General features: G+C 62.4%; 189 protein-coding genes, 2 tRNA genes and 1 pseudogene (2 of these 192 cut by a window edge). 76 read left to right on the top strand and 116 right to left on the bottom strand.

Annotated features, from left to right (window positions below; translation table 11 throughout):
• The 3 genes from dapA to BM438_RS06760 form a co-directional block, all read left to right on the top strand.
• Positions 1 to 564 carry the 3' portion of a 4-hydroxy-tetrahydrodipicolinate synthase gene (gene dapA, locus BM438_RS06770; RefSeq protein ID WP_093633532.1) on the top strand. Its footprint begins 351 nt before the window's first position, so the window shows 564 of its 915 coding nt (coding positions 352-915); its start codon lies beyond the left edge, outside the window; its stop codon occupies positions 562 to 564.
• A gap of 130 nt (positions 565 to 694) precedes the next feature.
• Positions 695 to 1,834, top strand: coding sequence for an outer membrane protein assembly factor BamC (gene bamC, locus BM438_RS06765; RefSeq protein ID WP_093633531.1), 1,140 nt, complete (start codon positions 695 to 697; stop codon positions 1,832 to 1,834).
• Between the two features lie 7 nt (positions 1,835 to 1,841).
• The gene (locus BM438_RS06760; RefSeq protein WP_093633530.1) at positions 1,842 to 2,615 is read left to right on the top strand and encodes an MBL fold metallo-hydrolase; all 774 of its coding nucleotides are present in this window, start codon (positions 1,842 to 1,844) and stop codon (positions 2,613 to 2,615) included.
• A gap of 151 nt (positions 2,616 to 2,766) precedes the next feature.
• Here BM438_RS06760 and BM438_RS06755 read toward each other — a convergent pair whose 3' ends face one another.
• Positions 2,767 to 3,465: a Bax inhibitor-1/YccA family protein gene (locus BM438_RS06755; protein WP_093633529.1), complete on the bottom strand. Its 699-nt coding sequence runs from the start codon at positions 3,463 to 3,465 to the stop codon at positions 2,767 to 2,769.
• 311 nt (positions 3,466 to 3,776) lie between these two features.
• On the opposite strand from BM438_RS06755, the gene ndk reads away from it, so the two are divergent.
• The 17 genes from ndk (at position 3,777) to BM438_RS06670 (ending at position 23,300) form a co-directional block, all read left to right on the top strand.
• The gene (gene ndk / locus BM438_RS06750) at positions 3,777 to 4,202 is read left to right on the top strand and encodes a nucleoside-diphosphate kinase (protein WP_012433533.1); all 426 of its coding nucleotides are present in this window, start codon (positions 3,777 to 3,779) and stop codon (positions 4,200 to 4,202) included.
• Positions 4,203 to 4,416: 214 nt separating this feature from the next.
• Positions 4,417 to 5,568: a dual-specificity RNA methyltransferase RlmN gene (gene rlmN / locus BM438_RS06745; RefSeq protein WP_028199529.1), complete on the top strand. Its 1,152-nt coding sequence runs from the start codon at positions 4,417 to 4,419 to the stop codon at positions 5,566 to 5,568.
• 216 nt (positions 5,569 to 5,784) lie between these two features.
• The gene (locus BM438_RS06740) at positions 5,785 to 6,915 is read left to right on the top strand and encodes a helix-turn-helix domain-containing protein (RefSeq protein ID WP_093633528.1); all 1,131 of its coding nucleotides are present in this window, start codon (positions 5,785 to 5,787) and stop codon (positions 6,913 to 6,915) included.
• An 86-nt stretch (positions 6,916 to 7,001) separates the two neighbouring features.
• On the top strand, positions 7,002 to 8,318 hold the full coding sequence (ispG, locus tag BM438_RS06735; RefSeq protein WP_054038222.1) for a flavodoxin-dependent (E)-4-hydroxy-3-methylbut-2-enyl-diphosphate synthase: 1,317 nt from the start codon (positions 7,002 to 7,004) through the stop codon (positions 8,316 to 8,318).
• A gap of 20 nt (positions 8,319 to 8,338) precedes the next feature.
• Complete coding sequence (hisS, locus tag BM438_RS06730; RefSeq protein ID WP_093633527.1) at positions 8,339 to 9,679, top strand: histidine--tRNA ligase; 1,341 nt, start codon at positions 8,339 to 8,341, stop codon at positions 9,677 to 9,679.
• A 66-nt stretch (positions 9,680 to 9,745) separates the two neighbouring features.
• Complete coding sequence (locus tag BM438_RS06725; RefSeq protein ID WP_054038226.1) at positions 9,746 to 10,375, top strand: YfgM family protein; 630 nt, start codon at positions 9,746 to 9,748, stop codon at positions 10,373 to 10,375.
• Positions 10,376 to 10,450: 75 nt separating this feature from the next.
• Entirely contained in the window at positions 10,451 to 11,596 is a 1,146-nt protein-coding gene (gene bamB / locus BM438_RS06720; RefSeq protein ID WP_093633526.1) for an outer membrane protein assembly factor BamB, read from the top strand.
• A gap of 435 nt (positions 11,597 to 12,031) precedes the next feature.
• Complete coding sequence (gene der, locus BM438_RS06715; protein ID WP_093633525.1) at positions 12,032 to 13,369, top strand: ribosome biogenesis GTPase Der; 1,338 nt, start codon at positions 12,032 to 12,034, stop codon at positions 13,367 to 13,369.
• Between the two features lie 153 nt (positions 13,370 to 13,522).
• Positions 13,523 to 13,759: an RNA chaperone Hfq gene (gene hfq / locus BM438_RS06710; RefSeq protein WP_006051315.1), complete on the top strand. Its 237-nt coding sequence runs from the start codon at positions 13,523 to 13,525 to the stop codon at positions 13,757 to 13,759.
• A 73-nt stretch (positions 13,760 to 13,832) separates the two neighbouring features.
• On the top strand, positions 13,833 to 15,005 hold the full coding sequence (gene hflX / locus BM438_RS06705; protein ID WP_408194124.1) for a GTPase HflX: 1,173 nt from the start codon (positions 13,833 to 13,835) through the stop codon (positions 15,003 to 15,005).
• Between the two features lie 49 nt (positions 15,006 to 15,054).
• Entirely contained in the window at positions 15,055 to 16,434 is a 1,380-nt protein-coding gene (gene hflK / locus BM438_RS06700) for an FtsH protease activity modulator HflK (protein WP_093633523.1), read from the top strand.
• Between the two features lie 12 nt (positions 16,435 to 16,446).
• On the top strand, positions 16,447 to 17,349 hold the full coding sequence (hflC, locus tag BM438_RS06695) for a protease modulator HflC (protein ID WP_093633522.1): 903 nt from the start codon (positions 16,447 to 16,449) through the stop codon (positions 17,347 to 17,349).
• A 44-nt stretch (positions 17,350 to 17,393) separates the two neighbouring features.
• A complete protein-coding gene (locus BM438_RS06690) occupies positions 17,394 to 17,585 on the top strand; it encodes a DUF2065 domain-containing protein (RefSeq protein ID WP_054041860.1) in 192 nt (63 codons plus the stop codon).
• 232 nt (positions 17,586 to 17,817) lie between these two features.
• Positions 17,818 to 18,969 carry an ATP phosphoribosyltransferase regulatory subunit gene (locus BM438_RS06685; protein WP_093633521.1) on the top strand — a complete coding sequence of 384 codons (1,152 nt, stop codon included), beginning with the start codon at positions 17,818 to 17,820 and terminating at the stop codon, positions 18,967 to 18,969.
• 202 nt (positions 18,970 to 19,171) lie between these two features.
• Entirely contained in the window at positions 19,172 to 20,518 is a 1,347-nt protein-coding gene (locus tag BM438_RS06680; protein ID WP_093633520.1) for an adenylosuccinate synthase, read from the top strand.
• 3 nt (positions 20,519 to 20,521) lie between these two features.
• Positions 20,522 to 21,112, top strand: coding sequence for a phosphoribosyltransferase (locus tag BM438_RS06675; RefSeq protein ID WP_093633519.1), 591 nt, complete (start codon positions 20,522 to 20,524; stop codon positions 21,110 to 21,112).
• 301 nt (positions 21,113 to 21,413) lie between these two features.
• Entirely contained in the window at positions 21,414 to 23,300 is a 1,887-nt protein-coding gene (locus BM438_RS06670) for a potassium transporter Kup (RefSeq protein ID WP_093633518.1), read from the top strand.
• 149 nt (positions 23,301 to 23,449) lie between these two features.
• On the opposite strand, the gene BM438_RS06665 is transcribed toward BM438_RS06670, so the two are convergent.
• Positions 23,450 to 25,801, bottom strand: coding sequence for a Tex family protein (locus BM438_RS06665; RefSeq protein WP_093633517.1), 2,352 nt, complete (start codon positions 25,799 to 25,801; stop codon positions 23,450 to 23,452).
• Positions 25,802 to 26,180: 379 nt separating this feature from the next.
• On the opposite strand from BM438_RS06665, the gene BM438_RS06660 reads away from it, so the two are divergent.
• From BM438_RS06660 to yoaA, 3 genes are all read left to right on the top strand, one after another.
• Positions 26,181 to 27,083: a hypothetical protein gene (locus tag BM438_RS06660; protein WP_093633516.1), complete on the top strand. Its 903-nt coding sequence runs from the start codon at positions 26,181 to 26,183 to the stop codon at positions 27,081 to 27,083.
• A 129-nt stretch (positions 27,084 to 27,212) separates the two neighbouring features.
• Positions 27,213 to 27,431, top strand: a complete 219-nt coding sequence (locus BM438_RS06655; RefSeq protein ID WP_093633515.1) for a DUF465 domain-containing protein — start codon at positions 27,213 to 27,215, stop codon at positions 27,429 to 27,431.
• Between the two features lie 63 nt (positions 27,432 to 27,494).
• Positions 27,495 to 29,750, top strand: coding sequence for a DNA repair helicase YoaA (yoaA, locus tag BM438_RS06650; protein ID WP_093633514.1), 2,256 nt, complete (start codon positions 27,495 to 27,497; stop codon positions 29,748 to 29,750).
• A 150-nt stretch (positions 29,751 to 29,900) separates the two neighbouring features.
• Here yoaA and BM438_RS06645 read toward each other — a convergent pair whose 3' ends face one another.
• Together BM438_RS06645 and BM438_RS06635 are read right to left on the bottom strand one after the other, a co-directional pair.
• Positions 29,901 to 30,161 (bottom strand): hypothetical protein, encoded by a 261-nt coding sequence (locus BM438_RS06645; protein ID WP_093633513.1) that lies wholly within the window; start codon positions 30,159 to 30,161, stop codon positions 29,901 to 29,903.
• A gap of 231 nt (positions 30,162 to 30,392) precedes the next feature.
• Positions 30,393 to 31,643, bottom strand: coding sequence for a cupin domain-containing protein (locus BM438_RS06635; protein ID WP_093633512.1), 1,251 nt, complete (start codon positions 31,641 to 31,643; stop codon positions 30,393 to 30,395).
• A 32-nt stretch (positions 31,644 to 31,675) separates the two neighbouring features.
• On the opposite strand from BM438_RS06635, the gene BM438_RS06630 reads away from it, so the two are divergent.
• Positions 31,676 to 32,218, top strand: coding sequence for an FKBP-type peptidyl-prolyl cis-trans isomerase (locus BM438_RS06630; RefSeq protein ID WP_093633511.1), 543 nt, complete (start codon positions 31,676 to 31,678; stop codon positions 32,216 to 32,218).
• On the opposite strand, the gene BM438_RS06625 is transcribed toward BM438_RS06630, so the two are convergent.
• From BM438_RS06625 to BM438_RS06610, 4 genes are all read right to left on the bottom strand, one after another.
• On the bottom strand, positions 32,198 to 33,553 hold the full coding sequence (locus BM438_RS06625; protein ID WP_093633510.1) for a hypothetical protein: 1,356 nt from the start codon (positions 33,551 to 33,553) through the stop codon (positions 32,198 to 32,200). The genes BM438_RS06630 and BM438_RS06625 overlap by 21 nt on opposite strands.
• Positions 33,540 to 36,227, bottom strand: coding sequence for a DNA mismatch repair protein MutS (gene mutS / locus BM438_RS06620; RefSeq protein WP_093633509.1), 2,688 nt, complete (start codon positions 36,225 to 36,227; stop codon positions 33,540 to 33,542). Before mutS ends, BM438_RS06625 begins: the two co-directional genes overlap by 14 nt.
• Before the next feature lie 147 nt (positions 36,228 to 36,374).
• Positions 36,375 to 37,673, bottom strand: a complete 1,299-nt coding sequence (gene lplT / locus BM438_RS06615) for a lysophospholipid transporter LplT (RefSeq protein ID WP_093633655.1) — start codon at positions 37,671 to 37,673, stop codon at positions 36,375 to 36,377.
• A gap of 218 nt (positions 37,674 to 37,891) precedes the next feature.
• The gene (locus BM438_RS06610; RefSeq protein WP_093633508.1) at positions 37,892 to 38,695 is read right to left on the bottom strand and encodes an inositol monophosphatase family protein; all 804 of its coding nucleotides are present in this window, start codon (positions 38,693 to 38,695) and stop codon (positions 37,892 to 37,894) included.
• Positions 38,696 to 38,762: 67 nt separating this feature from the next.
• Between BM438_RS06610 and BM438_RS45390 the strand changes: the two genes are divergently transcribed.
• The 3 genes from BM438_RS45390 (at position 38,763) to cysE (ending at position 40,910) form a co-directional block, all read left to right on the top strand.
• Positions 38,763 to 38,915, top strand: coding sequence for a hypothetical protein (locus BM438_RS45390; protein WP_167378324.1), 153 nt, complete (start codon positions 38,763 to 38,765; stop codon positions 38,913 to 38,915).
• 145 nt (positions 38,916 to 39,060) lie between these two features.
• The gene (locus BM438_RS06605; RefSeq protein ID WP_093633654.1) at positions 39,061 to 39,897 is read left to right on the top strand and encodes an RNA methyltransferase; all 837 of its coding nucleotides are present in this window, start codon (positions 39,061 to 39,063) and stop codon (positions 39,895 to 39,897) included.
• A 182-nt stretch (positions 39,898 to 40,079) separates the two neighbouring features.
• Positions 40,080 to 40,910, top strand: a complete 831-nt coding sequence (gene cysE, locus BM438_RS06600; protein ID WP_093633507.1) for a serine O-acetyltransferase — start codon at positions 40,080 to 40,082, stop codon at positions 40,908 to 40,910.
• 10 nt (positions 40,911 to 40,920) lie between these two features.
• On the opposite strand, the gene BM438_RS06595 is transcribed toward cysE, so the two are convergent.
• The 4 genes from BM438_RS06595 to BM438_RS06580 form a co-directional block, all read right to left on the bottom strand.
• Entirely contained in the window at positions 40,921 to 41,718 is a 798-nt protein-coding gene (locus BM438_RS06595) for a UDP-2,3-diacylglucosamine diphosphatase (RefSeq protein ID WP_093633506.1), read from the bottom strand.
• 47 nt (positions 41,719 to 41,765) lie between these two features.
• Complete coding sequence (locus BM438_RS06590; RefSeq protein WP_054041841.1) at positions 41,766 to 42,260, bottom strand: peptidylprolyl isomerase; 495 nt, start codon at positions 42,258 to 42,260, stop codon at positions 41,766 to 41,768.
• 139 nt (positions 42,261 to 42,399) lie between these two features.
• Complete coding sequence (locus BM438_RS06585; RefSeq protein WP_093633505.1) at positions 42,400 to 42,981, bottom strand: peptidylprolyl isomerase; 582 nt, start codon at positions 42,979 to 42,981, stop codon at positions 42,400 to 42,402.
• A 49-nt stretch (positions 42,982 to 43,030) separates the two neighbouring features.
• Positions 43,031 to 43,762: a tetratricopeptide repeat protein gene (locus tag BM438_RS06580; RefSeq protein WP_093633504.1), complete on the bottom strand. Its 732-nt coding sequence runs from the start codon at positions 43,760 to 43,762 to the stop codon at positions 43,031 to 43,033.
• A gap of 279 nt (positions 43,763 to 44,041) precedes the next feature.
• Here BM438_RS06580 and cysS point away from each other — a divergent pair, with 279 nt between their 5' ends.
• The 6 genes from cysS to BM438_RS06550 all read left to right on the top strand — a co-directional run bounded on the left by cysS (position 44,042) and on the right by BM438_RS06550 (position 51,132).
• On the top strand, positions 44,042 to 45,439 hold the full coding sequence (gene cysS, locus BM438_RS06575) for a cysteine--tRNA ligase (protein ID WP_093633503.1): 1,398 nt from the start codon (positions 44,042 to 44,044) through the stop codon (positions 45,437 to 45,439).
• Positions 45,440 to 45,486: 47 nt separating this feature from the next.
• On the top strand, positions 45,487 to 46,554 hold the full coding sequence (locus BM438_RS06570) for a DNA-3-methyladenine glycosylase family protein (RefSeq protein WP_093633502.1): 1,068 nt from the start codon (positions 45,487 to 45,489) through the stop codon (positions 46,552 to 46,554).
• 125 nt (positions 46,555 to 46,679) lie between these two features.
• Positions 46,680 to 47,651 carry an acetyl-CoA carboxylase carboxyltransferase subunit alpha gene (locus BM438_RS06565; RefSeq protein WP_028199560.1) on the top strand — a complete coding sequence of 324 codons (972 nt, stop codon included), beginning with the start codon at positions 46,680 to 46,682 and terminating at the stop codon, positions 47,649 to 47,651.
• Positions 47,652 to 47,699: 48 nt separating this feature from the next.
• Complete coding sequence (gene tilS / locus BM438_RS06560; protein WP_093633501.1) at positions 47,700 to 49,184, top strand: tRNA lysidine(34) synthetase TilS; 1,485 nt, start codon at positions 47,700 to 47,702, stop codon at positions 49,182 to 49,184.
• Between the two features lie 375 nt (positions 49,185 to 49,559).
• Complete coding sequence (locus tag BM438_RS06555) at positions 49,560 to 50,810, top strand: aspartate kinase (RefSeq protein ID WP_054041838.1); 1,251 nt, start codon at positions 49,560 to 49,562, stop codon at positions 50,808 to 50,810.
• Between the two features lie 228 nt (positions 50,811 to 51,038).
• Positions 51,039 to 51,132, top strand: a tRNA-Ser gene (locus BM438_RS06550).
• A gap of 291 nt (positions 51,133 to 51,423) precedes the next feature.
• Here BM438_RS06550 and BM438_RS06545 read toward each other — a convergent pair.
• Positions 51,424 to 52,020, bottom strand: a complete 597-nt coding sequence (locus BM438_RS06545) for a PDDEXK family nuclease (protein WP_093633500.1) — start codon at positions 52,018 to 52,020, stop codon at positions 51,424 to 51,426.
• A gap of 360 nt (positions 52,021 to 52,380) precedes the next feature.
• Here BM438_RS06545 and BM438_RS06540 point away from each other — a divergent pair, with 360 nt between their 5' ends.
• From BM438_RS06540 to BM438_RS06515, 5 genes are all read left to right on the top strand, one after another.
• The gene (locus BM438_RS06540) at positions 52,381 to 55,038 is read left to right on the top strand and encodes an AAA family ATPase (RefSeq protein ID WP_093633499.1); all 2,658 of its coding nucleotides are present in this window, start codon (positions 52,381 to 52,383) and stop codon (positions 55,036 to 55,038) included.
• Positions 55,039 to 55,080: 42 nt separating this feature from the next.
• Positions 55,081 to 55,833, top strand: coding sequence for a hypothetical protein (locus tag BM438_RS06535; RefSeq protein WP_093633498.1), 753 nt, complete (start codon positions 55,081 to 55,083; stop codon positions 55,831 to 55,833).
• Positions 55,834 to 55,951: 118 nt separating this feature from the next.
• The gene (locus BM438_RS06530) at positions 55,952 to 56,956 is read left to right on the top strand and encodes a hypothetical protein (RefSeq protein WP_167378323.1); all 1,005 of its coding nucleotides are present in this window, start codon (positions 55,952 to 55,954) and stop codon (positions 56,954 to 56,956) included.
• Positions 56,957 to 56,975: 19 nt separating this feature from the next.
• Entirely contained in the window at positions 56,976 to 58,154 is a 1,179-nt protein-coding gene (locus BM438_RS44675) for a hypothetical protein (RefSeq protein WP_143131656.1), read from the top strand.
• Positions 58,147 to 58,650 (top strand): hypothetical protein, encoded by a 504-nt coding sequence (locus BM438_RS06515; RefSeq protein WP_093633494.1) that lies wholly within the window; start codon positions 58,147 to 58,149, stop codon positions 58,648 to 58,650. The genes BM438_RS44675 and BM438_RS06515 overlap by 8 nt, the downstream gene beginning before the upstream one ends.
• A 50-nt stretch (positions 58,651 to 58,700) precedes the next feature.
• Here BM438_RS06515 and BM438_RS06510 read toward each other — a convergent pair whose 3' ends face one another.
• The 12 genes from BM438_RS06510 to BM438_RS06460 form a co-directional block, all read right to left on the bottom strand.
• Positions 58,701 to 59,408: a methyltransferase domain-containing protein gene (locus BM438_RS06510; protein ID WP_167378322.1), complete on the bottom strand. Its 708-nt coding sequence runs from the start codon at positions 59,406 to 59,408 to the stop codon at positions 58,701 to 58,703.
• Complete coding sequence (locus BM438_RS45385; protein WP_167378321.1) at positions 59,401 to 59,637, bottom strand: hypothetical protein; 237 nt, start codon at positions 59,635 to 59,637, stop codon at positions 59,401 to 59,403. The genes BM438_RS06510 and BM438_RS45385 overlap by 8 nt, the downstream gene beginning before the upstream one ends.
• 39 nt (positions 59,638 to 59,676) lie before the next feature.
• Positions 59,677 to 60,813, bottom strand: coding sequence for a hypothetical protein (locus tag BM438_RS45845; RefSeq protein ID WP_208620616.1), 1,137 nt, complete (start codon positions 60,811 to 60,813; stop codon positions 59,677 to 59,679).
• A gap of 44 nt (positions 60,814 to 60,857) precedes the next feature.
• Complete coding sequence (locus BM438_RS06500; protein ID WP_093633492.1) at positions 60,858 to 61,073, bottom strand: Rieske (2Fe-2S) protein; 216 nt, start codon at positions 61,071 to 61,073, stop codon at positions 60,858 to 60,860.
• On the bottom strand, positions 61,070 to 61,918 hold the full coding sequence (locus BM438_RS06495) for an iron-containing redox enzyme family protein (RefSeq protein ID WP_167378320.1): 849 nt from the start codon (positions 61,916 to 61,918) through the stop codon (positions 61,070 to 61,072). Before BM438_RS06495 ends, BM438_RS06500 begins: the two co-directional genes overlap by 4 nt.
• A gap of 10 nt (positions 61,919 to 61,928) precedes the next feature.
• On the bottom strand, positions 61,929 to 62,729 hold the full coding sequence (locus BM438_RS06490) for a dihydrodipicolinate synthase family protein (RefSeq protein WP_093633490.1): 801 nt from the start codon (positions 62,727 to 62,729) through the stop codon (positions 61,929 to 61,931).
• On the bottom strand, positions 62,726 to 63,241 hold the full coding sequence (locus tag BM438_RS06485) for a DUF6190 family protein (RefSeq protein WP_093633489.1): 516 nt from the start codon (positions 63,239 to 63,241) through the stop codon (positions 62,726 to 62,728). Before BM438_RS06485 ends, BM438_RS06490 begins: the two co-directional genes overlap by 4 nt.
• Positions 63,231 to 64,454 (bottom strand): aminotransferase class I/II-fold pyridoxal phosphate-dependent enzyme, encoded by a 1,224-nt coding sequence (locus BM438_RS06480; RefSeq protein WP_093633488.1) that lies wholly within the window; start codon positions 64,452 to 64,454, stop codon positions 63,231 to 63,233. The genes BM438_RS06485 and BM438_RS06480 overlap by 11 nt, the downstream gene beginning before the upstream one ends.
• A 99-nt stretch (positions 64,455 to 64,553) precedes the next feature.
• The gene (locus BM438_RS06475) at positions 64,554 to 65,606 is read right to left on the bottom strand and encodes a methyltransferase domain-containing protein (RefSeq protein ID WP_093633487.1); all 1,053 of its coding nucleotides are present in this window, start codon (positions 65,604 to 65,606) and stop codon (positions 64,554 to 64,556) included.
• Between the two features lie 424 nt (positions 65,607 to 66,030).
• Entirely contained in the window at positions 66,031 to 66,717 is a 687-nt protein-coding gene (locus BM438_RS06470) for a glutathione S-transferase family protein (protein WP_208620615.1), read from the bottom strand.
• Positions 66,718 to 66,775: 58 nt separating this feature from the next.
• Entirely contained in the window at positions 66,776 to 67,390 is a 615-nt protein-coding gene (gene gstA, locus BM438_RS06465; protein WP_093633651.1) for a glutathione transferase GstA, read from the bottom strand.
• Positions 67,391 to 67,455: 65 nt separating this feature from the next.
• Positions 67,456 to 67,878 (bottom strand): DoxX family protein, encoded by a 423-nt coding sequence (locus BM438_RS06460; protein ID WP_093633486.1) that lies wholly within the window; start codon positions 67,876 to 67,878, stop codon positions 67,456 to 67,458.
• A 79-nt stretch (positions 67,879 to 67,957) separates the two neighbouring features.
• Between BM438_RS06460 and BM438_RS06455 the strand changes: the two genes are divergently transcribed.
• Positions 67,958 to 68,845 carry a LysR family transcriptional regulator gene (locus BM438_RS06455; RefSeq protein ID WP_093633485.1) on the top strand — a complete coding sequence of 296 codons (888 nt, stop codon included), beginning with the start codon at positions 67,958 to 67,960 and terminating at the stop codon, positions 68,843 to 68,845.
• A gap of 78 nt (positions 68,846 to 68,923) precedes the next feature.
• On the opposite strand, the gene BM438_RS06450 is transcribed toward BM438_RS06455, so the two are convergent.
• Complete coding sequence (locus tag BM438_RS06450; protein WP_093633484.1) at positions 68,924 to 69,490, bottom strand: helix-turn-helix domain-containing protein; 567 nt, start codon at positions 69,488 to 69,490, stop codon at positions 68,924 to 68,926.
• A 77-nt stretch (positions 69,491 to 69,567) separates the two neighbouring features.
• Positions 69,568 to 70,083, bottom strand: a complete 516-nt coding sequence (locus tag BM438_RS06445) for a lipocalin-like domain-containing protein (protein WP_093633483.1) — start codon at positions 70,081 to 70,083, stop codon at positions 69,568 to 69,570.
• A 180-nt stretch (positions 70,084 to 70,263) separates the two neighbouring features.
• Between BM438_RS06445 and BM438_RS06440 the strand changes: the two genes are divergently transcribed.
• The 6 genes from BM438_RS06440 to BM438_RS06415 all read left to right on the top strand — a co-directional run bounded on the left by BM438_RS06440 (position 70,264) and on the right by BM438_RS06415 (position 86,662).
• Entirely contained in the window at positions 70,264 to 71,154 is an 891-nt protein-coding gene (locus BM438_RS06440) for a LysR substrate-binding domain-containing protein (protein ID WP_167378319.1), read from the top strand.
• Between the two features lie 1,405 nt (positions 71,155 to 72,559).
• A complete protein-coding gene (locus BM438_RS44670; protein ID WP_143131655.1) occupies positions 72,560 to 73,165 on the top strand; it encodes a hypothetical protein in 606 nt (201 codons plus the stop codon).
• A complete protein-coding gene (locus tag BM438_RS06430; RefSeq protein WP_093633480.1) occupies positions 73,162 to 81,693 on the top strand; it encodes a calcium-binding protein in 8,532 nt (2,843 codons plus the stop codon). The genes BM438_RS44670 and BM438_RS06430 overlap by 4 nt, the downstream gene beginning before the upstream one ends.
• Positions 81,694 to 81,778: 85 nt before the next feature.
• Complete coding sequence (locus tag BM438_RS06425; protein ID WP_093633479.1) at positions 81,779 to 83,908, top strand: type I secretion system permease/ATPase; 2,130 nt, start codon at positions 81,779 to 81,781, stop codon at positions 83,906 to 83,908.
• The gene (locus tag BM438_RS06420; protein ID WP_093633478.1) at positions 83,905 to 85,326 is read left to right on the top strand and encodes an HlyD family type I secretion periplasmic adaptor subunit; all 1,422 of its coding nucleotides are present in this window, start codon (positions 83,905 to 83,907) and stop codon (positions 85,324 to 85,326) included. Before BM438_RS06425 ends, BM438_RS06420 begins: the two co-directional genes overlap by 4 nt.
• A gap of 52 nt (positions 85,327 to 85,378) precedes the next feature.
• A complete protein-coding gene (locus tag BM438_RS06415) occupies positions 85,379 to 86,662 on the top strand; it encodes a glycosyltransferase family 4 protein (RefSeq protein ID WP_093633477.1) in 1,284 nt (427 codons plus the stop codon).
• A 48-nt stretch (positions 86,663 to 86,710) separates the two neighbouring features.
• Here the strand turns inward: BM438_RS06415 and BM438_RS06410 are convergent, their stop codons facing one another.
• The 5 genes from BM438_RS06410 to BM438_RS06390 all read right to left on the bottom strand — a co-directional run bounded on the left by BM438_RS06410 (position 86,711) and on the right by BM438_RS06390 (position 91,528).
• Positions 86,711 to 86,965: a hypothetical protein gene (locus tag BM438_RS06410; protein WP_093633476.1), complete on the bottom strand. Its 255-nt coding sequence runs from the start codon at positions 86,963 to 86,965 to the stop codon at positions 86,711 to 86,713.
• Positions 86,966 to 86,978: 13 nt separating this feature from the next.
• The gene (locus BM438_RS06405; RefSeq protein WP_143131654.1) at positions 86,979 to 87,197 is read right to left on the bottom strand and encodes a hypothetical protein; all 219 of its coding nucleotides are present in this window, start codon (positions 87,195 to 87,197) and stop codon (positions 86,979 to 86,981) included.
• A gap of 152 nt (positions 87,198 to 87,349) precedes the next feature.
• Positions 87,350 to 89,212 (bottom strand): MobH family relaxase, encoded by a 1,863-nt coding sequence (mobH, locus tag BM438_RS06400; protein WP_093633474.1) that lies wholly within the window; start codon positions 89,210 to 89,212, stop codon positions 87,350 to 87,352.
• Positions 89,213 to 89,514: 302 nt separating this feature from the next.
• Positions 89,515 to 89,982, bottom strand: coding sequence for a hypothetical protein (locus BM438_RS06395; RefSeq protein WP_093633473.1), 468 nt, complete (start codon positions 89,980 to 89,982; stop codon positions 89,515 to 89,517).
• A gap of 472 nt (positions 89,983 to 90,454) precedes the next feature.
• On the bottom strand, positions 90,455 to 91,528 hold the full coding sequence (locus BM438_RS06390) for a hypothetical protein (RefSeq protein WP_143131653.1): 1,074 nt from the start codon (positions 91,526 to 91,528) through the stop codon (positions 90,455 to 90,457).
• Between the two features lie 225 nt (positions 91,529 to 91,753).
• Between BM438_RS06390 and BM438_RS06385 the strand changes: the two genes are divergently transcribed.
• Complete coding sequence (locus BM438_RS06385; RefSeq protein WP_093633471.1) at positions 91,754 to 92,119, top strand: DUF3742 family protein; 366 nt, start codon at positions 91,754 to 91,756, stop codon at positions 92,117 to 92,119.
• Positions 92,120 to 92,124: 5 nt separating this feature from the next.
• On the opposite strand, the gene BM438_RS06380 is transcribed toward BM438_RS06385, so the two are convergent.
• From BM438_RS06380 to BM438_RS06360, 5 genes are all read right to left on the bottom strand, one after another.
• Positions 92,125 to 93,630: a conjugal transfer protein TraG N-terminal domain-containing protein gene (locus BM438_RS06380; protein ID WP_093633470.1), complete on the bottom strand. Its 1,506-nt coding sequence runs from the start codon at positions 93,628 to 93,630 to the stop codon at positions 92,125 to 92,127.
• 14 nt (positions 93,631 to 93,644) lie between these two features.
• Complete coding sequence (locus BM438_RS06375) at positions 93,645 to 93,998, bottom strand: hypothetical protein (protein WP_093633469.1); 354 nt, start codon at positions 93,996 to 93,998, stop codon at positions 93,645 to 93,647.
• On the bottom strand, positions 93,995 to 95,341 hold the full coding sequence (locus BM438_RS06370) for an integrating conjugative element protein (protein WP_244179275.1): 1,347 nt from the start codon (positions 95,339 to 95,341) through the stop codon (positions 93,995 to 93,997). Before BM438_RS06370 ends, BM438_RS06375 begins: the two co-directional genes overlap by 4 nt.
• Before the next feature lie 64 nt (positions 95,342 to 95,405).
• Positions 95,406 to 96,347 carry a TIGR03756 family integrating conjugative element protein gene (locus BM438_RS06365; protein WP_093633467.1) on the bottom strand — a complete coding sequence of 314 codons (942 nt, stop codon included), beginning with the start codon at positions 96,345 to 96,347 and terminating at the stop codon, positions 95,406 to 95,408.
• Positions 96,344 to 96,787 (bottom strand): TIGR03757 family integrating conjugative element protein, encoded by a 444-nt coding sequence (locus tag BM438_RS06360; protein WP_093633466.1) that lies wholly within the window; start codon positions 96,785 to 96,787, stop codon positions 96,344 to 96,346. Before BM438_RS06360 ends, BM438_RS06365 begins: the two co-directional genes overlap by 4 nt.
• Before the next feature lie 246 nt (positions 96,788 to 97,033).
• Here BM438_RS06360 and BM438_RS06355 point away from each other — a divergent pair, with 246 nt between their 5' ends.
• Together BM438_RS06355 and BM438_RS06350 are read left to right on the top strand one after the other, a co-directional pair.
• Positions 97,034 to 98,647: an MASE1 domain-containing protein gene (locus BM438_RS06355; RefSeq protein ID WP_167378318.1), complete on the top strand. Its 1,614-nt coding sequence runs from the start codon at positions 97,034 to 97,036 to the stop codon at positions 98,645 to 98,647.
• A 24-nt stretch (positions 98,648 to 98,671) separates the two neighbouring features.
• Positions 98,672 to 99,322 (top strand): hypothetical protein, encoded by a 651-nt coding sequence (locus tag BM438_RS06350; protein WP_093633464.1) that lies wholly within the window; start codon positions 98,672 to 98,674, stop codon positions 99,320 to 99,322.
• 252 nt (positions 99,323 to 99,574) lie between these two features.
• Here BM438_RS06350 and BM438_RS06345 read toward each other — a convergent pair whose 3' ends face one another.
• From BM438_RS06345 to BM438_RS06295, 11 genes are read right to left on the bottom strand one after another with little or no spacing between them, the layout of a single operon-like run.
• Positions 99,575 to 100,288: a DsbA family protein gene (locus BM438_RS06345; protein ID WP_093633463.1), complete on the bottom strand. Its 714-nt coding sequence runs from the start codon at positions 100,286 to 100,288 to the stop codon at positions 99,575 to 99,577.
• A complete protein-coding gene (locus BM438_RS06340; RefSeq protein WP_093633462.1) occupies positions 100,285 to 101,316 on the bottom strand; it encodes a phosphoadenosine phosphosulfate reductase domain-containing protein in 1,032 nt (343 codons plus the stop codon). Before BM438_RS06340 ends, BM438_RS06345 begins: the two co-directional genes overlap by 4 nt.
• An 8-nt stretch (positions 101,317 to 101,324) precedes the next feature.
• Positions 101,325 to 104,222 (bottom strand): conjugative transfer ATPase, encoded by a 2,898-nt coding sequence (locus BM438_RS06335; protein WP_093633461.1) that lies wholly within the window; start codon positions 104,220 to 104,222, stop codon positions 101,325 to 101,327.
• Complete coding sequence (locus BM438_RS06330; protein ID WP_093633460.1) at positions 104,222 to 104,656, bottom strand: TIGR03751 family conjugal transfer lipoprotein; 435 nt, start codon at positions 104,654 to 104,656, stop codon at positions 104,222 to 104,224. The genes BM438_RS06335 and BM438_RS06330 overlap by 1 nt, the downstream gene beginning before the upstream one ends.
• The gene (locus BM438_RS06325) at positions 104,637 to 106,106 is read right to left on the bottom strand and encodes a TIGR03752 family integrating conjugative element protein (RefSeq protein WP_093633459.1); all 1,470 of its coding nucleotides are present in this window, start codon (positions 106,104 to 106,106) and stop codon (positions 104,637 to 104,639) included. Before BM438_RS06325 ends, BM438_RS06330 begins: the two co-directional genes overlap by 20 nt.
• The gene (locus BM438_RS06320; RefSeq protein WP_093633458.1) at positions 106,096 to 107,001 is read right to left on the bottom strand and encodes a TIGR03749 family integrating conjugative element protein; all 906 of its coding nucleotides are present in this window, start codon (positions 106,999 to 107,001) and stop codon (positions 106,096 to 106,098) included. The genes BM438_RS06325 and BM438_RS06320 overlap by 11 nt, the downstream gene beginning before the upstream one ends.
• Positions 106,998 to 107,675, bottom strand: coding sequence for a PFL_4703 family integrating conjugative element protein (locus tag BM438_RS06315; protein ID WP_093633457.1), 678 nt, complete (start codon positions 107,673 to 107,675; stop codon positions 106,998 to 107,000). The genes BM438_RS06320 and BM438_RS06315 overlap by 4 nt, the downstream gene beginning before the upstream one ends.
• On the bottom strand, positions 107,672 to 108,070 hold the full coding sequence (locus BM438_RS06310; protein WP_093633456.1) for a TIGR03750 family conjugal transfer protein: 399 nt from the start codon (positions 108,068 to 108,070) through the stop codon (positions 107,672 to 107,674). Before BM438_RS06310 ends, BM438_RS06315 begins: the two co-directional genes overlap by 4 nt.
• A 10-nt stretch (positions 108,071 to 108,080) precedes the next feature.
• The gene (locus BM438_RS06305; RefSeq protein ID WP_093633455.1) at positions 108,081 to 108,428 is read right to left on the bottom strand and encodes a TIGR03745 family integrating conjugative element membrane protein; all 348 of its coding nucleotides are present in this window, start codon (positions 108,426 to 108,428) and stop codon (positions 108,081 to 108,083) included.
• 16 nt (positions 108,429 to 108,444) lie between these two features.
• On the bottom strand, positions 108,445 to 108,684 hold the full coding sequence (locus BM438_RS06300; RefSeq protein ID WP_093633454.1) for a TIGR03758 family integrating conjugative element protein: 240 nt from the start codon (positions 108,682 to 108,684) through the stop codon (positions 108,445 to 108,447).
• Positions 108,681 to 109,034, bottom strand: coding sequence for an integrative conjugative element protein, RAQPRD family (locus BM438_RS06295; protein ID WP_244179270.1), 354 nt, complete (start codon positions 109,032 to 109,034; stop codon positions 108,681 to 108,683). Before BM438_RS06295 ends, BM438_RS06300 begins: the two co-directional genes overlap by 4 nt.
• A gap of 371 nt (positions 109,035 to 109,405) precedes the next feature.
• On the opposite strand from BM438_RS06295, the gene BM438_RS06290 reads away from it, so the two are divergent.
• The 4 genes from BM438_RS06290 to BM438_RS06275 all read left to right on the top strand — a co-directional run bounded on the left by BM438_RS06290 (position 109,406) and on the right by BM438_RS06275 (position 118,015).
• Positions 109,406 to 110,926: a serine/threonine protein kinase gene (locus BM438_RS06290; RefSeq protein WP_093633452.1), complete on the top strand. Its 1,521-nt coding sequence runs from the start codon at positions 109,406 to 109,408 to the stop codon at positions 110,924 to 110,926.
• A gap of 143 nt (positions 110,927 to 111,069) precedes the next feature.
• Positions 111,070 to 115,347 carry an NACHT domain-containing protein gene (locus tag BM438_RS06285; RefSeq protein WP_093633451.1) on the top strand — a complete coding sequence of 1,426 codons (4,278 nt, stop codon included), beginning with the start codon at positions 111,070 to 111,072 and terminating at the stop codon, positions 115,345 to 115,347.
• A 249-nt stretch (positions 115,348 to 115,596) separates the two neighbouring features.
• A complete protein-coding gene (locus tag BM438_RS06280) occupies positions 115,597 to 116,586 on the top strand; it encodes a restriction endonuclease (protein ID WP_167378317.1) in 990 nt (329 codons plus the stop codon).
• Positions 116,587 to 116,863: 277 nt separating this feature from the next.
• Complete coding sequence (locus BM438_RS06275) at positions 116,864 to 118,015, top strand: PIN domain-containing protein (protein ID WP_093633449.1); 1,152 nt, start codon at positions 116,864 to 116,866, stop codon at positions 118,013 to 118,015.
• 46 nt (positions 118,016 to 118,061) lie between these two features.
• On the opposite strand, the gene BM438_RS06270 is transcribed toward BM438_RS06275, so the two are convergent.
• Genes BM438_RS06270 through BM438_RS06260 form a run of 3 tightly spaced genes read right to left on the bottom strand, consistent with a single transcriptional unit; the run spans position 118,062 to position 121,517 of the window.
• Entirely contained in the window at positions 118,062 to 118,811 is a 750-nt protein-coding gene (locus BM438_RS06270) for a TIGR03747 family integrating conjugative element membrane protein (RefSeq protein ID WP_093633448.1), read from the bottom strand.
• Positions 118,808 to 120,964, bottom strand: a complete 2,157-nt coding sequence (gene traD / locus BM438_RS06265) for a type IV conjugative transfer system coupling protein TraD (protein WP_093633447.1) — start codon at positions 120,962 to 120,964, stop codon at positions 118,808 to 118,810. The genes BM438_RS06270 and traD overlap by 4 nt, the downstream gene beginning before the upstream one ends.
• Position 120,965: 1 nt before the next feature.
• Positions 120,966 to 121,517 (bottom strand): integrating conjugative element protein, encoded by a 552-nt coding sequence (locus tag BM438_RS06260; RefSeq protein ID WP_093633446.1) that lies wholly within the window; start codon positions 121,515 to 121,517, stop codon positions 120,966 to 120,968.
• 259 nt (positions 121,518 to 121,776) lie between these two features.
• On the opposite strand from BM438_RS06260, the gene BM438_RS06255 reads away from it, so the two are divergent.
• Together BM438_RS06255 and BM438_RS06250 are read left to right on the top strand one after the other, a co-directional pair.
• A complete protein-coding gene (locus BM438_RS06255; RefSeq protein ID WP_244179269.1) occupies positions 121,777 to 122,895 on the top strand; it encodes an ornithine cyclodeaminase in 1,119 nt (372 codons plus the stop codon).
• Between the two features lie 248 nt (positions 122,896 to 123,143).
• On the top strand, positions 123,144 to 123,602 hold the full coding sequence (locus tag BM438_RS06250; RefSeq protein WP_093633445.1) for a hypothetical protein: 459 nt from the start codon (positions 123,144 to 123,146) through the stop codon (positions 123,600 to 123,602).
• A gap of 161 nt (positions 123,603 to 123,763) precedes the next feature.
• On the opposite strand, the gene BM438_RS06245 is transcribed toward BM438_RS06250, so the two are convergent.
• The 8 genes from BM438_RS06245 to BM438_RS06210 form a co-directional block, all read right to left on the bottom strand.
• Positions 123,764 to 124,954, bottom strand: a complete 1,191-nt coding sequence (locus BM438_RS06245; protein WP_093633444.1) for a porin — start codon at positions 124,952 to 124,954, stop codon at positions 123,764 to 123,766.
• Between the two features lie 193 nt (positions 124,955 to 125,147).
• Complete coding sequence (locus BM438_RS06240) at positions 125,148 to 126,296, bottom strand: NAD(P)/FAD-dependent oxidoreductase (protein ID WP_093633443.1); 1,149 nt, start codon at positions 126,294 to 126,296, stop codon at positions 125,148 to 125,150.
• Positions 126,293 to 127,681, bottom strand: a complete 1,389-nt coding sequence (locus BM438_RS06235; RefSeq protein ID WP_093633442.1) for an FAD/NAD(P)-dependent oxidoreductase — start codon at positions 127,679 to 127,681, stop codon at positions 126,293 to 126,295. Before BM438_RS06235 ends, BM438_RS06240 begins: the two co-directional genes overlap by 4 nt.
• Positions 127,668 to 127,928 (bottom strand): (2Fe-2S)-binding protein, encoded by a 261-nt coding sequence (locus tag BM438_RS06230; RefSeq protein ID WP_244179268.1) that lies wholly within the window; start codon positions 127,926 to 127,928, stop codon positions 127,668 to 127,670. Before BM438_RS06230 ends, BM438_RS06235 begins: the two co-directional genes overlap by 14 nt.
• Before the next feature lie 41 nt (positions 127,929 to 127,969).
• Complete coding sequence (locus tag BM438_RS06225) at positions 127,970 to 128,764, bottom strand: ABC transporter permease (protein ID WP_093633440.1); 795 nt, start codon at positions 128,762 to 128,764, stop codon at positions 127,970 to 127,972.
• Positions 128,761 to 129,657 carry an ABC transporter permease gene (locus BM438_RS06220; protein WP_093633439.1) on the bottom strand — a complete coding sequence of 299 codons (897 nt, stop codon included), beginning with the start codon at positions 129,655 to 129,657 and terminating at the stop codon, positions 128,761 to 128,763. Before BM438_RS06220 ends, BM438_RS06225 begins: the two co-directional genes overlap by 4 nt.
• The gene (locus BM438_RS06215; RefSeq protein ID WP_093633438.1) at positions 129,650 to 130,720 is read right to left on the bottom strand and encodes an ABC transporter ATP-binding protein; all 1,071 of its coding nucleotides are present in this window, start codon (positions 130,718 to 130,720) and stop codon (positions 129,650 to 129,652) included. The genes BM438_RS06220 and BM438_RS06215 overlap by 8 nt, the downstream gene beginning before the upstream one ends.
• Before the next feature lie 67 nt (positions 130,721 to 130,787).
• Positions 130,788 to 131,852 (bottom strand): ABC transporter substrate-binding protein, encoded by a 1,065-nt coding sequence (locus BM438_RS06210; protein WP_093633437.1) that lies wholly within the window; start codon positions 131,850 to 131,852, stop codon positions 130,788 to 130,790.
• Positions 131,853 to 131,973: 121 nt separating this feature from the next.
• On the opposite strand from BM438_RS06210, the gene BM438_RS06205 reads away from it, so the two are divergent.
• Positions 131,974 to 132,918: a LysR substrate-binding domain-containing protein gene (locus tag BM438_RS06205; protein ID WP_093633436.1), complete on the top strand. Its 945-nt coding sequence runs from the start codon at positions 131,974 to 131,976 to the stop codon at positions 132,916 to 132,918.
• 593 nt (positions 132,919 to 133,511) lie between these two features.
• On the opposite strand, the gene BM438_RS06200 is transcribed toward BM438_RS06205, so the two are convergent.
• Positions 133,512 to 134,198 carry a hypothetical protein gene (locus tag BM438_RS06200; protein WP_093633435.1) on the bottom strand — a complete coding sequence of 229 codons (687 nt, stop codon included), beginning with the start codon at positions 134,196 to 134,198 and terminating at the stop codon, positions 133,512 to 133,514.
• Positions 134,199 to 135,051: 853 nt separating this feature from the next.
• Positions 135,052 to 140,478 (bottom strand): sacsin N-terminal ATP-binding-like domain-containing protein, encoded by a 5,427-nt coding sequence (locus tag BM438_RS06195; protein ID WP_093633434.1) that lies wholly within the window; start codon positions 140,476 to 140,478, stop codon positions 135,052 to 135,054.
• A gap of 354 nt (positions 140,479 to 140,832) precedes the next feature.
• Between BM438_RS06195 and BM438_RS06190 the strand changes: the two are divergent.
• Positions 140,833 to 142,262: pseudogene (locus BM438_RS06190) on the top strand (IS1182 family transposase).
• Between the two features lie 348 nt (positions 142,263 to 142,610).
• Here BM438_RS06190 and BM438_RS45380 read toward each other — a convergent pair.
• Genes BM438_RS45380 through pilL2 form a run of 4 tightly spaced genes read right to left on the bottom strand, consistent with a single transcriptional unit; the run spans position 142,611 to position 145,112 of the window.
• Positions 142,611 to 143,177 carry a lysozyme family protein gene (locus BM438_RS45380; RefSeq protein ID WP_093633433.1) on the bottom strand — a complete coding sequence of 189 codons (567 nt, stop codon included), beginning with the start codon at positions 143,175 to 143,177 and terminating at the stop codon, positions 142,611 to 142,613.
• On the bottom strand, positions 143,162 to 143,845 hold the full coding sequence (locus tag BM438_RS06180) for a TIGR03759 family integrating conjugative element protein (protein WP_093633649.1): 684 nt from the start codon (positions 143,843 to 143,845) through the stop codon (positions 143,162 to 143,164). The genes BM438_RS45380 and BM438_RS06180 overlap by 16 nt, the downstream gene beginning before the upstream one ends.
• Before the next feature lie 50 nt (positions 143,846 to 143,895).
• Positions 143,896 to 144,552, bottom strand: a complete 657-nt coding sequence (locus BM438_RS06175) for a hypothetical protein (RefSeq protein ID WP_093633432.1) — start codon at positions 144,550 to 144,552, stop codon at positions 143,896 to 143,898.
• Positions 144,549 to 145,112 (bottom strand): PFGI-1 class ICE element type IV pilus protein PilL2, encoded by a 564-nt coding sequence (gene pilL2, locus BM438_RS06170; protein ID WP_093633431.1) that lies wholly within the window; start codon positions 145,110 to 145,112, stop codon positions 144,549 to 144,551. The genes BM438_RS06175 and pilL2 overlap by 4 nt, the downstream gene beginning before the upstream one ends.
• Before the next feature lie 202 nt (positions 145,113 to 145,314).
• Between pilL2 and BM438_RS06165 the strand changes: the two genes are divergently transcribed.
• Genes BM438_RS06165 through BM438_RS06150 form a run of 4 tightly spaced genes read left to right on the top strand, consistent with a single transcriptional unit; the run spans position 145,315 to position 148,441 of the window.
• Positions 145,315 to 145,506 (top strand): type II toxin-antitoxin system RelB/DinJ family antitoxin, encoded by a 192-nt coding sequence (locus BM438_RS06165; RefSeq protein WP_093633430.1) that lies wholly within the window; start codon positions 145,315 to 145,317, stop codon positions 145,504 to 145,506.
• Positions 145,507 to 145,554: 48 nt separating this feature from the next.
• Positions 145,555 to 146,475: an ABC-three component system protein gene (locus BM438_RS06160; RefSeq protein WP_093633429.1), complete on the top strand. Its 921-nt coding sequence runs from the start codon at positions 145,555 to 145,557 to the stop codon at positions 146,473 to 146,475.
• Positions 146,472 to 146,723, top strand: a complete 252-nt coding sequence (locus tag BM438_RS06155) for an ABC-three component system middle component 6 (RefSeq protein WP_093633428.1) — start codon at positions 146,472 to 146,474, stop codon at positions 146,721 to 146,723. The genes BM438_RS06160 and BM438_RS06155 overlap by 4 nt, the downstream gene beginning before the upstream one ends.
• Positions 146,720 to 148,441, top strand: a complete 1,722-nt coding sequence (locus BM438_RS06150) for an ABC-three component system protein (RefSeq protein WP_093633427.1) — start codon at positions 146,720 to 146,722, stop codon at positions 148,439 to 148,441. Before BM438_RS06155 ends, BM438_RS06150 begins: the two co-directional genes overlap by 4 nt.
• A gap of 89 nt (positions 148,442 to 148,530) precedes the next feature.
• Here the strand turns inward: BM438_RS06150 and BM438_RS06145 are convergent, their stop codons facing one another.
• The 15 genes from BM438_RS06145 to BM438_RS06065 form a co-directional block, all read right to left on the bottom strand.
• Positions 148,531 to 150,801, bottom strand: a complete 2,271-nt coding sequence (locus BM438_RS06145; protein ID WP_167378315.1) for a helicase-related protein — start codon at positions 150,799 to 150,801, stop codon at positions 148,531 to 148,533.
• An 83-nt stretch (positions 150,802 to 150,884) separates the two neighbouring features.
• Positions 150,885 to 151,199, bottom strand: a complete 315-nt coding sequence (locus BM438_RS06140) for a hypothetical protein (protein ID WP_244179267.1) — start codon at positions 151,197 to 151,199, stop codon at positions 150,885 to 150,887.
• 124 nt (positions 151,200 to 151,323) lie between these two features.
• The gene (locus tag BM438_RS06135; protein ID WP_093633425.1) at positions 151,324 to 151,638 is read right to left on the bottom strand and encodes a hypothetical protein; all 315 of its coding nucleotides are present in this window, start codon (positions 151,636 to 151,638) and stop codon (positions 151,324 to 151,326) included.
• A 95-nt stretch (positions 151,639 to 151,733) separates the two neighbouring features.
• Entirely contained in the window at positions 151,734 to 152,912 is a 1,179-nt protein-coding gene (locus BM438_RS06130; protein WP_425270725.1) for a DUF6094 domain-containing protein, read from the bottom strand.
• Positions 152,909 to 153,559 (bottom strand): hypothetical protein, encoded by a 651-nt coding sequence (locus BM438_RS06125; RefSeq protein ID WP_093633423.1) that lies wholly within the window; start codon positions 153,557 to 153,559, stop codon positions 152,909 to 152,911. Before BM438_RS06125 ends, BM438_RS06130 begins: the two co-directional genes overlap by 4 nt.
• Positions 153,560 to 153,638: 79 nt before the next feature.
• Complete coding sequence (locus BM438_RS06120; RefSeq protein WP_093633422.1) at positions 153,639 to 153,899, bottom strand: hypothetical protein; 261 nt, start codon at positions 153,897 to 153,899, stop codon at positions 153,639 to 153,641.
• Between the two features lie 16 nt (positions 153,900 to 153,915).
• Entirely contained in the window at positions 153,916 to 154,314 is a 399-nt protein-coding gene (locus BM438_RS06115; RefSeq protein ID WP_093633421.1) for a hypothetical protein, read from the bottom strand.
• A gap of 83 nt (positions 154,315 to 154,397) precedes the next feature.
• A complete protein-coding gene (locus tag BM438_RS06110) occupies positions 154,398 to 155,015 on the bottom strand; it encodes a DUF3275 family protein (protein ID WP_093633420.1) in 618 nt (205 codons plus the stop codon).
• 109 nt (positions 155,016 to 155,124) lie between these two features.
• A complete protein-coding gene (locus BM438_RS06105) occupies positions 155,125 to 155,670 on the bottom strand; it encodes an STY4534 family ICE replication protein (RefSeq protein WP_093633419.1) in 546 nt (181 codons plus the stop codon).
• A 417-nt stretch (positions 155,671 to 156,087) separates the two neighbouring features.
• Positions 156,088 to 156,453, bottom strand: coding sequence for a DUF3085 domain-containing protein (locus BM438_RS06095; RefSeq protein ID WP_425270724.1), 366 nt, complete (start codon positions 156,451 to 156,453; stop codon positions 156,088 to 156,090).
• 79 nt (positions 156,454 to 156,532) lie between these two features.
• Positions 156,533 to 157,339: a GTPase gene (locus tag BM438_RS06090; RefSeq protein ID WP_093633417.1), complete on the bottom strand. Its 807-nt coding sequence runs from the start codon at positions 157,337 to 157,339 to the stop codon at positions 156,533 to 156,535.
• Between the two features lie 288 nt (positions 157,340 to 157,627).
• Entirely contained in the window at positions 157,628 to 158,182 is a 555-nt protein-coding gene (locus BM438_RS06085; RefSeq protein WP_093633416.1) for a hypothetical protein, read from the bottom strand.
• 327 nt (positions 158,183 to 158,509) lie between these two features.
• Positions 158,510 to 160,072: an ATP-binding protein gene (locus BM438_RS06080; RefSeq protein ID WP_093633415.1), complete on the bottom strand. Its 1,563-nt coding sequence runs from the start codon at positions 160,070 to 160,072 to the stop codon at positions 158,510 to 158,512.
• Positions 160,073 to 160,371: 299 nt separating this feature from the next.
• Complete coding sequence (locus tag BM438_RS06070; protein WP_093633413.1) at positions 160,372 to 160,761, bottom strand: hypothetical protein; 390 nt, start codon at positions 160,759 to 160,761, stop codon at positions 160,372 to 160,374.
• Between the two features lie 23 nt (positions 160,762 to 160,784).
• Positions 160,785 to 161,033, bottom strand: coding sequence for a hypothetical protein (locus BM438_RS06065; RefSeq protein ID WP_093633412.1), 249 nt, complete (start codon positions 161,031 to 161,033; stop codon positions 160,785 to 160,787).
• 138 nt (positions 161,034 to 161,171) lie between these two features.
• Here BM438_RS06065 and BM438_RS06060 point away from each other — a divergent pair, with 138 nt between their 5' ends.
• Entirely contained in the window at positions 161,172 to 161,369 is a 198-nt protein-coding gene (locus BM438_RS06060) for a hypothetical protein (protein ID WP_093633411.1), read from the top strand.
• Here BM438_RS06060 and BM438_RS06055 read toward each other — a convergent pair.
• A complete protein-coding gene (locus BM438_RS06055) occupies positions 161,357 to 162,784 on the bottom strand; it encodes a DNA cytosine methyltransferase (protein ID WP_167378314.1) in 1,428 nt (475 codons plus the stop codon). The genes BM438_RS06060 and BM438_RS06055 overlap by 13 nt on opposite strands.
• 509 nt (positions 162,785 to 163,293) lie before the next feature.
• Complete coding sequence (locus tag BM438_RS06050) at positions 163,294 to 165,309, bottom strand: DNA topoisomerase III (protein ID WP_093633410.1); 2,016 nt, start codon at positions 165,307 to 165,309, stop codon at positions 163,294 to 163,296.
• A gap of 399 nt (positions 165,310 to 165,708) precedes the next feature.
• Here BM438_RS06050 and BM438_RS06045 point away from each other — a divergent pair, with 399 nt between their 5' ends.
• A complete protein-coding gene (locus tag BM438_RS06045) occupies positions 165,709 to 166,407 on the top strand; it encodes a hypothetical protein (RefSeq protein WP_093633409.1) in 699 nt (232 codons plus the stop codon).
• A gap of 84 nt (positions 166,408 to 166,491) precedes the next feature.
• On the opposite strand, the gene BM438_RS06040 is transcribed toward BM438_RS06045, so the two are convergent.
• From BM438_RS06040 to BM438_RS05975, 14 genes are all read right to left on the bottom strand, one after another.
• Entirely contained in the window at positions 166,492 to 167,130 is a 639-nt protein-coding gene (locus tag BM438_RS06040; RefSeq protein ID WP_208620613.1) for a hypothetical protein, read from the bottom strand.
• A 186-nt stretch (positions 167,131 to 167,316) separates the two neighbouring features.
• Entirely contained in the window at positions 167,317 to 168,189 is an 873-nt protein-coding gene (locus tag BM438_RS06035; RefSeq protein WP_093633408.1) for a hypothetical protein, read from the bottom strand.
• Positions 168,190 to 168,337: 148 nt separating this feature from the next.
• Entirely contained in the window at positions 168,338 to 168,739 is a 402-nt protein-coding gene (locus BM438_RS06030) for a single-stranded DNA-binding protein (RefSeq protein WP_093633407.1), read from the bottom strand.
• Positions 168,736 to 169,263, bottom strand: coding sequence for a DUF3158 family protein (locus BM438_RS06025; protein ID WP_093633406.1), 528 nt, complete (start codon positions 169,261 to 169,263; stop codon positions 168,736 to 168,738). The genes BM438_RS06030 and BM438_RS06025 overlap by 4 nt, the downstream gene beginning before the upstream one ends.
• A 2-nt stretch (positions 169,264 to 169,265) precedes the next feature.
• Entirely contained in the window at positions 169,266 to 170,063 is a 798-nt protein-coding gene (locus tag BM438_RS06020) for a PFL_4669 family integrating conjugative element protein (RefSeq protein WP_093633405.1), read from the bottom strand.
• 271 nt (positions 170,064 to 170,334) lie between these two features.
• Positions 170,335 to 171,507, bottom strand: a complete 1,173-nt coding sequence (locus BM438_RS06015; protein ID WP_244179266.1) for an STY4528 family pathogenicity island replication protein — start codon at positions 171,505 to 171,507, stop codon at positions 170,335 to 170,337.
• A 2-nt stretch (positions 171,508 to 171,509) separates the two neighbouring features.
• The gene (locus BM438_RS06010) at positions 171,510 to 172,070 is read right to left on the bottom strand and encodes a DUF2857 domain-containing protein (protein WP_093633404.1); all 561 of its coding nucleotides are present in this window, start codon (positions 172,068 to 172,070) and stop codon (positions 171,510 to 171,512) included.
• Between the two features lie 17 nt (positions 172,071 to 172,087).
• Positions 172,088 to 173,791, bottom strand: a complete 1,704-nt coding sequence (locus BM438_RS06005) for a ParB family protein (protein ID WP_093633403.1) — start codon at positions 173,789 to 173,791, stop codon at positions 172,088 to 172,090.
• Positions 173,784 to 174,047: a hypothetical protein gene (locus BM438_RS06000; RefSeq protein ID WP_093633402.1), complete on the bottom strand. Its 264-nt coding sequence runs from the start codon at positions 174,045 to 174,047 to the stop codon at positions 173,784 to 173,786. The genes BM438_RS06005 and BM438_RS06000 overlap by 8 nt, the downstream gene beginning before the upstream one ends.
• Positions 174,031 to 174,891: a ParA family protein gene (locus BM438_RS05995; protein ID WP_093633401.1), complete on the bottom strand. Its 861-nt coding sequence runs from the start codon at positions 174,889 to 174,891 to the stop codon at positions 174,031 to 174,033. The genes BM438_RS06000 and BM438_RS05995 overlap by 17 nt, the downstream gene beginning before the upstream one ends.
• Positions 174,892 to 174,926: 35 nt before the next feature.
• Positions 174,927 to 175,154, bottom strand: a complete 228-nt coding sequence (locus BM438_RS05990) for an AlpA family transcriptional regulator (protein ID WP_093633400.1) — start codon at positions 175,152 to 175,154, stop codon at positions 174,927 to 174,929.
• Between the two features lie 107 nt (positions 175,155 to 175,261).
• A complete protein-coding gene (locus BM438_RS05985; protein WP_093633399.1) occupies positions 175,262 to 176,020 on the bottom strand; it encodes a hypothetical protein in 759 nt (252 codons plus the stop codon).
• Positions 176,021 to 176,499: 479 nt separating this feature from the next.
• Positions 176,500 to 177,414 carry a LysR family transcriptional regulator gene (locus BM438_RS05980; protein ID WP_093633398.1) on the bottom strand — a complete coding sequence of 305 codons (915 nt, stop codon included), beginning with the start codon at positions 177,412 to 177,414 and terminating at the stop codon, positions 176,500 to 176,502.
• A 363-nt stretch (positions 177,415 to 177,777) separates the two neighbouring features.
• Positions 177,778 to 178,791, bottom strand: coding sequence for an AraC-like ligand-binding domain-containing protein (locus tag BM438_RS05975; protein WP_167378313.1), 1,014 nt, complete (start codon positions 178,789 to 178,791; stop codon positions 177,778 to 177,780).
• A 791-nt stretch (positions 178,792 to 179,582) separates the two neighbouring features.
• On the opposite strand from BM438_RS05975, the gene BM438_RS05970 reads away from it, so the two are divergent.
• The 4 genes from BM438_RS05970 (at position 179,583) to BM438_RS05955 (ending at position 182,905) form a co-directional block, all read left to right on the top strand.
• Positions 179,583 to 181,094 carry a hypothetical protein gene (locus tag BM438_RS05970; RefSeq protein ID WP_093633396.1) on the top strand — a complete coding sequence of 504 codons (1,512 nt, stop codon included), beginning with the start codon at positions 179,583 to 179,585 and terminating at the stop codon, positions 181,092 to 181,094.
• Between the two features lie 102 nt (positions 181,095 to 181,196).
• Complete coding sequence (locus BM438_RS05965) at positions 181,197 to 181,514, top strand: hypothetical protein (RefSeq protein WP_093633395.1); 318 nt, start codon at positions 181,197 to 181,199, stop codon at positions 181,512 to 181,514.
• Positions 181,515 to 181,689: 175 nt separating this feature from the next.
• Positions 181,690 to 182,169: a hypothetical protein gene (locus tag BM438_RS05960; RefSeq protein ID WP_093633394.1), complete on the top strand. Its 480-nt coding sequence runs from the start codon at positions 181,690 to 181,692 to the stop codon at positions 182,167 to 182,169.
• A 64-nt stretch (positions 182,170 to 182,233) separates the two neighbouring features.
• Positions 182,234 to 182,905: a hypothetical protein gene (locus BM438_RS05955; protein WP_093633393.1), complete on the top strand. Its 672-nt coding sequence runs from the start codon at positions 182,234 to 182,236 to the stop codon at positions 182,903 to 182,905.
• 167 nt (positions 182,906 to 183,072) lie between these two features.
• Here the strand turns inward: BM438_RS05955 and BM438_RS45375 are convergent, their stop codons facing one another.
• Positions 183,073 to 183,240 carry a hypothetical protein gene (locus BM438_RS45375; RefSeq protein WP_167378312.1) on the bottom strand — a complete coding sequence of 56 codons (168 nt, stop codon included), beginning with the start codon at positions 183,238 to 183,240 and terminating at the stop codon, positions 183,073 to 183,075.
• 475 nt (positions 183,241 to 183,715) lie between these two features.
• On the opposite strand from BM438_RS45375, the gene BM438_RS05950 reads away from it, so the two are divergent.
• Positions 183,716 to 184,843 (top strand): hypothetical protein, encoded by a 1,128-nt coding sequence (locus tag BM438_RS05950; protein ID WP_093633392.1) that lies wholly within the window; start codon positions 183,716 to 183,718, stop codon positions 184,841 to 184,843.
• A 521-nt stretch (positions 184,844 to 185,364) separates the two neighbouring features.
• Here BM438_RS05950 and BM438_RS05945 read toward each other — a convergent pair.
• From BM438_RS05945 to BM438_RS05900, 9 genes are all read right to left on the bottom strand, one after another.
• Complete coding sequence (locus BM438_RS05945; protein ID WP_093633391.1) at positions 185,365 to 185,652, bottom strand: PAAR domain-containing protein; 288 nt, start codon at positions 185,650 to 185,652, stop codon at positions 185,365 to 185,367.
• A gap of 9 nt (positions 185,653 to 185,661) precedes the next feature.
• Positions 185,662 to 186,618, bottom strand: a complete 957-nt coding sequence (locus tag BM438_RS05940) for a T6SS immunity protein Tli4 family protein (RefSeq protein ID WP_244179265.1) — start codon at positions 186,616 to 186,618, stop codon at positions 185,662 to 185,664.
• Positions 186,619 to 186,713: 95 nt separating this feature from the next.
• On the bottom strand, positions 186,714 to 188,651 hold the full coding sequence (locus BM438_RS05935; protein ID WP_093633389.1) for a lipase family protein: 1,938 nt from the start codon (positions 188,649 to 188,651) through the stop codon (positions 186,714 to 186,716).
• 10 nt (positions 188,652 to 188,661) lie between these two features.
• Complete coding sequence (locus tag BM438_RS05930; RefSeq protein ID WP_093633388.1) at positions 188,662 to 191,349, bottom strand: type VI secretion system Vgr family protein; 2,688 nt, start codon at positions 191,347 to 191,349, stop codon at positions 188,662 to 188,664.
• A gap of 482 nt (positions 191,350 to 191,831) precedes the next feature.
• Positions 191,832 to 192,344: a DUF4189 domain-containing protein gene (locus tag BM438_RS46935; protein WP_093633387.1), complete on the bottom strand. Its 513-nt coding sequence runs from the start codon at positions 192,342 to 192,344 to the stop codon at positions 191,832 to 191,834.
• A 490-nt stretch (positions 192,345 to 192,834) separates the two neighbouring features.
• Positions 192,835 to 194,034 (bottom strand): tyrosine-type recombinase/integrase, encoded by a 1,200-nt coding sequence (locus BM438_RS05915; RefSeq protein ID WP_093633385.1) that lies wholly within the window; start codon positions 194,032 to 194,034, stop codon positions 192,835 to 192,837.
• Between the two features lie 320 nt (positions 194,035 to 194,354).
• Positions 194,355 to 195,542: a porin gene (locus BM438_RS05910; RefSeq protein WP_093633384.1), complete on the bottom strand. Its 1,188-nt coding sequence runs from the start codon at positions 195,540 to 195,542 to the stop codon at positions 194,355 to 194,357.
• A 60-nt stretch (positions 195,543 to 195,602) separates the two neighbouring features.
• Positions 195,603 to 198,026, bottom strand: coding sequence for a glycoside hydrolase family 31 protein (locus BM438_RS05905; RefSeq protein ID WP_093633383.1), 2,424 nt, complete (start codon positions 198,024 to 198,026; stop codon positions 195,603 to 195,605).
• Positions 198,027 to 198,045: 19 nt separating this feature from the next.
• Positions 198,046 to 199,332, bottom strand: a complete 1,287-nt coding sequence (locus tag BM438_RS05900) for an MFS transporter (protein ID WP_093633644.1) — start codon at positions 199,330 to 199,332, stop codon at positions 198,046 to 198,048.
• Positions 199,333 to 200,193: 861 nt separating this feature from the next.
• On the opposite strand from BM438_RS05900, the gene BM438_RS05890 reads away from it, so the two are divergent.
• The 6 genes from BM438_RS05890 (at position 200,194) to BM438_RS05865 (ending at position 207,413) form a co-directional block, all read left to right on the top strand.
• Positions 200,194 to 200,541, top strand: a complete 348-nt coding sequence (locus BM438_RS05890) for a hypothetical protein (protein WP_093633381.1) — start codon at positions 200,194 to 200,196, stop codon at positions 200,539 to 200,541.
• A gap of 287 nt (positions 200,542 to 200,828) precedes the next feature.
• Complete coding sequence (locus BM438_RS05885; RefSeq protein WP_093633380.1) at positions 200,829 to 202,793, top strand: extracellular solute-binding protein; 1,965 nt, start codon at positions 200,829 to 200,831, stop codon at positions 202,791 to 202,793.
• 42 nt (positions 202,794 to 202,835) lie between these two features.
• On the top strand, positions 202,836 to 203,873 hold the full coding sequence (locus BM438_RS05880) for a microcin C ABC transporter permease YejB (RefSeq protein WP_093633379.1): 1,038 nt from the start codon (positions 202,836 to 202,838) through the stop codon (positions 203,871 to 203,873).
• Positions 203,873 to 204,979: an ABC transporter permease gene (locus BM438_RS05875; RefSeq protein WP_093633378.1), complete on the top strand. Its 1,107-nt coding sequence runs from the start codon at positions 203,873 to 203,875 to the stop codon at positions 204,977 to 204,979. The genes BM438_RS05880 and BM438_RS05875 overlap by 1 nt, the downstream gene beginning before the upstream one ends.
• Positions 204,980 to 204,984: 5 nt before the next feature.
• On the top strand, positions 204,985 to 206,610 hold the full coding sequence (locus tag BM438_RS05870) for an ABC transporter ATP-binding protein (protein WP_093633643.1): 1,626 nt from the start codon (positions 204,985 to 204,987) through the stop codon (positions 206,608 to 206,610).
• 137 nt (positions 206,611 to 206,747) lie between these two features.
• Positions 206,748 to 207,413: a C40 family peptidase gene (locus tag BM438_RS05865; RefSeq protein WP_054041036.1), complete on the top strand. Its 666-nt coding sequence runs from the start codon at positions 206,748 to 206,750 to the stop codon at positions 207,411 to 207,413.
• A 143-nt stretch (positions 207,414 to 207,556) separates the two neighbouring features.
• Here BM438_RS05865 and BM438_RS05860 read toward each other — a convergent pair whose 3' ends face one another.
• Positions 207,557 to 208,507 (bottom strand): patatin-like phospholipase family protein, encoded by a 951-nt coding sequence (locus tag BM438_RS05860; RefSeq protein ID WP_093633642.1) that lies wholly within the window; start codon positions 208,505 to 208,507, stop codon positions 207,557 to 207,559.
• 415 nt (positions 208,508 to 208,922) lie between these two features.
• Between BM438_RS05860 and gltX the strand changes: the two genes are divergently transcribed.
• Both gltX and BM438_RS05850 read left to right on the top strand, forming a co-directional pair.
• Positions 208,923 to 210,332: a glutamate--tRNA ligase gene (gltX, locus tag BM438_RS05855; protein ID WP_093633377.1), complete on the top strand. Its 1,410-nt coding sequence runs from the start codon at positions 208,923 to 208,925 to the stop codon at positions 210,330 to 210,332.
• Positions 210,333 to 210,453: 121 nt separating this feature from the next.
• Positions 210,454 to 210,529, top strand: a tRNA-Ala gene (locus BM438_RS05850).
• Between the two features lie 273 nt (positions 210,530 to 210,802).
• On the opposite strand, the gene BM438_RS05845 is transcribed toward BM438_RS05850, so the two are convergent.
• The 7 genes from BM438_RS05845 to BM438_RS05815 form a co-directional block, all read right to left on the bottom strand.
• A complete protein-coding gene (locus tag BM438_RS05845; protein ID WP_234487525.1) occupies positions 210,803 to 211,627 on the bottom strand; it encodes a 4'-phosphopantetheinyl transferase family protein in 825 nt (274 codons plus the stop codon).
• A gap of 28 nt (positions 211,628 to 211,655) precedes the next feature.
• On the bottom strand, positions 211,656 to 214,124 hold the full coding sequence (locus BM438_RS05840; protein WP_093633375.1) for a penicillin acylase family protein: 2,469 nt from the start codon (positions 214,122 to 214,124) through the stop codon (positions 211,656 to 211,658).
• 55 nt (positions 214,125 to 214,179) lie between these two features.
• A complete protein-coding gene (locus BM438_RS05835; protein ID WP_093633374.1) occupies positions 214,180 to 215,910 on the bottom strand; it encodes a cyclic peptide export ABC transporter in 1,731 nt (576 codons plus the stop codon).
• 67 nt (positions 215,911 to 215,977) lie between these two features.
• Positions 215,978 to 217,999 (bottom strand): Fe(3+)-hydroxamate ABC transporter permease FhuB, encoded by a 2,022-nt coding sequence (gene fhuB / locus BM438_RS05830; RefSeq protein ID WP_093633373.1) that lies wholly within the window; start codon positions 217,997 to 217,999, stop codon positions 215,978 to 215,980.
• Entirely contained in the window at positions 217,996 to 218,949 is a 954-nt protein-coding gene (locus tag BM438_RS05825; protein WP_093633372.1) for an ABC transporter substrate-binding protein, read from the bottom strand. The genes fhuB and BM438_RS05825 overlap by 4 nt, the downstream gene beginning before the upstream one ends.
• Position 218,950: 1 nt before the next feature.
• A complete protein-coding gene (locus tag BM438_RS05820; protein WP_208620610.1) occupies positions 218,951 to 219,802 on the bottom strand; it encodes an ATP-binding cassette domain-containing protein in 852 nt (283 codons plus the stop codon).
• A gap of 18 nt (positions 219,803 to 219,820) precedes the next feature.
• A complete protein-coding gene (locus tag BM438_RS05815; protein ID WP_093633371.1) occupies positions 219,821 to 222,019 on the bottom strand; it encodes a TonB-dependent siderophore receptor in 2,199 nt (732 codons plus the stop codon).
• Between the two features lie 256 nt (positions 222,020 to 222,275).
• Here BM438_RS05815 and BM438_RS05810 point away from each other — a divergent pair, with 256 nt between their 5' ends.
• Positions 222,276 to 223,094, top strand: a complete 819-nt coding sequence (locus tag BM438_RS05810) for an AraC family transcriptional regulator (RefSeq protein WP_093633370.1) — start codon at positions 222,276 to 222,278, stop codon at positions 223,092 to 223,094.
• A gap of 47 nt (positions 223,095 to 223,141) precedes the next feature.
• Here the strand turns inward: BM438_RS05810 and BM438_RS05805 are convergent, their stop codons facing one another.
• Complete coding sequence (locus tag BM438_RS05805) at positions 223,142 to 228,718, bottom strand: non-ribosomal peptide synthetase (RefSeq protein ID WP_093633369.1); 5,577 nt, start codon at positions 228,716 to 228,718, stop codon at positions 223,142 to 223,144.
• Between the two features lie 16 nt (positions 228,719 to 228,734).
• Positions 228,735 to 230,686 carry the final stretch of a non-ribosomal peptide synthetase gene (locus BM438_RS05800; RefSeq protein WP_167378311.1) on the bottom strand. Its footprint extends 9,325 nt past the window's final position, so the window shows 1,952 of its 11,277 coding nt (coding positions 9,326-11,277); the start codon falls outside the window, past its right edge — the gene reads right to left on this strand; it ends in the stop codon at positions 228,735 to 228,737.

Genomic DNA, 230,686 nt, shown 5'->3' with positions numbered 1-230,686 from the left:
TACTACAACAAGCCGACCCAGGAAGGCATCTATCGCCACTTCGCGAAGATCGCCGAAACCGTCGATCTGCCGGTGATCCTGTACAACGTGCCGGGCCGCACGGTCGCGGACATGAGCAACGAAACGATTCTGCGTTGCGCGCAGGTGCCGGGCATCATCGGTGTGAAGGAAGCGACCGGCAATATCGATCGCGCCGCGCACCTGATCAAGTCGGCGCCGGCCCATTTCGGCATCTACAGCGGTGACGATCCCACGGCGATCGCGCTGATGCTGCTTGGCGGCCACGGTAATATTTCGGTCACCGCGAACGTCGCGCCGCGCGCCATGAGCGATCTGTGCAAAGCTGCGCTTGCCGCGGACGCGAAGACCGCCCGCGAGATTCATCTGAAACTCCTGTCGCTGCATAAGAACCTGTTCATCGAGTCGAATCCGATTCCGGCGAAATGGGCGTTGCAGCAACTGGGTCGTGTGCAGGGCGGAATTCGCCTGCCGCTCACACCGCTCGACGCGCAATACCACGAAGTGGTGCGCGGCGCGCTGCGCGAAGCGGGTCTGCTGGGTTAAGCGGGCTCAAACCCGCGCCCCCAGCGCTCAAGAAAGCCTGCCACCGGCATTCCCTTAAACCGACGTCGATCCAGCCCACGTTCCCGGCACACAGAACCAGGCACCGCGTTCCAGCATCACGAAGGACCTCATGAAACGTTCCGCACTTTCCCTCCACGCAACCCGCATGGCGGCGCTGGCGCTTGCCCTGGTAACGCTCGCCGGCTGTGACACGCTGAACGACTGGTTCGCCTCCGACCGCGTCAACTACAAGGGCGCGGGCAGCGCACCGCCGCTCGCCGTTCCGGGTGACCTGAGCACCGCGCCGACCGACGGGCGCTATGTTGCGCCGCCGGCCAACCTGGCACTGGGCGGCGCGCAGCAACGCGCGGTCACGGCGGCGGGTAATTCCACCGAAGGCCAGCCGAATGCGCAAGACCCGCTGGGCATGCACATCGAGCGTGACGGCGATCGTCGCTGGCTGGTCGTCGACGGCCGCACGCCCGAACAACTGTGGCCGCAGCTGCAGGAGTTCTGGCAGGAAAACGGCTTCGCGCTGAAAACCGATGCGCCGGCCACGGGCATCATGACCACCGACTGGGCTGAAAACCGCGCCAATATTCCGGACGACTGGTTCCGTCGCACGGTCGGCAAGGTGATCGACTTCGCTTACTCGTCGGGCACCCGTGACAGCTTCCGCACGCTCGTGTCGCGCGGACCGGCTGACACGACGGACATCTCGATCACGCATAGCGCGATGGAAGAAATGCTGACGGGCCAGGACAAGACGTCGTCGCGCTGGGAAGAGCGTCCGCGCGATCCGGCGCTGGAAGCGCTGTTCCTGACCAAGCTGATGCAGAAGTTCGGCCTGACCGAAGCGCAGTCGAAGCAACTCCTGACTGATGCCCGTTCGGCCACCGCGCCGGCTACGATCGACCAGAGCGCGGGCGCATCGACGCTCGACTTGCAGGAATCGTTCGACCGTGCATGGCTGCGCGTGGGTCTCGCGCTTGACCGCACCAACTTCACGGTCGACAACCGCGATCGCGCGAAAGGCATCTATTACGTGCGTTACGCGGATTCGATGCAGGAGCTGAAGAAGGAGGGGCTCTTCGGCAAGCTGTTCTACAGCGGCAATTCGGTGAAGAAGCCGGGTCAGGAATTCCTCGTCAATGTGCGCTCGAAGGGCGACGCCGTGACGCAGGTGGCGGTGCTGGACGCGAACGGGCAGGTGGATAACTCGTCCGACGCGCAGCGCATCGTGACGTTGCTGCACGCGCAACTGAACTAAGCGGGCTGTGCGCTTCGCCAGTCTCGGCAGCGGCAGTGAAGGCAATGCCTTGCTGGTGGAAGCGCAATGCGGCGCGACCACCACGCGCGTTCTGCTCGATTGCGGCTTTTCGGCCAAGGAAGTCGAGCGGCGTCTAACGCGGCTCGGCGCGGGCGTCGAAGGTCTCGACGCCATTCTGATTACACATGAACACAGCGACCACATTGGCAGCGCGCTGACGCTGGCGCGCAAGTGGTCGATTCCGTTGTACATGAGCTGGGGCACCGCCCGCGCGGTGGGCGCCGACGAAGCCGACGTCGACCTGCAGGTGCTGTGGGGCGACGAGGCGGTGGCGATCGGCGACCTCAGCATCCTCCCTTACACCGTTCCTCACGACGCCCGCGAGCCGCTGCAGTACGTGCTCTCCAACGGCGCGAGCCGGCTTGGCGTGCTGACCGACGTCGGCACTTCCACGCCGCATATCAGCGCGGTGCTGAGCGGCTGCGACGCGCTGGTGCTCGAATGCAATCACGACGTGCGAATGCTGGCGGGTAGCCGGTATCCGCAATCGCTGAAGGCGCGTATCGGCGGCAATCACGGGCATCTGAACAACGAAGCCGCGGCTGAAATCCTGGCCTCGCTCGACCGTTCGCGCTTGCGCCATCTGGTGGCCGCGCATCTGAGCCAGCAGAACAACACACCGGAACTCGCGCAGGCCGCCATAGCGGGTGTGTTGGGCGCCGCGCCAACCGAAGTGGTGGTCGCCTCTCAGGATGAGGGCTTCGCCTGGCTGAGCTTGTGATCCGTCTCTGATTGACTGGCATTTGACATTGCCAGGCTCGGTGATTCACCGCTGACTTGCCGGCAGTGCAAAGAAAAAAGCCCATGACGATTGCTCGCCATGGGCTTTTTCTTCAAGGCCGGCGTTTCGGGCGCCGCGCCTTGCGTCAGACTTAGTTGCGGTTGCCGCCGAAGATGCCGAGCAGCGCGAGCAGGTTGACGAACACGTTGTACAGATCCAGGTAGATCGCGAGGGTAGCGGTGATGTAGTTCGTTTCACCGCCGTTCACGACGCGCTGGACGTCGAACAGCATGTAGGCCGAGAAGATCACGATGGCCAGCACCGACACCGTCAGCATCAACGCCGGCAGGTGCAGGAAGATGTTGGCGACCGAAGCCAGCAGCAGCACGATGACGCCCATGAACAGCCACTTGCCGAGGCCCGAGAAGTCACGCTTGCTGACCGTGGCGATCGTTGCCATGGCGGCGAAGATCACACCAGTGCCACCAAAGGCCAGCATGATGAGCGACGGGCCGTTCGAAAAACCGAGCACGAAGCTCAGGATGCGCGACAGCATCAGGCCCATGAAGAACGTGAAGCCGAGCAGCACAAACACGCCAATGGCGCTGTCTTTGGTTTTCTGGATGGCGAACATGAAACCGAAGGCGATCGCGAAGAACGCCAGCATGCTCATGCCGGGGCTGGTGGCGGCGAACAGCGAGAAACCGGTTGCCACGCCCACCCATGCGCCGAGCACGGTCGGAATCATGGACAGCGCTAGCAGCCAGTAGGTGTTCCGTAGTACGCGGTTGCGTGTTTCGACCGTGCTGACTGCGCCATTGCGGCCAAAGCTATACGGATGATCGTTCATGGTCTCTCCTTACCTCAGAAGCATGTTGCGTAATGGTTGTGCCGCGGGTTGCGCAGCAGGTGGTGCGTCAGGTAGTGCGGCGCCGGCCGGAATGCTTGCCGCCAGTCGCAGGGTGTTCATCCCTAAGATTGGCGCGGTGGCAGGGAGTTTCAATACCCAGAAAATGTCCACACGACCTACGCTACCAGTATTCAGAAACTCCTGCTTGGAGTCTTTCAATGTTGTAAGGGTTCAATCGCAATCATACACGGGAACATGCTACAATAGCGGATTCATTTGAATCTGTAACCTCTTAATTTTTTGGAGTTTTTATGGCGATCGAACGCACCCTGTCGATTATCAAGCCGGACGCAGTGGCCAAGAACGTGATCGGTCAGATCTACAGCCGTTTCGAAAACGCTGGCCTGAAGATCGTGGCTTCGCGCATGGTCCACCTGTCGCGCGCTGACGCAGAGAAGTTCTACGCTGTGCACGCTGCACGCCCGTTCTTCAAGGACCTGGTCGATTTCATGATCTCGGGCCCGGTGGTCGTGCAAGCGCTGGAAGGCGAAAACGCGATCCTGAAGCACCGCGACCTGATGGGCGCAACGGATCCGAAGAAGGCAGAAAAGGGCACGATCCGCGCTGACTTCGCTGACAGCATCGACGCTAACGCGGTGCATGGTTCGGACGCCGCTGAAACAGCTGCAGTTGAAATCGCGTTCTTCTTCCCGCAAGTGAACGTCTACTCGCGTTAAGCGGGTTTAGGCAGGTTTGAGCGCGTCTGAACGCGCTTGCCCTGCAAGGCGCTATCCGCGCGATTCGTGCGCTGCCGTTGGATTTGTCGCACGAATCCGCACGAACAGCCCGGCAAAGTAGTAAGGTAAAGCAGCAGGAATGGGCGCGAACGGCATTGCGTTCATGCAGCTTGTTGCATGAACGTAGTCTCGCACTGAAATGGCAGGATTCGATATGACGAGCAGTCCCACCGTCAACCTTCTCGACCTCGACGCCCAAGGGCTTGTCGCTTACTGCGACAGCCTGGGCGAGAAGCCGTTTCGCGCCAAGCAATTGCAGCGCTGGATCCACCAGTACAACGCCGCCGACTTCGACGGCATGACCGATCTGGCGAAGTCCTTGCGCGAAAAGCTCAAAGGGCGCGCAACGATCACGATGCCCGGCATCGTCAGCGACAATATTTCGACCGACGGCACACGCAAGTGGCTGATCGACGTCGGCAACAGCAACGCGGTTGAAACCGTCTACATTCCCGAAGAAACGCGTGGCACGCTGTGCGTGTCGTCGCAGGCGGGGTGCGCGGTCAACTGCCGTTTCTGTTCGACCGGCAAACAGGGTTTCTCCCGCAATCTCACCACCGGCGAAATCATCGGCCAGCTGCGTATGGCCGAGTTCGCGTTGCGCGCGACGCGCGGCACGGATGGCGGCCGCGCCACGGGCGGTGACGGCAAAGGCGAGCGTGTCGTCACGAACGTGGTGATGATGGGTATGGGCGAGCCGCTGCTCAATTACGACGCGGTGGTGCCCGCCATGCGCCTGATGCTGGACGATAACGCGTACGGCCTGTCGCGCCGCCGCGTCACACTATCCACTTCGGGCGTCGTGCCCATGATGGACCGGCTTGGCGCCGATCTGCCGGTGGCGCTCGCGGTCTCGCTGCATGCCCCGAGCGACCCGCTGCGCGACATGCTGGTGCCGCTGAACAAGAAGTATCCGTTGCGCGAATTGATGGCCGCTTGCCAGCGCTATCTGAAAGTCGCGCCGCGCGATTTCATTACGTTCGAATATTGCATGCTCGACGGCGTGAACGACAGCGAAGCGCAAGCGCGCGAATTGCTGGCGGTTACGCGCGACGTACCGTGCAAGTTCAACCTGATTCCGTTCAATCCGTTCCCTGAATCGGGCCTCATCCGCTCGAAGCCGGAACAGATCAAGCGGTTTGCACAAGTGTTGATGGACGCGGGCGTCGTCACCACAGTGCGTAAGACACGCGGCGATGATATCGACGCTGCCTGCGGTCAGTTGGCCGGTGCGGTGAAAGACCGCACGCGCCTCGCTGAGCGCACCGGGAAGGCAGCGAAGATTATCGAGGTGCGCGCCGTGTAATCGCGCGAGATAGTGGGGCGCGACCGTTCGGAGGAAAGCGATCCGGGCGTGTGAAAACGCTCCACGCCTCCGCGGTTGAAAAGAAAGTTTGCAGAAGCGATCGGAAGCGGCACACAAGGCCGCGCATTTTGTTATAAACGGTCTGCGATTCGGGCGTGAGGCTTTGGCCCGTCCGGGTTGCACAAGTGAAAAAGAATCGACGCGAAAGGATTTGGGATGAGTGAGCCGCAGCACCCGCAGCCGCAGCCGCAGGACACAGACACAAACGAAGGCCATCCGGCGCCAGTCGCCCGGGCGGTAGTGCAGCCTGTTGAGCAGCCGGGCCCGGCGAGTTTCGATTCCCTGGCGGCAGTTGGCGCGCGCTTGACCCAATTGCGTGAATTGAAGGGCTGGACGATCGAAGACGTGTCGGCGCGCCTGAAGGTCTCCGTCACCAAGCTGCGTGCGCTCGAATCGGGCGACATCAGCCATCTGCCGGACACGACCTTCGCGCTCGGCGTGGTGCGCAGCTACGCGAAGATGCTCGGCGCGGATCCCACGCCGTTTACGCAGGCTTTGCGCCGCGAGAAGGGTGTGCCCGCGCCGGATCTGTCGATGCCGGCATCGTCGGGCAAGGATTTGCCGCGCGGTCGTGTATCGCTGTCGCTCGGCGGCAGTGGACAAAAGAGCCGCTCATGGCTGTGGGGCATTGCAGCGATAATCGTCGCGGTGATCGCGCTCGGTATGTGGCATACCAATGGCGGTGATTCGTCGGCGTGGCTCGCACGATTGAAGGCGAGCGCCAACGGCGCGGCGGGTGGCGCGACCGGTGCATCGGGCGCGGTGGCGCAGGGTCAGCCGGCAGGTTCCGAGGCAACCGCGGAAGACGCGGCTTCGGCCCCGGAAGCGCAGGCCGCAACGGATAACGCAGCGTCGGGTACGCCGATGCCCGCCCCGCTGGCAACCGGTGAAGCGCCGTCTCCCGCTCCGGCGGTCACGGCAGCAGCAGTCGCCCCGAAGGCCGGTTCGCAGGTTCAGGCGGCGGCGCAAGGCGCGAGCGCGCCGGTGGTCGCCGCGATAGGCGCATCGGCGGCAGCGGATACGGCGGCGCCGGCCGCGGGTGAGGCGATCATTGCGTTGCGCGTGACGCAGGACAGCTGGTTCAGCGTGCGTGGCAAGGACGGCAAGGAAGTGTTCTCCGGCCTCGTGCACGCAGGCGATACGAAGGAAGTGACGGGCGCGGCCCCTTTCAAGGTCACGGTCGGCAACAAGGCGGGTCTCGAGTCGCTTACGCTCGATGGTCAGCCAGTCGATCCGTCGAAATATTCGGCAGCCAAGGGTAACGTGGCGCGCTTCGCGTTGCCTTGATAGATACGGTATGCGTCGCGGCCAACCGGTTCGCGGCGCTTTTTCAATTCAGGCGCTACGTCTTTTGTGTGGCGCATGCGGCGTAAATGGGTTTTTCGATGCAATCCGAAGCTCAATCCCAATCCAGTAGCAAGATCGTTTCAAACGAGCCGGTGTTCGGCGGCCACGCTGCGCGGCGCAAGTCGCACGCAGTCGATGTGCGCTGGGGCGGTCAGCTCGTCACCATCGGCGGCGATGCGCCCGTGCGCGTCCAGTCGATGACCAACACCGACACCGCGGACGCGATCGGCACGGCGATCCAGATCAAGGAACTGGCGCAAGCCGGTTCGGAACTGGTGCGTATCACGGTCAATACGCCGGAAGCGGCGGCGGCCGTGCCGGCGGTTCGCGAGCAGCTCGACCGCATGGGCGTGTCGGTGCCGCTGGTCGGCGATTTTCATTACAACGGCCATTTGCTGCTGCGCGATTACCCCGCGTGCGCGGAGTCGTTGTCGAAGTACCGGATCAATCCGGGCAATGTCGGCCACGGCGCGAAGCGCGACACGCAGTTCGCGCAAATGATCGAAGCGGCGGTGAAGTACGACAAGCCGGTGCGGATCGGCGTCAACTGGGGCAGCCTCGACCAGGACCTGCTCGCGAAGATGATGGACGAAAACGCCGCGCGTTCCACGCCGTGGGAAGCGCAGAGCGTGATGTACGAAGCGCTGATCCAGTCGGCGATTGGCTCGGCAGAGCGCGCGGTCGAAATCGGCCTGCCGCGCAACAAGATCATTCTGTCGTGCAAGGTCAGCGGCGTGCAGGATCTGATCGCGGTGTATCGTGAACTCGCACGCCGTTGCGACTTCGCGCTGCATCTGGGTCTGACCGAAGCGGGCATGGGGTCGAAGGGCATTGTGGCGTCGACCGCTGCGTTGTCGGTGTTGCTGCAGCAAGGCATCGGCGACACGATCCGTATCTCGCTCACACCGGAGCCGGGTGGCCCGCGCACGGGTGAAGTGATCGTCGGCCAGGAAATTCTGCAGACCATGGGCCTGCGCTCGTTCACGCCAATGGTGATCGCGTGCCCGGGTTGTGGCCGCACCACCAGCACGCTGTTCCAGGAGCTGGCGTCGCAAATCCAGACCTATCTGCGCACGCAGATGCCGGTGTGGCGCGATCAATATCCTGGCGTCGAAAAGATGCACGTCGCGGTGATGGGCTGCATCGTCAACGGTCCGGGCGAATCGAAACAGGCGAATATCGGCATCAGCTTGCCGGGTTCGGGCGAAAATCCGGCCGCGCCGGTGTTCATCGACGGCGAGAAGGTCAAGACGCTGCGCGGCGAGAACATCGCGCAAGAATTCCAGCAAATCGTGAGTGACTACGTCGAGCGCCGCTATGGCCGCGCCGAAGCACTCAACTAAATACCGCCAATCGAAGACAGATGACTGAACAGAAGAAAAAGCTCGAAAAGTTGTCCGGTGTGAAGGGCATGAATGACATCCTTCCGCAGGACGCCGGGCTGTGGGAATTTTTTGAAGCGACCGTCAAGTCGATGCTGCGCTCGTACGGATACCAGAATATTCGTACGCCGATCATCGAGCATACGCAGTTGTTCAAGCGCGGTATCGGTGAGGTGACCGACATCGTCGAGAAAGAGATGTACAGCTTTACCGACGCATTGAACGGCGAAAATCTGACGATGCGCCCGGAAAATACGGCGGCTGTGGTGCGTGCGACGATCGAGCACAACATGCTGTACGACGGTCCGAAGCGCCTGTGGTACATCGGCCCGATGTTCCGTCACGAGCGTCCGCAGCGCGGCCGTTATCGCCAGTTCCATCAGGTCGGCGTGGAAGCGCTGGGCTTTGCCGGTCCGGACGCCGACGCCGAAATCATCATGATGTGCCAGCGTCTGTGGGACGACCTCGGCTTAATGGGCATCAAGCTCGAGCTCAATTCGCTGGGTCTCGTGGAAGAGCGCGCGGCGCATCGCGTCGAGTTGATCGCCTACCTCGAAAAGCACATGGACGTGCTCGACGAAGAGGCGAAGCGCCGTCTGTACACGAACCCGCTGCGCGTGCTCGACACGAAAAATCCGGCCATGCAGGAAGTCGCGCAGAACGCGCCCAAGCTGATCGATTTTCTCGGCGAAGAATCGCGCGCGCACTTCGAAGGCCTGCAGCGCATTCTGAAGGCGAACAACATTCCGTTCACGATCAATCCGCGTCTCGTGCGCGGTCTCGATTATTACAACCTGACCGTGTTCGAATGGGTGACCGACAAGCTCGGCGCGCAAGGCACGGTCGCGGCCGGCGGCCGTTACGATCCGCTGATCGAACAGCTCGGCGGTAAGCCGACGGGCGCATGCGGCTGGGCCATGGGCGTCGAGCGTATCCTCGAATTGCTGAAAGAAGATCAGCTCGTGCCGGAAGACGAGGGCTGCGACGTATACGTGGTCCATCAGGGCGACGCGGCGCGCGAACAGGCCTTTATCATCGCCGAGCGTTTGCGCGACACGGGTCTCGACGTGATCCTGCATTGCAGCGCGGACGGTCAGACGGCGAGCTTCAAGTCGCAAATGAAGCGTGCTGACGCGAGCGGCGCGGCATTCGCGGTGGTCCTCGGCGAAGACGAGATTGCGAACGGCACGGTCGGCGTCAAACCGCTCCGTGATACAAGTTCTAACGGCGGTAAAAACGAGCAACATAACGTGCCCGCCGAAGACTTGACCGAATTTCTAATCAATGCGATGGTTGCAACCGCCGAAGACGGCGACGACTGATCGCGATGTCGTCGGGCCCCTTGGCTCGACACGCACACGTATCAAGAAAGAGGAAATCGCCGGGCGATGAGTTACCACGACGAACAAGAATCGATTGAAAGTCTGAAAGCATGGTGGACGCAGTGGGGCAATGCAACCACGTGGATCGTGCTGGTGGCCCTGGTTGCCGCCGCCGGCTGGAACGGCTGGAATTTCTGGCAACGGCGCCAGGCCGCGGAAGCCGCGGTGCTGTATGACCAGGTGCAGCAGGCCGTGGCATCGGGCGACAAGGCGAAGATCACGCGCGTTGCCACCGATATGGAAGACAAGTTCAGCCGCACCGCGTATGCGCAGATGACCGCGCTGGGCGCCGCCAAGGCGCTGTACGCCGCGGGTGACGAAGCCGCCGCGAAGGCCCAGTTGCAATGGACCATCGATCACGCAAAAGACGACGAGTTCAAGCAGATCGCCAAGCTCCGTCTGGCTTCGCTGCTGCTCGACGACAAGGCTTACGACCAGGGGCTCGCACTGCTCGCCGAACCGCAGTCCGATGCGTTCAAGGGCATTGTGGCGGACGGCCGCGGTGATCTGCTCGCCGCCCAAGGCAAGCGTGACGATGCGCGCGCTGCCTACAAGCTTGCCCTCGACTCGCTGTCGAAAAACGATAGCTCGGCTCGCCAGTTGATTCAGTTCAAGCTGGATGCGCTGGGCGGCTAATCGCCGCATGCAGCGCGCCGCATGACACGACCAACCGGTCTCCTTTAACTCATTTCCTGAATGCTTCGTCCACCGATGAATCTGCTGAAACGTTACGCTGTGCCCGTTGCCTGTGCGATGACCGTGCTCACCATGGCGGCTTGCTCATCCACGAAAGACGAGCGCCGCGAGCCCACGCCGCTCACCGAGTTCAAACCCGTGCTCGACGTGCAGCAGGCGTGGAAGACGAGCGTCGGCAAGGCGGGTCGTTACCTGTTCTCGCCGGTCGCGGTCGGCAACGCGGTGTACGCGGCGGGCGCGAACGGCTCGGTTGCGAAGATCGACGCGCAAACCGGCAAGGACATCTGGCGCGTCAAGTTGCGTGACGATCTGTCGGCCGGTGTCGGCAGCGACGGCACGCTCACGGCGGTCGGCGGCCTGAAGGGCGATGTCTACGTGCTCGGCGCGGACGGCAAACAATTGTGGACCGCCAAGGCGCCTGGCGAAATCATCTCGCCGCCGCTGGTCGGCAACGGCCTCGTGGTGGTGCGCACGGTCGACGGTCAGATCGTCGCGTTCAACGCGCAAACTGGCGAGCAGAAGTGGAATTATCGCAACCGCGCGGTGCCGCTCAACCTGCGCGTGTCCTCGGGCATGACGTTCGCGGGCGACGCGGCGGTGCTGGCCGGTTTCCCGGGCGGCGCGTTCGCCGCGATCAACCTGCAGACCGGTGACAACTACTGGCAGACCCCGGTGTCGTATCCGAAGGGGGTGACGGAAGTGGAGCGTATCAATGACGTGACAGGCCCGCCCACGCTGCTTGGTTCGGAAACCTGTGCGGTGACGTTCCAGGGTCAGATTGGCTGCTTCGACGCGAACTCGGGCCGCGCGGTGTGGGAAAAGGCGTTTTCGAGCACGAGCGGTCTCGCGCAGGATGACCGTGCCGTGGTGGCGGCCGACGACTGGTCGGTGGTGTCGGCGTTCGACGTCAGCAACGGCGCGACCCTGTGGAAGAACGACAAGCTGAAGAATCGCGAACTCAGCGTCCCGTTCATTCTGGGTCATGCCGCCGTGCTGGGCGACTATCAGGGCTACGTGCACTTCCTGTCGCGCGACGACGGTACACTCGTGGCCCGTGTGAAGACCGACGGCACCCCGATTACCGCAGCGCCGGTGCTGGCCGGCGAAACGCTGGTCGTGCTGACACACGACGGCGATCTGTACGGCTACCGTCCGCGCTGATCGCGCAGACTATTGGCAGTCAAGCGTCGTCAAACGTGCAGGCCGGCTTCGCCGGCCGCACGCGTTTTTGTTGTATAGCTGGGCAACTAGAAATATTCCGCCGGACTGGCTGGTCCGGCAAGTCGGATCAGAAACGGCCCATGTGGCCATCGGTGGCTGCTTGCGGCGCCACCTTCGACGGCATCCTGGTCGATACGCAGAGAATCGTATCGAACCGGCGTGTGAGCCGTTGAGCAAGAAAGACTGAAGCTGGCGGCCCATTGGCGCTGCCCCATACAGCCAAACCCCCGTCCGCCCGGGTGCGCATATTGACAGCACATCCGGGGCTGGCCGAATTCGTGATAATTTTCGTCAAAGGCTGCCGTGTAGCGGCCGCATGGCGTCGCTACGCGGGCCGTCGATTTCGATCCCGCGTTTCACCGTGAACAACATCTGATGAAACCCGTTATTGCCCTGGTTGGGCGCCCCAATGTGGGGAAATCCACGCTATTCAACCGTCTCACGCGCACGCGTGATGCGCTGGTTGCCGACCTGCCCGGTCTCACCCGCGATCGCCATTACGGCGAGGGGCGCGCCGGCGACCGGCCGTATCTGGTCGTCGATACCGGCGGCTTCGAGCCGGTCGCGAAAGACGGCATCCTGCACGAGATGGCGCGTCAAACCCGCCAGGCGGTCGAGGAATCGGACGTCGTCGTGTTCATCGTCGACGGCCGCAACGGCCTCGCGCCGCAGGACAAAACGATTGCCGACTACCTGCGCAAGACCGGCCGGCCGATCTTCCTCGTCGTCAACAAGGCGGAGGGGATGAAGTACAGCACAGTGGCCGCCGACTTCTACGAACTCGGTCTCGGCGACCCGCGCGCGATTTCGTCGGCACACGGCGACGGCGTCACCGAAATGATCAATGACGCGCTGGGTGTCGCGTATGCCGGACAGCCGGAAGAGAGCGACGAGGAAAAACAGGCGCACGGCGTGAAGATCGCGATCGTCGGCCGGCCGAACGTCGGCAAGTCGACCTTGATCAATGCGCTGGTGGGCGAAGAGCGCGTGATCGCGTTCGACATGCCGGGCACCACGCGCGATTCGATCTACGTCGACTTCGAGCGTCAAGGCAAACCCTACACGCTGATCGACACGGCCGGTTTGCGCCGTCGCGGCAAGGTGTTCGAAGCGATCGAGAAGTTCTCGGTGGTGAAAACGCTGCAGTCGATTTCGGACGCGAACGTCGTGATCCTGCTGCTTGACGCGCAACAGGATATTTCCGAACAGGACGCTCACATTGCCGGTTTCGTGGTGGAGCAGGGCCGTGCGCTGGTGGTGGGCGTGAACAAATGGGACGGGCTCGATTCGCATGTGCGCGAGCGCACTAAGGCCGACATCGAGCGCAAACTAAAATTTCTCGACTTCGCCAAATTCCACTTCATTTCCGCCGCGGAAAAAACCGGAATCGGCCCGCTGATGCGCTCGGTCGACGACGCCTACGCCGCCGCCATGGCCAAGCTGCCGACGCCGAAGTTGACGCGTGCGCTGATCGAGGCAGTGGAATTCCAGCAGCCGCGCCGACGCGGTCCGGTGCGCCCGAAATTGCGTTACGCGCACCAGGGCGGACAGAATCCGCCGATCATCGTGATTCACGGCAATGCGCTCGATGCGATCACCGAAACGTACAAACGCTACCTCGAAAACCGCTTCCGGGAAACTTTCAAGCTGACTGGGACTCCATTGCGCATAGAGTTCAGATCGTCGACGAACCCTTACGCGGATAAAGGCTAAATCCAGGCTGAAACCCGCGTGTGTGTTGGGTTTGGCCGCAAGGCCGGCCCGCTCGCGCAAAAATGAAAATCGGCTATAGTGTAGCGGTTGACGGCGGATCTCTTTTTCTTCGTCGTCAATTCAGTCAACCTGCAAAAAAATACGGAGTTTGCTATGAGCAACAAAGGGCAATTGTTACAAGACCCGTTTTTGAACGCACTGCGTAAAGAGCATGTGCCGGTGTCGATCTACTTGGTCAACGGCATCAAGCTTCAAGGGAACATCGAATCGTTCGACCAGTACGTCGTGTTGCTCCGGAATACGGTCACCCAGATGGTTTACAAGCACGCAATTTCTACGGTCGTGCCTGCCCGTCCGGTGAATTTCCACCCGGATTCCGAACAGTCCTAACCCCCGTCCGCGGCCGGCGTAGCGTCGCCCGTTGGCGATTACTCCCGGCCGCCTTATTTTGATACCCTCCAATTTGATCAATGCAGCGCTTGTCGGCATCGACTTCGGTAAGATCGATTTCGAAGCCAGTCTGGAAGAACTCAGCCTGCTCGCGCAAAGCGCGGGCGCCAATCCCTTAGTCACCCTCACGGGGCGCCGGTCCAGTCCCGATGCCAAGATGTTTGTAGGCAGCGGCAAGGCCGAAGAATTGCGTCTTGCCTGTGAGGCGAACGACATCGAACTCGTCATTTTCAATCACGCACTGGCGCCTGCGCAGCAGCGCAATCTGGAGCAGGCGCTTAACCGCCGCGTGATCGATCGCACCAGCCTCATCCTCGATATTTTTGCGCAACGCGCCCGCAGCCATGAAGGCAAGCTGCAGGTGGAGCTCGCGCAGTTGCAGTATCTATCGACGCGGCTAATCCGCGCATGGACCCACCTTGAACGCCAGAAGGGCGGTATCGGTTTGCGCGGCCCAGGCGAAACGCAGCTCGAAACTGACCGCCGTTTGATCGGTGAGCGCATCAAGGCGCTCAAAACCCGCCTCGAAAAACTGCGCCGCCAGCACGGCACGCAGCGCCGCGCGCGCAGCCGCAATCAGACGATGTCCGTGTCGCTCGTCGGCTACACCAACGCGGGCAAATCCACGCTCTTCAATGCGCTGACGAAGGCTCAGGCGTACGCCGCCGACCAGCTGTTCGCCACGCTGGACACCACGTCCCGCCGTGTCTATCTGGGCGACGAAGCCGGTCAGGTGGTGGTATCCGACACGGTCGGTTTCATCCGCGAATTGCCTCACCAGCTGGTGGCGGCTTTCCGCGCCACGCTCGAGGAAACCATTCACGCTGACCTGCTGCTGCATGTGGTCGACGCGTCGAGCGCCGTGCGTCTCGATCAGATCGATCAGGTGAACGAGGTGTTGCACGCAATTGGTGCGGATACGATCCGTCAGGTGCTGGTGTTCAATAAGATCGACGCCGTGCCGGAGTTGGCGGCCCGTGGCGACGCGGTCGAGCGGGATGAGTATGGTAATATTTCGCGCGTCTTTTTGAGCGCGCGCACGGGGCAAGGGCTGGATACATTGCGCGCTGCCATCGCTGAAATCGCTACTGCCGAACCTCTCTCCGATCCGCTGGTCGATCTATCGGAAGAAGACCGGTCGGCAGCACCACGCGAGGACCGTAAGGTCTCAGAACTCGGGCACTGACCCGCTCCAATTGCACTGACCCGCTGTCTACTCTGGTGAACGAACACAGGTGAACGATTACAACGAGCGGAGTATCTGGCTGCGCATGCGCGCCATGCTTTCACTGAACGATCCGCGCTGGGGCCGGGGCGACGGCAATGGCGAACGCCAACGACCTAACGAACCCAAGCGGCCGCCGGCCAAGGACGGTGAAGGCCCGCCCGATCTCGACGAGATGTGGCGCGATTTCAACCGCCGTTTGAGCCGCGTGTTCGGCCGCAAGGGCGGCGGTGCGGGTGGTGGCCGTCCGGACAACGGCCGCGGCGCGCGCATTGGCGTGGGCATCGTGATCGGCGTGTTGATCGCGATCTATCTCGGCAGCGGTGTGTTCGTCGTGCAGGATGGCCAGGCCGGCGTCGTGATGCAGTTCGGCAAGTATCGCTACACCGCGGGGCAGGGTGTGCATTGGCGCCTGCCGTATCCATTCGAAGCGCACGAGCTCGTCAACATCGGCCAGATTCGCCAGGTGGAGATCGGCCGTAACAACGTGGTGCGTCTCGCCAACGTGAAAGACGCGTCGATGCTCACGCACGACGCCGATATCATCGACGTGCGCTTCGCCGTGCAGTACCAGGTGAGCAAGCCGACCGACTATCTCTTCCGCAGCGTCGATCCCGATCAGAGCGTGATGCAGGCCGCGCAGGCGGCGGTGCGCAGCATCGTCGGTGCGCGCAGCACCAGCGACATCCTCTATCAGGATCGCGAAACAATTCGCCAGCAACTGATGGCGTCGATTCAGCAATCTTTGGATGAATACCAGTCCGGCCTCGCCGTGACCGGTGTGACGATCCAGGGTGTGCAGGTGCCCGACCAGGTGCAGGCCGCTTTCGACGATGCCGCCAAAGTGCGCCAGGACAACGAACGCGCCAAACGCGACGCGCAGGCCTATGCCGCCGAGCTGCTGCCGCGCGCGCAAGCGGATGTGGCGCATCAGGTCGACGAAGCGAAAACGTATAGCGACAAGACGGTGGCCCAGGCGCAAGGCGATGCCGAGCGCTTCAAGCAGGTCTACGCGCAGTACTCGAAAGCGCCCGCTGTGATTCGCGAGCGCATGTACCTGGAAACCATGCAGCAGATCTATTCGAATACGACCAAGGTGTTTGTGGACAGCAAGAGCGGCAACAACGTGTTGTATCTGCCGCTCGACAAGCTGGTCGAGCAGACTCGCCAGCGCGTAGCCGACGCTGCTGCAGCCGCTTCCGGTGCTGCCGTTACGTCGGGCGCCGCCGCGCCGCAAGCCGCGAGCAGCGCTGCCGCACCGGCTGCTGCTGCCGCTGCTTCCGCGCCCGCCGCGGTTGCGACGCCTGCCAGTCAGGCCGCCGCCAGCAGCGACGCACTGCGTTCACGCGACTCCTTCCGCAGCCGTATGCGCGAAGACGACGTTCAATAAGGAGCGCACATCATGAACAAGATCATTGCGCTCGTCGTAGCCGTCGTCATCGTGCTGTTTGCCGCGTCGTCGATGGTATTCGTGGTCGACCAGCGGCATATGGCTGTGTTGTCCTCGCATGGCGACACCGCGCCCGAATTGCTCGGCCCGGGCTTGCATGTGAAGCTGCCGCCGCCGTTGCAGACGGTCACGCTGGTCGATAACCGCATCCAGTCGCTCGACGCGCCGGATGAAGACCGTTATGTCACGTCGGACAAAACCGACCTGCTGGCCAACCCGGTCATCAAATACCGCGTAACCGATCCGCTGAAGCTGCTCGCCGAAACCCGCGGCGACGTGCAAAGTCTGGCGGACCGCCTTGCGCTGCTGTCACGCAGCGCGCTCGGCGACGCGTTCGCCAAGGTCACGCTGACCGATGCGCTCGCAAAGCAACAAGCCGTCGCGGACGAAGCACGTGGCACGATGAGCAAAGCCGCGGCATCGCTGGGCGTTTCGGTGCTCGACGTGCAACTGACGCGCGTCGATTTCCCGGCAGCGATGGCCGACTCGGTCTACAAGCGGATGATCGCCGCACGCGAGCAGGCCGCGGCCGACGAACGTGCGAAGGGCACGGCCGAGGCCGACCAGATCAAGGCGGATGCCGTCAGCCAGCAACAGGCGATTCTCGCGGACGGCTATAAGCAGGCGCAGACCATCAAGGGCGAGGGCGATGCCAAGGCAGCGGAAATCGCGGCGGAAGCATATGGCAGCGACCCGCAGTTCTACCAGTTTTATCAAAGCATGCAGGCGTACAAGAACACCTTCAAGCCGGGCGACGTGATCGTGGTCGACCCGAGCAGCGAGTTCTTCCGCTTCATGCGTAGCCCGACCGGTGGCGCCGCCCCGGACGCTCCCGCGGTACCGCGCAAACACTGATAACCGGAAGGCCGCGGCATCCGCATCGCGGCCCCTTCATTCGCATGGACATAGCCGGCTCGTTACTGCTCGCGATCGCATTGATGCTGATTATCGAAGGGATGTTTCCCTTCGTTTTTCCGAGCGCCTGGCGCGACACGTTCCGTAAAATAGCGGAACGGCCCCCGCATCAGATTCGCGTCGGCGGGCTGGTCGTGATGGTGCTCGGATTGATCCTGCTGTTTATCGTGACCTGAGGGCGTCGCATAGCGCCGCCGCTGCGCGCCGTTGCGTTGGCGCTCCATTTGCGCGGCATCAGCGGCTTGGCAACAGCGAGCGTTCAGCGGCGCGGGCCAGGAAGGGTTATGCAGGGCCGTAAAGGCCCGCCCCGATACCCGCGACAGCCGCCAGAATAGAGCCGTCGCCCGCCATTCACACACATTTACCGGCGCACCCAGCCGCCGTGTTCAACGTCGTAGGACTGTATCGATGTCGACCTGGTTACTTCCCGAGAATATCGCCGACGTGCTGCCGTCGGAAGCCCGCAAGATCGAAGAGTTGCGGCGCCATTTGCTGGACCGTTTCCGCTCGTACGGCTACGAGATGGTGATGCCGCCGCTGCTCGAGTACATCGAGTCGCTGCTGACCGGCGGCGGGCAAGATCTGAATCTGCGCACGTTCAAGCTCGTTGATCAGATGTCCGGGCGCACGCTCGGTCTGCGCGCCGACATTACGCCGCAGGTCGCGCGTATCGACGCACACCTGCTGAATCGTCAGGGCGTGACGCGTCTTTGCTATGCCGGCAATGTGGCGCATACGCGTCCGCGCGGCCTGCACGCCACGCGTGAACAGATCCAGATCGGGGCGGAAATCTATGGTCACGCCGGTCTCGAAGCGGATCTGGAAATCCAGCAGTTGATGCTCGACGCGCTGCGTCTGGCCGGCCTCGCGAAAGTGCGGCTCGATCTGTGCCATGCCGGCGTGCTCGCCGCGCTGATCGAAGCGGAACCTGCTGCTGCGGAGTTGGGCCAATCGCTGTACGACGCGTTAGCCGGCAAGGATGTGCCGCGCCTCGTCGAGCTGACCGCCAATCTCACGCCGGTTACGCGCGACGCATTGCGCTCGCTCCCCACACTTTACGGCGACGCGTCGGTACTCGACGAAGCCCGGGCACGCTTGCCGAACGCACCAGCTATCGCCCGCGCGCTCGACGACCTCGCATTCCTCGCGAGCCAGGTGGACGGCGCCGAAGTGATGATCGATCTGGCTGATTTGCGCGGCTACGCGTACCACAGCGGCGTGATGTTCTCGGCGTATGTGGACGGCGTGCCGAACGCGGTTGCGCGCGGCGGCCGTTACGACCACGTCGGCCAGGCCTATGGCCGGGCACGTGCCGCAACCGGCTTCTCGCTCGATCTGCGTGAAGTTGCTCGAATTTCGCCAGTAGAGGCGCGCAGCAGCGCGATTCTCGCCCCGTGGCAGCATGACGACGCGCTGCGCGTGAGCGTCGCCGCACTGCGCGATGCCGGTGAAGTCGTGATCCAGGCGCTGCCTGGCCACGAGCACGATCTGGACGAGTTCGCCTGCGACCGCGTGTTGGTCGAGCGCAACGGCGCGTGGGTCGTCGAACCCCGTTCCTGAGCGTGAATCGATAGACCGCCCGAGGGTCATCCCAAGGGCATTTCAGAAGGCGTCCAAAGCGTCGCCGAACCCGGCGCGGCCACTCGCCGCGCTATTTTCGATATACCCACCATAACGTGCATACCGTTGAGCGGAAACGGAAAAATTCGGAAGGTTCCGCGAACATAGGTAGAATACGTTTTTAACCAGCTTACGAAACAACATGTCTGCCAGCGCAGTGAATGTGAACCCCGGGCGCAACGTCGTCGTCGTGGGAACCCAGTGGGGTGATGAAGGCAAGGGCAAGATCGTCGACTGGCTGACGGACCACGCTCAAGGCGTCGTTCGCTTCCAGGGCGGTCACAATGCCGGTCACACGCTTATCATCGGCGGCAAGAAAACCATCTTGCGTCTGATTCCGTCGGGCATCATGCATCCCGGCGTCGCGTGCTACATCGGTAATGGCGTCGTGTTGTCGCCGGAAGCGCTGTTCAAGGAAATTGGCGAGCTCGAAGCCGCCGGGGTCGATGTTCAGAATCGCCTCTTCATTTCCGAAGCCACCACCCTGATCCTGCCGTATCACATTGCCATCGACCAGGGCCGCGAAGCGCGCCGTGGCGCGAGCAAGATCGGCACCACCGGCCGCGGCATCGGCCCGGCCTACGAAGACAAGGTAGCGCGCCGCGGTTTGCGCGTGCAGGACCTGTTCGAGCCGGAAAGCTTCGCCGAACGTCTGCGTGAAAATCTCGATTATCACAACTTCGTGTTGACGCAATACCTGGGCGTCGCCGCAGTCGACTTCCAGCAAACGCTCGACACGATGCTGAGCTATGCCGACCGTCTGAAGCCGATGGTGACCGACGTGTCGCGCCGTCTGTACGACGAAAACGCCGCCGGCAACAATCTGCTATTCGAAGGCGCGCAAGGCACGCTGCTCGACATCGACCACGGCACCTATCCGTACGTCACGTCGAGCAACTGCGTGGCCGGTGCGGCTACCGCGGGCGCAGGTGTGGGTCCGCAAAAGCTGAACTACATTCTTGGCATCACCAAGGCGTATTGCACGCGTGTCGGTTCGGGCCCGTTCCCGAGCGAACTGTACGACGCGGATAACGCCGCGCGTCAGGAACCGATTGGCCTCGAACTCGCCAAGGTCGGTAAGGAATTCGGCTCGGTCACCGGCCGTCCGCGCCGCACCGGCTGGCTCGACGCCGCCGCACTGCGCCGCTCGATCCAGATCAACGGCGTGTCGGGTCTGTGCATGACCAAGCTCGACGTGCTCGACGGCCTCGACGAAGTGAAGCTGTGCGTCGGCTACACGGTCGACGGCAAGAATATCGACCTGCTGCCGCGTGGTGCATCGGAAGTCGCGCGTTGCGTACCGGTGTACGAAACCTTCGCGGGCTGGAAGGAAAGCACCGTCGGCATCACGGAATGGGACAAGCTGCCGGCCACCGCGCGTGCTTATCTGACGCGTGTGCAGGAAGTCGCGGGCATTCCGATCGACATGGTGTCGACCGGTCCGGATCGCGACGAAACGATTCTGCTTCGTCATCCGTTCAAGGTTTAAGCCATGGTGCAAGGTGTACCCATGATTGCGATGAAAGACCCGCGCAACGACGACAAGAACCTGTGGGTCGGCTGGGACGAATATCACCGGCTGATCGAACTGCTGGCGTTGCAGGTGCATGAATCGGGCTGGAAGTTCGACAAGATTCTGTGTCTCGCGCGCGGCGGTTTGCGCGTCGGCGACCAGCTCTCGCGTATTTACGATCTGCCGCTGGCGATTCTCGCCACCAGTTCGTACCGCGAAGCGGCCGGTACGGAGCAGGGCGAGCTCGACATCGCGCAATACATCACGATGACGCGCGGCGAGCTGCACGGCAACGTGCTGCTGGTCGACGATCTGGTCGATTCGGGTGTGACGCTGGCACGCGTGCAGGCACATCTGAAAGAACGTTATCCGGCGATCACCGCGGTGCGCTCGGCGGTACTCTGGTACAAGGGCTGCTCGAAAGTGAGGCCTGATTACCATGTGCAGTATCTGCCGACCAATCCGTGGATTCACCAGCCGTTCGAGGAATGGGACACGGTTCGTCCGCATAACCTCGGCGCGTGGATCAAGCGCGGCATGCAGCAGGACCAGGAGTCGTCGGGCACGTGATGCGCGCTACGACGTCGTGTGTATCGCGTCGTATCCCGTGCAGTGTCTGCAAGACGGAGCCCGATTGGGCTCCGTTTTTTTTATGTGCGTTATGTGTCCGCCGTATGTCCCGCGAAGGGTGCCTCGCAAAACGCGCCTGCCGCGCCGGCGAAACGCCTGACGCAGCAGACGCGCCTAAATCGCAGTGCTACACTGCGCGGACCATCCACGTGGTGTATCCACAACAAGCCGGGCGGCGCTAGGCGGGCAGTTTAGAATAGCGGTCGTTTTTTCCGCTCAGGGAACGGATTTCCTCGCGTCTATGACAGATAACAATCACGTGCACAAACAGCCTCTGCCTTCCCTCGCGATTGCTGCGATCGGAGTGGTGTTCGGCGATATCGGCACGAGCCCGCTGTACTCGCTGAAAGAAGCTTTCAGCCCGGCACATGGCATTCCGCTGACCAACCAATCGATTCTGGGTGTGATCTCGCTGCTGTTCTGGGCGATCGTGATCGTGGTCAGCATCAAGTACGTCTTGTTCGTGATGCGCGCCGACAACAACGGCGAAGGCGGCGTCCTCGCGCTGATGGCGCTGGCGCTGCGCTCTCTCGACCAGAAGTCGAAAATGGCCGGCCTGTTGATGATGCTCGGCATTTTCGGCGCCTGCATGTTCTATGGCGACGCGGTGATTACGCCCGCCATTTCGGTGATCTCCGCGGTCGAAGGCCTTGAGATCGCGGCGCCCAATCTGTCTCATCTGGTGCTGCCGCTCACGATGGTGATCCTCGTGCTGCTGTTCTGGATTCAGCGGCACGGAACGGCCACCGTCGGCCGCCTGTTTGGCCCGATCATGGTGCTGTGGTTCGTGGTGCTCGCCGCGCTCGGTCTGTGGCACATCCTGCAGTCGCCGAATGTGATCCGCGCACTGAATCCGTACTACGCCTACACCTTTATGGCCGCGCACGTGTTGCAGGCTTACGTGGTGCTTGGCTCGGTCGTGCTGGTGCTGACGGGCGCCGAAGCGCTGTACGCCGATATGGGCCACTTCGGTGCGAAGCCGATCCGCATGGCCTGGTACTTCCTCGTAATGCCTTCGCTGGTGCTGAACTATTTCGGCCAGGGCGCGCTGCTGATGCACGACCCGAAGGCAATCGAAAACCCGTTCTTCCTGCTTGCACCGGATTGGGCGCTGCTGCCGCTCGTGGTGCTGTCGACGGTGGCGACCGTGATCGCGTCGCAGGCTGTGATTTCCGGCGCCTATTCGTTGACGAGCCAGGCGATCCAGCTCGGCTACGTGCCGCGCATGAAGATCCTGCACACGTCGGAACTGGCGATCGGCCAGATCTATGTGCCGGTGGTGAACTGGATGCTGCTGTTCATCATTCTGTGCATCGTGATCGCGTTCAAGAGCTCGGATAACCTCGCCGCCGCGTACGGTATCGCGGTGACGGCCACCATGGTCATCACCACGGTCCTGGCCTGCGTCGTCATGGTGAATGTGTGGAACTGGAACAAGTTCCTCGTGGCGCTGATCATCGGCGTGTTCATGGCGGTCGACTTAGGCTTTTTCGGCGCCAATCTGCTCAAGGTGGCCGAAGGCGGCTGGTTGCCGCTCGGCATCGGCGCGCTCCTGTTCTTCCTGCTGATGACCTGGTTCAAGGGCAGGATGATCGTCAAGGAGCGTACGGCGGCTGACGGTATTCCGCTTATGCCGTTCCTGCAGGGTCTGCTCGCGCATCCTCCGCATCGTGTGTCGGGTACCGCGATCTATCTGACGGGTAGCGATTCGCTCGTGCCGGTGAGCTTGCTGCACAACCTGAAGCACAACAAGGTGCTGCACGAACGCACAATTTTCCTGACTTTCGTGACGCTGGATATTCCGTATGTGAACGATGCGGAACGCGTGACGGTAAAGGATCTGAACGGCGGCTTGTTCCTCGTCAAGGCAGCGTACGGTTTCAACGAAACGCCTGACGTGAAGGCTGTGTTGCTCGAAGTCGGCCGCACGCACGACATGACCTTCGAGATAATGGACACGTCCTTCTTCCTCGCTCGCGAAACGGTCGTGCCTACGCAGTTGCCGGGCATGTCGGTGTGGCGCGAACGTGTGTTCGCGTGGATGCATCAGAACGCCGCCAAGCCGACCGACTTCTTCAGTATTCCCGCCAACCGGGTGGTGGAGTTGGGGACGAAGATCGAGATCTGACGCGACGGATCGAGGCTCGGACGCGCCTTGCATGTGAAGGCGCGGCAAGCGAAAAGAGATAAAAAAAGCCCACGCAATTGCGTGGGCTTTTTTCTGCTCAGTCATCGCGGATGTCAGTGCGTGGGCGAATCACGCACTGACGAACCCGCTTATTTCTGCTTGAGCTTGGCGAATGCCGCGGCCATTGCGCCGCCTGCTTCCGGCTCACGCGAGCGCTGTTGCTGCGCGCCGCGGCCAGCACCGCCCGAACGGCTCGAACCGCCCCGATCCTGCTGGGCGCCGCCACCGCTGCGCGGCGCGGCTGCCGCGCCGAACTCGTCGTCCAGACGCATGGTCAGCGCGATACGCTGTCGCTTCACGTCGACTTCCAGCACCTTCACCTTGACGATCTGGCCGGCCTTGACCACTTCGTGCGGGTCTTTGATGAACTTCGTCGACATGGCCGACACGTGCACCAGACCGTCTTGATGCACGCCGATGTCGACGAACGCACCGAAGGCCGCCACGTTCGTCACGACGCCTTCGAGCACCATGCCCGGCGTCAGATCGCTGACCTTCTCGACGCCTTCACGGAAGGTCGCGGTCTTGAACTCGGGGCGCGGGTCGCGGCCCGGCTTTTCGAGTTCCAGCAGAATGTCGCGCACGGTCGGCAGGCCGAAACGTTCGTCGACGAATTCGGCCGGCGAGAGGCCACGCAGTGCGTCGCGATTGCCGAGTACTTCGCCGACATGCTTGCTGATCTTCGCCAGCATGCGTTCAACGACCGGATACGCTTCCGGGTGAACCGACGAACGGTCGAGCGGGTTCTCGCCGTTGTTGATGCGCAGAAAACCGGCGGCTTGTTCGAAGGTCTTGTCGCCCAGACGCGGCACCTTGCGCAGATGTTCGCGCGATGGGAACGGGCCGTTTGCATCACGATAGTCGACGATGTTGCGAGCCAGCGTCGCGTTCAATCCAGACACGCGCGCGAGCAACGCGACCGACGCCGTATTGGCGTCCACGCCGACTGCGTTCACGCAATCCTCGACCACCGCGTCGAGCGAGCGGGCCAGTTCGCGCTGATTCACGTCGTGCTGATACTGGCCGACGCCGATTGCCTTCGGCTCGATCTTCACCAGTTCCGCGAGCGGATCCTGCAGACGGCGTGCAATCGACACCGCGCCGCGCAACGACACGTCCATGTCCGGGAATTCCTTCGCCGCGAGTTCGGAGGCGGAGTACACGGACGCACCGGCTTCCGAGACGACGATCTTCTGCAGCTTGAATTCCGGATGACGCGCGATCAGCTCGCTCGCAAGCTTGTCCGTTTCGCGCGACGCCGTACCGTTGCCGATACTGATCAACTCAGCCTGCGTTTGTGCGCAGATGCGCGCCAGTTTCGCAATCGAGCCGTCCCAGTCGCGGCGCGGCTCGTGGGGATAAATCACGTCGGTGGCGAGCACCTTGCCGGTCCGGTCGACCACGGCGACTTTCACGCCGGTGCGCATACCCGGATCGAGGCCGATCACGGCCTTCGGTCCGGCGGGCGCGGCGAGCAGCAAGTCCTTCAGATTGCGCGCGAACACGCGGATCGCTTCATGTTCGGCTTCGTCGCGCAGATTGGTCAGCAGTTCGTTTTCGATATGCGGCTGCACCTTCACGCGCCAGCACCAGCGGCACACGTCGGCGAGCCACTTGTCGGCCGGACGGTTCTGATTGGCGATGCCGAAGTGGCGGGCGATCAACGCTTCGCCCGGATGCGGCACTTGCGCGTCGAGTTCTTCGCCGAGCCCGAGCTTGACCATCAGCACGCCCGCATTGCGGCCGCGGAACAGGGCCAGCGCGCGATGCGACGGCACGGTTCGAATGGTTTCCGCGTAATCGTAGTAATCGCGGAATTTTTCTTCTTCCGCGTTTTCCTTGCCCTCGACCACCTTCGACGACACCACGCCCTGGTTGAACAGGTAATCGCGCAGCTTGCCGAGCAGATCCGCGGTTTCGCCGAACTGTTCGGAGAGGATGTCGCGCGCGCCATCGAGCGCGGCCTTGACGTCGGCGACGCCTTTCTCGGCGTCCACGTAGGCGGCGGCTTCGGTTTGCGGGTCGAGGAGGGGATTGGCCAGCAGCGCGTCGGCGAGCGGCTGCAGGCCGGCTTCGCGGGCGATCTGCGCGCGCGTGCGGCGCTTGGGCTTATACGGGAGATACAGGTCTTCCAGCACCTGCTTGCTGTCGGCGCCTTCGATCGCGGCGCGCAGTTCGTCGGTGAGCTTGCCCTGTTCGTCGATGCTCGCGATGATCGTGGCGCGCCGGTCTTCCAGCTCGCGCAGGTACAGCAGGCGCTCCTCGAGATTACGCAGTTGCGTGTCGTCGAGATTGTCGGTCACTTCCTTCCGGTAGCGGGCGATGAACGGAACAGTCGCTCCTTCGTCGAGAAGTTGCACCGCGGCCGCGACCTGGCGCGGCTGGACGGACAGTTCGGCGGCGATGCGCTGTACGATCTTGAGTGCTACGGTTTCCGTCATAAGGTCTTGGTGTTCCTGCTGCTCAATCAAAGGTCGCGCCGTAGTGGCACATGCCCGGCACATGCCAGGCATACTCCGGGCCCACGTCGGGCACACCGGTGTACGCTGGGCGTGCGCGCTGCGACCAGGTTGCTGGAGCGGGGCATTTTGCCATAAATGCAAAAGGGCTCAACCGCAGGGTGATAGAATTTCGGGCATGTTCCGTTGACCAATTACGACGTTGCCAACCTCCCTGTCCCTCAACCGCCTGGACTCCCGCTTGGTCTCTCGCTTGTCACAATTACCGCTTTTTCTGACGCCGCGTGTGTCGCGCTCGCCGCTTACATCGCTCACGTCGGTGTTGCGGTCCCTGTTCAGGTCAGCGCTTCCGTCCAATGGGATGTTTTTCGTTTCGTGCGCGTCGTGCGTCATGGCAGCTTCGCTGGCCATGTCCGCGCCGGCCGTAGCGCAATCCGCAGCGCCGCTCGTGGCCGCCAGCAGCCTCGCGCCGGCAGCGGCTTCGGGCACAACGAGCACCATGAGCGCCACGGGCGCGGACAATGCCGATAACGCGGCATCGCCCAACAGCGCATTCGACGCGCGGCAGAAAGTCCTCGATCAGCGTACCGAGGAAAACAACTACCGTTACGCGGTCGCCGAACACGATTGCTACAGTAAGTTCTTTGTCAACCACTGTCTGAACAAAGCGCGCGACAGCATGCGTTCGGTGCAGGCCGATATTCGCAAGGAACAGCTCGCGCTCGACGGTGAACAGCGTGTCCAGCACGCTCGCCAGCGTGACGAGCAGGCAGCGCTCAAACGCGCACAAGACGAAGCCAGCGCGCCGCAGCGTGCCGCTGACGACGCGCGCAACGCCCAGGCCTACGAAGACAAGCAGCGCCAACACCAGCTCGACCAGGCGCAGCGCGCGGCCGAGGCGCCGCAACGCAGCGCCAACGCGCAAGCCTATCAGCAGAAGCAACAACAGCACGCGCTGGATCAGGCGCAGCGCGGCATCAGCCCGTCGCAGGCCGCTGCCAACAGCCAGGCATACGACCAGAAGCAGGGCGACTTCCAACGCAAGCTCGACCAGGCGCGTCAGCAGGGCGCGCAAAAGGCGCAGGAGCGGGTGGAGAAGCAGCAGACCTTCGAGAAGAAGCAGGCTGACGCGGCGCAGCACAAGGCCGATGTCGAGGCTCGTCAGAAGCAGGCGGCCGAGAAAGCCGAGCAGAAACGTCAGGACCAGTTGAAAGAGCAACAGCAGCTTGAAGAACAGCAAAAGCAGCAAAAGGAACAACAGTAGGTGTGCTGTAGCGGGTTCTGGTAGGGTAGTAGCCAGGCAGCAGTCGTCGTAACGCGTTTTAAGCCGGACAGCAACCTCAGGCATTGGGCTGCATATGCAGCCCTGTGCCGCATACGAGAGGAGGCGAGCATGCGCGATCAACATCACGTCATCACCGCGGACACATTGCGCGACCGTATTCTGCAACTGGAATCGGAGCATAGTGGGCTCGATCGCTTGATCGACCGAATGTCGGAAGAGCCCGGCATCGACGACTTCGAGTTGCAGCGCCTGAAAAAGCGCAAACTCAAAGTCAAGGACACCATCATCTTGCTGCAATTGCAGCTCGAACCGGACGCACGCGCCTGAGTTCGCGCCCTGGCAGGTGCCGGGTCGCGCCGCGCGCGCCGGACTTTGCAGGAAACGCTTGCCTTGAATTCACCGCTTGAAACTTCACCACGCGCCACGGCGGGCGAGGACGCTCCGGCGGCCGGCACGCCCGCGCTGCGTCCTCCCGCGTCTGCGCTCTCCGCGTCGCTGAATCCACGCCGCGTTGCCGAACTGGACGATATCTTCGCCGACAACGGCCTGCTCGCCCGTCAGATCGACGGCTATCGTTCGCGCGCGTCGCAGATCGAGATGTCGCGCGCCGTCGCGGCGGCCATGGAAGCGTCGGGCCGCGCGATGCCCGAGCCCGCGATGTTCGAGGCGCAAAAGCGTCCGGCGCGGCGTCTGCAAGCGCCAGGCGCTGAGGCTGCAACTGGTGCCCCTGAAAACGACGAATCGAGCGCTCTCGACGGCAGCGAAAACACGCTGATCGTGGAAGCGGGCACCGGCACCGGCAAGACCTATGCGTATCTCGTGCCGGCCATGTTGTGGGGCGGCAAGGTGATCGTCTCCACCGGCACCAAGCATCTGCAGGATCAGCTCTTTCAGCGCGATATTCCGACCGTGCGCGATGCGCTCGCCGTGCCGGTGTCGGTGGCGATGCTCAAGGGCCGCGCGAACTACCTATGCCATTACTATCTGCAGCGCACAGCGGATAACGGTCGCCTGCCTTCGCGCCAGGAAACCTCGTATCTGCAGGACATCATTCGCTTCGCCAAGATCACGCGCACCGGCGACAAGGCTGAACTCGCGAGCGTGCCGGAAACGGCGGCAGTGTGGTCGATGGTTACGTCCACGCGTGAGAACTGTCTTGGCCAGGAGTGCCCGCATTACAAGGAATGCTTCGTGATGCAGGCGCGCCGCGAGGCGCAGCAGGCCGATATCGTGGTGGTGAATCACCATCTGTTTTTCGCCGACATCATGTTGCGCGATACCGGCATGGCTGAATTGCTGCCGACGGCCAACACCATCATCTTCGACGAAGCGCATCAACTACCGGAAACCGCGACGCTGTTTTTCGGCGAGACGCTTTCCACCACGCAATTTCTCGAGCTCGCGCGCGATTCCGTGGCGGAGGGCCTGGGTCATGCGCGTGAATCGGTCGACTGGGTCAAGCTCGGCTCGACACTCGAACGCGCGGCGCGTGACGTGCGGCTCGCTTTCAAGGAGGATACGGTGCGCTTGTCGATCGGTCAGTTGCCCGACGATCATCCGCTATTCCCCGCACTCGAAACACTTGAGACCGAGCTCGACGCATTGACGTCCGCGTTGGCGGGTCAGGCCGAGCGAGCCGAATCGATCGGGGCGTGTCTGCGCCGCGCACGCGAACTGCAAGGCGTGCTCGCGGGCTGGACCACACCGCCCACCGAGACCGAACGCGCAGCCGCTGACGCCGCCGCGGAGGACGCCAAGGCCGAACGCACCGATCCGAACGAAAAGGTGCGCTGGATCGAAGTGTTCGCGCATACGGTGCAATTGCACGAAACACCGCTGTCGGTTGCGCCGATCTTCGCTAAGCAGCGCGCGGGTGTGCCGCGCGCTTGGATCTTCACCTCGGCGACATTGTCGGTGCGTGGCGACTTCACGCACTACGCGGCGCAGATGGGCCTGAACGCAAAGCGCTCGATGACGCTGCCGAGCCCCTTCGACTATCCGACGCAAGGGCTTCTGTACGTGCCGCGCAATTTGCCGCAGCCTTCGTCGCCAATGTTTACCGACGCCGTGTTCGACGCGGCATTGCCCGCGATCGAAGCATCGGGCGGCGGCGTATTCATGTTGTGCACGACGTTGCGCGCGGTGGACCGCATCTCGGCCAAACTGCGCGACACCATTGAAGCACGCGGCTGGGACTATCCGTTGCTCGTGCAGGGTGACGCGAGCCGCACTGAGTTGCTCGATCGCTTCCGTGCGTATGGCAATGCGATTCTGGTGGGCAGCCAGAGCTTCTGGGAAGGCGTGGACGTGCGGGGCGATGCGCTCTCGCTGGTCGTGATCGACAAGCTGCCGTTTGCGCCGCCTGATGACCCGGTGCTGTCGGCGCGTCTCGATGCGCTAACGAAGAAGGGATTGAGCCCGTTCGCGGTCCACCAGTTGCCGCAGGCTGTGATTACCCTCAAGCAGGGCGCAGGTCGTCTGATTCGCGCTGAGACCGATCGCGGCGTGCTGATGATCTGCGATACCCGTCTCGTCGACAAACCGTATGGGCGCCGCATATGGCAGAGCCTGCCGCCATTTAAACGCACACGAGAGATCGAAGTCGTGCGTGAATTCTTCGAAGAGAACGCAACGCCGGCTGAATAGCAGGTGATTAAGCGAATGCCGTTGTAAAAAACGGCGCTTAAATGACAAAACGCCACGGATTTGAATCCGTGGCGTTTTGCTTTACTGCCCAGGAAATCGAGATGATTTCCCGGAGCAGTTTTCGCCCAGAGGCGAACCCTATGCGACAGCTTACTGGCTTGCGCCCGAAGCCGGAGCAGCAGCCGAAGCAGCAGCGCCTGCGTCCGAAGCAGCGGTCGTAGCCGAAGCAGCAGCGTCGCTCGCAGCAGCAGCCGCACCCGATGCAGCAGCAGCCGAATCCGAAGCTGCAGCAGCCGGTGCCGAAGCAGCAGCTGCGTCGCTAGCCGGGGCAGCGGCTTGATCGTTGCTCTTGTTGCATGCAGCCAGTGCCACAGCTGCCAACAGGGATGCTACGAGGAGGGATTTCTTCATGATCACGTCCTTTTATGGTTAAAGGTAAGCAACAGCGCAAAATAATACCGGTAATGTGCTCCAACATCGACCTGGGCCGTTGGTGGAGACGCTCTTTTGACGAGCTAGAATCTTCCCTACGGCTTGGGCGGAAATTATATGCACTTTCGTACTGACAATCCATAAATCCGGGGTCAATACGTTGTCTTTCTCATACAAAATTTCACAGTACGGTATAACAGGCGGGCAGAGTTACGCAAGCTCGCCCACTTGTATCCAGCCCGCACAATACCACTCGTGAAGCAGTGCTGTCACCGACGAATCGTCTGAGAGTGTTACAAAGCGTTTCGCACTCAGACACCGGTGGTCAGCGAGGTCAATCAACCACTTTTTGGCCCCATTAAACGGCGTTTCCTCTCCATTTAGGAAGAAAAAACGGCGGTTGTACAACAAATTAGTCTTGCGGTCCAGTCGAATGCCAGACTTGGATGCCTGACTGATGAAACGTGCTTCATTGAGCGGTCGTTGCGGCGGATCAAACACGACGCTCGGCTTCGGTTCGCTGAGGTACGTGCCAAGGAACGACGCAATGTCCTGCTCACTCCACTTGACGCCAGCAAGGATCGAACCAACCCGTTCGATCAAGGCGGCGGGCAGCGCTGCCGGACGGTCTACTGCGGCTTGCTGCGGGTCGCGATAAAGCGCATCGGGCCGCGCGGCCGAGTCGCCGCGTTCGGCCAGATGATAGAGGAACTGCGCGGTCAATTCGCCCGCGGACGGGGCGCGAAAACCGATCGAGCAGGTCATGCATTCGCCTTCGGCAACACCGTCATGAGCGATATGCGGCGGCAGGTACAGCATGTCGCCCGGCTCGAGCAGCCATTCCTCTTCTGCTTCGAAATGCTGTAAAACTTTCAACGGCAAACCCGGTTGGAGTGTCAGATCTTTCTGCGCACTGATTCGCCACCGGCGCTTGCCTTTTACTTGCAAAAGAAACACATCGTAGGAATCGAAGTGGGGGCCGACGCCGCCGCCATCGCTCGCATACGAAATCATCAGGTCGTCCAGACGCGCGTCCGGCACGAAGCGGAAACGGTCGAGCAAGGCGCGCGCGCGATCGTCGTAAAGATCCACGCCTTGTACGAGCAAGGTCCAGGCGCGCTGCTTGAGCGAGGGCAGTTCATCCGGCGCGAACGGGCCGTGCTCCAACTGCCATTTGTTGCGAAAGTGCGTGATCAGACGTGCTTCGACTTCGTCCTGATCGGCCAGCTCGAAAAACTCCTCGCGCGACAGCGGCGCCTCTACGTTCGGGATCGCCTGGCGGATCAGCAGCGGCTTCTTCTGCCAGTACCGGCGCATGAATTGCGACGGTGTCAGATTGCCGAGCAAGGGCGTGGGCGTGTCGGGCGAGGGCGGGAGAATAGGGCGAGCCGGCTTTGAAGCCGGCGAAGAATTCCGTGCCGAAGCTGCATCGGCCGGGTGGTCAGTGGGCCGCTTGGGCATCGTATAATGTGAGTTGTATTCTGGAGAATCGAATGAAAATCGCAAAGAACACCGTCGTGTCGGTCGCTTACAAGCTATCGGATGCGCAGGGCAATCTGATTGAAGAAAGCGACGAGCCGATGGTCTATCTGCACGGCGGCTATGATGGCACGTTCCCCAAGATCGAGGAAGAGCTCGACGGCCACGAGGCCGGCTTCGAGACTCAGATCCAGCTCGAGCCGCAAGACGCGTTCGGCGAGTACGATCCCGATCTCGTGAAGATCGAGCCGCGCGATCGCTTCCCGGAACCGCTCGAAGTCGGCATGCAATTCGAAGGCACGCCGGAAGAAGGCGATGAGGATCTCGATTCGCTCGTCTACGTGGTGACCGACGTGGCGGAAGACAAAGTCGTGCTCGACGGCAACCATCCGCTCGCCGGCATGGCGCTGCGTTTCGCGCTGACCGTCAAGGACGTGCGTCCGGCTACGGAAGACGAAATCCAGCACGAACACGCGCATGGCGCCGACGGCCTCGAAGTCCTCGATGACGATGACGACGAAGCCGAAGACGACAAGTCAGGGCCCACGCTGCACTGAGCTTGCGGGCGTACTGGGCGCGCCTGAGGGCGTACTCGGTGCGTGCGGCAAAACGGTCGAGGCGGGCGGGCCGGACATGGCAGGCCCATACTCGCCGTTGCCGTCGTCCGTCGATCTGTGTTGCTGCGAGTCCGGTTGCTGCTGCCCGGGCGTTTGCAACAACGGCGGCAACTCGGAAGCGGGGCCCAAGGCGGGCACGGCCGGCATCGAAGCGGCCGGCTCTTCGCGCTGCGGCGCCGGTGCTGCTATCGGCATTGGCATTTGCTTCGGCACGTCGCGCACACTCACGCGGAACGGCGGTTTCTTGCCGAGATCCGCTTCAATCTGAATCCACTGGTTAAGACGATCATGCGGCGCAAGCGCGACACGCGTGAGGTTCGTCACCAGCATCCCCTTGTCATTGCGTAGCGGCTGATCGATCACGAAGCCGGCGCTCGCGCGTTCGTCGTCGCAATGAATCACCAGCACCGGTCCGCGAAAAATCTGCGCGAGTTTGACGAGGCTGCGTTTGAATTCCAGAAAGCCGTCGCGTCGCGTGTTTCGCGCAAAGCGCAGCCACGCGAAACGGTCGGGCCGTTCGTAGCGCTCCGGATCGGGGTCGCCCTGAATGAATACGACAATCGCACGCGCGTCGCGGCGTTTCGCATATTCGCCGGCATGTTCGAGCCAGAATGCATTGGCGATAACGCGATCTTCAAACTCACCATTGCGGCCGCCCGCGGTCAGATAGTGATTGTTCGGGCTCGGCGCGTTCAGACCGACAAACACGGTATCGCCGACTTGCCAGCGCACGTTTTCCCGGAACGGACGGAAACGCGACACTTCGCTCTCGCGTGTCAATGCGATCGGGTTCTGACCCATCGAGGTGGAGTCGGTGAAGAGGGTCTGGCGGAGTTGATCGAGGCGCTCGACCGGGTCGAAGCCGCCGGCCTCAGCCGTGCTGCAGTCGGCCCAGTCGTGCTGGCCCGGAATGAAGAAGAGGGCGGGCCGCGATGTTTCGAGCAGCGCGTGGCGCCGTTCGTATAACGCATCGCGGCAGGCTTCTTTCGCGCCCTTCAGATTGCCGTCATAGACGACGAACGATACGTCGCGGTCGCGGCCGATTGCGTCAATCAGACGTTGGGTGGGCGCTTCGTCGGCGGGGCTTTGCATCGTGCTGGCGATGACCGCGAACGCAAAGCGCGGCGCTTCGGCGTGCGCGAGCGGGGCACTCACCACGAGCACCACAAACGACGCTAGAGACGCAAAGCCGCCCGTAAGCGTGAGAGCATTGGTCAGCGCCGCGCAAAGTTTGCGCGGGCGCTGCGAGGGCCTGTGTGCGTCAATGATCTGCATCCGGCGCGGCGGCCAGGTCGTGCAGTTCGTACAGCAGATCGAGCGCTTCGCGTGGCCGCAGATCGTTCGGATCGATTGCACGCAGACGTTCGACGAGCGCCTGCATGGCCGGCGACGCTGCCGTTGCTGTCTGCTTGTCACTGGGGCCGTCGTCGGCGTCTTCAAGCAGCATGGGCATAGGCGCGGCGAACAGATCGAGTTGCGGTGCGGGTTGCGCCGCCGATTGTTGTTCGAGATGCGCAAGATGCTTGCGGGCGGCACGAATCACTGCGTTCGGCACACCGGCCAGTTGCGCGACCTGCAAACCATAGCTCTGATTCGCTGGCCCTTCGCTGACCGCATGCAGGAACACGATGCCGTGCCCATGCTCGACTGCCGAAAGGTGCACATTGGCCGCGTGTGGAAACTCAGCGGGCAACTGCGTCAATTCGAAGTAGTGGGTGGCGAACAGCGTATGACAGCCATTGTGCGAGAGCAGGTGCCGCGCGATGGCCCACGCCAGCGCGAGGCCGTCGAACGTCGACGTGCCGCGCCCGATTTCGTCCATCAGAACGAGACTTTGCGGTGTTGCGTCGTTCAGGATCGCTGCGGCTTCGGTCATCTCCACCATAAAGGTCGAGCGGCCGCCGGCCAGATCGTCCGCGGCGCCGATCCGCGTGAAGATGCGATCGATCGGACCGAATGCCGCGCGCCGTGCGGGCACATAGCTGCCGACGTAGGCCAGCAACGCGATCAGCGCGGTCTGCCGCATGAAGGTCGATTTACCGCCCATGTTCGGGCCGGTGATCAGCAGCAGCTTGCGCTCGGGTGTGAGCGTGCAGTCGTTAGCGATAAATTGCTCGACCTGCGCCTCGACAACCGGATGCCGGCCCTGCTCGATTTCGATGCCGGTATCCGGCGAAAACGTCGGCGCGACCCAATCGAGCGCGCGAGCGCGTTCGGCGAAAGCAGCCAGCAGATCGAGTTCGGCGAGTGCCGCCGCGACGCGCTGACAGTCCGGGATAAAAGGCAGCAGCCCTTGCAGCAACGCGTCGTAAAGCGAGCGTTCGCGGGCCAGCGCGCGTTCCTGCGCGGACAATGCCTTGTCTTCGAACGTCTTCAGCTCAGGCGTGATGTAACGCTCGGCGTTTTTCAGCGTCTGACGGCGGCGGTAGTCGTCCGGCACCTTGTCAGTCTGGCCGCGCGTGACTTCGATATAGAAGCCGTGCACCTTGTTGTACTCGACGCGCAGATTACCGATGCCGGTGCGCGCCCGTTCGCGCGTTTCGAGGTCGATCAGGAACTGCCCGCAGTTCTCCGAAATATCTCGCAACTCATCGAGTTCCGCATCGTAACCACGCGCGATCACGCCGCCGTCGCGCACCATCGCGGCGGGCTCCTGCGCGACCGCGCGCTTGAGCAGTTCGACGCAGGCTTGCGGCGGTTCCAGCGACGCATCGATACGCGCCAGCGAATCCGCATTGGACGAAACGGCCGCGAGTTGCGTGCGCAACTCGGGCAAGGCGATGAACGTATCGCGCAGGCTCGACAGATCGCGGGGGCGCGCCGACAGCAGCGCGAGACGCCCGGTGATCCGCTCGATGTCGGAGATTTGCCGCAACGCGCCGCGCAGCGTGTCGACGCCTGCGCCCAGCGGTGCGTCGAGCAGTGCGCCGATGGCTTGTTGACGTGCTTGCGCCACGGCGGCTTCACGCGGCGGATGATGCAGCCAGTGACGCAACAGACGGCTCCCCATCGTCGTGCAGCAGGTGTCGAGCAATGAACACAGCGTGGGCGATTCGGTGCCGCGCAGTGTTTCGGTGAGTTCTAGATTGCGGCGTGTGGCGGGGTCGAGCCCGATATATTCCGACTCGTACTCGACCTTCAGGCTGCGCACGTGACGCAATTGCTGGCCTTGTGTGGCCGCCGCATACAGCAGCAGCGCGCCGGCCGCGCCGCATGCGGCTGTCAGCGAGTGCGCGCCGAAGCCGTCGAGGCCGGCCACTTCCAGCTGGTCGCACAGACGCTGCGTGCCCGAGGCGATATCGAAGTGCCACACCGGCACGCGGGTAAGGGCGCCGACGTTGACCGGCGGCGTCCAGCTTGCGGAGTCGGCGGGCGCGTCGGCCACCAGAATTTCCGCGGGACGAATCCGCTCGAGCGCGGCGGCCACCTGGTCGGGCGCTACTTCGGCAAGGCGTAGTGCGCCGCTCGCCAGATTCAGCCACGCGAGCCCGACGCTCGTGGCGACGCCGCGGCGGTTATGCGCGACGCACAGCGCCATCAGGTAGACGTCGTTCTTGTCGGACAGGAGCGCTGCATCCGTCAGCGTGCCGGGCGTGACCACGCGCATCACTTTGCGCTCGACGGGCCCTTTCGACGTAGCCGGGTCGCCGATCTGTTCGCAAATCGCGACGGATTCGCCGAGCTTCACCAGCTTGGCCAGATATTGTTCGACGGCGTGATGCGGCACGCCCGCCATCTTGATCGGATTGCCCGCCGAGGCGCCGCGCTGCGTAAGTGTTAAATCGAGCAGACGCGCGGCCTTTTCCGCGTCTTCGAAAAAGAGCTCGTAGAAGTCGCCCATCCGGTAGAACACCAGCGTGCCCGGATGATCCGCCTTGATGCGGAGGTACTGCTGCATCATCGGCGTGTGTTGTGCGACGTCATTGGCCGCTGCGGTTTGAATGCCCATCCGTGGTGTCTTTTTGCGTTAGCTGTTCAGGGCGTGAGTTTAACCCGCCAGCGCGGCGAGCGGACCCTGGCCGGATGGCCAGTCGCTACGCAACTTACCTGTCGTAAGACAGATTCTCGCGCCAGCCGGGCGATTCTCGCCAGGCCATCATTCTTCAACGAGCGCTCGCATATCCACCGTGCGCTCATTCACGGCGCTGCGCCGTTTTGCGAGCCACATCATGAACGTGATGAAGCTGCCGAACACGACAATGATCCATTGCGCCGGCATCTTCGCGGTGAGCAATATCGCATAAGCCCCGAGCATCAGCAGTACGGCCAGATTCTGGTTGAAATTCTGCACCGCGATCGAATGCCCCGCGGAGAGCAAGGTCGCGCCACGATGCTGGAGAATCGCGTTCATCGGCACGATAAAAAAGCCGGACAGCGCGCCGAGCAGGATCATCAGCGGATAGGCGAGCAGGATATAAATCGGCAGCACGTACGAACCGATACGTAGGCCGGCGCCCGCCGGAAACAGGTCCCGGTTGTAGAACGCCACGGCGATTGCCACCGCGCCGGTGAGGATGCCGATCGGCAGCACGCGCAGCGAGTTGCGCAATGGAATCAGCGCCGCCGCGGCCGCCGCGCCGACGGCGATGCCAAGCCCCGTCACGCCTTGCATCACCGCCGCCTTCGAGAGCGACAGGCCAAGATTCACGTTCGCCCATTTGAGCACCAGCAATTGCAGCGTGACCGCGCCACCCCACATCAGCGTCGTGACCCACAGCGCGATCTGTGCGAGCTTGTCGGCCCACAGCACGTTGAAGCAATGATAGAAATCGCCGACCAGTTTCTTCGGCTCGTTCAAACGATTCGGATAACGCGCGCCGGTATCGGGAATGAAGATGTTGATCGCCGCCGCGATGGCATACGTAACCATCACCGCGAACATCGCCAGATCGGCGGAAGAGCGGATCAGCGGCAGATGCGCATGCGCGACGAACCGGTCGGCGAGCGTGCTGATCAATGCGCCGCCGACCATCGTGCCGACAATGGTCGACAGGACGGTGGCCGATTCGAGCCACGCGTTCGCCTTGACGAGTTTTTCCGCGGGCAGGAGCTCGGTGAGAATGCCGTATTTGGCCGGCGAATACGCGGCCGCGCCAAAGCCGACCACGCCATACGCGATCATCGGATGGACGCCGGCGATCATCATCAGGCAACCGCTCGCCTTGAGCGCGTTGGAGATGAACATGACGTGTCGCTTCTGCAGCGCGTCGGCGAAGGCGCCGACGAAGGGGGCGAGCAACACGTAGGAGACAGTGAAGAAAATCTGCAGCAGCGGCGTGACCCAGGCGGCCGAACGGATCACCGATAGCAGGGCGATGGCGGCGATCAGCAGGGCATTGTCCGCGAGCGACGAAATGAACTGCGCCGCGATGATTGTGTAGAAGCCTTTTTTCATGAAGCGGATCGGAAGCTGCGCGGAAATCTGACGCGAAGCAGGGCGCTGCAAGAAGCGCGCAAAACGCAGCCGGCGATCGAGCGTGCCGGCGCGGCATTCCGCTTTGTAGCACGAACGCCCGCCGGATGCTGGCGGCCCAACGAAAAAGCGGCCGAAGCCGCTTTATGTATTACCGATGCCGGCGCCAAGCCGGCCAGTCCAGAACTAAGACCTGAACCTTAAGCCGCTTGCTGACGCGTGCGGCTGTAGCGCGACAGGATCGGGATCATCTGCGCGTAGACCTTCGGATTGCCCGCGACGATTTCGCCGACGTGCAGGAAGTCCGAGTCGCCCGTGTAATTGCCGACCAGACCGCCGGCTTCCGTGATCAGCAGGCTGCCCGCGGCGACGTCCCACGGATTCAGGCCTTGCTCGAAGAAGCCGTCCATACGGCCCGCGGCAACATTCGCCAGATCGAGCGCAGCAGCGCCCGGACGGCGCAGGCCGGCGCAGGCTTCGGTCATTTCAGCGAACTGGCGGCCGTACGCTTCGAGGCCGTCCTTTTCGCGGAACGGGAAGCCGGTGCCGATCAGGCCGTCAGCCAGGCGGTCGCGCTTGGCGACGCGGATACGGCGGTCGTTCAGGAACGCACCGCGGCCGCGCGAGGCGGTGAACAGGTCGTTGCGGGTCGGATCGTAGACCACGGCCTGCGTCACGATACCCTTGTGGGCGAGCGCGATCGACACGCAGTAGTACGGGAAGCCGTGGATGAAATTGGTGGTGCCGTCGAGCGGATCGATGATCCACTGATATTCGGACTCGTTGTCCGACTTGCCGGATTCTTCGGCGAGGATGGCGTGATCGGGGTAGGCTGTCTTGAGCGTGTCGATGATCGCCGCTTCAGACGCTTTGTCGACCTCCGTGACGAAATCGTTGTGCTGTTTCTTGCTGACCTGGAGCAGATCGAGGTCGAGCGACGCGCGGTTGATGATCTGGGCTGCGCGGCGCGCGGCCTTCACAGCGATATTGAGCATGGGATGCATGAGACTGGATCCTTGTGCCGGGGCAGCACGGCTGCTTACCGGTAAATGAGCGCGGGATGGACGCTAATTGAGCGCCATCAAAGGGCGCGGAAACAGCACGGAACGCACGTCCGGCAAAGGACCGGGTGCGCATTCCGCCGACGGAGACGAATTGGATAAGAACGAGGCGCCGGAGCTTTCACAGGAGAAAACCGGGCGCGAATATTGGTATTTTACCTGAGTCCGGGCTGCCGCGGCAGCGCTTGCTGCCTGGTATAGCGTGCCACGGTCCAACGGCGCGGTTCTGGCGCGGCGCACGCGCGCATTTCAGAGCCGATGCGGCGTTGGCGCTACCATACGCGTTCTTTACTTTGCCGAGTTTCATCGTGGACCACCCCCACCATTCTTCCGATCCCGCCGTGGCGGACCTGCGCGGCGGTTTTACGTCGACGCGCTTCGTGCTCGTCGAGCCCAGCCATCCGGGCAACGTCGGCGCCGCAGCGCGCGCGCTGAAAACCATGGGGTTTTCGCGCCTCGTGCTCGTGTCGCCACGTGTGCCCCACGTGCAAAGCGATCCGGAAGCCATCGCCATGGCGAGCGGCGCCGACGACGTGCTGGCGTCCGCGCACGTCGTCCCGACGCTTGCCGATGCGTTGAATGGCGTGCATTGGTCGATTGCGCTGACCGCGCGGCTGCGTGAATACGGGCCACCGCAATGGACGCCGCGTGCCGCGGCAGGCGCCGCGCGTGAGCAGGCTCTACATGGCGAGATCGCGCTGGTGTTCGGCAACGAGCGCACGGGGCTGTCGAACGAAGACGTCGAGCGTTGCAGCGCGCTCGCGCATATTCCGGCCAATCCCGCCTACAGTTCGCTCAATCTCGCGCAGGCCGTGCAGGTGTTGGCGTATGAATTGCGCACGGCGTATCTGTCCTCGGACGAGGTAACGGCGGCAGCATCCGCGGTGGCGCAGACGGCGGCCGGGCAGGGCGAGCCGGTCGGCGCGCGAGCGGCGAGCGACGAAATCGAAAGCATGTACGCGCATCTGGAGAGTGCGCTGGTCGCCCTCGAGTTTCTCGATCCGGCCAATCCGAAGAAATTGATGTCCCGCTTGCGGCGTCTGTTCGCACGTTCAGGTCTGGAGCGCGAGGAAGTGAATATCGTGCGGGGCATCGCCAAACATATTCTGCTGAAGACCAGGCCGCCCGGCGGCGACGCGTCTTAAGGGCTGCCCGCCCATCAATCTACGACCTTGCCGGCAGCGTGGGCTTCCGGCAGGTTTCGCGCAATCGCCCTACAATCGCTCGAAACGTTCTAAGCAAAGCTGCCGATCTGCTATACGGCAAGCATCCGCCGTGCGTGGTGTTTCACGCAGGCGGTCTTTTCCCCCACAACCTAGTCCCTGCCATGTTCACGAGACTCCGCGAAGACATCGCCACGATCCGCGAGCGCGATCCCGCCGCCCGCAGCGCCTGGGAAGTCCTCACGTGTTATCCCGGCCTGCACGCGCTCGTGCTGCACCGGCTCGCGCACGCCTGCTGGCAGGCTAAACGCCGCTGGCTCGCGCGTTTCATTTCGCAGATGGCGCGTTTCATGACCGGCATCGAAATCCATCCGGGCGCTACGCTGGGCCGTCGTGTGTTCATCGATCACGGCATGGGCGTCGTGATTGGCGAGACGGCGCAAGTCGGCGACGACTGCACGATCTACCAGGGCGTAACCCTTGGCGGCACGTCGCTCACGCGGGGGGCGAAGCGGCATCCCACGCTTGAACGCGGCGTAATCGTGGGCGCGGGGGCGAAGGTCCTCGGCGGCTTTACGATCGGCGCGGACGCGAAGATAGGTTCGAATGCCGTGGTCACGAGGCCGGTGCCGGCACGCGGTACGGCAGTGGGGAATCCCGCGCGGATCATCGTCCCGGCAGCGGCTGCCGTGGCAGCCACGGCGAGCGCATCGGCAAATGGCGCGTCGCGTGAGTTGAAAACCACGTCAGAAAAGAGCGGATTCTGCGCCTACGGCATCACGCCGAACGCGGATGATCCGGTATCGCTGGCGATTCACGGTCTGATCGATCACGCTGCCACGCAATCGAAGCGTATCGACGAAATCGTCGACGCGCTGGAGCGGCTCGGCACCAGTCTGGAAGGTTTGCAAGGCGCCGATGCGGCGCTGCTCGATCTGCGGCGCCTGTCGGCTGCGATTGCGGGAAAGGTGGAAGGGGCAGTGGCGGAGCGCTAGTCTAGCTAGGTCAATTCAGCGGCAACGCCCGAATTCCTTCCGCATCGATTCGCAGATAACCGCCACGGCGCTCGCCGTGGTCGAGATCCCAATCCGGCAATACCCAGCGCGTGCCGCCTGGCTCGCGATGCAGCGCCGGTCGATGCGTGTGCCCATGAATGATCGTGGCCGTTTTCGACACCTTGAATAACGCAGCGACGGCCTTCGGCGTCACGTCATACTTCGGCGAAACCGGACGCGAGCGGCCTTGCTCGCTCTTTGAGCGCATGTTTTCTGCAAGCGCCTGACGCCAGCGAAACGGCCACGCGAGAAACAGCATCTGCGCGACACGGTTGCGCGCAAAGCGCCGGAAAAATTGATAGCCGCGATCCGCGGTGCAGAGGCCGTCACCATGCGCGAGCACGATGCGCGTGCCGAATGCGGTGATCACAAACGGGTCGGGCAGCCAGATCGCGCCGGCCGCTTTCATGAAGCGCTTGCCGAGCAGAAAATCGCGATTGCCGTGCATGATGTAGAGCGCGATTCCGCGCTCCGACAACGTATGCAGCAACGCCGCCATGCGCGCGACGAACGGCTCGACGAGCATGTCGTCGCCGATCCAGTACTCGAACAGATCGCCGAGAATGAAAACCGAATCCGCCTGCTCGGCCGTGACGCGCACGAAGTGTTCGAACGCGGCGACCGTGTGCGGAATCGCCTCGCTCAGATGAATATCGGAGAGGAAAAAAAACGGGCGTGCGGCGTGCGGGCGTTTGCCCTCGCCAGGCACGCCCGCGGCGACGCTTCGCAGCGGCGTTTCTTGCAGCATTGAAGGTGCCTGATATCAGTTCAAACAGGTTAGCCCTGATCGGACGCTTAGTCGACGATCACTGCTTTTTCGATCACGACGTCGTCGGCCGGCACGTCCTGATGGAAGCCCTTCGAACCCGTCTTGACCTTCTTGATCTTCTCGACGATGTCCATGCCGTCGACCACCTTGCCGAACACCGCATAGCCCCAGCCCTGCGGCGTCGGCGACGAGTGGTTCAGGAAGTCGTTGTCGTTCACGTTGATGAAGAATTGCGCGGTTGCCGAGTGCGGGTCGTTCGTGCGAGCCATCGCGATCGAACCGTTGACATTCTTCAGGCCGTTGTTCGCTTCGTTGGTGATCGGCTCAGCCGTCGGCTTCTGCTTCATGCCGGGTTCGAAACCGCCGCCCTGGATCATGAAGCCGTCGATCACGCGGTGGAACACCGTGTTGTCGTAGTGACCGGCCTTCACGTAGTTGAGGAAGTTCTCAACCGACTTCGGCGCCTTTTCAGCGTCCAGTTCGAGTTTGATGACGCCGTGGTTTGTATGCAGTTCAACCATGATGGAATCCTTTGATGAACGGGGTGGGTAAAAGGCGCAGCCGTTCGTCACGAAGTGTGATGACGACGGGCCGCGCCGGGGGCGTAGATTGAGTTGCTTTCCTGTGCAGCGTGCCGGGTGCTGCTTCCTGTTCTATTGCTTACTTGCTGACCACCGTGGCCGATTCGATCACGATCGGTTTTTGCGGCACGTCGCTCATCGGGCCGCGAGTGGTGGTGGCCGTGCCTTCGATCTTCTTCACGACGTCCATGCCGCTCGTGACCTTGCCGAACACCGCGTAGCCGTTGCCGTCCGGATTCGGATAGTCGAGGCCGGCGTTATCCACCGTGTTGATGAAGAACTGCGCGGTGGCCGAATTCGGATCGCTGGTGCGCGCCATGGCGAGCGTGCCGGCGGCGTTCTTCAGACCGTTGCGGCTTTCAAGCGGAATCGGCGCGCGCGTGGGCTTCTCAGCGAAGCTCTGCGTATAACCGCCGCCCTGAATCATGAAGCCGCGAATCACGCGATGGAAAATCGTGCCGCTGTACTGGCCGGACTTCACATAGTCGAGGAAGTTGGCGACCGTTTTCGGCGCCTTCTCAGGATACAACTCGACGCGGATGTCGCCTTCCGTGGTCTTGAAGAGGACGGACGGATGCGCGGCCTGCGAACCGGACTGGGCAAAGGCGGGGGCGTTTGCGATCAGGGCGGCGCTGCCGAGCGCCAACATCAACCATTTCATGAAGATCCTCAGGGTTGGAAAAAACGTGTTGCCGAAAACGGTGACCGTGTTACTGCGACGGCGCCATGTAGGGCGGCATGGCGAGCGAGCCATTTGCGCCGCCGTACTGGAAGCTCGGCGTTTGTGTCATGTCCGCGGAGGAGCGCGCGGCGCTGGCCTCGGCAGGCGCCGCGGCTTTTTTCGCCGGCCCGGTGCTCTTGGGGGGCGAAACGATCTTCTGGATGTCGGCGATGCGCTGCGTGGTGGTGGCGCTCGCTTTACCGAGGCCTTGCGCGCGACGGTAAGCCGAGTCGGCCATGCGCAGATACAGGTCGCCGAGATTCTCGTACGCGAGACCGTAGGCCGGATTCACCTTGGTCGCGGTTTCGAGCGCGGCGCGTGCCTCCGTATAACGGCCGTGCTTTGCATAGAGCGCGGCCAGGTTGTTATACGGTTCGGGCAGTTCCGGATACAGCTGCGTGAGTTCGGTGAACGCGGTGATGGCTTCGTCGTCGCGATTCAGGTGGGCCAGCACCGTGGCGCGCTTGAACTTGGCTTGTGCGTCGTGCGGATTCGAGGCGATGCGCGCGTCGAGCTGGGTGAGCGAGGCTTCCCAGTTCTTCTGCGCAATCGACGCGTCGATTTCCGGCGTGTTGTCACGCACGGCGGGGCCCTGCGGCATGGTCGCGGCGCCTTTCTGCGCGTACGCGGGAGCACCCGGCAAGACCGTGAGGGCGACGGCGCAGAATGCCGTCGCGGCGAGGGTCGCAGCGCTGCGCGCGCGGCCGCTGGAAGGTTTCATAGGCTCGGGTCTGGATGTTATACTCCGACCCATTCTAACAAAAGGTCTGCGCGTTCCGTCGAACCGCAAACTGTCTTTTCGCCACTCGTGGTCGTCTCCGCCTTGAACGCAGCCTGACCGCCGCACCAGATGCACCGGTTTGCTGCTGTGCGTGTTTTAGTGCAAAGGTAGTGCAAAGCGGCAGTACAGAACGCACCCGCCGTCTTTTCGCGGGGCGCCTCATGCACGAAACAGCACGAAACACATTGCGGATTTCTTTCGGCCCACGCACCGTTCTCTATGGAATCACTGCGCATCTACAACACGCTCGCGCGTGACAAGCAAACTTTCGTGCCGCTGCAAGATGGCGTCGTGCGGATGTACGTCTGCGGGATGACCGTGTACGACTATTGTCACGTCGGTCATGCGCGGGTGATGGTCGTGTTCGACATCGTGCAGCGGTGGTTGCGCACGCTCGGTTACGACGTCACCTACGTGCGCAACATCACGGATATCGACGACAAGATCATCCGGCGCGCAGTGGAGAACGGCGAAACGATCAAATCGTTGACCGACCGCTTCATCAAGGCCCTGCATGAAGATGCGGACGCGCTCGGCATCGAGCGGCCCGATCTGGAACCGCGCGCCACCGATTTCATCCCGCAGATGCTCGGCATGATCGAGAAGCTCGAGGCGAACGGTTACGCCTATCAGGCGGCCGACGGCGACGTGAACTACGCGGTGCGCAAGTTCGTGGGCTACGGCAAGCTCTCGGGCAAGTCGCTCGAAGATCTCCGCGCCGGCGAACGCGTCGCCGCGAACGACGCGAAGCAGGACCCGCTCGACTTCGTGCTGTGGAAGCAGGCGAAGCCCGACGAACCAGCCGACACCGGCTGGGAGTCGAAGTACGGGCGCGGCCGCCCCGGCTGGCATATCGAATGCTCGGCAATGGGCTGCACGTTGCTCGGCGAGCATTTCGACATTCATGGCGGCGGTCAGGACCTGCAGTTTCCGCACCATGAGAACGAGATTGCGCAGAGCGAAGCTGCGACCGGACAAACCTTCGTCAATTACTGGATGCACAACGGCTACGTACAGATCGACAATGAGAAGATGTCGAAGTCGTTGAACAATTTCTTTACGATCCGCGAAGTATTGGCGCAGTACGATGCCGAGGTCGTACGTTTTTTCATCGCGCGCGCGCACTACCGCTCGCCGTTGAATTACAGCGACGTGCATATCGACGACGCCCGCAGTGCGCTGACGCGTTTATACACCGCGCTGAAAGACGTCACGCCTGATGGCGCGGAGCTCGACTGGAACGAAGCGCATGCGCAGCGTTTCCAGGCAGCAATGAACGACGACTTCAACACGCCGGTTGCAGTGTCGGTGTTGTTCGAGTTGGCAACAGAAGTGAACCGCACGCGCGACCCCGCGCTGGCCCGTCAATTGCGCTCGCTGGGCGCTGTGATCGGCTTGCTCGGCCGGGAGCCGCGTGCATACCTGCAGCAGGCTGCGGGCGCTGCCGCAGAAGGCGCGCTCGACGCCGCCGCGATCGAAGCGAAGATCGCCGCGCGCGTGGCCGCCAAGCAGGCGAAAGACTATGCAGCAGCAGACCGGATCCGGGCCGAATTGCTCGAGGCCGGCGTTGCACTTGAAGACAAACCCGGCGGGTTGACCGAGTGGCGGCGCGTGTGAGCGCACCTCGTACTTCCCTCTGATCGACTCGCCAGGCAGGAGGCAGGATGGCAACGGCCACGAAGACGCCGGCTAAACGAGCCACGTCTCAAACAAACGCTGCAACCGCGGTAAAGTCGACACGAACGTCGGCTCGTGCGGGCGGCAGCGCGGTAAAGAATGCATCATCGAAAGCCGCCGGGGCGGCGCCGAAGGCTGGCGTGCGTGCAGCGGCAACGACCGGAGCGGCGAAGAAGGCCACCGTCAAGCGCGCGCTGAACGGTTCGTCGGCGCACGCGCCTGTTTCGACACGCGCCAAAACGCCGCGTGCAAAAAGCAATGGCGCGTTGCCTGCCGAACTCGCCGGCGACGTGCAGGAACTCGCGCGCGTTACGCAAGACGGACACGAAGGCGAAGTCGTTCGCAAGACACGTGCGTCGTCGAGTGCGGGCGGCGAAGCAGCCGATGTTGCTGAACTCGCGGTGCCGGTGCAGATCGGCGGGCTCACGCCTGAAGTCACTCGTCCGGCGTATTGGGACAAGGCGTGCGCGGACCTCGTCAAGCGCGACCGTATCCTGAAGAAACTGATTCCGAAGTTTGGCCCGGTGCATCTGCTAAGCCGTGGCGATCCGTTCGTCACGCTCGCGCGTTCGGTGGTGGGGCAGCAGATCTCGGTCGCTTCCGCGCAGGCGGTCTGGGCGAAAGTCGAGGCAGCGTGCCCGAAGCTCGTGCCGCAGCAGTTCATCAAGCTTGGTCAGGACAAGCTGACCGCGTGCGGCTTGTCCAAACGCAAGGCCGAATACGTACTCGATCTCGCGCAGCACTTCGTGTCGGGCGCCTTGCACGTCGGCAAGTGGACCTCGATGGACGACGAAGCGGTGATCGCCGAACTCACGCAGATCCGCGGCATTGGCCGCTGGACCGCGGAAATGTTCCTGATCTTCAATCTGTCGCGCCCGGACGTCCTGCCGCTCGACGATCTCGGCCTGATCCGCGCGATCAGCGTCAATTACTTCAGCGGCGAACCGGTTACGCGCAGTGAAGCGCGTGAGGTCGCGGCAAACTGGGAGCCGTGGCGCACTGTCGCCACCTGGTATATGTGGCGTAGTCTCGATCCGTTGCCGGTCGACTACTGAAGAATAAGAAGCGATGCTGTTTCAAAAAACTATCGATTGTTAAAAATCGATAGTTGCGAGATGGTTTTGACATCGGCGAGCGCGGTTAGAATACGCGCTGCCGGTAAGTCCAAGGATTACAACCAATGAAGACCACCTTTCTGGATTTCGAACAGCCGATCGCTGAACTCGAAGCGAAGATCGAAGAATTGCGCTTCGTGCAGGACGATTCGGCCGTCGATATTTCGGAAGAGATCGAGCGGCTGTCCAAGAAGAGCCAACAGCTCACCAAAGATCTGTACGCGAACCTCACCCCGTGGCAGGTTTCGCAAATTGCCCGTCATCCCCAACGCCCGTACACGTTCGATTACGTGAACGAGCTGTTCACCGATTTCCACGAGCTGCACGGCGACCGCAACTACGCGGACGACCTGTCGATCGTCGGCGGCCTCGCGCGGTTCAACGGCCAGGCTTGCATGGTGATCGGCCATCAGAAGGGGCGTGACACGAAGGAGCGCGCGCTGCGCAACTTCGGCATGCCGCGTCCGGAAGGCTACCGCAAGGCCGAACGCCTGATGCGTCTCGCCGAGAAGTTCGGCTTGCCGATTTTCACGTTCATCGATACGCCGGGCGCCTACCCGGGCATCGGCGCGGAAGAGCGTGGTCAGTCGGAAGCGATCGGCCGCAATCTGTACGTGATGGCTGAACTGAAGACGCCGCTGATCGCCACGATCATCGGTGAAGGCGGTTCGGGCGGCGCGCTCGCGATTGCCGTCGGCGACAGCGTGCTGATGCTGCAGTTCTCGACCTATTCGGTGATTTCGCCGGAAGGGTGCGCGTCGATCCTGTGGAAGAGCGCTGCGAAAGCGCCGGAAGCTGCGGAAGCGCTCGGCTTGACCGCGCATCGTCTCAAGGCGCTTGGTCTGATCGACAAGATCGTCAACGAGCCGCTCGGCGGCGCGCATCGCGATCCGAAGGGCATGGCCGCCATGCTGCGCCGTGCACTCGCCGACTCGCTGCGCCAGTTCCAGGGCATGAGCATCAACGACCTGCGTCAACGCCGTTTCGAACGGTTGATGGCGTACGGCAAGTTCAAGGAAACGACGCCGGGTGCTTAAGCCCGCGCGCGTTTTCTTTCGTCCTTCAGCGCGTGACGCGCTAGCGACGTGACTCCCACCGCAGATTCGCACGCCGACCGCCTCGTTCTCGAGGCGGTCGGCGTTGCGCTGTCCGCCTTGCCTGCGAATGCGCGCATTGCGGTGGCGTTCAGCGGCGGCGTCGATTCGAGTGTGTTGCTCGATGCTGTGGTGCGTGTCGCGGGGGCGTCGCGTTGTGTTGCGCTGCATGTGCATCACGGCCTCAGTGCGCATGCCGACGAGTGGCTCGCGCATTGCGACGCTTTTGCGCGGGAACGCGGCGTTGAATTCGCGGCACAGCGTGTCGACGTGCCGCGTGACGCGGGCGTGAGTGTCGAGGCCGCGGCGCGCGATGCGCGTTACCGCGCACTGGACGCCATGTGCGCAACACGCGGCGTTCGCACGTTATGGCTCGCGCAACATGCGGACGATCAGGCGGAGACGGTGCTGTTGCAACTGCTGCGCGGCGCGGGTCTCGCGGGACTTGCGGCGATGGCGCCGGAGTACTTGCCGGCAGGCGCTTCCGCGGTGCGCGTGAGGCCCTTGCTGCATCTGTTGCGTGCGCAACTCGAGCAGTATGCGAGTGCCCGGAGTCTACGCTGGATCGACGACGAATCGAACGCGGATACACGTTACGCGCGCAACGCGTTGCGTCACGAGGTGACACCGGCGCTGGCCGTTCACTTCCCTGGTTTTCGCGACGCACTCGCGCGCACGGCGGCGCATGCGGCATCGGCACAGCGTCTGCTCGACGATCTCGCGCGCATCGATCTGAACGAAGCCGTGCGCGATGACGGCCGTGCGCTATCCCATGACGCGCTGCTCGCCCTCGACGACGATCGCGCGCTCAACCTGCTGCGCTACTGGATGCGCACGTTGGGTCTCGTTGCGGCATCGACTGCACGTCTCACCGATGCTTTGCGGCAGTTGCGCGAAGTTGGGCAAGCAGGCGAGGGCCATAGCCTGCGCATCGATCATGCGGGGCAGGCGTTGCGTAGTTATCGCGGTCTGATCTACTGGGAAGCGGGTGATGGCAGCGAACCCGCCGACGAAACCGCGCTCGCTGCGCGCGCAGTGAGCGAACTCGCATGGCAGGGCGAAGCGATCTGGCGTTTGCCGCAATGGCGGGGCACTTTTGTGTTTGTCGCCGTCGCTTCTAATGTCGATTCAGCTGCCGATGGCGATACCTCCCGCAGCGTCAATGCAGCGCCAGCCGATCACGATACGCTTCCCGTCAGCGTGCTACGCCGGGCCTTGCTAAGCGCGCGTTCGCGCAGCGGCGGCGAACGGATGCGCATGAGCGCCGCACCGGGCAGCCCGAGCCGCACGCTGAAAAACCTGTTCCAGGAGCGCGGCATTCCGGCATGGAAGCGCGACGTGCCGCTCCTTTACGTCGGCGGCGATTTGCTGTTCGTGCCCTTGCTCGGCCTGAACCGCGCGGCGTTGCCCGAACCGGCCGATGCCGCCGGCCAACGCGTCCGGATCATCTGGCGCGACGATCTGCTGATCGCCTGACCGGCCGGTCGGGCACACGGCTTACCCATCCGGTGAATCCTTGAAAAAGGGCGCAAAACCGCACCGGATAAGCCTTTTCAGCCGCGAATAAGGGCCATTCGACGGCCATTTCGGCTTGTCTTTTTGCGCTCGATCGGGTAATTTAGCTTGTTTGCCCGACCCGATTTCGCCGTCGCTTTTGCGGTTTCCGTGCGTGATCCGTCGTTTCCGGTAAGTCACTAGCGATCATTCCCGGGCAAATCCGCGCGTGTTACACGCGCGCTGCATCTACGCCGCCACACACTTTGCCGTCGTTCACAAGACGTTGCGCTCCTGTGCTTTTGTGCGGTCGTCTCCAGCGCGCCAGCGCGTTTTCTCCTCCAGTTCAGAACGACAATGGCACTCATCGTACATAAATACGGCGGCACCTCGATGGGCTCGGTCGAGCGCATCAAGAACGTCGCCAAGCGCGTCGCGAAATGGCACAAGGCCGGCCACAAGATGGTCGTCGTGCCGTCGGCAATGTCCGGCGAAACCAACCGCCTGCTCGGTCTCGCGAAAGAAATCACGAGCCAGCCGAGCCCGCGCGAACTCGACATGATTGCCGCCACCGGCGAGCAGGTCAGCTCGGGGCTGCTGGCCATCGCGCTGCAGGAAGCCGGCGTCGACGCGGTCAGCTATGCCGGCTGGCAAGTGCCGGTCAAAACGGATAGCGCATTCACGAAAGCGCGCATCAGCGAAATCGACGGCGAGCGCGTGCTGCGCGATCTCGAAGCGGGCAAAGTAGTGGTGATCACCGGCTTCCAGGGTATCGACCCTGACGGCCACATCACCACGCTCGGCCGCGGTGGTTCGGATACGTCGGCTGTTGCAGTCGCTGCCGCATTGAAGGCCGACGAGTGCCTGATTTACACGGACGTCGATGGCGTCTACACGACCGACCCGCGCGTGGTGGATGGTGCACGCCGCCTCGATCGCGTGACGTTCGAAGAAATGCTGGAAATGGCAAGCCTGGGTTCCAAGGTGCTGCAGATCCGCTCGGTGGAATTCGCCGGCAAATATCAGGTCAAGACGCGCGTGCTGTCGAGCCTGACCGATCCGCTGATCCCGCTCGACACTGAAATGAAGTCGGGCACCCTGATTACTTTTGAAGAAGACGAGACCATGGAAAAAGCAGTCATCTCAGGCATCGCGTTTCAGCGCGACGAAGCTCGTATCGCCGTGATGGGTGTACCCGACAAGCCGGGCATCGCATATCAGATTCTCGGCCCGGTGGCGGACGCGAATATCGACGTCGACATGATCATCCAGAACCAGAGCGTCGAAGGCAAAACGGCCTTCACGTTCACGGTCGGCCGCGGCGATTATCAGCGCGCCATGGACATCCTCACCGGCCAGGTGAAGGGTCATGTTCAGGCCGAGCAGGTGCTGGGCGATCCGAAGGTGTCGAAGGTCTCGGTGGTCGGCGTCGGCATGCGTTCGCATGTGGGTATTGCGAGCACGATGTTCCGCACGTTGTCGGAAGAGGGCATCAACATTCAGATGATCTCGACCTCCGAAATCAAGATTTCGGTGCTGATCGACGAGAAGTACATGGAGCTCGCCGTGCGCGCGCTGCATAAGGCTTTCGAACTGGATCAGGCGTAATTTGCTGCATGGGGTGGGGCGCCGAGTTGGACGAACAGCGCGCCTCGTCTTCGCCTCGTCTTTTTTGCATGGCCGTATGCGCGGCTCATGTGACGCAGGTAATGTCATTAGTTGCGTCGTCGGTGACAAAACTGGCACAAAAAATGTACGGTAGACATTGACCTTCGCGGTTCGGCCCGCTATTATCTTGGCTTCGTTGCGCTGACTCCCTGCGCAACCGAAAGTTTGGGAGACGTGGCCGAGAGGTCGAAGGCACTCCCCTGCTAAGGGAGCATCTGGGCCAAAACCTGGATCGAGGGTTCGAATCCCTCCGTCTCCGCCAGTGATTGGCGGCGAAACCCCGTAAGTTCTAGGACTTACGGGGTTTTTGTTTTTAGCGGACTCGCAAATCAACTATCAAACGCGAGCGACCAAGCGAAGCGGTTTCCCAGTGAATCTCCATGGACCTCCATGGGTTCCAGTGGCAAGGATACCCCAAGCGGTGGGCGGGTACCCGGCAACGAAAAACCATCCGCCTGAGCGGATCGGTGTCGTCGGCTTGAGCCGTTTGGCGCTTTCGGATATGCCACCGTGTTGTTCGCTAGTTCAGGTTCAGGGCGCCCCGATGAGGCGCCTACGTTGCCGCGAGGGGGGACTTCGTGGGATCGAAGGCCATGATGGGTTCAGGCGGCTCAATGCAGGCAAACGGAATTTCGGTGATTACCAGGCGAACCCGCTTCTGTCGCTGATTGTGAACCAGGAATCGTTGCTTTGACGGATTCGGTTTTACCTTGCCGCTTTGCTTGCCTACCTTCGTCGGGAAGACCCGAGACATCGAAGGGATCACCAGTTCAAAGAATTGATCCGGGCCTTGCGCATGCTTGTCGATGTACGCAGATGCCTTGTAAAGAATCCACTCTATCTGCTGTCTGCTCAGGGAACGGATCTTTGACTTGCATTGAATAAAACGGGTCTCCAATCCCCTGCGAGCGACCAGATCCACTCCCTGGTCGTAGAAACCAAGTGTTGCGCCGCGATACTTGACCAGATAACCCTCGGCTTCGAAATGAAGCCCGACGAGTCGTTCATAAACGGCCCCGAAATCCGAGGGAGTCAGTTCCCCGGCACCGATCGTATCGATCAGCTGGCCGGCGGTATTGAATACTTCGACCGCGTGTCCTGGCGTAACGTGTGGAATGCCTGCCATCAGTCTGCGATTCAAACCCTTCATAACGTTCCCTATGAGGCATGTCCGCGCTGTGCCAAGATAACGTCGGAAAGAGTAACTGCCGATGCGGTTTGGTTGGGTGCTAGAAACCGCCCGGCAAATTTCAGCGCGCTTCATCAAAATGCGCTGATGCGCTGCACGATTGAGTCCGACCGACGTCATGTCGTCGACATAGAATAACGCTGTCGCAGATTAATTGGCCGCTGGATTGTCCCGATTCCGCAGCATTGGGGGACGTTAAAACAGGACAGCTGGTGCACTCGGATAGCGTCGACGGCTGTCGAGCAATCCGACTGGCCTGCTATTCAGGCCTTAAGGAAAAAATGCCGCAAGGCTTTTGCGGTGACTTCGGGGGATAAGGAAATGGGCACTGCGCGGCAGGACTACGTCCGCTTCTTACGCTGGCTTCACGATCCGCAGCGCGATGTCGGCGAGCCAGCAAAGCGTTTCGCCAATATGGTCCTAGGCCATTTTGACGAAATCGCCGCCACGTTCCGGCAGCGGAATGCGCGGTCGGCAACCTTGGCCCGTCTTGCCCGCCTGAACCTCGCGATGAACCCCGATGTACTTCCGGACATTGACGCGCCCGTGGCGGCAGGAGAGTGGCCATGGAGGCGATTCAAGGAGTTGACCGTCGGTCCGTTTCGAGGCTTTCGGCGCGAGGAACGGTTTGACCTCCGCAAACGGGTGATCTTGTTCTATGGACCGAATGGTAGCGGGAAGACCAGCCTCTGCGAGGCGCTGGAGCGGGGCCTACTGGGTTCGGTCGAGGAAGCGGAACTCAAGCGAATCGACGAACGACGCTATCTGACGAATATCCACGCAGGCAACTTTGTCGAGCCGCGCCTCGTCGCGACGACGGCGAATGGCGACGACGTCCCGGTGGTCGGCGACGCCGACCTCTATCGGTTCAGTTTCATCGAGAAAAACCGGATTGATGCGTTTTCGCGGATGGCTGCACGGCCTCCGGCGCAACGCACTGAGCTTATCGCCGCGTTGTTTGGCATGGACAAGTTCAACGACTTTGTCGGCCATTTCAACGAGCAGATGGATGCCGAACTCGTGCTTCGAAACGACAAACAGGCGGCGTTGCAGCTCAAGCGCGAAAGCATTGCCCGCGACCAGGCAACCGCCCGTGACGAGGCCCAGACGTTGGCCTTGCATGATGAAGAAGATGCTGTCTACGCGGCGGGCTACGCAGCCGGGACGACTTATGTGCACCTGAAGGCAATCATTGGCACGCCGGAGGTGCCGGGTCGGCTGCAGGAGCTCAACCAGCTTCTGGATGCGGTTCCGGCAAGCGTCATCGGGCTTACCCGAGAAATCTTGACCCATGCCTATGAAGTGATCGATGCGCGTGCCGGGGAACTGCGTCAGATAACCCAGGAACTGACGCGGCGAAGCAGTCAGGTGTCCTTTAAGGACCTGTACACGGCCGTCACTGCATTGCAGGCCGGTGAAGGCGATCATTGCCCGGCATGCGACACACCGCTTGCCCAGGTCGTGCACGACCCGTACGAAAAAGCGCGTGCCGGTCTGGGCGAGCTCCGCGACCTAGCTGACCTGCAGGAGCGGCAGGCGACAACGAAGGAATCACTGGATGCGGCGTCACGGGAGCTTCGAGAGCATCTAAGCCAGATATCTCTTTACCTTGCTGGGCAGGATCGCACCCAATCGGAGGTAGGGCAGTATCTTGCTCGGCTCCCGAGGCAACCCCAAGGCGACACATGGTGGACGGAGATCTACGCGCCGGCCGCCATCAACGAAGGCATCGCTCCATCACTGGAGCAGATCGCAGCCGTCGGGGACGAAATGGAACAGCGTGACGTGGCGGCGCGTGCGCAGATCGACGAGCGTGCCGCACGAGTGCGGGAGCGGGATGGGCTCCTGGAATGCCAGCGCCATGTCGAAGCGCGTGATTTGCAGCGAAAGATCATCGTGGACGCGGCCACCGAAGCACGCACCCGGATTGAACAGTTCGAGGTGGAAAACGCCGCGCTCATCACGGAGGCGGATCAGGAGCGGCGGGACATCGAACGGGACGAGCCTATCAAAGCCGCTTACGATGATTTTCTCAGGCAACTGCGGGGCTTTCGCGATCAGCTGCCGGGCTTGTTGATTGCCGGCCTCAACGACCTGACGATGGCGCTGTACAACGAGTTCAATCATCTCGATCACGATGATGACAAGCTCGCGGCCTTGTACCTGCCCTTGACGGGCGAACAGCGTATCGAGATTGCGTTTCAGGGCGCACCGGAACAGCGCGTTGACGCGCTCGTCGTTCTCAGCGAAGGGCATATACGCTGCCTCGGTCTCGCGATCCTGCTGGCGAAAAGCATCCATATTGGCAGTCCGGTTGTTATCTTCGACGATGCAATCAACGCGATCGACCACGATCACCGTAATGGCATACGGCAAACCATCTTCGATGGCGACCGTTTCATGGAGTCGCAGATCCTGGTCACCTGCCACAGCCCGGAGTTCATCAAGGATATCCAGAACAGCCTGCCGCACGACCGACGCGCAGACTGCCAGGAATACCTGCTGATGTATCACGATGGTGATCATCATCCGCGCGTTCGTCCGGACGCGGGTAGTGGCAATTACCTCAGACGCGCACAGGAAGCGCTGGATCGTTTCGATCCGCGTGATGCACTATCGTATGCGCGCAAAGCCCTTGAAATGCTCGCAAAGAAAAGCTGGAAATGGCTGAAGTCACACGATGTGGGTGAGCTGACGCTGCTGGTGGACGGACCGGGCAACGAACCGACGTTGCGAGCGTTGTGCGAGGGCCTTCGGAAGAAGCTGCGGGAAACGCCGACTTTTGCACACCCGAGCAAGGAGCCACTGCTCCTTTCGGTAGCGACGATTCTCGGCATTCCCTCGAACCTGATCTGGACGTACCTCAACAAGGGGACCCATGAAGAAGCGGATCGGGACGACTTCGACCGGGAGCAGGTGGGATTGATCATACGCAGCCTGGAACAGATCGATCGGCTGGAGCTTCGGCCAGGTCGCTGATCGACATCACATCAGGCAAGCGAACTATTGCAAAGGGGCCGGATGTCACGTGTCTTGTTAGCGTTGGCACAGCCAGCCGGATGGCCGCACGAACTGCGCGAGTATCTCGATGTGCATTGCGATCTGTTTGTGAAATGGCAGGCGGGCACAGGTGAGGTACGAACTGCCACCTATGACGCGGCCATCTATGGGCTGATCGATCTGTTGCAGGCCTATGCGATGGTTGGCTGGCATTGCACCAGGCTCACGGAAGATGAGATCGCGCATGTCCAGCACGGCGGCATGCAGTTGCCTGACGGAGCCATGCTTCGCCGGCGCGTCGAACGTCTCATGCAAGCGGGCTCACTGACGAAAGACATCGCTTTGCAGTTACTCCAAACGAATCAGGCCGACGATAGCAACCGGGCCGGCATGATCTGGTTTTGCTTCTTCTCACCACGTCTCGCTGGCGAAAGCGGTATTGGGCGCTTCTTTCGTCATTGGGGTGGCGAGGCGCTCTATAACTCTCACGAAAGCGATCCGCAGATGTCGTCGGTTCTTCAGCGCATTGGCGTCCCATGTCTCGTGGAGGCAGAAGTTCCTATTGTGTCGATCGGCAGACACGGAGGACTCGCCTTCAAGGTGGTGCGCAGTTTTCTGATGAACCGAGGTCTTCCTATCTCGGAACGTACGGAACACGAGGATCGTATCCGGCGACCATTGGAGGCCGATTGTGTACGTCGTGTAATTCGTTTTTCCGAGCGAGATTTCTCGGATCTGACGGGTTGCACGGGTTGGCACTCGCCCCTGTGTTGACCGTCATGGAAATGATGCCCTCACCGTCACGCAAGAACTTGGATGATGAAGCGGCACGATAGAATCGCGACCTGATCTTGCCGTCGTTGGGGGCGGCCTAATCTTGAGGCATATGCGGATGTCATCGGAACTGGTAATGGATGGATCAGTGCAGGCGCTGACACCTGAAGCATTGATTCGCCTGCTGCGCGTGGCGGGGCCTTCCGGCGCCGTCACCGTGAAGGGCGTCGTCACCCGAGTGACGTACTGGCCATCTGACGAGGCACCTAAACACTGCTATGGCGTGCTGACGCTCGGCGCCGCGTCAATCAAGTTCCGGATTCCACCGGAAGCCGGTGTGCGGCTCGATGAGCCGGTCGTGCTGCACGGCACGCTGGAGATTGCACCGACCAACGAAGGCAAGGCCACTCACGAGGTCAAACTTGTGGGAGATGTGCTGGGGACATGGCTGCCGCGCAAGCCCGAAGGGCACGACGGGCCGCTGCCCGTACGTGAGGCGCCGCCCCGATCGCTCGGTGATTTCATCGCGCAGCAACACGACGTCGCGCGGCTTGGTTTCCTGGTGACGGAGACCGCCTGGAATGATCTCCTGATGACGTCACAGTTGAATGACCTACGTCAATGCCCCCAGCGGCGGACCAATTTTACACGGGCAGATATTTTCATCGGTGATTTGAAGTCACTGTGCGAAACAGAGGGCGTTTACGGCATCGTTGTCGCTCGAGGCGGCGGCGACGCACTCGACACGATAGGCGGTTCATTGCCCGTGCTGAAGGCACTCATCGGAACCGGATTGCCTTTTTACGTGGCGATGGGGCACGCGAACGATATGCTACTGGTCGATAAATATGCGGACCAGACCTTTGCAACGCCGTCGAGCCTGGGCCACGCTCTCGCCGTGGCCTGTCACGCACTTGAGGAGCGCCGGGCTCTGGATTTGCAGCATCGACAGCTCGCGCAACGCAACAAGCAACTGGAACAGGATGCGGTCGCCTTGCGCGAGAAGATTGCAGGCCAGGTGGCCCCCGTTCCTGTGGCAAAGAATACGCTCGGATGGCGCGACGTACTGATCGGAGTGCTTCTGTTGCTCTTCGCCGCGGTGGTCTGGCACGCGACCCATTGAGATAGAGGACGGCCAGAATATGCTTTTCGATACCCTTGATCGGCAGTTGGATCATGGAAAGAGGCCGGATCAGGGGGATTTCGAATACCTGAACCTTTCGGGGCGGCCGGAGGCCGCTCGCGTTCGTGACTTCATTGAAGCATGTTTGCGTAGTTATCCAGCCGAACATCGTCCCGAAATCGTCGCTCGCCTTAAGGCCTCTGATCTTCAGTTTGCGTCAGCAACGTTTGAGCTCTTTCTGAATCGATTATTTTCGCTACTGAACTGGACTGTCACGGTTCATCCCGAGTTGCCAAACGGCAGCCCTAAGCGTCCAGATTTTCTTGTGCATACACCCGAAGGTGGTGCGTTCTACTTGGAGGCCACACTGGTTCGCCAATTCAGCGAGCAAGAGCAGGCTGTTGAGCGGCGCAAGAATGAGGTAATTCGCGCGATTGACGACATCCCATCGCCGGATTTTCTCCTCGATGTATACCTCTCGGGTTCTCCTCGATCCACGGTCCCACGCCGAAACCTTCGGCGTGGCCTTCGCCGTTGGATCGCATCGCTCGACTATGACATAGCGTTCGAGCAATACCGGAACCGTGAACGGTTGCCCGAATACGACTACGAGCATGACGGCTGGAAGATTCGATTCAAGCCAATTCCACGTGGCCCTGAACGTCGAGGAAGCGGGCGCCGTGCAATCGGGGCCTTCGGAGGCGGAGTGCGACCAGTTAAAGTTCTACCAGGTATTCGTGACGCAGCAAAGTCGAAAGGCGGCCGTTACGGCGAACTGGATCTGCCTTTGATTGTGGCGATCAATGTGGAGGACCGCCAGGTAGATACATCGGTTGAGCGGGACGCCCTGTTTGGTCAACTTGAGCTGGTGTTTGATCGCGAAGACCCCAATGCGGAGCATCGTGCTAGACGATGCCGCGACGGTGTCTGGTTCGGGCCACACGGGCCGCAGTACACACGTTTAAGCGGTGTCTGGATGTTTAGAAGGTTTGACGTCTGGCACTTCGTGTCCCGCAGTTCGCACCTGCTCTACCTTAATCCTGACGCGCTCCACCCTCTCGGTGAAGAGACCTACGTCTTGCCACATGCAATTGTTGAGCAAGGCAAACTTTCCGAGCGAGACGGCCTGTCGTTCGAGGTATTCGACTTGCCGGAGAGTTGGCCTGAGGACGCAACGGACGGAGGCGAGCGTGGGTAGTCAAGCGATAGCGGATATCGACTTCCTCTCGTATCCAGACGATGGCGACTTACTGCGTGCCTTGGGTGCCATAACGTACGAGGCGGCTCACTTCGAGCGTTTAATCGAAAACTTCCTGCGCGGTATGACCGCGCTCATCCCGTCGCTAGTTTTCAGCAGAAAGGTGGAGCGCGCACCGATCGTCGACAGGCTGGGCTATTGTGCGAAATGGATAACAACTTGCTACGGCGGTCGGCCCGATTTGGAGATTCATACCGCCAGGTTCGAGAGCTTCATCGAATTGATAGGCCGGCGGAATGCCGCCGTGCACGGCGCGCTCTTTCAGGAGATAGGGAATCCGGTCATGCGTTATCGGACGAAGCATGTGCTGGAAGATCAGGCCACGTCATCGGCCGATATGTACGCGCTGGCAATGGAGTTTAAGGTAGCGAATATGTACGTGGGCACGGAGGCATGGCTTTTTCTGCACACGTCGTCGCCATCGGATCAAACCTGAATGTCTCGCGCCGGAATTCTTTGAATCGCGAGTCGAAGCAGGAACGTGCGTTACGGCTTGATCGATGTCACAGCGCAGAGCGACTGCGTGTATGGTCGATCCACCGCCGAACCATCCGTCGGCGGGGTAGGCACCATCGTGATCCCGCCTGCGACGCGATCGATCGCGTAGGGTTTATGACGTAGCCTGTCCACTCGCAGTGTCGTGGTGCTAGCCTGCTCGCGATGATGCTGCATGATTGCGTCGCGCACGGATGCCGTCGAAGGCGTTTCAAGCCGGTCAGCAACGCTCAGTATTCCGCCCGCGCGCAGTACGATTTTGGCCAGATCGTAGACCTCATTCTGCACCAGCACACGATGGACCCCGTTTTCGGTGATACCCCGCGCGGTCGCGACGGCGCTGTGTCCACGGTACGTGTGCGTTCCGATCATCCAGCAGACCAACGCATCGAATCGCGGTTGCGTACTTAGCCACGCGACCAGCTTCGTATCCTGCAATACGTCGCCTTCGATGAGCGTGTAGTCGACGTTGGCTAGTACGCCGATATCTGCATACTCGGTTTCGTACGTAAAGCCTTGCGCCGGCCCCAACGCCTTCGGCGTGCCGCGCGAGACGACCTGCACGCGATAGCCGTTTTGCTCCAGCCGGTTTCGCGTGGCCTCGATGCAATGCGGGTTCTCTTCGATGGCGGTTATCTTGTGGCCTAAGGCGAGTAATGCCTGGGTTGAGTGACCTGCACCACAGCCTATTTCAAGCACGCGTGTATCCGTCAAGGTCAAGCGCGAGCCAGGCATAGTCACCTTCCTGCTGATGGGCGGCGGCGCTAATTTCCCATCGCTTCGCGTACTCTCGCCGCGCCGTGTCCAGTGCCTGAAGTTGGGCGATTTCGTGATCGCCCAGATTATTGTTCGTGCCCATTGCAGCCCCGATGAAAGTGATGGTCCCATCCGATGACCGCAGGTCAAGTGCACCGAGAAAAGCGGTCATCGGATCAAGCCAGTATGATAACTGGGCAACGGGGAATGATTATCCGCAGCGCCCGGTTTCCTGACCGCTCGGCACCGCGCAATATGGAATGGCCCAGACGAAATCGGTCTGAATTGCGACGGGCACGTTGCGCAGCCAGAACCAGCTGGGGTTTGGCGCACCGTTCGGGCTGCACGGCGCACCCGTGGGGCAGGCGGCGACGGGCGCCGGATCAAGCGAGCCGTCCTCGGAGGTCTTCAGTCCATCCTTGCCGAACGCGGCGCGCGCATGACACGTCATGCACGAAGCCGTATTGACCATGCCTTTCTCGGGGATGGTGTTGCCGAGCAGGATGGGTTGCCCCGTGCTGTCCGTGAAATCCATCTGCGATCCCTTCAGGCAGTAGTGTTGCCATGCCTCGTCAAGGCCGGCCTTCGCGAAGATCGTGCGCAGGGCCGGCGACTTGCGGCAGGCTGGATACCGCTGACCCAGGGCGGACAAGGGCGCTACCTCTGGCAGCGCAGCGCCGAAACTGTCATGGCAGCCGATGTAGTCGCAGCGGCCCGCGTTATCTTCGTGCTCGAACGTTGCCCAGGTCCAGTTCGGAATCAGCTTGGTGGTGATATGCATCGAGGCCAGTGCGTAGCGCTTGCCGTCCGCGCCCACGCTGATGTGATAGCGGTTCGCGTCCACACCGGGGCTGTCGGCCGGAATCCAGTCGCCCTTTACTTCGATTGAGTCCAGTGGGAACACGATCGGTTTGCCGGCAGCAAAGGCTGCGGCGAGACCTTCCTGCGTATAAAGCTGATGGTTGACAATGAAATCAAATGTGGAGCGGTTGCGCCGGACCTCTTCGAGGTTCTGGGCCGAGACCAGTGGATGAGCTCCTGGCATCGCCTCCAGACGTCGGGCCTGCTCGGCCTGCAACACGGCGACATGGGGGTGCATCACGCCAGCATCACTCGGCCACTGCGGATGGCGGTTGAACGTGTCGTGATCGGAGGCCCAGTGCTCAAAGCGACTGCGATGACTATCGCGGCCGTCAGTTGGCGTCGCCACATAAGTAAATAGCAGCCAGGACGTTTCGTCCGGTGCGTTCAGTGCGGACAGGTGATTGGCTTGGAGCAGGTCGTCCAGCGGACTGCTGGGGTGGCTACGATCAGCGTTTTCCTGCTGCGCGGCTGCGGTGCCGGTCAACAGAAGCAGTGCCAGTATCAGGGTTTGGAAGCGGTTGCGTGGGATCATGGCGTCACGTCCAGGGGTTGGGTGGCAGGACCGTTGAGTACCTCACCAGTGGCGAGATCGAAGCGCGAGAAATGCAGCGGACAGGTAATGACACAGCGCCCCTTGGCATCGCGCGTCAACGACGCGTATTTCAGGAGTGCCTTGCGATGTGGGCATTCGGCAGTGACCAGGAAACTCTCCTCGCCGACGTCGATACGGATGCGCTCGGTCATGCGGTACTCCGGTCCTGACGGGCCAGCGCGATGGCAGCTTCGAACGCCTGGTTCGCCGTGGCGTGGGCCAGGCGCACGCCCTGCCAAGCCCGGGCGTAGTCGAACGGCTGGCTGCGCGCGGTCTCGCGGATCGCCATCAGGGCGCTGCGCGCATGGAACACATCGATATGCACGTGTTCGCTGTAGTAATGATGCGCGGTGATCTTCAGCCGTTGGCAGGCGGAAACATAGGGAGCGAACAGGGTGGGCACGACGCCTTCGAACCAGGCGAGCGCGCCGAGAAAATACTCCACGTGTGCCGCCCGCTTGGTCATCCAGTGAAAGACGTTGACGAACTCGAACACGGGGTCGAGTGCCAAGGCCACGAAGTGTTCAAGTACGACGGGCGAGCCGAGTTCCTGCAACAGATCGCAGTAGAGCTGCGAATGGGCCATCTCGATGTTCCCGCAACCGAACTCATCGAGCAGGATGCGTTGTACCGCCATCTGCGCGCGCAGCGGGAGCCGCGGCAGGATGGCGAGGAATGCAAGTGCCTCGGTCAATCCGTCGATGGCGAACTGTTCCACGATGACCTGAAATTGTCGACGGGTCGCCTCGTGTGCCAGGAACGTCACGCTTTCATTCGGCGCACTGGCATCGCTGTCGATCAGCCCCGCCAGTGCGGTCTGGAAATCACGGTAGGAATTGACCGGTCGCGGATCGCACGACGCGCCGATAAGGGCGTCGATCCAAGGTGATTCGTAGGCGACGAGCGAGTCATAGGTGGGTGGATCGAGGCACGCGCCATTCCACTGGAAAAGGTGGCGCTGCGACCATAAAGGGGCGAAGCCTTGGACTGCTTCCATGGCGGCCTCCTTAGGCGCACGCCGTGGTGGCAGTGAGCGGCGTGGATAGCACGCCCCGGCGGTACAGTTCGGCTTTGATGCCGGCGTACCAGTCGTCGTCGAAGAGGCCATACCGGTTGCAATACGTCATGATCCGGCTTTGTCCGGCCGGTGTCGGCGATCGCCACATCTCGGCGCAGACGCCGATCTCGAGATTGGCTAACGCAACGGCCAGTCCATGGGCGCCTGGCGCCTTCCAGAGTAGATCCTCCCAACCTTGCAGGATGCCGCAGGGCAGCCCACGCGCATTCAATGCCTGGACGATCTCTGGCCGGCGACTCGATTCCTTGAGGCCGAGTACGCGCGGAAGGCGGCCGATGGTGCTCAGCGCATCGACCAGCATCTCGGCGTCGCCTTCGGTACCCAGGTGATACAGAAACAGCGGCAGCGGCGACCGCTCCAGTACGAGTTCGAGATGCGCCTGCGCGGACGCCGTGGCGTCGCCGCCCAGCGGCGGGATCACCACGGTCATACCGGCGGCACCTTCCTGCGTCGCGAACTCGATGCGCGAAAATAATTCGTCATCGCTCAGGACGATCGCGCCCGGATACACCGGCAGTCCTTCGGCGTGATGGACGGTGTAACGAACCATTTCCTCCCACTGGATTCGGCTTAGCTGGCCGCCTTCGCCGGAACTGAGCGTCGGCAACAGCGCCGTAGCATCGCCTCGCAGGCTGTCGATGAGCCGGCGCACGCTGTCCTCGCATACCGAACCGTCCTCGCGCAGCGGCGTGACCAGCGGTGCCATGATGCCTTCGATCCGGTTGTTCATTCACGCAACTCCGATAGAGGGACGCGCAGGGCCAGCGAGGCCCGGTAAAGCGCCTCGGCGGGTGGCGGAAAAGTAAGCTCATGGCCCGTTGGTGGTGGCGAGGCCGCGATCTGCAGGTGCCGTATCAGGTGCGGCCGCAGGGTGTAGAGTCGACCGCCGCTGGTATGGACCTGGCTGCACAGCAGGCGATCGCTGGCGGGCAATCCGGTCAGGTCTTCGTCATGTTGTGCCCGATGCAGTTGCTCATCGCTGTAGGGGCGCCGCTGGATGGCGACGATGCTGTGGAGCAGATCCATGAACGGGTAATAGACATCCTGCAGTTCGCGGGCGTAGCGCCAGATCACGTTGTCGCAAAACCCCACCTGCTCGAGGCTGGTCGACAATGAGCGATCCATCCGTGACGCGAAGAAGTTCTTGCAGGCCACCCGCGCCATTTCGTCGTCGCTGTTCATTCCAAGAAAGACCGAGGCATCGAAGAACTCGATCACGCGTGGGGTGTTCTCAGAGGGCATCGAGGGTCTCTTTCAGTTTGTCGATCGAGGCGCGGAACCGGGCCGGGTCGCGGGCGAGGGCGATGCGTATGAAGCGTTCGCCCACACGGGGGCGACTCCAGAAAAAATAGGTGCCGGGCAACACATACACGTCGTTGCCATAGGCCAGCTCGCGCAGCGTCGTGGCCGTCAGCTCCGGCGACTTGATCTCCAGCCACGCCACGCTCACGGGGACCTCGGGCTCGATCAGCCCTAGCCGCGACCCGGACAGGGTGTGGCGAAGGTAGGTGCGATTCTCGTCCAGCACCGACTTGATCGACGTGAAATCGTCCGCCTTCGAGTCGTCCAGGTAGGCGCTCAGCATGTTGAGGATGAACGGGGAGACGTTCAGCAGGATGCTGGTCTGGATGCAGTAGACCTCCGCGTGCAAATCGCTGCTACAGGTCAGCAGGGCGCACTTCGCGTCCTGTACCGGCCACGTCTTGCCGGTGTCTTCAATCACCAGATAGCTGATGCCCGATGCCTCCAGGCGTTGGTAAATGTCCAGCCGGCCGAGTTGCGGGTCCATCAGGGCGAAGGAGGCAAAGCACAGATCGATCATCAGAATCTTGTGATGGTCTCTGCAGTAGCGGATGAGTTCGTCGAACGTTTCGCCGCCCCGGGTCAGCAGGCTGGCGCCCGTCGGATTGTTGGGGTCGACCAGGGCAAGGACATCACCGGTCACGGTGTTTTCCAGGCGGGTGTACAGCCCAGGTCCAGAGGTCAGGATTTCTTCCTTCAACGGCAATAGCGGCACGTGCATGTTCGCGAGGATGTCATGCAGGTTGTCGAAGCACGGATCTATCAGGCTGACCGTCATGCGCCGGCGCATGATGAATGTGGCCACCGCCATCATGGCGATCGACGCCGCGTAGAACAGCATGCTTCGATTGAGTTCGAGTGCTGTTTTCTGCTGGTGTAGCGCGAAAAACTTCTGGATGAAGCGCTGTTCGAGCGCGTGCTGGGTCAATTCCTCCGACTCATACCATAGCTGCGGCAAACGGTTCACGATGTTCCGTTGCGTGGCCGACTGGCGTTGATGGGTGTGGGCATCGGCCAGGTTGTGGTCGGTGCGCAGCGCCAGGATTTCATGCTGCGTGATATCGGCGAGTCCCTCCGGATCGTGACTTTTCAGCGGCACGATACGGGTGTCGGAGAACACGGTCCTATCCTGTTCGGCGAATATGTTTTGCATACCTTAATATCCTGATTGGTCTATGGATCGGAGATACAATTTATGCGCGGTATTCCGTAAAACGCGCCGCACGTAACGCGAATGAATAACGTCCGTCCGTCAGCCGGCCGCGATCCCGAGGTGTTGCTCTTGCCGCTTCGGGGTTGATGCAAACGTGTTGCTGTCATCGGGAGGTGCCACCGTCGCGCGCCAGGTGTAGCGACAGGAAAACGGAGAGGTCGACCGATCCGCTTCGCGACGCACGAGGGTGAACACGACGATGTCGCCGGTCTGAACGTCGAGCGGATGTTCGAGCGGCAGATAGCAATGCTTCCAGCTGTCCGAGTACTGCCCGTCGCCGTGATCCTCGCCTTCAATATCGAGAATCACCGTATCGGCGAGTTGCGCGACGAAAAAACCCTTGAAACCAGTCACCGATCCGGACGTCTTTGCCGTGAATCGCAACGTGATCGCATAGGCCGTGGGATTGACGCCCTGGCAGAAGTCGAAGCAGAGCCCGGGCCTTGCCTCGGCCAGGTAGGTCGAACGGGGCAAGATGACGTCGTAGTACACGTCGAACGGCGACGCCAGTCCGAGGGTATCGAGCAGCTTGCGCACATCCTGCGTCTCGCTGACGGACTGGCAGACGCCGCTGAGGATCTGTCCGTGGACGGCGGGTGCACTGACCGGCACGAAGTACGTCGCGATGTTCTGCGGCAGCATGCGACCGCCCGGGGCAAGCATGCGGCGCCTGGCGTCGGCGAGGATGGCGGTGCAATCCTCGTTGTCGCCGATGTTGCCGATGATCTCCGAGATGATGAGGTCGGCTTTCTCGGGCAGTTCGACTGCGTACGATAGCGCGTGGATGCCGATGAAACGATTCTCGTAGCCGGCTTGCGCCAGGCGCTGCTTTGCCATTTCGAGGACGCTATGGCTGCATTCGATACCGTAGACCCGGCGCGCGCCTGCCTCGCAGGCCCAATGGGCAAGGATCCCCGTGCCAGTACCCAGGTCGACGACAATATCGCCAGGGCGCACGGCGCACTTGATTGCGGCCTCGTAGGCGGTCATGCGCAAGCGATCGCCGAGCATCAGCGCATGAAAGTGTTCATCCCAGGCGAGAATGTCCAGTGAGCATGGAAACCACAACTCCTCACGATGATACGGTTGCATGGAGTCCCTCCCTGTTGGAATCTTTAAAGAAGACCGCTTGCTTTAAGTGGCGAAGACGCATGGATATCGCGTCTTCGCGATTTCAATGTAATTAATATGTGGTACTTAAAATCGTAGGATGATTAATCCGATTCATTTCTACTCTTAAAAAATCTCGACGCTCAGGTGGGTTAGGTGTTGAAAATACATCGCGCCATCGACGCCTCGAAAATTACGCCAGTTCAGGAAATAACAAAATGCAATTCTGTGATGGGTATCTATCGGAATAACTGAATGGTGGACCATGCACGGATGACCAGCAGCGCACGTTTGAGAAGCGTCAGAGGGGCATTTTGCCCGGACGATGACCGGGCGGAAGGGGTGATCGGAGCGGTGTTGCCGTTAATGGAATCCAGTACGATGATTCGTCGCTATGCGATCATCATCACGCCAAGGCTTGTTGTTTCGATGTGCCTTGTTCCATGAGTCTCGATATCTCCGAATGGCGCATCCGCAGAAAATCGTCCAGTCGATCGTGATAGTCCGCCCCGACGGCGTTGGCGATAGATGCGCGCGCGCCAAGCGCGTGACGCCAGGCATTCACCTTGGGAGTCGTATTGAAGATGCCAAAATCAGCGATGCGTGCGAAGGCATCGAAATAGCGGAAGATGGGGCCGAAGACGGCGTCTACCACGCTGAAGTGCGTGCCGGCAAAGAACGGTGGCGTCCGGAGTTCCGCCTCTACCCGCCCGAATTGCGACACGAGTTCCCGACACTGCTGGTCGAGCGCGGCCCGGTTGGGCGCGACGTAGAATTTCCAGATCGTGTTAAGGATCGTCGAACCGAATTCCATCCATGCCCGGTGCCGTGCGCGCTCAAGCGGATCGGCCGGATGCAGGCGGGGAGGGAACACATCCTCCAGGTATTCGCAGATCACCGCCGATTCGAAAATCGGCTGGTCGTCCACCAGCAGCAAAGGGGTCTTGCCCAGCGGAGAAATGGCCGAGAACCACGCGGGCTTATTGGCGAGGTCAATGTTGCGCCGTTCGAACGGCACGCCTTTTTCGGCGAGTACGATGGCGACGCGCTGGACGTAGGGGCAAAGGTGATGACTGACGAGTACAAGTGACATGGCTATATCCCCCTGAGGGATCGACGGCGTTCCACGCCATCGATGTGTGATCGTGGAGCTAGGATTTGAGCAGGCCTTCGGCCAGCATCGCATCGCGAACCGCGGGGCGCTTCGCCACACGGGCCTGATAGTCGATGACGTGAGGAAAGGGCTGCAGGCTAATGTTGAGAAAGTTCGCCCAGTTGACGATGGTGAATCCGTACGCGTCGGCCACCGTGAAGTCAGGTCCGGCCAGGTACCGATGATTGGCAAGGTGGCGATCGAGCATCTGGAGCCGGTCGGCCAGTTTCTTCCGGCAGGCGTCGGCCGTGGACTCGGCGGTTTCCTTCGACCAAAGCCAACTGAAGGTCTTATGCAATTCGGTGGCAATGAAAGCCAGCCACTGGACGACCTTCAGTCGCGCTTCGGCGTCGCTGGATGGCGGGATCAGCCGCTGCGCGGGAAACACGTCGCCGATGTACTGCAGGAGGGCGGCTGTCTCGGTATGGCGCGAACCGTCGGCAATTTCCAGCAGGGGCACATAGCCATTCGGCGAGACCTGGTAATAGTCCGAGCCGGATCCGGCCTGATGGGTCGCCAGATCGACCTTGACGATCTCGAACGACGTGCCCACTTCGCGCAGTGCGATATGGACGGCCAGGGAACAGGCGCCAGGGGATAGGTAGAGCTTCATAGACATGCTTTGCCTCACAAGCGAAGATGACGATGCGTATTCGTGCGGATGGGCCGTTTGCGCGTCTACGCGCGAACGAGCGTATCCAGCGTGAAGCGAGGGGTTCGCCGGGTCGCCAGGGCGCCATCGCCCATCAGCCACAGCGCGATCTGCGACACCGCCAGAAAGATCGGATATTCCCATCCGCCGCCGGGGCTCGTGTGGACCCAGCCATTGTGAAAATGCACCGAGGCGGCGCAGAGCATCAGCGGCGTCAGGATCAGCGCGAATTGCCGCGCGTAGAGACCGAGAATCAGTGCAGTGCCGCCGACAAGCTCCATGGCAAAGGTGGGGTAGGCGAGAAAGCCGGGGAATCCCACGGATTCGAAGTACGTCGCCGTGCCGGGCAATGTGAACACCAGCAGCTTCAACATCGCATGGGCAATCCACATCACGCCCAGTGAAACGCGAAGCAGCGTGATGCCCCATTGGCGGTTCGATGCATCCATTTTTTATCCTGTCGAAAGTACGGGTCTGCAGTACGATTACATTGCAGTCGGGCCTCGTAAATGGACATGGATGCATCCAATGCTTGCAAAAACGCAATTCAAACTGGCGCCATCGGACCTGGAAGTCGTGCTGACCCTGACTAGGGCGGGCACCATGGTGGAGGCCGGCAAGCGGCTGGGCGTCGACAGTTCCACTGTGTTCCGGACGATCCGCCGGCTCGAGAAGGGACTCGGCCAGCGCCTGTTCGAGCGGTCGCGTGCGGGCTCACTACCGACCGAGCTGGCATTGAACCTCGTGCAGGGCGCAGAGCAGATCGAGGCGGTGCTGGAAAGCATTCATACCGTCGTGCTGCCGCGGCAGGATGGATTGATCACCGGGACGGTGAGAGTCACCACGACCGATACGATTCTGCATGGGCTGATCCTGCCGGCACTGAAAGGACTGGCGACGAGCCAACCCTTGCTGCAGATCAAGCTCAACGCCAGTAACGAAAAGGTGAGCCTGAGCAAGCGCGATACGGATATTGCGGTGCGGGCGACCAAGCAGCCACCCGATCACCTGGTGGGCAAGCGCCTCGGGCGCATACGCGTGGCCCTTTTCGGTTCCGAGGGGAGTTACATCCCGAAGTTAAGCATGGCTAATTTATCCAGTTATGCCTGGATTGCGCCGGACGAGGCATTGCCGGAGCATCCGTCCGTGCTGTGGCGGAAGCGGCACTACCCGAAGCTTGAGCCGCGATACGAGGTGAATAGCATCGTGTCCGTCGCCGAGGCGATTGCCGCGGGCCTGGGTGTGGGACTGATTCCTTTATTCCTTGCCGAGGGGCGGAGCGACCTCATCCAGTTGTCCGATCCGCTGGATGAGTGCGAAACCCAGCTATGGCTGCTCAGGCATCCGGAGTCGGGGCATATTCGCCGAATCTCGACGGTCTACTCGTATCTGGCCGAACAGCTTGCGCTGGCCTAGCGGCGCGCGAGGCCAGCATCACGTGCGCGATGGGGCCACGTGTCGCGTGAACCGCGGTCGCATGCGTGTCTTGTCGCGCTACAGGAGCCGCGGGGTGCCCGTCCAGACCACGGTGGTTTCCACAGCGCCGCGGTTTGTCCAGTGATGCACCTGGTTCGATGGGTAATACGCTGCGTCCCCGGCGTGCAGGACGAGGGTCTCGCTTTCCAGCGCAAGCGTGAGCTCGCCGGCGATCACGAACAGGGACTCTTCGAGGGCATGGGTGGTGACGGCTGGCTGTTGCGATCCTGCAGGCATCCGCACGAGGATGCTTTGCAACTGACCGTGTGGCAGGGGGGCCGTGAGGTGCGCAAACGAACAGGGCGAACCGGCAAGTCCGAAGAACTGTCGCTGCTCCGAACGCGATACGGATGCATCGGCGGTGTCGACGAAGTACTGCATCGGCATATTCAGCGCGTGGGCGATTTTGGCGAGTGACCGGACCGAAGGCGTCGCCAGATCCCGTTCGACCTGTGACAGGAACGAGGTCGAAAGACCGGCGGCCGTCGCGATCTGATCCAGCGTAAGGTCGACGATACGTCGGCGTGTGCGAATCCGGCTGCCGAGGCCGGGTGTCAGCGACGCGGGGGAGAGCGGTGCATTCATACGGATGGCGATGCGTGGATGGCTTAGGGAGTACCGCCCGGACCATGCCGGGTGGCGCGATATGCGGTGGGGCTGCGTCAGTTCACGTGACGCCAGACCGACACCGGGACATCACCGTTGGATCGTGCGGGAACGGTATAGCTCAGCGTGCCGTCCTTCAACTCGTATATGCGTACCTGATCGGTGCCTTCCCAGTTCGGGTAGGACGCCTTGTGGATATGGAACGTCAACGCCTTGCGAAGCGGGTCCGAACTGAGCGTGCCGAAATGCGTGCTGAGGCCGAGCACGGCCGCCCGATATTCGTCCGGCGTTGCCGTTTCCTTGTCGCCGGACGCGAACGGCCTGCGTTCGCTGTTGAAGATCTGCAGGGAATAATGTCCTTGGCCGTCGATGAAGAGCATGCCTTTCGGCGCCGGGCCGTAGTCGTGGGTACGCGTACCGTCTTTATGCTGTACGTCGGCGCTCACTAGGGTCCAGGTGCCGACGAGCGGAGAGTCGATGGCACCCATTTCGGCGCGGACCGGTGCCGCTGCGATCGCCAGTCCCGCGAGGGCAGCAGCGCAGCTGATCTTGGAAAATACATGGTTTTTCATGATCAGGAGTCCTTCTAATAGTTATGAGGATTGCGTGACTGCATAACAAATCTAAATAGGCCACGATTATTGGGGACAGTTAGATTTGGGAATAATGTTGTCCACGCTCGGAAAATTACGCCAAGCAGACAAAGAATAAAATACAATAATTCCGTTCGCATATATCGGAAAAACTGAACGATGCCAACGAATCTGGACATGGATGTCCTGCGTACCGTCGTCATCGCCCATCGGCTTGGTAGCTTCAACAAGGCCGCGGAACACATCGGGCGATCACAATCGGCGGTGAGTCAGCAAATTCACAAGCTGGAAGAGCAGGTGGGGGTGCCGCTGTTCGTCAAGCAGGGACGCGGGCTGGCTTTGACCGAAGCAGGCGATGTCATGCTGGCGTACGCGCAGCGCATGCTCGATCTGAATGACGAGGTGGTGGCGACGATACGCGGGCGGGCCGTGGCCGGCCGCGTACGATTCGGCTTGCCCCCGGACTTTGCGGAAGCCTGGCTGCCGGCAGCGCTGGGACGTTTCAAGCGGGCCCACCCGTCGGTCCTGATCGACGTTGTGGTGGATGCCAATCGACGGCTCCTTGAGCGCCTCGACAGCGAGGAACTGGACCTGGTTCTTGCACTCGGAAGCGACAGCCGCAAGGACGCGGAAGTCGTTGCCGCGTTGCCGTTTGTCTGGATCGGTCCCGCCGCGTCCACACCGATCTGGGAGCCGGGCGAACCGGTCCCGCTCGTCGCGTTTGAGGCACCCTGCTTTTTCCGCAAACGGGCACTCGACACGCTGGACCAGGCCGGGATCGCATGGCGCATCGCCTTCACCAGCCCGAGTCTTCACGGTTTATGGGCGGCTATCGAAGCCGGTCTCGGCGTCACGGTGCGCACACCGTTGGGCCTGCCGGATCGACTTCGCGTGTGGAGTGAGGCGAGCGGTTTGCCGCAAATTGTGAGTGGACCACTCAGGGCCTGTCTGCATACACGACACCGGACGATGGAGCCGGCATTGGCCCAGTTCAAGGCGGTCGTGCTGGAGACGATGACCGATCAGCTGGGCGACGCTCTGGCGGCCTGACGCGTTGGGCACGCAAGGCAAAGGCAAGCAGGCGCTCAGCGCGGCGACGAGACACGATTTGCACGTGCTCCTGTTCTTCAATGAGGGACACGCCCCGACTCCCATCTTTGAAAATCAGGTGCCGGCGCTTCAGATTGGACTACGTCGGCACGCACCCTCTCTTTTGATCGTCAGGCAGACGAGTACGCGGTGCTCGGCGAGAGGACATTCGTGGCGCGCTTAGCCCGTCTAGATGCGGTGTTGAAACTGAGAACTGGATGGCAGCATCGATTCGGGAAACCATGTCGTAATACTTATGACCATCGAATTCCCGGGCACCAACGGAGGAACCCTTGCTAATCTCAATGCGTTATATCGCCGAGAAGCTGAAAATCGGGGATGACATAGAGATGGCGGTGGTCAAGATCAAAGGAGAGCAGGTCAGCGTGGGCTACGCGGCGTCGGGGATGTCGAGGTGTATCGGCAAGAAATCTATCAGTGAGTCCACATCAGTCACTCATCCTCGCGCTCAACACGGCAGCCGGAGTCGCCGCACTCCATGCAGGTTCACCGCTCTTACGGCACGGTTCGTTGCCCATCCAAAGCTCGGCGATTTAGGCAGGGGCGCTGTGTCTGAGCGAGACACGCTGCGCACCAAGTGACGCCCCTTCTGCACGATCAGGCGAAATTGAGGCGTGCAATTTCCTGCAAAAATGGGCGTGGACCCTGTCAGCCGACGCCGTGTCGTGTTGCCAGATTTCGCCTACACGCCGAAGCTGAGCATTCCATAACTCCGCAATTAAATTGATGATCCAGTCGCTGGGCCGGGGCCGTGCCGGCCATTCGCAAAATCTTGCGCGTTGACAATTGTTCCAGGTTTACGGCCAGATTAAATCTGCCGGGCAATCCGGGTGCATGGAAGGATCAATCGTGACAACGGTGGGCAACGGACGTTGTGGGACAAGGATTGGGCGGAGCAGCAGGCGTTTGGCCGTGCCTGTGGGCACTGATAGCGCCAAGATCTCGGCACGATCGAATCTGACGCCCACGCAGCACCGCCAATGTTTCAGTACTGCCAGTCTCCATCTCTGTGCAAAACCAGGTTTCTGACACCGCCTGTGGAAATTGTGCGGTCGCATCGAGAGCACGCAGTGACGCCGCATCGCTCGTCTTTTCTAGAGTCGTTTTCCCCGGTATTTCCATGCACTTCCAGAGATGACGTGGTGACAATCTCAATGCCAGATCTTGCTCTATCAGTAGGTCGCCGCCGGTTCCGTCGTGGGAAACAAAGATGCAGAAAACTCGCGGCATGCATACGCCCGGGTATGCCGCCGCCTCACATTCCTGTGTGTGAATTGAAAAAAGAAAAAGCATTCGATGGAAGTCATTTTAAGGTCGTATTCAACGCAAATGTAGAGGTGGCGCAATGAAAATTTTGATTAAAAATACTGCCTCATTATTCAGCCGTGATCGATCAAATAATGGAAGAACAAGATTAATAATTCTGGTGCTGTGTATATGCCTGGACATTCTCTTGCTGCAGGGATGCAGCAACCCGCAGGCGCCGGAGCCCAAAGCTAATCCCGACCCGCGCGTAACTTCGCATGTGAAGATCACCGTGGAAGAAGGTTCGGGTGTTGATCATGTTGAGGTGAAGTCGATATGGGTAGTGGGCCATCTCGCGTGTGCGCCGATTCGACAGCCCTCGGGCAGTTATGTGACCAAGCAAGTCGAGGTTCCTGAAAAGGTAGAGAAAGTCGGATCGTATTACTTGGCCACTGTCATCAATGATCGTTTCCTGCCCGATGCGTGTAAATGGATCGGAGATAGCTATGAGATAAGACTAATGCATGGAAACACACTGCTTGCAACAGCTGGTGCCGCGCCGAATGATTTTGAAAAATCTGACACGCGGGAATTAACATGTGTGCCGCCACCCGATTTTCCTACCTGTTTTTTGAGATCAAAAGAAGCTTTTCTTAGAAGTCACTTTAAAGGTGTATTTAACATTACTGTGGAGGAAATGGAATGACCATCCCCTTGGCCAATTTCATCGGCTTCGCCAACCTTGTCTACGGTAATCCGCTCCCGACGGTTGGTTCTACGCTTACACTCAACGGTGATGAGTATCAGGTTTACGATACCAAGGATGATGCGTCGACGAGCTATCAAGGCATGATTCTGCTCGATCAAACGACCAACTCCATGATCGTCGTCAATCGCGGTACGCAAGAGCCTTTTGACGCTTATACCGACACCCAAATGGCGTTGACTGCTGTCAACAACCAGTGGCCGGATGCGCTCAGTCTCGCGCAAGAAGCCGCGAATTACGCTTCGTCTCACGAGATAAGCACAGTCTACTCCGTTGGTCATTCCTTGGGCGGCACTCTCACGCAACTGCAGGCCGTAAAGTTTGGCTGGGTCGGCGTGACATTTAATGCTTATGGCGCGGGCGAGGTCTTCAATCAGCTGAATTTCCCCCTTAGCCCAGCTGCCAACATAACGAACTACCGCACCATGTTCGATGTGGTGTCTGACGTCTCGACGCAGCTCGGGAGTTCCCCCATCACGATCGAAACTCCAGCAGATCGTGCTTTGCTTGATTCACAGAATTTTCTATCGCCATCAGGTGTCCAAAATCTGATCACGACGATTTTCGGTGACCATGGCATTGTCAATTTCTCTGATCCCAATAGCGATGTATCCGGATCAGACAATGGCGGGGATCATATCTTCGCGGAAGCGACCGCCTTCAACCTGCCTCCCCCGTCGAGCCAGTTGGTCGCGCTTACGGAAGACTATGTTGCGGGGGTTGCGGGGTCGCTGAAGCTTGCACTGCTTGGTAACAAACCCGTCGGCAACCTAAGCGTAGCGCAGGCGGCGGCGGAAGCCTGGCAGCTCCTTAGCGGCAATGCGGTATCGGGCATTCAGGCGATCGTGCCGACCGATTCAGCGCTGCTGACGAATGCGCTGAACCCGTCCGCGTCGAATAACACTTACCGTGCGGCCTTGGTGGCGCTTAGTCCGGTAGCGCTGCAAGGGGTGGATGCCAGTCTTCTGACGCCTTTTTCACTGTGGACCCCAGGCCAGACCTCGGGTTTGACTGCGCATTATCTGATAGCCAGAAACGACATGGTGTCCGCCATGGTGATGTTGGCCGGAACTGGCCAGACGGCGGGTGGTTCCCTTCATACCAACACCCCCAATTCCTACGTTTTCTCCGATCTCTCGCAATCGAGCAGCCCGCTCTACACGATCATCGGAAACGGTCATGGCAATAGCTATGATGTTGTCTTCGGGGACGACGCGGGTGATGTTCTGTCAGCCGCTGCTGGCGCGGTTGCAGAGCTTTTTGGCGGCAGCGGAGCCGATACTCTAAGCGGCGGTACGGCGAGTAGTACGCTGGAGGGCGGGGCTGGTGTAGACACTTACATTATTGACGGCGACGGTTCTGGCGTGGATTCCATTTTGGATACCGACGGTCAGGGCAAGATCGAATGGCAATCCGGAGGAGTAACCGAGTTGTTGACTGGAGGGACCCCAGAGGACGGCGCCTCGACCTGGACCTCTTCTGATGGCTCGATCACCTACTCCATGGACCTCGCGGCTGACGGCAGCCATGAGCTGGAGGTTCTTTCCAAGAATAAGATCGCCTACGTTGATGATTTTACGAATGGTGAATTTGGCATCCAGCTGAGTGAAGGCACATCTGAACCAAGTGGTCCAAGCAATCTCACGCAGCTCAACGATCTTGGGCTGGTAGGGAATACGACTGCAGGCGGCGATGCTCAACATGTGTATGAGAACGATGTGGTCGGCAGTCCTGTCGATACCATTTATGGGGGAGACAGTTCCGTCAGCAACTTCCCCAACGAGATCATTGGCGACGGCAATGCGCACGAGATATCGGCTGGCAACGGCAACAATACGGTGCTGCTGGGTCGCTTCGATCAACGGGCAACGGTTGCCCTGCCGACGGCCATAAACGCCACAGTGCAGGGCGGCACGGGCAATCAAACTCTGATCGGGGTGGGGAACGGTAGCGAAACCATTGCCGGTGGCGCGATTGGCAGCAACACCTCAGCCCATACAGATATCGATGGCGGTGGCGCCACGGGATTGCTCGAGGGCGGCGGCCAGAACAGCATTATCTACGGCGGTACCGGCGCGGACACGCTCATGGCGAGTTCTGCGAGCGAAACGTCTCCCGCTGGCTTCAATCCGTTCACGATCGAAATGGCCGGTCTATCGTTCTGGGGCGATGCCTACAGTTCGCAGACCGATGACGGCAAGTCGTACACGTTGGGTTCGCTGCCGCAAATCGCGTGGTCGTGGACAACTGCCGACGATTTCCAGATCAATCTGTCGCCGTATCAGGTCGACGGCAGCTATGCCGATCCGTTCGGTCTGCTGGGTTCCGCGCTCGATTCCGGTGTGGCCGGTGGCTCATCGTCCTTACCAGGCAGCCTTTTGGAAGGCGGCAGTGGACAGGACTGGTTGATCGGCAATCAAGGCAACGACACGATTGTGGGAGGCGATCCCCTGGCCCCGGTGAACGGCACCCTGGACGAGGTGTTGGCAGGAGGCGCTGGCGCTGACGCGATCCACGCCGGCGGGGGCACCGAATTCATCTATGCCGACATGAATCCCGGTGCTGTCTCAGGTTGGGCCGACCTCGATGCGGGCCATGCAGATACGATCTATGGCGGATCGGGTGCCGACTACATTTATGGGTCGGGCGGAAACGACGTGATCTATGGCGGTACCGGCGACTACAACATTCATACGGGCAACGGTAACGCGTACGTCGACACCGGATCCGGCAACGCCAGTGTCTACGGTGGCACAGGTAACGACACGATCGTCGTCGATGGCCTGAGTGACGCCATTCAGACCGGCAGCGGCAACGCTTATGTGCAGATCGCGAGTGGTCTCTCGACGATTACTGCGGGTGCCGGCGACGACACGATCGAAGCGGATGGAGGCACGGCGCAGATTATCGGGGGTAGCGGCTATGTCACCGTCATTGCCGGCACCAGCGCGGGCTCGGACACAATTCAGGCGGGTACCGGCGGCGCGACCGTGCAACTGGTCGATGGATTAAACGAATCGGCGTTGATCGCCCGTGACGTGAATGGTGACTTGGTTTTGTCCGATCATGGCTTCGACGCGCAAATCACCGTAGCGGGCTACTTCGCGAACAAAGCGGGAGTCTCGTTGCAGTTCGAGGATGGTACAACCTGGGGGGCTTCGCAGATCCTCGCGGCAACAACGACACCGAGTGCGGACGGCAGCAATGACACGCTGGTGGGCTCCGATGGTAACGACAGCATCACGGCGGGTTTCGGTGATACCTGGGTCGTTGGCACCTCGGGTAACAATACGCTGAGTGGTGGCGCTGGCAACGACACGATCCAGGGTGGCAGCGGCACCGACCTGATCACAGGTGGCTCGGGTACGACGCAAATCGTCGGCGGTGCGGGCCGGGAAACCTATCTTTTCAATGCAGGGGGCGGCTCTGACACCATCTGGGAAAACGCCACGGTGGCCGGCTCGGACACGCTTCGTTTCGGCGCGGGCATTGACGCTTCTGCGGTGACCTACGGCTACGGCACATCATCGAACGACCTGTTGATTCATCTCGGCTCGGCCAATACATCGACGATCACGGTCGCCAATTTCTTCTCGGCACAGGCCGATCAGCACCGGATCACGGCGTTTACGTTCGCCGATGGCACGACGATGTCGTATTTGCAGGTGCTGCAACAGGCGAGCGCCATCGACGGCACGACCGGCAACGACAATCTGTCCGGTACGGCGGGCGTGAACTATTTCGATGGCAAGGGCGGCAACGACGACGAAGTGGGCTACGGCGGCAACGATACCTTCGTGTTCAATGCCGGCTACGGCCATCTGGAAATCAACGAGGGCTATGTCAACGGACAGCAGCCTGTGCTGCAACTGGGCACGGGGATTGCCGCATCGGCGCTCCACGTTTCCTCCGATGGGGCCAGCCTCTATCTTACTGATGGCATCAGTGGCGACCAGATTCTATTGAACAGCATGCAGGCGACGGCCAACGTCGGCGTCGCGCTGGTGCAGCTGGCGGACGGCACCACGTTGACCGCGGCGCAGTTGTTGCAGATGGAGATGGCGGGCACGACCGGAAATGACACCCTGTATGGCACGACAGGCGCGGACCTGCTCGACGGCAAGGGTGGTAACGATTCGATCACCGGCCACGGCGGCAATGACACCTTCGTGTTCGATAGCGGCTATGGCCATCTGGAGATCAACGAGACCTACACGACGGGCCAGCAGCCGGTATTACAACTGGGGCCGGGTATCACGGCATCCAACTTGCAGGTTACGCAGGATCCCTATGGATCCAATGTCATCCTGACCGACGGCGTGAGCGGCGATCAGGTCACCCTGGACGACGCGCTGGTATACAGCGGCGATGGCGTACAAAGCGTGGCCTTGGCCGATGGGACGACCCTCACCGCGACGCAGCTGGCCCAGTTGGCTCGTCAGATCAATGGCACGACGGGCAATGACACGTTGAGCGGTACGTCCGTCGCGAACGATTTTGACGGCAAGGGTGGCAACGATGTCGAATACGGCGACGGCGGCAACGATACCTTCGTGTTCAACTCCGGCTACGGGCAGCTGGAGATTTCCGAGAATTACTTGAATGGCCAGCAGCCCGTGTTGCAGCTGGGTCCGGGCATCACTGCATCAGCGTTGCATGTGACGACCGATGCGCTGGGTCGCAACCTCTACCTGACCGATGGCGTCAGTGGCGACCAGATCATGCTGGATTCCATGATGCAAAACAGTAGTGCAGGCGTAGCGGCCGTGCAGCTGCCCGATGGGACGACGCTGACGCGCGCCCAGTTGATCCAGCTGGAAGCGGCGGGGGGTAGCACCGGCAACGACATGCTGGTGGGAACCTCGGGTGCCGAGCTGTTCGATGGTAAGGGCGGCAACGATACCGTCAATGGTCAAGGCGGTAACGATACGTTCGTGTTCGATGCCGGATATGGCGATCTGACCATTGACGAGTATTACTCCGCGGGCCAGCAACCGGTGCTGCAACTTGGGGTCGGCATCGCGGCTTCGGCGCTGCATGTCACGACCAATGGGATCAACCTCGTATTGACCGATGGCGTGAGCGGCGACCAGATCACGCTGGATGGCATGTGGAACGGCAGCAACTACGGCGTCGCGTCGGTGGCACCGGCCGATGGCACCACTTTGACCCAGGCGCAGCTGTTCCAGATGGAGATGACGGGATCGTCGGGGAACGACACCCTGTATGGCACCACCGGTGCAGATCGGATCGACGGCAAGGGTGGCAGCGACTCGGTAAACGGGAATGCTGGCAATGACACCTTCGTGTTTGATGAAGGATACGGCCAACTGGCGATCAGTAACATCTATGCCAATGGCGAGCAACCCGTACTTCAGCTCGGCGCAGGCATCACCACCGCGACGCTGCACGCGAGCACCGATGGGATGAATGTGATTCTCACCGATGGCGTCAATGGCGACCAGATCACGTTGGACAACATGTGGAGCTATAGCGACCGAGGCGTCGCAGCCGTGCAGTTGGCGGATGGAACGACGCTCACCGCGGCGCAGCTGGTTCCGCTGGCGATCGCCGGGCAGGCGACCACCGGCAATGACACGATCTACGGCAGTACCGGCGCGGACCTGTTCGATGGCAAGGGCGGCAGTGACTCCATCCTGGGCGAAGGCGGCAACGATACGTTCGTCTTCGATGCCGGTTACGGGCAACTCTACATCAACGAAAATTATTCAGCGGGACAGCAGCCCGTGCTGCAGTTGGGGAGCGGCATCACGGCCGTGGCGTTGCATGTGACCTCGCCTAACGGATATGACCTGGTGCTGTCGGACGGCATCAGCGGTGATCAGGTCACTTTGGGGTACATGCTTGAAGGCATTGGCTCGCTGGGGGTACAGACCGTCCAGTTGGCCGATGGTACGACCCTGACCGCGGCGCAACTGGTCCAGATGGAAACGACCGGCACGACCGGCAACGACACACTCTACGGCACGTCGGGTGCGGACCAATTCGACGGCAAGGGCGGCACGGATTACGCGGTCGGTCACGGCGGCAATGACACGTTCGTGTTCAACACCGGCTACGGCACGCTGGACATCAACGAGAATTATTCGAGCAGTCAGCAGCCGATATTGCAGCTTGGCGCGGGCATCACGGCCGCCACGCTGCATGTGGCCGATAGTGGGCCGAACAATCTTTTGCTCACCGATGGCATCAGCGGCGATCAGGTCATTCTGGAAGGCATGGCATCGTCCAGCACCGCCGGTGTCTCGGAAGTGCTGTTCTCCGACGGCACCGCCTTGACGCGAGCCCAGCTGCTGCAGAAGCAGGTCACCGATGCGCAGACCATCACTGGTACCTCCGGACCGGACAATCTAACGGGGACCGCAGACGCCAACCTGATCGATGGCAAGGGTGGCAACGACACGGTCACCGGGAATGGCGGCAGCGATACCTTCGTCTTCGACGAGGGCTATGGCCAACTCAGCATCTACGAGAACTACACCAGCGGTCAGCAGCCCGTGTTGCAACTGGGCGCGGGGATCACGGCAGCGACGTTGATCGTCACCACCGACGGCAATGAAACGAACCTGACCTTGACCGATGGCATCAGTGGCGACCAGATTTTCCTTTCCAACATGCTTTACAGCAACGGCAGCGCGGGCGTGCAGCAAGTGCAGTTTGCCGATGGCACCACGCTGACCGCCGCACAGTTGATTAAAGAGGTGGTCATCACCGGTACGACAGGGAACGACACGCTCTATGGCATGTACGGTGGCAGCAAGATCGACGGCAAAGGTGGCAAGGACCTCGAGGTAGGAGACGGCGGCGGTAGCGATACCTTTGTCTTCAATAGCGGCTACGGCAAGCTGGAGATCAACGAGTCCTATGGCGGCAGCGCGCAGCCCGTGCTGCAACTGGGCACGGGGATTACGGCCGCGGCGCTGCATGTCACGACCAACGGCACGAATCTTGTGCTGACGGACGGGGTCAGCGGCGACCAGGTCACGCTGGACAGCATGTGGAGTTCCACCACCCATGGCGTGGCGACGGTGCAGTTGTCCAATGGTTCGTCGCTGACCCGGGCACAGCTGATCGCGATGGAGATGGCCGGCGGCACGACCGGCAAGGACACCTTGTACGGTACCGCGGGCGCCGAGACGCTGGACGGCAAAGGTGGCGGCGACCTGGTCTACGGGGCGGGCGGCAACGACACCTTCATCTTCAACAGCAAGTACGGTCACCTGGAAATCAACAATACCTTCAGCAGCGGACAGACGCCGGTCCTGAAGCTGGGAACAGGCATCTCCTCCACGGCGATCAAGGTAACGCACAGCGGCAATAACCTGATCCTGACCGATGGCGTCAGCGGCGACCAGATCACCCTGGACGGCATGTGGAGCAGCAGCACCAGTGGCGTCACTTCGGTCATGCTGGCCGATGGCACGACGCTGACGCGCGCCCAGCTGATCCAGAAGGGCGGCGGCTCCGCGTCATCGACGACGCCGGTCGCGCGTTCGACGTCGACGGACCAGATGCTCGCTAGTGTCGCTGATCCGGCGAACGGTGCGGAAGAGCCGGTGATCGGCGGGACCACGGCTGTCGCTACTCCGCCATCCACCACGGCATCCTCCGCCGCGATCAATCACGTCATCGGCGCGGGCAACATCGTGATGCCGGGATCCGGCGCCGCGGCACCCACAGCGTCTGCCGCCGGCCATGGCCTGCCTGTATCGACCTCGCCAGCGACGTCGCATGCAACATCCGCCAAGGCGCCCAGCACAGGTGGCGGTCACGCTGCGTCACTGCTGGCTGTGTCGGCCACGTCGTCGCGCGACAATGCACCCGCATTTTCGCCGCTGCCGCTGGCGGCGACGGCCTTCATCGCGCCGGGTCTTCATGTTTCCACGCCCGGCCCGGTGGCCGAGCCCGATGAAGGTGCTCGGCTCACCACCGGCGCGCCGACGGACTCGATCACCCGCGACCCCAATGATGCCGATGCGTGGATGGCGCCAGACAACGAGGCCGGGAACGCAGACGCGGGCGGCACCGCACCGCGTGGTGCCCGCGGATTCGACCGGGACGCCACGGTCTCGCGGCCGCAGGCACGCCGCCAGCTGCTGGGCCGTACCGCCGATGCCGCCAACGACATGATCAAGGCGCTGACTGCACAGGGTGGCCTGCGACTGTCCGGCCTGGAATCGGCCACGGAAGGGCGGGCGTCGCAGATCCAGATGCAGGACGGCACCGTGTGGTCGTTGAGCACGCTGGACAAGGCGCTGTCGGCATCGGCCACGGCCGGTCGGAGTGCACGATCAGTGACTCCGACTGCCTTCGGCTCGGCCGATCTGGCGCACGCGCAATTGATCAGCGCGATGGCCGCGTTCGGTCCGGTGGCATCGGCGAGCAGCTCGCTGCCGCCGACGGTCTCCGACGCCGACGCGATCACGCTGGCGGTTCGGGCGCACTAGACCCTAGGCATAAGGCGGTAAGTACGAGAAGGAGGGGGCGGGCTCGCTGAGCCGCCCCCGGCATGATGTGAAGGACGGTAGATTTATGGATATCCCCGAGACGGCTACCGCCGTCGACAGTGGCCTGGCCTGCCTAATGGTGCTGGCGCGCTTCCATGGCGTCGCCGCGGACCCGGTGCAACTGGCGCATACGTTCCAGGAGAGCGGCCGCCCCTTCGGGACGCCGCAGATTCTCCTGGCCGCCAAGTCGCTGCAGCTGAAGGCCAAGCCGGTGTCGTCCAGCGTGGATCGGCTGATGAAGCTGCCGCTGCCGGCGATCGCCGTGGGCGCCGAGGGCGATTTCTTTGTGCTCGCGCGTGCGGACGAGCAGGGCGTGCTGATCCACGATCCGAAGCAACCGAAGCCGCAACTGCTCTCCCACGCGCAGTTGCAGCAGCGCTGGGCGGGTCGGTTGATCCTGCTGGCCTCGCAGGCCTCGATTGCCGGCGAGTTCGCCCGCTTCGACTTCAGCTGGTTCATCCCGGCGGTGGTGAAGTACCGCAAGCTGCTCGGCGAGATCCTCGTCGTGTCGTTCTTCCTGCAATTGATCGGGCTGGTCACGCCGCTGTTCTTCCAGGTGGTGATGGACAAGGTGCTGGTGCACCGCGGCCTGACCACGCTGGACGTCATTGCCGTGGGGCTGTTGTTCTGCTCGATTTTCGAATCGCTGCTGAGTGCACTGCGCACCTATGTGTTCTCGCATACCACCAGCCGGATCGACGTCGAACTCGGCGCGCGTCTGTTCCGGCACCTGGTCGCGTTGCCGCTGGCGTATTTCCAGGCGCGCCGGGTCGGCGATTCCGTGGCGCGGGTGCGTGAGCTAGAGAACATCCGCAGTTTCCTGACCGGCAATGCGATCACCCTGGTGATGGATGTGCTCTTCTCGTTCGTGTTCATCGGCGTGATGCTGGTGTACAGCGGCTGGCTGACCTTGGTGGTGGTCGCCTCGTTGCCGCTGTACGTACTGCTGTCGGTGCTGCTAACGCCGGCCCTGCGCGCGCGACTGCGCGAGAAATTCAATCGCGGCGCGGAGAACCAGGCGTTCCTGGTTGAGACGATCAGCGGCATCCAGACGTTGAAGGCGATGGCGGTCGAGCCGCAGATCGCGCGCCAGTGGGATAACCAGATCGCGGGCTACGTCAGCTCCGGGTTCCGCACCGTGGCCTTGGGCACCGCCGCGCGCGAGGGTGTGAATTTCGTCGGCAAGCTGGTCACCGTGGTAACGATCTGGATGGGCGCGCGACTGGTCATTGATGGCGCGCTGACCGTGGGCGAACTGATTGCCTTCAATATGCTCGCCAGCCGTGTCGCGCAGCCGATCATGCGCATCGCGCAGCTGTGGACCGACTTTCAGCAGACCGGTATTTCGATGCAGCGGCTGGGCGACATCCTCAATGCGCCGACCGAGGCCCCCGCCTCGAACCGCAGCCCGCTGCCCGTGTTGGACGGTCACATCGAGCTCGACGCGGTGAGCTTCCGCTACCGTCCGGACACCCCGGAAGTCCTGCAGGGTGTCAGCCTAATTATCCAGCCGGGTGAGGTGATCGGCATCGTCGGCCGCTCGGGTTCGGGCAAGAGCACGCTGACCAAGCTGGTCCAGCGCCTGTACGTGCCGGAGCGCGGTCGCATCCTGATCGACGGGATGGACCTGGCGATGGTAGAGGTGTCCTCGCTGCGCCGGCAGATCGGCGTCGTGCTGCAGGAAAACGTGCTGTTCAATCGCACCGTGCGCGAGAACATCGCGCTGGCCGATCCCGGCGCGCCGCTGGACGATGTGATCGCCGCCGCCAAGCTGGCCGGCGCCCATGAGTTCATCCTGGAACTGCCCGAGGCCTACGACACGATGGTCGGGGAGCAGGGCTCCTCGCTGTCGGGCGGCCAGCGGCAGCGCATCGCGATCGCCCGGGCCCTGCTGTGCAACCCACGCATCCTGATCTTCGACGAGGCGACCAGTGCACTCGACTACGAATCCGAACGCATCATCCAGGCCAATATGCGCGACATCTGCCGGGGCCGCACGGTCATCATCATCGCGCATCGCCTCTCGGCCGTGCGCGACGCCCAGCGCATCATCGTGATGGACCATGGCCGCATCGTGGAGCAGGGCAGTCATGGCGAACTGCTCGAGCGTCAGGCCGGCCACTACGCCCGGCTCTACCGGTTGCAGCAGGTATGAGTGCCTTGCACGCGTTACGCGACCTGCGCCGTCGCTATGCCGAGGTCTTCACGGCGGCGTGGTCGACCCGGCGCAGCCTGGACACGGTGCCGCGGCTGCGCCATGAGAGCGAGTTCCTGCCGGCGGCCTTGGCACTGCGCGAGACACCGGTGCATCCGGCACCGCGCATCGCGATGGGTACGATCATCGCCTTGCTGCTGATCGCCGTGGTCTGGGCCAGCGTCGGCAAGGTGGACGTGGTCGCCACCGCGCCGGGAAAGATCATCCCGAATGGCAGCGTCAAGACCATCCAGCCGCAGGACACCGCGGTGGTGACGGCCATCCACGTCAAGGACGGCCAGCGCGTCAGGCAGGGCGATCCACTGATCGACCTGGACGCGACGGATGCGACCTCCGATGCGGCGCACGCGCAATCCGACCTCACCGCGACGCGCGACGAGATCGCCCGCGCCCAGGCGATGCTCGAGGCGATCGACCACGATCATGCGCCGACGCTGGCGGCCTCCGCCTCGCTGGGCTCGCCGGAGGCCCAGCGCGCGGAACAGCATGTGCTGGAAGGGGAATATGCGGACTACACCAGCAACCTGGCCAAGCTGCAGGCGGATATCGCCCAGAGCGAGGCCAGCCTGCATGAAACCGACGACGAGATCCGCAAGCTCACCGGCACCTTGCCCATCGAGCAACACAAGGAACGGGACTATGCCGAGCTGGTCGGCAAGGGCTACGTCGGCAAGCACGACTACTACAACGAGCAGCAGGCCGTGATCCAGATGGAGCAGGACCTGGCCGCGCAGCGATCCAAGCGGCAGGAGACCGGGGCGGCGCTGACCTCGGCGTCGCGGAAACGCGACGCCTACGTGGCCGACGTGCGGCGGACCTGGCTAGAGAAGATCCACGATGACGGCCCGAAGGCCGAGGGCTTGGCGCAAGACCTGGCCAAGGCCAGCCAGCACCGGCGCCTGATGCGGCTGACCGCGCCGGTGGACGGTGTCGTGCAGCAGCTCGCCGTGCATACGGTGGGCGGCGTGGTGACTCCCGCGCAGACCCTGTTGACCTTGGTGCCCGAGGGGCAGCGGTTGCTGGTGGAGGCCATCGTCGACAACCAGGACATCGGTTTCGTGAAGGAAGGCCAGCGCGCCGAAATCAAGGTGGAGACCTTCCCCTTCGCACGCTACGGCACCCTGCACGGCACCATCGTGCAGGTGTCCAACGATGCCAAGCAGGACGACAAGCTGGGGCTGATCTTCACCGCGGAAGTGAGCTTGCCCGAGGACACCATGCAGGTCGACGATCGCTTGATTCATCTAACCCCCGGCATGGCGGTGACCGCCGAGATCAAGACCGGCCGCCGGCGCCTGATCAGCTATGTGCTCAGCCCGCTGATCCAGCACACCAGCGAAAGCCTGCACGAGCGTTGATGACGCCCGCACCCGCTATGGCCCCTCACTTTCCATCCAACGGTCCCTCGCTGTGCGCCTTCTGCTGATCCATCAAAACCTGCCTGGCCAGTACCGACACCTTCTGGTCCACTACGGCCGACAGCCGGATTGCCAGGTGGTGGGCCTGGGCGAAATGAAGCGCCTGAAGGAGAACATCCGGAAGCCGATTCCCGGCGTGCGACTGGTTGGCTACGACACCCCGCCGACGCCCACGGCGACCACGCTGGCGACGCTGCGCACGACCGAGGCCGCGGTCCAACGCGGACAGAAAGTCCTGGTCGCCCTGCTCAAGCTCAAGCAGGCCGGCTTCACGCCCGACGTGGTCTATGCCCACCCCGGCTGGGGCGAGACGCTGTTCCTGAAAGATGTGTTTCCCCGTGCACGGCTGATCCATTTTTGCGAGTTCTACTACCACGCTACCGATCAGGACTTTAATTTCGATCCGGAATTTCCCTGCAATGCCGAGGACGTGCTGCGCCTGCGCATCAACAATCTGCATCACCTGATGGCGTTGGAACAGGCCGACATCGGCATCGCGCCCACGGTCTGGCAACAGACCCGCTTCCCGACGATCTACCAGCCCAAGATCGCGGTCATCCACGACGGCGTCGACACGACCGCAGTGGCCCCCGATCCGGAAGCCTTCCTGCGCTTTCCGAAGCACGACCTCACCCTGACTCGGAAGGATGAGGTGATCACCTTCGTCAGCCGGAACCTGGAGCCGTATCGTGGCTTCCATACCTTCATGCGTGCACTGCCGGAACTGCTTAAAGCACGACCGAAGGCACACATCGTCATCGTGGGCGGGAACGGTGTTTCCTACGGTCGTCGCTTGGCCAAGGGCAGTTACCGTGAGAAATACCTCGCCGAGCTCAACGGGCGCATCGACCTGCAACGAGTGCACTTCGTCGGCAAGCTACCGTACGACACGTTCCTGCGCGTGCTGCAGGTCTCAACCGCACACGTCTATCTGACCTATCCGTTCGTGTTGTCGTGGTCGATGATGGAGGCGATGGCTGCCGGATGCTTGGTGATCGGCTCGCGCACCGCACCGGTCCAGGAAGTGATTCGGGACGGTGAGAATGGGCTGCTGGTGGATTTCTTTTCGACGAGCGAACTGGTCGATGCCATCCGGCGCGTCTGCAACGATCCGACGCGCATGCAGGAACTACGCGAGGCGGCACGGCGTACGATCGTGGAAGGCTATGACCTCCACGGCGTGTGCCTGCCGCGGCAGAAGGCGTTGATTGAATCGTCTACGGACCAAGCGGTTTTACGAATCGACTCATCCGAGCGGATAGCGTATACGGCCTAGCGGCAGTTGTACGGGTTCATCACCGGATCGTGTAAACACGCGTGTTTTTCAGCGCGGAACTATTCCGGTCTGTACCTCAGCGTCCATGACGAGATGAAGCGTGGTCCAGCTAAGTCCCGCTTTGAGCCCCCGCGCTTTGCGCACCGCCAGTCGGATCGTTTCTTCGCTTACCTGAAAGCGTTCGCTCAGATCGAGGTAGCTGATTGTCTCGCCCTCGATGCGTAACAGGGCGTTGGTGATGGCGTGGCCGCCACGGCGATTACTCTTCAAGGTGGCCCGCTTGGTGGGGTCAAACGTCGACATACGAGAGGGTGCCTCACGAATCCCGTGCGGTCATCGATTGGCCTAGGGACGTCAAGGCCCAGCCGCCATGGGCAATTTTGGTGATCAGACCTTGCGCCTCAAGACGACGGCAAATTTTTTCGTCGTCGGATCCCGGAGATGCCGCCGCTCCCCAGCGCAGTTGAATCAGGACCAGACGCTCTTCGGCCGCCAGTACGTCAGTTGACATGGAAACCTCTTCCTGCTGAGTCAAAGTAGGCTGTCCGCTGCATCGCTCATCCGCTACACAGATCGCATCGGACGGATCTGTTGGGGAGAGATTGTGACGCCAAGTCAGTGTGGCTGGCGAGCCCCTTGGATGTTCCAGTGCATCGCCTGGGGATTCGTGGGCGTCTCAAGTGGTATTCACGATGCTACGGATGATTCGAGTAGTTTCAGATAGGGATTGTTTGCCGGTAGCTCGGCGAACAGGCCGGTGGGATCGGTCAACAGATAGCCGTGCAGTCGACGCGATTTGCGTGGCCCCGTGACCTCACACGTCCAGATGTTCAATCCGCTCGCATGCTTGCGATGTATCTGCAGGCGCTCGAAGCGTTTCTGCACCCACTGCCAGTCGGCGAGCTCCGCGGCCTGCGCCAGCGGGCCGATGTTCGGATGTTCCTGTGCATAGCGCTGGAACACCCCGGGACTGACCAGATAGGCCGTGTCCGCGATCGTATGCACCAGGGCTTTTGCGTCGTTGATAACGAGCTTGTGGCTGGCGATGCCCGTATGCAACCACGCGATGAAATGTTCGCCGGATGGTTCGGCCGCTGTGGCGATGGGCAGGGTAGGTGCGGCGGCGAGGTCGTTTTTCAGGGGGGCTGCGAGATCGGCCGTGGACATGGGCGATGTGTCCGTGGCGATACCATGATCCGATGGTGCTGGCGCCGAAACGGACGGTGCCCTGTCGATCAGATCGAGCATGCCGGCGAGCGCATCGGACGGAGCCGCGCTTGGCCCCGATGACGGCGAGGACGATGGCGCTGGTGATACATTGTCCGCGCCAACCATCGTCGGCGACGGTGCGGTGCGGTCCGCCGGCCGGGCTTCCACTGGCGATGCTTCGTCGGCCTCGATACGCACCTCACCGGTAAATGCCTGCGGACGTTGATCCGTTTCCCAGATCAGTGCCGGCGAGAGTCGGAGAAAGGTGAAGCTGTGCGACCATCCGCCCGCGCTCGCGACCGTCGCTTTCCAGATGGCTTTGCCGTTCGGGGTGGGCAGTGCGATACCGTGGTCCTGCAGCACGTTGAACACGGCTGTGTTGCTGGTCGGGATGCCGTCGATGCCCTGCGACAGGAGGTGAGCGCGCAGCTTGTCGGATACGGTCTTGCTCACCAGCCAGAGCGCATCCTGCGTCAGCCATCCGTCGGAGGCCTGCGGCTGGTTCAACTTGAACTCCTCCCTGAGCAGGTAGCGCAAACCATCGAGCAGCTTGCGTTGCAGCGCATGCCGTGGCGCGGCGAGTGCCTTCGTGGGGTCGCCGCCGAGCTCCTGTGCGACGGAGGCCTGGTCGGCCTGGATCACCAGTTCGCCAAGCACGCCGGCATGCTCGTACTGGCCCGCGAGGACATACAGCAGCGACGCCCAGAGGTTGGGGAATCCACTGAGCCAGTCGAGAATCGCGTGATCGAGCAGACGGTGATAGAGCAGACCTGTCGCGGCACCATGCAGGCGGTATTCGCGATCGTCCCGATAGCGGAAGCGATAGGGGCGCTGCAGCGGACCATGCCACGGATGCCAGGCTGTGCCATCGGCGTGTTCGACCTGCAGGTCGACGGCGATCTTGCCGATGTCGTGCAGCAGGGCGGCGTAGGCGAGGCCTGCGGTCCACACCTCGGCCTGTGCCGCCTGGGTTTCGGGCGGAGCGCCCGGGGGAAGCAGGTGCGACTGACGCAGCTTCAGGGCGTAGGAGACGATTTCGAGTCCATGATCGAGCATGCCGCCCGGGTAGGCGTGATGATGGCTTTCCGATGCGGGAAATTGCTGAACCAGCTCGGCGTAGCGATCGAGTGGTGTGCGGTATAACTGTGCGAATTGCGACCGAGACAGCGACGTGCGCTGCCAGATATGTTCCAGCAGGCGCTGGCGACGCGGGGTATTCAGCAGCGCCGCCGCCGACTCCGGTCGCGTCAGTCCCTTGGGTGTTTCGGACGACGATACCGGTGGGGCGGCGGGTGTAGTGGCTGCAGTGGGCGCCTTTTTTTGCCGGAACAGAGTGAACATCGCGAACCCGAATGTGGTGACCGGAAGGAGAGCCTTTTGTTTTTCCGGGTAGGGCCATTCCCCTTGCCTCCCGTTCCCTTGCACCCTTACAACCTTTTGGCCTTCGGCCCTTTTCGGTATAGCCGGCGCGACTCCGTCGACGCGAGCATCCATGAGGTCGTGGCGTGTTCGCGTCGGGCAATGGGTCGGGTGCCCGAACGTTCAGTGCGCGCGATTCCGGGCTGGCCCTCTTGATCCGGCAATGATGCACAGGCGCGCAGCGAGTTCGTCGCTGCGCGCCTGCCGCCGGGATGAAGCCGCTTTCAGTCAATCTTGAAACCGCCGCACTGTCGCAGAAAGACCTCGAACTCGCGGACGTTTTCGACCGAGAGTGCAAAGTGCGTTGCATCGTTCGCTACGCGCCCGCTTCCATCACAGCCGTTACATCTCATGTTTCCGGGGCCGATTGCGGGCGGCGTGGCACGACTTCCCGTTGCGCCGCAAATGGTGCAAGGCTCAAGAGGCAATGCGTCCAGGCGTTCCTGACGACGTTGCGCGTGCCGCTGCGTCCTGCCGGAGGCGATTTCTCTGGTGAGACGATCGGCCAGCTTCACCGAGTCAATAGCATCGAGCCCCCAGCCATCGTTGAAATGGCCAAGGTTGTCGAGCGGGATGATGTCCGGGGCGATGTCCTCGCAATAGCTCCATAACGGATGCCACCACCAGATGTTGTTTCGAAAATATTCGCCGATCTCCGAACTCGGCGCCTTGCCATAAACGTCCATACCCATTTGGATACTCCTCGGGTCGTGGAGCATCCGTCCGGGTGCATGGACGGCCGATGGCTGTCGAGCAGCTCGGGTGACGTCGGAATGCTCCGGTTGGGAAAGGGAGCATCCGGCCCGACAGGGCATCGAATGCCCCATCGTGAGGGAACAACATTCCGGACAGGTGTCGGGGTATCCGACACGTGGCGACCGCACCAGAGACGGTGCCGGATGAGCCGCAGGGCGTCGCATGACGCAGCGACGTGCGGGTCTACAACGGGCAGACCGGCCGTGAACCGACGAGCGTGCGGGGCGCGCCGTCGAGTGCAACGATCGAAGTAGAGGCCAGGGAGATTCGGGGCGCTACGAACAATACGAGCTACACCGTCACCGCATTGCGCCGGTACGCGGTGTCATGCATTTCCGTATGGATGATCCAGTGACGCCTCCATCCCGAGGATGCGATGCTTGACGGGATCGCGGTGAGGACGTGACATCAGCGTGTCGGATCTGCCTGGACGTTGATTGCGGACAGATCGATTGTGATCGTGCAGAGATCCGTCGGCCCATCCAGTCGCGTGTGATCGGTGTAGAAGCGGCCGAAGGTCCACGCACCTTCGGGGTTGTGCCGGTTATCCGAGGCAAGCACGACGGAGAGAAGTGCCCGGCCGGCAGGCTCCCAGCTGGGGCGAACGATGTCCTTGAGCGTGTTCATCCAGTAGGGCGGATCGCCGTGGGGGAACGTCTTGAACTCCTCGTTGAACGTGGGGCGGAAGTGACCAATCAGAGCCGCTTCGAGGACCTTGGCAAAATCCGGCATGCCGATCATGGCCTCGAGGATGCCGCTGCCGGTAATGAAGCGTCCTGGGGCCGGCTCAATAATGTAGCTGGCCTGGTAGCCGAAGACGTAGACCTGAAGATTGGGCGCGTCGCGCTGGAGGTTGCCGGCGATCGCGCGTACTTTCTCGTGTTTCCACAGCCGGTCGGCGTAGTCGAGCTGTCCTTTCTTGCCGGTCGAAATGCCGATGTATTCGATCCGGAAATCGAGACAGGTGGGCCAGGTGCTGTCGTCGACCCGAATGAAATGCAGCAGGTCCGGCTCAAGAAATAATCCGATGGATCCGCCCTCGCCATGAATGAGCAGTCGATTGGGGTGGCCCATGGGACCGCAGGCAATCTCCACATGCCTGATGTGATCCGGTGTCGGAATGCGTTCTGAGAGTGGCAGCGGGTAGGGTGACGTTTTGCCGTCAAGGAACAGCTCGAAGGGAACCCGTTTCCAGTCCTTGTAGCCGACCTCGAACTCCAGATGCCCGACGGCTTTCTTCTGGTCCGCGAACCAGTAAAAGCTCTCCCGCGAAAACATGCAGCGGGGGCGTGTGGTAATCACGTAATGATGATAACCATGCATGACGCCGACCCCCTGGACCTCGCTGCCATCGTCACGTTTGAAGATCATCCGCTGCGATGGATCAGCGACCTTGATCTCCTTGTAGTCCTCGACGTGGTGCAGACCGATGACCATGGGGAAGCCGGAGGAGTAGTGCAGGATGGAAGGAGGGTTGGGCATGTCGACCGTAAATTCCCAAAATGATTTGAATAGGGTTCAGCGGGAGAAATAGCCGCATGGTATATTTTTCTGGCGAGATCGAATCTGTCATTTGCGCTGATGCCACACCCGTTTTGCGCCGCAGATAACATTGAACGGCGGTCAGCTGATTCGTAATCTACGATGAGTCAGGAGGCCCTCCGACAAGCGGGCCGTGACTGGAGCAGCGGAATCCGAGGTGCACCGATGATCACCGAAACGCACAACGAGCCATGGGCACACCGGCTGGGCCGGGGAGCAGGTCGTGTGTGGCGCTGGGCTGCCCGTCGGGATCAGCAACTCACCCGCACGCTCATGGCGCACGGTGTGCCCGCCCGCTTCGCCAGCACCATGCTGTGGCTGGTCAAACTGGTTGTGCTCGGTGTGCTGTTCTATGCGGCGTTCTGGCTGGCATTGCTTGTCGTGTTTGCAATCGTGGCGGCCTGGGCAGCACGCAACACTGACTGGGACCATGACCACGACGATAAGGCTGAATGGCGAAGCGGGTGGGATGGGTTTGGTCTCTATCGAGGCGAAGTGCGCATCGATGGCGGCAGCGCAGACGACGAATAGCACCACTACTTCAACGCTTTCATCGCTACGTCACCACCTTTGCCGCCTGCTGATTTCGCACCGTCAACTCCTGCCGTGAACATCTGAACCAGATTTCCGGCACGCACGCCAACCCAACCAAGCGCAGCGACCCAGAATCCTGGCAACACGATGAACATCGCCGCCATGACAAAGTTCAGCAGCATGTCGCCGAAGCCATTGTTGAGCCCCATCATCAGATTGAAGTTCTGATGCGGTGAACCGCTGCCGTAGAGCGCGTCGAGGATCGTGCTGTCGATCCAGCGCGCGAGCTGGAACCAGAACTCGACAAAGAACAGCGCGAATTCGACGCAGCTCACCGTGACCACCGCCTTGAGATCGTACGTGCCGATCAACAGCACGAGCGGAATACAGATCACCAGCGCACTTTTCAGGAACGAAAGCACCATCGGCAGCGCCTGGCGCACTACGTCCATCGCCGGGAAGAAGCCCATCGATCCAACGGTGAGGCCAAGGTCGGAGGTCATCCGGTTGGTGTCGTTGAAGAACGTCCGGTCGACCTGGCCGCCATAGTCGGTATAGACCTGCCCCTGGTTCATCGTCTGCTGCTGGGGCGCGACAATGTCGCGAATCACCGCATCGTCGACCTGGGTCGGCGACAGGAAGCCGGCCCATTTGCCGATCCGGCTGAGCAGGTCAGGACTGACCTGCGCCAGCAGTCGCGACCTCAGTCCGGTGTCCCCATCGGCCCACCATTGATTGCAGGTTGGATAGCCGCCGCCGTTGGGCACCTGAGCCAGTCCCGCATCGCGTGTAGTGTCATAGGGCCAGGCGGCACGTGGTGTGCTCGAATGGTAGGTGTTGTAGAAGCCGGCGCTGTTCAGAAAATAGCTGGAGCCGATCCAGTTCACGTCGTTGGTCTGATCCTCGGAGAGGGTGGGCCGGTTCATGAAGAGCTTTGCGCGCGAGGGTCCGTAGCAGTCGTGCGTGAAGTCGGCCACTTCCTGTGCCAGGACCGGATCGGCGATGCGCGTACTGTCGATATCCATCCGGATCTGCCGCAGGTCGGTCCCGCACGGAATCGCCGCGACCGCGGCGCCCGTGATGGCCTTCGAGATCGCATGCACAAAAAACCACCAGACCGGCACCTGGGCGCTCTGGTTGTTAAGCGTCGTGAATGACGTCGCCCAGCTCGTGTCGGCCGGGGCCGGCGCATTGACCTGACACTGCACGGAGCGCGTCTGGTCGAACTGGATCGTCGAGAGGTTCATCGGAATGTAAGGAATGCCGGCGAACATGATCACGACGATCGCGACAAAGACGCGGTTCTCGATACGCATCGACGAAAGCACACCCTTGTTGCCTTCGTCGGCGCCCTCGGCCCGGGCGCGCAGCCACTCCTGCAGAACGATTGCGAGAAAGGGCAGCGCGAACACGCCGCTCGCCACCAGTACATTCCAGATGCCGTTGTTGACGACCCACCCGACCAGCGTCAGGTAGTACTCCAGATAATCCGTGGTGTAGAGCGTCATGATGTAGATCCCGGTCAGCCTTGCCGAAGCAGGGCGCTGCTTTCCATGACGACGAGCGCCAGCACGGCAGCCAGTTCAATCCGAATGAGTCGCCGACGGGTTTCCGGCGAAGGCTCCCGATGCCGCAGCCGGCGATGCATTCGATACCAGGCATACGCGGTGCCGGCATACAGGCAGAGTCGCCACACCCGGAAGGCTCCGGCGTGCGCCTGCAGCCACTGGCTCCAGCCCCGCACATCACCGACAAGGCCGATGCCGAGGACGTTCACGCCCGCGGCGACGCCCACAATCGCGGCGATCCAGAGCAGGCCGCGCACCGTGTACCGGTTGAACCGCGATGCCCACCGCAGCCACGCGCCCCTGGTCATGGCGTCCCGCCCTTCGGCTTCTGGATCGTATCGAGACGATCGCGCAGCGTGTCGCCCTGGTAGATGCCCCGCGAGCCGGCGCTTCGTGCCGTGTTGCGCTCGATGATCGTGGCCGGCGAATTCCCGGCGAGTTCGCGCCGCAGTTCGAGCTCGGTCTTGAGGTTGTTGATCTCCTGTTCCAGCGTGCCGTTCTCCTGGTCGACCGCCTGCTGGGCGAGTTGGTTGGCCGCCACGTTCGGTTCGTTCTTGCCGGTCAGCAAGGTGCGCTGAAGCAGGAGGGCTTTTTCAAGCACGCTCGACAGGGCCGCTTCCGAGGCGAGGCGTTGCCCCAGCACGTCCTGGTCCGGTTCGTCGCGCAGCGCCTCGATCACACCGCGCGTCACTGGCAGCGCATCGCTGCCGGCCGCATCAAGATTGGCGGGTGTGGTCGGCTTTGCGCCGCTGATGAGATCCTTCAACGCCTGCAGCTTGGTCTTGTATTCGTCGTCGATCAGCGGTGTCAGTCCGACGCCGGGCGTGGTCTGCGTTTTTGTGCAGTCCTCGCAGGTCTGTGCCACGCGCTCGCCCAGCACGCGCGTGGCGAAGTCCGAGGCGGCCTGCGGCGAGCTCCACGTCTGGCAGGTAAGACTGCCGTTGCAACTTCCGCTGTCGATCGATGACGTCTCGGTCACGCCACGGCCATTGAGCAGGTTGTAGCCGGCCTTGGTGACATCGCTGACCATCTTGATCGGACTCTGGCCAGAGCCACCCGCATTACCGCCACCGACCCAGGGCACCCCATGATTACCGTGGCTCGATTCGGCCTGGGTGATCGCCGACACGGCGTCCGTGCTGGCGACCGCCTGCTTCAGTTCCATGCCTTCGGCGAGCTGGTCCCAGCTCATCTGGCCGCCGGCCATGTCGGCCATCCGGTTGGCGATCGCGCGACAGGTCATCTTGGAGCGGTCGAAATCGAGCCGCGCCTGCAGGATGCCGTTGGTGAGCAGGTTGTAGAGACCAGGATCGGCGCGCTGGATGATCAGCGCCGGCAACGAGGCGACCGCTCCCGTGGCGTTCTGGATCACGGTCGACATGATCGACTGGAAGCCGTTGGTGACGCCGTTGAGCTGGTTCTGCAGCGTCGTCGTCAGACTCATGTTGCCGCAGATGAGATTGTTGTTCCAGCCGAAACCCACGCCGAGGCTCTGCATGTTGCCCGCGCTGCTCATCGAGACCGCGCGTCCGCCGCCCACGTGATAGAGCACGTCATCGCCAATGACGTTTCCCGACACATCGACGCCGTTGCTGTTTAGTTGGGTCTGCGCGCCGAGGAGGGTGCATGTGCCGGCAAGACCCGCTCCCATGGCGAAACGGAGCAGGCAGGACCGGATATGGCTGAACATCATGAGGTTCATCCCATGGACTCCGTCAGTTGAAGTCGGTGCTGCCGAGGAACACCTGGCCGCGCCGCTGGCAGCAGGCGTAGGGGCGCCACAAGGTCCAGGCGTAATCGGCCTGGGTCGCCTGCACCTGCTTGTTGCGATGGGGGAAGACCGCGCAGGTGGTCGAGAGCGTCGGCGTGAGTTCCTGCCACTGGCCGGTCGAGGCATCGCTTTCCACCAGCGCGCCGGCAGGCCAGTAGCCGTCCTGGGCATTGGCCAGCAGCGGCTGATAGACATGAACCTGCCCGCGGCGAGTCACGATGTCGCCCGCGCGCTGCGCGACGACGGCACCGCTTTCGTAGTCGTTGGCCTGGTCGAGAAATCCGCCGCGTGGATAGACGTTGCCCCACAGGTTGTCCGACAGGCGGCTGCCGATCTCGCGACGCCCGGGGATCAGTGATTCGGGGTAGACCGCTTCGGGAATGCCATAGCGCCAGGCCACCGTGTCGAGGGTGCTGAGGAGATAGGGCATGAATGGCGTGGCGGCGCCGGCACAGGTATAGCCCGACTGACTGGCAAAGCGACTGAAGACCGTGCCGGCCGGGTGGCCGATCACGTCCGCGTTCTTGAACTTCATCAGGTTGTTTTCGTGATTCTGGTTCGTCGTGCCTTCGCCGCCGGCGTGGGCCGAGGGATTGGGCGCGCTCAGCAGGCGCATCTCGGTCCATGGGTTGGCACCCGTGTTGGCGTAACTGGAGACGACCGCGTCGGGAATGTAGTGCCGGACCTTGACCGTCGTGCGTACGCTGCAACCGAATGCGCCGCATTCGAGCCAGTAGCAGATGCCGACCACTTTCCATGCGAGACAGTCAGGTGACAGCGCGGACGCAATGATCGTCGCGGTATCGAGCGCCAGCACCGAGGTACCGACGCCGAGCAACAGGCAGGCCAGCGCCAGGCGCAGGCGATGCGAACGGAAATACCTCATGGATGCGAACTCCGATAAGCGGAAATACGCGCTGCCGCGCGGGCAACATCGGACGTGCCGTACACCACGTAGCGCCGATCCACAACGATCGCCGGCACCTTCGCGATGCCCAGGCTCCACGCATCGGCAACGCCCTGATAGGCCGAGGCGAGGTCGCGCTGCAGGTCGGGATGCTGCTTAAGGCGCTGCTGCACGATCGCCGTTGCGGCGGTGGCATCCGGTGGCAGCCCATCGGAGAGCGTTGCCTCGAGGCGGGCAGGTGCATCGAGCAGCACGACGCGAGCGGTCGATGCATGCACGGCGGGATGCTGTCCGTCCGTGAACACCTGGATATCCGTCGACTCCGAACGATCTGCAGCACGCACGGAGGGGAGCGCGCATGCAAAGGCAAGCGTGATCGCGAGCCACGCAAGGTGTCGGGTAACAGGCGTCGGGAACATGGGAGGCGATGAGCACCACGAGGAACGGTGCGCATAGTCGGCCTGAGTTAACTGGCTCAAGCGACAGGGAAACGGAATGCGGCGCCGACCGCGTTCTTGCGAGGGTGATATGCCCCAACGCGAGGCGCCCACGAATCGCTATGAAGTGTGACCCAATTCGTAAAACAACCGGGGAGGGGCTGCTAGCCTCGTTCCAGGCAGCCTGGACCAATGCTCGACCACGCTCGACACAGGGGAGTTAAGGGAATGCGTGAGACCATCAGGCAAAGGAACTGGCTACGCCATCTGGCGGTTGCGCTTACCTACTTTGCACTTTACAGCGCGTTGCGCTATGTCTCGTTTTCCTACTGGTTCCTGCCGGCGAGCCTGCGCCTGCTTTGCCTGCTATTGCTGCCGTACCGTTACTGGCCGGCGCTCGCCCTTGGCGAGATGCTCGGGCTAGGGCGGTTCAGCCTGCAGTGTTATGAAGAGTTCGGCCTGACCGGTGCGCTGCTCAATTTGGTGCCACGCATTGCGCTTGTCATGCCGATCGTGCGCTGGTGCCGTGAGCGCCTTTCCCTGCTTGGACCGAGACGGCAGGTGCGCATGAATGCACTGCTACTGTGCGCGATGCTGCTGGCTCTCGTCACGGCCACGTATGACTGGTGTTTTCTGCGCATCATGCCCGTCCAACCCGGACAATCGCCGACGTCGTTCGTATGGGCGCCGCGTTATTTCATCGGCAACTACCTGGGCATCCTGACGATGGTTCCCTTGGTCCTGATGCTGTGGCAGATCGCGGGTGAAACGCCGACATGGCGCGCGGCACGCACGCGCCTTGGTGGTAGCCGTCTTGCCCTGGAGGGACTGGCGCTGCTGGTGCCCAGCTTGCTGCTGCTGGCGTGGATCGCGGTCAGCTTCAAGGACCTGGGGCAGGTAGCGCGTATGGCGATGTTCCTGCCCGTCGCCGTGCTGGCGATGCGCCACGGTTGGCGTGGCGCTGCCTTGGGCGGTTTCGTCGCCAGTAGTGCGCTGGTCGTGGTAGTACCTGCGCCATACGACCCGGTCACCTTGCAGGCGGAAGTGTTCATGGCGTTCACGTTGTCCGTCCTGCTGATGCTTGGCGCGCGCATCGCGACGCTGCACGCACGCGAAGAAATGGAGCGCATGAACAGTCGGCTGGCTTTGCAAAGCGCCCAGCATGGCCTCTATCTCGGTGAGTTACGCATGCAGCAGGCTGCCGACACGCTGCAGGACGTCGGTACAGCCATTCACCACGCCCACGAACGATTGCTCGATCGCATGCGTCTCTTCCTGCCCGAGGGCGAGGAGCGCCGTTACAGCAGACAGGCGATCGCCACCCGGCAGGAAGTATTCAACCGGGTGAACAGTCTCGCCCCACGGGCCTGGCAAACGAACGGACTGGCGCACCTCCTCCAGGAGGGTTCGCTGGCCCATGCCCTGCAGAACCTCGGCATCACCTATGTGTGCGACATCCGGGGCACGGGACTGGCCGGGTTCTCCCCTGGATTTCAGCTCGCCCTGTATCGCCTCGCGTGCGAAGCGGCGGTCTACGTGCACGAGCAGATATCGCTCTCGTCGCTCCGCCTGCGCGTGCGTGCGGGTCGCGTGCGCGGCACGCACTGGGCGGTCCTGCAGATGACCGGCACGCCGCTGCGCAGCGACGACACGTTCTTGCCGTCGCGCCGCGAGTGCGATCAGTTCCGCGAGCGGTTGGGTGCGACGGCCGACGGCGTCGGTGGCATCCGGCATAACGCGCGGATCTATCGCGGGACGGTCCATGCACGTGCGACGGAACATGCAACGCGACTATCGTTAGTGATTTACGACGGAGACTCCCTGTCAGGACGATCTCACTAACCTTAAGTCCAAGAGGATCACACCATGTTCCGCACATCGTTTGTCTATCATTCCCGGCTGGCGTTGCTCGCTGGTCTGCTTGCTTGTGCCTTGTCGGCCCATGCCGCTCCACCGGTTCTGGCTTCGACCGGTTTCGGCCAGGCATGGCCCAATGCGCAGGATGTCAGCCTGAACCCACACTTCCACGCCTACCGCTTCGATCGCGATGGCGTCGCCTATGTGCAGATCAACGCCGTCAACGGCGACGTGCGGGCCGCTTTCGCCTACGCGGGCGGGATAGTTCTCACGCTGCCGATGGGGGGCGATGCCTCGCGCGTATCGATACCGGATCGGTCCGCTGCAAACACCACATCGGCGGGCGAGATGGTCTACCGTGACACGCATGTTCAGGTGAGCATGATTCCGCAAGCCGACGGCCTGCACTGGGCCGTACAACCGGCGCTTTCGGGGACCGGGGTGACGGCAGCTTCCTGCACGCCGGTGCAGGAATGCGGCGGCGGCATCATCAACCAGTTGTCCCTGCAGCAGAAGCCGGCCCCGAGTGCCTGCGTTCCGGTTCAGGAATGTGGCGGTGGTATCGGCAACCAGGCGCAGTCACCGCCGAAGGTGCTGAGTGCCGACTGCACGCCGGTGCAGGAATGCGGCGGTGGCATCGTCGAGAGCGTGCCGAACTAGCGATGATCCAACCGACGGACGGGACGTGTAGGCTTTCGCCTACAACGAATGACGTAGTGCGCCGACTGTCATGGATGGATCGCCCTGTGGACACTAACCGTGTCCAACCGTCAGGCGCCTGTGGAAGGCCACCACATCAAGGATGACCGACACCCGGACTAACGCCGCCCCTCATACGGGCGGCGTTTCCGTTTTGTCGTCAGCTTGGGATGCGGGACCGCGCCGCGATCCTCTTCGATCTTCCGCGACGGGTTAGCGGCCCGTCTCTGCCGCAGCGACAGACCCGCTCGAACGGGCTTGAGTGCCGGATGCGACCAACTGATCGATCGCGGAGAGCAGGGTGTCGCCGTCGGCCGCCCCGCGAATGACCAGGGTCTGTCCGGTCTGACGGTCGATCAACCGTAGCATCGGGGTGCCCTGGATCTGATCGCGCTGGGCGTCGTCAATCTCACGCTGGATCGCGTCGTCGGCCTGGGTCCCCGCGAGGCACGTCTTGATCCCGGTGCTGACGTTGGGATAGGGCGTACCGGCCGGCAGGCCGTCGCCGTTCGCGCGCGTGTGCCCATAAACCCATGCGACGGCCTTCCAGAATTCGGTCTGTCCGCCGACACGCCCGGCGCACTCCACCAAGCGCGCTTCCTGACGCGCGGCGGGGTCGTGCATGGCGAGCGGCAGGTGGTGCCATTGCCAGTTGACGTCGTGATGCGCATCGATCCACTGGTGCAGGACCGGGAAATACGCTTGGCAATACGGACACTCCAGGTCGGCATATTCGATGAGGGTAAAGCGCGCGGTCGGCGCGCCATACACCCAGGGTGGCCCGAAGGCGTGACGCGAAGCGCCGGACCCCGGTGTCAGCTGCATGGCAGCGACGAGCAGGATCGCAAGGACCGTGATGGCGGAGGCCGCCGGCCAGAACAGGCGGCGAAGCTTGGCGCGGACGAGCCAGGACGGCAGATACTTCATGGCAAACCCTCGCAGAGGCCCAGCTCGGACGTGCAGCCGCCCGTCTGGTTGTCGAAGAACAGGGCGTACTGTCGTCCGCCGCGTGTCGTCCGGCTCCACTCGACCACGGTGCGGATCGTCGCGTACGTGCCAGGACGGGTCACATCCATCGGGTCCTTGACCGCGGGGAAAAACGTAGCGGCGTGCCGCTTGTTGGCGGCCGCGACGACGCGCTCCCAGCGTTCGATGCGATCGATGTGTTCCGGGAACTGCTCGGCGATCGCACGCAACTCGTCCTTGCGGCAGTTGATGCACGGCATGCAACCGACGCGCCCCATCCCCATCGCGTAAAGCGGATTAGGCGTCAGGCCGTGCCGGCGATGCATGGCCCACACATCGTCGACGGTCCACCGAAAGATCGGTCGCCACAGCATCGATCCGGACTCGTGGTGATTGAAGCGCGGCTGTGTCGCGCGGTGCCGGCTTTCGTCCGCGCGAATGCCGAGCCACTGCAGGACTGGTCCATCGCGCAACATGGGACCGACGATCTGGGTTTCGATCGGGGAGGCCTTGAGCGATTGCGTGCAAAACCGCGCCATCGTGCTCGGAAAACGGCCCTTACTGACACAGAGATCGAGAAACGGATTGCCCGTCGGCTCGTGCAGCGCCACGGCCTCGGCGACCACTTCGTCGGACATGCCGAGCTTCGGCCAGACACGCAGGACGTAGGCACGATGCCGGGCGAGATCCGCGCTGAAGTCAGCGCGCACCACCTCGACTCGCGGACCGCCGGTGCGCTCATGCAAGCGGCTCACAAACTCGTACGTCAGTTCGTGCTCGTTACCGGTATCGGCGAACACCGCGCGGAATGGCCGTCCGGATTCGAGGGCGAGCAGATAGACCGCGGCCGAGTCTTTTCCGCCGGAGACATTGACCAGATGCTGGATCGGACGACGGCGCGTGGGTACAAGAGCCAGCCGCGGCGCGCGCCGCCGCAGACGAACCGGCGTGTTGATACGATCGAGGGCTTGGGTCGCGAGATAGGTCATGGGGAAGGCTAGAGATCGAAGGGCAGGGGTTCGATGCCGCGCGCCCGGTCGATGCGTGCCGCGATGCGGATGGCCGCATCGAGCTCGCTGCAACCAAACTGCTGCATCAACTGGTAGCGCTCGTTCTTTTCCTCGGGCTCGGTCATGGCAAGCGCGAGATAGAGGCTGGGCGGGACGACACGGAACAGGAGTTCCATCGAGCGGGAGAGGATCACGCCTTCGGTGAACTTGCCCGCTTCTTTGCGCGCGGAAAGCATCAGGGTTTTCTGTGAGGGGTTCAGCTCGCGAAAGCGCGCGATCTTCTCGACCTCGTCGGGCGGCATCGACAGGCAGATCCACCACTCGATCATGTTGAGCATCGGCTCCGCCGATTTCGGCAGATCGTCGATGTTCTGGGTGGCGAGCCAGAACCACGCGCCGAGCTTGCGCCACATCTTGGTGATCTTGACGATGTACGGGGAGAGCAACGGATTTTTCGTGATGATGTGGCCTTCATCGGTGACGTTGATGATCGGCCGCCCGAGGAACTGGTCGCGCTCGGCGATGTTGTTGACCGCGTTGATCAGCGAGATGTACGCGATCGACAGTTGCGCGCTGTAGCCCTCGCGCGCGAAGGTCGCCAGATCCACCACCGTGATGTCGACCTCCGGCCACGGCGTACCTGGACGGTTGAACATCTCGCCGTCGACACCTTGACAGAACATGTCCATCGCATCGGCCATTTCCAGCAGCCGCGTGCGCCGGCTGTCCGGCAGCGACGCGTCACGACCCCGTGCGCGCAGGGCATCGCGGATGTCCTGGGTCAGCACGGTGCGATGGTCGCCGGCGCAGCCGTAGGCGGCATCGAGAATGCACTGCCGGATCAGGCTGCGGTCCGCGCGCGTCATGCGTGCTTCCTCGCGGTCCTCGCCACCGGTGATCATCAGCCGCGCGGTGATTTCCAGCTCGCCCAGCACGTCGCGCTGCTCGTCGCGCTCCTGGATTGCCTCGGACGATTCTTCATCGAGCGCGTCGGCGTCGAGCGTGCGCACCATGCTCGGTGTCCGCACCAGTCGCCAGGCGTCGGCGAACGGCGCGAGGCTGACGCCCGAGCCCGGCGCGAGCTTCACGCGATGCACGCTTAGGCCGAGCCGGGTGGCGAAGTCGCCAAAGAGACCGAAGGAGTTGCCGGCCTCCACGATGAACAGGCGCGGCCGGTAGATCGCCATCACCTGGTTGAGCAGGTTGTTCAGCGTCGCCGACTTGCCCGAGCCGGTGGGTCCGAACAGGAACAGGTGCGCATTCATCTGCCGGTCGCGACGGCTCAACGGATCGATGGTGACCGGACCGCCGCCCCGATTGAACACGGTGATACCGGGATGTCCGGTGCCCTGGTTGCGGCCCCACACCGCTGAGAGATTCGCGATGTGCTGCGCAAACATCAGTTGCGTGTACCACTGCTTGCGGTCTTTCGACGGATCGAAGACGCAGGGCAGCCAGCGCAGATAGCTGTTAAGCGGCCCGACCTCGTCTTCGTCGCGTACGGGTTGCAGGCCCGCGTTGAGCATGACGTTCGAGAGCTGCAGGGTGCGCACATCGAGCTCGGCGAGATCGTGACCGCGCAGGTAGAACGCGACCGCGCCGCGGTAAAGCTTATGCGCGCGACCGATGATGGCACGCGCCTGCTGCACGTCCTGGCGGGTCTGCTCGGAGGCCAGCGTCTCGCCCACGGATTTACGGCTCAGGTGATTGAGGTGGGCTTCGAGGGTGTCCTGCGGCGTGATGACCAGCGTGATGCACATCACCGTGTCTTCCGGCATCTGGTCGAAGAGCGCGTTGATCGAATCGCCGCCCTTGCGCGTCTCGCCCGTGATGTGTCCCGTCGCTGGCGGGAGGCGCAGGCGGTCAAGCACGACGACCCGGTGAGGCCGGTCGTCGAAGTGCCAGACGCCATGGGCCGCGTCGGAGACCGGCTGCCCGAAGAACAGGCGCTGTGCGAAATCGGTGCCGCTGGCCAGCTCCAGATCGTCGTCCGGGCCATCGGCCGCAGGCTCCGGATAGGCGGCCAGCTGATAGAAGCGCTCGCGGGCTTCGGCGGTGTCGCCGAGCAGGGTCGGATGTGGATTGAACCAGCGCAGCAGCCATGCGTGAATCTCAGGCGCATCCAGGCGCCGCGTGCGAACGCCGGCATGCGCAAGGCCGCCGGTGAGGCGATCGCAGACAGCGTTCAGCGCCTGGCTGGCTGACGTGCCGCGTCGTCCGCCCGTGCCGCTGATATGCCGGTAGACGACCAGACGCACACGGCGGGTTTTCCCGCGCCACGGCAGGCGCGTGACGGCGGTGTCCTCGAACAGGCCACCCGGCTTCGCAATGGCACGCAGGTGATGCTCGAAGAAGCGCAGGTAGAACGCGGTGAACGCGGTATCGCGCGCACGCGGCTGGACGTAGTCGTGCAACGTGCGCAGGTAGTCGTCCCAACCGGTTTCGTCCTGGACGTAAAACTGCACCACCCACGGGTTGTCCTCGAGCTCATCGAGACTGTCCTGCAGGGCATTCTCGACGGCGTCACGTACCTGGTTCAGCCATTGCGGCTCGCGACCCTCGGTACCGATTGGTGTGATGTCGAAGAACGCGGCCATCGATTCGCCGTCGTCCAGCAGCAGGCTTTTCGACTCCGCCAGGAATTCGACCCACGGCAGCAGCTCGACGAACGACGGCACGACATCGTAGAGCGCCTGTTCGTCGTCGTGTGTCGCGGGCCTGCGTTTCGCGCCAGCGTTCGCGCCCGGTTCGGGGATGCCGTGCGACGCTAGGTGCGCGATGTGGCGCTCCCACGCATCGGGCGACGCTGCATCGGCGGGCGCCGCGTTCGCAGGCCAGCGGGAGGCCCGGCGTCGCAGGCGCCCGGCGAGTTCGCGCCAGTTCATCAGTAGCTCTCCGTGCGCTCGCCCGGCATCGCGTACTGCACCCGCTGGTACAGCGGAAACACCGTGGTATAGCCCGGCACGGGTGCGGGATCGCTGCCGGCCAGGTGCGGAAACATATACATAACCAGGTCGGGGTTCGGCAGTCGCTGGAACTGCCGGTAGATTTCGTTCTGCGCGGTGCGCGTGTAGCGGGCGTTGTCCGCGGGGGCGGTCTGGGTATCGCCCGCCGTCAACGGGCGACGCAACGATTGCCGCGCGTCGAGCAACTGGCGCGACGCCGGGTTGTCGCGGGGGGTGCCCCCGGTCTGCTGGTCCCAGATCGCGCGCATGTCGGCATCGCCATGCGGCAGCAGCTTGTCCTTGCTGGTTGCGCAGCCACTGAGCACGGCGGCGCCGAGCAGCAAGCTCCCCGCGTTAATCCAGGTCCGATGCATGAGTGCCTCCGAGGCGATGGTTGACGCGACGGCCGTTCGGGTCGTAGTCGATGTCGAGCGACCGTTCGATATGCACTGCCACCGGCGCGCCGGGCGGTACGTAGATCGCGGCGAAAGCCTGGCCGTAAAGCTTGTTGACCCACTGCGACATCTCCTGGACGCCGCCGGCGAGGATGCGACCCATCGCTTCGTTACCCGAAATGCCGACGGTGCCGAGAGTGCCGTTGCTGTTGGTGATGTAGGAGGCACTGCCATCGTTCGACTTGATCAGCGATGCGGCGGCCGCTTCGGCGGCGGTGATGAGGGCCTGCGAGCCGAGGTACTGCTGCGCGTTGCTGTGACGGTCGCCGCTGACGCAGGGCACACCGTAGGGATCGCTGATCCAGCCGAGGCCACCTTCGATGGCATTGGTGTTGCCGGTCTGCGCGGTCGAGCCGCCGCTGTTGCCCTGGTTCTTCCCATCCGGCAGGGTGCGGATGGTACCGTCGTTGAACACGAAGGTGATGGAACGGATCTGGCCGCGCACGCATGACAGCGTCCAGTCGCCCGACGCGGTGCCGCTGATGACCGCGCCGGCCACGTCGGGCAGGTCGATGCCGTTCGCGGTGAGATTGTCCGCGCCGACCAGCACTTTGAACGGGTAGGGGTCATTGACCGTGCCGTCGATCGGCACGCGGCCGATCAGCGCCGTCATCGCCACCGAGCCGAGCAGGGTCGCGTTGGCTGGTACCGTGTAGACCGGTGTCGCCGGGGGCGTCTTTGTCGCCGCACCGGCATCGTTACCGGCATCTTCCGGTCCGTCGAGCGGTTTCTGCACCCGATCGGGGGCCGGCGCAAAACTTGTCGCGAAGGGCGTGTCGCCACCGGGCGCGGACGCACCGTTCGATGCCGAAGCATGCTGGGGGGACGGCTTGGTGTCCTGCGGTTCGATCCAGTGAATGCCATCACCACTGAAACCTTGCCCATCACCTTCGCGAAGGCCGAGCCCGATCGGAAGATCGGCCTGGCCGCCCTTGTTGCCCAGCGTATCGAGCCGATGCTGCAGATCCTGGAGGAGCCCCTGTGTCTGCTGCTGGTCGCTGCTGGTCTGATCACGTTCGTGCTTCAGGCGGTCCCGCTCGCCGTTGAGCGCGCTCTGCACGCGCTGGTCGACATCGCTTTCGCGCTGACGCAGCCGATCGTTCTCGGCCTTCTGCGTCTTGTTGTCGGTGAGCACGTTCTGCAGTTCGCCGCGCAACTGCTTGACCTGGCCGACGAGGGTTGCGACCGTGTCGCGCGGCGTATCGCCTTCGATGCCGAGCGCCTTCATTTCGTCGGGTGTCAGCTGACTGTCCGTCGCGCCCGTGGTCGGCGCACGGGGGTGGCCGCCGGAGAACAGACGGATACCGACGAACACCAGCAGCAAGACGACCGGAATCATCAGCCACTTCAACAGGCCATTACTTTTCATGGTCGCCTCCGTGGCCGGCGCTCGCCTCGTCGGCGGGCGGGAGGTTCAGTGAGGGGTCGATCGGGCTGACCGCGGGGAGCAGGGATTCGGCGAGACCATGACCCTGCGTGACCAGGTACAGCACGGTCGTATCGGTTGACTGGCCGGCCGGTCCGAGATCAGGATGCTGGAACGTCGCGGCGACAAAATCGCCCTGCAGTGCGCGCGGATCGAGCGCCAGCCAGCCGGGCGCGGTATGCGAAAGCCGGACTGCGGTGACCCACGCGTTGTCCAGCCGCCACGCGGCGAGTGCGGTGGCTCGCACCGGCAGGGTGGGCAATAGCGTATCGAGTGCAAGGTCGCGGCGCAGATTGACGCGGGCGATGCCGTTGACGGCTTCGACCGTGCGCAGCGGCGCATAGAGCGTCTGCGCGGCATAGCGGGTCAGCACGACCGACACCGGAGTTTCCGGCGCACTGTGCGAGGTGGCCGGTGTCGCCGCATCGTCGGCGGCGGGTGCGCGGGTGCCGTAATGCGTGGCGGGCAAGGGATCGCTGACGATCTGTATCGGCTCGAGCGGCGCCTGATCCGCCTTCGCTTCCTTGGCCTCGATGTCGAGCAGAATCAGCGCTCCATTGCTGGCGTCCTGCAGGGCGAGGCGGGTCGGCTCGATCGGCGCGCTGGGGCGCAGGTAAATCGCACCGCCCGCGCTCTGCACCCGCAGATGATCGGCGACGGTGGCGGGGACACCAACGCGCACGTTGCGGTCCACAAAGATTACCCGCTCCTGGCCGACGACCAGCGGTACGGCAAGCGGCAGTCGCTGCCAGTGCAGGATCTCGACCGCGTGGCTCGCGGAGATACTGCCGAGCACGAGCGCGGCGGCGACGCTTCCCTTCAGGACGAAGCGTTTCATGGGGATACTCCCTGAGGCGCGGCGGCGGACGCCGGTGCGGGCGGTGGCGGGACGGCGATGCGTTGCGGGGGACCGGCGTAGCAGTCGAGCGCGAGGCCGAAGGGATTCTTCTCCGGGTCGATGTCGGCCCGCACGACCTTCAGGGCGTAGCGAACCAGCGCGCGCTTGACCTGTTCCGCACCGAAGTACTCGTCGGCGGTGAGATCGAGCGTCACGATCCAGTTGCTGTTCGAGACCACCTTGACCCGTGCGGTCGGATCGTCACCGTAGCCGCGACCGGGAATTTCATAGACGCCGCGCACGCGCTGACGCAGCTCGCCACTATCGCGGCGGAGTGCGAAATCCTGCTGCAGTGTGGTCTGGCACGCGGGCGTCAGGTAGGACGACAGCGCATGCAGGTTGCGCGGGTAATCGTCCTCGCCGTTGGTCGGCCAGCGATTGAGTTGCTGGAAGACGTAGAACGCAAACGTGTAGACCGACTCTGGCGGTACATCCCACCAGCGTCGCGTGCTACCCGAGCGCAGGTCGGGCGGAACATGGATGGTGAGATTCTTCGGGGCGCTCCACCAGCCGAAGCCGAACATGAGCGCGAGTATGGCGAGCGCCGCGGCGCCCACGCGCAACGTGCGGACGTGCGCCTGCAGATGCGCAACCTCGTTCTTGAAGCGGCTCATGCCGGACCCCGTCGCGTGCTCCAGCGGCCCGCGCGCACGATCAGGTCCTGGCCACCGAGCAGGCGGGCGAAAGAGGGCAGACGGCAGCGCAGCTGCCATTGGATTTGCCGGTACAGCCAGGTGTCGGGGCGGCCGCGCTTGCGTCGGCGCAGGACACCACCGCCGAGGAACAGGCCGGCCGCGATGCCGACGACGACCAGCGTGGGCGCGACGGCGAGACTCCTGGCAAGCCACGCGAGCGGAATGCCGGCGATCAGGCTGAGGGCGGCCGACAGGCCGACCGTCATCCACAGTTCGTCGGCGGTCATGCCGCGCACGATAACGGGTTGCCGGTTGAGGCGGTGCGGCAGGAACGTCACCGTGCCGTCCCCGCGAAGCTCGGGCGTATCGGACATGACGCCGTGCTCACAAAATGCCGGTCGCTTTGGTCAGCAGCCAGATGGCGATCACGAGCAGCAGTGCGCCCACCGCGACCGTCATGCCGAACTGCCCCCAGGTCTTGCGGCCGGTATGGATCTCCGCATACGAGCTGTAGGCGTGGTAGCAGACGCCGATAAAAATTGCGGCGATGACCAGCAGTGCGACGAGCATCACGATGTCGTAGCCGTAATTCTGGATCGTCTGCAGGATGCCGCTGCCTTCGCCGCGGCTTGGGTCCTCGATGGCCGGCAGGGCCGCGTGCGCGGCGAACGGGAGCAGGACGAAGGGTGCGAGGAACCACGGCACGGCACGAGACAAGGTTGAACGTTTCATCGCGACATTCCTCGGGTTACGACAGCAGGAAGAAGGTCAGCACCACATAGATCGCCGCGAACCGCACGGCGACCCCGAGGAACTGGCGTTGGGAGATGCGGTGGTCGGCCCAGCCGACATAGGCGGTGCGGATGGCCCAGACGCCCCAGACGAGGACGGTGGCAAACACCACGCCATACATGAGCGTGGACACGGCGGCGGGCGTGAAGCCGCCGTTGCTCTGGAAGGCCGTCGCCTGGTCGCCCGTGAGGTTCATGGCTGCGCCTGCGCGGGTTCGACGGGCTCGCGGTAGTCGCCCAGCAGGTCGGCGGAATCGCGCGGCTGCGCGCGAGGCGGACTCAGGTAGTCGTGAAGGCCCGTGCGAATGCGCGCCACGTCGGCGTGCAGGCGGAGATAGTCGAAGTGATAGCGGCCGCGGTCCTCGGGCAACTGCTCGGAGGCGGCGGCGAGCCGGTCGATGCTGTCGAGTTGCCGCTCGATGGTCGCCAGCGAGCCGGTTGCCGAATCGGTTCCGGCTGCCAGCACGGGTCCGCTGACGAGCAGGCCGACGCACACAGCCCGACCGAGGGCGCGGGTCCGGCGCATCGACGTCCTGGTTCCTGACATGGAGCAAGCCCCTGCATCAATTTCGATGGCAGCAGCGTGCGGTGTTGATCCGGTCGTCGCCGCAAACAAAGCGATTGCGGCGGCAACCGATTTACGCAGTGAGGGTCCGCGGCATTGCGAGCACGCGGTACGGGGTACCTGGCGCGCAAGTGGGCCGCACATTTCGGCCGATACCTGGCTCCTTACGCGCGGCGCGGGCGCGTCAAGCAGGTAAAATGAGCCGCGACCTCAAGGACGGATCGAGGCAGCGTGCAAAGGGCGTTGATCGCCCAACGAAGCGGAAGACCCGTGCAGCGAGCACGGATATTCGCTCCTCATCCTCGTGAGTCGACCGAGGGTGTCAACGGGAGTGCTGACTTGCAAGGACGCGGATGGCAACGACCTATGGTGATCGCTGGATCCTGGGAGGATCCCTCGGTGGCGGTGGACAGGGGGATGTTTTCCATGCCTCCGATCGATCGGGACAGTATCCGGACCCGGTCGCGCTCAAACGCCTGAGGAACCGTAACCGGGAGGACCGGTTCATCCGGGAGATCGAAGCGATCCAGCGTGTGGACCACGAGCACGTCGTCAAGCTGATCGACCATTCGCCGATCAGCGACGATCCGAAACAGTCGCTATACATTGTCATGCCCCTGGCAGCTGGCGGTGACCTGAGCAGGCGGGTGCTGGCCTACAAGGATTCGCTCGACAGCACCCTGATCGTTGCACGGCAACTGGCATCGGCGCTCGCCGCGGCCCACGGGGCGGGCGTGGTCCACCGGGACGTCAAGCCGCAGAACGTGCTGTTTCGGGACGTGGGACAACACGCGCTCCTGACGGATTTCGGTATCTGCTATATGCATGCGGACGACCGGATCACCCCTGTCGACGAAGCGGTTGGGCCACGCATTTTCATGGCGCCGGAAATGGAGGGTGGCCGCATCATCGACGTAAGGCCTGCGGCCGATGTGTACTCCTTGGGCAAACTGATTTACTACATGATTTCCGGCGGGGTCTTGCTGCCGCGCGAAGCCATTCACGAGGAGCCCTACGCGCAGGTGTTCGCGCAAGGCGGGCGATACCACCTGCTCCGGATGCTGCTGGGCAAGATGATCTGCCTGGAAGATAGGCGGCTGAAAAGCATGACCGAGGTGGCTTCGGAGCTGGAACAGATCGCCTCCTGGGAAGCGCGCGCGCAGATCACGCCCCTGACCTCAACTTCACTCGATGCCATCAAACGCCTGCAGCAACGCGAGTTGGACGCTCAGCGGGTCATTGCAGAGAACCAGGAAACGCGTCGAACGGAAACCGAAGTGCTCGGTTCGACCCAGCGCTCCTTGATGGACTGGTTGATGGTTCAACTGCAACAGATCCGCGACACAGCCCATGTGGATGGCGTTTTTGAGTGTGCCGTTCAGGAGGCGACCGTGCCTGGAGCACTTCCGTACAGCAACCAAACCAGTATGCTGAAAGCGCTTTCCGGTATCGAACTGTGCGTGACGCGACCCCAGGCGACGTTCCACAAAATCGAGACGCTTCAGTTTCTGCTCTGTCAGGTTTGGCGTCCGTTTATCACGGTCGGCGACCAGCCGAGAAAGCGGCCCATGGAAGATGCGGAACTGGTATTCCTTCCATACTATGTGCGTCCTCCATTGCGCACGCCGCCGAACCTCACGTGGGGCGGCTATTTGACCAGCACGAGTCATCGAAGCGTGCGCACGCCGGGTCATCGGGGTGGCGCGGCCTTGCACATCCACAAGTCGTTCGTCGGACAGGGCTACACCCTGTTCCATGCGTTTCGCGCTTCCCAGTGGCCTGGCGTTCGTCCCGATCTGACGGTAGTAATGGGCGACGCCTTCGATACGTTCTGCGACTATCTTTTGCAGGGCGCCAGTTCGATCGGTAACTGAACGCAACGCAAGCGCGTCGGGTGGTCGCTGTTAAAAGTTTTGGTTGTTGATGCGAACAGCCGTCTTCGGGGCTAAACAGCGCCGAAACATTGCAGCATCGTAGAATTGAACAATAGACAAGTCCAATCCATCGGGGACCTCAATTGGATGCAGAAACAGGATTTGTTGAGCTCGGACGAAAGTTCGAGGTTTATCGGGAGGAAGAATCTGTCGATGAAGCCGCGAGACGGAGCTACATCGCTGAATTCGTCGATCATCAGAATGAACTGGATTGGCCGTCTCTTCTGACCTACCGGCTGGTCGTTGTTCTCGGTGAACCGGGCAGCGGGAAGTCTGAAGAGCTACGCGCCCAACATCGTCGCCATACCGATAGTTTTTTCCTGAGACTCGAGCAACTGGTCACCGAGAACATCGACACGATCCTGTCCGCCGAGGAGCTTGCCCGTTTAAATCGTTGGATAAGTTCAAACACCTCTGCCTTATTCTTTCTGGACGCCGTTGATGAGTCAAAGCTCAAGCGCGATGATGACTTCGTTGTCGCGCTCGACCGGCTTGGCAGCGCGTTAGGGCGTGCCCGCTTCCGAGCGCGGCTGGTCGTCAGTTCGAGGATTAGCGAATGGCGGCCACAGACCGATCGCGGGGCGATTCGAGAGCGATTCGTCGCGCTGGTTGATGGCGGCACGTCAACCGCAGGCGATGACGGGAAGATTCTCGTTACAACCATTCTCCCGCTTACGTCGGAGCAGGTTCGCCTATTTGCGGAGAGCCGGGATATTCGGGATGCGCAGCGCTTTCTCGATGCGCTGAAGGAGCATAACGCGTGGCCGTTTGCTGGTCGTCCTCTGGACGTTTCCAACTTGTACGCATACTGGCAAGAGAATAAAACGCTGAGCGGCTTGAGCGCATTGACGGAGTATATGGTCAAGAAGCTGCTTGCCGAGGTATCAAACAAGGAGAAGAGGGACCCGCTGACGCCGGAGCGAGCCAGAAGCGGCGCGGAATACCTCGCTGCTGCTGCGGTGTTATGCAAAAACCTAAAATTCGAAGTCCCGGACGATGGACACATCTCCGATCAAAAACGCCTTTCCGCTGAACTCATTCTGCCCGGTGACTGGAAGCCTGGCGAAAGACGGGCATTGTTGGACCGCGCCATCTTCGATTCTGAAAGTCGTGGGGCACTGTCATTTCATCACCGGTCGCACGTCGAGTATCTGGCCGCGTCGTGGATTGAGCGACTCATGGAGCACAACTGTCCGTTCGAGGCGCTGCAGGATCTTCTGTTTGTACATATCGACGGTGCGATGACATTGCGTGCCTCGATGGCACCAGTCGCCGCATGGCTGGTCAAATCCGGCGCCGCATCCTGGCGCGGGAGATTGGCGGCCTTGTTAGTGGAGACGGCACCCGAGATCCACTTTCACTGGGGCGACCCGGCCGCTCTTCCGATCTCCTATCGGAAGCAGGTCCTTGCTGCCATCGTGAGCAAGTACCGTGGACGAGAATATGTCGCGATCGAGGTCAGTCTTGACGCGCTGGCAAGGGTCGCGGACGCGAGCCTTGCAGAAGACATCTCGACCTACCTTACGGACAGGGACGTTTCGGATTCGCTGAAGGCTCACCTGCTGATGATCATCATGGAAGGGAAGCTTCCGGACTGCATCGGTAGCGTGCTCGAACTGTTCGAAGACGGGGATACATCGGAGACCCTGCGACGCTATGCGGTCCTTGCCATTCGGGATGCTGGCACGCATGAGCATCTACAGCGGTTATCGGAGAGTTACCGCCGCCTGGAAGACGTTGATAACAAAACGTTGGGATGCCTGTTTGAGACGCTGTTCCCGGCGTGTCTATCCGTTGAACAGGCTCTGGAACTGCTACGCCGAGCCACATCGGTTAGTCGCTATGAGCTGGAGTTTCTGACTACCGTCAAAGCGCAGTTGGCACGATCGTTTGATGACGCGAACGCGATGCTTGTTCTGCGGGGCATGGTAGCCATGATGGCTCACGAACCATTGAGTGTCTCGCAAGGCGTGTCAGTGGAGTATCACTGGGTGACCGAGCTGATGCCCCTATGTTTGTCGGCGGCGCTGGTACGGTCCACGTTCTCGGAAGCCGACATCGACATCATCTTTGAAGCCGAGTTGTACGTCGAGCGAGCCATCATGTTTGATGGTCAGGGCTATGAGGATGTAAAGGCGGATCGGGAAAAAATACGCGATGCGTTTGCAAAGAGTGCGGAGCTCAGGCGGGCGATTTTTTGGCGACGGGTCGCACGTTACAGAACATCGCAGCACGGGAAAGAGCCTCCAAGCCATATCCTCAATCCGCACGTCAGTCTGCTGCCATGGACACTGGCCGATGTTGACTGGATGGTCACGGACAGTCTCGAACGTGTGGATGACCTCGACCGGAAAGTCGTCATCGAGGCGCTGCTTAGCCTGTGGTGGACGGAGCGCAAACCGCTCCTTGCCGTGGCTTGGAGACTTCGCCCGGTTCTCGCTCGTAGAGACCTCCGGCCGCTCGTACTGAAGCACTTTCGCAACCGGCTCATTGCACCGGTTTGGTTGCGCTATCAGAAGTATGGACGTCATCGCCTGCTGGATCCCCATTGGTGGACGATGCGTCGCATGGCGATGGTGCGATGGAGGAACGCCGCCAAATCACAGTTCTGGTTGTGGACCCATCTGGCCGGGGTTCGCTCGGGTAAATATCCGCAGGCGATCAAGTACCTGGTCGAATCGATGTTCGATAGCGGAGCGACGCAATACAGTGTCCTGGCATGGGACAAGGTGCGCGCTCGATGGGGCGCTACGCTTGCCTCCGCAGCGCGGGACGGGTGCGCCAATGTCTGGCGACAGTTTTCGCCACCACTTCCGTATGAGCGGGAAGCGAAGAACTCGGTCGATGGCCGGGTCATGCTCGGCCTGATTGCACTTCAGACGGCTTGGGAAGCCGGACACTCGGAGTTCGTGCAATTCAATGGAACGGATGTGCACCGCGCGGTGCGGTATGCCTGCAGTGAACTTAATGGATTGCCAGACTGGTTCGGCGCGTTGGCGGATGCGCACCCCGACAATGTCGCGAACACGTTGATGCTCGCTGTCGATGCCGAATTCAAGTATCCACCAGACATGGCGCATATCCACGAGGTGCTTGCCAAGCTGGCCGGAGCCAAGTCGCCAACCATTGCGGCGGCAAATGCGGTGCATCATTGCCTGTCGCGGCACGACCCGCTGAACCACCGCGTTCTTGAGCAGGCCGCGACGACACTCCTGCGAACCGGGGCATCTTGTTTCGATGACCTTCTGGCGCTGGCACCTTCAAGAGTACAGTTATATGGTGCCGGCGAGAGTCACTGGCTGACGTGGATGAGCCTATGGCTTCGACTGGATGCCACGCCGGCAGTTCGGTACCTTGAAACCACCATCAATGGTTGCACCACCGATGATGCTGATGAGTTGGTCGTTCGCCTTTGCTCGATGCTTGGCGGGAGCTACGGTGCGGCGTTGCCTTTGGGCCGTGCTTCCTTTCTCGCTCCCTCATCGCTGGCGCTGCTGATCCCTTTGGTATGTCGTCATGTTCGTCGGGAAAATGACATCGACCGCCTGGGCAACGGTGTGTATTCTCCGCTACCGCGCGACGATGCTCAGGATTTCCGTTCTCGGTTGTGGGAAGCGCTGCGTACCTCGGACGCTCACGAGGCCGACGGGGTGCTACAAGGCTTCCTCGACGAGGATGCGGTGCCCACGGAGCGCGACTGGATATTGAGCATTCTTGAAGCGAGAAAAGGGAAGCAGGCCGACCCCGCAGCGTGGTTGCCCGAGGACGTTCAGACGTTTGGCATGCACTATAGGCACCGCCCACGCTCCGACTATCAACTGTATCAACTGGGAACGCGTCTCTTGATGGACATCAAGGCGAACGTCGAGATGTCCGAGAATGCAACAGACCGACTTCAAGTTCGCAAGGAAGACAGGGAGGCGCAGTTCCAGGGTTTCCTTAAACGTCAACTTGACCAACGGTCGCTGCAGTGGTTCGCCGTGACGCAGGAAAGCACGGTCGACCTCAACCAACGACCGGACTTACGCATCGAAATGCCGGACATCGGGGCGCTGCCTGTCGAAGTGAAATTGGCGAACCTCGATTGGACCGCCGAAAAATTGCTTGAGCGCCTGGAGGTTCAACTGGTCGGTCAATATCTACGTGCGTTCGGCGTCAACTACGGCGTGTATGTCATCGGTAACACCGACCCCAAGCGCCGATGGCAACGTCCCGGCGACAAGAAGCTCATGAGCTTTGCGGAGCTCGTCGCTCTGCTTCAGACGAGAGCCCGCGAGCTGGTTTGTGAGCGTACAGAATCGGTCCACGGATTGACTGTCATTGGCATGGACTTTTCAGACCCACGAGAACGAAGCGCGTAAATTGATCGTGCCCGCAGCCGTGGATGGTTCCATGACCTGACGCGCCAAACGGCGTATATGTGCCGTTCCACGTAACCCCAGAACACATTTGATCGCATGCGCACACCCAACCTTTGGCTCCCGGATTCAGCGTGGGACGGTTTCACGGCCGATCGTGTTTTCACCGGCAGACGCCAGGAGCTTGCTCTTCTTCGCAGGGAACTTCTGGCGCCCGAAGTAAAATCTGTCGCCATCGTCGGGAGCGGGGGCATGGGGAAAACGGCCCTCGCCTTGATGTTTGGACAGATGTATCGGGATTTCTTTTCGGCCGGTGTGTACCACGTACACGCTTCTCCGGTTGAATCACTCGACAGAACGGTTGACGCGAATGTCAGTCATCCGTCGAATCCATATCTGCTCGTGCTGGACGAGATTGAGGCGCGTCCCGTCGACGACTTGCAAGTCGAGATTCAAGAGCTAAGAAGAGTTCGACCTAGCGCACGGCTTATCTGCATTTCGAGACGGCAGGTCTCCATACCTGCGTTCGATTCAACGATACGACTTTCCGGGCTGAGTCAAAGTGAGTTTATGGAGCTGCTTGCGAAGGCTGGCACCTTTGCGCAAAGCGCCGAATCGCAAGGCGAGCTCTTCGAGGCGCTGTCGGGCAATGTTTTGGCGACACATATCGTCGCTGATTTGCTGCAAACACAGCGCCTGTCGACGCGCGAAATACTTCTCAGGCTCCAGGGCTTCTCGCAAAGCGGCATTGTGGATGCCCATGGGAATCCCATGGCCTCTGACGCACCGGAAGCTCAGCGGATCATCGTCGATATCACGAGTGTCAGCGATCAACTGCTGGAGCGGGTTCACGCGAACCCCGAGGTGATGTACAAGCTGCCATCGCGCCGATTCGAGGAGTTTGTCGCCGATGTCCTCGACCGTCTCGGCTATTCCATCACCTTGACGCCGCCCTCGAAGGACGGGGGGAAGGACATCTATGCCGCAAAGAAAGACCATTTAGGCAGCTTTCTCTACGTTGTGGAGTGCAAGCGGTACGCGCCCGAAAACCGTGTCGGAGTCGGACTCATTCGACAACTCAGTGGTGTAGTCCAGGCAGAGCAGGCTACGGCGGGGATTTTTATCACCACGTCGTTTTTCACTAAAGACGCTCAGAAATTTCAAGAGCGCATTCCCCATCAGATGAGCCTTAAGGACTTCTTTGGCATTCAGGAATGGCTGCAGGAGGTTTTCCGGCGATGACGCCGAACCCGATCAGGAGCATCGGATTGACATTGACGCGTAGCATCGTGACTAGAGGGAAACGGGTAGACGACGCTTACAGATATGTCTTGGAACTTCACGCCACGATATCCATAGCCAGCCACAAGACCGTCTCGGCGGTGAGCAGCAGGAAGGCTCAACGGCCAAACGTCAGAACGATAGGGCGCCGTTCTTTAAGGCGCAACTTGGTTACGAAAACGAAGGTAAAACGATTCGCCGATTAGCAATCGCTCTCTGTCAAACCACCTAGCCACTTATGAAAGAAGAAATTCGCCGCCTTATCGACGACGGTCAAATCAGCGCGCTCGCACTCGACACTTCTACTTTGAGAGCGAAGGGTTATGCGTTCGAAAATGGTCTGCTGGAGCAGGTCGGACACCTGCGAGCGCGTGGTGTGACGATTGTGCTGCCGGATGTGATCAAGCGTGAGGTGCACAGGCATCTATCCGAATCTGCAACCGAGATCATGGGATCCCTTAATAAGGCCATCACTGAGGTACACCGACACAACCTTGCGTCCGCCGAGACGTTTAAGGGATTGAGTGATGCCGCAATCGCGGCATGTGCAGAGGCGGAGGGCAGAGCTTCTCGCCGGCTAGAACGTTGGATAGACAGTGCTTCTGTCGAAGTTGTTGATGCAGATGACTACGTGCAAGTCGGCGATCTGAACGCGCTGTACTTCGCCGGCGGTGCACCTTTCAGTCCGGCCGGAAAGAAGAAATCCGAATTCCCGGATGCCATTGCCCTGCTGACGCTCAAGGGATGGGCTGAAAGGAATGGGACCTATGTTCTTGCCGTTGCCGAGGATCCCGACTGGGAGCGGTTCGGTGATACATCAAGCGAGGTGTATGTCATAGCGGACTTGGGGGCGGCTCTGGCGGCCTTTCAGACCAACACTGCCGCGACCATCTGTCGTGCTCTGTTCAAGTCCGTTGATGACGGCGATCCATTCCAGCTCAGGGAAAAGCTACTCGCGACGCTTGATGAAAGCCGCGATCGCATTGAATTGAGCCTTGATGTTCACGATACACCGTATGACGTGACTCCTCTGGCGCAGACGATCGAGATCCTCGGCGTGGACCTTCCGCTCTTCGAGCACGGTTCAGACGAGTTCAAGGCTGTTGGTGAAGAAGATGGCAAGACAGTGGTGGAGATCAGCGCCACCGCGAATGCAAAAATCACATGGGAACTCGAATTCTTTGATCGAAACAATGCAACACAAGGAGGCGGTCCAATCGGCGGTGGATCGTACAGCGAAGAAGAGGCGTTTGAAATCAAGGCACTTGTTACCGTTTCCGTTGCGGCTTCGGACCGTCTGCAAATCGAACAGGCAGAGATCGAACGAGCCCAGGTGGATGCCATGCTTTTTGAGATAAAACCGCAGTGGTATGGCAATAAAACGGTGTGATGCGACGACCGCTGTAGGCACTGGTCAAATGGGGCCCATGTCGCACTTAGAGATATTTCTTGAAACTTCCCGCCGCGATATCCATAGCCAGGCCTAGGGCCGCAGCTGCGGGGAGCAGCACGAGCAACGGACTAATGCTGACAGGCAGCGCGAGATAGGTCACCCATGGCAGGATGGCCAGCGGCATCAGGCTCGCCTTGGCACGGTGATAGATAAAACCTGATTCGCGCCCCGCGCCAAAGCGCCGGATGTCCCGGCGCACCAGGCCATCAATCAATCCGACGAACGCCGCCATTGCGAACAGCGGTAAGGTCAGGCAGAGCACCCCCAACCGGACAAGGAACACCAGGACGGTATAGGCGGCTGCGATCAGATCGGCCTGCAGATGGACGGCCACGTAGCCCAGGTAGTAACGCAAATCCTTCACATGGCGCTGGCTGTCGAGCTCGGCGCGTGCTGACGACTCCTGGATCCACGCCAGCAGCCCGCTTTTGATGAACAGCCAGTCGTACGCGTGCTCCACCACCCAGTGGATCGTACTGCCGGGTTCCTGCACGACGAGGCTGCGCCGGAAGGCACCACCGATCTGATCCAGCTCGAAGTCCAGCATGGCCTGCGCGTGATGCCAGCTTTGCTCGGGCCAGAAGCAATGCAGGCCGACGCATTCGATCGCGATGCACAGCATCAGCGAGCCGCACATCACCCCCACGAACCGGAAAGGCAGCGTGATGAGACTGACCAGCAGGCCCTGCTGATGCGCCTGCTGGCGCTGCGCGGCGACGGCCGGATCGGTCATGCGGCGCCTCTGTCGGTGGCGGCCATCTGGCGGAAGTCCTCCACCAGGTCCGCGGGCAACGGCTGGTCCTGCAGGCTCGGCAGCGCCCGGCTTTCCCACCAGTCGGCGGCCTCGACGTAGTGCTGGCGCATGTAGCCCGCGAGCTCCTGGAGATCCTTCGGCATGGCTTCGTCCGGATCGGGCGCCGGCAAGGGCATGCGGACCTTCCAGAGCTGTCCGCCCTCAATCAGCGCGAAGCATTGCCCCTTGGGCAACGCGACGACGTGAGCCGGCTCGATCAGCGGCACGCTGGCGGTGCTGATGCGATCCTGCGTGTTCGATGTGAAGGCGGTAGTGCCTTTCGGATCGGAACTGTCGGTGGCGCCGCTCATCAGCGACGCCGTATGGACGTCCACCTTGGGGAGTTGCCGGGTGAGCAGTTCGGCGGTGGCCGTCTCGCGCACACGCAGCATCAGCAGGTTGTTGAAGTTGCCGATGACCTGACCGGCCTTCGCGCGGTTGCCGATGCGCGCCTCGATGTCCGACATCGTCTGCGTGTAGGCAGTGACCTGGACGCCGGCACCGCCACCTTTGTTGACCATCGGGATGAACTCATCGCCCATCAATTCGTTGAACTCGTCGGCATGCACGTTGAGCGGGACGCGCTTGCCGGTCGACGCGCCCGGCAGGCCATCATCGATGCCGAACTTGTAGATGTGCCCCGCGACGGAGACGAGATCCGAGAACATCGAATTGCCGACGGCGGCGGCCACCTCCGCATCCGAGAGTGCATCGAGTCCAACATAGACGACTGCGCGTTTGCGGATGATCTGCATCCAGTCGAAGATCGGCCGCGGGTCGTTCACGTCGGCGTAGTCCGGTGCCAGGAGCTGCGCGATCTTGCCAGTGGTGAGCTTTTCCAGGAGCGGGAGCAGCGAGGCGACGATCTTGTCGAAGTACGTGCGGTCGTAGCGCACCGCCGAGCGCAGACCGTCGAGCACGGGATCGTAGACACGGACCTGTGACAGGTATTGTTCGATGGCGACGACGCGCTTTTCACGGCCGATCATGTTGCGTGGAATAGTTTTCTCGTTGAGCCGGGCTTCCAACTGCACGATGGCCTCCCAAGCCTTCGGCTCCGTGCGCGCGAAGAACCGTGCCGCGTACTCCATGAACAGCGCGTCGATGTTGATTACGTGGCGCTGGATCAGCAGGTAGTCGGGACGCTGTCCCAGTTCGACGAGTGCGCGGGCAATGATGTTGACGAATCGCCACGCGAATTCCCGGAACGCGGCGCTGTTGCCTTCGCCGGAGAGCTGGCCGGCGATGCGCGTGGCCACCTCGGTAATGCGGCCGAAGCGGCCAACCGCGTTGTAGCGCGCGCTGATGTCGGGCCAGCCAAGGTGGAACACATAGAACTCGCCGTCACGTCCCGCACGCTTCGCCTCGACGTACATCCGCTTGAGCAAATCCGCATCGCCCTTCGGATCGAACACGATCACGACCTCGTGATCGCCGTGCACCTTGCGCCGGATATCTTGGGTGATGAACAGTTCCGCCAGGCGCGTCTTGCCCACACGCGTGGTGCCGAGCACCAGGGTGTGGCCGACGCGCTCGCCGAGCGGCAACGTCACGTCGAGCTCGTGCGGCTCGATGCCGTGCAGGCGCGGCAGGCCACCCAGTGGAGGCAGCGGCCGTACCGGATTGAACGGGCTGTCCCAGCCGGTCACGCGCGCCAGCGCAGGGAGCGGTGATGGCGCGAACTCCAGCCGTGCTTCGAGCCGGCGGGCGAACCGGTAGGCGCGGGTGGGATCGACATAGCGGCGGAATTCCGGCCGGTAAGTCTGCATCAGGCGATGCGTATGCCGCTGGTCCCACAGGAAGCCGCGACCGATGAAGAGGCGTTGCTGACTGACGGGCACCTCCCTGCTGGTCATCACGTAGCGGGGCAGGCGGCGAATGGTGCGGCGATAACGCAGGATCGCGCACGCTTCGCGCAGGCGTACGGCGCCGAAGGCCACGAAGGCGAGGGCGGTGCCCAGGCCGAGCAATGGATTCAGTGCGAGTGACCAAGGGGCGGCGAGGCACAGACCGGCGGCGACGCCACAGACCCCGGCGGTGTACAGCTCGACCGCCGGGCGCAACAGGACTTCGACCGTCGCGTGCTGGGCCATGTCATGGCTCGATGCCGGTCGCGGTGATGAGCGCCGGGTAGTGCTGCAGACCCAGGCGCTCGGCGAGGTCGTCGCCGGACGTCGGTGCCAGCGTCACACCGGGTGCCAGCTTGCGCAATGCCTTGAGCGCGGCCGGCGAATCGACGTTGACGACCAGCCCGACAGCGCCCAGTTCACGCAGGGTGTTGCTCCGCACTTGCAGCCAGTTGCGCGATCGTGGGTCGTCGCCGATCACAAAGGTAGGCGGCAGACCGGGTGCGCGGATCGCGCGGGCCACGACATCACCAGGCGTCAGCCGCGTGGAGCGCACCGGCAGCATATCCCCATCGGTGGCCGATTGCGACGGGGGGCTTCCCATGGGCGGTGCCGACGCGATGATGGCCTCGGGCAACAGGTTGAGCGCACGGTAATACGGCAGAGCGGGGTCGCCGCCAAGATCCTCGACCACGATCAGTCCCGCCTGCTCCGGTGGCGCGGCCCAGACACTCGCGATGGCCGAACTCGCGACAATGAGACCCAGTAGGCGTTTGACGACTCGGGGGCTTTGTAGCATGGCAGCGCGTTCCTTCGTCGGGTGACGAAGGCATGCTGCTTGATAAGGAGGTTGACGCACCCCGGTCAATGGGACACGACGATTTTCCGATTGTTGCGAACGTGGGCGCGTGGCGTGATCGATGCGCTGCCGCGACCACGGGACTATCCAGTGAGCGGATCGACGCGAACGACCGGTAGATTACGACGGCCCTGGACCGGGGTCCGAAGATCGGTGGGCATCCGGCAGGCCATGCGCCGCAGGGATAAGGAGGCACGACATGGGCGACACCTGCATGATGGCCGATACGTGCCCGGATGATTGGGCATTTCCGGATTACATCCCCGGAACATCGGCCGGACGGCTCCAACGCACCAGGCTGGCGCCAGCCTTCAATGTCACGACGCTCAAGGCGGCCGTCGTGGGCCGGTTGGTGCGTGATGCCCTGCGTGCCGTTCGCGACGGGGTCGCCTATGGCACCAAGGCCGTCCTGCAACCGGCCGCTCACGAATTCCGCGCGCTCGTTCCGGACGCTTCGGCGGGTTATGGCGTGAACGAGCGCGCCAACTGGAAACTGAGCACGCTGCTCGGTATCAACGCGCGCTATGGCGCGGTCAAGGTCGTCGGTTCGCATAGCTACAACCTGCACCTCGGCCTGCCGCGCTCAACCTCGACCTTGATCCTGTACGACAAGCTGACGATGCGCATTGTCGAGATCATGGACGGCACGATGCTTTCGACCCAGCGAACCGGCGCTTATGCGTCGTTGGTCGTCGATTGCCTGCTGCGCCGGCATGAGGTCTTCGATGTTTTCCTGTTCGGCACCGGGCGTGTCGCCGAGGCGATCGCGGATGATCTGCAGGCGCATCATGCCGGACGCGTGCGGATGCTCCATGTGAAAAGCCGGTCGCCCGCGAGTGCGGAGAAGTTCGCGCGGGAGACCGGACGACGGGTCGATTTTCCGGTCCGCGCCGCGCGCGATCTTGCCATGATGCCGGCATGTGCGCTGGTGATCACGGCCTCCAACACGATCACACCGCTCTTTCCCGCGCAGCAGGTGGGACCGCATGCCGTCGTGTTGCACCTGGGTGGCGACGAGACGCCCGCCGAATGGGTCCGGCATGTGCTGGAAGCGGGGACCGTCATCTGCGACGACGTGCATACGGTTGCGCATCGCAACTCACAAAGCGTGGCGCTGTACTTTTCACGCATGGGACAGTCGCTGGAGGACTACGCGAACTCTTACCAGATATTGAATTTCTGGGAGATCTTCGACGACCCCGTATTCGTGTGTCGCACGCCGGTCCTGGTCACCTGCGTCGGCATGCCGGTGCTCGACCTGTATCTGGCCCAACATGTCTATGAAACGGCGAACGGCATCACTCCGTCGCCGGTGTGATCCGCCGGGCGTCTTCGTCGTGAAGCCATGAAGCCATCATAGGTTGTTCGAAAAATCGTTGTTATAAACTACTTATTTAGCGCACAAATCCGCCGCCCCTTGGGGTTCGGTCGGCGTGCCGCTGAGTGCCGCTTAGCAACGCTTGTTCAACGTGTAGTTTTTCGGGGGAGAGTATGGGGTTGTATTTAGAGCGTGCGCTCTTTGTGATCGCGCCTCGACACTTCGGCAAGAGCACGACGTTACGGTCGATGTTTCTCGACCATCGGTTCCATACGAAAGGCAAGATTCCGACGAAGCTGAAGTTGCCCGACCACTACGCTATCGGCAATGATCGACATCTTTATCTGCGCCTCACTTCGCCGCACGAATCCACCGAAACCCTTCCTGAGTTCATTGCGAAGACGAGGGACAAGATGCCAAGCGGCCGTTGGTGCTTCGCGAGTCCGCTGCATCCCGGATCGTTTAAGCAGATGCCGGACGCCATGACCACAATCGGGGCGTTCATCAAGGCGTTTGAACCCGAGCGGGTTCGCGTGGCGGTCCTTTGCCCGAATCACAAAGGTGTTGATCTGGACGGATTCCTGCCGGGTCGTGATTTACTCGCCGACATGCACTCGATCGACGATCGGGTGGAAGTCGTAGCGTTGGACGTGCGAAAACGGAATAGGAATGGACTGGTGCTCGCCGACTTCTTTGATTTCACCTGACTCCAACGAGCAGTGACCGCCTTCGAGCCCGCACGAAAGAAGGGGCACCATGGAAGGGTCGTCGCCAGGGCACGTTGCCATGACGGATGAAATCGCGCGCGGGATCACCGCGTGTTTCGCGTGATCCCGCGCCGTACGTCTGGCTGGTCAGTGAGCAATCCCTAGAAACGGTGTCGTACGCCCGTTGCCACGGTGACCTGCGCGTTCGTCGCAGAGGCACCACCGGCCGTGGTCATCGCCGCGATCGGTAGGTACTGCGTGCCGACCTTGATGGACCCATCCCCTAGCGCCTTCTGGAAGCCTGCCGTCAGATACAGTTCCGTGCGTTTCGACAACAGATAATCGAGCCCGAGATTGATCTGATGCCAGGAGGACTTGAGCGGCTGGTTTTTCGCGCCTGGCAAGCCGGTGGCCCGTCCGTCGGTGTAGGTGTAGTCGGCCATGATCATCCAGGCAGGGCCGATCCGGTAGCGTAGGTTGACGTCAGCATTCGTGAGCTTGCGTGCGGCGCCATCGTTGTAGTCCAGCAGCACGTGACTCAGTGTCAGCCCGACGATGGCCGCGCCCCATTCGACCTTGCCACCGGCCGCCGCGATCCGTTGCCGTGCCACGCCGCCGTCGATGCCGTAGAAGAATCCCGAGCTGTAGTCGTCCCCGCTCGTGGAGGACGCGCCGCCGACGGCGCCGCTGGTGTTGCTGGCGGCGTCGGGATGGTTGAGCTGGACGTAACCGCCGCCGGCCGACCACGGTCCCTGCGTGTAGTTAAGCGCCGCACCCCACGCGCTGTTGTTGGCGAAGCCTTGGGAGCCGCTGCCCGCCGCCTGGTTGCTGAAACCATACAGGGCGTCGAACTGCCAGCCAGCGAACGAGTCGGAACGGAACTTGACGGCGTTGTTGATCCGGTAGGTCACGTCCAGATTGTCGTTGTCGCCGATATGCGTCGCGGGCACCCAGAAGTTGGACGCCGAATACGGTGCGACGAGATCGGCGAGCGGGTCGTACTGGCGACCGAAGGTCACCGTGCCGACATCGCGCCGGGACAGTCCCACGTACGCATTGCGGCCGAACTCGCGACCGCCTTGGGCGAGCGCACCATTGGTCGAGGTGAAGCCGTTCTCCAGCACGAAGATCGCCGACAGGCCGTCGCCGAGATCCTCGCTGCCCTTGAGGCCCCAGCGGTTGCCGCCCAGCTTGCCGGTGCTTTCCTGCCACAGGGCGTGGCCCTTAACGTTGTTGGTATAGGACACGCCGGCATCGATGATGCCGTACAGCGTGACTGAGCTTTGTGCCTGTGCGCCGGATGCGAGCAACGACAGCGTACTTCCCATAACGATAAAGCGTCCGTGCCTCATATCTAGTCTCCTCTAGGGGTGTTGATGGAACCTCTTCTGATGCGGTGATGCCTCGTTGCATGTCGTCGCGACGCGGCGCATCGCTGGCGATGACGTCACGTGCGTTTTCTATGCATTGATTCGTCCTACTAATTTCTAGTGTCGAAGCAGTGCCGGTGAACAGATGGTCGGGCCACTCGGCGGCGTTTTGCGGTTACGGGGCGGTGCGTCCGGCACCGCGACAGGCTGATTCGAAACGGTCCACGCGGAAGGCGTCGATGGGTAAGGAAGCCGGCTCGCCATGGATGAGTTCGGCCAGGATCTGCCCGACGATCGGACCGAGCTGGAAGCCATGCGCCGAGAAGCCGAACGCGTGGAAGAGCGCTGGCGACGACGGGCTCGGTCCGATCACGGGCAGGCCGTCCGGGGTGAACCCTTCGATGCCGGACCAGCAGCGGGCGGCCTGGGCGGAGCGCATGATCGGGAACAGGTCGGTGGCGGTGCGCGCGGCTTTCGCGAGGCCCGTCAGCGCCAGCGAGGTGTGGTTCGTGTCGAGATCGACGGGGGCGCGATGGCCGCCACCGACGAGCACGGTGCCGTTCTCGAACTGCTTGAACGACAGCGAGCGGCCTGCGGCACCGACGACGGGTCCGACAAAGGGTTTCATGCGGGTTGTCACCATCAGCATCGAGCCGTTCGGCTGGAGCGGCGTGGCATCGCCGAGTGCCGCAGCCAGCTGGCCGCCCCAGGCGCCGGCGCAATTGACCAGGACGGTCGCGCGGAAGTCGTCGCCGGCGTGGCTATGGACGGTCCACGTGCCCGCCGCGTAGGTCGGCGTCGTCGCCTGCACTCCTTCATGGAACACCGCGCCGAGCCGTTCGGCCTGCCGGCGAAACGCGGCGGTGGTCCGGTAGGGCTGCGCGTAACCGTCATCGGCCACGTACAGGCCGCCTACGCAGTGAGGTGCGAGCGCGGGCAGTCGCTCGTATAGCTCTTCGCGTCCAATGACCGTCTCGGCGTAATCCAGGCCCAGTGCGGCAACGGTCCGGCTGCGTGTGCGCAGCCGCTCCAGTTCCGCCTCGGTCTCGGCGACACGGATCTGGCCGACCGCGCGAAATCCGCCGTCGTCGTCTACAAGGTCCGCCAGATGTAGCCATTGCTGTTTGGCGGCGAGCGACAGGGGCAGTTCGGGCAGCGCCCGGCCCAAGCTGCGCACGCCACCCGCGTTGACGCCCGAGGCGTGTCGCGCGACGTAGTCCTTCTCCAGCACGCGCACGGTGTTGCCGCGGCGCGCGAGGTGCAGGGCCGTCGAACAACCCAACAGGCCGCCGCCAATCACCAGGACATCGGTGGGCGGGTTCATGGCGTCCCCTCGTCATCCACCAGGCTGGCCAGTTCGGCGAACGGCACCGGGACAATTGGCGGACGGATGCGCAAGGCGCCTGCCATCGTGCCGTCGTCGGCGTGCGCGCTCATCAGACGGCCCAGGGTCAGCGCGCACATCCGTCCCTGACAGGGTCCCATGCCGCAGCGATGGCCGCTCTTGAACTGGTTGGGATCGCGCCCGCCGGCCTGCAGGAAGCCGCGGACCTCGCGTGCCCGGACTTCCTCGCAGCGGCAGACCACGGTCTCGAGATCCGGTGGCGCGGTGAAGGTCGCCGCCGGCTGGTACAGGGTTTCGAGGAAAGGGCGCACGGCCGCGTCGCGATCCAGCTGGCGCCGCAGGTGCCGCGCTTCGGTCTGGAACTGACCCGTGCCGATGCGGCCCAGCGCATGCGCGATGGCCAGGGCCGCCAGTCGTCCGCGCATCGGTGCGGATGTCGCGCCGGTGATCGCGGCGGCATCGCCGGCCAGGTAAATCGCCGGCTGCGAGGTGCGCCCGAATGCATCGGTCACGATACGCCAGCACTGTGCGCGTTCGTCCCACAGACGATCGCATTGCGCGACCAGCGCCGCCTGGATGTTCGGCACGACCCCTTGATGCAGGAACAGGCCGGACACGTCGTCCAGCGTCAGCCAGCGCCGCCGCCGCTGGAACTGGATCGAGTCGAGCTGGTCGCGGCCGACCGCATGCAGGCCGGTGACGCCGTGGAGGATCGGCACGCCCGCCTGCCGTAGCTGCGCGAGCAACTGCCAGCCCTGACGCAGATACGCGAATCCGCCGAGCGCCGAACGCCATTGGCCGGCGGCGCGCAGGTAGTGTTTCGCCGGGGTGGTGTCGAGCACGGCGCGCACCGGGATGCCTCGCCGCACGTATTGCGCCGCCGCCAGGTAGAGCAACGGACCCGAGCCCGCGAACACTGCGTCGGGACAGGCGATGCTCGCGGTCTTCAGCAGGATCTGCGCGGCGCCGGCGGTCATTACACCGGGCAGCGTCCAACCTGGCAGCGGGCAGGGGCGCTCGATCGCGCCGGTGGCGAGCAGCACGTGCTGCGCGGTGATGCGCTGCGCGCGGCCGTTCACCGAATAGGCGATCTCGCCATCGGGGGTGATAAACCAGACGCTCGCGCCCGACTGATAGTGCGCGCCGCTGCGCCGCAGGCACTGAGCAAGGTCGAGGCCTTTCGAGGGGTCGGTGCCGAGTCGCGTGAAGTTGGGGGCGTGGTCTTCGATGCCGCGATAGATCTGCCCGCCGGGCCCGGCCTGTTCGTCCAGTACCATCACCGACAAGCCCCGTTCGCGTGCTTCCACCGCGGCGCCCATGCCCGCCGGGCCGGCCCCGACGATGACCAGGTCACAGGTCGCCATCGCGGTCTCCCAGGTCAACGTGCATTCCCGCGCGGACTTGTGTCAGACACGCGCGCCGGTCCGGCTGGCCATCAATGCAGACCGCGCATTCGAAGCAGGCGCCCATCAGGCAGTACGGCGCACGCGGGCTGCCCGAGAAGGCTGCGCGGCGCAACGGTCGCTGATCGGAATAGGACAGCAGTGCGGCGGCGACACTGATGCCTGCAGGAACGTGGATCGGTTCACCGTTGACGATGAGCACGACCATCGTCTCCGGGGTGTCGAGGGACGCGAACAGGGGCCGGTGCGTCATGGCCGGCCCGCGAAGATGCGATCGAGACCGTACAGCCGGTCCAGTGCGATGACGAGCGCCAGCGCACCGACAATCATCAGCGTGGAGACGGCGGCCACCATCGGATCGATGGAATCCTCGATGCGCAGGTAGAGCCGTACCGGCAGCGGCGTCAACGAGGGCGAAGCAATGAAGGTGCTCATGGTGAGCTCATCGAAACTGTGGATGAAGGCCAGAATCCAGCCGCTGGCGAGACCCGGTAGCAGCAGTCGCAGCGTGACGCGGCGGAACGCGGTGAAGGCGGATGCGCCGAGCGACAGGGCGGCCTGCTCCAGTGCGAGATCGAAGCCGCCCGTGGCGGCGAGCGAGAGGCGCAGCGCATAGGGCATGACGACCACGACATGGGCACACACCAGGCCCAGCAGCGTGCCGCTCAGGCCGAGGTCGGTGAAGAAACGCAGGAATGCGACGCCGAGGACGACGTTGGGAATCAGCAGCGGTGACATCAGGATGCCCTGCACGGTGGCATGGCCCGGAAACGACCACCGCGAGAGCGCGAGCGCGGCCGGGACCGCCAGGACCAGCGCGATCGAGGCGGAACACACGCCGAGGACCAGACTGACGCGCAACGCGGCACCGAACTCCGGCGCTGTGAGCAGCGCGCGGTACCAGCGCAGCGATGCGCCGTCGAACGGCATCGACAGATAGCCCTTGCCGGTGAACGACACCAGCACGATAGCGATCAGCGGGGCCGCGATGAAGGCTATAAAGAGGCCGTGAAAGCCCCAGGCCAGCAGACCGTTGCGTCTCATGGGCTGACCTCCTGCAGGGCGGCGGTCGGCACCCGATGACGCGCGCGGTGGCGCCGGTCGACCAGCCGGTGGTAGCTCATGACGATCAGCAGGTTGGCGAGCAGCAAGAGGATCGCGAGGGTCGCGCCCGTTGACCAGTCCAGCGTGCCGAAGAAGGCGTCGTAGACCGCGGTGGCGACGACCTTCAGACGCCGGCCACCGATGATCGACGGTGTGGCGAACGCCGTGGCGGCGAGCGAGAAGGCGATCACCGAGCCGGACACAATGCCCGGTACGATCTGCGGCAGCACCAGGCGGCGGAAGATCATCGCCTCGCTCGCGCCGAGCGAGGCGCCCGCCCGCTCGACATCGGGATCGCAGTTCTGCAGCGACACCCAGACCGAGATCACGGCGAACGGCACCAGCACATGGACCAGCGCGATGATCATGCCCGGCATGGTGTACAGCAGCGACACGGGTCCGTCGGCCAGGCCGAGCGCCTGCAGGACGGTACTGAGCACGCCTTGCCCGCCGAGCAGTACCGCCCATCCCAGCGTGCGCACGACCACCGAAATCAGGAACGGTCCCAGCGTCGCGATCAGGAACAGGCTGCGCCATGGCGCGCGCATGCGCGAGAGGATATATGCCTCCGGCGTGCCGATCAGCACGCACAGTAGTGCCACCATCGCCGACAGCATGAAGGTGCGCGCGAAGATCGCGTGGAAGTAGGGATCGCTCAGGATCGCCAGGTAGTGGGTCAGGCTGAGGCCGGACCGCGTCGCCTCGCCGGCATCGAAGGCACGCAGGCTCAAGAGCAGCGTCGAGAGGAGCGGCACCCCCAGCAGCAGGCCGTAAAAGAGCAGGGCCGGGCCGCTCAGGGCATAAGGTGTCAGGCGGTGCGGATGGTCAGCCATGGACGTGCTTCTCCACGATCCGAAGGTCCCCCGCGTGCCAGCGCAGACCGACCCGATGACCTTCGGCGGCCGTACCTGTGGCACAGCGTACCCGTATCGCGCCAAGCAGGGTATCGACGTCGTATAGCCAGTGGTCGCCGCCATAAGTGCGTGCGCGGACGGTGCCGGTGATTGCGCTGCTGTCGACGGGGGCCGCGGTGGGATCGGGAATCAACTCGATTTTCTCGGGGCGCAGGCTGACCCGGACCGGTCCGTCCGCCGCCGGCCGGTCGAGCATCGGGAAACGCTGGCCGGCAGCGATCAGGATGGCGGTCCCGTTCGTGCCGAGGTTGGCCTGGCCGTCGATCAGGTTGGTCTTGCCGAGGAAGTCCGCCACGAAGGCGGTCGCGGGATGCTCGTACACCTCAAGCGGTGCGCCGGCCTGCTCCAGCCGACCGCGGTGCATGACCGCAACGCGGTCGCTGAGTGCCATCGCCTCGGCCTGATCGTGAGTGACCATGATCGTGGTGGTGCCGACGGTGCGCTGGATGCGGCGCAGTTCGCCCTGCATGTCGTCGCGCAGCTTGGCATCAAGGTTGGAGAGCGGCTCGTCGAGCAGCAGCACAGGTGGCTCGATCACCAGCGCGCGGGCCAGCGCGACGCGCTGGCGCTGGCCGCCGGACAGCTGCGCGGGGTAGCGGTCGCCCAGCGCATCGAGCCGGACCAGCTCAAGCGCGCGGGCGACCCGTCGCGTCCGTTCGGCGCGGGCGATGCGCCGCGTCTCCAGGCCAAACGCCACGTTCTCGGCGACCGTCATGTGCGGAAACAGTGCGTACGACTGGAAGACGATGCCGAGGCCGCGCGCGTTGGCCTTGACCGACGACAGATCGCGTCCCGCGAGACGGATGGTGCCGGCGCTGGGCGCGACGAAGCCGGCGATCATCTGCAGGGTGGTGGTCTTGCCGCAGCCGGACGGACCGAGCAGCGAGACGAATTCGCCACGCTCGACGCTGAGCGAGAGTTCGTGGACGGCCACGGTGCCGGCATAGCGCCGGGTCAGGGCAAGCAGTTCGAGAAAGGCCATAGGGGTTCGTCGAGTGAGAGGTTCATGCCGCGGCGAGGGCACAGAGGAAACGTGGCGGTGGCCAACGTCAGCGTTCGACTTCGCGCATCCAGCGCTGCGTCCAGGCGACGCGCGCCGGATTGACCGTTTCCCAGTCCACCGGCACGAGCGCCGCCATGGCGGCGTCGCCATAGACCACCGTGCGTGCGACCGCCGGATCGAGGCGGACCGTGTGGTTGACGGGTCCCCAGCCGGCGCGTGCGGCGAGTACCGCCTGCACGCGGGGCGAGAGCAGTTCTTGGAGCAGGGCCTGGGCGAGCGCGACATGCTGGCTGCCGGCAACGACGCAGGCGCTGGTGATCAATGCCTGCGCGCCTTCGCGCGGTGTCACGAAGGCGACGGGAAAGCCGGTACGCGCGAGCGCTTGGGTGCGGCCGTTGCCCCAGACTCCGAGCACCACCTCGCCGGTCTGCAGCAGTTCGGAAATCTTGCCGGAGGACGTTTCGAAGGTGAGGACATTCGGGGCCACGCGTCCGCTCAGGAAGGCGAAGCCGGGCTCGATATTCTGCGCGCCGCCGCCGCCCTGGCGCGCCAGCGCGAGCAGGGTCTGCAGGCCGTAGGTGTTGATGATCGAGGGCACCAGGACATGGCCCCGGTAGAGCGGGTTCGCAAGATCCGTCCATGAGGTCGGCGCGGGCCAGCGGTGCTGCGCGAAGGCCGCCGTGTTGTAGGCCAGTCCCGTCGCGACCACGCCGATGCCCACCGCCTTGCCGTCGCCGTAGCGCGTGGCGATGTCGTAGAGATCGTGCATCACCGGCGCGGGCGCGGTGGGCTGACAGAGGCCGAGCGTGACGGCCTGCTGCATCGGACCATCGTCCAGCACGGCCAGATCGATCGCCGGCTGGTGGCGCTCGGCCTGCAGGCGAGCCAGGTTGCTGGCCGAGGGGCCGGCCACATAATCGATCTGGAGATGGTGCTGCGCGGCAAAGGGCGCGAGGATCTGCGTGCGGAAGATCGCTTCCGAGCTGCCGCCATAGCCGGCGACGACCAGGCGGTCCTGTGCGTGAGCCGAGGTCACCGGCATGCCGCCGCTGCCGAGCAGGACAGCAGCGGTGAGCGCACCCGCGACGGTGGTTCTGGTCTGCGCCTCCATGCGCATATCTCCTTAATTAATGCTGGCTTATTCTCAGAGATTTCATGGTAGGCCGCCGATCACCATAGAGTCAAAGTGGAAAAATGCGATAATCCATGCATCCAATCTATGGGGAGGGCGCATGCGTGCTGCATTCTCCGCGCGCCAGCTTGAGGCGTTCCGCGCGGTCTACGTGACCGGTTCGGTGACAGAAGCCGGGAAGCTGCTCCATATCACGCAGCCGACGGTAAGCAAGCTGATCTCCGAACTCGAACGCCTTTCGGGGTTGACCCTGTTCGAGCGGCAACATGGCCGGCTGGTGCCACGGCCGGAAGCGGTCAGCCTGTTCCAGCAGGTCGACAAGATGTTCGCGGCCCTGGAAGAGGTGACGCGCGATGCGCGCCGGCTCGCGCACGGGCAGGTGGGGCACCTGCGGATCGTCGCGATGCCCGCCTTCGGACTGGGGCTGCTGCCCCGCGCCGTCGGGCGCTTCTTGCGTGAGCGGACGGACGTGACCGTCGACTTCAACATCCTGGCGTCCACCTACGTCGTCGAACGGATTGGCAATCGCCAAGCGGATATCGGTTTCGCGACGGCGACACCGGTCGACGGCCGGGTAAAGCTGGTGCCGTTCGAGACGTTGTCGGGCGTCTGCGTGCTGCCGGCCGGTCATCCGCTGAGCGCGCGCCGGGCGATCCGGGCACACGACCTGACCGGAGAGCGCTTCGTCTCGTTTGGCCGCGACTCGGCCGTCCGGCACCAGCTGGACGAGGTGTTCAAGGCCGGGAACGTGGCGCGGCGTATCGTGGTCGAGGTGGGCTCTTCCGCGGCGGCGTGTGCGCTGGTCGCGGCCGGCACGGGCATCGCCGTGCTTGATCCGCTGTCTGCACTCGATGCCTGGCGAGCCGGCGGGATCGTGCTCCGGCACTTCACGCCCGGGGTGGCGTTGGCGGTGGACCTGGTGTATCCGGGTCACACGGCTGCCTCAGTGCTCGCGACGCAGTTTCTGGACACGGTCAAGGGAACGTTGCGCGATATGCTGGCAGCGGTCGATGTGGCCTGCGAAGCGGACGACGGTGGACTCTAGAAGTATCGCTGATGTCCTTCCCGTTCAGATTTTCGGCCATCGCTCGGTCTTGGTTGAGTGAGGCGCACGCTGCGAGCATCGTCACGAAGGCTGTGACGGCGATGCCTGACACCTTGGACGTTCTGGCATGTCACATAGTGATGACGGCAGAACTGCATCGATCGCCACGGCGAAATTCGATGGTCAGTCCGGCCGGGCGGCAGGGAGGTCCTCGCTTCTGGCCGATTACGATCCGATGCTGTTTGCATAGGAGGCTCGCCGGGGATGGAGTTGCGTTGGACCGTAGTCGACCCACAACTGCCGTCCGCCGTAATTTGGCTTGGGCCACAGCTTGCAAAGTACATCGGACATTCAGCGCCTCGTAGCCGCCGGCAAGTTATCGACCATAACAGTCATCTGGCATGGCTTACGAGAACGACCGAAACGCGCCGGAAAGCGGACATCGCAGGCGTAAGTATGTCCGACGCCCTTGAACTTAGTTTTTGACTCTGAGTGGAAGCGACTGCTTTTGTCAAAATTTTTGCTAGAGTCGTCACATAAGGAGCACGATGCGAATTTCATACTTATTGATCCAAGCCTAACGGTACTGTGACTTACGACGCTGGAAGTCGTGCCTCATTAGGCGTTCCTCTACCGATACACCCATTTTCGAAATCAGGCGTCTTGATCGATGAGCAGCGGTCGGAATTAGCTCGTAACAGTTGGAACAGCTGTTCTGCATCCAACGATGTTGTCTGAATTACAAATCGCCCATCTGATTGAAGCAATTGAAAACGAATTTCCGTGCGTGGCGCGGATTTTTTTTGTAAGACGAGGGACATCATTTCCACAGAACTGCTATAAGAATCATCCTCGTCCAGCAGGGGGATAATATCAAATGTGAGTAGCTTGCTTCCAGGCTGAATAATGGCATCCGAATCATTTCGAAGCCTAACTTTTGTGGCTCCCGCTAAATATTCACTGTCAACCCATACTCTGCCAAGCGATGCTGGAGCATCGCCGCGGTTAATGACAACAACCCTGAGTGTCGTCCCATCTACGGATGGCATAGTTATCGAAGCCTCTGAGCGCGGCGTGTGGACGGCTTTGTAAAGTAAAGGGCCAGAAATCCCTGCTACAGATATCAACGCAGTAATTAGCGCGAGGGCAGTATTGGAAAATGGAATAAAACTGCGCCAGTCTTGATATGAATTGCACGTGGAGCAAATTTTTGCGCCAACTGGAATTTCAGTTTTACACTGCCTGCACAACGTAATCTGGGTTCCAGCGCCATCAGTCATAGAGATTCTCATTATTTTTAAGCCGAAAATCGATCTAATTCGCGACTGAATTCTCTTGTCCGATTGCAAACATAAAAAATCCCCGGAATCAGCTCGTGCCGTGCACTCCCAAAATCATACCTCATGGACGGGAGACTAGAAGATAAGTCGCCTCGGGTTTCGTGGAGGTTAAGTAGGTCAAGTCAGGCAGCGATAAACGGTTAAAGCGCTGCAGCGGTCGCACTGAGGTCGGCTTCGGACGCTCGTCAAACATATGGATACAACCGTCCCTTCATGTCCGATCACTGCCTCATGCAAGCGGCATGGATCGCCTGAATGCCACGCGCTCACAATCGACAGCAGGCGACCCGAAGCAGAACAAGCCACCCTCAGACTGGTCGCCTGAAAGCGGACAGTCGTGGCAAACAAGTGCTGGGCGATGCACCGCCAGGCGAAGTCCGACGTTGTGTGAGAGATCCTCGACGCAATCACCGCGGCCGACCGTGGAAGCGGGAAGCAATCCCGGCATGATCATCATCACCAGTCTCTGCACGCCAAGATCGCCGTGAGGCACTTCCGCTTAGTTTCCAGATCATTGACGGGGAAGCCGACTGCCTCGGTGCAGGTTCGTTGAGGTACCTGCGCTTCAGGCCTGTCTTCGCTTAATTGTGCTGCCTTGGACGCAGCCTTCGCAGGTGTTTTGCTTCTTGTTGAGTTCGTTGCCAAAGGATTCGGTTTGGGGAGCGCGCCGAAAGGCAGGGCACGGCGCGGTACCGCGGCGACACTCTTGCTTCCAGCGATGGCGCTAGGCCTGGCGACAGGCGGGCGCCGTCTTCTCCCACACTGAGCCGGCGCCAACGATGCCAAGCGTGTGCTATGCCGGATCGAATTCGTAGATCACACTGCCCTTGCCCACCATCCTGAATTTCGCCTCCCCCCGCATCGAAAACGGATTGAACAGCATGCTGATCCGCGCGCGTTCAGGATCGTCCACATTTGACACGTAGAGGATGCGGTACCGATGCTCGCGATCACTGCGATACCGCTGTGCCGTGATGATCTCTGTTGGACCAATCTCGAAACGCCGCGGATCGCCCGTGCTCGCTTTTACCTCGTAGTAGTACGTGCGGCTCTTGGTGGCGACAATGAAGTCGTAGCCCAGTGTGTCCAAGCCCCCACTAACGCCCAGCACTGTGTCGCGGTAGCCCGAGACCCACATACTTTCGTCCACGGCATCGAGTCCGTGTCGGCGGCGGATCCATTCCCGCGCCCATAGTTCGCCAAGCAGACCCACGGCCTTCTTCTGGACCTCGGACATCGGGTTCTCAGGCGGCGTGCGCGTTCCTCCGCCGCCCGATCCGCTTCCCGGTGCTCCACCGGATGGCGGCACCATGTCGTTCAATGCAGCCTCGGTCGGCGTCACCTTCGACAGCGCCGGCGCATTCGCAATTGTCCCTGCCACAGCGGCGGCGATGTCAGCGTAAGCCTCTTTGTGACCCGAGTACGCCTGGCCCGCGAAACTGACGTCCGAGCGGCGTCGTTGTTGTTCCTCGCGCTCTCGCTGCGCACGCTGCGCGCTGGTAAGGACGGCGTCGGGCGTGAGCCCCCAGGCCAGCGGGTCCGCGACGACCGGCTGACCACTCGGCCAAATTCCATCCATCGTCAGCCACTTGGCAATGGTCGCGTCGTCAAGGGTTCGGAAGTCCAGCCAGCCGTGATCGCGCGCGCGAGCGGCCTCGACTTCGCGCGTCAGCATGGGGTCCAGCCAAGCCTGCCTGAGGTCGGCAGACACTCCAGACGTCCGTGCGCGAACCCAAGCAGACAGGACCGGCCCGAAGCGTTCCCAAAAATCGCGTAGGCGGCCGCTGTTCGTCGTCCGGCATTCGGCGATCGACAGGTCGAGGGGGCTCTGCGACGGATCGCTCGGTAGCTGCTCCGCAATCCATTGGTCGATTTGCCCGACCATCACCGGTTCCGGCAATTCGTCATATCGCCTGAACCATGCGACGTCCGGCGCGATACTCAGGACAGCCTCGCGCGCCTTCGCATAGGCCTCAAGTGACTCGCCGCGATCGAAGCGGCCAGCAATGCGCTGGCGCAGCTGCTCCACGATCGCCGTCATATGCAAGCGCAGGTAGCGGCTCCACTCATCCCGGTGCTGCGCTTCGTTGCTGACGGGCTTATACACGCCGCCGAGCTGCTCCATCGCTGCATTCATTTTTGCGATTGGCAACCCAAACTCGACCATCAAGTCACGCATGTCATTGACCGATATCATGCGATGCTCGAACGTTGCCAGCGGCATGCCGATGTTTGTCGCCAATGTCTCAAGCGCGGCGTGCAGAGTATCGTGCGGAGGATCCTGGTCGTCGACCAAATGCACCAAGGTGTCCAGAACCTGCGGCGTCGACAGACAGGCCGCCAACGGCAGCGCGAAATGCAGCAGGCTTCTCAGATCGCCGCTGGCCAGTTCCCGCGTCCTCTTGATTGACCCAGGCTCTATCCCCAGTGCCGACGCAACGGTGTCGTCCCCAGGCGGCTCATCCGGTGCGTCCCCTTGCAGCCTTGCGAGGCGCAGGAGGGCCGCCTCCAGGCCGTGAGCCATTTCCCGCATTGAGAGTGCAGCTGCCAGATGGCCTGCAATCGACGCCAGCGACTCTAGGCTCATGTCGGACCGGCTGGCCTGCACTGCGAGGACGGAGCCCTGTGGCGTCGGCAACACCAAGGCTCCGCGTAGCAAGCCCGGAAGCGCCAGGCGACGTTCCCCGTGGGCAATCTGGATGTTCTCGGCGAAGGCGATGCCTAGGCTCATCGCCGTGCGCCGCAGGCGTCCAAGCGAGTTCTGCGTTGCCTTCACAAACGAGCCGCCCTTGTGCTCCGCCACGCACAACAGAAAGTCGATGATCCAAGGGCCCACAACCTCGGTTAGCAACGGCCATCTCGCCGCCTCATCGAATTTGACGCCGTCCAGGAAGACTTCCAGCGCCTCCGTGGAAATCTGCTTGAACCGGCCGGGCGCCGTGGCGAGGACCCATTCCCAGACACCGGCAGCATCGCCGGGGACAAAGTCGAATACTGCCTCGCCCACTTCCTCGAGCAACTGGGTCCGCAAGACGTCATGCTGGTCGTCCAAGTACGCGGAAGTGATTGCTCCGCCGGTCTTGTGGACGGCAGTGATCGAGCCACCGTGGCGCACTGGAACGCACGTGGAGGGCGCGGGCACTTGCCCCAGCGTCTGCGCGCGCATCCACAGCCGGCGGAACAGGTCTGTGAACCGCCGCACCTCGCGCAAGTCCGAGATGCCGTGGGCCGCGGCGGTGGCCATGGCAGCAATCGCGCGGCCAGCATACTTGTCATTGTTGAAGACGCTCAACGACGCATGCTCGCAGAGCCACTGCAACGTCGTCGCATCCAACGTCAGTGCCACCTGGGAGGCCATGAGATCCATGAAGCGCGGTGGGCGCTCCTCATCTTCCTGGAAGAACCACGCCTGACCGGGCGCCACGAAGTTGAGAGCCGAGCCCTGCCGGACAATCGGCAACCACGCCCCGCGCGTGAGGAAGGCGTGCAGCGGTGTCGGCCATCGCCGAACTTCCGAAGACACTGCACCGACGCCCGCGCGCATGACCCGGAACTCGAGATGGTCTGAATTCAGTGCCCGGATGGACCGGGCTATTTGAACCGCATAGTCCCTGCGCAGCTCGGCGGAGAATCGGGTCGCTTCGTGTTGTCCCGGCAGGCGCCAAGCAGCCAACTCACTGCGATAGTTGCGGGAGCTGTACAAATGCGCGGCTGCTTGCAGCATCTGATCGCGCCACGACACACAGAGCGTCTCGTCCATGCCAGACACCGATCTGGAGATAGACCATGCCAGCGCGTGCGGCGTGCCGCTCTGCTCGGGCGCAAGCTTTTCCCCTCCGATGGGCCGAAGGCAGTCCGTCACGCCGGCCGCCGTCAGGAAGTGAATCCAGGCCGTTTCGGCGCCATTCCGGATCGGCCAATCCTCAAACGCAGGAAGCAGGCGCGTGCGAACCTGCTCGAGATCTTTCGAGTGAGCCTCGGCATGCCCCAAGAAAGTCTCGAGGCGCTTACCGTTATCCACGCTCCAACCCCCGCCGAACATTGCCGACTCTGCCAACTGCCAGCCGCCCACACAGGGAAGGAAGAACTGTGCCCCCTTAGTCTCCTTTTCGGACAAGGATCGAGCGCTGTTCAACAAACGGAAGGACCACTCAAGCGCTTGTTGACGCGTGCTGTCGGCGACCTCGCTGCGCGTGACGGCGGCGAGCGTGCGGATCACGTCACGCGTGTCGTAATCGCGAGCGAGCTTGCCGGAGACGAGGAAGAGCCGGCCCGGCCGCTGCCCCCCATCGATTGACCACGGCACATCGCGGCTGAGCAACGCAAAGCCACTGCGCAAGCGCGCGGGCATCTCTTCCAACGGCAGCGCACGCTTGCTCTCGCTATCGTCGGCGTCCGCATCGACGGCCATTACCGGCGCAAAGTATACGTCCGCAGCGCGCCGACCACGCGGCGTCGCGGTCGGCGGATCGCTTCGGATGAGATCGCCATTCACGCTCAGAAGGAAGCGCTTGCCAAACAGCACCTGGGGATGGTCTGCGAGTGCGTGCGCGATCTCGTCGTAGAACGCGCCCCACTGCAGAGCAGGCACGCCGTCCGCATGTGCGCGGATCGCGATCTTCTCGACCCAGTCGGCGATCATCGCTGGCGTCGGCGCGAAGCCGGTGCCCCGCAGCCGTTGGTACAGATGATCTAGTGCGTTGCGCTGCGTGACTGTCAGGGCATCGAGCAGCACTGATACACCGGCCACCTCGCACAGGCTCTGTGTCGACAGCCACGCGTCGGGTGCGGCAGTCCAGCCGACCGTGCGTTCGGCGGGCGCCCAGGCAACAGTGTTACCAAGCCCACGCACGGGCAGCAGCGCTCGCATCAGGATTCCCTTGCCATCGTCGCCGAGACCGTGGCGCAGCTGCGCCAAGTAGGCATCATCCCAGCACAGCAGGCTCACTGCCGCCGCCGGCGACTCGGCCCAGTTCTGCTCAATCAGGAAGCCGACAGCCTGGCAGCTGACCCACGCGGCCATGCGAAGGAAGAAGCTGTTGAGCCCGATCGCATCATTGACAGTGCGCCGATCCATCTTCGTATAGAAGTTGGCGTTGATGTAGCCAGCGAACGGCGCTCTGCCTTCGGGGCCTAGGGGGAGGAAGCAGTAGAGCCTGCCGAGGTCGATCGATCGGCCTAGTGGCACGGCGACGCTCACACACGCGGCACCTTCCCACTTGCGCCAAGCCTCCGGGATCTCCTTCTTTGCGAGACTTGACTCTAGGGTCTTACGAAAGAGCTCCTCGTCGATGTTCCAGTCCGCCAGCAGAAAGGCCTCGGAGCCTAGTTGTACGCGCCGGTACTCGATCGGTGTGTCGGCCTTCCAGCCTCGGGGCAGGATGGACCAAGTCTGCAGCACCTTGCGCTCCAAGCGCGTTTCGCCGAGCCCATCGCGGGAGATCGATATGCAGCCGACGCGGTTGAGGAAGAGATGCAGCGGCGTCTGTAGCTGCAGCAAGTGGTCGATCTCGGTGCGGACGAGCGACAGTGCGTCGTCGGACTTGAGCGGCAGGCGCACTACCGTCGCGAACCCGGCCGCGGCGAACCGGGCAACGTCCGGGCGCAGGTCCGCCGGCAAAGGAATGTGCCAACACGGCATGTTCTCGGCCATCTCGCGGGCCATGTCCCGGGCGTCCAATGCTGGCGATGGATGCGCGCCGACTAGTTCTCGCAGGTCATCTTCCGTTGCGAAGCGAAAGCAGTAGCCATCGAAGCGGCCAGTGTCCGCAACTCCGTGCGCCGAGAAAATCTCCGGCCAAGTGCAGATCTGTAAGACGCTGCGAAACCCGATCCCCTTGTTGCCTATGCCGGCGTTGACAGGCTTGCTGCTCAGCGCGATGTTGCTGATCGACTTGACGTTGTCCCAGATGAAGCCCGCCCCCCGGTTGGCGACGTACAGGCAGCCGTGCGGGCCATCATCCGGATCGAGAACGATCGCAATTTCGCCATCGCAGCGCTTGCTGTCGTGCGCATCGTGCGCGTTTTGGATCAGCTCGATGAGGAACCGGCTGCCGTAGTCGTCGGAAACGAACTCCGACATATTGCGCAGGCTCTGATAAATGTCGGGATCGGACCTTGAGTCCAGGTACCGCAGGATCCGATGTCGCATAAGAGCGGTGATCTCATCCGAAGGTGACACGCTCTGATCTGCAAAGGCTTCATTGACGGCGCTGGGCATGCGCGACCTCTCGATGTTTTCGGTGAACCCGGCTGGCCCTCCAAGCGCGCGACATAGATGCACATCAAAATGGGTGAGGTCGAGCCAAGCTTCTAGCGCCGAATTCTAGCAGCGACCGCGGAAACGAATTCCGGCAGCTTCCGCCTAGCTGCGATTCCCATCGGGGCCATCAAGCCCCCCCCCCCAATACTAGTCACGCTTGCATGCCAAAGGTGGGGCTGACTGTATCCATTTGGTGCCTCTTTGCGCCCCGCAAAAGCGGACGCTTGTCAGTGTCTGCTTTTGTCCCAGATTGTGTCAAAACGAATTTTTGGAGCGCTAAAATTTTCCATCCGATAGCGGGGGATGAGCAAGATGAAACGGTTCGTTCAAGGCGACAATCGTACGCAAAGCTTTCTCCTCCCAGAAGCGCTTGATGACAACGTGACGGACACGAATCCCGTGCGCGTAGTTGATGTCTTTGTAGATGAGCTTGATCTTCATAAGCTCGGGTTTGAAGGCGTTGAACCGGCGCTGACCTGTCGGCCGTCGTATCACCCCGAGGTGATGCTCAAGATCTACATCTACGGTTACCTGAACCGTATTCAACCCAGTCGTCGCCTTGAACGCGAGGCCCAGCGCAACGTCGAACGGATGTGGCTCGCGGGCCGCCTGGCGCCTGACTTCAAGACCATTGCGCGGTTCCGTAAAGACAACGGCAAAGCGATTCGCAGCGTCTGCCGTCAGTTCGTCTTGCTATGCCGGCGTCTGGACCTCTTCGCCGAAGCGCTTGTTGCGATCGACGGCAGCAAGTTCAAGGCGGTGAACCATCGCGACCGCAACTTCACGAGCGCCAAGCTCGAGCGGCGCATGCGCGACATCGAGTCAAGTATCGCCCGCTATCTCGAAGCGATGGACACGGCGGATCGTCAGGAGCCTGCCATCGCGAAGGCCAGAACAGAGCGACTGCAGGACAAGATTGCAGCCTTGAAGGAACAGATGCGAAGCCTCAAGGAGATCGAGGTGAAGCTAAACGAAGCGCCGGACGGACAGGTATCGCTCACAGATCCGGACGTCCGTTCGATGAAGACACGAGGAACGGGAGTGGTCGGCTACAACGTCCAGACGGCGGTTGACACGAAGCACCATCTGATCGTCGCGCACGTCGTTACCAATGATGGCATTGATCGTGATCAGTTGACGTCGATGGCGAAGCTTGCCCGTGCAGAGATGGCCGTTGACAAGCTCACCGCAGTTGCGGATCGCGGCTACTACAAGAGCGAGGAGATACTCGCATGCCATGAGGCTGGAATAACGGTGTTCGTTCCGAAGACGGTTACATCGAGCGCAACGGCTCACGGCCGCTTCAGCAAGGAAGACTTCATTTACAACGCAAAGACGAACGAATCCGGTGCCCGGCAGGCGAGCGGCTCATCTGGCGATTCTCGACCGTTGAGCGCGGCCTGAAGATCAGTAAGTATTGGAGTTCGAACTGCCAGCAATGTTCGCTAAAAGGGAGCTGCACGCCAGGCCCTCAACGTCGCGTGACACGCTGGGAACACGAAGCTGTTCTTGATGAGATGCAGGCGCGACTTGATCATGCGCCTGAGATGATGCGCATCCGGCGACAGACTGTCGAGCACCCGTTCGGCACGATCAAGGCATGGATGGGCGCTACTCATTTCCTGACAAGAACCATCGAGCGGGTGAGCACGGAGATGAGCTTGCATGTGCTGGCGTACAAAATGAAGCGGGTGATCAAGCTACTCGGTTCAGAAGCGGTTATGAAGGCGATGCGGGCGTGATGCCCGTACGGGGTTGTCGAGCCTTTGCGATATGTTCCGCTGTGATTTGACGTTCGGGTTGCCGCAATCGACAAGCCGCGACCTGCGCCGAGAGAGGTTCCGTCAATTCCCAGTGGCTACGCGTTTTGCCACAATCTGGGCCGGTTATTGCCGCATGCCTGGTTCTGTAGTCTGACCGGTCGATTCAGACCTGCTGACCTAGGTCGGGAATTTTCGCTATCTGTGGCGCAACCATCCGGAGTTTCCATATTCCACGGCGCCGGCCAAAGTAGGTGTGGATCGGTTAGAAAAAGCCCGTTCGAATCAACGTGGCGCTTTCCACTATTTGTGTCGCTCGACGCCGTCGTATCAGGGCGTGGCGGCGAGCCCGTCGCCACCGAGTACGCGGACCAGGTGCCGGTGCACACGGCTGCGGTAGGACGCCGCCAGGGGGCCGCCCGCCGGGTGGTGGTAGCGACCGACCGCCAGCAGCCAATCCTCGCCGGCGCCGTGCTGCTCGTGCAGGATCGTCGCGGCAACGGCGAGATTGCGATAGGGATCCAGCAGCTCGCAGGGCTGCCGGTAGCGGCTCGACTGGTAGCCGAGATTGACCTGGCCGAGTCCGACGTCGATGCGCGTCGCGGGCACCGCGCGTACCGCGCGCTGCAACGCGTCGCAGGCGCTGGCGGCGTTCGTGTAGTGAGATGGCGTGCCGGCGATGTCGAGCGTCCACGGCCACGGCACCAGTCGACCGTGCAGCCACGCGCCGCTCTCCTGCAGCGCCACCGCAAACAGCACCACGGGGGGTACGCGGGCGCCTAGGGCCGCGAACTGGTACGCCGGTGGCGGCAGTTCCTGCCCGCGCGCCGGTATCGTCGTGGCCAGCAGGAGAGCGCCCACGGCCGCGATCGCTCCCGCGGCTATTGACGCTGCCATTGCCCGTCGACTTCCCGGACGATGGCCGGCAGATCGCCCTGACCACCGATCGACAGCCACCGGCCGGCGTCGTGGTTGAGCGTGATGGTGCGCGCGCGCACCCGGGCCGGATCGACGCCGGCGTGCTGCGCCCACTGACGGATCAGTCCGTCATCCTGCCGGCTCCCCACCATGTAGACATCGAAAGTGCTGCCTTGCGCCTGCAGAGCGCGTACGCGATCGTCGCAGGCCGCGCATCCGTCCTTGACGAAGACGGCGAGACGGCCGGGCACGTCGGCCGACGCCGCCGTGTCGGTCGCGGGCGCGTGCAGATTCACCGGCTGCAGGGTTGGATAAAGCTGCTTCCACGCGGCATCGTAGGCCTGCTGGTAACGGAGTTCCTTCTGGACGCGACGGACCTCGAACTGCACCTGCAGCTCGGCATAGTGCCGGCGTTCCGCGTCCGAGCGCGCTTCGATGCCGAGGGCGCTCAGCGGGTCGAGCTGGGGCGACGCCAGACCGAGCGGACCCTGCATCAGTTGCTGATAGCGGGTCCATTCGTCGTCGTGCAATCCCCACGCGCGGGCCAGCGCTTGCGCGTCCTGGCGCGGGACGTCGATGGACACTTGCATCGCACTCGAACGGTTCGTGGTGCCAACCGCGGCCGGTTGCGCCTGCGTCGCGGACATCAGGACGGCCGGAAGCGCCAGCGCGACCGTGAGACCGTGGGCGAGCCGGATCATGGCGCGGTCCCTGGAACGCTCAACGGATAACTCACGCCGTTGGCGCGGAACGTCGCGGTGTGGCCGTCGACCGATTCAAGCTGCCAGCCCTCGGTCGTTTCACCGGGCCGTAGCAGCGTCGCCTGATCCAATGGCGCATCGGTGGCTGGTGCAATGGACAGGAACATTTCGCCCCCGCGCAGTTCCATGCCGCGCAGCGCGAATGGCGGTGTCACCGCTTTCGGTTCGTGAGCCGCGGGCCGATGCGCGACGCTGCGGGATGGTTTCGGGCGCGCGCCGATCAGGGTGGTCTCGACCTGGCTCACGCGGGTCTGGAGCGCGGTCATTTCGTCGGCACTCGCGCGGGCGTCGATCGCATGCTCGAGCGCGGCGATGCGCTGGTCGGTGGCCTGGCTAGCGATGGCGAGGTCCGCCCGGCTGACGGCTTCCGGCTGACGTTTGAGTGCGGCCAGCTGTTGCACGATATCGGACTGGCTGCGCTGCAACGCGGCCACCTCGGTCCGTGGCGCGCTACGCTCGGTACTCCGCGCAAGGTGCGACAACGCGAGGTGATCCATGCACACGCCGAAGCTGATCACCGCGAGCCACAACGCTGCGGCGAGGGGCAGCAGGCGCCGACGTGGCGCCCATGCGGGCAAGGGAGGAGGCGTCATGGCTGGGCCTCCGCAGCCGGCACCGACTCCATGGGCCGGGCCGCGCCGGGAGTGCCGTCGGCGCCGGAGGGCGGGGAGACGGGCGCGACCGTCGATGCCGCGGTTGTCGCGGTCGGGGTAAAGCAGACTCCGCGGTTGGCTTCGTCCACCTGCACGTGCCATGCGGATCCGGCCAGCGTCCGCAACGCATCGTGCAGGGTCATCGGGCCCAGATGCAGATCGGCCGCCGGCAGCGGCAGCGCGTACAATCGGCCGGCCTCGCCATCGCCTGCACACGGCTGGTAGCCGGAGCGAAGCAGCAGGTAGCGCACCGCATCGCCGACGGTGGCGTTTGTTGTGCCGGGCAGCGCGATGTCGATCACCTGCTGCATCAGGTAGCGTTGCGCGGCGTCTGCGCCGAGTTCGACCAGCGCATAGCGGCCATAGCGGACCACAGGAATCGGCGTCACTGCCTCGGCGGGTGCCAGCGCCACCGTGGTGGATGCGTTGGCCGGTGGGGACAGCGCGGCGGAGGTCGCGCATCCTGAACTCAGGACGATGCCGGCGAGCAGCCACGCCATGCGGCGGCATCGTGCGGATGGGATCGGGTACGGAGGCTGGAACATGCGTGGGGTCCCCAGGCTGGAGGAGACGTCACCATCGCGGCGCCGCAGACCTGCGTCAGCCATCAATCGGACGCAGGCGCTAACCGCGTTAAAAAGCAAGTGACCTGAAAGCGCAAATGGGCCACAATGTAGCTACAAATATTTTGAGCGCGCAGCGATGGCGAGTACCGATGTCGTTCGTGCCCGGATTGACGGGCATATTAAAGAGGAAGCCACTAACGTGCTGGCCGAAATGGGTTTGTCCGTTTCGGATGCCATCCGGATGCTGCTCACTCGCATTGCGGCGGATAGAGCGCTTCCCTTTGATATCAATCGCGCGCAGCCTTTATCGGATACCAAGAGGCCATGAGGTTTTGCCTGAAGAAATCTAACAACATCCAGTCACAACCCTGACCCCATGGATCGCATACAGCAGCTCAATTACGAAAAAGATTTCCGCATTGCCTTCTTGGAATCGAAGGGGGACGGATTTCAACGCCTGTTCGAGAAGCTGATGTCAAAGGCTTACCCCAACGATTTCATGGCATGCCGCCCTTGGGGCAATGTAGGCGATCGGAAAAACGATGGATATCTGCCTTCGGCGCGAATCCTGTTCCAGAGCTACGCCCCCAATGAGTTGAGCGCCGCCGAAGCCATCAAGAAGATCAACGAGGATTTCGAGGGCGCCAAAGAGCATTGGGAGAAATACTTCGACGAGTGGAGCTTTGTCCACAACGCACCCGATGGCCGCTTGGGGCCGCACATCATCGAAGTGCTAGCTGAGCTCGGACAAGAAAACCCAAAGATCAAGATCGGCCACTGCGGATACGAGGAGATGCTGGCGGCGTTCCGCCAGTTGAGTCTGCACGATCTTGAATCCTGGTTCGGCCCCTCGCTGACGATGGAAGCGAACATCAATCTGGGCTACAGCGACCTGATCGCTGTGCTCACTCACATCAGCATAACGCCGGTACCTACGACGAGTGAAGTGAAGGACGTGTCACGCGGGAAGATCGAGGCAAACCTTCTGTCTCAGGCTGTCGCCGATTTTCTGAAGATCGGCATGCAAAAATCGCCGCTCGTCACACAGTTCTTCGACAACTGGAAAAATCCTACCTACGGCGAGCAAATCGCACTGGCGTTCAAGAACGAATACGTGGCACTGCGGGACAGGGTCCCCCAGCTCCATCCTGATGAGATTTTCGGGCGGCTCGAACAGTGGGCCGGGGGGGTGGCGAATACCACGCCCATGCATAAGGCGGCGGTGCTGGCCGTCATGGCGTACCTGTTCGACAAGTGTGAGATTTTCGAAGACGCTCGAGCGGTGGGGGCAGCATGATTCTGCCGTCCAAGCATCTCCCTCAGGACCGCGCGCTGTTGACCGTTGGCGCGCATGTTTTGAACTTTCTCGGCCGCCCGAAGACTGTCTCCGCTCTGTGGGAGGAATTGAACAGGCATGACGCAGACCTGACTGCTGCAATGCCGCGGCGAATTGCCTACGACTGGTTCTTGCTCTCCCTCGACCTTCTGTACGCCCTTGGGGCCATCGAACTCGACAGCGGCCTTGTGGCACGGAGGACAGCTTGATTCACCACATTTTCAGCACGCTGCCCACTTTCAAGAATTTCGGTGATCTGAAGCCCGGCCTGAATGTGCTGCTTGCCCAAAAAACCGAGGGTGCGAGCACCAAGCAAACGCGCAATCGCGCAGGTAAAACCAGTTTCGTCGAACTTGTGCATTTCTTGACAGGCTCCGAAGCCGGCCCGGAATCTATTTTCCGTATCCCGGAACTGGCCGAATGTCTCTTCGGTATGGACTTCGATTTGAAGGCTGGGCGCACTGTCGTTGAGCGCAGTGGTAGCGCCAAAGCCAAGATTTTTGTGACGACCCCGCCGGCTGCAAAGGTCAAATTATCAGCATCCGAATGGTGCGCTTTTCTCGGCGAACAAATGTTCGGATTGAGCAGCCTCGAAGCGGCGGGCAGCAAACCACCTTCGTTCCGGTCGCTGTTCGCCTACTTCGTGCGCCGACAGGCAAGTGGTGCATTCATGACGCCGGAGAAGCAGGCCGGGATGCAAGGGACTGGCGACCTGCAGATGGCGCTAATGTTTCTGCTCGGGTTGGACTGGCAGATTGCACGCGATTGGCAAGCTGTTCGCGATCGTGAAAAGACTTTGGAAGAGCTGAAGAAGGCGGCCGGAAACGGTGCGTTCGGCTCGATCATCGGCAAGGCAGCAGACTTGCGCACGCAGTTGACCCTGCAAGAAGCTCGTCTTAAGAAACTCCATGCAGAAATCGAGACCTTCCAGGTGTTGCCGGAATACCGGGCATTGGAAGTTGAAAGCTCCACGCTGACACGGCAGCTCAATGAGTTGGCCAATGCCAATACCATCGACTTCTCTGCTATCCGCGACCTGGAAGGCGCACTGGCCTCCGAGATTCCCCCCGACCTGGAAGACCTTCAGGCCGTCTACCAAGAAGCAGGTATTGTGCTTCCTGGCCTGGTGAAACGACGCTATGAGGACGTGAAGAGCTTCCATGAATCGGTGGTGCGCAATCGCAAGGACTATCTGTCCAGCGAACTCGAAGCAGCGAAGCTACGTATCGAGTTGCGTGACAGCAAGAAGGCGCAGCTCGACCAGCGACGTGGTGAAATCCTGGGCATCCTCAAGAGCCATGGTGCGCTGGAACAATTCCTCAAGCTGCAGGGAGAACTGGGCCGGCTGGAGTCCGAAGTGGAATCGCTGCGGCAGCGCTTCGAAGCCGCAGAGCAACTCGAAGGGACCAAGAACGAGTTGGAGATCGAGCGCAATCGACTCACGATACGCTTGCGGCGCGACTTCGCCGAGCAGAAGGATCGCCTGGCGGAGGCCATCGTCGCGTTCGAGGAAACCTCGCAACGTTTGTATGAATCGGCTGGCAGCATGACGGTCGATGAAACCTCTAATGGACCGATGTTCAAGTTTCCGATGCAGGGTGAACGCAGCAAGGGCATCAAGAACATGCAGATTTTCTGCTTCGACATGATGCTCATGCGCTTGTGCGCCAAGCGTCAGATGGGTCCCGGATTTCTGATTCACGACAGCCATCTGTTCGATGGCGTTGATGGGCGGCAGGTCATCAGCGCGTTACGTCTTGGCGCCGAGATATCAAACGAACTGGGTTTTCAGTACATCGTAACGATGAATGAAGACGACGCCTTCAAGGAAACCATCGAAGGTTTCGATCTCAACGACTATGTACTTCCCACACGCTTGACCGACGCCACTGAAGATGGCGGACTCTTTGGTATTCGGTTCGGCTGAGAGCGAAAATCGCAGGCTGAACATACCGGTGCCGGAGTCATCGTGAAAAAAAGACGACCCCAATGGGGTCGTCCGAACGACTTACATCATCAATGCACCAGTTGGCGTGCCAGTGCGACTTCGACCGAATCACCGTCCTGGTTCAGTACATCCAGGCCCGACTCGGGCACATCGCCCGAGGTGCTCTGAGACACCATGATCTTCCGGGCCATCAAGCCGAGGCACGTCATCTGCGACGTATCCGCGTAGCCCAGATAGATCACCTTGACCGGCTGCGTCTGACCAATGCGCCAGGAGCGACGCGCCGCCTGCTGCAGTGAATACACGTTGTAGCCCGACTGCATGAACACGATCGTCGGAAACTCCAGCAGGTCCAAGCCGGTTTTCACCAGCTCGGGATTCGTGATGAGCACCTCCATGCCGCGATCGAGTTGCTCGGCGATCCAGTCCTCGCGGCGGGAGGCATCCACGCTTGCGCGCAGTACCGCCACCTTGAAGCCTTCCTGCTCCAGCAACAGTTTCAGGCGGGACGTGGTATCCCGCGTGCCGGTGTAGACGCTGTAGACGAGGGTCTTGCGACCGTAGGCCTTCTCCTGCTTGCAGACATCGATCAGTTCACGCTCCTTCGGCATCACCTGCAGCTCGTTGAACTGCGGGGGAACGAAGGCCAGTCCCTCGCGGGTCCGGGGATGCCTGACCGATTCCGCGCGGAAGCACGTGTCGGGCCACGCAAGCAGCACATTGAGAACCACACCGAGTAAGGTCGTGTCACGCCGTGCCAGCGCCTGACGCAGGTGCATGCTCAGCGTGCCCGACAGGCCACGGTAGGCTTGCGCCTGGTCCGGTGTCATGACGATGTCGCGGAACTCCTCCTCGTAGGGTGGCAGCACGTTGCCACCGATGTCCTTTAACTTGAGGAACACCGTGAACGGCAGGACGCAACGCAGCACGCCTTTCGGACCGAACCCCGGTGCCTTGACCGTGCGCACCGAGACCTTGGTGCCTTTGGCGGTCTTGTGCGCCGTGCCGGTGCTTTCGGCATAGATGTCCTTGAGCACGCCGTGATCGCGCATGAACCCCATCGCCGCCGCGGTCATGCTGCCGCTCTTGTTCGGCCGGTAGCCGTCTTCGATCATCCGAGCGGGCAGGGCGCGGAACAGCAGATGAAAAAGATCGTCGCCGTAACCGCCCATCAACGTGCCGGTCAGCAGCAGCGTCTTGCGCGCCTTTGCGGCGAGCACGCCCATCGCCTGGCCCTGGGCCGAACCCCCGTTCTTGTACTCATGCGCCTCGTCGGCGATGAGCAGGTCGAACGTGCCTTGCGGCAGGTAGCGTTTGATGAACTCGGACGGCTGGTAGCCGCCCTCGCCGAAGCCGAACTCCATCGCGGCCATCGCGCGTTCCATGCGATGGGCCTGACGGTCGGAGAACACCAGTTCGCCGCGATCGTCCATCAGGTTGATGAACTCATGGACGTTGTCGCCGAGCATCGACGCCAGGAACGCATCGCCGAATTTCTGCATCAGCTTCTGCGCGGTGACTTCGCCGATCGTGGGGATGCGCTTGAGTGCCCGGAGCACGGCGGACGACTGGTCGCTGGAGGATAGGCTTCTGGGACGGATCAGTGTCCACAGAGGTGACGAACATTGGCTGCAGATGCGGCGCGATTCTTCGGCTTCGAGCTCGACCGGGTTGATCGCTTCGCCGTCGACATCCGTGATGACATGGCCGCAAAGAGGACACGCGCCTTCGTTGCCGTGCAGGGTGCGCTGGCGGACGAACGCGGGCTTCCAGTGGAACCCCATGCGCATCCGCACCCGGCCGAGGACGAAGAATTCCTGACCCTGCGCCGGCACGCCGAGCTGCTCGCGCAGTTTCAGCAGCTTGATAAGGGTGTCCGGTCCGTTGAGAACCCAGACCTTCGCGCCAGCGACCGTCTCCTGGATTTCGCGCCGCCACTTGTAGACCAGGTGCGGCGGCGAGAGCACCAGCGTACGACGGTAGCCTTCGGCGTTGAGCACGGCGGCTGTGGCGATGCCGACGGTCGTCTTGCCACAACCCATCTCACCATTGACGATGGCGGCACGTTCGCCGCGATCGACCAGCAGTTCGGCCACCGCGTGAACCACGTCGGCCTGCGCAGGGAACAGGATCCGCTTGAGCCCCGTGATCACGAGCTGCCGATGGTCTCTGGGCAGGCCCGCATAGACGGGTGGATTGGCGCGGTTGAGCGATTCGAGCAGATCGTCGCCGAACTCGGACACGAAGTCCGGCAGGCTGAACGTGAGAGGAGAGGTGCCCGGCTCCAGCAGGTCGCCCTGCAGTTCGGCATCGCGTTGCGTTTCGGTATCGAGAGACATGGTGATGCTCCTTGAGAAGAAAGGGGCATGCACCGCCCCGAGGGGCGGTGACATGCCCGTGGGGGGAAGAGAGAAAAAAGAACTCAGGAAAACGGATGAGATGCGGACGACGCTTCGTCGGCGAGCCGCATCTGGGTCGTGCTGCGATCGCCTTCGGTGATGATCTGAAGCTCGATGTCGAAAGCGATCCGGTACCGCGACAGCAGCCGTCCGCCATTGCGCAGAAAGATGTCGTTGGCCCTGCATTCGGCGTCCGTCACATCGCCCCAGTCACCGTTGAGATGGCGACGCAGGTACAGCGCGGCGAACAGCCGGCCGCGTTGTTCGAGTGCGGTGACGCCGGTACTGGTGACCAGTGATCCTGGGTTGAATCGCGGATCGCCGATGGCGACGGACAAGGATCCAAAGTTAAAAATCAGCATGCGGGTGACCTCCAGAGGAAGGAGGCCTGTCGTCCCGGTTGGGAGCGACAGGCTCCCGGGTGGGATGAGATGAACGGTGCATGGCCGCCGCTGGCGCGGGTCAGTACTCGCTTGGCAGCAGTAGCGTGGTGACGCCGCGATCGGCTTCGGTGATGATCCAGAGCGTGAGGTCGGGCGTGACCTGATAGGAGGAAAGCAGCCGCCCGCCGGATTCGAGCGCGGTGTCGTTGACACGCCGGTCGTGGGCGTCGAGATCGCCCCAGTCGCCACCGAGATGGCGAACCAGGTACGGCCAGGTCAGCAGGCCGCGTTCGCTCAGATCGTGGATGCCGCGCGTCATGACGATTCGACCGGGCTCGAAACGTGAGATGAGTCCAGGTGGAACGTGGGAACGAAGGTAAGATATCAAAGCCATGGTGGCCTCCTGTCGAGCATGAAGGGCCACGGCGCCCCATCGGGGTCGTGGCCCCGGCGGGTGGATGAAGGGACGGCGAACCGTCCGGGTGAAGATCAGCGAATGGTCAGCACCTCGCCCCAGGTGGGGGAGTCCGGTGTCATGTCCCAGGCGCGGATGACGGGTACAAACCGGTCGGTGAGGATGCGTGTTTCGGCGACGGAGCCGTCGTCGCGTTCGGTGTATTCCGTCTGCAGGGTTTTCTCCTTGTGGGTATCCCCTTTGACGACCAGCGTGCGACCGCTCTTCGACTGCACGACGCCGGAAATTGCACCGGCGGCGAGCGCCAGGGCGAGATGCCAGTGGGACAAGGCACGTGCCGGTGGCCGCGGCGACTGCTGTGCGGCGCCCAGGTGCGTATCGAGCGACGGCCAGAGTCCTTGCAGCCGACTGACCTCATCGGCGAATTGCGCGGGCTCCATCGTTACGCGATAGAAGTGATCCGGCTCGGCCGGGCTGGCAGGAACGGTGTAGGGCAGGAACGGCCAGGTGACCGGCAGCTCTTCAGCGTCGATATCGCCTTGCCCGATCTTGAGCAGCAGAGCGCGCGTGGCTTTGACCGCGTCCGAGGCGAGGGCGTGAGGGCGAACCCGCCGACCGAAAATGACGACCTGCCGGAACTGCGTCTCTACCGCACGGTAGATGCGCAGATCGGCGAAGTGGCGCGTCAGCCATCCGACCAGCTCGGCGTCGAGCACGTAGAACGGCACGATGAAGACCAGCACGCCGTCGTATTGCAGCAGCGGCAACGTGCGCTGGTAGAACAGCTTTTCCAGCCGCGCGCGGCCCTGGCCCTGGTAGCCGATGTTGCCGTTGGCGTCTTTGGTGAGGTCGCCGTACGGCGGATTCAGCCACAGCAGTCCGAAGGTCTGGCGGGAGATCAGCGTATCCATCAGGTCGCCGTGCAGGCAGTGATCGACCAGTGACCGGGCGTGCTGCGCACGCTCGGCGTCGTACTCCACGGCGAACGTGTGGACCTGCTCGTGCCCGAGGGCATGAGCGGCTTCGGCGATTGCCGCGCCTTCGCCGGCGCATGGATCAAGAATGCACATGGCGCCGTTGGCTGGCGCCAGCGCGGACAAGGCCCGCTCCAGCGTCGGTTCATCGGTGGGAAAGTAGCCATTACGAATGAAATTGCGCGCCAGGCGCGCGAACATGAGAGCCATGGATGTTCTCCGGTGGGATGAGGAAGGGAAGGGCATGCGAGATGCACATGCCCGTGGTGGATGCGTCACGCGGCGCGCCGCAGCGGTACGCGCGAGACCGGTTCAACCGCGGCGGTGCCGAGCGCACCCGCGCGGATCAGATCGCCAAGTGTCTGGGTCAGCGCCGGAACATCGATGGCAAGCCGATAGCCTTCCAGCGGCCCGAGGGCTTGCGGAAGGCGAGTCAGCATCGCCTGGGTCCGCAAGAGCTCCAGCACGGTTTCGCGCCAGTGAGGGAGCAGCGGCAACGGACAGGTGTCCTGTACCAGCGCCCACAGATGATCGAGCCGGCGATGCGAGTCGTGGGGAAGGAGTGCCATGGCGCTGGCATGGGTTTTGTCCGGCCGGATGCAGCGACGATCGAACAGCCACAGGTGGACCATCGAGCCGAACAGGGTGCGCCGGTATGCGCGCGTAAAGCGTTTTTCCAGGCGGTCGACGTTGCCGATAACAATCGGGATTGCGCCAGCCTGTTCGGTGATGACGTGGCACTCTTCCAGGCCCTGCTCGTCATGCCCGAGGGTGAGGCGAGCGAGGAACTCCTGGATGGCGGTGTCGCGTGCCCAGACAGACAGGAAGACCAGGTTGCCGTATTCGTCGCTGACGCAGCCGTCGGCCATCAGGTCGGGGCATTCGTCGATGCGGTACAGCGTCTTGGAGGGTTCGGATGCAGGCATGGTGATGTCCTCGATGAAGAAGGAGGCAGCACCGCCCGCCGGGGCAATGACTGCCCCTTGGGGTGGATGAAGGAACGCGCTATTCGGTCTCGAAGTCGCGCTTGTGCGGGTTGTAGCGAAGCACCACGCCGGGGTTGCTGATCGGTGTAAATCCGGTGCGGTAGAGGTTGCGCAGATAGCGGCCGCGGTAGGTCAAGGCTTGGCGTGCCTGTACGTCCGTAAGTCCGTTGACGACGAAGTAGTCGAGCATTTCTTCGTCCGAGGAAACCTCATCATTGGACAGGTGTCCTTCGACGTAGGCGAGCAACGACATCGGGAGGGAGGCAAGGATCGGGTCCATGCAGGTTCTCCCGGGTTCAAGCCATGGGCGTCGTTGTCGAGGCCATGGGCGTGCGCCGGCGAGCGTGATACGCCCGCACGCCTTCGCGCCACTCGGCCGATTGCTCGGGTGCCATCGCCAGATAGCTGAGCGGACAGGAGTAGTAGTACGGGTGCATCGATTCATCCATCGGCTTGTAACCCCACTGATCGCCGGAGCGTTGCAGCAGGTCGCAGCGGATGTAGCAATACCCGTCGTCATGCGTGAGCCCCGGCAGGGCGCCATCCCCTTGGTCGGTGACGTGCACGACAGACCACAGCACGTTGCCGCGCAGCGCATGGGCGATAACGTTGGAACGAAGCGGCCCGTTGTCGGTGGGTTCGATCAGTTGCTGAATCAGTTCGTGGCGGGATTGCCGCAAGAAAAGCCAACCCATGAGAATCTCCTTCGGGAAAATGCCGGAGCGCTCCCCGGAGGGGCGAACCCCGGCGGGTGGTGGACAGTGACGACAGGGTGCCTTCAGGCGGCGGTGAGTCGGTGCCAGTCCTGGTGCGGCAGCGGTCTGAACTCGTAGCCCAGAGCGCCGAGGCGATCACGTTGCAGACGCAGGATGCGACGTTCGATCGTTGCGTCGAGCTTGACGGTTTCGCCCAGCGGCCAGAGGTCGCCGAACAATACGGCGTCGTCGGCTTCGACCGAGGATCCGGCGGAGGCGACAGGCGGCTCGGTGCCGAACGGTGTGGTATCGACAAGGGGATCACGCGGGTTGCGGGACCTCGCCTTGGCCCTCGTCCCGGATGTGGCCGGGGCGGAGGCTTGTGCTTCCTCGTCGATCGGATCCACTTCCTGTGAACTCAGACGATGCGATTCATCGCCCGTCAGGGCATCGATGTTGGACAAGGTCATGCCGTCCAGATGGGCGCGGACTTCCAGAACCCAGCGGCCGTTGGTGTTGTACGTCGAAGGGCCAATCCGGGCGATCGAAAAATCGCCGTCGTACTTGCCTTCCTGATACTGGTCGAGTTCGGCGTCCTTGACGACAAATTCGCCAATCGAGGTCGCCAGGCGGCCGACATTGAAATCGCCGTTTCGGCCGTGAATGGTTTTGATGGCCAGTTGGCCGGGAATCGTGATCATGGAAATGCCTCCTGTAGGAAATAGGAGAGCACGTGTCGCGGACACGGGCATGCCCGGCGACGTGTGTTCATGGGAGAGGAAAAGGCCCCGGCGAGCGGGGCCTTGTGGATCAGAACGAATCGCCAGCGGCCATTGCGGGAACGTCCGCATCAGGATCGGCGACTGACCCGGATGATTCCGGCGTCGGTGTTTCCTGCGCGGTGGGCGTGTCGGCAGCTGCGGGAGCGGGTGTCTCGCGTTCGTCGGCGTCGGACGATTTCGGTTCGGCCTTGTAGTACTCCTTGCCGTCGATCTTGATCCAGCTGATAAACAGCAGGCGTGCCTTGAAGCTCACACCCTGCTCGCCGACGCGCTTCCCCTTGGTGTAGGTGAAGGTGTCGGCCCACAGATCGCCCAGGCGAAACGCGATCAGCACTTTCTTCTCTTCCTTGACGGCATCCATGCAGCGACGGACGAGATGCTGCGCTTCCGTACCCGATACACGCGTGTCAAAACGCACGTACGAGACATCGTCGCTGGGACCGTTGAGGGCCGCGATGTCGCAGGCCAGGAAGGCATCGCCTTTCTTGGGTTTCACTTCGCGGATTCGATTGAGATACCCGATGCCGGTGATGTGCAGGTCGAAATAGACTTTCGGATTGGATGAGGTGGTCATGATGAATCTCCTGGAGGAAAATGCGGAGACACACCCGACCCCGGCGGGGAGGTGTGAAACCCCCGCGCGGGTCGATGGATCGAGCGATCCGGGAACAACGTGATTGGCATCGCCGCTGATCGAGTCAGTGGCTGTTCGCGCATGGATGCCGGTGCGAACGGGAGTGATCAACGCGGTGAACACCGCGCCGTAGCCTTGAAGATCGGGCTACCTGGGCATGTCGCTGACACGTCAGCGGGACATGATCCCAGCCTGGGTCAGCCGCACCGCGAATTCGAGCAGGAATGCGCACTCATGGGACGCCTGATTTCGTTGTGCATCGAGTACCGCTACGCGTTGTCCCGCCAGATCGTCGGTCGTGACAATCTGCAGGCGTAAAAAAATGCCCCCGAGACGGGGGCCGATGCAGGGGGGGTGTCACAGCTTGCCGCGCCGTAGGGCGACGGCACACAAGGTCACGCTAGTGGGTGTGACGGCGACGGTGAGATCGTCCTTGCTGTTGAAGATGCGCTGGAAGACCTCGTCTGTCGCCGGATCGAAGTATTCCGCCATGTCATCGCCGCCGAGCTCGTGATGAGCGAGCGCATACCATTGATCGAAGGGGTCGATCTCCGGATGACAGCCGACGGCATAGGCGAGTTGTCTTGGTTGTCCGTTGGCAAAGCGCTTGTCGTGCTCCGACATGAAGTAGACGCCATGATCCTTCACGAGAAGGATCTTGCACTGGTTTCCCAGCGCTTCAGACAGTACGGGGCGCAGGTCCGCGTTCTTGAATCGCAGCATGATGGACTCCTGAAAGAAGTTGATTGGCACGTCCACCGGGCGAGGTGGACGTGCCATGGGGAAGGAAGCGAGGAAGGCATTAGTGCCGGGTGGCGCTGCGCGATGGTGGTGCGACGACATCCACGCGGATGCGGCGCCACTGACCGTCGTCGATCAGCTCCGCAAGAACGTCGCCGAGGTCGTCGAAGTACACATCCTTGACGATGCATTCGACCGGTGCGCCATCGCGTCGCGATTCGATGGCATAGCTGTCCATGCCACGGTTGTAGAGGACGGCGACGCGCCCGATGAACTTGTCGCTGCTGACGGTGAAACGGATCGCCGGTGGTGTCCGGATGATGTCATCGGGGGTGGGGTCGACGACCTCGAAATCTCGCGCATTCGCATCGACCAGCATGTGAGTGATGCAACGGAAACCGTCGGGTGCAGGCAACTGTTCAAGTTGCTGGACCATATCCTGCAGCTCGGGGCATTGCGGCGTCGCGATCGGAAGCTTTGCCGGTGCCGTCCCAAGGATGATCGATTTCACCGTGTACGGCTGGCCGTCCGCTGTGAAATGGGTCGTTTCTTCGGGGGTGTCCGCACGCTTGCCATCGAACCTGCGGCGCGCGTACGGCTGCACCATCACCTTTGTCCCTTCTGTCGGTACCTGGGTGGCCAACTGGCGATCGAGCACCGCGAATTCGGCTCGTCCGGTCTTGATGACCATGGCCTCGGCCGTGGTGGCAATGACCGTGCCCGTGAATGGCTTCGGATCGATCTGAAAGCCCAACGTGGATATCATTGGCTGATCGTCAAAGCAGCTGAACTTGAACTTGCGGATGTTGCGCGGCACGTGACCCGCAACCAGCACGGGCATCTGTTCGCGAATGGATGAGCGATTCATGGGAGACTCCTTGTGAATAGACAAGGGAGTCCCGTCCGCAAGGGAGGGCATCCCTTGGGGGTGGTTGAGGAAGACGCAAATGCGTCAGGTACAAGCGAGACCAGCGCGATCGATCGCGCCGTAGCCTTGAAGATCTGGGCTACCTGGGTGGCGTGCCGACTTCTGTCGGTGGGACCGAAGTCGAAGGTGACGGGTCCGCGCGTCGCTCGGAACGATCAATACGCAATGGCGCTGGCCGTGATTCGCATCAACAGCGGCCTCGCAGGGCCGCCAGTGGGGATGCATGGCTCAGTGGTCGCGCACCGTGTGCTTTTTCCAGAGCGCGAAGGCTTCGTCGATCTGTAGCTCAGCCAGGATGACGATGGGCGTCGCGTGACGCGCACGCATCTGGGCGAAGTAGGCGGGCCGGTTGGTGATGGCCGTGAGCCGGACCTGTTTGAGGTAGCGGAGCTCGCCGTCGCGGACGAACAGGACCTTGTTGGCGATGTCGCGCCTGAAGGCCGCCCGCATCTTGCGGTCGACGTGCATCGCTTCAGCGAGCAGATCGATCACGAAATCCAGCGTGACATTGCACAGATGCGGCTCTCCTGCGTCGCCGTCTCCGTGATTGAGATCGACCGCCGGCAGACTTTCTGCAAAGGCGCTGGCTGCCGCCAGTCGTGGCGATTTGCTTTCGCGGGCATGTACAAAGGTCATGCCGCCGTTGCCGTCATTGTGAGCGTCGGCGATGGGGTCGCCGTCGAACAGCACGGTTGCGGTAAAGCACAACGTTTCCTCGCTGGCGAAATCAGCGACCTTGAGGTTCTTCAGGGTGATGCGCTGCTGTGGGACAAGGGTTTCCATGAGTGTTCCTCGAGTGATGGGACGGGGGCATGCCGCGTCGGGAACGATGAGCGACGAAGTGGGCAACCTGTCCGGTGGAAGAATGGGCATCGGTGCTGGGGAGCACGTGTCCGCGGTCATGATGCGAAGCGGACCGGTTAGGTCGGCGCGGACGACCCGCGGCGCAGCCTGGACGACCGTGGCTGCTGGCATGGCACTGATTCATCAGCGACATGTGGGCAGCGTGGCGAGCGGGATGGCAAACGTCCGGCGTCATTCCGGTATCGGCGCTCCCCCATTGCACGCAAAGAAAAACGCTCCCGAAGGAGCGTTATGAAGGGCGAGGCATCAGGTGGTGACGGTCTGCAGCTTGCCTTCGTTGTCGAAGATCAATCGCACCGTGATCCCGGCCAGTTTGGCCTGCGGCGTGTAGCTTAACGAAGGCGGGAGCAATGCACTGACGACGCGGGCCGGGTCTTGCGAACAGCCGATTGCGATAAACGTGCGCAGCGTGCGTGCGTCGGCATCCTCGCTTTCCTCGCTGTAGCGATCATCGAAGACATAGTCCGAAACGAACCGGGTCACCGAGTTGGCCTGGTCGGTCAGATAGAGCCGGTCCTCCTTGCGAACGGCGGTGACAGGAAAGTTATCGGACTCACCTGCCAGTCCGACACTCAGGGACTCGACGAGAACTGCCGTGACACTGTCGGTCAGGTTGATCCGGTCGTCTTCATGTAGAACCGCGCCATGCTGGACAACAACCTGTTCCGGCGAGATCGACCTTAACAGGCCGTACAACCAGTGACCCTGGGCCAGGCGATGCTCTTCGAGCAGGAAGCCGTCGCGGGCGCACACGTAGACTTCGGCAGCGAGTTCATCGCCGTCGCTGCCCTCGATACACCAGACACCGCCCGCGGCCAGCGCCTCGTCGGCCACCACGCCATCCTCGACATAGTGTCGCCAGTAGGGGCGAAAGCCAGGCGGCTCGATGCTCCAGGCACGAAACCAGGCGCGCGGCACGAACCCGATGTCATTAAGCAGGTCGACATTCGAGGAGCTGAGGCATGTCTCGGCGTAGCGCAGCGCGAACTCGCTGGCGGCAAGACCCATCTTCGCGTCAATCAATGCCTGACGGAAGGCGTGGTCGATCGAGGTCTGGATGCGACGGTGATCGTCTTCCTCGTTGAGTAGGTGTTGTCGGTCCGGTAGGCGGGCGATCATGTCGTCGTGCAGCAGCACGACATGGTGCCTGCGCTCGGCAGGCTGATTCCCGATAGGCAGGCCCTGGAGAAAGCAGCGCCATTGGCGCGAGGATCCGTCGAGGTCGATCAGTATCCGGCCCACGGGCGTTTCCCGCCACGGCAGTGTGGAGTCGGTCAGTGGTCGGGCCATGGCGTCGCCGTTGAACGACACCTGTACCGGAAACGCCTCGCACAAACCTTCCAGTTTCCGCCGTACCCAGTACGACAGACTGAAGCCGTCATCGGGTGACTGCACGCCGTCGAGTCGGATCTCCGTGCCGATACGTGTGCCTTCAGCATGAACCTCGATGGCGTCTCCCCGGATGATGGCGGCCGTTGACGCGTGGAATGCCTGCGTGCCCGAATGCACTGACAGGTGCTCAGCGAAGTACAGCGTGGACAGCACGCCCATACCGAAGGCGTGTTCGCGTACCTGCAATGACGGATCCCAGCCGGACTCCGCAATGAAGATCAGCGACTGCAGGTCGGCAATCCCCGAGCCATCGTCGCTGATGGTGATCGTGCTGTCGTCGGCGGTGACGAGGATATGGTTGGCTCCGGCGCGCCGGGCATTCTGCAATAACTCTCCGAGCATGGATTGTGGATTGAAGGCATGCCGAAGGTTGGCGATCAACCGGTGCTGATTGGTCTTGAGACAAATGGTGCTCATGGAGAGACTCCTAGGCGTGATGCGCCGGAAGGGCGCTGTGGACGAAAGCGCGCAACCGGATGTGACGGTGTCCCGAACAGGTCGGGAAAACGACATGATGTGGAACGGTGTGATTGCGCGACGAGGCATGTATCGACGCCGACGAGGGCGCCTGTTCGCGGTGACGATGCGAGACGAACGGGTTGCGGCGCCGCGGGAATGGATTGCCTGATTCAACGCGGGCGATGTCGAGAGAGCGAGACCCGTAAGGGATGGACGCTCTTCGAGTGATGACTGTGAGAGCGCGACGCCGTGTAGACCTACCACGGGTCGTAGTAGAGGATCAGCGCGGCGATGACCTCGCGGCGTTCGAGATCGAGACGGCCCAGATGCGCCAGTCCTTCGAAGCCGATTCGCCGGAATAGCGCGCCACCTTCGCGGGCGCTGTAGAGACTGATCATGGCGGCGAGGAAGATCTGCCGCGCGGGGCTCATGCGATCGATGGCATCGCCGAGCAGGAGCATATTGGGACGCAGGTCCATTTTGCTGCGAGCGCGTTCGAGACCGTCGAAGGTTCCATCGCCGAACAGCTCCGGGCCGGCAAGTGTCGCGCCGTGTCTCCAGGCATTGAAGAACGCGGCCGATGCCTGGGTGGCATGTAGGTCCCGAACGGTCCGTCCGACAATGTCGTGCGCGTATGGCTGGTTCATGAAACAACTCCTGTGGCTAGGGGTCAGGGACAGGCGCGCTGATGCCAATCACCCGTGGCAAGCGCACGGGTGGCGGCTTCATGGCTAGTGAAGTACTCGCGCGATTCACGTGAAACGGGTTCGCCTGCGAGGGTGGTGCCGAGGTAGTAGCCGGCGGCACTTTTCAGGACCTGCAGCGGCAGGCGGAGGTCGGCATACGTAAGCGCCAGATAACCGATGCCTGGGTTTTCGGCGGAACGAGCCTGGGACGATAGGGAAGCAGTAGAGGACATGATGAACTCCCGGGCATCGGGAAGGACCTCATCCCGAAGGGATGAAGACGCATCCCATGAGGTGGACCAGAGCATCGACGCCAGCACGTGGCGGCGTCCGCCAGAGCGATGCGAAGCGGACTGGGTGGGGTCAACGCGATGAATCTGCGATACAGCCTTGAAGACCCGTGGCTGTCTGGGCATGTTGCTGACATTCGTCAGCGGGACATGGCGCTACCGTCGCAGACGATCCGGCGCAGCGCATGCGCAAATCCGCACGCACGATGGGCCGCATTCACCGATGCGCGCGTCGATCGGCGCGCGCATCGGGATGACATCGAACGTCAGGTGAGCTGACCGAACTGCTCGATGCGTTCGCCGATCCAGCGCATACAGGGAACGGCCATCGAGTTGCCGAGTGCCCGATAGCGCGGGCCATCCCGGGCCGGCGCCATTCGTACGACGTCGCCACGACGGTTCAAGGCAGGCACCGGTACAAGCGAATAACGATCAGGAAAGCCTTGCAGCCGTTCGCATTCGAGCGGCGTCAGGCGACGGACGCGCATCGCCTGCGCTTGCGCCATGGCCTGCGCGATCGCACCGATGCCGATCCCGGCGCGGCCGCCGCTGGGCGTCATTAGCGTGTTCGCGGTGCCGTCCTGACGGACCTCCAGATTCAGGCCGTCGTTGCGACCGCGCAGCGCCAGCGTCATCGGCTCCACGATACCGAGATGGCCGTTGCCTGCCGCATGGCTATGTACGTGGTTGCGGGCTCGCATCGTGGGCACGATGTCCAGCCCGACCGTGACCTGCGATGCACTGCAGTCGAAGGCGAGGTAGGTCTGCTGTTTCGCGCCCGGTCTCGCGGCCAGGGCGCCGGCGATTTCGAGAGGGCGCACTTCGTTGCGCTGGTTCTGCGCGAAAACGAACGGTCCCGCACAGACCGATATCGGAGCATCATCCTGTGGGGTGTTCGCCGATGGGACGGCGGCCGGCACGTCGGCGATCAGGTTGTCGTTTCCGTCGCCCCGCGGGCTGCCATAGCCGTGATGGCCAGCACTTGCCGCAACGGTTCCGGCAACGTCTTCCCGCGTTGCTCGGCGCGGCGGAGTATCCCGGCGCACGCGGTCCCACTCAAATAGTATTGCGGCGGGATCGAGCCGGTCTCGAGCACTTGCGACAACGAAGACACGCTTGCGTCGTTGTGCCAGCTCGAAATATTGGGCGTCCAGGGTCCGCCATGCAATTGCGCGGACGGGTCCATACACAGCACCAGCGTTCGTCCATTTTCGCCCTGGTGGTCGCAGTGCTGCATCTTCGCCGGCAAGGCCAGCCAGAAAGCACCCGAATGCATTATCCGAGGTGGAGAGTACACCGGGGACGTTTTCCCAGACGAGGATCGCGGGTGGTTCACCGCGCGCTGCACGGACCTGGTCGATGGCATGGGCAAGCTCCACGTAGGCAAGGGTCAGATTTCCGCGCGGATCGGCGAGAGACTGTCGGTGGCCGGCCACCGAGAACGCCTGGCAGGGCGTGCCGCCCACCAGGAGGTCCGGTGCTGGGATGGTGCCGGCGCGAATCTGCGCGGCGATGCCGGTCATGTCGCCAAGATTCGGCACCTCGGGGTAGTGATGGGCGAGTACGGCGCAGGGTAGGCGCTCGATCTCGCTGAACCAGGCCGCGTGCCAGCCTAACGGCCTCCAGGCGACCGTGGCGGCTTCAATGCCGCTGCAGACGCTGCCGTAGCGCAGCGCATGTACTTTCGTATTCATGGTCAGGGTTCCTGTGGGTACGCCGGCAGGCGCGGACGAACACGCGACGGTCTGCCGTGCGAAAGTGCTGCAAGGAGTCGCAGGAAAAAGGCACCGAAGGTTGAGTCAACCTTCGGTTAAGAGGGCGGTGCCACCCGTGGGCTGACACGCGAGCGGGCCGTCGTCAAAGCCTGTCGCGGATACAGTGTCCGCACCCGACCCATATCGTGGCTGGGGTCGGCAATCGTCGGCACACATCCGTGCACAAACGGAGCCCGCTATCGCCGGCGGGCACGGCATCGAATACCAGTCACCCCGAAGGGTTTCCTGGCCGCTCGGCACGCGTGCGTGGAACGGTCAGGAAACCCTTCGACATGATTGGGAGAACCGCAGATCAGGGAAGGCGTGTGGCCGGTTGACGATTCGTCTTCTGATCCCGTGCATCACTGGCGCGGGATGCGCACACCATCGCAAGAAGGTGGCGGTGTGCTTGGGGTGCCTCGCGGGGACGAGGCAGGGTGTTCGTCGGATCAGGGACCTCTGCCGGATGACTTGCGGGATGTTCGCGGTGCCTTCCGGTTGCCCGCCGGTTCCACCGGCAGGGAGCCCTTGCAATCCGGATAGCGACTGCAGGACCAGAAGGCACCGCTCTTGCCCGTGCGTCGGCGCATCGGCGATGCGCACAACGGACACGCGGGTGCCGGAGGCAACTGGATGGATAACGTGGCGTTGCGATGTTGCTGCACCAGCTGATGGACCCAGGCCGACTGCCTTTCGATGAATGCATCGAGCGTCAACTGGCCCGCCTCGATCATGTCCAGCGCCTGTTCCCAGATGGCCGTCGTGCCGGGATCGGCGATGGCGGCCGGCACGGCATCGATCAACGTGAAGGCGGCTTCGGATGCACGGATGGCGCGGCCTTTCTTGAGGATGTACCCGCGACCCATCAGTCCGCCGATGATGCTCGCGCGCGTGGCCTCGGTGCCGATGCCGGTGGTGTCCTTGAGCTTTTGCGCCAGCCGCGGATCGGTCACGAGCTTCGCCACGCCTTTCATCGCCTTGACCAGTTCGCCCTGCGTATACGGACGTGGTGGCAGGGTCTTGAGTGCGTTCAGCTCGACGTGGTTGACCGGGCAGCGCATGCCCGAGGCGAGCGCGGGCAGCGACTGGCTGCGCGGCGACGGATCATCGTCCGGCGCCTCCGGATCACTGTCGAGAAACGCCTGGCGCCAGCCCGCGATGACCACCTGCTTGCCGGTGGCCTGGAGCGAATGGCCACCGCACGACAGTAGCGCCGTCGAGCGGTCGTACTCGTGATGCGGCAGGAACTGCGCGAGATAGTGGGCGCGGATGAGGCCGTACACGGAGCGTTCCTTGTCGGACATCGCAGCGAGATGCGTCGGCTCCAGCGTCGGGATGATGCCATGGTGCGCGCTGATCTTGCCGTCGTTCCATGCGCGTGAGCGCTGGGTGCGGTCGAGTGCGTCGATCAGCGGGCGGAGGCCCGGATCGGTCGCCAGCAACGCGTCCAGTACGGCGGGGACTTCGGCCAGCATGCTTTCCGGCAGATACCCGGAGTCGCTGCGTGGATAGGTCGTCGCTTTATGCGTCTCGTAGAGCGACTGCGCGATGTCGAGCGTCTCCTGCACGTCGAGGCCGAAGCGGTGGGAGCAGACTTCCTGCAAGGTGCCCAGATCGAACGGCAGTGGCGCCACTTCGCGTACGCGCTCGGTCTCGATCGTGATGAGCTCGGCCTCGCGGGCCGAACGGATGCGTTCGGCGGCCTGCTGCGCGACTCCTGCCTGCAGGCAGCGACCCGCTGCGTCGACGGTACCTTCCGGGGCCAGCCAGCTGGCCGTGAATGACTGGCCGGCATGGCTTAGCGTGACGTCCACCGTCCAGTACGGCACGGAGACGAACCGCGCGATGTCCCGATCGCGATCGACCACCAGCTTGAGCGTGGGCGTCTGCACGCGGCCCACCGACAGCACGCCGTCGTAGCCGGCCTGGCGGCCAAGCAGGGTGAAGAGCCGGCTCAGGTTCATGCCGATGAGCCAGTCGGCGCGGGATCGAGCGAGCGCCGAGTAATACAGGGGCAGCGTTTCGGCACCCGGTTTCAACGTCGCGAGCGCCTTGCGGATCGAGGCATCGTTCAGCGCGGATAACCACAGCCGTTGCACGGTGCCGCGATAGCCGCAAAGTTCGAGGATCTCGCGCGCGATCATCTCGCCCTCGCGGTCCGCGTCGGTGGCGATCACCAGATCCGATGCGGCACCGACGATGTTCCGGACGATCCGCAGTTGATCCGCCGTCTTCGGCTTGGCTTCAATGCGCCATGGCGCGGGGATGATGGGAAGCTGATCGATCGACCAGTGTCGATACTGCTCGCCGTAGGCTTCCGGTTGTGCCGCTTCGACCAGATGACCGATGCACCAGGTGACCATGATGCCGGGGCCGCCGTAGCAACCCGACCCGCGTTTGGTCGCACCCAGTACACGCGCGATGTCCTTGCCCTGGGACGGCTTTTCGCAGAGATACACACGCATGAAGGCTCCCGGGGCGCTTGATGGTCAGCGGATGAACCTCAGCATCCCGGTCGGCAGCCGGCGCGGCAGCAAACAACGTGAACGTGGTCGACACCTGGTTGTGTCGCCGCAGCGCTCGGCGGCGGCGACACGGGCGCACCGGAAGCGGATGCACCTCGCGACAGCCGCTTCCCCGACGGCGGCTCCCTCGTCACACAGGCCCGCGCCTTCCACATCGATTGGCGGCTAGGGGCATTCAGGGGTAACATGTGAAGCAGGCGCCCGCCCAAGCTCTGGACAGCTTGAAAAAGGCATTGGCAGTGCGTGACCCGGCAACACCTCCGCTTTCTTTCATCCGGCATTCCGGCTGTTCGATAGCGACAAAACGTCCAGCGCTCGAACAGTGACGGAGTATTCGGAATGACCACGCTTGTAAGCAGGGCCGCCTACGCGGCATCCCAAGGTCTTGCCCAGCGGGGCTTGACGGTAAAACGCTCCCACCTCTGCGAAGTGATCGCCGCGCTGCTCGGCTACGGCACCCATGCCGCGCTGACCGTCGATGAGGTGGACCCGGCACTCGACTATCACCTGGACGACGCCGAGATCCTTGTGCTGCATCGGCCGATGGGCGAGGGACGGGCCAGTGCATTGGCGATGGGCACGTCGGCCGCGACAACCACGGCGGTTGTCACAGCATGTGTCGAGGCACTGGTCGCCAGTGCTGCGCCCACGCCAGTCTTTGTCGGCATCGCCGAGTTCTACGATGCTCACGCCCGCCAGGCATTGGCCGAGGCCATCGTCGAGGCCGACGATGTCGCCGACACCATGGCGGGGAGCAATGCCACCTTCCCTGACGAACCCGAATTACCCGACGAGTGTCCACCGACCACGGACCTGTGGACGGCGGTTGACGAATGGACGATCGAGGCCGACGGAGAAATGACCGGGGAGTACGACCCGGAGGGGGATCGCATGTTCAACGGCGACACACTGGACTGCCGCGGCTGGTTGACTTACCGCAAGGCGGGGAGGGCTGGACTGGTCCTGCTCGATAGCGGCGGAGGCGCAGCCGCCGACGATACCTGGCGTGACGACAACTACGGGGATGAACAGCTCTAAGTGAGACTGGTCAGTCAAACTGACGAATCAGCGTGGTACTGGCGCAGGGAGCGCGTCCAGTACCACGTTGATCGGCGGCGTGTATCAACCCTGCCCGATTTTCGCAAGGTGATTCCTCAGCAGGAACCAGCACATGTTGAGGGCGAAGGAACGGCCCAGCCGCGTCATCTGGTTTTCCGGTATGCCGATGGGACGATGGGCGCCAGGGCTCAGAAAACCATAGACCCCCACCAGACCCTTCTCCTCTTCGATCGATATCTCGCCGCTATTGCGCAGGAATGCGATCACTTCGCCCCATTTCGAAGGATTGTACGTAGCGGGATTCGATAGCCGTGCAGCCACATCAGCGGCGACATCGACCGCTAACGTTTCCAGTGCGACGCGAGCGTGCACCAGCGACGCGTTGTAGTCGGGCGGCGTCGTGCGAAACGATTCGGCCGAAGCATTGATCCCGGCGATGATTTCCTGACGTCGCGGCGCGCCCGAGTTCTGCAGAGCTCCGATCAGGTCGTCATCCACTGGCGTCCCATCGGCAATCGATGGATCAGTCTGGATGAGCGTTTTGTCCTGGACAATGTATCCGTCCAGAAGCAGGCATTGCGTCAGGTCGTGCATGCGCTCTTCAAAACGATATTTCGGAGTGACGCGAGCGCGTAGGTCGCCCTGAGTCGCCATGATCTCGGCAAGCACCAGCATCAAGATGTTGGCGTCGAGCGCCCGCAAGGTACTCGACAAGTTGGAGAGCAGTTGTGCCGGCCAAAGCGAGAGATGCTGCGCACCGTATTTGCCCAGGAGCACTTCGGCTACGGCCGGTTCCTGCAGGGCCAGAAATTGCGCAAGCGAATAGCGCGTCCTTTTCCCAATCATGCTGATCATCCCCCAGAAGATGGCTACCGAGCACCGCCCGGTTTAAGTGGCTTGCTCTTTGGGCGAAGTCGCTTGATTGTCCAGGTAACGACCATACGCGCGCAGCAAGTCCTTGGCAAACCGTGTGACCTGCGCGCGCTGCACACCGGTCATCGGTTTCAATGGAGCGGGATGCTTGCCGTTGTGGCGGCCGCCTTTTACAGCGCCGTCGTTGAAGATTTTTCCGAAATCGCTCCAGTCGGCTTTGGCGATGCCGAGAGCATTGCGGGCATGATCGTCTTTGCCAAATTTTGCGGTTACAGCGTCGCGTACGTCGTACAGGTGATTGATGGCGTGCTCATCCGCGCCGAAGGAGAGGTTGAAACTCTCCCAGGCCCGGCGGAAAAAATCATCACCTAAATGCTTCACGACACCGGCACCGGTGATACGTAGTTCGTCTTTTGCGTCTTGAAGGGCTTGCCGTGCCTGCTCCGCTTCCGATGCTCTGGCGTCGAGCACTAAGGTTCCATCAGCGTCCGTTGTGCGTACATTAAGGATACCGACGCCCACGTTGACTCGGTGAGGTTCGATATTCCGGCTGACGCCGTCCTTCACGAATTCCTCGAAGAACATGCTGAATTCAACACTACCGGATAGGTGCGTGCGTCGTAACCCAGCCAAGGCTTGGACGATCTGCATAAAGGTAGGCAGTTTGTCGCGCCCGAAGCGGGCTAGCTGCGCTTCGTCATAGCTGCTCTCCGCGTAGAGCCACTTCGTAGCGATGGTGGTGTGTGCTCCGGATGTGTCGAGGACGGGCACGGGTATCGTGCGAATGGTCAGTCGCCAGTCGCAAACGTCAAGGCCGTCTTCGGGAATGAGTTCGTCAAAGAAGTTGTTGGGAGTCGGGCAGGCCCTTACCCGGACATAGCTAGTCATCGCAGGCTCACTGGTGTCAGTCATGTTTTACCAAAGCCGACGATGATACCAAGAGAAATCACATTACATTTTCGGGGCATGCCCGTCATTTCATTGGCGCGTTCTCACCGTCCCGGCAAGGGTAGGTGCCGTTTGTCGGTGCGAGCCCCTAGCCGGCCGCGGGGTGCGATGCATCGACCGAATTGGGCTTGGCGCTGAGCGTGACGGCTTCGATTCGATACGGCAGCATGCCGATGCTGCGTGCCACGATCTTGTACGTGGTGCGCGGCTCGTCGTTGTCGGCCTTCCAGTCATCGCGCTCCATGTGGCCGCGGACGATCACGCGCATGCCCTTCTGGAAAAGCTTGGCCCAGCGCTCGGCATCACGATGCCACCATTCGACGGGCGCCCAGAAGCCGCCGCGATCCTCGTAACCATCTTTCCCGAGAACCGGGTGGTCGAAAAACACATTCAACCGCAGCACGCGCCGCGGTTCTTCATTGCCGTTGGGGATTTCGCGAAATTCGGGGGGCGAACCGATGTTGCCCTCGTTGGAAAAATGCGTGCTCATGGGAACTCCTTTCTCGGGGTGGTGGGCGCAGTAACCGGTGCGGGCCGGCCGGTGCGTCGCTGGTACATCGCTTCGGCGTGGGCCACCTTGCCGGCGCAGGCTTGGGCCTGCAGGGCGATGCTGTGGGTGAGGCTGATCTGCATGTTCAGCGCGATGCGCTGGAGCTCGATTGCATACAGGTCGTCGATGAGCGTGATCGGCGTCGCGGCATGGCCCACCAGTTCGTTCCACAGCGACACACCCATCTGCGACCGATCGAGGTTGCGCCAGCGCAGAAAGGTCGTTCCTGCGCCAGTGGTCTGCTGGGCCAGTTGGACCGGGAGCCGGTTGAAGGGGTAGGCGCGGGCCTGCGGCAGCACCTGCCGTTGCGCCAGGGCGATCAGACCCGCGCGCAGCGCAAGGCATTGGCTGGCCCAGTCCTCCAGAGGTCCCTTACCTTTAAAAGGTTTTAAAAGGCCTTTTAGGTAGGCCGCGTGTTCCAGACGCTGGAAGTCCGGCTGTGCCAGTGGCAGGAAGGCAGGCATCGTTACTCCGCCTCGTCGTCCGACGCGCCGTCCGTCGGTTCCGCGTTGCCATCAAACGACGGTGCGGGGACCGGGTCGACGGTTGGCGCACCGGCGGGTGCGTGAGGAATCGTGGTCCGGCCAGCCAGTGGCGACCGACGCACAATGGGGGGTGCGAAGCGCGAGCGGCGCGTGCCTTCCAGCACGTCCTGCGGCAAGGGGCCGAACTTCTCGAGTGCGGCACGCGCCGCGGCATTGTTCGCCGCGAAGTCGTCGCGCTGCGTGCCCGAATACTTGTACTGCTGGGCCAGCGCGAACAGGCTGCGCAGCGCATGCGCGCCTTCGTTGAGCCAACGTTCCAGCGTGCTGCGATCGATCATGGCTGTGTGGTGCGCCAGGATCAGGTGGCGGGCCAGGTCGTCGTAGTCGGCCAGCAGATAGACCGCCATGAAGCCGAGCTGCGCGTTGATGAACAGCGGCAGCTTGACCGGCTGCACGTTGAGGTTCTCGCTGACGCTGAGCGAGGCCGGGCGTGCGGCCAGCGCCTGGTCGACCTGCTCATGCACGGTCTGCAGGCGCGCTTTCGTTTCCGCCAGCTTGTCCTCGATGCGCAACATCCAGAAGTCCGAGTACGGATCGTCCTGCTCGGCACCGCGCTTCATCTTGTTCATGATCGACACAAAGCCGTTCAGACCGATGATGCCGGGTCGCCCTTCCGCGGCGGCGCGACCGTGCCAGATGCGCGAGGCGTGATGCGTGTGCAGCGTGAGCGCCATCGCGCTGCGCAGCGAGCCGAGATTGAGCTGAAGTTCGTTGGCCATGGGGCAACCCGTCGGAGAGAACGAGCCGCCAGCATCCACAGGCGCTGGAAGGCCTGCAGTGAACAAAGCGCATCCCGTGACGACTGTTTTGATTGGCGGAAGGCACCGTGTTGCGCTATACCACTGGTATAACCGCCGCCCGTCGGTTTGGAGTGCCGGCCCGGCGCGAAGTACCGCGCTGACGCGAGCGTCCCGTCGTTCGGGTTCGATAGGCCGGAAGGCGGTGTGTTCCGCTATACCAGTGGTATAAGGCGCACGGCGAGACCATGGATCATTCGCGGATGCGCAGCATCGCCCGCAGTCGCGCGATGTGTTCCTGGACCACCTCGGGGGCGGCCGGTCGCGGCGGTGGGGATCGTGACGGGGAGGCGACCGGGGCACTGTCGTCCCGCGCGGCGACCCACGCTTTGAAGTCACCGCGCAGGGCTTTCTGGATGATCCCGAACAGGTAGCCGGCAGGATGGTGCACCGTGCTGGTCCGGCAGCGCGCATCCCATTCGTCGAAGATCGCCTGATGCAGGGTGGCGTCGACCTGCTGCAGGGCTACCAGTGCGCCGGCCTGCTGTTCGTCCTTGAGCGCATGGAAACGCGCGGGCACGCGAAGATCGGATGACGCGGCCGGCTCGCGTGCGCGCAGTACAGTACGTATCTCTGATGTTTTACTAGTACGTACTGTACGGTCCTGCTTCGGATTCGGAAGCAAGCCGTCCGGCGCGGGTTGGCGACCCGCTTCGGATTCCGAAGAAGGCGCCTCCGCATTCCGAAGCAGGGTGTTCGAGCTTCCTTCGGAATCGTGCGTGCGGTCATCCTGTGGATAACTCGCTGACGTAGCGGTATCGGAGTCGTCACCGGTGGACAGGGTGGTCCAGCCCTGACGTGCCAGGCGTTCGCTCATTACCTGCAGGCGCGTCGGCAACAGCCGGCCGTTGAGCAGGGGGTCCTCGCTGATTTCATGCAGGGTGCAATAGCCGATCCGCTGGATGGCCTTGCTCGCATGCGTCAGCGCGTGACTCACCAGGCCGAGGTATTCGGAGTCGAGCTGCATCGCCTCAAACGGTGTCAGCGGTTCGTCGTGGAGGACGTATACATTGCCCTGCAGGCGGCCGGTCGCGGCGTCGCGCCGACGGCGCACCAGGCTTAGCCATCGCGTAAGGCGAAGCAGGGTGAGTGCTCGCGCTACCGTCTCGAACGACGCTTTTGGCGCACACGGCATGGAGGCCAGGAAGGGCCGCAGCTGCTCATACGTGGGGAAGGCGACCAGGCCATCCTCGGTGAGCTGCATGCGGATGACCTGCCAGGCGTTGCGTTCGAGCGGCGTCAGACGCCCGTCGAGAAACAGCGCGCGCGGCACGCTCTCGTGACGGTTGCCGCTGAAGAGGAACGCATCGCCCGATGCGGTACCGGAACCTGCTCCGCCTCCGCGCGCGTTGGGCGGCGCGGCCATCACTAGGTGAGGCCCTGCTCAATCCAGGCGTGGATGGCCGACCAGATCACCGACGCGGGCAAGGCCAGTTCATCGGCCAGGTCCAGCGTCAAGGTCAGCATCGCGGTATCGTCGTTGAGAGCGATACCGCGCGCCTTGACCGCCGGCTTCCAGTGCTCCCACAAGGTGGTTTCCTGCGTTTCGTTCAGCACCGGATGGCGGCCCTTGCGCTTGGGCAAGCCGAGAATCTCCCGGCGCAGGGCGACTTCCTGGTGGGTCAGACCATAGAAGCGGCTGACCATCTCGGTGCTGGCACCGAGGCGCAGCATCCGGTCGATCGTCGCCACTTCGGTGTCGACGTCGTGCACCTGCCGGAGCAGCCGCTGCAGGACATCGCGATTGACCTGCACCGAGCACCAAGAGACGGTCGCATTGAGCAGGATGCTTACCATCGCCGGTTGTTTAAGCGCGTCCAGTTCGGGGTCGCCGAATCCCATCGCTTTGCAGCGCCGGAGCTGACCGTTGCGCAAGTCATGCAGGGCCTGCGCAATGACCGCCTGATTCAGGGGGTGCGGTGCCGACATGATGCACGTCCTCGGGGTCAGGGGAGGGAAGCGGCGGCATCGGCCGGCCGGCTGGATTCGAGTTCCACCAGCCGGCGTGCCAGCCGCACGAGACGATAAAGTTTGACCAGCGCACTGTCGCCAAGGCGGAGTGCGGAACCCTCGTCGCCGCGCCCAATCAGCAGCGCACCGAGCACGTCTGTCGGCGCTGCCTGTTCGACGGGGGATGGCGGCGCAATCACGCACGAAGGGTGCGCACCCAGCGCCTGCAACAGGACGATGACGGCGTGGGCGAATGCCGCGTGGGGTACAGCGTCGGCCGTTGCGGGCAGGTCGGTGCAGATGAAGCCCATGCCATCATCGGTCGCCTCGATGCAGTCGGCCACGTCCGCTTCGCCCGCGATCTCGCGCGCGAGTTGCGAGATATGGACGCGCAGGCGATCGGGCAGGTCGAGGCCCGGTTCGATATACCAGACATCCGAGATCGGATAGAGGCCGCCCGCCTGCACCGGGATTGCTTGCACGACATTGGTCGCGAAGTCGGGCAACGCGTCGCCGAGTTCGTTGGCCACCAGTTGCTGTATGGACTGCAGGCGCCCGGTCGTGGGCGCGGGCGACACGACGTGTGCGTCGCGGCGTGTGTCGTCGCGATCGGCCGGGCGATCCGGCGAAGGATCGGCGGAGGGGCGCTCCCCGGCACCGGACGGTGGTGGCGTTGCGGCGCTAGCCTGCGGCGGCGAGGCAGGCGAAGACACCGTGACCGGTGTCGACGAGGGTGGCATGGTGGATGGCGTGTCGGCGCCGACGGCGCGACCGACCGGTGCGATGGGCGCGGCGGGCTCGCTGGTCAGGGCCTGCTGGCGGTGCTCGGTCTCGTGCATATCCAGCAGCAGCGTGTCGTAGTCGACGCCCAGCAAGTCGGCCATCTGGCCGACCAGCTCGTCCTGCACGCGCTGCATTGACAACGTGTCCGGCTCGCCGTCGAACGATGCCAGGACGTCCTGGAACAGCGCGGGAAAATCGGTAGCCGGGCTTTGCGTGGCGGCCCGGTTCTCCCAGAGCCGGGCGGCCGCGCGACGCAGCGCGGTCAGACGCTCGACCTGCGGGCGACCGAGCCCGCCGTATAGCAGCTGCGGGATGGCGGGCAGCAGATAGCGCACCGCATCCTGCATGCGACTGATGTGAGGCTGGGTCACCGGATAGCCGTCGGCGGCGAGCCGGCGAGACAGCGCGCTTTGCGTAAGCGGTTCGCCGCTTTCCTGCTCGTAGAGTTCCCGGGCCTTTTCGACGGCGAGCGCCCGCTCGATGAACGAGAGCCCGCCATGTAGTTCGTTCTCTGCCAGGTGACCGGTGAGAGCAACGATCTCGCCGCGGCTCGACCACGGCCGGAACTGGCATGCGATATGAAAGAAACGTTCCTGCCGGGTTTCGGACCACAGCTCGCGCAGGATCGCCAGCCGCGTATTGCCACCATTGCGGATGATGTAGTGATCCTCGCCCGGGCGTCGAGTGATCGCCGGCGGAGCGTCCAGACCGCGTTCGCGGATCGATGCCTTGATATCGTCGAACAGCGGATTGCGGGTGACCCGCGGGTTGTGCTCGTAGGGACGCAACTGGTCCAGCGTCACGACCATCGGTGTATCGACGATCGGATCGGTGAGGCTCGTCGCTTCCGGTCCGGCACGCCGGAATCCGTCCACGAGCAGTCGGGCCGCCATGGCGTCGGGCGTCGAATCAGCCATCGTGGTCGACCGCCGGCGTGGGTAGGGCAGCACTGGTCCTCGCCAGGCGCTCGGTCCGGCGCAACTGCGCGCGTGCGTTGCGGACGGTCCGGTAATCGCTGGTCGTTCCGCTGGTGAAGATCGGTGGCAGACCGGGCTTGAGGAATTTCAGGTGGCCGCCGGCCGTGCGCTGCACCTCCCAGCCTTCGCGCAGCGCGTATTCGATCAGGGGGCGCAGCCGCCGGTGGCCGCGCGCGAGCTCATGGGCGTTCGGCATGGATTGCACTCCTGTCCGGGCCGCTCACCTGGGCGAATCGCTCGCGCCACTGCGGGAACAGTTCGATGGCGAGCGCCCGCATGGTGTCGATGGCGGCGGGTGCGACGCGCCCCGTGGGTCGGCGGACTTCCACGTGATGCACCGGCAGTGAACGGGTTGCCGCGCGCGGATACGCTTCGATGGCGGGAATGTCGGTCGCGAGGATCTGGATGGTGGGCTGGTCGTCGAAGATCTGGCGCAGGGCCTGCTGGATCATCCTGGCGTTGGCCGACACCGCGGGTACCCGATTGATGAGAAGGCGCAGCGCGGGCGGCGTGATACCCAGGCGACGATACGGCGCGAGGTCATCGATCAGTTGAAGCGTGCCGCGGCGCAGCTCGCGCGCGGCGAGGATTTCAGGTGTCACCGGAGAGATCGCCAGGTCCGACGCGATGACCGCCATCTCCAACAACACGCTGCGTGCGCCCTGGGTATCGATGAGCATCAGGTCGTAGTGGGCCGCGAATGCCGGCAGCAGGTTGCGCAGTCGCAGCCGACCGTCGGGCGCATGCAGCAGCAAGGTATTGAGCTGTCCGCGATCGTCGTTGGACACGACCAGGTCGAGCCCGAGGACGGCGGTGTGCGATACCAGCTGTCGGGTGTCCTGTTCGTTGAAGGCGAGCAGTTCGTAGGTCCCGCTGGCCGCTCGGGTCGCCAGGGTGAAATAGCTCGACAGGGTGGGCTGGACATCCAGATCCAGCAGCAGCACCCGTAGTCCCGCATCGGCGACGAAGCCGCCGAGATTCGCGGCGGTCGTGGTTTTGCCCACGCCGCCCTTGGTCGATATGATCGAGATCACCTGCATGGCGCCGCTCCTCACTCGGGTGTCGTCGGCGGCCGTTATGCGCGTTCCTTGAGGCGGTCCTCGATCCATTGATCGATCTCGATGGAATCCCAGCCCACCGCGCGCACCCCCAGCGGGACCGCTTTGGGAAATTTGCCCTGACGCATCAGGTTGTAGATGTGGGCGTGCTTGAAGCCGGTGCGTGCTTCAACCTGGGGGAGGCGAAGGAGACGGCGTTCGGCGGGCGCGACGGACACGGCGGGCGCGGGATTCCGTGCAGACATAACGGGCACTCCTTGACGCTCAGTAGCGTTGGTTGAAGTGCTTCGTATTCCATAGCAGGCGACGGTGGAAATCACTGCAATGGCAGTCCACGCGACTGCAATTGCAGTCACATCTCCGACGAGGACAGATGACGGCGGGCCGCGGCGAACTTCGCCCACAAGGTGCGTTCGCTGATCCCCGGTTGACCCTGGTAATGCGCGACCAGTGCACTGATCACCGACTCGGTGTTATGGAACGACGAGTACGGCGTGCCTCCGGGGGATTTGCCGAGCATCAGATTCAACAGTCCTCCCACAATGCTGAGATAGGTGGACTCACTGCGCGGATGGGCATCGACCTTCTGCTGGTCGGCGGCTGCCCGGGCCGTGTGCGCGGCGTTGAGGGCCTCGTGTTCGGCAACGAGCGATTCCCATGCCCGTTCGTGGCGTGCCAGTTGGGTCTTCAGGAGTTCCTGTTCGGCCAAGAGGGTTTGAACAAGCTCCACGCTCAGGCTTGGATGCAGATGGCGCTCGAGCGTATCGAACAGGAAGGCGGGCCGCTGATCCGGATAGAAACGCGTCATCCAGCTTTTCAGATCGACATGCCGAATGGTCAGGGCCGGGTCGTCGAGCAGCGAGGGGTCGTCGTGGGTGATGCCCTGTCTGCCGTAGGGCAGGTCCCGGTTCGCCATGGCATCGAATAGCCGCTCGGTATTCAGGCGCAGGATGGGCCAGCGGGGAAAATCATTGGGCGCGGGCAGGCTTCGTGGACCCAGGGTCGTCAGGATATCGGCCTCGTGTCGCGTCAGGTCGCTCCACCGGATAGCCGCCTCGATCGGACGATAGAACACTTTCTGGAGAGCGCTCGCATCGGGGGTCTTGCGCATGTTTTCTCCTTTGCAACCTGGAGCTCCTTTGACGAATCATTGTTCGCTAGTACGGCGGACGTTCCAGGAATAAAGCATTGCGTCACCGGCTCTATATCACCGCAAATATGCGGGTTCAGTCGATGAGAAAACGGGCTTGGACGCGTCCAGCTCTCGCTTGACGGAAGTCGTGAAGGTCCGCTAGTCGGTTTGCGCCTCGCCCGCATCGATTTGTTTTCTTCAGATTTTTACAGGACTCTGAATTACTGTTCGAATGGAGGCGATCTGTAAATGTGCGTTTGATCTGAGCGGATGCATCTCTTGCATGACTCGGGTCGTGAGACCGGAGAGGTCTTAGCTGAGGCAGAGAATTTTTCAGTAAACGCCATTTTATTGTGATGGGGACTGCAAAATGATCTGCCTGGATCGGCAAGGCCGGGTCACGGAACTGACAAAAAAAGCATGATGCAGTCGAGCCTGTGATCTGCCTGAAGGACGACTCAGGAGATCTGGTCGGCGGAGGCGCAGATCGCATGACTGTGTGCGCGAACAGCGAAGCGATCCAGTTGCTCCGATGCCGTGGTTCTCGGGCGCAGCAGATAGGTCGTGATGGCCGCCGAGACGCCGGCCAGAGGACGCGACACAATGTCGCTGTGGCTGTACGCAGCGAGCTGCGTTTCCGTCGAAAAGCCAAGGCCGTATCCGGCCGAGACCATCGTCAGCATGAGATCGAAGCTGGCCACACTGGCGGCGACCTCGGGCTGTTGCACCCCGGTGACGCTGTCCAGCAATCGCTGGATTTGCCGGAGCGCTCCGGCCAGCCGGTCGCCGTTGGGGAGCACCAGCGGATAACGCAGTACGTCCGCCAGCTGGAGTTCGCTGTACTCAAGCACGGGATGACGCGCGGGAATGGCAATGGCGATGGGATCGTCCCAAACCGCACAGGCGAAGAGTTCGTTACAACTGTTGCCGGTTAGGGCAAAGCCTGCGTCATAGAGGCCGTGCTTGAGCCCTTTGAGCTGATCGGCGAAGGACATCTCGGTGGGCTCAATGCGGACCTCCGGCTCCTCCTGGCGGCACTTCGCCAGCAGGGTCGCCAGTCGCTGCGGCGCGACGCCGTCGGACACGGCGATGCGCAGCACGCCACGATAGCCTTTCGATGCGGCCTCCGCGCCTTTCCTGGCCTGGTCAAGAGCGAGCATCGCGCGGCGGGCTCCTTCGAGGAACACTTCGCCGGCCCAGGTGAGTCGTGTGCCCTGTCGATCACGCTCGAAGAGCTGGACCTTCAGATCGTTCTCCAGTTCCTTGATCGCCCGGGAGAGCGGCGATTGCTCGATGTGCAGCCGTTCGGCGGCGCGGGCGAAATGGAGCTCTTCTGCCACAGCGATGAAATACCGAAGGTGACGCAGCTCCATACAGACCTTCCTTGTTCAACGATAGCGCCAGGACACTGTTCACGAGGCCAGTGTTCGATGAGCGTGACGAGAAAGCATGCACGGGCCGTGCAGGACTCATGTGTGAAACAGGACACAGATACGGTCGGCACGGTCCGATGCGATACAGCCATGCCGCTCCGCAGGCGATCGCGCAGCGCGGTCGCTATGTTTCAGCGCCGTGGTGGCTGTTGGCCTGGCACGATGACGCGCCCGAAAAGGCGATCACGCGGTCAACGATCCGCGGTTGCGGTGCCGGCGCCTTGTGCCCTGCTGTGGTCCGGCGGAGGTGGGATCGGAAAGTTCATGGCCATGGAAACGTGTTTTTCTGGGGCGGGACGGTGCTTACGTGTCCCCGTTCGTTGAGTCCTGCGTGAACTTGCCTGGCTCGTCCAGCCGCTGTCGACGCTCGAAGGCCTCGCGAGGGGTGTGGCCGAACTGTGCCTTGAAAATCCGCATGAAGTACTTTTCGTCAATGAAACCGTGGCGCAATGCCACGTCGCGAATACGTTCCCAGGGACGGCCGGGCGTCGACAGAACCTGATGGACCCGATAGAGGCGCCGGTGGCGGATCTCCCGCATGATGCCGCCGGTGTGATCGAACAGACGATAGAGCGTTGCGCGCGATATCCCGATGTCCCTGCATATCAGGTCAACTGTCAGGTCGGGCCGGAGCAGATGAGTATCGATATAACGCTGGACACGCTCCATCAGCACGTTCTGGATCGGCTCGTTTGCGGCGATCAGGGCATCGCGCCCCGGCAGGAGGGTCGCGGTCAGCAGGTGCATCGTCGCCTGGGCCACGTGCGGCAGATCACGCGCCGTGAGCCGGGGCAGCGTGTGATACAGATGCGAAAGATAGTGGCCGAAGAGTGAGGCCATCCCTCGAGTCAGGGAGCGGCCGTGCCAGGGATCGGCGTCGGCCGGACACAGGTCGCGCGGAACAGAGAGCGAGATCTCGCTACCTGGCGTGATCACACGCTCGAATACACGCCCGAAATCCAGTACATAAAGTTCCCCGGGCGGCTTGATGCTGGCGAAACCGTCCGAGCGAAGCGCAACTGAACCGTTCAGTTGCAGACTGAAGCTCAGGACGTCACGCTGATCGGCGCGGATACGCGCGGCCGTACGTCTGGCGTCGTAGGAGACCGACGCGTCCGGGTGTCGCCAGGTACGACGCGCGAGAACAAACGGTCCGATCTGGACATGTTCGCGGTGGGCGTCGAACGGGATGTCCGACCGATATACGGCTGCGAAATCGCAGAAGGTACTGCTTGCGACCCACGCGTCGAATCGTTCGTCGGCAGGGGCGTCGCGTGTCGAAAATCGGTGCACGTCCGGGCGAGAAAGTTCGGCCACGTTGCGGCTCCTTGCTGACAGGGTGTTCGTTATAAAAAGATCGCGCGGCGCGGGAGATAAGACGTGCTCGTATTGTCCTGGGATGGGTTCCATTAAATAACCGGGGTTTATACGAATGGATAGCGCAATACCGAACGGGACGACTTAAAAAATTACAGGTGATATTAAAAAAATATTTCGTTGCATGTCTCGTTAATTGTGCTTTGTCTGCGCAAACCGATTGTCTCAATATTCCGGTAGCCAAGATCTAGTAAATATTCAGATCGACTGAAACAAAAATCCACCCAATTAGAGACATTTGCATGCCCACGATGTATGCGAATCAAACTAGAATCCGTCAACGAATCATTTGATAACGATCATGGGTTGGAAGGCTATCGATTTCCGGCAAGGCGGCGCTGGACGCACGGCGCCCGCAAACAGACTGCTACGGGCGTTTATGCTGCTATATCCCTGTGGCCGGGAGTGTATTCGCGGGTTACGGCAACGAGTCTTGCGAGGCGTCCACTAAAAATATGACATGGCGGCGAGCGCACTGAGTGCGCCTTCCTGCACGGCATAAACCTGGGCTCAGGATGCTATTTCCGTATATCCGGGGGAGCCGTCTTATCCATGGATTATCAGGCAATGCTGCTGCGCGTCGGCATGGACGTGTGGATCGTTTCACATCGAGATCAATCCGTGAGGTCCCGGTGTAAATCGGATTTGAGTGAATCAGGTCGTAGGGAGGGGCTGCGCTGTTACTCCCGATTTATTAGCGCAAGGAAGTGACTTTTATTCTGGGGACATGCATGAAACCTATCGCAGCGGTTGCGGCGGTTGCCTTCGCAACCAGCCTCGTATTGTCGGCCTGTGGCGGCGACGATGTATCGAAAACTTCGGGCAATGCATCGACGGGGTCGGGCGGCACGACGTCCAGTCCGGGTAACCCGTCGAACCCGGGTGGCGGCACCAGCGTCAAGGCGGGTTGGTCGACCGCAGCCGCGGTGGACGGCAAGGGCCCGGAATTTTCTCCATCGGTGGCTATCGATGCGAAGGGCAATGCGCTCGCGTTATGGATGACTAATGGTCCCAACGGAAGCCTCGGCAACGAGTTGTGGTCGAGCCGCTATGTTCCCGGCACCGGCTGGGCCACGCCGGTGCGCGTCGATACGTCCGACGGCACCGTCGACATGAGCGGCCCCGGCGCGAGCGCACCGCTGCTGGTCGGCGGCGCGGACGGTCATGCGCTGGCGTTGTGGCAACAGTTTCTTGGAGGCACGGGGTACGGGCTGTGGGTGCGACCCTACGATCCGGCGAGCGGATGGGGGACGGCCGTGGAACTGGCTCCCGACGAGACCAGCTTTGCGTGGACCGCCGGGGTCGACGGGAAGGGCAATGCGATCGTAGCCTGGCAGCAGAAGACCGATGTGGCGGATACGCGCGTCTTCACGAGCCGCTTTACCGTCGGCGGCTCGTGGTCGTCTCCCGGACAGATCGTGCAACCTGCGCAGACGGGCCCGGGCGCGGTCACTGGCGTCGGCGGACAGGGCATCCATAACGTCGAATTGAATCTCGCGATGACGCCGTCGGGCAATGCGGTACTCGCATGGCGGCAGACGGACAGCACGAAATCGGCATTGTGGACGACTACCTACGACCCGTCCAACGGCTGGGCCAATGCGAGTCCGGTGGTGGTCGAAGCGGGCAGTCCAGGAAGTCGGGCAGTCTTCGCGCCGGAGGCCGGCATGGATGCGAAAGGCAACATCATGCTGGTGTGGGGCGAGGTCGATATCGACAGTAATGGGGCGCACACCACGACGATGTCGCAGCGCTACGTCGCGGGCACGGGCTGGCAGGCCGTGTTGCCGGTGATGCCGTTCGTCGACACGGCGGACATCGGCTATTACCCGCAACTGGCCACGAATGACCAGGGCGTCGCCGCCGTGACGTGGATCATGCCTGACGGCACATTGCGCGCCAACGTGACCGATGCGAACGGTGTCTGGGGAGCAACGCAACAGATGACCGCGCATGTGTATCAGTTGAACAATCGCCAGCCGCGTATAGCCGTCGACGCTACAGGCAACGCGACGGTGGTTTGGCAGGATACGAGCACTGCGACTTCGACTGACATCGTCACCAACCGCTACGCGAACGGTGCGTGGGGTACGCCTACGCTGTTCGGTCAGCAGCCACAGGACGCGACCTGGCCGGCGCTGGCTGTCAACGCATCGGGCGTCACGGCGCTCATCTGGCAACTGTACAAGGACAGCACCGTGGGCGACATCGTGCAGACGAGTTTCTATACGCCGGGTACGTAACCGGCTGTATCGCGACGCGGCGTGAGGCCGACCGTCGACGTATCGGGTCTTCGTCGCGCGATTGCGACGAAGACCCAAATTAAAAACGAACGGGAGCGGGAAATGGAAATTCACAAGGCAATCAGGATCGCGGTGGGGATCGCCGTGAGCGGTCTGATCCTGTCAGCCTGCGGGACGACACAGATGAACATGATCAACGTCCAGAACTCCACCGCGAAGACGCTGGGGCTCGGGTCATCGGACGAGATCACGATCGCCAATATCCAGTACGGACAAAAGAATGCGCTGGGCGGGCAGCAGGTCAGCTACGACGCGACGACCGGCAAGGGGCGTCGCTTTACGTGCAAAGTTTTCATGATCCCGGGGCTTACGCCGATCAATCCCCCGACCTACAACGACTGGGAATGTCATCCAAAGTGATGACAGGGCAGGGGTCACAGTCAGCATCCGATCAAGGCCGGCCAGGTGATCATCCTGGCACGGCGGAGCATCACACCATCCCTGAAGACATCCCGTCAGGAGGCCGAATCAAGGCGGGTCATTTGCTTCTTGCGAATAACGCATCGGCATTGTCGATCATTGGGAACGACGCATCATGCTTTATATCAACTGGCAGCCATCGCGGGTTTGCGCGGTTTGTGCCACCGTCATCCTGATTGCCGGATGCAGTACCTATCAGCAGCACCTGGCCAATGTATTCATCGGCAAAAATGTCGATGATGTTTACGCCCGGATCGGTCGCCCGGCGTCTGTTACGCAAGACAGCAGCGACCCCACGCACCCATTGAAAGTCCAGTACTGGACAAATTTTCACTCGAACACGCAACAGGATTTCGTGCAGACCGGCAGTGCTTATGCCGGACAGGTGCAGGTCGGGCAGACAGCAGGAGGCAATGGCGTGGCTGGAATGCCGATTCTCCAGAATCAGTATGCTCCGACGGGCTACTACCAGACGAACACCTATCGATGTTCGCTGACGCTGAAAACGGACAGATCCAATACGGTCGTAAGTGCATCCACCGAGGGTCCAGGTTGCGTTGACCATTTATGGTGGGCGGAAGCGCGGAACTGGTGAGATGAAGTTGCAGGAAACCATTCGGCCTGATCGGCAATCCGCTGCGCGTCAACGGTAATGGCGGATGCGTGTACAGCGCAGCGCCGGCAAGCCCGGCACTGTGCCATTCGAATTCAACAACGGCAATGAAACCGTCAAGAATGGTTCGGAGACAACGGTGCCGATGACGCCTCTTTGGAAGGAACCCATGAAAGTAAATCCATGTAAATGCCTCCTGGCCGTTCTCGTCATCACCGCCTTCGCGGGGTGTATGGTTCCGCCACAGAACCGTAGCGCGAGCGCGGCACGATCGGATGCGTCGCTGTCGAGTGCTGACTGGACCAAGGTTACGGAAAACGACCGCGCGTCGGTCCGTGCAGGCCAGTTGCCGAAAGAAGTGATCCAGTACGATCTTCAAATCGAAAAGATGATTCCTGAAGGTCAGGAGATTCTGGCCTCTCACGATCAGGCCAGGGCCCGTGTCTGGACGAAAAAAATGAACGCCATTGTCGAAGCGCGAAACAAGGTCACCGAACAGTTCACCGCCAAAGCCATGGCCAGGAACAATGCCATTGCCAACGCATTCGGGAATGGAAAACCGGACCCTTGCCTGTCGCCCATGGGCAAGAACACATGTGCCGCGGCGTCGGGCCAACAAGGGGACAGCGTTCACTACTCGGTCGGTCCCGGTGGCATTGGAGCGACCGTCGGTCATTACACCGTGGGTCCTGGAGGCATCGGGGCGACCGGTTTTTGATGTGGGTCGACGAGCTATTGGAACTGCGTCTGGGTTCGTGGAATGGCGTGTATTAAGTCGGGACGGAAAGATGATAGTGCTTTAACCCTTGCATTCCGAACTATCGACGTGAAAGTGCGCCGCGATTCTTCCTGACATCGTTGACCAATGGATGCGCCGATGTCACCCTAGGCAAACACTGATTTATGAGGCTCGGCGATCATCGTGCGGCGGCCGCCGATCAGCAGGAGCATCGCGAGCAGTTTGCTATGCAGCAGGGCGAGCGGATGACGGCCGAGCGTGAGACTGGTGGCGGTGTACTCGCTGATTTTCCTGTCCTTCCGACACCGGCGCAAGCTCAGGCGTCACTTCGTCGTCGCGTGTGCCGCGCAGCAGGTCGCGATCCGGATCGTGACGGGTGCTTCCAGAACGCGGCGCGGACCTCAGAGCGGTCGCGACGCGTCCGCTGCGGTGAGCAGATCCAGGTCGCCGCGGTCCAATTGCGCGTGGACAGCCAAATCGGACACGTCGACGAAGGGGTTTGCCGAGCCAGGTCCGCGCCGGGACGCTGAAACCGGGCAGCTTCGAGTGGGTGCGGAAAGTGAGGTGCACCTGTGGCTGCCGACTGGGGCGATGCGCCTCGCTGCGCCGCGTCCTGAAGGGTCTGGCCTAGCTTTTCGGCGGCGCACTTGCTCTATTTTCGGTGGTGTTGACAATCGGCGCCTCCTACGTCGATGCAAAAAATTGCGTTTTCTCGTTTCATTTCATTTGATTGATATCATTGGCTAAGTTTATTTTCAGTCGTGAAGATTGAGTGATGCGAAAGACGCTATGCCACTGACAGCCTATTCAACTTCACAGCGCGCCGAGCTTGACGTCGAGCAGACACTCAAGCGGCTCGCCGCTGAGTTCGGACAGCCTTACACCTCAGTTGACGCCATTCCCGAGGCTTGGCGCGCCTATCTCCGGACCGATTTGCAGTGCCCGAGTTGCTTTGTGAACGGAGCTGAGATTGTCCGATCGGCGACGAAAACAGGCAAAGCGAGCCGCCAGTCTTTCTTCAGGTTCACGACACCGGGTCACAGGCCCCACTGCGACTTCGGCAGTCCGGAGACGGCGAATACTGTTCCGGAAAATCTGGTTTTGTTGACAGAGTCGAAGTCAAATCTGACGCGAGCGGTCAGGGAGTTAGTCTGCACCGGCATCGAACAGGGCGTCTTCAGCCAAGTCTCGATTCGCGACATGCGCGAGTGGTTCTTCAACAAGAAGGTCGCTTCGCTCTTCGCGGTCACGCTCGACTCGCGGCTGTTCACCTGGATATCGGCGCTGCAGGAGAACATGTTCCGGTCCTCTGGGGCGCTGCCGGGTGGGGTGGCGCTCACTCCGGAGATTGCGGCATTGCCGCAGTTTGATTGGCGTGCCGAGGCCGCTCGGCGGGTGATGGAGCGCTACCCGCAGCATGAGGCGAACATGCAGGCAATCATGGATCGGCGTATCGCGATGTTCGGCGACAGTGGAAAGCGTGCTCAATCGTTGTCTCAACGCTTCAATGGTCGCTCCGTGTTCGATCCGGCTGTGCTCGTCAACGAGTACGGCAAGACCCGCTCCTTGGCCGAATTCATAGGCCACAACTACGCGCCGTTGAAAGCCGCCAAGGGCGGTGCCGGTACCGCGAGTGTGTTGGCGCTCTCCGCACTGTTGCTTTTCGTCCGGGGCTGGGACGTCAGCTTGGCCATCTCCGACTTCGTCAAGATCGCCGCGGCGGTTGGAGGCGCGAACAAGAATCTCGGCAACGTCATGGGTCTTAATCCATTCCACGACTATGAGGCTTGGGAGATTCTGAAGCGGATGCAGGATCTGAAGATCGCGGTGCCTGATAACATAGACATCCAGGCGGAGCGCGCGGCCATTGAGGCTGAACTGCGTCAGCAATTCAGCGCACGGCCGATGGCCGTCTGACCTTTTGGCCTGCCTTTGTCTCCCGGACTTCCGAAATCGTCCATTATTCGGTCGGTCCCGGTGGCATCGGGGCGACCAGCTTCTGAGCTGAGTCGGGCGCTGCGACCGATCGGTTTTGCAGAGGCAGAAACGCAGACAGGAAGCGCTGATTCGGCATCAACACTTTCCCCCGAGATGGAGAAGGCATTCCTTGCTTTCGTCGTTCAGCCGCCCCGCGAGGGGGCAGCGGGCTAGGTATCTGTTGGCCGGAGCGGATGGACGCTGCGAACGACTTTTCACAGCCGCGATGCGGGTAGTCAGACGAAGGTCTGTAGGACGCGCGTTACAAGCGCATCGCGATGCGCATCTCTGCCGGCAGCGCGCCTCAGAACGTCAACACGTCGGAATGCATTTCAGCGACGCGCAACCCGCTATGGTTGCCACGATCGCTAGCAGTAGCGTCAGACTGAATATTCGCTTCCTCATCACGTCACCCTCCTTGGTATTCGTTATTGGTTCGCTGCGTCAGCGTGCCGCGGCGCCTACACGTCAACGTAAGACGTCGTTTGCGACGGCACAAGACGCGGATGCGGTGTGCACAGACAGACACACAGATCATCGCTCAGTGCCGCCTGCCGTCCGTCCGGTCCTGTCGTGGAAATGCGCGCGCCGTCGCACTTGATCAGCCCAACGGTCTTGCAGACCGGGCACAGGACGGGATCAGTTTCGTAGGCCTGCTCGCGCCCGCCGAGCAGGTCGTTACCGTCACCGCCCTGCACGATGCCACCCACCGTCGTTTTGTCGCCTTTCACAATGTCGTAACGCCGCATCGTACGCTCCTACACTGCGCCCGGTCGCTGCCGGAGGCTATTCAGCAGGGCGTCCCATACCTGCAGCGCTCCCGCCTCATCGACCGGCGACGTTGCCTGATCAGGCGGCAGGTCGCTCCGGGAAGACGTGCCCAGCAGCAGTTCAACCGAGGTATGCGGTTGTGCAAGCGTGGCAGGATTGCCCGGTGCCAGCAGATAGAAACGGTAGACCGTAATCGGGCCGTCCTGAAGCGCAAACAGGACCTCTTCGGCGTCCATGCCGGCCACCACGCGCTTGCCCTTGCGCAGGATGCGATAGCTGCCAGGCATTCGATCGAGTTGTGCGCGAAGCTCGGACAGATTCTTGGTGAGCGGCTGAGCTTGATCCTGCTCGACCGCATCTCGCATCTTGATCAGGAGCAGGGCAGGTCGGCCCGGCAGCAGCGCAAACGACTGGCTGACTTCTTCCGTGTAGGTCGACGATCCGGTGACGATCCCGCCGTCGAAGCAAAAGCCCGACTCCGTCGGCACGGCCCAGTTGTCTCGCGCCTTGATTCGCCTGTAGGTGTCGCTGTAGATATTCTCGGAGTTACCGAGAGCAGACGCTCCCATGAGGCCGGCGGTATGAAAGAGTGTGTGGTCCGCAAAGAGGTAGCCATCCGTTTTGAAGGGCATCTCGACTTTCGCCACGCCTTCCTGGTAGATGAAAAACCGCGAATCGTTGACCGGCGAAAATGCCTTCTCCAGCCAGGCCTTCCCGGTTTTCTCATCCAGGTTGACGGGGTTATAGCGTTGCTTCGTACGCAACTCGTTTTCCCGGGCCTCGACTTTGGTGCGATAGGCCTCAAGTGAGACATTGTGAGTTGTTTCGAGTTTGTCTCCCCTGTACGCGTAATGTTGATTCGAAATCTCGCTCGACGCGGGCCGGTCGAATACGAGGCGGCCGATGCACCACGGGCGCATTTTGGACAGCAGCGGATTGTTCATCGTTGGTTCCACGGAAAGCGCAAGAGAGCAGGCACAAAGACCTGCCAGCAGAATGAGGGGGCGAAAGAGGCGAACCATTAACATGTTCCCGGCACCTAGATGTCGTTGACAATCTGGACCACACTGTAAAGTATCGCCCAGTGCGTCCATGGGTGCGCATAACTGGTCATGTGCTGGTATCCGCCCTGCACGAACGCCATCTGAACTCCTTTGGCCGGGTCGCCAGGCACATCCGGCTTCAACCCGCGCGCCTGCGCATCGGCCGACCACACCGGCACCGTACCGTCGCCGCGGATGATTCCTGTCTTCGTTGCCACTTGCGACCAGTCCGTCTTGGCGTTCACATCCGGCAACGTGTTCGTCTTCTGGACGGTGAATGTGACGCTCAGTTTGCGTTGCTCCAGAAACACGCGGATCTCGCCCTTGCCCGAGTCGTGCAGCAACGTTGCGGCCTGAAGTTCAGGCGCCTGCACGTCCGATGGCACATCCCCGGTCCAGATTGCGTTACCCCACGTCAGCAGATTCTTCGTCGGGTCTCCTTTTTCGATGCCAGGCTTGCTCTTGTCGCTGGCCTCTGTCGTCGTGCTCGACTGTGGTGACCTGAAGTCGAGGCCGCCCTCGCCGTAGGCTACATATGTCTTGCCATGGTAATGATTCTTCAAATGGCTCTGGTTTTTTACAACGGTCTCCATCGTCGATCGATAATAATCCGATAGGCTTGTCTGAAGCCCGCCTGCCTTGAGCCGCGTCTTGACGATCCCAGCGGGATCGAGCTGTTTGTCGGGCGGCTGCAAACCGTACCACTTGGGATTCACGTACAAATCGTTATACGGATCGCCGTGTTCCGGGAACTGCATGACCACCTGTCCGCCGGGCCGCGCAAAAATCCACCACGGCGCGCCATTGTGATAATCCGGCATCGGCGTCAGCTCCATCGGTCCCGGCGCGTTCGTCATCACCGCCATGAACTCGTCCGCATCGCGCCCCAGCAGACTGCCATTGATGAAACCATTCATGCCGCCTTCGGGACTGCCGCCTGTCTTGAAACGCTTGGCCGCCAGAGGAGCACCGGTGGCCGGTTGACATCCATGAAATACGCCGTGCGCAAGACCTTCTAGCCCATGGTTCAGCACCGCGAAGCGAGCCACCAGCCCACCCATCGAGTGCGTCAGAATAATGGCCTTGCCCGTATCGTTTTCTTTGCAGATCTCGGTGACGCCCATCAGCCGTGTCGTCTTCTTTGTCTGCGGATCGGGGACATCCAGACCATTCACCACATCACGCCCCGAAAGGTCGTTCGACTGCAGCCAGTTGTATCCAATTGCATAGACGCGATAGCGAAACTTCGCGAATTTCTTGAATTCAGCGGAGTCCGGCGCGATCACCTGGCCTTTACCTGCGGCAGCAATGGCGCCGTAGGTCTTCGGATCGGTGCCGAGCACCGGATGGAGCGCCCATTTCTCGCCCTCGGGATCGGGATTGATCCACGCGCCTTCTGGCTTGCCGAGCAGCATCGGGTTGTTCAACTGCTGCTCGAGCCAAAGCAGGACAGGTTGATAGCCGGTCCGATAGACCGAACCCCAGCCGCGGCGTCGCGCCTCTTTCTCGGTAATTGGGTCTTTCTCTCCAAGGTCGACGATCGGACCGAGCGGCGTCACCATGACGCTCTCGGGAGCGAAAAGTGTTTCGCGCGACGACGCGCTGCGAAACCATCCCGCGATGAGCGAACACAACGCGCCGAGTGATGCACCTATCGTGTCTGTATTTGGTGCGGCCCATGCCGCGTCGCCACTGTCCTTGGCGGCCAGTGGCGAGCCCATCACGCCCGGTATAAAAATCACGGGAATGATGGGGCGCAGATCGTGCAAGGTTTCCTTGGCGCGGGTGTCGTCGGCCGGCGTCAAGGGCGCCTGGGCGGAAGAGTGGCCGTCCTCATCAGTCTGCGACGCGAGGCGGACGACTTCCTGTTCGGCATCGTCGTCGCCGGACGTCTGGCCCGGTGTACCCGAATTGTCGGGCTGATTTTCGCTCATGGATTCTCGCTTATGCGTTGCTCGTGCCAGGCCGCAGCGCCCGGATCACCACCGTTTCGATATCGTTGCTTTTCTGCTCGACCGTATGGCCCAGCTCGTCCGTGACCCCGCTCAGGCGTGTGCCATCCCCACGCACAATCTCGTAAGGGTGGTTCTTGAGCGGGTCGCCGGTGATCCGGTCGCGCAAGAGATACTTGTCGTTGAACGCCGGCTTCTCGAGGCTATTCATATGCTCGGCCACCGAACTCGGACCCTGCCGGCTGAACGACGCCGACTTGATCGTGCGTGCACCGCGCGTGCCGTCCTCAATTCCTTGCGGGGTAATACGGATGTATGAGCCGCCGCACTTGAGCATCAACTCGGTCTTCGCATCGATCTCGATGCTGCCGTTGTTGCTCTTGAGCGTCAGTCCGAGTTCGGACAGTAATCGCAGCTGATCGGTGAGCGCCTGGATGTCGATCGGGCCTTTCCCGGCGATCAGTTTCATACCGGCGCGTTGGACGAACACGCTGATTTTTTCTGCGACGCTCGCAACCAGCGATTTGCCCACGGCCCAGTACGTGTCCTTGCCGCTGACGAAATTCAGATGGTCGTCCGCGACCATCTGCGCCGACGCGTGCGTGGTAAAACCCATGCTCTCCGGACTCGATCCGAGCATGACGGGTTTGGCAAAGGCATTGGCGTTTCCTGTCCCACCGCCCGCCGTATTGCCGCCTTTGGTCACGCCCGCCTTGCTGTGCTGGGTCGCCTTCGCGAACTGTGAAAGCGCTTCGCGGCCAGGCTTCATATCCTCGGCCTTGGCGGTCGAACTTGCGGAGGACAAGGACTCGACCAGCAGATCCGCACGCGCCAGGATCTCGCGCGGCGCGGTGGTATCAAGCGGCTGACCGTCGGCGCTGATTTGATGTGTGCTGAAATACAGTCCCTCACCCGCATGGACCGCACCTGCATAGTCGGTGCGCAAGGTAAAGCCGCTGCCGGTGTACGCGCCACGCGAATTGCCGTCTTGGACGATCTGGTAGCCGAGATGGAGACCGCTCATGCCGTGGCTGCTCATGATCCGCATGCGAGGCTGCCCCGTGGAATCATCCATGACGTACTGGTTATAGCCGCCGCCGCCGTACTCCCGGGACTGATAGCCAGAAAGCAGGCCGTTCGAATGCCACTGCGGTTTCGCCGCGCCGTTGTACACACGATGAAGCGCAATCGGGCGGTCGATGTCATTGCCGATGTGGCCGATCAGGAGTTCTTCGCCCGCGCGCGGCATGTGGACGCCACCATATCCATCGCCGGTATCGGACTGCGCCACGCGCACCCAGCACGATGCACGTTCGTCACCTTCATTGAGCCGGTCCCAGATGAAGAGCACTTTCACCCGGTTCAGTTCATCGGTGTAGCACTCCTGTCCCTTCGGTCCGGCCACAATCGCCGATTCCAGTTTCGCTTCGGGCTTGTGATGTTCGAACGGGCTCCGGTACGGCACCGTCGTACGCTGCGCTTCGATGGCGACCCGGTAGAACCCCGTGGAGCCGTCTACGTGGCTCGCGCTGAAAATCTGACCAGAGTCGTCGGCGCGGGCCTGTGCGAGCTGATGATTCAGGCTGTGTGGGTAGTTCGCTTCGTGCCCGGCGAGCGGAAGATTGTTCTCGATGACCCACTCGACCTCGATGCTCGCGAACTCGTTCTGGTCGGCGGCGTCGTGGTCATGCTCGGGATGACCGGTCAGTGTGAAGCGCCGGCCCGCGTCCATCGCGCGCAAGCTACCCACGCCGTGAAAGCGCTTGGCCTGCGACTCCCATTCCTCCATGCGAATCTTCGAAAGGTGATCGCCGCGATCCTGTTCCGGGTACGTATAGCCACCGGTGTATTCGTAGACTTCGGTTTGCGCCGGCAGCGCACCCTGATTCGCCATGGTCGGTATCGACGTGCCTTTGGGGCTGGAAGGCGTCGACGGGCTTTTGTAGTCGAAGGTGCGCGTCGACAGGAGCGCGGACTGCAGCATCCGCGTGCCTGACCACTGGGTGAGCGCATCGGCCTCACTGCTCACGCCGGCACGATAGAACCCGACCGTTGCAGGTGAGAGCGGTTCGAGCGTCTCAAGGCGATCGGTGACGACCAGCGTGTGTGATTTGCCGTCCGCCGCCTGCTGCCAGATGCCATACAGGCCCTCGGATTCGAGAAGCCGGTGCACGAAGTTCCAGTCGGTCTCGTCCTGCCGACAGTAGGAACGCTTCGGCAGCGGCTTCGAGAGCGCGAAGCGGTACATGCCTTTTGCCTGCGGATGCTGGTTGAATACGTCCGAGACGATTTCGTCCGCTGCCTTGTCCTGCCAGTGTCGCTGGTCACGCCGGAACTTCAGAAAGTGCATCCACGAGGAAAATCCCAACTGGTAACTTGTGAGATTTCCGTCGGCTCCCAGCCGACGCGCTGTATGTATATAGCCATGGTGGGGCAGGTAAGACCGATCGGCCCGCTGGATCCAGAGCGTAACGGTCTGGGCGATCAGCGTTTTGAGCTGTACGTCGCCCTGAGTCGACACGCAGTCGAGCAGAAAGGAGAAATCACGACCGATCCGCGAGCACCCGGTGACACGGTGGGGCAGCAAGACGTTTTTGCCGGCCGGCGTATCCAGTTTCAGAAGGCGGTCCTGCTGCGACAGTCCACCCGTAATCGCCCCGATTATGTCCTGCGTGCCCATGCCGCCTCTCGATCTGATTATTCCTCTTTCCCGCGCGATTCTACTTCGAAAGCAATCTGATAATGACCAGAAATTGAAAAGCGGAAATCGATTTAATGCGAAATGGATATTCGGGTGAATATCGAATCCCAAGACATTCATGCGGCGCGGGCAGCAGGCCGACGGCCACGAATTGAGCGCGCGTCGCTAGGCGTATGACGCACGCTCAATCGTTGGCGAACCTGGCAGGTCAAGAGATCCTTGGCTCACGTTGAGACGCCGCTCCCAGTGGGCTTGTTCGGACAGCTGCGGCACGCAGTCCGGCTTGATCCAACCAGCGCACTGGCGCGAACTTCATCCGATCGACGCGGTGTCGCGCTACGCAATTTCTCGACCTTCCAGCGACATTAATTCCGTGGGCCCGATTGCGCGCTTACCGATAGTCAAAGCGTCCGGTGCGAAAGTGGACTGATAGAGCCGGACCGTCCGGGATACGAAAGCAACTAGTATCGTTGAGGGAGACTACAGCCCGTATAAAGAATGCGGCAGTTCGCATTTCCAGCGCCGGTACATGTCGACATACCGATCGAGTTAGCTTGTACCTGCGTAGGAGCAGAATTCACCGCATATCCAGGGCTTCCCACTACAACCGTGATACAGCCGTTCGTATACGTCGATTCAATCTTGCACTGCACGCCACCTTTCGCCCGGCAGTCGGCCAACGACGCCTGTTCAGCCTGATCTTTACTGGTCATGCTGGTGGCCGCCCCCAGAGAGCCTTTATCAATATCCGTGGCTACGGCCCCCCACTTGGAAAGCCATTGTGGGGCAGCTTGGTGTTGCTGCCCCTGATCGTATCCTGGGATGGGCGCACAGCCTTGAGGCGCACCAGGGGAACCTCCGCCGATGGGGTAATACCCTTGGGGGCAATTCCCTTCGGCATGCACAGCAGTGCAACCAAGGAGTAGCAGTATCGCGAGCAACGCAGCGGGGAAAGACAAAGATTTCACCGACATGACATTCCATTTATCAGATTGGAGTCCGTGCTGTCGCCGTCAGTGGCTGACGACGTGCCCGACGGCGGCGTGACGAAACAACGGCCGATTATCATGCTAATCGGTCTACTTTGACGTCAATCAGAATTGGCTCGTGACTAGTTGGGTAATAAGCCGTAAGCGCAAATTTATACACACATATCTGCTTCGCGTGTTGACCGAGCTGTCGCAGCGCGCAACGGATGCTGATATCAATGGCCTGCTGCCGTTCAACTTCGCGAAGCGGAACGGCGTATCCGCGTCAAACTGCTCGAGCGCAACTCATTCGGTAGTTCACCGTGGTGGGCTTTAATTCGCTCTTACGTTGTTCGCCAGAGGGTATTGAATGAGGGAAATTCATGAGATCGATTCTCCAATGTTGTCGCTGAAAGCGCCGTGCGAGGGGTTAATCTGGCACGGCGCTTCTGCCGTTTTGGCGCGCATCACAGTCGTGCCGTGAACCGACTGGAGGTTATGGGGTTGATTGCCCGCTCACATAGTCCGCCCAGTCCTGCATCAGGCAAGCCCGTTTGGCAAACAGATCACCGCGCGCATAAGCGGCCTCCGTCTGGTCGCCAATGATGTGCGCGAGAGCCGCCTCCGAAACCTCCTTGGAATGGCTGGTGGTTTCACGCGCCCAATCCTTGAACGTGGAACGGAACCCGTGCACCGTCAGGTCAGCGCGTTCCATCCGTTTGAGAAGCTGGAGCATGGCCATGTTCGACAGGTGTTTGTCGCCCCTGATCGCCGGAAATACGAAGGCGCTGGACCCGGTATCGAGCAAAGGCTGGAGGAGTGCCATAGTGGCAGTGGAGAGGGGAACGCGATGTTCGCGCCCGCCTTTCATGCGTTCTTCTGGAACGGTCCAGACTTGACACTCGAGATCGAATTCCGAACGGCGTGCGCCGATCACCTCAATGGTCCGACTGGCAGTCAGGATGACCAACTGCAATGCAAGCGCAGCGAGTCCCTCCTGGCTTTGCAAAAGCGTCATGAAAGCAGGGGCATCACGGTAGTGCAGGGCCGAGTGGTGCTGTACCTTCTGCAGGCGGGAGGGCTTGGCCAGAAGCTGGTCAAGATGGCCTTTCCAGCGCGCAGGGTTGAGACCAGAACGGTAGCGATTCACGGTGGCCCAGGAGAGGACTGACTCGATTCGCCCACGGACGCGAGTCGCCGTTTCTGTTTTGGACGCCCAGATCGGCTTGAGGACTTCCATGATTTCGTCCGTATCGATTTCTGATACTGGCATGTCCCCCAGCACGGGGTACGCATAGGTCGTCAGGGTGCTTTCCCATTGCGCCTGATGCTTGGCGTTTTTCCACGACGCCCGATGCGTTTTGATGTATTCGCTGGCGCAGTCCCGGAACGGAAGTGACTTAGGCCGTTCCCGTTGTTCGGCACGCCGCTTCGCCAGCTTTTCATCCAGAGGATCGACACCGTCGATAAGCTGGCGACGACAGTCAAGTGCCTTGATACGAGCATCGACCAGCGATACCGTATGGGTGGGCCCAAGGCCCATACCCCGTGCTTTGCCCTGCCGCATGTAACGGAAGAGCCATGACTTGGCCAACGAGCGAGTGACCTGGAGATAAAGACCACCTCCATCGCTGTAGACTCCGGGCCTTTTCGCACGGGTTACCTGGATGGCGGTGAGCCGGTTGAGGGTCCGCATACAAACCTCCTGTACTATCGAATTGACTAGCAAATGGTTCCTGGCTTCCCTTGGCGTTGACAGGATGTTTGTGGAACTCGGGCTTCCCCGATTCATCACTACATCGTTGATACCAAAGGGTTTTTGGAACTCAATGGAGGTTGCTGGATTTCACTATGTGGGACGCTCTCTCCGCCAAATTACTCCGTCTCCGCCAGCAATGGCGGCAAACCCCGCAGAGTCTAGGCTCTGCGGGGTTTTGTTTTTCCAGACTCGCAATTGGCCTTTTCCGCTCCGGAATTCCTGCCATTCTGGAGCGGGCATTCAATCTCCTATCTGCATCAAAACGCGTGCCGCAACCCCACCATGCCGACGAATTGCGACGGCCCCGACGACGGCGTCGTATTCTGCGAGTCGCCGACCACCGCCACTGCGTCAGTGATACTCGTGCCAGTGCTGCCCGACGCGACCAGGGTCTTGCCGCGCGCATGCTGATACGCCTCCAGTGCGTATAACGTCGTGCGAGCAGAGAGGTTGTACGTCTGCTCGAGCGAGACCTGCTGATAGCGCGCGGCATCGCTGATGCCATTCGCTTTGCTCGCCTGCGTGTAGCTGTAGCCGGCGCCGACCGTCACGGCCGGCGTGATCCGGTACGTGGAAATCACGCCGTAGGTATTGAATACGCCTTCGCCGGTGAAGAACGAACTGTTGCCCGGCGCGTATTGCACGTTCGAATAGTTCACACCGACCATCAGGTCCTGGTGGGTGTAGCGCGCCGCTGCGGCGAATAATTGCGCGCTGCGTGCCGTCGCGTAGCCGCTGTTCACCGGCGAGTTGACCGCGTAGCTGCCGAGTGCCTGGCTCGTCGCGATGTCTTTCAGTTTCAGGTAGCCCACCGCGATCGCAAACGGCTGGTAGTCGTAGCGAACAGCAGCGCTGAACTGGCTGCCGTTGGCGACGCTCCCCGGCACACCGCCCAGGCCGTACTGCGCGCTGAATTGCAAACCGGCGAGGTTCGGCGAAAGATAGGTAACCGAATTGTTGAGGCGCAGTGTGGTGTCGAGCGCGTCGAGGTCGCCCGGATGCGCGCCGGTTGCGCCCGTCAATACGCCCGTCGGCCCGAGTGCGCCGACCATCTGGAAGTATGGCGTGTACTGGCGGCCGAGTGTCACCGTTCCGTACCTGTCGTTGTTGAGCCCGACATACGCTTGCCGATTGAAAATGAAGCCCGCGCTGCTTTGCGCGCCGGTCAGCGAGTTAAAGCCGCTTTCCAGCCTGAAAATCACCTTCGTGCCGCCGCCAATGTCTTCGGCACCGAGCAGGCCGAACTTGCTCGCCTGCAGGTTGCCCTGGCTCATGTAGAAGTTGGAGTGTCCCTTCTGGTTGCTGACATAGGTGAACGCGTTGTCGACGACGCCGTACAGCGTCACGCTGCTTTGCGCCGACGCGCCGCTTGACAGCACGACGCCCGCAAACGGCAGGCACGAGAGGACGAGTGCGCGTGTACGCGCGCGCTTCAATGAGTTCATGAGCGGGTCTCCGGATTGGATAGGGAATCGTTGGTCTTCAGGTAGGTGATGCATGCTGTGTCAGTGGGCGATGGCGATCGTCAGGCATCGCCAGCCGTCGGCGGTGTGGTCGGCCACCAGCGCGCCGTCGATGCAGACGGCCGCGCGTGTGTCGTCCTTGGGCACGAGCAGTCGAACTTCCTGCTGCGGTTGCTGGACCCAGCCTTCCCGCACGATTGAAATGCGCAGCGTGCTCGCATCGCTTGTAATCGTGACGTCCCAGCGGCCTTGCGCGCCTGTGCGCCAGGCTTCGCTTTCGCCGTCGTCTTCGACGCAGTTGCCGTGAGCGATGCCTGCGCCGGCATGCGGCACGGCGATGAACGCACGTTCCTCGGCAGGACGGCCGAAGTGTTGTTCCGCGATGTTCAGCGGAATTACGCTGCCTTCACGCAGCAAGGTCACTGGCTGCTCGAACGGGGCCGGCAGGGTCACCGTCTGACCGCCTTCGAACACCTCGCCGCTCCAGTACGACGCCCAACGTGCACCGGTCGGCAGATAGACGTCGCGCGTCGACTGGCCCGCATCGACCACCGGTGCAACCAGCATCGACGAGCCCAGCATCATGTCGTCGCCATCAGCGAGGCAACGCGGATCGTGCGGAAACTCCGCGAACATCGGACGCAGTATCGGCTCGTACGCGCTGTGCGATTGCCATAGCAACTCGTACAGGTAGGGAATCAGCCGGTAGCGCAGTTTGATTAGATCCGCCACCTGCTGCGTGACTTCGGGGTGCATCCAGGGCTCGTTGACTGTGCCGTCGTCGTTCCAGGAATGAATGCTGAAACGCGGCAGGAAGATGCCGAAGGCGACCCAGCGGACGAACAACTCCGGACCGGGCGCAGGACCCGAGAATCCACCGATATCGTGGCCGCTGTTCGACACGCCGGACATGGCGAGCCCGAGGCCCATCTTCAGATTGAAACGCAGCGTTTCCCACGAGGTGTAGTTGTCGCCGGACCAGGTTTGCACATAGCGTTGCATGCCCACGCCGCCCGAGCGGGACACGAGGAATGGCCGACGGTCCGGCGTGTATTCGCGTTGTGCGTCGTGCGACGCGCGCATCATCAGCTGCGTTTGCAGCACCTTCGTCTCGCGCGCAGGATACGGCTGGCCGAAGCCCTGGGCAATCGCGTCGGGCGACCAGATTTCGAATTCGTTGTTGTCGTTCCAGGTGGCGGCGATACCGTGTTTCAACAGGCTGTCTTTTACGCGCGCCTTCCACCAGTCGATGGTGGCGGGATTCGTGAAGTCCAGATACGCGCCGACTTCGTCCCAGAACTGCACCCACGCCGGATTGCCGTCACTCGACGCGATCAGCAAACCGGCGCGCGCCACTTCGTCGAATGCTGGGTGGTCCTGCAACAGGCACGGCTTGATGTTCGCGCATAGACGCACGCCGTGCTCGAGATAGCCGCGCACGAAGCCGTCGATGTCCGGAAACTTCTCGTGGTTCCAGTTGAACACGTAGCGCTTCGGCCCGATCGAGGTATAGCCCGAGGACAGATGGAACGAATCGCAGAGCACGTCGTGCTCGCTGCATCGTTCGATGAATTCGCCCATGCGCTGCTGCGCGTCGGGTGCGTCGGTATAGCTCATCGTCGAGCCGGAGTAGCCGAGTCCCCATTTCGGCATCCAGGCCGGACGCCCGGTCAGCCACGTAAAGCGGCGCACCGCGTGCAAGGGCGTGCCCGCCGATGCGATGAAGTAGTAGTCGAGATCGCCATGTTCGGCAACAAAATGCCGGTAGTGCCCGTGATAGTTGTCGAGCTCGCGGCCCATATCGAAGCGGCAGTCGGCAAGCGTGTCGTAGAACAGGCCGAATCCTGTGGCGCTTTCCGGCTGCCACGTCACGTAAAAGGGGATGTGCTTGTAGAGCGGATCGGTCGTGCGCGCGCTATAACCCATCGCGTCGATGTTGCGCATTTCGTAGGACTGGTCCGCGCGATTCAGCGATCCGGCGCGCTCGCCGAGACCCACATACATTTCGTCCTTGCGACGCTCGATGTAGTGGTACACGCGCTCGTCCCACCAGCCGAAGTTATACGCCTGCGTCTTCCGATCGCTCATCACGCGATGCCATGCCGAATCGTGCAGGATGTCCCACGCGCAGAATCCGCCCTCCAGCGTGACCGTCAAACGGATGCAGGCCGTTTCGATTACGACGTGCCCGGCGTCGCTTGAAAGTGTGAACGGCGGCGGGGTGAAGCCGCTCATGTCACGGCGATCGCGGCCTTCGAGCGGAACGTCGTCAGTGCCCGGCGCTATGGACCAGGTCCGCGGACCGTGCGTTTCGCCGTCCGGCAGAACGAGTACGCGGATGATGTCGTCGGCGAGAACGAACAGTTCGATCCGGCAGTTTTCCTGTGTCGCAAGAACGACGTGGTTGCCGGTATGGGACGACAGTGAAAAAAGCGGCGGGTGCTTCAGATTCGTCAGTGAACGCATGATGGGTCTTCGAGTGAGGTCACGCAGCAGGGCTGGCGTTGTTGTCGACTTGATGCGGACGTGCGTCGCGTTTGACGCCGCGCATGAGAATGATCAGCAGCGTGGCGCCGATCAGATCGAACGCGCCGAGGGCGCCGAAGAGCGGCGTGTAGCCGATCGTATCGGCCAGCGCGCCGACCAGCAGCGAAAAACCCAGACCGCCGATCCACGCGGACATCCCGGCAAATCCGGCCACGGTGCCGACTTCGCTGGGGTCGAAGACGTCGGCTGCCAAGGTGTTGACGAGCGCTGAGATCATCTGATGCGCGAAGCCGCCCACGCAGAAGAGCGCGATCGCCTGATACGGCGAGGCGACGAGGCCGATACAGGCCGGTCCGAGCATCATGAAAGCGCCGAGCACGACACCTGCGATGCGCGAGCCGATCAGCGGGATGCGCAAATGCTTCATCAGGAACGGCGACAGGTAGCCGCCGAAGAGGCCGCCAAGGTCGGCGGCAAGAAACGGCAGCCACGCAAACAGCGCGATCTGCTTCAGATCCATGTGGCGTTGCGTTGCGAGGTAAAGGGGAATCCAGAAGCTGAACGTTTGCCACGCCGGTTCCGCGAAGAAGCGCGCTTGCGCGATCGCCCAGAAGCGGCGCGTGCGGAGGACTTCGCGGATGCTGCGCCGTTGCGGTGCGCCCGGGGTTTGTCCGCTGACGATCGTTTCGCGCTCGGCCGCGCTGATGCGCGCGTGATCGGCCGGCGAGCGATACAGCACATACCAGGCGGCAGCCCATACGAAGCCGAGCGCACCGGTCACCGCAAACGCGCTTTGCCAGCCATATCTCAGTGACAGGAAGACGACGAGCGGCGGGGCGAGCAGCGAGCCGAGCGACGTGCCCGCATTGAAGTAGCCCACCGCCACGGATTTCTCGCGATTGGGAAACCATTCGGCGACCACCTTCATGCCCGCCGGGATGGCGACGGCCTCAGTCAACCCCATGAGGCCGCGCAAGGCCGCAAGCGAAAGCCAGCCGGTCGCGAAACCGTGCAACACGCCCGTCAACGACCAGAGGCAGGCGAACAGCGCAAAGCCGAGGCGCAATCCGATCAGATCGATGATCAGGCCGCAAACCGGCTGCATGATCGTATAGCCGACCTGGAACGCACCGACTACGTACGAGTACTGCTTGGTGCTCATGTGCAACAGCTGCGTCAACTGCGGCGCCATCACACCGAGGGCGTTGCGCGACAGATAGTTGACGATCGTCCCGGCACACACGAGCGCGATGATCCACCAGCGCAAACCAATGATTGTTTTCAAAATCTGTCTCCGTACCCAATGTGTCCGCTGACTGGCCGCTGGACGGCAGGCATGCGCGAATTCGAACATTTATCTTCGTTTAGTGTCAGTCATCGTATCACTAGCAGAGCTATCGGATACTAGGGAAAACCATTGGTTAAGTGGTTGAGTTTCTTGAAATATCTATTGAATTAGGCTTTTTTGTGCCGTGCGTTGAAGGTGATGAGGTCGGACGACCGGCGACATGTGGATTTTGTCTAAATGTTCTTTCGAACATTCAATGTTCGTTTTGGCGGCCGATGCGAATGGGTGCGGTTGGGTTGCGGCTATCGGGGCGGAGAGATGGAAAGGTGGAGAGGTCGCTTGGACGAGAGGCGACGCTTTGCAGCGCCACGCTATCTTGCGATCCGATATGAATTGCCTGGGGGTGCGGCGCGAGCGAGCGGGAAGGCAGGGGAGATTGAGGCGGATGGAGTGGACGGTTTTGGAGCTAGGCCGGGCCCACTACGTGCCGCAAGAATGCTTCGACATCCTACTGATTTGAGTGCGCCGCCATTTTTAAGGCCACAAGGCGGATCGTGAACCCTGCGGCGACCGGATGACCAGGCACGCGCGGATGCGGCGACCAGAATTACCCCGCAGCGGCGAGGGCGGTGAACGATGAGCAACTTGCCGACAGATGGGCGACTAAACGACCAACGGCAAGACGGCTCGATTACACCGCCACCACTTTTTCACCAAATCTTTGTCCAGTGTAACGAGACGTAACGAAGCGGCCACCCTTGCGATGTTGTGCATCAGTTATTACAAAGTTGAAATACGCGGACGGCTGCCTTGCGCTATATTTCGGCCAACAACACACATTCTTCAAAAGGGTGATCGATGAAGTCCGCACGTCTTGTTCCACTTCTGATCGGGGTTCTCGGGTTGGCTGCGTCGGGTGCTGCAATGGCCGGCGGGCTCAACATTGGTGTCAACATCGGCATTCCTGCGCCGGTCTACGTGGCGCCGGCTCCGGTCTACGCACCGCCGCCGCCCCCGCCGCCGCCCGTCGTCTATCAACCGGCTCCTGTGTACTACGGCGGCCCGGCGATCGTGATCGGCTGGCACGGCGACCGCTATTGGGACGGCCGCCGCTACTGGGCGCGTGATGACTGGTATCGCCGTCATCCCCCGGGCCGCTACGATTACGGCCGTGACCACTACGACAATCATCGTGGCTGGCACTAAGTCATCAAAAAGCCACAGTTGACGCAGTTGCCGCGTTGAAAAAACCGCCCCCAAAAGGGCGGTTTTTTATTGTGTTCGCGAAACCAGCGGGCTGAGTCGAAAGCGTCGAGTCAACACAGTAAGCCGGTCAGCAGGAGTCGTTTGCCAGCGAGGACGCTCATGAATTCTCCCAATGAGGTCCGTGCTCCACGCACTCAAACGTCTTGTAGATGAGATGTGCGGATTGCGCAGGTTTATTGGGTAGAATTCCCTCACACCGCAATTGCCTACTGACCAACAAGGCCCCTATGACAACTGGCTCGCGATGGGTTCAAACGCCTCGTGCACTTTGGTGCAGCGTGATTCACAGGCTATCGCGTGTCGGTCTACCGGTTGTGCCGCGCTCCTCACGCTCGGCGTGCGCTGTTGCGCTATGCGGCGTGTCACTCGTCGCCGGTTTGCTCGCGGCGCCCGAGGTCCAGGCAGTCTATGCGATCGCGCAATACGGCGAGCCGAAATACCCCGCGGATTTCAAGCACTTCGATTACGTCAACCCGGATGCGCCAAAGGGAGGCACGCTGGTGCTGGCCAATCCGAGCCGGCTTACCAGCTTCGATAAATTCAATCCGTTCACGCTGCGCGGTAACCCCGCACCGGGCGTCGACCTGATGTTCGAGAGCCTGACCATCGGCAGCAGCGACGAAGTGGCGTCCGCCTATGGCCTGCTCGCGGACGACATCAAGATCGCGCCCGACGGCCTGTCGGCCACTTTTCACATCAACCCGCGCGCGCGCTTTTCGAACGGTGATCCCGTCACCGCGGACGACGTCAAGTTTTCTCTCGACACGCTGAAGAGCCCGCAGGCCGCGCCGCAATTCGCGTCGATTTTTGGCGAGATCACACGCGCAGTGGTTGTTGATCCGCATACGATCCGCTTCGAGTTTCATCAACGCAATCGCGAGTTGCCGTTGTTGGCGGGCAGCATGCCGGTGTTTTCGCACAAGTGGGGGCTGAAGCCGGACGGCAGCCGGATCGCGTTCGACCAGTTGGCGTTCGAGAAGCCGATCGCCAGCGGCCCTTATCTGATCGATCAGTATGAGAACGGTCGCACGATTGCCTACCGACGTGATCCGAACTATTGGGGCGCGACGTTGCCGGTGCGGGTCGGCATGAACAACTTCGATCGGATCGTCTACAAGCTGTATTCGGATAGCACAGCGCGGCTCGAGGCCTTCAAGGCGGGCGAGTACGACGCACTGGTCGAATATATCGCGCGCAATTGGGTGCGGCGCGACGTCGGCAAGAAGTTCGATAGCGGTGAGTTGATCAAACGCGAATTCCCGCAACATAACGGCATTGGCATGCAAGGCTTCGTGCTCAACACGCGGCGGCCATTGTTCCAGGACGTACGCGTGCGCAAGGCGCTCGATCTCGCGCTCGACTTTCAGTGGCTGAACCGGCAACTGTTCTTCAATCAGTACACGCGCATCGACAGCTTCTTCGCCAATACGGAATTGCAGGCGAAGGGCACGCCTTCTCCGGGCGAACTGGCGCTGCTCGACCCGTGGCGCGCCAAGCTTGATCCGGCCGTATTCGGTTTGCCGCCAAAGCAGCCTGACACCGATCCGCCAGGCTCGTTGCGCGCCAATCTGCTGCAAGCGCGCGCGTTGTTGCAGCAGGCGGGGTGGACCTATCGCGACGGCGCCTTGCGTAACGCCAAAGGCGAGCCATTCCAGTTCGAGATTCTCGACGATTCCGGCTCGTCCGCGCAGTTTGAGCCGATCGTCGCGACCCCCATCCGCAACCTGCAGAAACTTGGCATCACCGCGACGTTTCGAGCGTCCGACTTCGCGGTCTATCAGAAGCGACTCGACGCATTCGACTTCGATGCGACTACGATCCGTATGGCGGATGTGCAAGTGCCCGGTTCGGAGCAGATCGACCGTTTTGGTAGTAAGGCTGCAGACACCAACGGTTCGGACAATGTGATCGGGGTCAAGTCGCCGGCCGTCGATGCGATCCTGAGCGCGCTTGTGCATGCGCAGACGCGCGAGCAGCTGATCGACGCGACGCACGCGCTCGACCGCGTGCTGATGCATGGCTACTATGTGATTCCGCAGTGGTACAGCGCTTCGCACCGGGTGGCGTTCAAGCGCGGTCTCGCGTGGCCGAAGACGCTGCCTCTGTACTATGGCGCGGAAGGCTGGATCACGTCGATGTGGTGGTATGTACAGCCGCAGCCGCCGCAAGAGCCGCAAACACAGTCGCACTGAACGCGTCCATTCATTCATCGCCTTCGCACCGGAAACGACGCCATGTGGAGCTACATCCTCAAACGCCTGCTGTTGATGATCCCGACTTTGCTTGGCGTGCTGACGCTGACCTTCGTCGTGATCCAGTTTGTCCCGGGTGGCCCGGTCGAGCAGATGCAGCACGAGCTGCGCAAAGGCGCGGAGAATGGCGCACCGTTCGGGCTGCGCACGCATACCGGTGTCGACGCGCAGCAGATCGCGCAACTGAAAGTGCTGTATGGCTTCGACAAACCGCCGCTCGAACGCTACGGCCTGATGCTCAAACGCTTCTCGACGTTCGACCTTGGCCAAAGCTATTTCCGCCACCAGAGCGTGTGGTCGCTGATCGTTTCGAAGTTGCCGGTGTCGATCAGCATCGGCGTATGGACGTTCTTTCTGACGTATCTGATATCGGTGCCATTGGGCATCGCCAAAGCGGTGCGCAACGGTTCGCGCTTCGATATCGCGACGAGCCTCGTCGTGCTGGTCGGTTATGCAATTCCAGGCTTTGTATTGGGCGTGCTGTTGCTGGTGTTGTTCGGCGGCGGCAGCTTCCTGCAGTTGTTCCCGCTGCGCAATCTCACTTCGGACAACTGGGCGCAACTGAGTTTTGGCGGCAAGGTCGTCGACTACCTGTGGCACATCACGTTGCCGATCACGGCCTCGGTGGTGGGTAGTTTCGCGGTCGTCACGATGCTGACGAAAAACGCCTTCCTCGACGAGATCCGCAAGCAATACGTGCTGACCGCGCGCGCCAAAGGTTTGTCGGAAAAGCGCGTGCTGTGGAAGCATGTGTTTCGTAACGCGTTGCTCCCGTTGATCGTCGGCTTCCCGGCGGCGTTCATCGGTGCATTCTTCACCGGCAGCCTGCTGATCGAGACACTGTTTTCGCTCGACGGACTCGGCCTGCTGTCGTACGAATCGGTGGTGCGGCGCGACTATCCGGTCGTGCTCGGCACGCTGTATCTGTTCACGCTGATCGGGCTTGCGACCAAGCTGATTTCCGATCTCTGCTACGTGTGGGTCGATCCCCGCATCCAATTCGAACAACTGGAGCGTTGATGAATCGAGCCCGTCTTTCAGCCGATGCGGCGGCGCGCACTGAACCGGCTCGCGCGTTCGTGTCACCCACGCCCGCGCGTCGCGTCTGGCAGCGTTTTCGCCAGCAGCGTCTTGGCTACTGGAGTCTGATCATCTTCGTCGTGGCGTTTGCAGCGAGCCTCGCCGGGCCGCTGTGGTCGAACGACAAGCCGCTCGTAGTGCGCTACGAAGGTCAGTTGTATTTTCCGATGTTCAAGACCTACGCGGAGACCACCTTCGGCGGCGACTTCCCGACGCCCGCCGACTATCTCGATCCGTATATCAAGCATCGTTTCGACACGCCTGGTAACTTCGCCGTGTATCCGCCGAACCGGTACTACTACGACACGCTGAATTACTTCTCGAAGGCGCCAAATCCGGCGCCGCCGTCGCGCGATAACTGGTTCGGCACCGACGACCGTGGCCGTGATCTCTTCGCGCGTCTTCTGTACGGGTTTCGCGTGTCGGTGGAATTCGCACTGGTGCTGACCTTGATCGGCACCGTGCTCGGGATTGCCGCGGGCGCCGTGCAGGGTTACTTCGGAGGACGTATCGATATCATCGGGCAACGCCTGATCGAAATCTGGAGCGCCATGCCGGAGCTTTACCTGTTGATCATTTTCTCGTCGATCTTCGAGCCGGGGTTCATTCTGCTGATCGTGCTGCTCTCGCTGTTCGGCTGGATCGGTTTGTCCGATTACGTCCGCGCGGAGTTTCTGCGCAATCGCCATCAGGACTATGTGCGTGCGGCTCGAGCGATGGGGCTCTCGAACTGGCAGATCATGTGGCGGCACGTCTTGCCCAACAGTCTGACGCCGGTGATCACGTTTCTGCCGTTCCGCATGAGCGGCGCAATTCTCGCGCTCACGAGCCTCGACTTTCTCGGCCTCGGCGTGCCGTCTCCGACCCCGAGCCTCGGCGAACTGCTCGCGCAAGGCAAAGCCAATCTCGACGCGTGGTGGATCTCGCTGTCCACATTCGGCGTGCTGGTTGCGATGCTATTGCTGCTGACGTTCATGGGCGACGCGCTGCGCAACGCGCTGGACACACGCATTTCCGATGCCATGCGCGCAGGAGGCAACCAGTGAGCGCCATGGTAGAGAACGACGCAAAACAGGCTGTGACGCCGCCGCTGCTGGAACTCGATCATCTGCATGTGACCTTCGGCGACACCGTCGCGGTGAGCGACGTGACGCTCGCGATTCAACGCGGCGAGCGGGTCGCGCTGGTCGGCGAATCGGGCTCGGGCAAGAGCGTGACCGCGCTGTCGATCCTGCGTCTGTTGAGCGACGCGCAGGTGAGCGGGGCGATCCGTTTCGATGGCCAGGATCTGCTTGCGAAAAGCGAGCGTGAGATGCGCGGCATGCGCGGCTCGGACATCGCGATGATCTTTCAGGAGCCGATGACGGCCCTCAATCCGCTCTATACGGTCGGTGACCAGATTGCGGAGACGATCGTGGTGCACGACGGCGTCACGGCGAACGAGGCGCGTAAGCGCGCGGTGGCGTTGCTGGGACGCACGGGCATTGCCGAGCCCGGCAAGCGTGTGAACAGCTATCCGCATCAGCTCTCAGGCGGTCAGCGGCAGCGCGCGATGATCGCGATGGCGCTCGCGTGCCGTCCACGCCTGTTGCTGGCCGATGAGCCGACAACGGCGCTCGACGTGACCATCCGCGCACAGATCGTCGAGCTGCTGCTGGAACTGCAACGCGACGAAGCCGAGAAGCGCGGCATGGCCGTGCTGCTGATCACGCATGACCTGAATCTGGTGCGCCATTTCGCGCAACGCATCGCGGTGATGGAGCAGGGCGTACTCGTGGAAAGCGGGTCGGTCGAGCAGGTGTTCGAGTCGCCGCAGCATCCGTACACGCAACGTCTGCTGGCGAGCCGCCCGCAACGCACGGTGGTCCCTGTGCTGCCGATCTCGCCGGTGCTGCTGGAAGCGCGCGATGTCTCAGTCGATTTCAAAACGAAGCTGCCGGGCTTGAGCGGCTGGTTTCGCTCGGGGCACTTTCGCGCGGTTGCCGATGCGAACGTGTCGGTGCGCCAGGGCGAGACACTGGGGATCGTCGGCGAATCGGGTTCGGGCAAATCGACGTTGGCAATGGCGCTGCTCGGTCTGCAACGCACGGTGCATGGCGAGATCGAGTTTCAGGGCAGGGCGCTCGGCAGCTATCGCGGCGCCGAACAGACCGCCTTACGCTCGAATATGCAAGTTGTCTTTCAGGACCCGTTCAGTTCGCTGTCGCCGCGGCAAACCATCGAGCGGATCGTCGGCGAAGGGCTCGCGCTGCATCGGCCACAAATGGGCCAGGAGGCGCGGCGCGACAAGGTGGTCTCGGTGCTGCGGGAAGTCGGTTTGGACCGCACGGTGCTGTACCGCTATCCGCATGAGTTCTCCGGCGGCCAGCGTCAGCGGATTGCGATCGCGCGGGCTCTGGTGCTGGAACCGCGCATCCTGATCCTCGACGAACCGACCAGCGCGCTCGACGTGTCGATCCAGCAGCAGGTGCTGAAACTGCTTGCCGGGTTGCAACAGAAGTACAACCTCGGCTTCGTTTTTATCAGTCACGATCTGGCCGTGATCGGGGCGATGGCGCATCGCGTCGCGGTCATGCAAAACGGATCGATCGTCGAAAGCGGCGACGTTGAGCAGATTTTTGCGACACCGGCGCACCCTTACACCCGAAAGCTGCTGAAAGCGGCGCTGGACCACTGATTTTGCACTCTTTCACCAATTGGGTGCGTGTCTCGATTGTATTTTTCTATTTGTTTTGACACGTGAATACTTACTGGCTAGTATCGACCAAACTTTTTTCCGTAGCCCACTGATTTTTAGGCAAAAAATACCGACCAATGCAGCACAGAAACCTAACCCAGGCTTGCACGCGCGTCGTCGCCGGGATGTTCATTGGCGTCTTGATGGCAGCAGCTCCCGGCGCGTTCGCCGACGAAGTAAGCAGTTTTAATCAGAATGCCTCATATTCGACCCCCAGCGGGTCGAATTCTTTGTCCCCCCTCAATTCGCAATCGGCCGCTCCTGACAGCGACGGCGGCGCCAAATCGTTCCTGTCCGGCATGGCCGGCAAAGCAGGCGACGTGGTGGTCGGCGCGCTGAACATGATCGGCGTTCGCTACCGTTGGGGTGGTAATACGCCCGATTCGGGACTCGATTGCAGCGGCTTCGTTCGCTACGTGTTCCAGGACACGCTCGGTATGGCGCTGCCGCGCCGCGCCGAGGAAATGAGCCGCGTCGGCGAAAAAGTTCGCGTCAGCGACCTGAAGCCGGGCGATCTGGTGTTCTTCAATACGATGCGCCGCACGTTCTCGCACGTTGGCATCTACATCGGCGACAACAAGTTCGTGCATTCGCCTTCTACGGGCAGCACGATCCGCGTCGACGATATGGATAGCGGGTATTGGGAAAAGCGCTTTACTGGTGCACGCCGGATCGAGACCTCCTATCAGGAAGGCGAAGATCTGCGCAAGCGCGTGAATGCGTCGATCGGCGGTAATCAGTAACTCATTCAGTTCGCGCCAGCGGTTCTGGTGCGACAAAAAAAGCCTGCTTCGTTTGAAGCAGGCTTTTTGCGTTTTGAGCGCTTACCGATGTGGCACGGAATCTTCCGCGCGCCGGCCGGTAGAACCGGCGCGATCCTGCCGGGTTACACCGCGGCGCGGCTTGCGGCCATCTTGCGTTGCAACTCGGGCATCATCTTCGCTACGGCTTCCTCGCCGGCCAGGATCGCTGCGTTGCGCTGCGAGAAATCGCTGCCGCTCATCGCGGCCAGATTCGGGCGGATCACAATGTCGGCGTACTTGTCGAGTTCATAGGCCTTGATCGTCTGGCCCATGATCGTGAAAGTCTGCATCAGCACGTCGAACGAGCTGGCTGTAAGGCCGCTTTCCGGGCGCTGCGAAATGTCCACGGCAATCACAAAATCCGCGCCCATCTTGCGCGCGAACGAGGCGGGCACCGGACTCACCAGGCCGCCGTCCACATACTCGTGACCGCCGATCTTCACCGGCTCGAAAATCGATGGCACGCTGCATGATGCGCGCACCGCAATGCCGGTGTTGCCGCGCTGGAACAGGATCGGCTGGCCGGTCTTCAGATCGGTGGCGACCACGCCGAGCGGCTTGGCCATCTTCTCGATCGGACGGTTGTTGAGCGTCGTATTCAGGTAGTTCTGCAGCGCGACGCCTTGCAGAAAGCCGCGCGTGCGAAACGGCATCGCCCAGTCGCTGATCGACGCTTCGTCCATGGTCAGCGCGAGCTTGTTCAGTGCAAAGCCGTTCATCCCCGAGGCGTATAGCGCGCCCACCACCGAACCCGCGCTGGTGCCGGCCACGAGGTCGACCTGGATATTGCGCGCCTCGAGTGCCTTGATCACGCCGATGTGCGCGAAGCCGCGCGCGGCGCCGCCGCCTAGTGCAAGGCCGACGCGGATCGGCCGCTGCGGTTTGTCGAGCGGTGGTGGGTTGACGGTGGGCGTGGTGGCGACCGGCGTGCTATCGGTCTTGCTGCCGCCGGTCGTGGTGCAGGCAGCGAGCACCGCGGAGGCGGCCGCCAATGAGAAGTTGCGACGGGCAAGGCGAGGGGATGACGGTTTCAACGGGTTCTCCAGCAACGGCAGAGGCGGCGCGATCGGCGCAACCGGTGCCGCGATCAGGCGGATAGTCAAACGGGCGGAATGGCCGGTGGCGATTCCATGCACTGTGGTTCTATCCCCACCCGCAGCGCGCGCACATCATAAATCAAAGCTCCGGGCACGCGTCGCTCCGGTAATGAAACGTTGCAGAGGAAACGCTCAGTCCTCCCGAGGCGCGCTTCCCGCGCGTCTTGTGTGCTGCCGCTGGCCATTCGGACGAGGGCAGGCACCGCGTGTTCGGAAGGTATAATTCGGCTCTTGAATTCATTTCCTTCGTGTCTGTGCAAGGCAGCTTTCTGCTGCATGGACGCGGTCCGCTGCCGCGCTTCACTGGCCATGTTCGCCACGGCGCCGGCGCCTGTCTTCCGAGTAACCGCTAATGACCACCTCCGTCCGTACCCGTTTCGCACCGAGTCCCACCGGCTTCATCCACCTCGGCAACATTCGCTCCGCGCTTTATCCGTGGGCGTTCGCGCGCAAGATGAAAGGGACCTTCGTGCTGCGGATCGAGGACACCGACGTCGAGCGTTCCAGTACCGAAGCGGTCGACGCCATTCTCGAAGGGATGGAATGGCTCGGCCTCGATATCGACGAAGGCCCGTTCTACCAGATGCAGCGCATGGACCGTTATCGCGAAGTGCTCAAGCAGATGCAGGGCGAGGGGCTCGTGTACCCGTGCTACATGTCGACGGAAGAACTGGACGCACTGCGCGAACGCCAGCGCGAGGCCGGCGAAAAGCCGCGCTATGACGGCACCTGGCGTCCGGAACCCGGCAAGGTCCTGCCGGAGCCGCCGGCCGGCGTGCAGCCCGTGCTGCGCTTTCGCAATCCGCTCTCTGGTGTAGTCGCATGGGACGACGCTGTGAAAGGCCGTATCGAGATCTCGAATGAAGAACTCGACGACCTCGTGATCGCGCGCCCGGACGGCACGCCGACCTACAACTTCTGCGTGGTGGTGGACGATCTGGACATGCGCATCACGCACGTGATTCGCGGTGACGACCACGTGAACAACACGCCGCGTCAGATCAACATTCTGCGTGCGCTCGGCGCCGAGCCGCCGGTCTACGCGCACTTGCCGACCGTGCTGAACGAGCAGGGCGAGAAGATGAGCAAGCGTCACGGCGCAATGAGCGTGATGGGTTATCGCGACGCCGGCTTTCTGCCGGAAGCGGTGGTCAACTATCTGGCGCGTCTGGGCTGGTCGCACGGCGACGCGGAAATCTTTACGCGTGAACAATTCGTCGAATGGTTCGATCTGGAGCATCTGGGCAAGTCGCCGGCTCAGTACGACCACGACAAGCTGAACTGGCTCAACGCGCACTACATCAAGGAAGCGGACAACGCGCGTCTTGCCGAGCTCGCCAAGCCTTTCTTTGCGGGGTTGGATATCGACGAAGCCGCCATTGCGCAAGGCGCCGATCTGACGTCGGTGGTGGGCTTGCTGAAGGACCGTGCATCGACGGTGAAGGAAATCGCCGAAAACGCGGCGATGTTCTATCGCACGCCGGCGCCTGACGCCGAGGCGCTCGCGCAGCACGTCACGGATGTGGTGCGTCCGGCGCTTGCCGATCTGGCCGCTTCGCTCAAAACAGTCGAGTGGACCAAGGAAGCGATCGCTGCGGCGTTGAAGGCCACGCTCGGCGCGCACAAGCTGAAGATGCCGCAACTGGCCATGCCAGTGCGTCTGCTGGTGGCGGGTACCACGCATACGCCTTCGATCGATAGCGTGTTGATGCTGTTCGGCCGCGATGTTGTCGTGAGCCGTATCGAAAAAGCGTTGGCTTAAGCGCGTTCGCGTTTGCATTAAGAGGGTTTGCATGCGACTTGCGAAAAAAGTCGCATGCAATTGCGCAAAGGGTATTTACAAAGCGCAAATTGGCCTCTAAAATCTCGTTTCTGTTCTGCAAGGGGGTATAGCTCAGCTGGGAGAGCGCTTGCATGGCATGCAAGAGGTCAGCGGTTCGATCCCGCTTACCTCCACCATCAAATCAAATTTGATGTGCCGCAGACAGCCACTGAAGTCCGAAAAGCCCTGATAAGTCAGGGCTTTATCTTTTTCCGGGGTGGTAGCATTCCGCCCTGTTCCGACATGTTCCACAATTTGCACGTGCTCAAACTCGTCCCCGAAACTGGGTCGCGTTGATTTCCTGTTTTGGGGTACGTCGTGGGACAACTGACTGAACGACAAATCCGCCGCTCTGCCCGGCACCGCGACCGGGAGAGACGCGGTGGGGCACGATATGCGCGGGCGCCGCGTCAGCTTTTCGGCCACCCGAATGCCTGAATCGATTTGACAGGGTGCGCAATTGAAACCGCAGCGCGAATTTTGCCGGGCATCGGTACATCGACGACATGCCAGCGTCCAGCCGCCGGCAGATCGACGAAGGTTGCCGTGGCATTGGCGCGGAGGGTCAGCGGTTCGATATCGATGGATGGCCGCTTTAAAGCGTTCGACAGGCTGCTGTAGCGCGCGGACTGAAGAGCCTCGTCCGCGTAGCGGAATCGGTCCGCGTGCCGATCCGGCACCCCAGTCGGCCAGATGCTCGCACGGGCCTCGCCTGGTATGGCCGTCTCGTTTCCTGGCGTAGGCATCGCGACGCCGAGGCCGAGCGCGCCCGAAGCGATGCCGATCACGATCCAGATTCCGCCGTATGCGATGTCGATCGCAACCGGGTGGCTGTCGGGGGGAAGTTGAACGCCCGGTTGCTCGGCATGGTCATCGATGAATTTCACCTCGTGCGGGGCCAGGTCCAGCAGATTCGCCACGATCCAGCGCAGCACCACGCGTGCGGCAACGAAACGTTTGCGCAGTGCGGAGTTTGGATTCAGCCTCGCGCGCCCACGCTCGGTCTCCGAAAGCCATCGGTCGCCTTCCTGGATCGAGACCGGCAGCCATCCAGCCCGGAAGCGCCACAGATGCAGTTCACCCGGGCGCGGCACATCGATCCAGGACGGATACTGCCGCGTCATCCGATGCGCGGAAAATGTGATCTCGCAGGGATCGGGCATGGCGTCGGAGGAACCGTCGTACGGCGTGCCGTACGCCCGGACAGGGAGGGATTGGGCGAGTTGAATGGGCATGCTCAGCTCCTCCATGCCAGTTTGGCGTTCATCGCGTTTGTGCGTCCGACGAGCTCAACGTACGACGGGTCAGCGCAGGATCGCGGGCGATCGACGTTTCGGAAAACGGAATAGTCAGCCAGCGTTGCGCGGCGTAACTGCGCGTACCGTCCGCGAAACGAGGCGAGGCGGGATCATCGGATTCCGACGACGCGATGAGCGTCTGCGCAAGCACGTCATCCCCGGCGAACGACACGATCTGCAGGTAGCTGTTGCCGTTCGGATTGACGTTCATCGAATAGGCACGGGAGTCGAACGGGTGCGCCGCGCATGCGGCCGTGAAGTAGCCGCCCGCGTCGCAGCCACCGAACAGGGCGATGCGTTCGTCGTTGCGTTGCACGTAGAGCGCTGCGCTGCGCGGTGCATCGATCGCGATGCCGGCTTTCTCGAGCGCGGCCATGGCGTCGTGCAGGGAGGCGGCGAGTCTGGCGGGGTCGGCCGCGATACCCGCGGGCGTGGTCAGCGGCCGGGCGGGGTCGAACGGCACGTCGTACAGTTGCGCGGGCGCAATCAATAGGAGACGCCGCCACCACTCGTCCCAGAGCGTCGCGCCGACCGCATTGGCCGAAGCGGTGTTGTCCCACGCGGCGAGTACGCTGCAGGCCTTGCGCAGTTCTCCGGAATTCACGCCGGCCGGCTGGCCGCCGTTGCACAAACGATCGAGCGCAGGTTGCTTGAAGAGGATGGCCGACATCGAACGGCTGTCCAGCGCGGCGCGGCTGAGCGCGTCGGCGGAGACGCCGGCCGGATTGCTTTGCAACTGTGCGGCGATCGCGTGGCCGAGACGGGTGCGCAGCGATTGCTGGCCACCCGTTGCGCCGACCACCTGAGCAAATCCGGTCAACGGCGCGGCGGGGTTGCTGAGCCAGTAACTGCCGTTGAAATTGCCCGCGTAGTCACGCCTCAACAGGCTCGGCATCTGTGCGACCGGCAATGCGCCGGGCTGCACCGAGCCGCTTTCGACACGCCAGTCGCAATCGCTGCGTGAACCGTCGAGGAACGGCACGCCCGGCATCGAGTGGGCGAGCGCTTTACCCACCGGCGGCGTGCAACGCTGCGCAAGCTCGTCGGGCACGTTCGGTACCGCGCCGATGTCCGCGTACCACACGCGCGGGTCGCCGCGGCCAATGGCGAGCGTATTCACCCACGGCACCGCCGCGTTCTTCTTCTGGATGCGGATGAAGTCGTCGAGCGAAGCCGCCTGGTCCCATTCGAGGAAGTTTTCGAAGACCCGGAAATTGTCCGCGTTGATGTCGCGCAACGCGAACGCCTGCTGTGCGTTCCATGCGAGTGCCGGCGACATCGCGCCGAGATTGACGAGCGGCCCGAAGCGCGAGCGGTACAGCGTGCGCGAAACGGCATGAAGCGAACCGTCCGCGGCGCGCACGTCGACGCTTACGCGCGTGGGCGTCATCGCCTCGGCCTTGCCGTCGACCTCGTATGTGGTCGGCGAGCCCGCTACAAGATTCAGCTTGAACAGGCCGAAGCGCCTGGCGGTGGAGACCGTATGCGTCCACGCGACATTCTGGTTGAAGCCCATCACAATCAACGGCACGCCGAGAAAGGACACACCGCTCACATCGAGCTTGCCGGGAATGGTGAGTTGCGCCTGGTAAAAACGGTCGGGACCGTTCCAGAACCAGTGTGGATTGCCGAGCAGCATCGCGCTGCCGCCGCGCGTGGCGTCCGCTCCGAACGCAAGGCCGTTGCTGCCGATGCCGGCATGGCCGCCGAAGTCTGCGAGCGGCGCGTTTGCGGCGAGCGTGGCTGCGGCGGACGTGAGCCCTTGCTCGTGCAACGCGCCCTGCTGCGACGGCGGAGCGGACACGGGCGGCTGTGCCGTCGCGATCGCTGCGACGAAGCGGGTTTCGCCGCCCGCGAGGTTCGCAGCATAGAGGCGCCGGTAAACATCCGCCACGTTGATCTTGCCGGCCCAGGGTGCGGCACGGCATGCCGCGTTCGCTCCGGGAAAATCGCCATGCGCAAGATCGCCGACATACCGGTTGTAGCCCGCGACGAAGCCGTCGATCAGCGACCGCATATCGGCAGTCTGGTTCTTGCGATAACGCGCGACTGCTGCATCGTCGTCGACAAAACGGAAGAAGAAATCCGCGTCGAGATTGGTTGGCTGTCCGAAGGTAGCGTCGGTAGTCGGGCGCGCATCGGCGCCGAAGTAGCGCGAGCGTTCGCCACGATAGGTGACGAATCCGTCTGCCATCGTGCACAGGTTATCCTGCGCCTGCACGTAGCCATAGCCGTAGCCGAGGCTGCCCCAGTCGTCGGCTTTCAGATGTGGAATGCCGAGCGCCGTGCGACGGATCTCGACCTGATAGGGGCCCGTGAGCGCGGCCTGATCGGCGCTCGGGGCGACACAGCTTTGCAAGCCGAGGGCGACGGGCAAGGCGGTCAGCAGACGGGCAAAACGGCTGCAACGGCTCAGAAAAACGGTCAGAGGCATGAGATCTTCACAGACAGGCTGTTATCGGTGACGGGAACGCGGCCGCGGCGCCGCATCAGGAGGCACTGGCCGCAACCTGCGAGGCTGCCGGCACGCGCACGGGCCGAACCTCTTCGACAATGCGGCCTTCTTCGAGCCGGATGTAGCGGTCGGCAGCGCTGAAATAGCGATCGTCGTGCGAAATCACAATCAGGGTCTTGCCCTGGCGTTTCAGGTCCGGGAGGATTTCGGTGTAGAAGATGCGCCGGAAAGTCGGGTCCTGGTCGGCGGCCCATTCGTCGAGCACCATCACCGGGCGGCGTTCGAGATAGGCGTGCACGAGAGCGAGCCGCTTGCGCTGCCCGGTCGACAGATCGGTGGTCGTGAACGCGCCGTCGCGTACCGAGACCTTGTGGGCGATCTCGAGCCGTTCGAGATACTTTTGTGCTTCGGCGGTGAGGGCGGCTTCGCCGGGAATCAGCGTGTCGAACAGGTAATAGTCGGAGAACACCGCCGAGAAAAGCTGGCGGTAGTCGTCGAGATGTTCGTCGCGCACCGCTTCGCCGTTGAGCAGCAACTGTCCTGCGTCAGGCTGATACAGTCCGAGCAGAAGCTTGATCAGCGTGGTTTTGCCGCAACCGTTCTCGCCGACGATAAAAAGCGTCTCGCCGCGTTCGATCGTGAGGCTGAGCGGCCCGAGTTCGAAGCCGCTGCCCGCGCTGTCCGTATCGCTGGTGCCGCTATCCGCGGCGGGGGCGTCGCGTTCGTCCTGCGGCCGGGCGAAGCGATAGTGGGCACCGGCAAGCGCGATCGTATCGAACACATCGGCGAGACGCTCGGGCGAGCCGGTTTTGTGGCCGGCGACGAGCGACGGCTCGCGGGTCGAAAACCGGGCGGAGAGTTCGGCGATGCGCTGAAATGCAACTTGTGCGCGGCCGATCGACGGCAGCGCGCCGACGATCTCCTGGATCGGCCCTTTCATATACAACAGGACCAGCACGAAGCCGGTGATGATCGTGCGGTCCGCGCCCGGCGACCACGTCTGCAACGTCAGCATCAGACCGACCACGATAAAGAACAGCAGCGAACCGAACGCATTCGCGCTGACGAAGACATTGGCGGCGCGCACGCGCAGCCGGAAGATCGCCTCGATGGTGCCGGACAGTTCATGCTCGAAGACGAAGCTGCGGCGCTGGCCGTTCAGGCGCAGTTCCTTGGCGCCTTCAGTGATCGAGCGATAGTGTTTCTGCAGGCGATCTTCGGCTTCGCGCGCCGCGCCGAAACGGCGAATCCCCACGCGCCGCGCCAACGTTTGCACGATCGAGCCGAGAGCGATGGCGACGAGCGCGATGACCAGCAACATGGGTGACAGCACAAACAGATAACCGAGACAGCCGACGATCGTCGCGGTGGCGATGGCGAGGCTCGAGAACATGAACGAAAACGAACTGATCGTATCGATGTCCTGATTCAGTGCGGTGATCAGCCGATGGCTGCGAAACTGTTCGATCTGACCGATCGGCGCGGCCATGATCTTTTCGCACAGATTCTTGCGCAGCATCGCGATGACGCGCTGGCCGACGAGGTTGTTGCCGATGTCCGAGATGACTTCGCCTGCAAGCGCCAGCACGCACAGTCCGGCGAAGCTCCACAGCAAGGTGGGCAACGCCGCGGCGCCGTCATGCAGCGTGCGATTCGTGACTGCCAGCAGGGCGGCGGTGGCGATGCCGCTCGCGGCGCCCATGGTCGTGGCGAGTACGGTAATCGGCCAGAGTCGCTTAAGCAATCTGAGCAGTTCCGCAAGCATCGTGTTCTCCTGGAATATCTAAAGTTCTAGTGCAAAAAGACTGAATGGTGGGTCGTGCAGGCGTGCTTTAGCGGCGCCGGCCGAGCAGCCACATCAGATAAGGTGCGCCGATCAAGGTCGCGACAAGGCCCGCCGGCAGCTCGCGTGGCATCAGCAGCGCACGGCCGAGCCAGTCGGCTGTGACGATCGTCAGCGCGCCGATCGGCGCGGCCAGCAGCACTTGCTGCAATGGCCGGCGCGCGCCGAGAAGACGCGCGAAATGCGGCGCGGTCAAGCCGACGAAAGACAGCGGACCGACGACCAGCGTGGCGGCAGCCGTCAGCAGCGCGATCAGACATAGCAGCGTAAAGCGGGCGCCGCGCGTCGATACGCCGAGCGCGCGCGCCGATGCTTCGCCAAGCGGCAGGATCTGCAGCCAGCGGTTACACAGCGGCGTCAACGCGCACAGGACGACGCACAGAACGAGTGCGAGCGCCGCGTCGATTGGGGTGATCGTGTAGGTGGAGCCGGCGAGCCATTGCAGCAGCGTCGCCGCTCGCTCGCCGCCACTCGCAATCGCCACCGCGACCACCGCCTGGAACAAGGCGCCGATGGCAATGCCCGCCAGCAGCACGCGATCGGGTGCGAAGCGCGAGCGCTGCGAGAACCAGAGGATCGCGAGCAGGGCGCTCAAGGCGCCCGCTGTGCTCGCTGCGATACGCTCGATGTGTCCCGCGTCATTCCATCCGATCACCAGCGCGATCAGACCGAGTGCGGCGCCGGCGCTCACGCCGAGCACCTCGGGGCTGGCGAGCGCATTGCCGGTCACCCTTTGCATCAGCGTGCCGGCTACCGCGAGCATGGCGCCGGCGGCAAGCGCGGCGGCTGCGCGCGGGACGCGCCAGATGGCCACGCGCGAGAACTCGTCGAGGCTGCTGAAATGCCAGCCATGTGGGCCGTGGCCGAAATCCAGCGCGAGCGCGGAGACGACGAGCATGAGCAGCGCGATGCCAAAGAAACGCCGCCGCAGCGAAGCAGGGGGCACGGAATGACTGCGGGCGATGTCTTCGCTGCTGGCCGGCAGCCGCGTGGTCCGATGCATCCGGGCGAGCAGCATCAGCATCAACGGTGCGCCGAACAACGCGGTCGCCGCGCCGGTCGGAATCAGATCGCCCATCGCGCCGGACAACTGTTGCACCGCTTGATCCGTGAGCCACAGAATCAGCGCACCGCACAACGGCGCGATCACCAGACGCTGCGACAGGCGGCGCGCGCCCGCCATCTGTGCGAGCGCGGGCGCGGCCAAGCCGACAAAGCCGATGACCCCGACCGCACTGACTACGGCCGCGCTCAGCACCACCGCGAGCGCCAGCGCGACGAGCCGCATGCGGCGCAGCGACAGACCGAGACTGCGGGCATTGGCGTCGTCGAGACCGAAGAGCGTCATGGGCCGTAGCAGCAGGAACGCGATCCCGCCGCCGATCGCGAGACGCGATGCGAGCATCGTCACGTTGCTCCAGTCCTGCTGGATGAGCGAGCCGCCGCCCCAGATGAACAAGCTCTGCAGATACGGTGCGTAAAACAACTGGAGCGCGACGCCGATCGATCCGCAATACAACGTAACGACGAGTCCCGCGACCGCGACCGTGACCGGCGCGAGCCCGCTGCGCCAGGACAGGCCGAACACGATCGCTGCAGTAATCAGCGCGCCGCCGAGCGCGACCCACTGGCCGGCGGCGCCGAGCAGCGCGGGCGCCCATAGCGTGGCGACCGTCAACGCGAGTTGCGCGCCGGCCGAGACGCCGAGCGTCATCGGCTCGGCGAGCGGATTGCGCAATACCTGCTGGAAGACCGTGCCGGCGAGTCCGAGAATGGCGCCGCACAACCAGCTGACCACGAGACGCGGCAGCCAGCTATCGTGGGCGATGATCTGCTGGATGTCGTGCGTATCCGGCGACCACAGCGCGTGCCACCACAGCGACGGCGGCAGAATCGCCGAGAGACTGTCGATGCTTAGCGCAACGGCTGCGGCGAGCACGAGCAAAGTCAGCGCGGCGGGCAGCCACGGACGTATCACGAGATGCGGTGCGTGTGGGCGGGCGATATTCATAGGCGTGCCTGCGTTGCCACCGCGGCGTCGGTTGCCGGGGCGCGCGTGAGCGTAGCGGTCAGCGCCACGGCAAAGCGCGCGGCCGAAGGCAGCATGCCGAAGCCCCAGAACGGCGGCAGCATGGCGACACGTCCCGCGGCAACCGCGGGCAGCGCGTGCCACAGGCGGTTCGAGCTCAATGTGCGCGCGACGCCGTTCGGCAGCGGATCGAAATAGAGCACGTCCGCGGTGGGCGATACGGCGAGTTTCTCGAGCCCGGCCACGCCGATACCCCAATAATCGGTCGGACCATGCCAGGCATTGGCGACATCGAGCGCATCCATCACGTCCTGGAACAGACTGCGCGCGCCGTACACGCCGACATGCCGGCCATCGAAAAAACGGATCAGATAGAGCGGCCGCTGTGGATCGGGTCCTTGCAGCCGGGCGCGCCGCGCTGCGATTTGCGTGCGGCTTCTGGCAAGCACGCGCTCAGTCGCGTCGATCAGCGCGTGGCCCGCGCCGGTGCGGCCGCACAGTTCGGCCAGTTGCAGCGTGACGTCCTGCGAATGGCGATAGGGCGCGCCGGTGTCGGTATAGACGGCGAACGCACGCACCGGCGCGATACGCTCGAGCATCGCGCGCTGTGATTCCTGGCTCGAGTTGATAAGAATGAGATCGGGCGCGAGTTGCTGTAAAAGTTCGAGGCTCGGCGCGAGACGCAGCCCGACATCGGGCACGTGTGCCGGCACGAGCGGGGTGACCACGCTGTCGTTATAGGCCTCGGTCTCGGCGACACCCACGGGCGTGATGCCGAGTGCCAGCAGCGTTTCGACCAGTCCCCAATCCAGCACGACGAGGCGCGGCGCGGGCGCTGGCGTGATGAGGTTCGCGGCCGCGCGCGCGCCGGCTAGCGGCGTGCCGAGCAAGGGCGCCAACACGGCGGAACGGAGAAAATCGCGGCGTCGCATATCAGCGCGCCACGCCGAGCCGGCTACCGTTATGCGGATGCACAACGATATCCATTGGAATGCCGTAAATCGATTCGAGCACGTCGGCGCGCATGAGCGCTTCGGGCGTGCCGCTTGTCAGCAGGCGGCCGCTATGCAATGCGATCAGTTCGTCGCAGAAGCGCGCGGCCAGATTGATGTCATGCAACACGATGACCACCGTCAATGCGTGGCTGTCGGTCAGTTCGCGCAGAAGCCGCAGCACGTCGATCTGATGCGCGATGTCGAGTGCGGATGTGGGTTCGTCGAGCAACAGGCACGAAGCGCCTTGCGCGACCAGCATCGCAAGCCAGACGCGTTGCCGTTCACCACCCGACAGATGATCGGCCAGTTGCGACGCGAAGCGCGCCGTGTCGGTGAGATGCAGTGCTTCGTCGATTTTTGCGTGATCCGCCGCTCGCAAGCGGCCGAGCGCGCCATGCCACGGATAGCGGCCCAGCGCGACCAGCTCACGCACGGTCATGCCGGTGCCGGTGGGCGGATTTTGCGGCAGGTAGGCCACCTGCCGCGCGAAGTCGCGGGCGGGCCACGCGGCGACGCCGGTGCCGTTCAGGCGCACCGTGCCGCGCGTGGGCGCCTGTTGACGCGCGAGCAGCTTGAGCAAGGTGCTCTTGCCGGAGCCGTTGTGGCCGATCAGCGCGATCATGCGTTCCGCGTTCAACGAGAGGGTGAGCGGTTGCAACAGGACCCGGCCGTCGGCTTCGAACGACGCGCCGTCAAGCTGGTATAACGCGCGGGGCGCCGGCCCGGCGGTGTCGTGATGTGCCAGGCTCGCCGGTCGCTGTTCGAGTTGCTGCTGGGTCATGTCGTTCAACACGCTTTTCCTTTTTGCTTACCAGCGGTAGCGGGCGGTGGCGAGGACTTCCACTCCGTCGCCGTACGTGCAGGTCGCCGAGCTGAAGCAGGACGCGACGTATTGACGGTTGAACAGGTTCTTCGCGTTCAGCGAGAAGAGCCAATGCAGACCGGTGTCGTAGTGGACAGTCGCATCGAACAGCGTCACCGACGACACCTTGATCGAATTGGACGCGTCGTAGCTGGAGCCGAGATACCGGACGCCACCGCCGAAGCCCAGGCCGCGCATCGGCCCTGCATGCAGGGTGTAGTCGAGCCATGCGGACGCGATGTTGCGCGGGATGCCCCACACGCGCTTGTTCTGAAGCGACGTCGTATCGCCCGAGATGGTCGTCGTCGTGTCGTTCGACTCGGTGGTGACGTCGTTCAGGTAGGTGTACGACGCGACCAGATCCAGGTTGTTCGTCAGGCTCGCATGACCTTCCAGTTCCAGGCCGCGCGCGCGCACTTCGCCGGCTTGCGTGTAGTAGCCCGAGTGGTCGAGGTCGGAGGTCAGCACGTTGTGTTCGGTCAGGTTGAACAATGACGCCGTGATAAAGCTGTTGTAGCCAGGCGGCTGATACTTGACGCCTACTTCATACTGCTGCGCGGTGGTCGGCTTCGCCATGCCGCCGCCGTAGAGCTGCCCCACCTGCGGGTCGAACGACTTCGAGAAGCTCGCGTACGGCGCGATCCCGCTGTCGAACAGATAGACAAGACCGGTGCGCCACGTGAACGCACGCGCCGATTGCGCTTCGTAAGAGGCGGTGACGGGATTGTTGTCGTCGGCTGAAACCCAGTCTTCGCGCGCGCCGATCAGGAAACGCCACTTGCCCCACGCCATCTGGTCTTGCGCGTAGACGCCAAACTGTTTCTGGCGAATCTGATCGTAGGAGGTCTCGGCCGGCATCGTGTTGTTGCCGTAGACCGGGTCGAATACATTCAGCGACGATGCGTTGAACGCGGCACCCACGTCTTCACCATAGAGCACGCGCTGGAAGTCGAAACCGAACAGCATGGTGTGCGAGACCGGGCCGGTATTCAGCTTGGCCTGTGCCTGGTTGTCGATGCTGAAGACCTTGGCGCTTTCCTTGTTGAAGAACGTGTAGCGGTTCAGCGTGGTGTTCGAACCGGAGGCGTAGCCGTACGGGAACACGTTCGCGAGATCGTCTTTCACGTAGGTGTAGTGCGTGTTCTGGCGGAACGTCCAGGTCGGATTGAACCGATGTTCAAACTCGTAGCCCACCGAAAGCTGCGTGCGCGAATGATGATCGAAGTCAGGATCGCCCACGTTCGTGTGCGACGAGATCTGGCCCGCCGGGTTGAACAGCACGCTGCCAACCGCGGGCACGAAGTTGTAATAGCCGACGTCCGGATCGCGCTGGTACTTCGCCAGAACCGTCAGCGTCGTGTTTTCATCCGGCTTCCACGTGACGGCCGGCGCGATGTAGATGCGCTTCTGCCGCGTGCCTTCCACCTGAGTGCGCGTGTCGAGCCCGGTGGCGGTGAATCGGTACGTGAGCTTGCCGTCGGTGGTCACCGGGCCACCCAGATCGACGCCCGCCTGCATGCGATTGTGGCTGCCGGTGGTCACGAAGACTTCGTGAATGGGCGTGGCGGTAGGTTGCTTGCTGACGAGGTTCGCTACGCCACCGGGCGCGGCCTGACCGTACAGGACCGATGCCGGACCGTGCACGATGTCGATGCGCTCGAGCCCGTACGGGTCGAAACTCGGGATCGCGTAGCCGAAGCTGACATCGCTCGGCATCCGGGCGCCGTCCAGATACTGCTCGAGGTAGAAGCCGCGGCTGAACAGATAAGACGCGCCGGCCGCCGAAGCGCCGCGGATTTCCGGCAACACGCTGGCGGTGTAGCGCAACGCTTCAGCAACCGTCTGCGCACCTTGTGCGGTCATCTGGTCGCTCGTCACTACCGACACCGATTGGGGCGTCTCGATCAGCGGCGTGTCCGTCTTGGTCGCCGTCACGGCCGTGATCGGCACGTAACCGTCAGCCGATCCGACGAGCGAGTTGTCCCGATTGCCCGTTACCTTGACGGTCGGCAAGCTGGACACTTCGGCGGTTTTGCCCACCGCGTCGTCCGTTGACGATTGTGCGTACACCGCCGATGTTCCGCTCAGCAGACAGAACAGCAACGCATTGCTCAGCGCGGTCGATCCGCGCACCCCGGTACTCATGTTAATTCCCCAATTGACTGTTAATGATAGTGAGAATGATTCGCAATAAATATAAAACTGCTGGTTTGGCTAGCTCTTGATGGCTATCGATACATCTTTGAACCGGGTGGGGGTACGACGGAAGTGCGGGCCGTTACGCAGGCCGCATAGCAATATAATCTGATAGCCTGTCGTCAGTCAGGACAACATTGACATAAAAATGGACATAATTGGCTGAGTCGATGTATCAATTGAAAATAAAGTGTTTAGTTGGGTCATGACACGACCCAAATTGCAAACGTTCGGCGAGAGTTTTGCCGGTCGAAAAGTGATCGCGCAAGCGATCGACTACGTCGACGGAACGCATGAAATCGCCCACTGTCATCATCGCGCGCAACTGGTCTACGCAACCAGCGGCATCGTGCGTGCGATTACGCCGCTCGGTCTGTGGATGCTGACGGCCGGCAATGCCCTGCTGATCGGATCGCAGATCGAGCATGAATTGCATATGGTCGGACAGGTCTCCATGCGCACGCTGTACATCGAGCCGGACTCGCTCGCGCCGCAAAAACAGGAGTGCCGTGTGATTCCGGTCGGCGATCTGCTGCGCGCCACGATTCTCGGCATGTTCGACTCCGGTCCCGATGAAGCCGGCGAGAGCCGCACGGCTCTGATCGTGCCGTTGATCCTGCGTCTTCTGGAAGATGCCGCCGACGCGGCAGACGCCGCAGACGGCGCGCGCACCGCGCGCCTGCCGCTGCCTGCCAATGCCCGTCTGCGGAACATCTGCGAAAGTCTGATCGCGCAACCCGCTAGCAACGACACGCTGGAGTTGTGGGCTGATCGGGTCGGCGCCAGTTCGCGCACGGTTGCCCGGCTGTTTCGGCAGGAAACGGGCATGAGCTTCGGGCAGTGGCGCGAACAGCTGCGCCTTGCTGAGGCGATGTCCAAACTGTCGGTCGGCCACGCGGCGAGTCAGGTTGCGCAAGACCTGGGTTATGCCGACGTGCGCACCTTCACCGTGATGTTCAGGCGCGCGTTCGGCAGCACGCCCCAGCAGTTCCGCCAACAGTTCCGCGAACCGCCCGCCATATGACGTAGCGCGAGCGTACGCGGCGCGGGTTTCCAGCAGCAGGCGCGACGTCATTCGAATAGTCCACGTACGCTGTCGAGCAGCATCGGGTGATGCATGATGCTGGTGTGTCCAGCGGGGATTTCCGCCAGCACGGTTTCGCTTGCGCCGGTGCGCGACGACCAGTCGCGCGGTTTGCCGCTGTCGATCGATTCGGTGGACCACCAGAGCGAGAGCGGTGTGCGCAGCGCCGGCATCCGGAAGGTCTCCACAATACGGCCGTGCTCGAGAATCACGTCGCAGGCATCTTCGAATAACGTACGCTCGGCGGCGTTCACATCGCGCGCGGCATGCTGTGCAATCCAGATCCGTAACGCTCGGACTTCGGCCTGCACGTTGTCGTCGAGATCGCGATCGGGCAGTGCGTCGATGATCCCGGCGAGCGCGACCTGTTCACCGCAACGCTCCAGTTGCTCGACCATCGACATCACCACCCGTCCACCGAACGACCAGCCGAGCAACCGGTAGGGCCCATGTGGTTGCACCGCACGGATACGTGCAACGTAGTCGGCTGCCATGTCGTCGAAGTTTTCCGCATACCAGGTGCTGTCGCAGAGCAACGGTGCCTGCAAACCGAACAGTGTCGCCTTGCCGTTCAGCGCTTTCGCGAGCGACCGGTATTCGGCCACCAGGCCGTGGCCCGCATGGATACAGAACACCGCATGCGGGGCGCTCAGATCGTTGAGCGGGACAATGCCCGCAGGAAGCGGCCCAAACCGCGCAGCATGTTCTTCCGCCGCAGCAGCAGCGGAAGGCGGCGATGCGAGCCGTGAGCGCGCGAGAGCGCCGAGTGCGACCTCGAGACGAACGCGCTGCATCCACAGCGCGAAGACCGCGCGATCTTTTTCGACTGCCTCGGGGGAGTCCTGCAGGAGCGATGGGGCGAGTTCGTGAGCCGCTGATTCACCCACGTCGGGGCGCGCCGTTACATTGTGCGAGTGAGCAGGCGCGGCATCGGCGTCGGCATCGATCAAACCGAGCAGCACGTCCTCGAAGCGGCGCGTGAGCCGCGTTACGCTCGCCTCGCTCAGCACGCCGGGGCTGTACCGCCAATGCACGCTCAGGCGGTCAGCGGAGATCAGCGCGCCGATATCGAGTGCGTGATCCATCGTGTCGCTATCGTCCGCTTGCGCGCCGGAGCGCTCGCTGGCAAAGCCGAAGCGGCCATCTGAAGGCAGTGCCTGATCGAATCGTCCGAGATAGTTGAAGCGCAATGATGCAACCGGCAGTGCTGCAATCGCCGCGCGGCTTGCGTCCTCGCCGAAGTACTTCAGTGCGCCCCACGAAAAGCCTTTGTCGGGCACCGCGCGCAGGATGTCGCGTACCGTGCCAAGTGTGTGCGCCGGGTCGGCATGGTGCGGCAACGCAAGCGGATATTGCGTCGTGAACCAGCCGACTGTGCGGCTCAGATCCACGTCCTCGATCAGATCTTCCCGGCCGTGGCCTTCGAGATCGATCAGCAGGCGCGCTGCGCCGGCCCATGGCCCGAGCGTCTGGGCGAGCGCTGCCAGCAGGATTTCCTCGGTGCGCACGCCGTCCGCGCGTGAGCCGCGCAGCAGCAGCCGCTGGGTCGCGTCCACCGTCAACTTCACTGTCACCACGCGGCTTGCCGACAGACGCCGGTCGCCTTCACCTTCGAGCGGCAGCGCGGCGGTCGCGCCATGCAGCATGCGCTGCCACCACGCCAGTTGCCACAAACGTTCGGCCTGCTGCGCGTAGCTGGACTGACGCGAGGCCCAGACGCTCCACGGCGTCGTGATAGCCGGCAAGGCGGCATCCGGGCGTTCATACAGCGCCTGCAACTCTTCGAGCAGAACGCGCCATGACACGCCGTCGACAACCAGGTGATGAATCACGATCAGAAGACGCCGCTCTGCGCCCGCTTCAAAATACGCCGCGCGCAGCAACGGCCCGTGTTGCAGATCGAGGCTGCGATGCAGCGCCGCACCGGCTGTGGCGAGGTCGGCTTCCCATGTCTGCGGCGCGAGCAGTATGTGGTGCAACAAGGCTGCCGTTTCAATAGAGGCGACGCGTTGCCGCCAGCGCGGTGCGCTGCCGTCCGGCACGCTGACGTCGCGTTCGAACCGCAGGCGCAGCGCGTCGTGCCGCGCGACCCATTGCTGCAGCGCGCCTTCCAGCGCGGCGGGATCGAGCGCGTCGCGTACTTCCAGCAGGACCGCCTGATTCCAGTGCGCGAGCCCGTGCGGATGCTTGTCGAAGAACGCGGCCTGGATGGGCGTCAGTGGCTGCGAGTCGCGCAGTTCGGCGGCGCTTGCGGACTGCGCGTCTGCATCGACATCGCGCGCCACCTGGGCCATTTGCGCGATGCTCGGATGTTCGAACACCTGCTTCGGCGTCAGCACGAGACCCGCGGCGCGCGCACGGGCCAATAGTTGCAGACTCAGAATCGAGTCGCCACCAGCCGCAAAGAAATTGACGGTCACGCCGCCGACTTCGCATCCCAGCACCTGTTCCCATATCTCCAGCAACACCTGTTCGCGCCGGTTGCGTGGCGCCACGCGCTCCGCCGCCGGCGCCGTGACCGGTGCGGGCGCCGGCAATGCGCGGCGATCGAGCTTACCGTTCGCCATTGTCGGCAGACGCTCGAGCGTGATGAAGGTGGCCGGCATCATGAATACCGGTAGCCGCTGCGCGAGCGCCTCCTGCAGCGCGCCGGTTTGCGCGTTGCCGACGACGTAGGCGACCAGTTGCTGCTGTTCGCCGTTCGCGTGCAGGACGACGGCCGCTTCGGCCACCTCCGGGCAATCACGCAACGCCGCTTCGATCTCGCCGGGTTCAATGCGCTGGCCGCGCAGCTTGACCTGCTGATCGAGCCGGCCGAGAAACTGGATCGCGCCGTCCTCGCGTACACGGCACAGGTCGCCGCTGCGATAGAGGCGTGCGCCGGGCGGCCCGTCCGGATCCGGCACGAAGCGTTCAGCGGTCAGCGCCGCGCGGCCGAGGTAGCCGCGCGCTACGCATGCGCCGGTGATGCACAGCTCGCCTGCGCCGCCGTGCGGCATCCGGTTGCCGTCGGGATCGAATACGACGGCGCCGCGTCCCGGATAAGGGCGGCCGATCGGTACGACCGCCTGCGCGGCATCCGCGCCGCACGTGACGTGATGCAACGCGGCGATCGCGGTCTCGGTCGGTCCGTACAGATTGTCGAGTGCGATGTGCCGTAGCGGCCCGCGTTGCCAGCGCTCGAGCGCGTCGCCAGGCAAGGCCTCGCCGCCCACCGTGACCTGGCGCAGCTCGCGCAGCGCTTCGGCAGACGGCGCGCTGCGCTGCCACTGCTGCCAGAGCGCCGTGGGAATGCGCGCGAAAGTGACTTTGCCGTCGACGAGCGCCGCGTTCAGCGTGTCGAGCGTCCACGCCTGCGGCCCACGCATGCGCACGGCGCCGCCGGCGAGGAGCGCCGGCAGGAGCTCGTGCAACGCGACATCGAAATTGATCGTCGACGATTGCAGCATCACGTCGTCGGCGCCAATGCGGTAAGCGTCGCAGAAGTCACGCAGATGCAGGCTCAGCGCCTCGTGATCCAGGGCGACGCCTTTCGGACGGCCGGTCGAGCCTGAGGTATAGAGCACGTAGGCGAGTTGGCGGGGATGCACGGGCTCGTCCCAACCAGCGGCGTCTTCATTGGCGACGTCGTCGATATCGATCTGCGGGCGGGCGGCGAACAGTTCGCCGAATCGAACCCCAGGTTGGCCGCCGGGTTGCTCACCAGACGGATCACTGCGGGCGCGATCCACGATGACGGCGACCACGCCCGCATCGTCGAGCATGTCACGCAGACGCTCACTGGGGTAATCAGGGTCGAGCGGCACGTACGCGCCGCCCGCTTTCCACACCGCCAGCAACGCGGCCGGCAGTCCAGCCGACCGTGTCATGCAGACGCCCACGCGCGCATCGCGTCCGACGCCCACGCTTTTGAGGCGGCGCGCGATCCGGTTGCTCCACTGATCGAGCTCACCGTAGCTCAGCATCGCGTCGCCGCAGTAAACCGCGGGCGCGTCGGGTTGCGACGCCGCGCGAGCAACGATGCGCGGCACCACGGGCAGAAACGGATAGCGCAGTTCGGCCTGCGAAACGAGCGCCGCGCCGGACAACGCGATGTCGCCAGGCTTGAGCGCCGGGTCGCCGACGAGTTGTTCGAGCACCGCGCGATAGTCGCGCGCGAAGCGTTCGATGGTGGCGGCGTCGAACATGTCGCGCGCGTAGCCGAAAATCGCCCGCAGGCTGTCCGGCGCTTCTATCACGTTGAGCGTGAGGTCAAAGCGAGCCGTGCCAGCGTCGCTGTCCACCGGCGTGGCACAGAGGCCCGGCAATTCGATGCGCGCGGCCGGGTCCGCGTAGTCGAGGTTGAACATCACCTGAAACAGCGGTGCGTGAGACAGATCACGGTCGGTCTGCAACCGGTCGAGCAGATGCGCGAACGGCAGGTCCTCGTGCGCCTGGGCCTCGAGCACGGTATCGCGCAGTGTGCGCAATTGCTGCTGCGCCGGCAGCGATGCCGATATCCGGCTGCGGATCACCAGCGTGTTGACGAAAAATCCCATCACCGCGTGCGTCTCAGCGCGTTGACGTCCCGCCACCGGCACGCCGACCCAGATATCGGCTTCGCCGCTATAGCGATGCAGCAGCAGGTTGAAGGCGTGCAGCAGCGTCATGAACAGCGTCGCGTCGTTGCGGCGCGAGAGATTTTTCAGCTGGGTCGCGAGCACTGCGTCGAGATCCAGCGCGTGACGCGCGCCACTGCCGTCGCGCAGCGCCGGTCTGGGCCGATCCGCAGGCAGCGACAACACGGGCGCGGTGCCCGCCAGTTGAGTGGTCCAGTACGACATCTGCCGCGCCAGTGTGTCGCTGTCGATCCACTCGCGTTGCCATAGCGCGACGTCGCTGTACTGAAGCGCGGGTCCTGCGGACGATAGGGCGTGGCCGCGCTGCGCCTCGCCGTAAAGCGAGACGAAGTCGCGAATCAGGATACCCATCGACCACGCGTCCGAGACGATGTGATGGATCGCGATCTGCACCACATGCGACTCGTCGCTTATCCGCAGCACCTCGAAACGCAGCAGCGGGTCACGTTCGAGGTCGAAGGGCAGCGCGGCGTTGTGCAATAGTCGGGCGCGTAAGCGCGCCTCGCGGTCTTCAGCGCTGGTGTGGCCCGCCGTCGCGCGCAGATCCTGATAGACCGCGCGTATGCCCGTGTCCGCTGCGCGGGCAAACTGGAATGGCACGCCGCCGTCTTCTCCGAAACCTGCTCTCAATACTTCATGACGCTCGACGAGCGCCGCGAGCGCTGCATCGAGCGCGGCCGTATCGAGCGGCCCATCGAGGCGCAGCGCGCGCGAGATGGTGTACGCGTTGCTGGCGGGGTCGAGCCGCCACAGGAACCACAAGCGTTCCTGGGCGTGCGACAGCGGCGCACGTGCCGGCCGGATCGCGAGCGGCACGATCGGCAGGATCGACCCGTCGATGCCGTGCTCGCGCAGCCGCGCCTTGAAGCGGGCCCGCTTGTCGGCGGGCAAGGCGGCATAACGCTGCGCGATTTCGAGGTTTTCTTGACTTGCGTCGGTGGGCATAGGGTGTCTCAAGTTCTCAATCCAGTTCGGCCAGCAACTGTTTCATCGTGTCGCGTTGGGCGGCTTGCGCCACCCGGGTTTGCGCCTGCGCATCGGATGCCTCGCGCAGCGACTCTGCAAGCCGCGCGACGGTGGCTTGCGCGAGCACGGCGGCGAGCGGCACGGTTTGCTGCAAGGCGCGCGTGAGCCGCGCGGCGATCTGCACAGCGAGCAGGGAATGGCCGCCGAGGGCATAGAAGTTGTCGTGCACGAACACCGTCGGCACGCCGAGCACGTCCTGCCAGACCTCGGCGATCGTCTGCTCGACCGGATTGCGCGGCGCGACCGCGGGCGCGTCTGCCGGCGGCGCGGGCGGTGGCAACGCGCGGAGGTCGAGCTTGCCGTTGGGCAGCATCGGCAGGCGCTCGAGCATGACGAAGGCGCCAGGTATCCACGTTTCGGGCAAGCGCGCGCTTAGCGCGTGGATGAGCGACTCGGTCTCGACCATGCCGACCACATAGGCGATCAGGCGCTGATGCTCGCCTTCGCCGTGCAGCGCGACGAGTGCCTGCGTGACCCCCGCGCAACTGCGCAGCGCCGCTTCGATCTCACCCGGCTCGATACGCTGGCCGCGCAGCTTGATCTGCTGGTCGATCCGGCCGAGAAACTGCACCGTCCCGTCCGCGCCGAAGCGGCACAGGTCGCCGGTTCGGTACAGACGTGCGCCGGGCAAGCCGTCTGGATCGGGAACGAACTGCATGGCCGTCAGACCCGGCCGTCCCAGATAACCGCGCGCGAGACAGTCGCCGCTGATGCACAGTTCGCCGATGCCGCCGTGCGGAACCCGCACGCCGTCGTCGTCGAGCAGCGCGACGCCGCGGCCAGGATAGGGACGCCCAATCGGCACGATCACGTGCGCTTCGTCGGCGGCGCCGGTGCGGTGATAGAGCGCCGCGACCGCGGTCTCCGTCGGACCATACAGGTTGTCGACGTGGATCGCCGCGAGCGGACCGGCGCGCCAGCGGGCGAGCGTATCGCCGGCCAGCGCTTCGCCGCCGACGGTGATCTGCCGCAAGGATTGCAACGCCGCCGCGGGCGGCGCGGCGCGCTGCCATTGCTGCCACAACGAGGTTGGAATGCGCGCGAACGTGACGTCGGCGTCGACGAGCGTCGCGTTCAGCGTATCGATGTCCCACGCATCGGGGCCGCGCATTTCGACGCGGCCGCCTTGCAGCAGCGCGGGCAGCAACTCGTGCAAGGCGACGTCGAAATTGATCGTCGACGATTGCAGCACGACGTCGCCGGCGCCGATCCCATAGACAGACTGGAAGTCCGCCAGATGCAGGCTCAACGCACGATGACTGAGCGCGACACCCTTGGGCTTGCCGGTCGAGCCGGAGGTGTAGATCACATAGGCGAGTTGTTCCGGCTCGATCGGTTGATGCCAGCCTTCCGGCGCTGCGTCTTCTACGCTCATGACGCCGTGGTTCGCTTCGGCCGCATCGGCGGTATCGATGCGGATCACCTCGCGTCCCGCGAACAGCGCGCCCAGTTGCGCGACGCACGCGGCATCGGCGACTACGTGGCGCACGTCGGCATCGTCGAGCATGCCGGCCAGACGCTCGCGCGGATAGGTCGGATCGAGCGGCACGTAGGCACCACCGGCCTTCCAGATGCCGAACAGCGCCACCGGCAGACCGACGCCGCGCGTCACGCATACGCCGACGCGCTGATCGCTGCGCAGGCCCGCGCGCTTGAGCCGCGCGCCGATGCGGTTGCTCCAGTCGTCGAGTTGGCGGTAGCTCAAGGTCGCGCCGCGGCAGGCGAGCGCGATGGCGTCCGGCTGGCGGGCGGCGCGCGCGCTGAAGCGCGGCATCACAGGTTCGAAGTCATAGCGGCGTTGCGGCTGCGAATCGAGCGTCTCGCCGGACAACGCGATGTCGCCGAGCCGCGCAATGCGACGCACGTGCGCCGGGTCGCGATCCATCA

Source organism: Paraburkholderia aspalathi (assembly GCF_900116445.1).
Classification (GTDB): domain Bacteria; phylum Pseudomonadota; class Gammaproteobacteria; order Burkholderiales; family Burkholderiaceae; genus Paraburkholderia; species Paraburkholderia aspalathi.
This window is presented reverse-complemented; position numbering and strand designations above follow the sequence as displayed.

Bases quoted from the DNA above. Each gene is read 5' to 3' on its own strand.
- bamC (WP_093633531.1), top strand. From the start codon at position 695: ATGAAACGTTCCGCACTTTCCCTCCACGCAACCCGCATGGCGGCGCTG.
- BM438_RS06755 (WP_093633529.1), bottom strand. From the start codon at position 3,465: ATGAACGATCATCCGTATAGCTTTGGCCGCAATGGCGCAGTCAGCACG.
- ndk (WP_012433533.1), top strand. From the start codon at position 3,777: ATGGCGATCGAACGCACCCTGTCGATTATCAAGCCGGACGCAGTGGCC.
- rlmN (WP_028199529.1), top strand. From the start codon at position 4,417: ATGACGAGCAGTCCCACCGTCAACCTTCTCGACCTCGACGCCCAAGGG.
- BM438_RS06740 (WP_093633528.1), top strand. From the start codon at position 5,785: ATGAGTGAGCCGCAGCACCCGCAGCCGCAGCCGCAGGACACAGACACA.
- ispG (WP_054038222.1), top strand. From the start codon at position 7,002: ATGGGTTTTTCGATGCAATCCGAAGCTCAATCCCAATCCAGTAGCAAG.
- hisS (WP_093633527.1), top strand. From the start codon at position 8,339: ATGACTGAACAGAAGAAAAAGCTCGAAAAGTTGTCCGGTGTGAAGGGC.
- BM438_RS06725 (WP_054038226.1), top strand. From the start codon at position 9,746: ATGAGTTACCACGACGAACAAGAATCGATTGAAAGTCTGAAAGCATGG.
- bamB (WP_093633526.1), top strand. From the start codon at position 10,451: ATGAATCTGCTGAAACGTTACGCTGTGCCCGTTGCCTGTGCGATGACC.
- der (WP_093633525.1), top strand. From the start codon at position 12,032: ATGAAACCCGTTATTGCCCTGGTTGGGCGCCCCAATGTGGGGAAATCC.
- hfq (WP_006051315.1), top strand. From the start codon at position 13,523: ATGAGCAACAAAGGGCAATTGTTACAAGACCCGTTTTTGAACGCACTG.
- hflC (WP_093633522.1), top strand. From the start codon at position 16,447: ATGAACAAGATCATTGCGCTCGTCGTAGCCGTCGTCATCGTGCTGTTT.
- BM438_RS06690 (WP_054041860.1), top strand. From the start codon at position 17,394: ATGGACATAGCCGGCTCGTTACTGCTCGCGATCGCATTGATGCTGATT.
- BM438_RS06685 (WP_093633521.1), top strand. From the start codon at position 17,818: ATGTCGACCTGGTTACTTCCCGAGAATATCGCCGACGTGCTGCCGTCG.
- BM438_RS06680 (WP_093633520.1), top strand. From the start codon at position 19,172: ATGTCTGCCAGCGCAGTGAATGTGAACCCCGGGCGCAACGTCGTCGTC.
- BM438_RS06675 (WP_093633519.1), top strand. From the start codon at position 20,522: ATGGTGCAAGGTGTACCCATGATTGCGATGAAAGACCCGCGCAACGAC.
- BM438_RS06670 (WP_093633518.1), top strand. From the start codon at position 21,414: ATGACAGATAACAATCACGTGCACAAACAGCCTCTGCCTTCCCTCGCG.
- BM438_RS06665 (WP_093633517.1), bottom strand. From the start codon at position 25,801: ATGACGGAAACCGTAGCACTCAAGATCGTACAGCGCATCGCCGCCGAA.
- BM438_RS06660 (WP_093633516.1), top strand. From the start codon at position 26,181: ATGTTTTTCGTTTCGTGCGCGTCGTGCGTCATGGCAGCTTCGCTGGCC.
- BM438_RS06655 (WP_093633515.1), top strand. From the start codon at position 27,213: ATGCGCGATCAACATCACGTCATCACCGCGGACACATTGCGCGACCGT.
- BM438_RS06645 (WP_093633513.1), bottom strand. From the start codon at position 30,161: ATGAAGAAATCCCTCCTCGTAGCATCCCTGTTGGCAGCTGTGGCACTG.
- BM438_RS06635 (WP_093633512.1), bottom strand. From the start codon at position 31,643: ATGCCCAAGCGGCCCACTGACCACCCGGCCGATGCAGCTTCGGCACGG.
- BM438_RS06630 (WP_093633511.1), top strand. From the start codon at position 31,676: ATGAAAATCGCAAAGAACACCGTCGTGTCGGTCGCTTACAAGCTATCG.
- BM438_RS06625 (WP_093633510.1), bottom strand. From the start codon at position 33,553: ATGCAGATCATTGACGCACACAGGCCCTCGCAGCGCCCGCGCAAACTT.
- mutS (WP_093633509.1), bottom strand. From the start codon at position 36,227: ATGGGCATTCAAACCGCAGCGGCCAATGACGTCGCACAACACACGCCG.
- lplT (WP_093633655.1), bottom strand. From the start codon at position 37,673: ATGAAAAAAGGCTTCTACACAATCATCGCGGCGCAGTTCATTTCGTCG.
- BM438_RS06610 (WP_093633508.1), bottom strand. From the start codon at position 38,695: ATGCATCCCATGCTCAATATCGCTGTGAAGGCCGCGCGCCGCGCAGCC.
- cysE (WP_093633507.1), top strand. From the start codon at position 40,080: ATGTTCACGAGACTCCGCGAAGACATCGCCACGATCCGCGAGCGCGAT.
- BM438_RS06595 (WP_093633506.1), bottom strand. From the start codon at position 41,718: ATGCTGCAAGAAACGCCGCTGCGAAGCGTCGCCGCGGGCGTGCCTGGC.
- BM438_RS06590 (WP_054041841.1), bottom strand. From the start codon at position 42,260: ATGGTTGAACTGCATACAAACCACGGCGTCATCAAACTCGAACTGGAC.
- BM438_RS06585 (WP_093633505.1), bottom strand. From the start codon at position 42,981: ATGAAATGGTTGATGTTGGCGCTCGGCAGCGCCGCCCTGATCGCAAAC.
- BM438_RS06580 (WP_093633504.1), bottom strand. From the start codon at position 43,762: ATGAAACCTTCCAGCGGCCGCGCGCGCAGCGCTGCGACCCTCGCCGCG.
- cysS (WP_093633503.1), top strand. From the start codon at position 44,042: ATGGAATCACTGCGCATCTACAACACGCTCGCGCGTGACAAGCAAACT.
- BM438_RS06570 (WP_093633502.1), top strand. From the start codon at position 45,487: ATGGCAACGGCCACGAAGACGCCGGCTAAACGAGCCACGTCTCAAACA.
- BM438_RS06565 (WP_028199560.1), top strand. From the start codon at position 46,680: ATGAAGACCACCTTTCTGGATTTCGAACAGCCGATCGCTGAACTCGAA.
- BM438_RS06555 (WP_054041838.1), top strand. From the start codon at position 49,560: ATGGCACTCATCGTACATAAATACGGCGGCACCTCGATGGGCTCGGTC.
- BM438_RS06545 (WP_093633500.1), bottom strand. From the start codon at position 52,020: ATGAAGGGTTTGAATCGCAGACTGATGGCAGGCATTCCACACGTTACG.
- BM438_RS06540 (WP_093633499.1), top strand. From the start codon at position 52,381: ATGGGCACTGCGCGGCAGGACTACGTCCGCTTCTTACGCTGGCTTCAC.
- BM438_RS06535 (WP_093633498.1), top strand. From the start codon at position 55,081: ATGTCACGTGTCTTGTTAGCGTTGGCACAGCCAGCCGGATGGCCGCAC.
- BM438_RS06530 (WP_167378323.1), top strand. From the start codon at position 55,952: ATGTCATCGGAACTGGTAATGGATGGATCAGTGCAGGCGCTGACACCT.
- BM438_RS44675 (WP_143131656.1), top strand. From the start codon at position 56,976: ATGCTTTTCGATACCCTTGATCGGCAGTTGGATCATGGAAAGAGGCCG.
- BM438_RS45385 (WP_167378321.1), bottom strand. From the start codon at position 59,637: ATGACCGCTTTTCTCGGTGCACTTGACCTGCGGTCATCGGATGGGACC.
- BM438_RS06500 (WP_093633492.1), bottom strand. From the start codon at position 61,073: ATGACCGAGCGCATCCGTATCGACGTCGGCGAGGAGAGTTTCCTGGTC.
- BM438_RS06495 (WP_167378320.1), bottom strand. From the start codon at position 61,918: ATGGAAGCAGTCCAAGGCTTCGCCCCTTTATGGTCGCAGCGCCACCTT.
- BM438_RS06490 (WP_093633490.1), bottom strand. From the start codon at position 62,729: ATGAACAACCGGATCGAAGGCATCATGGCACCGCTGGTCACGCCGCTG.
- BM438_RS06485 (WP_093633489.1), bottom strand. From the start codon at position 63,241: ATGCCCTCTGAGAACACCCCACGCGTGATCGAGTTCTTCGATGCCTCG.
- BM438_RS06480 (WP_093633488.1), bottom strand. From the start codon at position 64,454: ATGCAAAACATATTCGCCGAACAGGATAGGACCGTGTTCTCCGACACC.
- BM438_RS06475 (WP_093633487.1), bottom strand. From the start codon at position 65,606: ATGCAACCGTATCATCGTGAGGAGTTGTGGTTTCCATGCTCACTGGAC.
- BM438_RS06470 (WP_208620615.1), bottom strand. From the start codon at position 66,717: ATGTCACTTGTACTCGTCAGTCATCACCTTTGCCCCTACGTCCAGCGC.
- gstA (WP_093633651.1), bottom strand. From the start codon at position 67,390: ATGAAGCTCTACCTATCCCCTGGCGCCTGTTCCCTGGCCGTCCATATC.
- BM438_RS06460 (WP_093633486.1), bottom strand. From the start codon at position 67,878: ATGGATGCATCGAACCGCCAATGGGGCATCACGCTGCTTCGCGTTTCA.
- BM438_RS06455 (WP_093633485.1), top strand. From the start codon at position 67,958: ATGCTTGCAAAAACGCAATTCAAACTGGCGCCATCGGACCTGGAAGTC.
- BM438_RS06450 (WP_093633484.1), bottom strand. From the start codon at position 69,490: ATGAATGCACCGCTCTCCCCCGCGTCGCTGACACCCGGCCTCGGCAGC.
- BM438_RS06445 (WP_093633483.1), bottom strand. From the start codon at position 70,083: ATGAAAAACCATGTATTTTCCAAGATCAGCTGCGCTGCTGCCCTCGCG.
- BM438_RS06440 (WP_167378319.1), top strand. From the start codon at position 70,264: ATGCCAACGAATCTGGACATGGATGTCCTGCGTACCGTCGTCATCGCC.
- BM438_RS44670 (WP_143131655.1), top strand. From the start codon at position 72,560: ATGAAAATTTTGATTAAAAATACTGCCTCATTATTCAGCCGTGATCGA.
- BM438_RS06430 (WP_093633480.1), top strand. From the start codon at position 73,162: ATGACCATCCCCTTGGCCAATTTCATCGGCTTCGCCAACCTTGTCTAC.
- BM438_RS06425 (WP_093633479.1), top strand. From the start codon at position 81,779: ATGGATATCCCCGAGACGGCTACCGCCGTCGACAGTGGCCTGGCCTGC.
- BM438_RS06420 (WP_093633478.1), top strand. From the start codon at position 83,905: ATGAGTGCCTTGCACGCGTTACGCGACCTGCGCCGTCGCTATGCCGAG.
- BM438_RS06410 (WP_093633476.1), bottom strand. From the start codon at position 86,965: ATGTCGACGTTTGACCCCACCAAGCGGGCCACCTTGAAGAGTAATCGC.
- mobH (WP_093633474.1), bottom strand. From the start codon at position 89,212: ATGTTCACTCTGTTCCGGCAAAAAAAGGCGCCCACTGCAGCCACTACA.
- BM438_RS06395 (WP_093633473.1), bottom strand. From the start codon at position 89,982: ATGGGTATGGACGTTTATGGCAAGGCGCCGAGTTCGGAGATCGGCGAA.
- BM438_RS06390 (WP_143131653.1), bottom strand. From the start codon at position 91,528: ATGCCCAACCCTCCTTCCATCCTGCACTACTCCTCCGGCTTCCCCATG.
- BM438_RS06385 (WP_093633471.1), top strand. From the start codon at position 91,754: ATGATCACCGAAACGCACAACGAGCCATGGGCACACCGGCTGGGCCGG.
- BM438_RS06380 (WP_093633470.1), bottom strand. From the start codon at position 93,630: ATGACGCTCTACACCACGGATTATCTGGAGTACTACCTGACGCTGGTC.
- BM438_RS06375 (WP_093633469.1), bottom strand. From the start codon at position 93,998: ATGACCAGGGGCGCGTGGCTGCGGTGGGCATCGCGGTTCAACCGGTAC.
- BM438_RS06370 (WP_244179275.1), bottom strand. From the start codon at position 95,341: ATGGGAGCGGGTCTTGCCGGCACATGCACCCTCCTCGGCGCGCAGACC.
- BM438_RS06365 (WP_093633467.1), bottom strand. From the start codon at position 96,347: ATGAGGTATTTCCGTTCGCATCGCCTGCGCCTGGCGCTGGCCTGCCTG.
- BM438_RS06360 (WP_093633466.1), bottom strand. From the start codon at position 96,787: ATGTTCCCGACGCCTGTTACCCGACACCTTGCGTGGCTCGCGATCACG.
- BM438_RS06355 (WP_167378318.1), top strand. From the start codon at position 97,034: ATGCGTGAGACCATCAGGCAAAGGAACTGGCTACGCCATCTGGCGGTT.
- BM438_RS06350 (WP_093633464.1), top strand. From the start codon at position 98,672: ATGTTCCGCACATCGTTTGTCTATCATTCCCGGCTGGCGTTGCTCGCT.
- BM438_RS06345 (WP_093633463.1), bottom strand. From the start codon at position 100,288: ATGAAGTATCTGCCGTCCTGGCTCGTCCGCGCCAAGCTTCGCCGCCTG.
- BM438_RS06340 (WP_093633462.1), bottom strand. From the start codon at position 101,316: ATGACCTATCTCGCGACCCAAGCCCTCGATCGTATCAACACGCCGGTT.
- BM438_RS06335 (WP_093633461.1), bottom strand. From the start codon at position 104,222: ATGAACTGGCGCGAACTCGCCGGGCGCCTGCGACGCCGGGCCTCCCGC.
- BM438_RS06330 (WP_093633460.1), bottom strand. From the start codon at position 104,656: ATGCATCGGACCTGGATTAACGCGGGGAGCTTGCTGCTCGGCGCCGCC.
- BM438_RS06325 (WP_093633459.1), bottom strand. From the start codon at position 106,106: ATGAAAAGTAATGGCCTGTTGAAGTGGCTGATGATTCCGGTCGTCTTG.
- BM438_RS06320 (WP_093633458.1), bottom strand. From the start codon at position 107,001: ATGAAACGCTTCGTCCTGAAGGGAAGCGTCGCCGCCGCGCTCGTGCTC.
- BM438_RS06315 (WP_093633457.1), bottom strand. From the start codon at position 107,675: ATGAGCCGCTTCAAGAACGAGGTTGCGCATCTGCAGGCGCACGTCCGC.
- BM438_RS06310 (WP_093633456.1), bottom strand. From the start codon at position 108,070: ATGTCCGATACGCCCGAGCTTCGCGGGGACGGCACGGTGACGTTCCTG.
- BM438_RS06305 (WP_093633455.1), bottom strand. From the start codon at position 108,428: ATGAAACGTTCAACCTTGTCTCGTGCCGTGCCGTGGTTCCTCGCACCC.
- BM438_RS06300 (WP_093633454.1), bottom strand. From the start codon at position 108,684: ATGAACCTCACGGGCGACCAGGCGACGGCCTTCCAGAGCAACGGCGGC.
- BM438_RS06295 (WP_244179270.1), bottom strand. From the start codon at position 109,034: ATGTCAGGAACCAGGACGTCGATGCGCCGGACCCGCGCCCTCGGTCGG.
- BM438_RS06290 (WP_093633452.1), top strand. From the start codon at position 109,406: ATGGCAACGACCTATGGTGATCGCTGGATCCTGGGAGGATCCCTCGGT.
- BM438_RS06280 (WP_167378317.1), top strand. From the start codon at position 115,597: ATGGGGAAAACGGCCCTCGCCTTGATGTTTGGACAGATGTATCGGGAT.
- BM438_RS06275 (WP_093633449.1), top strand. From the start codon at position 116,864: ATGAAAGAAGAAATTCGCCGCCTTATCGACGACGGTCAAATCAGCGCG.
- BM438_RS06270 (WP_093633448.1), bottom strand. From the start codon at position 118,811: ATGACCGATCCGGCCGTCGCCGCGCAGCGCCAGCAGGCGCATCAGCAG.
- traD (WP_093633447.1), bottom strand. From the start codon at position 120,964: ATGGCCCAGCACGCGACGGTCGAAGTCCTGTTGCGCCCGGCGGTCGAG.
- BM438_RS06260 (WP_093633446.1), bottom strand. From the start codon at position 121,517: ATGCTACAAAGCCCCCGAGTCGTCAAACGCCTACTGGGTCTCATTGTC.
- BM438_RS06255 (WP_244179269.1), top strand. From the start codon at position 121,777: ATGGGCGACACCTGCATGATGGCCGATACGTGCCCGGATGATTGGGCA.
- BM438_RS06250 (WP_093633445.1), top strand. From the start codon at position 123,144: ATGTTTCTCGACCATCGGTTCCATACGAAAGGCAAGATTCCGACGAAG.
- BM438_RS06245 (WP_093633444.1), bottom strand. From the start codon at position 124,954: ATGAGGCACGGACGCTTTATCGTTATGGGAAGTACGCTGTCGTTGCTC.
- BM438_RS06240 (WP_093633443.1), bottom strand. From the start codon at position 126,296: ATGAACCCGCCCACCGATGTCCTGGTGATTGGCGGCGGCCTGTTGGGT.
- BM438_RS06235 (WP_093633442.1), bottom strand. From the start codon at position 127,681: ATGGCGACCTGTGACCTGGTCATCGTCGGGGCCGGCCCGGCGGGCATG.
- BM438_RS06230 (WP_244179268.1), bottom strand. From the start codon at position 127,928: ATGGTCGTGCTCATCGTCAACGGTGAACCGATCCACGTTCCTGCAGGC.
- BM438_RS06225 (WP_093633440.1), bottom strand. From the start codon at position 128,764: ATGAGACGCAACGGTCTGCTGGCCTGGGGCTTTCACGGCCTCTTTATA.
- BM438_RS06220 (WP_093633439.1), bottom strand. From the start codon at position 129,657: ATGGCTGACCATCCGCACCGCCTGACACCTTATGCCCTGAGCGGCCCG.
- BM438_RS06215 (WP_093633438.1), bottom strand. From the start codon at position 130,720: ATGGCCTTTCTCGAACTGCTTGCCCTGACCCGGCGCTATGCCGGCACC.
- BM438_RS06210 (WP_093633437.1), bottom strand. From the start codon at position 131,852: ATGGAGGCGCAGACCAGAACCACCGTCGCGGGTGCGCTCACCGCTGCT.
- BM438_RS06205 (WP_093633436.1), top strand. From the start codon at position 131,974: ATGCGTGCTGCATTCTCCGCGCGCCAGCTTGAGGCGTTCCGCGCGGTC.
- BM438_RS06200 (WP_093633435.1), bottom strand. From the start codon at position 134,198: ATGACTGATGGCGCTGGAACCCAGATTACGTTGTGCAGGCAGTGTAAA.
- BM438_RS06195 (WP_093633434.1), bottom strand. From the start codon at position 140,478: ATGCCCAGCGCCGTCAATGAAGCCTTTGCAGATCAGAGCGTGTCACCT.
- BM438_RS45380 (WP_093633433.1), bottom strand. From the start codon at position 143,177: ATGGCAGCGTCAATAGCCGCGGGAGCGATCGCGGCCGTGGGCGCTCTC.
- BM438_RS06180 (WP_093633649.1), bottom strand. From the start codon at position 143,845: ATGTCCGCGACGCAGGCGCAACCGGCCGCGGTTGGCACCACGAACCGT.
- BM438_RS06175 (WP_093633432.1), bottom strand. From the start codon at position 144,552: ATGACGCCTCCTCCCTTGCCCGCATGGGCGCCACGTCGGCGCCTGCTG.
- pilL2 (WP_093633431.1), bottom strand. From the start codon at position 145,112: ATGGCGTGGCTGCTCGCCGGCATCGTCCTGAGTTCAGGATGCGCGACC.
- BM438_RS06165 (WP_093633430.1), top strand. From the start codon at position 145,315: ATGGCGAGTACCGATGTCGTTCGTGCCCGGATTGACGGGCATATTAAA.
- BM438_RS06160 (WP_093633429.1), top strand. From the start codon at position 145,555: ATGGATCGCATACAGCAGCTCAATTACGAAAAAGATTTCCGCATTGCC.
- BM438_RS06155 (WP_093633428.1), top strand. From the start codon at position 146,472: ATGATTCTGCCGTCCAAGCATCTCCCTCAGGACCGCGCGCTGTTGACC.
- BM438_RS06145 (WP_167378315.1), bottom strand. From the start codon at position 150,801: ATGTCTCTCGATACCGAAACGCAACGCGATGCCGAACTGCAGGGCGAC.
- BM438_RS06135 (WP_093633425.1), bottom strand. From the start codon at position 151,638: ATGGCTTTGATATCTTACCTTCGTTCCCACGTTCCACCTGGACTCATC.
- BM438_RS06125 (WP_093633423.1), bottom strand. From the start codon at position 153,559: ATGCCTGCATCCGAACCCTCCAAGACGCTGTACCGCATCGACGAATGC.
- BM438_RS06120 (WP_093633422.1), bottom strand. From the start codon at position 153,899: ATGGACCCGATCCTTGCCTCCCTCCCGATGTCGTTGCTCGCCTACGTC.
- BM438_RS06115 (WP_093633421.1), bottom strand. From the start codon at position 154,314: ATGGGTTGGCTTTTCTTGCGGCAATCCCGCCACGAACTGATTCAGCAA.
- BM438_RS06110 (WP_093633420.1), bottom strand. From the start codon at position 155,015: ATGATCACGATTCCCGGCCAACTGGCCATCAAAACCATTCACGGCCGA.
- BM438_RS06105 (WP_093633419.1), bottom strand. From the start codon at position 155,670: ATGACCACCTCATCCAATCCGAAAGTCTATTTCGACCTGCACATCACC.
- BM438_RS06095 (WP_425270724.1), bottom strand. From the start codon at position 156,453: ATGCTGCGATTCAAGAACGCGGACCTGCGCCCCGTACTGTCTGAAGCG.
- BM438_RS06090 (WP_093633417.1), bottom strand. From the start codon at position 157,339: ATGAATCGCTCATCCATTCGCGAACAGATGCCCGTGCTGGTTGCGGGT.
- BM438_RS06085 (WP_093633416.1), bottom strand. From the start codon at position 158,182: ATGGAAACCCTTGTCCCACAGCAGCGCATCACCCTGAAGAACCTCAAG.
- BM438_RS06080 (WP_093633415.1), bottom strand. From the start codon at position 160,072: ATGAGCACCATTTGTCTCAAGACCAATCAGCACCGGTTGATCGCCAAC.
- BM438_RS06070 (WP_093633413.1), bottom strand. From the start codon at position 160,761: ATGAACCAGCCATACGCGCACGACATTGTCGGACGGACCGTTCGGGAC.
- BM438_RS06065 (WP_093633412.1), bottom strand. From the start codon at position 161,033: ATGTCCTCTACTGCTTCCCTATCGTCCCAGGCTCGTTCCGCCGAAAAC.
- BM438_RS06060 (WP_093633411.1), top strand. From the start codon at position 161,172: ATGAATCTGCGATACAGCCTTGAAGACCCGTGGCTGTCTGGGCATGTT.
- BM438_RS06055 (WP_167378314.1), bottom strand. From the start codon at position 162,784: ATGAATACGAAAGTACATGCGCTGCGCTACGGCAGCGTCTGCAGCGGC.
- BM438_RS06050 (WP_093633410.1), bottom strand. From the start codon at position 165,309: ATGCGTGTGTATCTCTGCGAAAAGCCGTCCCAGGGCAAGGACATCGCG.
- BM438_RS06045 (WP_093633409.1), top strand. From the start codon at position 165,709: ATGACCACGCTTGTAAGCAGGGCCGCCTACGCGGCATCCCAAGGTCTT.
- BM438_RS06035 (WP_093633408.1), bottom strand. From the start codon at position 168,189: ATGACTAGCTATGTCCGGGTAAGGGCCTGCCCGACTCCCAACAACTTC.
- BM438_RS06030 (WP_093633407.1), bottom strand. From the start codon at position 168,739: ATGAGCACGCATTTTTCCAACGAGGGCAACATCGGTTCGCCCCCCGAA.
- BM438_RS06025 (WP_093633406.1), bottom strand. From the start codon at position 169,263: ATGCCTGCCTTCCTGCCACTGGCACAGCCGGACTTCCAGCGTCTGGAA.
- BM438_RS06020 (WP_093633405.1), bottom strand. From the start codon at position 170,063: ATGGCCAACGAACTTCAGCTCAATCTCGGCTCGCTGCGCAGCGCGATG.
- BM438_RS06015 (WP_244179266.1), bottom strand. From the start codon at position 171,507: ATGGCCGCGCCGCCCAACGCGCGCGGAGGCGGAGCAGGTTCCGGTACC.
- BM438_RS06010 (WP_093633404.1), bottom strand. From the start codon at position 172,070: ATGTCGGCACCGCACCCCCTGAATCAGGCGGTCATTGCGCAGGCCCTG.
- BM438_RS06005 (WP_093633403.1), bottom strand. From the start codon at position 173,791: ATGGCTGATTCGACGCCCGACGCCATGGCGGCCCGACTGCTCGTGGAC.
- BM438_RS06000 (WP_093633402.1), bottom strand. From the start codon at position 174,047: ATGCCGAACGCCCATGAGCTCGCGCGCGGCCACCGGCGGCTGCGCCCC.
- BM438_RS05995 (WP_093633401.1), bottom strand. From the start codon at position 174,891: ATGCAGGTGATCTCGATCATATCGACCAAGGGCGGCGTGGGCAAAACC.
- BM438_RS05990 (WP_093633400.1), bottom strand. From the start codon at position 175,154: ATGTCTGCACGGAATCCCGCGCCCGCCGTGTCCGTCGCGCCCGCCGAA.
- BM438_RS05985 (WP_093633399.1), bottom strand. From the start codon at position 176,020: ATGCGCAAGACCCCCGATGCGAGCGCTCTCCAGAAAGTGTTCTATCGT.
- BM438_RS05980 (WP_093633398.1), bottom strand. From the start codon at position 177,414: ATGGAGCTGCGTCACCTTCGGTATTTCATCGCTGTGGCAGAAGAGCTC.
- BM438_RS05970 (WP_093633396.1), top strand. From the start codon at position 179,583: ATGAAACCTATCGCAGCGGTTGCGGCGGTTGCCTTCGCAACCAGCCTC.
- BM438_RS05965 (WP_093633395.1), top strand. From the start codon at position 181,197: ATGGAAATTCACAAGGCAATCAGGATCGCGGTGGGGATCGCCGTGAGC.
- BM438_RS05960 (WP_093633394.1), top strand. From the start codon at position 181,690: ATGCTTTATATCAACTGGCAGCCATCGCGGGTTTGCGCGGTTTGTGCC.
- BM438_RS05955 (WP_093633393.1), top strand. From the start codon at position 182,234: ATGCGTGTACAGCGCAGCGCCGGCAAGCCCGGCACTGTGCCATTCGAA.
- BM438_RS05950 (WP_093633392.1), top strand. From the start codon at position 183,716: ATGCCACTGACAGCCTATTCAACTTCACAGCGCGCCGAGCTTGACGTC.
- BM438_RS05945 (WP_093633391.1), bottom strand. From the start codon at position 185,652: ATGCGGCGTTACGACATTGTGAAAGGCGACAAAACGACGGTGGGTGGC.
- BM438_RS05940 (WP_244179265.1), bottom strand. From the start codon at position 186,618: ATGAACAATCCGCTGCTGTCCAAAATGCGCCCGTGGTGCATCGGCCGC.
- BM438_RS05935 (WP_093633389.1), bottom strand. From the start codon at position 188,651: ATGAGCGAAAATCAGCCCGACAATTCGGGTACACCGGGCCAGACGTCC.
- BM438_RS05930 (WP_093633388.1), bottom strand. From the start codon at position 191,349: ATGGGCACGCAGGACATAATCGGGGCGATTACGGGTGGACTGTCGCAG.
- BM438_RS46935 (WP_093633387.1), bottom strand. From the start codon at position 192,344: ATGTCGGTGAAATCTTTGTCTTTCCCCGCTGCGTTGCTCGCGATACTG.
- BM438_RS05915 (WP_093633385.1), bottom strand. From the start codon at position 194,034: ATGCGGACCCTCAACCGGCTCACCGCCATCCAGGTAACCCGTGCGAAA.
- BM438_RS05910 (WP_093633384.1), bottom strand. From the start codon at position 195,542: ATGAACTCATTGAAGCGCGCGCGTACACGCGCACTCGTCCTCTCGTGC.
- BM438_RS05905 (WP_093633383.1), bottom strand. From the start codon at position 198,026: ATGCGTTCACTGACGAATCTGAAGCACCCGCCGCTTTTTTCACTGTCG.
- BM438_RS05890 (WP_093633381.1), top strand. From the start codon at position 200,194: ATGAAGTCCGCACGTCTTGTTCCACTTCTGATCGGGGTTCTCGGGTTG.
- BM438_RS05885 (WP_093633380.1), top strand. From the start codon at position 200,829: ATGACAACTGGCTCGCGATGGGTTCAAACGCCTCGTGCACTTTGGTGC.
- BM438_RS05880 (WP_093633379.1), top strand. From the start codon at position 202,836: ATGTGGAGCTACATCCTCAAACGCCTGCTGTTGATGATCCCGACTTTG.
- BM438_RS05875 (WP_093633378.1), top strand. From the start codon at position 203,873: ATGAATCGAGCCCGTCTTTCAGCCGATGCGGCGGCGCGCACTGAACCG.
- BM438_RS05870 (WP_093633643.1), top strand. From the start codon at position 204,985: ATGGTAGAGAACGACGCAAAACAGGCTGTGACGCCGCCGCTGCTGGAA.
- BM438_RS05865 (WP_054041036.1), top strand. From the start codon at position 206,748: ATGCAGCACAGAAACCTAACCCAGGCTTGCACGCGCGTCGTCGCCGGG.
- gltX (WP_093633377.1), top strand. From the start codon at position 208,923: ATGACCACCTCCGTCCGTACCCGTTTCGCACCGAGTCCCACCGGCTTC.
- BM438_RS05845 (WP_234487525.1), bottom strand. From the start codon at position 211,627: ATGCCCATTCAACTCGCCCAATCCCTCCCTGTCCGGGCGTACGGCACG.
- BM438_RS05840 (WP_093633375.1), bottom strand. From the start codon at position 214,124: ATGCCTCTGACCGTTTTTCTGAGCCGTTGCAGCCGTTTTGCCCGTCTG.
- BM438_RS05835 (WP_093633374.1), bottom strand. From the start codon at position 215,910: ATGCTTGCGGAACTGCTCAGATTGCTTAAGCGACTCTGGCCGATTACC.
- fhuB (WP_093633373.1), bottom strand. From the start codon at position 217,999: ATGAATATCGCCCGCCCACACGCACCGCATCTCGTGATACGTCCGTGG.
- BM438_RS05825 (WP_093633372.1), bottom strand. From the start codon at position 218,949: ATGCGACGCCGCGATTTTCTCCGTTCCGCCGTGTTGGCGCCCTTGCTC.
- BM438_RS05815 (WP_093633371.1), bottom strand. From the start codon at position 222,019: ATGAGTACCGGGGTGCGCGGATCGACCGCGCTGAGCAATGCGTTGCTG.
- BM438_RS05810 (WP_093633370.1), top strand. From the start codon at position 222,276: ATGACACGACCCAAATTGCAAACGTTCGGCGAGAGTTTTGCCGGTCGA.
- BM438_RS05805 (WP_093633369.1), bottom strand. From the start codon at position 228,718: ATGCCCACCGACGCAAGTCAAGAAAACCTCGAAATCGCGCAGCGTTAT.